We start from the raw sequence: 184044 nt of genomic DNA, 5'->3' as shown, positions 1-184044 counted from the left end.
GCGCCTGCACGGCTGCGGGCGGCGCAGCAGGAGCGGGGGTTGGGGCCGGAGCAGCTGGCGCTTGCGGATCGACCGTGGCCTGCTGCGGCGCCGTCTCGTTCTTCTTGGCCTTCTTGGGCTTATTCTGGCCTGTGTTGTCGTAGACGCCGGGGATCTGCACCGTGCCGCGGTCCGGATCGATGCGGATGGTGCGCCCGCCATATTCAAACGTGTACTGCGCCTGCGCGGCAGTGCTCGCCAAAAGGAATGCGGCCGTGGCCAACAGCTTCCTCATTTCCGTCTCCTGAACAGGTGGTCCCCGTACCGACGCTTACGCGCCGGCTCGCTTGCAAAAAGTGATCTAGATCACTGTCGTTGCTGTGAGTCGTCTTCCGGCGGTTCCGGGTTCAATAGGCCCGGAGCCGGTCCAAAGTTTGGCGAGGGAAAGCGACAGGAGGACACGGCCCAGCGCAGGCCGGCAGGCTCGACTCTGTCCAACGACGGGTAATCGCAGATGAGGCGTGGGCCGTGGGGCACGCTTGTCTCCACAGCGTCATGGCCGGGCTTGTCCTGGCTTGTCCCGGCCATCCACGCCTGTGCTCGCAGCACAAAAAACGTGGATGCCCGGGACAAGCCCGGGCATGACGACGACTACTAGATGTTCAAATGCGAGAGCCTACGCTTCGCCCTTGCGCTCGTAATCGGCGAGCGAGCTGCGGCCGGCGATCTCGCTGCGCAGCAGCTCGAAGCGCCTGTTCGCCTCATCCTGCTGGGTGTCGACGAAACGCACCGCGGCTTCGCTCGTCATGGGACCACTGACCACGGGCGCGGACTGCTCGCCGATGGTCTCGTGGACATAGTACTGGCCGTCATCGCCGCGGTGGACCGTCCATTTCAGACGGATCGCGACCATGGGTCCCGGACCGACCTTGCTGTAGCCGTCGGCATCGGTGTGCTCCGGCGCCAGCGGCTGCTCTTCGACCACGGGATGCTCTTCGAGCAATTGATGCTCGTCGATCGCCGGATGCTCGTCCACGATCGGCGGCTCGTCAGACGCGATGTGCTCGCGCTCGCCTGCAACCACGATCTCGGTCTCGGTCTTCCGAATGACGAGGACGGGCTCGGGGTTCTCCAGGATGCTGGCGATGGTGGCCAGTGTCTGGTCGGTCGGGTCGATCTCGGTCAAGGGTCCATCCTCCAGCTCGGCACGCCGGCCAGTCTGTCCCACTGCCGCCGCGCTTCCGCCTCCATTACGCGCGTTTGATTAAGGCTGAGTTGGGGCCCGATCTGCACCAAAATGGGACGCTTTCTGGCCTTCCGAAGGCGGGCGGGGTGAGCCGCCGACCTTCGTGATCTCAGCCCAGCACGTCCTGGTTGATGACGTTTTGCCTGATGGGATCGCCGTCCAGCACGCTCAAAATATTGCGCGCGGTCTGCTCGCTCATGCGGCTCACCGCCTCGACCGTGACGCCGGCGACATGCGGGGCCATGATGACGTTGGGCAGCGCGAACAGCGCGTTGCTGACCGGCGGCGGCTCCACCTCGAACACGTCGATGCCGCCGCCGGCGAGCTTTCCGGACGTCAGTGCGTCATAGAGCGCTGCTTCCTTCACGATGCCGCCGCGCGCGGTGTTGATGAGGTAGGATCTATCCTTCATGCGGCCGATCCTGTCGGCATCGAACAGGCCGACGGTCTCCGGCGTCTTCGGGCAGTGGATGGTGACGAAGTCGGCGTGAGGCAGCGCGGCGTCGAGGTCGGTGACCGGCTCGCATCCGGCCGCCTTGATGTCGGCGGCATCCTTGTAGGGATCGTAGACCTGCACCTTCATCTCGAACGCCAGGCAGCGCTTCGCTGTGCGGCTGCCGATGCGGCCGAAGCCGACGATCAGCACGGTCTTGCCGTAGAGATCGAACGGCAGCATGCCGAGCCGGTCGGCCCAGGTGCCCTCCTTGACGCAGGAATGCAGCTCCTGCGCGCGCTTGGCCAGCGTCAGCATCATGAACAGCGCCGCTTCCGCAACCGAGGGCGAGTTGGCGCTGCCGGCGACCATCAGCGGCACCTTGCGGCGGGAGAGGGCGGGCACGTCGACGGCGTCGTAGCCGACACCGATGCGGGTTACCACCTTCATGTCACGCGCGGCCTCGAGCTCGGTCTCGCCGAAAGCGGTGGCGCCCAGCGCCACGCCATGGACCGGCGCATGGCTCTTCAACAAGGCCTCGAAATCCTTCGCCGAGATCAGGTTCGGAAACTCGACGAGCTCGATATCGTCCCGCTGGGTGAGGAGGGCGCGAGCCCCTTGCGACAAAGTTTGCGTAACGAAAATCTTCTTCTTGTTGGTCGCCATCGCTCCCCTGCCTGCGCTTTTTGAGGCGGCGTCACAACACGACGCCGGTCTCCTCATTTAGCAGGTGCATGTTGTTGAGGTCCATCGCCAGGCGCATGGGTGCCCCGTCCTTGGCGCCGGCATTGGGATCGACCCGGCCGCAGACCGGCGTGCCCTCGAGCCCGAAATAGACCAGCGTCTCCATGCCCATCGGCTCGGTGACGTCGAGCACGGTATCGAAGGTCTCGACGCCGGGCGCCAGATGCGCATGCGACTCGGTGAGATGCTCGGGACGGATGCCGAGCAGCAGCTTCTCGGTGCGCGGCAGCGCGTTGTAGCGCGCGGCGCGGGCCGGCGGCAGCGCGAAGGCGATGCGGTCGGTGAGGCGGATTTGAAGCGAGCCGCCGACGTCCTCGAGCCGGCAGGGGATGAAGTTCATTGCGGGCGAGCCGATGAAGCCCGCAACGAAGCGCGTCGCCGGCTTGTGGTAGAGCTCGTTCGGCGTGCCGATCTGCTCGATGCGACCCTTGTTCATCACCACCACGCGGTCCGCCAGCGTCATCGCCTCGACCTGGTCGTGGGTGACGTAGACCGTCGTGGTGCGCACCTTCTGGTGCACCTTCTTGATCTCGATCCGCATCTGCACGCGGAGCTTGGCGTCGAGATTGGACAGCGGCTCGTCGAACAGGAAGACCTTGGGATTGCGCACGATGGCGCGGCCCATGGCGACGCGCTGGCGCTGGCCGCCGGAGAGCTGCTTCGGCTTGCGGTCGATCAGGTCGGTGATGTCGAGGAGGCGGGCGGCTTCCGTTACCCGCGCCTTGATTTCGGCCTTGGGATAGTGCTTCAGGCGCAGCCCGAACGACATGTTCTCCGCCACCGTCATGTGCGGGTAGAGCGCGTAGTTCTGGAACACCATCGCGATGTCGCGGTCCTTCGGCGGCACGTCGTTGACGATGTCGCCGCCGATCATGATGTCGCCGTCGCTGATGTCCTCAAGACCGGCGATCATGCGCAGCGTGGTCGACTTGCCGCAGCCGGAGGGGCCGACTAGCACGATGAACTCATGGTCGGCGATGTCGAGGTCGATGCCCCGCACGGCTTCGACATCGTCGTAACGTTTGACTACTTTCCGCAAGGAAACGTCGGCCATTTCAGTTCAACCCTTCGCTTTCAACCCTTTGTCGCACCGGCAGTCAGGCCGGCAATGTAGTAGTCCATCAGGAAGGCGTAGATGATCAGCGGCGGTGCGGCGCCGAGCAGCGCGCCGGTCATGATCTGTCCCCAGTTGAAGACGTCGCCCTTGATCAGCGTGGTGATGATGCCGACGGGCAGAACAAGCTGGTCCGTTGAGGTCGTGAACACGAGCGGATAGAGGAATTGCGCCCACGATACGGTGAAGGCGAAGATGGTCGCGGCAATCAGCCCGGGCAGCGCGACCGGAATGAAGATCCGGGTCAGAGTCTGGAACCAGGACGCTCCATCGATGATGGCGGCTTCGTCAAGCTCCTTGGGGATCGAGGCGAAATAGCCGATCATGATCCAGGTGCAGAACGGGACCGTCAGCGTCGGATAGATGAAGAGCAGCACATACCAGCGGTTGATGAGCTGGATGCCGGTCCAGTCGCCGAACAGGGCGAACACCTTGAACAGCGGAATGAACAACAGGCTGTCCGGAATGAGGTAGGTCAGGAACACGCCGGTCGCTAGCGTCGCCGAACCCCAGAACCGCATCCGGGCAAGGGCGAACGCCGCGGGCACGCTGATCAGCATCGTGATGGTGACCACGAAAATCGAGACCAGCGCCGAATTCCAGAAGAACCGCAGGAATTGGTTCGACGTCAGCAGGCCGATATAGTTCTCGAGAGTCGGATGAAAGACCCACCACGGATTGGTCGCCGCCGAGATTTCGGCGCTGCTCTTGAGCGAGGTGATCAGCATGTAGATGGGCGGCAGCAGCGAGAAGATGGCAAACAGCGTCAGAAAGAAATACGACCATCTCAGCGCCCATTTGCGGTCGCGGCTCATGCTACCATATTTGACCGAGCGTGTCGGCGCGGCCTTGTCGATCGTGACTGAGCTCATCAGGCTTCATTCCCGCGCTTGTTGACGTCCCGCAGGATGAAGATCGCTGCGATCGCCAGGATTGGCACCATGAATAGGGAGACGCTGGCACCGAGCGGAATGTCGCTTCCCTCGATGCCGATCCTGAACGCCCAGGTGGCGAAGATGTGGGTGTGGTCGAGCGGGCCGCCGGCGGTCAGGATTCGCACGATGTCGAAATTGGCGAAGGTGACGATCAGCGAAAACAGCGTCGTGATCGCGATGATGTTGCGCATCATCGGCAGCGTCACGTACCAGATCCGCTGCCACCAATTGGCGCCATCGATTGCTGCGGCTTCATAGAGCTGGTCGGGCACCGATTTGAGGGCCGCCAGATACATGATCATGAAGAACGGCGCGCCGTACCAGACATTGACCAGAATGACGGAGAAGCGCGCCCAAGCTGCGTCGCCGGTCCACGGGATCGGGCCTATCCCGAAGAACGACAGCGTATAGTTGAACGCACTGTAGGAGGGATCGAACAGCCAGAGCCATGCAAGTGTGCTCATGGCGGGCGGGATCACCCATGGGACCAGCAGCATGCCGCGCCATTTGCGCTGGCCCTTGGCCGGAATGTTGTGGACGAAGTGTGCGACGATGAACCCGATCAGCGCCTTGAAGACCACGGCGGTGATGGCAAAGATGCAGGATTGCTTGACCACCAACCAGAATGTGTCGCGCCTGAACAGGAACTCGAAGTTGCCGAGGCCGACGAATTTCTGCATCGACTTGTTGAGGGTCGCCAGGTGAAGCGAATAGAACGCGGGATAAATCACCAGAAGTGCGATGAGGATGATCAGCGGTAGCGTCATCAGGAACGCCGCGGTCGATCTGCGCTTGAGCGCCTTTTGCAAACCGGAGCGTTTTCGCGCCGGTTGCGTGGCGCCAATCCCGTCCGGCCGCAATGCCACATCCGCCATGATGCATATTCCTCGCGCGGTTCAGTTCAGAGAATTCGATGTCGGCACGTGCGAGAGCCTAGCCGTTCTCGCTTCGTGCCGCGGCGGGAAGGGGCTTCGCCGCAAGACGACCTGCGGCCGCTTGCGGCGACACCCTGTCCGTCTCAGCTCCGCATGAAGCCTTCACACTCGCCTTCGGCCCAGGCGAGAGTCTTCTCCATCGCTTCACCTTGATGATAACGCAAACACATCTTGGTCAGCGTGGCCTGCGCGTAGATTTGCTGTGCGATCTTCGGCGGCGCGGGAGAGGCTGCAATCGACAGCGTCTGATGCTTGTAGGGGTTGGGATAGTGATAGAGCGTACCCTTCGGCGGCCCTTCCTCCTGCCACACCTTCAACGTCGTCAGCTTCTCGTAGGCCGGTAGATCGTAACCGCCGCTTGCGACCACCATCTTTTCGATCGACGCGGGCTTCGAGAGTTGGACCAGGAGGCTCTTCGCCGCGTCCTTGTTCTTCGAGAAATTCCAGATGCTCCAGAAGTACGGCAGGTAGGGGGCAAAACGTCCCTTGGGTCCAGCCGGGAACCCGTGAGTCCAGCATTGCTCCGCAACCTGCGGCGCGTCGCGCCTGGCGACGGCCCAGGCGCTCGGCGGGTTCATGATCATCGCCCCCCTTCCGGAGACCAGCCATTTATTGTTGGACGCGTCATCCCAGGCTGCGGCGTCGGGCGGCAGGAAGCTGATCAGCTTCTTGTAGAATTCGAGTGCCTGACGAACCGCATCGGTCTTGACGGTGAGATTGCCCTTGGCGTCAACGAGCTGGGCGCCGAACGACAGGAAGATCGCGCCCGCTGTATCGACGTTGTCGGTGGTCTCGCCGAGGCCGATGCCGAACGGGACGCCAGCCTTGTGACAGGCTTCGGCAGCCTTCAGGAATGTTTCCAGCGTCCAGTTATCAGCTTTTGGTTCAGAACCGACCGGATACATCGCCTGCACGTCGATGCCAGCATGCTTCTTCATCAGGTCGATGCGGGAGCAGGGACCCTTGATCTGGCTGCCGACGGAGGCCGGAACTCCAAGCCATTTGCTCCCGGCCGTGCCCAGATACTTGGCCGTGCCGTTCACGTCGCCATTCTCGGCGATGATCGGCCCCATGATGTCGCTGACGTTCTCCAATTGGTCGGCATTGGCGTGGGCCCACCACGTCGGCATGGCAAAAATATCATGGCCCGACTTTGCCTGCGCTTCGGCAGCAATGGTGAGCAGGTTCTTGTTGCCCTGGCTGGGGATGTAGTCGATCGTGACTTCGACCTTTTCCTTCGCCGCCCATTCGTTGACGAGCTCGGTCGAGGCCTTGTTGGCGCCTGGCACCCAATGGTCCCAGAAGCCGATCGAGAGCTTGCCGGCGGCGTAAGCGCCCCGGACATAGGGCGCCGAGATCAGCGCCGCGGAGGACATTGCAGTGGCAGCCACAAATTGACGTCGCGTCAGTTTCTTGCGTGACATCTCGTTTCCTCGCTTGGGTGTTGTTGTTGGAGTTTCCTCTGAGACTTCTTTCTTGAACTCTTGTTTCTTGAGTTGTTGTTGGTCGATTTTCTTGTTGGTGCCGTCGGCCTGCGTTTGCAATTCACGCCTGTCGCAGCAAATTGGTAGCGCGATCAGATCATGATTGATCGCGTCTGTCGAGAAAGCCGAAGGACTCTGCGTCTAAAACTAATGGTGTGCCTGGAAACGCCACAACGCGTGTCGAGTCGAAGCGCCTCAGGTGCGGGACACGGTATTTTTTTGCGACGCACACTTCGCGCGCCAAACGGTCTGAACGCTGCGTGCGCATTTACGCCGCAGTTTCGCATAAGCCTGGATAAGCGCTTCGCGTGAAAGACTTTTCGAGCGTGGACAGCAATCGGCCGCGTCTGGACCTCGGAGCGGTGGAAACGATAGAGTTGCGCCTGGCGGCTGATCCCCGCTGACAGGTCCGATCGATGATGGAGACGAGAATGATCAAACCGGCGGCACCCGCGCGGCTTCATCTGCGGCGATGTCTTGCGCTGGCGTCTGTGCTCGCGCTGTTGCTCGGGGCCGCCGCGGTGGCGAATGCTCAAGGTCTGGTCAAGGGCGTTCAGGAAGGCGCCGCGGCCGGCAACAAGGCGGCAGGTCCGGTCGGTGGTGTGCTCGGTGGCGCCATCGGTGGCGTGGTTGGCGTTTTCACCGGCGTGCTCGGTGTCGGCAACACCAACACCGGCAATCAGGCGCCGCCGCCAAAGGAGGCCGGCAAGGAGGCGACGAAAGATTCCAAGCAGCAGGGCGGGGCCAAGGACAAGGATGCCAAGAGCGCCAAGGGCAAGAGCGCCAAGGCGACCAAGGAGGCGAAGAACGCGCCGCAGGACAACAAGGGTAAAGACAACAAGGAAGTCACGGTTCTGACCCAGCCCGGTGCGCCGCAGCTGACTGCCGAGCAGATCGTCGCCAACAGCGATTCCTACATCGAGCGGATCAAGAGCGAGCTGAATCTCACGCCGGATCAGGAGAAGCACTGGTACGGATTCTCGAGCGCGATGCACTACCTCGGGCATAATGGCGCAGAGCGGCTCAACCTGCGGATTGCGCGCGCCAAGCGCGATCCGCCCGACGACATCATCGAGCAGATGCGCAACGAGGCCCAGTTCCTGATCGATCGCGCCGGCGATCAGCGCAACGTCGCCGATGCCGCCGAGCCGCTCTTTTCCAGCCTCGACGACAAGCAGAAGCAGGTGTTCATCCAGGCAATGGTGCGCCTCAGCCACGAGCGCGGACTGGATTGATCAAGTTGAATCGGTTCGGGCGCGTGTGAATTAACGGCGCCCGCCACGAATTCGTGTATCTACAGCGCAATTCGGTTATGCTTAGCTTCGCACGGCTGATTGCGGGGTTGATATGGCGGACGGACTCTCCGTTTTCCTGGTCGAAGACGAGGCGTTGATCCGGATGATGATCGCCGACATGGTGGAGGAACTCGGCCACCACGTCGTTGCGGAGGCAGACAATGTGCGCGACGCCAGCGCCTTTGCCATGACCGCGCAGTACGATCTGGCCATCCTCGACATCAATCTGATGGGCGTCTATGTCGACCCCGTCGCCGATTTGATCGAACGTCGCGGAAAACCGTTTCTCTTCGCCACAGGCTACGGTCCTGAGCTGCTGCCGTCCTTGCTCCGGCGCAGGCCGATCCTGCGCAAGCCGATCGCGATGGATCAGCTCAAGGCGATGATCGATTCGATGTTTCCCGAGCCGTCAGCCACCATCCCGAGCTGACCGATCGCGCTTTTGCCGCCTGGCGGGAAGAACTCAACCGCCAGGGCTGCGGCCGTTCCTCAGCACCCTGGCAATGGTATGCGCCGTCATGGCCGCGCGGTCCGAAGCGCGCTGGGCCGCCAGCTGGTCGCGGGCCTTTTCCTCGATCAGGAGCTCGATGAGCGCCAGCCGCTTGTCTTCGCTGTCCGCTTCGCGCAACAGGCGATGATAGCGGTGATAGTCGAAACCCGAATCCTGCTTACGCATGTCACGCCCCCGCAACTACGCCACACACGGCTAGATTGTTTCTCATCGGGAACACGCAGGCAAGCAGAACCTGCGTGGAACCGCAGGTGCGCCGCAATCAGCTGTGCATGACGGGAACTCGCCGCCTGAAACCGCTACTCAGCCGGAATTGTGCTCGGCAAACGTCGTCAGGCCGAGGAAGCTCGCATCTGGCTTGATCACGAGCCTGGTCGGGATGTTGCGCAGGTAATCCTGGAACCGTCCCTTGGCTTCGAAGCGTGCCCGGAACGCAGAGGCCGCGAGGAACTCGCGGAAGCGCGGCACGATTCCACCGGCGACATAGACGCCGCCGCGGGCGCCGAAGGTCACCGCGAGATTGCCGGCGACCGAGCCGAGGATGGCGCAAAACATATCGAGCGTCGCGCGGCTGACGGGACAGCTGTTCTCCAGCGCGGCCTTGGTGATCCCTGCGGCATCGCGATGCGGCACCTGGACGCCGTCGATCTCAGCCAACGCTTCATACAGATTTTGCAGCCCGGAGCCCGAGAGGGCGCCGCGCTCGATCGAGACATGGCCGAGGCGCCGGCGCAAGCAGGCGATCACGCGCTCCTCGCGCTCGTTTTCCGCCGGCAGGGTCGCATGTCCAGCCTCAGTAACGACGGCCAGGCGCGAACCATGCCGGTCGACCAGGCAGGACACACCAAATCCGGTTCCAGGCCCCACGACCAGCAACGGCTCGCCGGCCAGGCCGTCGCCGCCGCCGAGTGGGACCAGGTCCGAAGGCTCCAAGGCAGGCAGGGACCAGGCCACGACCTCGAAATCGTTCAGCACATGGACGCTGTCGAAGCCGAGCGCGGACTGCAGCTCGTTGCCGTCGATGACCCAGGGACTATTGGTCATGACGCAGCGATTGTTGGTGACGGGACCGGCCACAGCCAGCACCGCGCGATGGGGCTGCTCGCCGTTGGACCGGCGCGCCAAAACGTCCGCGATGGCTTCGCGCACGGTCGGGAAGTCGGCGACCTTGACATAGTCGATCGGTCCGGTCTGACCGCTCGGGCTCAGCGCGAAGCGCGCATTGGTGCCGCCGATATCGGCGAGAAGAATTTTTCCGGTCTTGCCGATATTCATGGCCTCATCGCCGCCACGACCTTCAGGCCCTGGCAGCCCTGTCCTCCGCTGCTTCGACCCGATCCGCCTGGCGCGGGCGGTGCGAGAATCTGCCCTTGGGTGCGCCTAGTCAACACGGACGAGGTCAAACCGTTGCATCGTGGCGGCCACGGTGACCAATTCGCGCAGCTGCCGCGCGTGCCAGTGGTTGCGAAGCCGCGCGGGAAGGCCGACACTGAGGTGGTCGCCCGGCGCCGTCGCGCCCGGCAGATCGAAATGGGACGGCGATGAAGATTTCCGACCGCGACGTGTTGCTGGTGATCGACGTGCAGAACGACTTCTGCACCGGCGGGGCGCTGGCGGTACCAGGGGGCGAGAAGGTGGTGCCCGCCATCAACAGGATCGCCCAAAAATTCGCCAATCTGGTGCTGACCCAGGACTGGCATCCGAGCGACCACGTCTCGTTCGCGCCAAACCATGCCGGCAAGCAGCCGTTCGAGACCATCGAGCTCGACTATGGCCGGCAGGTGCTGTGGCCGACGCATTGCGTGCAAGGCACGGCCGGCGCGGAATTTCATCGCGATCTCCACGTGACACGAGCGAGCCTCGTGGTGCGCAAGGGCTTTCGCCGCGGCATCGATTCCTACTCGGCATTGTTCGAGAACGACCATCGGACACCGACTGGATTGCTTGGTTATTTGCGCGAACGCGAGCTGAAGACCGTCTTTGTCGCAGGTCTGGCGCTGGACTTCTGCGTCCGCTTCTCGGCGGAAGATGCGCGCAAGGCAGGGTTGGAGGTGGCCGTCATCGAGGATGCCTGTCGCGGCATCGATCTGGACGGCTCGGTCGCGGCGACCCATCGGAGTTTTCGGGACCTCGGCATTGCCGTCGTGAGCCTCGAGGCGTTTCTGTGAGGATGTCGAGGTAGCCATGGTGGACAAGACCGCCAAACCGCCACGTGGGCCAGCGCAGGCTCCTGATGATCCGCGGCTCTGGCCGTTTGCCGCAGCGCAGCTCGCCATGGACGCCTGCTTCTGGTGGCTGGAGCGGGTACCCGAGCAACAGGGTGACAGCAGCCTGCCATGGACGACGCCGAGCCGCATTGCGCTGGAGCTCGCAACGATGGGCTTGCGCGATTGCTCGCAGACCCGGTCGGGCCAGCCGGCGCTGGTCTGCGCGCCCTATGCGCTGCACCGGGCCCTGATCGCCGATTTCGCCCCGGGACACAGCGTGGTGCAGTCGCTGCAGAATGGCGGCATCGACCGGGTCTATCTCACCGACTGGCGGTCGGCGACGCCGGACATGCGCTATCTCTCGATCGACAGCTATCTCGGCGATCTCAACGTCGCCATCGACGAGATCGGCGCGCCGGTCGATCTCGTCGGGCTGTGCCAGGGCGGATGGCTGTCGCTGCTCTATGCCGCGCGCTTTCCAGCCAAGGTGCGGCGGCTGGTTCTGGTCGGTGCTCCCGTGGACCTGTCAATCGAGTCCTCGCTGTCCCGGCTTGCCCGCAACGCGCCCGAGCTGGTCTATGACCAGCTGGTCGCGCGCGGTGGCGGCAATGTCAGTGGCGAGGAGATGCTGCGCCTCTGGTCCAAAACGCCTGACAACGACGATATCAGGACGGCATTGCAGCGGGATCTCTCGGACGAGCAGGGCGCCGAGCTGCTGGCGCGGTTCGACCGCTGGAACGCCGAGACGCTCAACCTGCCGGGCACTTATTATCTCGAGATCGTCAACGCGATCTTCCGGGAGAACCGCATCGCCGAGGGCCGTTTCGTCGCGCTCGGCCGCCCGATCGATCTGAAGGACGTCAAGGCGCCGATCTTCCTGCTCGCCGGCCTCGACGACGATGTCGTGCCGGCGACGCAAGCGCTGGCCACCGCGGGGCTCGTCGGTACGCCACCTGCCTTCGTTGCAGCGGCATCCGAGCCCAGCAACCATCTCGGCCTGTTCATGGGCGCGCGCACCCATGCGCATGCTTGGCCCCGGATCGCCGGGTGGCTGCGCGGCGATCTGCCCGGCGTGCTGGCCCGCAGCGCCTGAGCTCGCCGGCACTGGACCGGATGGGGCGCAAATCCGTTATGCATGATGGCGGATGGCCTGCACGGGGCCAGACCGATGGGCTAAATATGACCGGAGCTGACGGCTTTGGCCGCCGGCGAGAGATTTGAGGGTACGGCGCTCGATGACTTTCCACTCGATTTACGCCCACGGATTTGCGCGCGTGGCAGCCTGCGTGACCACCTCCCACGTCGCCGATCCCAGCGCCAACGTGAAGGCCGTGCTGGCGGCGGCCAATGCCTGCCATGAGCAATCGGTCGCGGTCGCGGTGTTTCCCGAGCTGTGCCTGTCCGGTTATGCGATCGAGGACCTGGTGAAGCAGGATCCGCTGCTCGATGCGGTCGAGCGCGGGCTCGCAAGCGTCGTTGAAGCTTCCGCGAGGCTAATGACGGTCCTGATCGTCGGGGCGCCGCTGCGCTTTGGCAATCGCATCTACAACTGCGCCGTCGTCATTCATCGCGGCAACGTCCTCGGCGTCGTGCCGAAATCTTACTTGCCGACCTATCGCGAGTTCTACGAGGGACGGCATTTCGCCTCCGGCGCCGGCATGGCCGGCGAGACCATCGCCTTTGGCGGCCTGCACGCGCCGTTCGGGGTGGACCTCCTGTTCGCGGCCGAGGACGTTCCGGGCCTCACCATCGGCGTCGAGATCTGCGAGGACATGTGGATCCCGGTGACGCCGGCCTCGGAGCTCGCGCTTGCGGGCGCGAGCGTGCTGATCAACCTCTCGGGCAGTCCGATCACGATCGGCCGGGCGCGCTCGCGCGCGTTGCTGTGCCAATCGACCTCGGCGCGCTGCCTCGCGGCTTACGTCTATTCCGCGGCCGGGGCCGGGGAATCCACCACCGATCTTGCCTGGGATGGCCAGACCTCGATCTACGAGAACGGGGTGCTGCTGGCCGAGGGCGAGCGGTTCCGCCAGGGCGGTCAGATCACGCTGGCTGACGTCGACCTCGACCTGCTTAGGCAGGAGCGCGCGCTGATGGGAACGTTCGAAGACAACCGGCGGCAGCGCGAGGCGTTTTTCCGCAAGGTGACATTTGCCCTGAAGCCGCCGGCCGCCGATATCGGCTTCCTGCGCAAGGTCGAGCGCTTTCCATTCGTGCCGAGCGACGAGAGCCTGCTCGAGCAGGACTGCTACGAGGCCTACAACATCCAGGTCGCGGGGCTGGTGCAGCGCATGCGCGCCACCGGCACCAAGCGCGTGGTGATCGGCGTGTCGGGCGGCCTCGATTCCACCCACGCCCTGATCGTCGCCGCCAAGGCGGTCGACCTGCTCGGCCTGCCGCGCGAGAACATCCTGGCCTACACCATGCCGGGCTTTGCCACCGGCAGCGAGAGCAAGACCAACGCGCTCGCGCTGATGAAGGCGTTGCAGACGAGCTGGCAGGAGCTCGACATCCGCACCACGGCCACGCAGATGCTGAAGGATATCGGCCATCCCTTCGGCAAGGGCGAGAAGGTCTACGACGTCACCTTCGAGAACGTGCAGGCCGGCCTGCGCACGGATTATCTGTTTCGGCTCGCCAACCATCACGGCGGCATCGTGATCGGAACCGGCGATCTCTCCGAGCTCGCGCTCGGCTGGTGCACCTATGGTGTCGGCGACCAGATGGCGCACTACAACGTCAACGCCGGCGTGCCGAAGACGCTGATCCAGCATCTGATCCGCTGGGTGATCTCCTCCAAGCAGTTCAGCGACGACGTCAACCGGACGCTCGGCTCGATCCTTGTGGCCGAGATCTCGCCTGAGCTCGTGCCGGTCGAGGCCGGCCAGAAGCCGCAGAGCACGGAAGCGTCCGTCGGACCTTACGAGCTGCAGGACTTCAACCTGTTCTATACGCTGCGCTTCGGCATGCGGCCGTCCAAGATCGCCTTCATGGCGCTTCAGGCATGGAAGGACGTTGCCAAGGGCGAATGGCCACCGGCCTTCCCGAGCGACCGGCGCCGGGCCTATGACCTGCCGGAGATCCGCCGCTGGCTCGACGTGTTCCTGCGCCGCTTCTTCGCCTTCAGCCAGTTCAAGCGCTCGGCCATGCCGAACGGGCCGAAGGTCTCGGCCGGCGGTTCATTGTCGCCGCGTGGCGATTGGCGCGCGCCCTCGGATTCGAGTGCAGCGGCATGGCTCGAGGATCTCGAGCGGAACGTGCCGAACTGATCGGGGCAGCGGATCGGTGGGGATGATCGGATGTCAGCTGGCGATGAAGCGGAAGCGGGTGAGGAGGCCAGGGTCGTCAACGGCCTCTACATCTTCGACATCGAGATGCGGGACGGCAAGCGTGGGCAGGCCAGGGGCGTGGTCGTGCTCAGCGACGGCCGCATCATGGGCGGCGACAGCTACTTCTACTACACCGGCAGCTACACCTTCCGGAACGGCAAGTGGCGGGGCGACATGATCGTCAATCAGCACACCGAGGCGGTCGGCAGGACGCTCGCATTCGGCGGCAGGGAGGTCACCTGCGGCTTTTCCGGCGACTATTTCCCAGGCGGTGCGGAAGTCGAAGGCATGGCGCTGGTCGGCAAGACCAGCGTGACGTTCACGGCGCGACTGACGCTGAAGGATGCGATGTAATGGCGACTTGATTGGCTCACCTCCACGACTGCGTTCCTGTTCAGGAACCTTCGTACGAACAGAACGTTCGCGTTTATTGTTGCGAATTGTCGAGGAGAGGGACCATGCGTCAACGTTTGATGTTATCGACTGCGGCCGTCGGGCTCATGCTCGCATCCGGCCTTGCCTATGCCCAGGCGCCCGGTGAGCGCAGGGACGAGCCGAAACGGACCGAGGAGCCGGCCAAGGGCGCTTCTCCGCAGCGCGGTGGTGCGGCTCAAGAACGCGTTCAAGAGCGCGCGCAAGGCGCCCAGGAGCGGCTTCAGGGCGCAGGCCGCGAGGATCGAGGCGGCGCTGCCAAGAGCGAGGCAAGTGACGACAAGCGCCAGCCGGCGGCGGCCTCGGAGCGCAATCAACCGAAGGGCAGGGACCAGGCACAAGAATCGCGCGAGCCTTCGCGCGATCGCAACCGGGAGGCCGAGAGCACCAAGCCCGGACGCGATGCGGGCAAGAGCGGTGCGGAAACCAAGCAGGACAAGGCTGCGCAGGACAAGGCTGCGCCGCAGAAATCAACCGCCGAATCCGAGAGATCCAAGACTGGCCCGACGACTGGCCCGGCTGGCCAGCAGAACGAGCGCACGGGAGCTACAGCCAACCAGAACGAGCGCAACCAAGCCCAGCCGCCGCGCAGTGCCGCCGAGCAGCAGCCGCCGGCGCAACAGAGCAACCAGCCGGCCACTGCGACGGACACCAGCCGCGCGGCTCCGACCAACAACGCACAGACCGCGCCCGGCTCCACGGGCACGCAGACCAACCAGGCCAATCAGACCACGCAGACCAACACGCACGTCAACCAGCAGGCCCAGGTGACGACCGAGAGGCAGGTGCGGATCTCCGAAACTGTGAGCCGCGCACGCCTGGCGCAGCCGGAGCGCAATTTGAATATCTCAATCCGGGTTGGCGAAACGATTCCCTCGCGCGTGCGTCTGCATCGGCTTCCGCCCGAGATCGTCTCGATCGAGCCTGCATATCGGGGCTACGAATATTTCACGACGGAAGACGAGGTCATTATCGTGGAGCCGCGCTCGCATCGCATCGTCAGCCAAGTACCCCGCGATCCGTCGCGGGCCCGGGCCCAAATGGGTGGCAGCACCTCCTCGTCGTCAAGCATGGCGGCGGCCGGCGGAAACAACATGGTGAACTGCCAGATCATGCGACGTGATGCCTCCGGCAACGTCGCCCAGGCGGAGCCGACCACCGTGGGCTCGACTGCGCGCACCGATTCCCTCAGCGTGGTCGTCCAGATGCCTGGCGGCGGCTCGTCCGCGCCGATCGCTCTCGGCGCTCCCGCGGGCAACATCGTGGTCGCGACGCAAGGGCAGGGCGATTGCACGGTGACGCTGGAGCCGCAGACGCAGACGCGCTAAGCGCCGAAACAAAGAGGCTCTGAAACGACAACGCGCCGCCCGGATGCCCACCGGACGGCGCGTTGCTGCGTTCAATCTAAAAAGTTTCGAGGTCCGGAGTGCCTAGGAGTCCGGACCTCGTCACCTTGCCCCAGCCTTCAATCCCCCGCCCCATGTGGTCCCCCAACCCCATGTAGCGCGATCAGAGGGTGATGCCCGTGGAAGTGGCCGCCGATCGATGTCCCGCGATGTACGCGAAGGACCGCTAGGATTCCATTCCGGATCACTACGGACACGATAGCGCTTGCCATGTGCCCGTTCTGCATCGGTGCCAGCGATCGCAGCACGCGCGGGCGGGATGTCCACATCTCGTCCACGCTGCGAAAGGCGCATTTCACCGGCCTGTCATTGAACTGGTCTAGCGCTGCTCCCGTCATCGCTGACGACGAAGGAGCATGCCATGTCGAAGCCGGTGCTGGGCGCCGCATTGTCCATCAAATCGATCCCCGCGCATCGTGACTGGCTTCTCGAAAAGCAGCGCGATCTGGAAATCCAGGACTTCTTCCGCGCCGATCTGCTCGATAGCGACTGGCGCGCAACGGCAGGCGAGATCAAGCAGATGCTCACCGGTCACACCGGCCGGCTCGGCATCCATGGTCCGTTCTGGGGCTTCAAGGTCGACAGCCACGATCCGATGATCCGCCAGGCCGTAACTAAGCGCCTGCTGCAGGGCCTCGAGGCAGCCGAGTTCCTCGGCGCGACGCAGATGGTGATCCACTCGCCGTTCACGACCTGGGACCACAACAATCTCGATCTCTATCCCGACAACCGCGCCAATATCGTCGAGCGCGTCAAGGCGACGCTGGCCGAGGTGATTGCGCGTGCCGAGACGATCGGCTGCGAGATCGTCATCGAGAACATCGAGGACAAGGATCCACGCGACCGCGTGCGCCTCGCCAAGGCGCTGGAAAGCAGCAAGGTCCGCGTCTCGCTCGACACCGGGCACGCCAATTACGCGCACATCTCCACCGGCGCGCCGCCGGTCGACTATTACGTCGAGACCGCCGGCGACATGCTGACGCATGTGCACCTGCAGGACACCGACGGCTTTGCCGACCGGCACTGGGCGCCGGGCGAGGGCAATATTCCCTGGGTCGCCGTATTCCGCGCGCTGGGACGGCTGACGTCGAATCCGCGGCTGATCCTCGAACTCCGCAACCACGACGATGTCCGCAAGGGCGCTGCGCATCTCGCCGCGCTCGGTCTCGCCGAATAACCGCAATCACAAAGGGCAGGGTCACATCATGAGCAAGCTCACCCGTCGCACCATCCTGAAATCCGGCGGCGCGGCCGCAAGCACCTTGCTGCTGCCGCGCTTTGCCATCGCGCAAGGCGACAATCGACCGTCGGTGACGGTCGCCGTGCAGAAGGTCACCAATTCGAACGTGCTCGACGTGCTGCGCGAGCAGTCCAATGTCGGCGAGCGCGTGTTCTTCTCTTCGATCTGGGAAGGCCTGATCTCGAAGAACTGGCGCGGCAAGCTCGAGGCCGTGCCGGGCCTTGCCACCGAATGGCGCCGCATCGACGACCAGACCGTCGAGGTGAAGCTGCGCCAGGGCGTCAAGTTCCACAACGGTGACGAGCTCACGGCGGAAGACGTCGTCTTCACCTTCAGCCGCGAGCGCATGTTCGGCGAGACCGAGGCCAAGAACCGCTCCACCATCAAGGCGTTCGAGAAGATCCCGACGCCGCGCCCGGGCAAGGAGCTGCCGCCTGATGTCCCCGCGGTCGCCCGCCGCATCTGGCCGGACCTGGTGCGCGTCGATGCCGTCGACAAGTACACGGTGCGCTTCTACAACGCGACGCCAGATGTCACGATCGAGGGCCGGCTGTCGCGCTATGGCTCCGACATCATGAACCGCCGCGCCTGGGAAGAGGCGGCGAGCTATCTCGACTGGGCGCGCAAGCCGGTGACGACCGGTCCCTACAAGGTCGTCGAGCTCAAGCCCGACGTCTCGCTGACGCTGGAAGCCCACGACGAATATTGGGGCGGCCGGCCGCCGCTCAAGCGCATCCGCTTCCTCGAAGTGCCTGAGGTCGCCAGCCGCATCAACGGCCTGCTCTCGGGCGAATACCAGTTCGCCTGCGACATCCCGCCGGACCAGATCGCCGGCATCGAGAAGAATTCCGCGTTCGAAGTGCAGGGCGGCACGATTCAGAATCACCGCCTTACCGTGTTCGACAAGAACCACGCCGTGCTCGCCAATCCGCTCGTGCGGCGCGCCTTCACCCACGCGATCGATCGCCAGGCGATCGTCGACAGCCTGTGGGCCGGCCGCACCCGCGTGCCAAAGGGGCTGCAATGGGAATTCTACGGCGACATGTTCAACGCCGACTGGAATGTGCCGGCCTACGATCCCAAGCTTGCGCAGGATCTGCTCAAGCAGGCCAATTACAAGGGCGACCCGATCCCGTACCGCCTGCTCAATAATTACTATACCAACCAGGTCGCGACCGCGCAGATCCTGGTCGAGATGTGGAAGTCGGTCGGCCTCAACGTGCAGATCGAGACCAAGGAGAACTGGTCGCAGATCATGGAGCGCGGGCCGGTACGCGCCGTGCGCGACTGGTCGAACTCGGCCGCGTTCAACGATCCGGTGTCGTCGCTGGTCGCCCAGCACGGCCCTAACGGCCAGCAGCAGCAGATCGGCGAATGGACCAATGCCGAGCTGAACACGCTCTCCGAATTCCTGGAGACCTCGACCGACCGGGCCGCGCGCAAGAAGGCGTTCCGCCGCATGCTGGAGATCGCCGAGCGCGAAGATCCCGCCTACACGGTGCTGCACCAGAACGCGACCTTCACGGCCAAGCCGAAATCGATCAAGTGGAAGGCAGCGCCCGCCTTCGCGATGGATTTCCGCGCCGGCAATTTCGAGGTCTGAAGGTGAAGCCGCTGGTCAGCATCGAGGACTTGCGCGTCGCCTTCAATGGCGTGCCGGTCCTGCGCGGCGTCGACATTGCCTTGCAGAAGGGCGAGGCCGTCGGCCTCGTCGGCGAGTCCGGCTCCGGCAAATCGGTGACGTGGCTGGCCGCGCTGGGGCTGCTGCCGCGCCATGCGCAAGTCTCTGGCTCGGTGCGGCTCGACGGGCGCCAGATTCTCGGCGCGCCGGCCACCGAGCTCGACCAAGTCAGGGGCGGGCGCATCGCCATGATCTTCCAGGATCCGGCGAGCGCGCTCAACCCGGTGCTGACCATCCGCAGGCAGCTTTGCGAAGCGCTGGCGCTGCACCGCGATCTCCAAGGCAACGCCGTGAAGGCGGAGGCGCGGCGGCTGCTCGATCTCGTCGGCATTCCCGACGCTGGCCGCCGGCTCGAGGCCTATCCGCACGAATTCTCCGGCGGCCAGGTCCAGCGCATCATGATCGCGATGGCGCTGGCCGGGAATCCCGATCTCTTGATCGCGGACGAGCCGACCACTGCGCTCGATGCCACCATTCAGGCACAGATCCTGGAGCTGCTCTCCACGGTCCGCCGCGAACTCGGCATGGCCATGGTGCTGATCAGCCACGACCTCGGCGTCGTCGCGGAGAATTGCGACCGCGTCGCGGTGATGTATGCCGGCCGCATCGTCGAGCAGGCGCCGAGCATCCAGCTGTTCGCCGATCCCGTGCATCCCTATGCACAAGGGTTGATCGGCGCACTGCCGCCGCTCGACGGTCCGCGGCGGCGCCTCACCGCCATTCCCGGCACGGTGCCCGATCCCGCGCACATGCCCGGGGGCTGCGCCTTCGCGCCGCGCTGCGCGCTGGTCGCGGAAGCATGCGGCCTTGCGGCGCCGACCCTCGCGCCGATCGCCGATGATCGCAGCGTCGCCTGCGTACGTGCCGAGACCTCGCGCCGCGCGCTGCTCGGGATTGCCGCCGAATGAGTCCGCCGCTCGTCGAGGTCTCCGCGATCTCGCGCACCTATGCGATGCGCTCTGGAATGTTCGGGCGAGCTGCGGCCGTGCATGCCGTCGACGGCGTGTCGCTGACGATTCCCAGGGGCCAGACGCTGGGTCTCGTCGGCGAATCCGGTTCGGGCAAATCCACCACAGGCCGCATCGTGCTTGGCCTCGAGCCGCCTGATAGCGGCGAGGTGCGGTTTGGCGGCAAGGCGATGGCAGCGCCCGGGACGACGGTCTGGCGTGCGCAGCGCGCGCGGATGCAGATGATCTTCCAGGATCCGCTCGGCGCACTCGACCGGCGGCTGCCGGTTGCAACGCAGATCCGCGAGCCGCTCGACATTCACGGCATCGGCACGCTCGTGGAGCGCGAGGAGCGCGTTCGCGAATTGCTGCGCGCGGTCGAGCTGACGCCGGCGCATGGCGCGCGCTATCCCGGCGCGCTCTCCGGCGGGCAGCGTCAGCGCATCGTGCTGGCGCGGGCGCTGGCCACGAACCCGGATTTCCTGGTTTGCGACGAGCCGGTCAGCGCGCTCGACGTCTCGATCCAGGCGCAGGTGGTGAACCTGCTCTGCGATCTGCAGGCGCAGCTGTCGCTGACGCTGCTCTTCATCAGTCACGATTTGCGCGTCGTCAGGCAGATCAGCAATGTCGTTGCCGTAATGTATCTCGGCCGCATCGTCGAGATCGGCAGCGCCGACGATCTGTTTGCGCGACCCGAGCATCCCTACACTCAGGCGCTGGTCTCGGCCTCGCCCGCGCCGGGCCGCCGCAGTGCGGGCCGCATCGTGCTGTCAGGCGACCCGCCGAATCCGGCCGCGCGCCCGACGGGCTGCGCCTTCCATCCGCGCTGTCCGCGCGCCATCGCGCGCTGCGCGCGCGAGATGCCGGCGCTGTCCGCCGTCGGCGGCGACAGGCAGGTCGCCTGCCATCTCGTCACCGGCGCTGCGACACGGGACGCCGCGTGATGGGACGTTATCTCGCCATTCGGATCGGACGCGCCGCGCTCACGATCGTGCTCGTCGTCACCTTCGCCTTCGTCGTGTTGCGGCTGTCAGGCGATCCCGCGCTGATGATCCTGGGACCGGAGGCGCCGCCGGAGGTGCTCGCGGCGTTCCGCAAGGCCTGGGGCCTCGATGATCCAATCTGGGCGCAGTATTTCGATTATTTCGGCGCCATCGCCAAGGGCGAGCTCGGCCGCTCCATGCGCGACGGCCGCCCCGCGATCGAGCTGGTCCTGGAGCGCATCCCCGCGACCCTGGCGCTGACCCTGCCGGCGTTCTTCTTCAAGGTCGCGCTCGGCGTCCCCGCCGGCATCTACGCCGCGCTGCATCGCGGCTCGGGAATCGACCGCGCCGTGATGATGACGGCGGTCGCCGGTTTCACCGTCCCGAGCTTCGTGCTCGCGCTGATCCTGGTGCTCGTTTTCGCCGTGCAGCTCGGCTGGCTCCCTTCGGGCGGGCAGGACAGCTGGCGCCACGCCATCCTGCCGATCGCAACGCTCAGCCTTGGCGGCGCGGCGGTGCTGGCGCGCTTCACCCGCAGCGCCATGCTGGAGGTGCTGGGCCAGCCCTATATCCGCACCGCATCCGCAAAAGGCGTGCCGTGGCGCAAGGTGGTGACCTCGCACGCGCTGCCGAACGCGGCGATCCCGACCGTGACCATCCTCGGCTTCATGGTCGGCACGCTGATCGCAGGCGCAGTCGTGGTCGAGAGCGTGTTCGCCTGGCCGGGAGTAGGGCGGCTTCTCGTCGTCGCTGTTGCCAACCGCGATCTCGCCGTCGTGCAATGCATCCTGCTGCTGGTCGCGATGACCATGGTGACGTCCAATTTGATCGTCGACTTCCTCTACGGCTTCCTCGACCCGCGCCTGCGCAGCAAGGGAGCACATGCATGACCGACGCGACGCTGAAGGATACCAAAGCATTTTCACGCCGCTTCAGCCTGCCGGCGATTTCGGTCTCGGTCGCGCTGGCGATCAGTTGGATCGTCGCGATGCTGCTGATCGCGGCCTTCGCGGAGAAGATCGCGCCTTACGGCTTCACGCAGCTCGACCTGCGCAACCGGCTTGCTGCGCCCGGCAATGCCGCGCACTGGCTTGGCACCGACGAGCTTGGCCGGGACGTGCTGTCGCGGCTGCTCGTCTCAATCCGCATCTCGCTTCTGATCGCGTTCGGCGCGACCGCAATCTCGGCCGTGGTCGGGACCACACTCGGCTTCCTCGCCGCGCATTTTCGTGGGTTCGTCGAGCAGCTCGTGCTGATGCTGACCGACTTCCAGGCCAGTATGCCCTTCCTGATCATGGCGCTGGCCGTGCTCGCCTTCTTCGGCAACTCGTTGCCGCTCCTGGTCGGGCTGATGGGCCTGTTCGGCTGGGAGCGCTATGCCCGCATCGCGCGGGGCCTTGCCATCTCCGCCAATGCGCAAGGCTACGCCGCCGCCGTCCGCCAGTTGGGGGCGACGCCGTCGCGGATCTATCTCCGCCACATCCTGCCCAACATCGCCTCGACCCTGATCGTCTCGACGACCCTGGTGTTCCCCGAGGTGATCCTGATGGAGTCAGGCCTGTCCTTCCTCGGCCTTGGCGTGCAGCCGCCGATGACCAGCCTCGGCAACATGGTCGGCTATGGCCGCGAATATCTGACCCGGGCGCCCTGGATGATGCTGGCGCCGGCGACGACCATCGTGGTCACCACGCTGGCGGTCTCGGTCATAGGCGACTGGCTGCGCGATCGGCTTGATCCGACGCTGCAATAAATGCTCGTCATGGCCGGGCTTGTCCCGGCCATCCACGTCTTTGCCGCGCAGAACCAAGAACGTGGATGCCCGGGACAAGCCCGGGCATGACGGCTGAGATCGCCTATGCCCCCCGCGCCGGGAGCAGGGGAGCCCTGTCCGACCCAAGTTCCCGTTGCGCCCGCCGGGTCCGTGCGCTATCCGGCCGGAAAGGCCTGAGGTGGCTCCACATTTCCCGCCCCGGCCGACGCAAACCCGAGGACGGAAACCGCCATGCCAGCCTATCGCTCCCGCACCACCACCCACGGCCGCAACATGGCGGGCGCCCGCGGTCTCTGGCGCGCGACGGGCATGAAGGACGCCGATTTCGGCAAGCCGATCATCGCGGTGGTCAACTCCTTCACCCAGTTCGTGCCCGGCCACGTCCATCTGAAGGACCTCGGACAGCTCGTGGCACGCGAGATCGAGCAGGCCGGCGGCGTCGCCAAGGAGTTCAACACCATCGCGGTCGACGATGGCATCGCCATGGGCCATGACGGCATGCTCTACAGCCTGCCGTCGCGCGAGCTGATCGCCGACAGCGTCGAATACATGGCCAACGCGCATTGCGCCGATGGCCTCGTCTGCATCTCCAACTGCGACAAGATCACGCCCGGCATGCTGATGGCCGCGCTCAGGCTCAACATCCCCGCCGTGTTCGTCTCGGGCGGGCCGATGGAGGCCGGCAAGGTCAAGCTGGCCGGCAAGACCAAGGCCGTCGACCTCATCGATGCCATGGTTGCCGCGGCCGATAGCAAGGTCAGCGACGAGGACGTCAAAGTGATCGAGCGCTCGGCGTGCCCGACCTGCGGCTCCTGCTCGGGCATGTTTACCGCCAATTCCATGAACTGCCTCACCGAGGCGCTCGGCCTCGCGCTGCCCGGCAATGGCTCGGTGGTCGCAACCCATGCCGACCGCAAGCGCCTGTTCGTCGAGGCCGGCCACACCATCGTCGACCTGGTCCGCCGTTATTACGAGCAGGACGACGCCTCCGTGCTGCCGCGCAACATCGCGAATTTCAAGGCGTTCGAAAACGCGATGACGCTCGACATCGCGATGGGCGGCTCGACCAACACCGTGCTGCATCTCTTGGCCGCCGCCCATGAGGGGCAGGTCGCCTTCACCATGAAGGACATCGACCGGCTGTCGCGCCGCGTGCCCGTGCTCTGCAAGGTCGCGCCTTCCGTCGCCGACGTGCATGTCGAGGACGTACACCGTGCCGGCGGCATCATGGGCATCCTCGGCGAGCTCGACCGCGCCGGGCTGATCGACACTTCGGTCTCGACCGTGCACGCGCCGACCCTGAACGAGGCGCTGGAGCGCTGGGACATCAAGCGCACCAAGAGCGAGACGGTCCGCACCTTCTATCGCGCTTCGCCCGGCGGCATCCCGACGCAAGTCGCCTTCAGCCAGGAGCGCCGCTACGACGAGCTCGACGCCGACCGCGAGAAGGGCGTGGTGCGCGATCTCGCGCACGCCTTCAGCAAGGACGGCGGGCTCGCCGTGCTCTACGGCAACCTCGCGCAGGACGGCTGCATCGTGAAGACCGCCGGTGTCGATGCCTCGATCCTGAAATTCTCCGGCCCCGCGCGCGTGTTCGAGAGCCAGGACGCGGCCGTCGAGGGTATCCTGGGCGGCAAGGTCGTCGCCGGCGAGGTCGTGGTCATCATCTATGAAGGCCCGCGCGGCGGCCCCGGCATGCAGGAGATGCTGTATCCGACCAGCTATCTGAAATCGATGGGCCTCGGCAAAGCCTGTGCGCTCGTCACCGACGGCCGCTTCTCCGGCGGCTCCTCCGGCCTGTCGATCGGCCATCTGTCGCCAGAGGCCGCCGAAGGCGGCAATATCGGTCTGGTGCGGACGGGCGACATCATCGCCATCGACATCCCGAACCGCAGCATCAGCCTCGAGGTCTCCGACGAGGAGCTCGCCAAGCGCCGCGCCGGGGAGGAGGCGAAGGGCGATGCCGCCTGGCAGGCGCAAGGCCGCAAGCGCAACGTCTCGACCGCGCTGCAGGCTTACGCCGCGCTCACCACCAGTGCCGCGCGCGGTGCGGTGCGCGAGGTCAAGCGGCGTCCGAAGTAGGCGGCATCGGCGCCACTGGCCTGGATCGGCGATCTTCGGAACGCCTCGCGGCTCCGTGCGACCACCCGGATGCGCCGTTGCAGGAAGTAGCCGGAACGGAGATCGGGAAAGAACGGCCCCCGCCTCCCTAGGGCGTGGGGCTGGTTGGGGTGGGGAGCGGGAGCCGTTTGCTCAGTGGGCACCCGACGTGCGGGCTCGCCCGCCAGGCATCATCAACTTAGTGCATTGTCCACATTTTGCTATTTAATTTTTATTAATTTTGTTTTTATTTTTATTTAATCGTGCCATCTTAAGAAAAATCGTCGAAATCCATTTTTTCCGAATCCAGCCGAGGCGGTCGCCGTATCGAGATTCGTCCGCAAAGGTCCGGATTGCCAATAGCGGAGTTAGCCATGAGTCATTCTCCATCACTCGTGCCGCAAATCACGACAGACCGGGACGTCTATCTTGTGCTCGATGATTTCGGCCGCCGCCTGGGCCGGGCTTGGTGCGAGACGGCCGAGGAGGACGCCAATCGCGCGACCCTGCTCAGACATCTCGCCGAAGGGCAATATCTCCATCCCGCACGTATTGTGGCCTTCAATACCGCGGAGGGATGGTCGCGCGATGCCACCGCCGAAATCGCCGATGAGCTGCGCCGCCGCTTCGTCGAACTCGAGGAGACGGATCCCTCGCTGTTGGAGTTTCTGGAAAGAGCAGCGAGGCGTTGAAAGGTCGAACATGGAACGCGGATGAACTGCAAATTATGCTCGAACGAGGACCGCGGCGATGTCCGATCGCGGACTCGCTGTCATGCGCCCCCCCGCAAACATCCCGCGCGTTAATGCGCGTGGTCAATGAGTTCTTACCGCTCCGCCGCGATCGATCGTTCGCATTAAGGATGCCTCGACGAAGTTCGGCAAGGCAAGGTTTTGCGCCGTATACTCCCGCGACCTTCGCAGATCCGTTTCGGGCAACTGGGGCACCACCGCAATGTCTCGTACTCTCGCTGTCGTTTTCTCAACGGGCGTCGCCGCCATTTCCATGACGGGCGCGGCCTCCGCCGGCTGCTACAATTGCTACACGCCGCCGCCGTGCACGACCTGCTACCAGCAACAATATGTGCCGCCGCAATACCGCACCGTCGACGAGACCGTGATGGTCTCGCCCGGCTCCGTGGTCGCGCACCGCACGCCGGCGCAGTATCGCACCGTGATGGTGCCGCAGACCGTGATGGTCGCGCCGCCGAGCGTCCAGTACGAGCGCATCCCGCCGCAATACGCCACCCGGCAGCGAGTCGAGATGGTCTCGCCGGGGTATTCCTATTACGCCCCGGTGCAGATGAACTGCGCGTCCTGCGGCTACTGACGCCACGTTGAGAGCAGGCTCATCGGGCGCCGTTTGCTTTTGGCGGGGGTCCAGCGGCCGGTTGCTCGCGGCGCCAGCCTGACGATTGCGATCACGCCGGCAGTCTCGGCAGCGTTGACTACGCTCGCTGCAAGCTTCCTCAAGGCGTGACCACAAGATTTGGCCAAGATGAGCCGAAAACTAACTTTGGTCGCCTTGCGTCCAAGGCGGCCATTCGCTAAGTGCCTGATCTTCCAGCTTTGGAAGGGTGGCCGAGTGGTTTAAGGCACCGGTCTTGAAAACCGGCGTGCCCGCAAGGGTACCGTGGGTTCGAATCCCACCCCTTCCGCCAGTATATTGTTCTCCACTGTTCGCAGTCGTTCGAACTCCACAGCAAAATCAGTGACTTGCGCCGAAGAGCTGTACTTTGCAGTTCGCCGGTGTTCCCCCTAATCGGGGCACTGACCGTAGCATTAGCCCGTGGGTTCGGAGGACGGTTTTCCTGGAGGAACAATGGCTGGAAGGCTCAAACCGCTCGACGTAGAGCGCCAAAGCAAGCCCGGTAAATACGCCGATGGTGATGGGCTCTACTTGATCATCACCGGACCAACGTCGAAGAGCTGGTCATACAGATATTGGAAAGACGGCAAAGAGCGCTGGCACGGCCTGGGCTCCTTGAAGGAAGTGTCGCTAAAAGATGCACGGCTGGCACGGGATGCGGCGAGGCTGCGCGTGAAAGGCGATCGCAGCACCGCCGGCGTGGACATAGTGCAGGAGAGGCGAAAGGCGCGTGAAGAAGCGAAAGCCGTCGAGGCCCAGGTTGTGTTGCCAACGTTCGAGGAATGCGCGGAAGCCTACATCCGGACGAATTGGTCGACCTGGAGCGAGAAGCATCGCGATCAGTGGCCATCGTCCCTCAAGCGTTACGCCTATCCCACAATCGGCAAGCTGACCATCCCGGAGATCAAGCCGAGCCACATTCACGATCTGCTCAAGCCGATCTGGGTGGAGAAGCGCGAGACTGCAAACCGGGTTCGCGGCCGGATCGAAACGATCATTGCGAAGAACGTTGACATCGACGATCCAGACTTCCGCAATCCGGCCGAGCTTACGAGGCAGTTGCGCGAAAAGCTACCAAAGCGCCCCAAGCGGGTCGTCCGTCATCATCCGGCCTTGCCGTACACTGAGGCGCCGGCGTTCATGAAGCTCCTTGCCGGTGCACCCGGAACAGCTGCCGCCATGCTCCGATTCCTCATCTTCACGGCCTGCCGCACGAACGAGGCGGTCGAAGCGCGGTGGTCTGAGATCGATCGGTCAGGCTCGACTTGGAAAATCCCCGGCGAACGAACGAAGATGGACCAGGACCACTACGTTCCTTTGACGGATCCCGCGTTGGCGGTCCTCGACGAGATGCGAAACGGCCGCCAAGGCGAACTGATCTTCACCAATCCGGACAGCGGGGCATTCTCCGAAAACGCGATGCTCGCGGTACTTGATCGACTCGGCTACGGACATGTGACGGTGCACGGATTCCGATCTACCTTCGCAACCTGGGCTGAGGAATGCACCGACTACCCGGATGGCGTACGCGAAGCTGCACTGGCCCACAAATACAAGAGCGAGACCACCGCAGCCTATCAACGAGGTCATAAGCTCGAAAAGCGCCGGGGGCTAATGAAGGATTGGGCCGTATTCCTGAGCGGCGCCAATGTCACCCAATTGGATGACCGGAGGACAGGGTAGGCGTCGAGCAGACACTGAGGGTCAAAAGCGTTGGTTGCGTCCAATCTTAAAGTGTACGGTCTGCCCCAAGAAGCTGACATGGCGACGCGCTCGGCAAAAGGTCGGCTCAGGGCCCAGCAGCCGACATTAGGCGCGGCTCCCCAGTGGGGCATGTCGGGCAAGATGATGACTGGGATTGCGTCGGCAACTCGAGCCGGCGCCGACCGCAGCTAGTCTAATCTTTTGCCAGCTGGCGGGACCGGGGATGGTGTGCTGTCGCAGGCTGCGGTAGACTTCCTTGCGACCAAGGACCGACGCTCTCCTGTGGGAGGTCGATGTGGACATAACGGATTGGCTGCGCCGCCTCGGGTTGTATCAGTACGAGAGCGTGTTTCGCGACAACGACGTAGACGCGGAGACCCTGCCCAGCTTGACCGCAGACGATCTGCGTGAACTCGGCATCACATCGTTGGGCCACCGCAAGAAGCTCCTCTCGGCGATCGCCGCCCTTTCCCCGACGCTTGGCAAGGACCTGGAGGATGATCGCGGGCCTCCGCCAAAGGAAGCCGGTAGTTCACGACCATTGATGAAAACGCGGCACGCCGAGCGCCGTCATCTGACGGTCATGTTCGCCGACCTCGTCGGTTCGACTGCCCTTTCGGAGCGCCTCGACCCCGAGGACATGAGTGAGATCCTTGCGGCCTACCACCAAGCGGTTGCGGCGGAGGTGGCCCGCTTCGAGGGATACATTGCCAAGCTCATGGGTGACGGCGTGCTGGTTTATTTCGGCTGGCCGCAGGCGCATGAGGACGAGGCCGAACGTGCGGTGCGCACCGGGCTTGCAGTCGTGGAAGCCGTAGAGCGGCTAGAGAATCGAGCGGGCCGTACTCTTTCCGCGCGCGTCGGTATCGCAACCGGCCTGGTCGTGGTTGGCGACGTTATGGGGGAAGGGGCTGCCCAGGAAGAAGGGATTGTCGGCGCCACGCCGAACCTCGCCGCGCGTCTGCAGCAGTTCGCGGAGCCCGGAGCTGTGGTGATCTCCGAGAGCACGCGGCGCCTTCTTGGCAGCTGGTTCGCGCTCACCGACCTGGGCCCGCAACAGATGCGAGGGATCAAAGCCTCGGAACCGGCGTTCCGCGTTGTTGGGGAAGCGGCGGCCGAAGGTCGGTTCGAGGCCCTGCGACGAGCCGAGGTAGGTCCATTGATCGGCCGCGAACACGAACTCGCTCTCCTTCTCGATCGCTGGGAGATGGCCAAAGGCGGCGAAGGTCAGGTCGTACTGTTGTCTGGCGAAGCTGGCATCGGCAAGTCTCGGATTGTCCTCGCGCTGCGTGAGTGTCTCCGCCACGAACCTCGGTTCCGGATCGGATATTCCTGCTCGCCCCATCATGTGGACAGCGCGCTCTGGCCGGTGAGCGTCCAGCTCCAACGGGCGGCAGGGTACCTGCGTGAGGATGCACCCTCATTGAAGCTCGAGAAGCTGGAGCAGCTCCTCGACAAAGCGGGCGGGTTAGGGGAGGACGCGACGCCGCTGCTCGCCGAGCTGATGGGGCTGCCGCTCAATGGACGCTACGCGGCGCGCGGCGGGACACCGCAGGAGAAAAAGGCGCGGGTCTTTGGCATTCTCCTGGCGCAAATGGAGGGGCTCTCACACCAGCGGCCGATGCTCCTGGTCCTTGAGGACGCGCATTGGCTCGACCCGACGTCGGCGGAGCTTTTCGAGCGGATGGTGGATAGGATCCGGGTTCTGCCGATACTTCTCGTCGCCACTTTGCGGCCTGACGTGCCGACGCCTTGGACGAATTTCCCGCATGTCACATTCCTCAGCCTCAATCGCTTGGGGCGGCCAGCATCCCGAGCGCTTATCCAGAGAGCAGCGGGCGGACGGCAGCTTCCGCCCATCGTCATCGAAGCCATCCTCTCCCGCACCGAGGGCGTGCCGCTGTTCGTCGAGGAATTGACGAAAGCGGTCCTCGAATCGGTGATCTGGAAGACAACGGCCGGCGATGGTCATCTCGAGCTCGTCGGCCCACTTCCGCCGCTGGCCATTCCGGCGACGCTGCAGGAGTCGCTCATGGCGCGCCTCGATCGCTTGGCTCCGGCACGCGAGGTGGCGCAGATCGCTGCTTGCATCGGCCGGGAGTTCGACGAGGAGGTCGTCGGCGCGATCGCGGGATACCCGGAGCTGCAGCTGACGGCGGTGCTCGATCAACTGTGTCGCGCGGGGCTCATCCAACGACGTGGGATGCCGCCGCATCATACGTACAGCTTCAAGCACGCGCTCGTCCGCGACGCGGCCTACGCCACCTTGCTTAAATCACCGCGTCAGCAACTGCATGCGCATATCGCGCAAGCGATCGAGCAGTTGCGGCCGGAGATCGCGGCGGGCCAGCCCGAGATCGTCGCCCATCATTTCGTCGAAGGCGGCCTGCTCGACCAAGGGGCAATTTATCTTCTGGCCGCCGGTCGGTTGGCAAAAGCGCGGCATGCCGTCAAAGAGGCGGTCTCCCAACTTGAAACGTGCCTGCAGCTCACGGCGCGTCCTCGAGACAGTGCAGCATCGGCCGATCGAGGCACCGAGCGCGAGTGCCTCCTGATGCTGGGTGACTTGGCCGGCGTCGAGGACGATCTCGACAGAGCGAACGACTACTACGAGCGCGCCATGGCGCTCGGCGAGACCGATGCCGACCGCGACCGCGCGCGCAACTGCGTTCACCGCGCCCGGTACGCGGAGCGGGACGGCGCGCGTCTCGTCTTCTATGAGCACGGCAGCGGCGAGCCGACGATCGTATTCATCAATCCCATTGTCTACGGGCTGTCGACCTTTGAACCGATTCTCGAGCAGCTTCGCCAAGAATTCTGTGTCATCACGGTTGACTGCCGCGGCGCCGGACGATCATCACCTCTGATGCGTCCTTACTCGACGCTCCAACACATGGAGGACCTCCGCGCGATCATCAAGGCCGCCGGTGCCGTCCCAATCATCGGCGTCGGCATCTCGCGCGGCTCCAACCTGCTTATCCAGCTCGCCCATGCGCACCGGGAACTCGTCGGAAAGATGATGACGGTGGGCACGCCGATGATGGGAGCGCTACCGGATGGGCGCCCGGTGTTTAACCCGGATTACATGGCTCATCGTAAGGACGCCTACGCTCGGGGCGACGTTGAGGAATTGATCCGCTTGCAAACTCGGTACGTCTACAGCGAGCCAGATGCCGAAGATTTGCGGCGGATGGCCATCGAGCGCATGTGCAGGTTGCCGACCGAGACGATCCTCAGCTTCTACGATCCGGATCCGGGCATGGACATTGCGCCGCTGCTCGAATCGATCGCTGTTCCGACGCTCGTCGCGCACGGCCGAGAAGACCAGCTGGTCACCAGCGCCGCGAGCGAATTTATCGCGTCCCGCATCCCGGACGCGCAGCTCTATGTCTTCGACGGCAAGGGGCACAATCCGATGTTCTCGGCCACGGACGAGTTTTGCGATGTGCTTCGCAATTTCATTCGCACGGGACGCGCGGAAAGAACGTCTCAAGGATCGCTGGCAGCGTGAACAAAAAGTCAGGGCAGCTGGCTGCGGCCCAAGCGTCGGCTGAGGGCGGTTTGGCCAGCAGAGTTCATCCCGGAACTTAAGGATCGATGCGGCGAGATCGAGACCGACGCGCTTGACACTCATAGTGGACCTCCGGGCGCGAGCCCTGCTGGCGGCGAGGACCGAGATTGCCGTGTAGCACTAGCGTCAATCAAACGTCACCGAAGCGCAGCAGATGTCTCAATTGAGTCAAAATGCGAAGAACTCAACCTGAGCAAATCTAGTCTGCCTCGCCTCGATAAGCGGACCTCAACGAGGTGCCGCGACTTCGCTGATGGGGCAATAGGCGACCTGGACCACATCGACGACATGAAAGCGGCCGCAAAGTGAGGCGGCCTTACTCTCCTCGCTTGCTTTCCCGTTCATGGTCATCGAGCATTTCTAACTGGCTCGCAAGCTGTGGGCGATGTTGGTGAGCAGGGCGACTTTCTTTGGGGATACCGATGACGCCAGCTTCAATCTTGAGGGCTTTGGCGGCCTTCCGACGCTCAATGGCGCTAATCATTACAGGCTCTCCGGTCGGTTGTGCACAATCGCCGCCCACGGTTGCGCGGACAAGGCCGCCCGCTTAATCTGCGTCGCGGGCAGCGGCTTCCCAGCCCCGGGTGGGTTTGCAAAACCCCGGTGCCCAACGGATTGCATATCCGCATCGTGTGATCTGAGCAAAATTGCTCATGCTCTTGCCAATTGAGGCGGCCCTACTGTCGGGTATGGCGCTTCAAAATCGCAACGCGCCGTTCACGCTGCCACACTTCTAAGTCGTGCCCGTCGAGCATCTGGGCGGCCTTGGCCTTGGCCTCCTCGTCGTCAGCGCATTCGAACTCATGAACCCCGCTGATATGCCCGTCCTCGCTCATGATGTAAGCGCGGTAGTCCATCGTAGTCGTTCCCTTTATTGGAACGATTATACCCGGCGCCAAGCGGGTGAAAAGTCAAGTTGGGCCACACCCGTTTTCAACTTAGGCCACTAGCGTCGGAAACAGGCCAGCGCCCCCTGAGGGCATGAGAACACTTAAGCAACGCAGAACTGATCATGAATCGCCGGCCGCACATCCAGAGTCCGTTTAGGGTCAAAAGCAGCGGTCGAAGTGAGCACGGCGCCGCGTCCGGTCTGCCGCCGATAGCCGACAATACGATGGTCTCAGCATTGTTCGGTCAAGGTCCGGAAGCGGCAGTCGTCAACGAGGGGACGAAGAGGCAACCGAGGCGGCCTTACTCTTCCTCATGTTGCCTTTGCGGCCGACGCGGGGGTCCTAAAGTCCGGCAGGCATGCTATTGCTTGTTCCAGCTCTCTTGCGATTGCCTTGTAACGAGTGAGCGCCCGCGCATAGACGTCGCGCTTGAGCTGGCTCCTTGCTGCCTGTTGAAGGCGCTCGCATTCGGCCATTTGCACGCGGAGCAGTTCTAGATGGGCCCGCATCTCTTTAATGGACAAGTAGTCTATCCCACATCCGCTTTGGCTGAATGGCGAACTTGGACACCCGCCAAGGCAAACCATGAGAACTGTCGATGAGGTCCGCAATGCGTCAGAATGCGAAGTGCTCAAAGTGAGCAAAGTCAGTCCGCTCGACGCCACCAAGCGGACCACATTGAAAGGCGTCTCCACTTCGCCGATGGGCCATTTTCGGACTCATGGGGAAAAGCGATTACCTCATTTGGCCTGCAACAGCTTCGAGGTCGGTAGATCAAGGCCAAGGCGCCTCAACTGTCCTCGGCTAGACGTTCAGCTCTGCGGAGTTCCCTCAATCGCGAACCCTGGCCAGGCGGTATCAAAGAACCGAAACACGTTCTCGAGCAGCCTTGCGACTGGTGCCGAAAGGCGCGATGATATTGCACCGGGCGTAGTACCGGCGAATGTTCAACGAGTGTCCTGCTTCGTCCTGCAGTTAAGTAAATGCCGGGAGGGGTCGATGGTACACGTTGGCAAGCACGCGGTTGTGGTGGGCGCGGGAATGGGCGGTCTTTTAGCCGCACGCGCTTTGGCGGATCATTTCGACGAAGTAACCATACTTGAGCGTGACTCGTTTCCGGATTCGGCTGATGCGCGCAAAGGCGTACCGCAAGGACGGCATACGCACGGATTGCTTGCCCGCGGGCGCGAGGTACTCGAGCAGTCGTTTCCCGGATTTACTGAGGAAATAATCGCTCAGGGAGCGGTACCTGCGGACATCGTCAACGATGGGCTTTGGTTCAATTACGGCGTCTATCTTCACAATGCCCCCAGCAAGATGGTTGGGCTCGGGGTGAGCCGACCGACGCTGGAAGGCTTCGTGCGACGGCGGCTCCTTCAACTACCCAACATTCGGGTGCAGGAGCGTCGTGACGTGGTGGAGCCGGTGTTTGATCTCCCCTCCGGCCGCGTGACCGGTGTTCGCGTCCAGTCAAAAAATGGCTCAGGCGACAAGGAAAGCCTGGAAGCCGATCTCGTCGTTGATGCAAGTGGTCGCGGGTCATCAAGCCCCACATGGCTCAATGCGTTTGGTTTCGCAAAACCGCCGGAGGAGCAGGTCACTGTCAATCTCGGCTATGTCACCCGCTTCTGTCGTCTCAAGCCCGAACATATGGAGAATTACCTGCATGGCAGGAAATTCGTTCTTATGGGGGCGTGCTTGCCTGATTTTCGCTTCGGTGCCCTTCTGCCACAGGAGCGCGAACGTTGGACCGTGACATTAGGCGGTTACATGGACGATCAAGCACCACTGGATGATGCTGGTTTCCTTGAGTTTGCACGTGGCTTGCAAAAGCCGGAAATATTCAACGTGATCCGGAATGCGGAGCCGCTTACTCCGCTCACGCCATACAAGTTTGTTTCGAACACACGACGTCACTACGAGAAACTGACTCACTTTCCGGAAGGCTATCTGGTGTATGGCGATGCCTTGTGCAGCTTCGATCCGGTCTATGGTCAGGGAATGACGGTAGCTTGTGTGGAATCGCTGGCCTTGCGCGAGTGCCTGGCAAAAGGAAAACAAGGGATTGCTCGCCGCTTCTTCCAGATGGCCAGTCGGGTCATCGAAACTCCCTGGCAAATCGCCGTGGGCAGTGATTTGCAAAACCCGCGCGTTGAGGGCAAGCGGACGGCGCAGGTGCGCTTTGTCAACTGGTACATATCGAAGTTTTACCGAGCGGCGCAACGTGACGGCGCGCTGGCAACCAGGTTCCTGGAAGTCGCCAACCTTATGCAACAGCCAACCGCGTTGCTAAGCCCAGCGAACGCGCTGAAAGTGTGGATTGGAAGTCGGGACATGCAGCATCCCGACCTTGGTCAGGGGCGCCAAGCCGCCTAGCCACGGTGGCGACATGTCGCAACCGACACCTTTGTTCAGTCGCGCGCCCACAGGCAGCATCGCGAGGCGTTAGTACTCAATCTCAATGTGCGGTGCGGTCCCGGTAGGTTGCGTAAGCGCGTTTGCAACTGCGTGGCGGCGGCAGCGAAGTACGCATCCATCCCGAGCTGGGCGGTCTTGGTGCGCCACCCGGGAAGGCGAGTGGCCCATCTCGTAAGTGGGTCGAAATGCGAAGAACTCAGGTTGAGAAAATCTGGTCCGCTCTGCCACGATGAGCGGACTCCCGTCAGACAGGGCGCAACTTCGCAGATGGGCCAAAAGCGGTCGAACCGCCATCGCATCTTATGGTTGCACCCCTCATGATTCTGTACATAATTGTCGAATGGAAATTCGGGATGCCAAGATTGAGGACGCAGAAGCTGCTTGCCTTGTGATGAGGCGGTCGATCGCAGAACTGTGCGAGGCTGATCATAAAAATGATAGGGGCATCTTGGAGCGTTGGTTGAGAAACAAGACTCCCGAGATTTTCTCCGCTTGGATAAAGCAGCCCGGTAATTCGTTGCTCGTCGCCACGGATGAAGGCAAAGTTCTTGCCGTGGGCTCGGTCACTGACGCAGGCCAAATTACTCTGAATTACGTTTGCCCAGATGTGAGATTTCAAGGCGTCAGCCGTGCCTTGCTTCGGGCGCTCGAAGAGAGGGCACTAGAGCGAGGCAATACGCGGTGCATCCTCACGAGCACTGAAACCGCCCTTCAATTCTATAAATCGAACGGCTACACGACCGATGGCCAGCCGGTCGGCAACTTTGGTACTAGCTCTGGCTACCCTATGTTGAAGGTGCTCATCAAGAATCCAACTTAACGGCTAGCGACTTCCGCTTCGGGCCCCTTAGGCGACATAGGCGAGTTGACTGTTATGAAATAGGACGATGTGAGGAGAACCTGCGAATAGCCAAGAAGAAGTCGGTCGCGCGCATCAGGTACGTCGTCAAGTATGAGTTTGACGGCTCGCCGCACTACGGTGCAATTCAGATCGAGGATTGCAGCGGATCAAGCGAGGCCAGAGAGAATTTTGCTGATGAATGGCTCTTTAGCGGCGAGGTACTCTTGAATGCCGCCAGTATTGTCCCGTTCCAGCTTAAGCTTTAGTTCTTGGTATCTCATCCGATCCACTGGGTGCTCTCGCAGGTGCTCTCGAAAAAGCAACATTCTATCGATCTGCGCGTGGCCTTCCCGACAGATATGAAGTTTGTGCGCCCGGAGACCGGCCACATCGCGTTTGAAGAAATGATGGCCGTCCGACAGATCACCTCCGCGTCGATAGCCCAACTCTTCAAGCGATTGCGTCCAATCTTTTATCGCTCCGGCGAGAGTGATCACCGCAAGTATGTCGATTTCGCCTTTCGCGGCTAATTCGGGCACCGCGGTGCTTCCAACGTGATGGATTTCCACCAGAGCCGATCCGAAGACAGGTCGCAGGCGCGCTTCCTCCTTCGCATATTCTTGCGGCCACCTCGGATCATAGTGCCGTATTGGGCTGGTGAGCGGCATGCGCCAAATCCTAGCCGAGATGCAGACCTACGAAAAGACCGCCGCCGGTTGACTTCCGCTCCGGGTCAGAATCGGGCATCCCGGCTTTCTCAGAACTTAGTCCGCTTCTGGCTGGAAAAGCCGACATCCCGGCACTTACTGGGTGCGGGACGCTGCAGGGCGCCCGAGATCGTAGTTTTCAACCGTAGCTATGAATCTGAGCCGCAAAAGAACGAACGCTATCAAGGCGATTTGGAGGAGGGAGTATCCGCTGGTCTACGTTTCACACCAGAGCTCTGCCAAGTGAACCGATCTTACGATCTTGCATATTCATTCGGCCCTCAACCCGCGAGTGCGTTCTTGGCGACGCGCGGTTTCCTCGCGGAGTCGCCGCTCGACATACGCCTCAATGCTGCGCCACGTGATCTTGCGAGACGAGCCTTCCAGGTAGCTTTCCAGTACCCCTTCATTCAAGAGCTCATAAGTTTTTGCGCGTCCAATTCTCAATACCCTCATGGTTTCTTGGACGGTGGCGACGAGCGCCGGTCGCGTCTGAACCGGGAGCCCGGGAGCACTGTCGGAAGTCGCTATCATGATTGGAGCCTTTCTGGTCGAGAGGAAGAGTGCGTGTCTGCGCTTCGCAATGCGGGTACAGAGCCTTTGCGCGAACATAGGCGGCGAGCGCGATGCGGTACGCGGGCATGAGACGACCTCGCTCAGAGAGAGCTGATAAATCCAGGAGCGGGCTCCTCACGTGGCGTCTCCTGTTTCCGCGCCAGTAGTTTCGAGCATTCCGGCAACGGCACGGGCGAGACGGAGCTTGCCGTCCATCTGTTCGGCGGTCAGGTCTCGCAGCGGGACGACGATGGTGTGGTGATAGCGACCGTCCGAACCAGTGATGCCGCGCGATGCCTTCCAGTCCGAATTGTTGACTAGGCTGAAATGCGTTGGCTTGCTATTGCGGTCGCCGAACCATTGCACCAGCGCGTCGACGGCAGCCTCGGCGAGTAGTGCGCCGTCATCTTTGGTCGGCACTTTCGGCTTGGGCTTGGTGCCGGTATCGACGATCAGGCCCATTTGGATCGCGACCTTGTGCAGCACAGCCGCGAGCTTGCTCTTGTGGATTGGGCCGGGCTCCTGGTTGAGCACGCAGACGCGCTCGATGAGCGCATGCTGGCTACCGATACAGCCGAGCATCTGATCGAACGCCTTCTGGGCGCGCCGCACGGCTTTGTTGTGGCGCTTGAGCTCGTCCTGCGTCAGCCGATCGAGATGGATTTCCTTCGTGCCGAATCCGTGCTCATAGGACGGCGATGCCGCGCTTCGGCGTGGAAGCCCCTTCAGCCACTCGTAGCGGCCGTAGACCTCAGCGATGCGAAAACCTGCATCGACCTCGGCATCGGACAGCTCCTTGAACATGCCCATGCGGCCGAGGACGGTTGTTAACCGCGGATCGACGCCGAGGCGCGGGCCGTATTCCTTGATGCGAAAGAAAGCAGTCGGTGCCACGCCGTGAGGCTTAGCGCCGTTTGCCTTGCGCTCAGCCACGCGGCGTGCGCTTGGGTCGTAAGGTTTCCTTGTAGATGCCATTTCCCTGTTCCTTTACATCCGCCCTAGATAGTTGGTGGTGAGGTGATCCGTGGCTAGTCCTCGGGTGAAAACTCGCACTTCGGCGGCGGAGCGGGCGCACGCTTGGTCAGCTTCATGCCCGTGGCCATCGCCAGCGACATCGTGATGGTCATGCCGTCCTTGTTTGTCGGCGGCTCGTAGCCCTGCAGGACGTACTCCATGCGGCGAGTGTGCTCCTCGCGGTCGGCCTTGCGCTTCTCGGCCTCGAGCCGGGCGGCCTTGTCCATTTCCTCTTGGGCGCGGTCGCGGCCAGCGGCATCCATCTGCTCGTGAAATTCCATCCGCTTGAGCTCGATGCGCTTCCTGGCATCTTCCGATGGTTGTGCGGTGCTGCCCTTGACCGTCGCGCCGATCAGCAGCGTCAACCGATTGCGCTCCCTTTTCGCCTCGTTCAACTTCTCTTCGGCGAGTTTGTGGATCTCCGGCGCCGATGGCGGATAGGTCGGATTGATGCTCGGTGCGGCACCGCGGCGGATGTCGTCGCACGCTTGCTCGACCGCCCATGGCGGCAGGACGGCCAGCAGGCGCGTGTAGTCGCGCACCAGCTTGTCGGTGTCCGAACGAGGGTAGCCCATCAGCGCAGCGCTCAGAGCCCGTGCGATCCGCTTCATGTCGGCCTCGCCGTTGGCTGGCATGAGGGATTTCTGAATCGCGGCGACTCTGGTGTCGAAGCAATCCTTCTCAGCGGGGGTCAGCGCGCGCGTCAGCGTTGCGCGCCCCTGCACCAACTCCAGCGCGGAGCTTTCAACATGGCGCACAAGCCGATCGATCGCGGCGTCATGCGTCCAGGATGATACCGGGACCAGCGGAGTAGTCCTCGTTGGGAACGGAATCGGCTGCATTGGTCTGTCCTCTCAGTTCAGCGTCGAGTTCGAAAAAGATATCGCCTGCGGTCCTACGAACGCGCTTGGGAGGGCCGGTGGTACCCTGGGGCACGGGACGGGCGATCTCGGCGTGCGCATCGGCGATCGCCTTCTCGAAATACTTCAGCGAGCCGGGCGCCTCGGTGCGACCGGCCATGACGCGCTCGATCGTGTTCACGATCACGTCCGGGCTCCACCCGGCCTTGCGCCACTTCGCGACGAAGTTGGTCGAGCCGATCACGCGAGGGTCGTGCATGTCGAGGCCCTGGGCGAGCATGATGCGCTCGGTCAGAACGTGGTCCTCGGGCTTGAAGATCGACTTGCTCGGCGTCGGAGCAGCTGTTGCTCCGTTAGGAGCAACATTCTCTTCACTTCCCTTCACTTCACTTCTCTTAGGAACCGTAACGTCCTGCACATTCGATCCGTCACGGACACCGTTACGGTGCTCTGCTTTGAGCCGTAACGTCCTCCGGGCCTCCCCCGCTGCCGCGGTCGCCGCAGCCGTCCTACGGCTGTTGCCGCGGCGTTTCTCGTCCGCCATCAGCGCCATATCGCCGATGACAGGGTGATAGAGCCGCCCATCGCTGCACTTGATGAAGCCGTGCAGCGCCGCCTCACGCACCGCCTTCCAGCCCTTCAGGTCGCGCCCGAAGCCGGCGAAGCGCGCGAGCAGGCGATCGTCATCAGGCAGCGACGAGGCCGGCACCTGATGCCAGGCGGCGCACCAAAGCAGGATGGCCGAACGAAACTCATCGCCTGTCGCGGTCACGGAGAGGTCACTGTCGCGCAGCCGCACGACGTCCAACGGCATGTTGGGGAAGTCGCGGAGGTCGAGATCAGTGGGGACGAAGGGATCAGGCATTTCACAGCTTCACAGTTGAGTTGAGGGCTTCACAACGGCTTTCACACTTCACAGACGTCGGCGCTGTGAAGCGGGCGGAGCTCAGGGAGACGGCGGCCGCAGCGTTGGCGACGGTCCGCTTGCGTTTCCAGGCCGTTTGGTGTCGGTTTTGAGGGCAGAATCCGCTGATTACGGGGTGATAGAGCTGCCCATCGCTGCATTCGACGAAGCCGTCGAGCGCTAACGCGCGCACTGCCAGCCCGCTCTCCACGTCGCGTCCTTAGGCGGCCAACCTCGCGTTAGGCAGCGACGACGCCGGCACCCTGATGCCAGGCGGCGCACCCAGCAGAACCAGTGCAAGTAACTCGTCGCCCGTGGCTGTTACCGACACGTTCACTGTCCCGTAGACGGACGATGTCAACATGGGAAGTCGCGCAGGTGACAAAGGGATCCGGCATCCTCACAGCTTCGCAGTTGAAGGCTTCACAGTGGGCGATTTCACGCTTCACAGCCTCAGCGCTGTGAAGCGGTGGGCTTTCATCAATACTTTGCTCTGCCGCCTGACCTGCGCTGTGTTGAGCGCAAAGCAGTAGACGCCTCCATCCAGGCGTCGAGATCTGCCTGTCGATATCGCACGGCGCGACCAATTCGGACGAAGGCAGGGCCGTCGCCGGTCAGACGTCGCTTGGAAAGTGTCGAAGTCGATGACTTGATGTGAGCTGCAGCTTCCTTCGTCGTGAGATAGCGCTCGTTGGCCACGTGCTTCTCCAATGAAAATGCCCGCGAGATGAGACATCTGGCGGGCTTGGTTCGGATTGGTTGGGGATTTGGCTGGTAAAAGAAAACGCCCATCGGCTTGCCGAGGGCGTCCCTGGGGCGCATGTCTGCTGCCCTAACGTTTTCGACTTATACAGTTACCTGATGTTTCTTCAAGATACTTCGGCTGTTATGGAAATTCTATAAACAGGCATTTTCCGAAATCCCGGCACTCCGACTCGGCGCGGTGTTCAGTCTACAGGCGCCGAGGGCGGGTCTTATCGCCTGGTGCATGGGGCGAGGGGTCCGAAAAGGACGACAAGCCCGTTGCCGTGCCTCAACAGCTAAGATTCTGGTTCTTCGCCGCACCATCGTCGAATAGCTTCTTCAAGTGCAACATCAATCTCCGAGAGAATGAACGTTGGTTGCCCATTCTCAAAGGTAAGTTCGTAGTTGCGATAATATCGTGGCTTCGTCCCGGTACTGAATAGAGCCTTTAAGTCAGCATGAACACTCATTCGCATTGGTCTATTCTGCTGTTCTTGACAAAAAATCATGCCGAGCTTGTGCGCGCAGGCGGGTGCCCACTCGGCCAATGCCGAGGAGCAAAAAGAGGGACGCAAACATAGATATAATTATCAATACGCTCATCTTGTATTCTGACGTCGGCAACCACCAAAACCATGCGTCTAGGCCCTTGAAAAGGCAAAAGCCGCTTACGCTCCACGCAGCTAAGCTGGCCGCGCGATCAATTAGCCTGAACCAATCTGCTGGGATGTCCGGAGCCTCGGCAATCTCTGGCTTAACAAGACGCAAGTAAAAATGAACGATGGCAAGGACAATCGGTGTGCTAGTCAGAAGCAGGAGAGCTACATCAACGAGGTTTGGCATCGGCGATTTGCCTCAGCAAGCGCACAGGTCCCTTAATTGTAGCACTATTGTCCGTGGTTTCATAGACCACGGAATGTTCCCTTGCGCCAATGCGGGCGCAGGCGTTGGTGGCAAGAAACATTCGGCGACTGCGTGTTGATCGGGGCCTTTCGCAAGAGGCGCTGGCGGCGATGCGGGGATTGACCGCACTTATGTTAGCCGCTTGGAACGAGCCCTTGAAAACCCCACAGTCGCTGTCCTTGAAAAGCTAGCGTCGGCGTTGGAAGCCTCCATCTCAGACTTGTTTGTTGTGCCGCAAAAGGGCGAGGCTCCGCCTCGGCCACTCAGGGCTGGACGTCGTCCCCGCAAGTGAAGGGGGAAGCTGGAGACAAGAGAGATCGTCCCAGATCCTTCGCCTTCCAAGGCAGGTCACCGGCTCGCCGTTTGGCCCGACGTTACAATGGCAGACGCTTGAGCGACGGAACGGGGCTCCTCCATACTAGGAGAGTTTTCGATCTGACCTAAAAGCACTTTTAGAGGACCGTGGCGCATGTATTTTGCGTTGCTACGGTCGGTAGCTACGCGTGGACGCCCGGCGAGGGTGACCGAGAACCGCTCGATGAACTCCTGCACCGGCTCGCTGACTTCCTTCCGTGGGAGCCAGCTCGCGAAAGACGTCCTCGGAAGCTTCCCGTCACCAGCCATCGGTCGTGTTGAAGGCGACGACGCACACGGGATGATCGTATTGGCCGAGGGTGGGACGGTCCGCCCGGTCGAAGCGGTCTCGCGCCACGCCGGCCGAGGCGGCAATGCGCGGGGCACGTCCAAGCGGGAGGACGTGCTCGACACGATAATCCAGCTCAAGCACCCGGAAAGACTACGATCTCGGCAAAGGGGCAACTTCGAGGCGCACGTGACCAAAGCGCGCGGGGTGTTCGGGGAGGATGCCCTGGCATTCGAGGCGAAACTCGAGTTGACGAAGACGGAGGGGCCCGCTGCGTCTGTACCGATCTCAAGAGCGAAGACGCAGAGGACGTGCAGAAGGTGCTGGAGCTGTCGGAAGCGGGTAAGAGCGCGTCCCGCTCGATTGGGCTATGACCCAGAACAACCTCGGCAAAGCGCTCGCAACGCTGGGCGAGCGAGAGAGCGGCACCGCCCGACTTGAGGAGGCGGTAGTCGCCCTTCGTTCAGCGCTTTCCGAAAGAACCCGAGAGCGCGTGCCGCTCCATTGGGCCATGACCCAGAGCAACCTCGGCGATGCGCTCCACCAGCTAGGCGAGCGTGAGAGTGATATCGCGCGGCTCGAGGAGGCGGTGGCCGCCTATCGCGCGGCGCTTAGCGAAAGAACCCGAGAACGCGTGCCGCTCGATTGGGCAGCGACCCAGAACAACCTCGGCAACGCGCTCCACACGCTGGGCGCGCGAGAGAGAGGCACCGCCCGCCTTGAGGAGGCGGTGGCCGCCTATCGCGCGGCTCTTAGCGAGAGAACACGCGAGCGCCTGCCGCTCGATTGGGCCAAGATCCAGTATAACCTCGGCAAGGCGCTCCAGACGCTGGGCGAGCGCGAGAGTAGCACCATCCGACTCGAGGAGGCGGCAATCGCCTATCGCGCGGCACTTAGCGAAAAAACCCGCGAGCGTTTCCCATTCGAGTGGGCCCTGATCCATCACTGCCTCGGCACCGCACTCCAGTCGCTGGGCGAGCGAGAGAGCGGCACCGCCCGGCTCGAGGAGGCGGTCGCAGCCTACCGTGCCGCACTTACAGAAACAACACGGGAGCGCGAGCCGGTTGGTTGGGCTAGCAGCACCGTTGGTCTAAGTGTCGGACAGATGCGGCTTGCCGAGCGAACCCGCGATCTGCAAACGGCCCAGACAGCGTGCTCTCAGATCGAGCTCGCTCTCGCAACTGCCCGCGCCAGCGGCGATGCACAACTCGTCGCGTTCTGCTCGGCGCAACTCCACCACGCCCAGGCAATTGTAAAACGATTGACCTGATGGCTTGGCGGGCGGCAGTCTCGTATAGGTCGCTAGGCGGCAGCCGCTATCTGGGTACTGGCCTGCAGTAATCCCCCATTATCGACAGTTAGAGGATATCCACTCCTCCAAACTACTACAGCCAAGCCATTGGTTATTCGCCAGTCTTTCGAAAGCGAGCTTGAAGTGTTCCGGGGAGCTACGGTGAGGAGCTACGAATCGGCGCATTTTGCTTTGGCACTCTCAATGCCGCCACGACGATCATGGGCTTCATGGGTAGCATGGGAAGTATCCTCTTCTGTTTGCACGACGTGCCGTGCGCTGAGTTCACCCACCCGATAACCTCGCGCCGCCTACAGCCCCTCTCTGCGTGAATCGGTCGGCTTGCGTTGGCACGGTCCTTGCGGATCAAGCCACATCTCCGTCGGTCTGGCAGGGAGCCGTTTCGCGATGAAGCAGAAATCTCGAGTTCCAAAGCCGCGCAAGCCCACTTTGGCACATATGGTCTCCGATCTGGTGAGATTGCTTAAAGCAATGGAGAACCTAGAGAGGCTGAGAGAGAAAGTCCGCCTAGCTGAGAGCAATCAGAGGCCCCGTTTACCCGATGCAGTCTCGGCATCGCGCCAGGGGACCGACACAATTGCAAAGATCCTTCCGCCGTAGTGTTCACGTCATCAACCGGGCCAAGTCTTCGCAGTTTTTACGCACTTGCGAGATAGGGCGAATCCGTGGGCATGGAGGAAGAGATAATGAAGATGCCGGTACCGGACCGTTTACATTCTATTTAAAATCATTTATCTCTGCGATTGTTTTAATATTTATCTCGCTTTTAAATGGAGGGGGTTGATGCGTCGCATTTCGGTGGCCATCGTTGATCATCATCCGATTACACAAGAAGCGCTTGTCAGCGTCATTGGCCGCAACGCCGACTTGGAGCTGCTGGGAACCGGATCGGCCGTCCCCGATATTCTCCAACTCGCGACTGACTGCAGACCTGACATTTTGATTGTTGAAGTCGGTATGCCAGGCAATGCTTTCGAGGCAATCACCAACGTAGTCAGCAGCGTGCCTACCGTAAAAGTTGTGGCCTTCACAGGAGTGGTCGGGGTTGCAAGTGCGATTCGAGCGCTTGACGCAGGCGCTGTTGGATTCGTCTTGAAGGCAGGTCAGTCCTGCGAGCTGATCGAAGCCATCCAAGCCGTTGCACGGGGTGAAAACTACATCACCCGGAGCTTTGCCAGCCAAGTCATTGCGGGGTTGCGGGATGAAACGCTTCGGCGGAAGGCTGCAGCCATCATCAACCTTACCATCCGTGAAGAGCAAATCGTCAAGCTTCTGGTCCGTGGCAATACGAACAAGGAAATCGCAGCGCGCCTTAAGCTGAGCGATAAAACGGTGAAACATTATATGACGATCCTCATGCAAAAGATGAATGCTCGCAATCGCTTGGAGGTCGTTGTCGCCGCTCAGAAGATGCAAGATTCCAATTTCGGCGCGCACACGCTCAATTGAGAAACTCCACATCGATGCTGCCGATCAACTTCGGAATGATCCCAATGATCAAGCAAGAAAACGAAACAACCAAACGAAATGGCTCAACGAGAGAGCATTTGTTCTGGGCACGTGAGTTCATCCAGCTCGCCAAAACTCAAGCGCGAAACAAGGGCGTCTCGGACCAGGTTCTTGCACAAGCCATGTTGGTTCATGCATGGATGCTGTTCACGGGACAGAACGAAGAAGCGTCAAGAAAATCGGTCAGTGCGCTGTTTGCGTCGAGCATGGCCAAGAGTTTGGCAGCAGGCTCGTTGAGCCACACCAATTCAAAGCCGATGGGCTCCAGTAATGAGCCGGCGACTCTGCATTTGGTAACAGCTGAGAGCTTGCCAGGTCGCGAGGGGGCCACGGCGGTGACCACGTTCGAACATCCGGCTTCAGGACCTTGTTCTACAAGGTAGCCATGCGCATCGAAAGCGCTCGATCTTTCTTCCAGCAACAGGACATCCCGATTTTGCAGGAATGCTCGTCCTTGCGTTTGCCCGGGACAGTCTTGCAGATCCGCGGCAGATCCGCGCACCTCAGCGACATCGAGACCAATTCCTCCGCCTGGGCTTGGCACAGAAACGGCCTGTGCCGTTGAAAGCTTTCAAACGTCTTCAAGACATGAGGCGGCGCCAGCCCCCTTTTCGGACCAAGGTCTGAAGTTCACTCCGACCTTTGTCTGAAATGCGGTCGGACCTTCCTCCATTCCGCACACGGCCCCCAACCCTCAAAGTTGCTCCAGAGTTCACGGCTGCACCTTCAGGACACCTCGCTCCTTTAGGCGGCGTCTGTGCCCAACATCGGGAGCGCGTCATGGTTTCCTACATCAAGAGCGATCTGGAATTCATCCTGGAGCAGATCAAGATTTCTGAGGCGCACGCGAGCGGTCAGCCGCTGTTTGGCGTGGGTGGGCTTGTGCCGGCTTACAATCTTTCTTTGGGTCTTCGTACGGTCGACGGCACCTACAACAATCTGCTGCCGGGGCAGGAGCGGTGGGGCGCTGCTGACATTCAATTCCCCGAAGGGCTCGGGACGGACTTCCGGCCGGCGAGCGGCACGCCGTTGGACTTCGACGGCCCGGGAGGAATGCCCCCGATCCCGACTCAGCCGACTTACGCGCCCTCCAACGATCCGAACTCCTTTGTTGTCGACGGCAGCATCCGTACGATCTCCAACCTAATCGTCGACCAGACGCTGAACAATCCAGCGGCGATCGTGACGGCGCTTGAGCGCGCCGGTTCGGCAGATCCGTTTGCGGACCTGGTGATTGTCCAGAACGCAGCCGAGCTGATCATCACGACAACCGCTGCCGCTACCGCTGCACAGGCTGCCGAGCTTGCCGCCGAGGCAGCCGTCGCGGCGGCAACGGCAACTCAGGTTGCGGCGCAGGCCGCCTATGACGCTGCCCTTGCAGACAATGGCGCAGCTGTTGCAGCGCTGGCAGCCGCGTCCGACGATGCGGCAGCGGCCGCGGATTCTGCGACAGAAGCGGCCGCGATTGCGCTGCTCGTCGGTGGTAACATCAGCGCTGCAGACATCGCCTCGGTCGAGGCAGCGGTCGCAGCGGCGCTCGCGGCTTCCAACGCTGCCGCCGCCGTGGTGACTGGGCTATCTGTGGGCCATGTCGAATTCACCGATGCGCAGGCCGTCCAGACGAACGCGCTGGCGTTGCACACGCAGCTGGTGGCGATCCGGGGAGCATTGGTCGAAGGTCAGCCTGCGGGACCGCATCTTGCAGCGATCGCTGCTGCGGCGACGTTGGCGGATGAAAATGTTGCACCTGCTGAGAGTCTCACGGCCGATCTGAGCGCGTTGGTTGATCCCGATGCGGTCGCGGAAGCTCTTGCCACTCTGACAGCCGCCAACGACGCTCTGGCGACGGCAGTGGCGAACGAGGCGATAGCCGAAAACGCCAGCGATGCGGCAGACGCGGCGGCAGCGGCGGCTATCGCAGGGCTGGCAACAACCCTGGCTGATCTCGGCATCGAATTCGACGGGGAGAACATCAGCCTCCCCAACATCGCGCCGGACGGCGGCCTGTCAGCATCGTTCAATTCGTGGTTCACTCTGTTCGGCCAGTTTTTCGACCACGGCCTCGACCTGGTAGGGAAGGGCGGCAGCGGTACTGTCTACATTCCTCTGCAACCCGACGATCCGCTGTATGTCCCGGGCAGCCACACCAACTTCATGGTGCTGACGCGCGCGACCGTTACGCCCGGAGCCGATGGCATCATGGGCACGGCCGACGATGTCAGACCCATCAACACGACGACGTCGTTTGTCGACCAGAATCAGACCTACACCTCCCATTCTTCGCACCAGGTATTCCTGCGGCAATACGTGCTGAACGGAGATGGCGAGCCGGTCGCAACCGGCAGGCTGATCGAAGGCGCCAACGGCGGCATGGCGACCTGGGGCGAGCTTAAGGCTCAGGCCCGGGACATGCTAGGGATCATCCTGACCGACTCCGACGTCGGCAACGTGCCCCTGCTGAGAACCGACCAATACGGCAATTTCATCCCCGGAGCGAATGGCACACCGCAGGTCATTATCGGCATCGGCCCCGATGGCATCCCGAACACCGCCGACGATGTGACGATTTCCGGCACACCGGAAGCTCCTGTTGGCATTGCCGGTGCCATCCGCATTGGTCACGCGTTCCTCGCTGACATCGCTCACGATGCAGTTCCGACCGGCCTTGCCGATGGCGACATCGAGATCGGGCTGGGGAATCCAGGCAACCAACCGGCAGATCCCGGTGCATATGACAACGAGTTGCTCGACGCGCATTTCATCGCGGGCGACGGCCGCGTCAACGAGAACATCGGCCTGACCGCGGTCCACCATGTCTTCCACGCCGAGCACAACCGCTTGGTCGAGCACACCAAGGCGGTCATTCTGGCCACCGGCGATAACGCGTTCATCCAGGAATGGCTGGTGCCAGGTGCCGTGATCGGTGACGGCGTCAGCGACTTGGAATGGAACGGGGAACGCCTGTTCCAAGCCGCCAAGTTCGGCACCGAGATGCAGTACCAGCATCTCGTGTTCGAGGAATTCGCGCGCAAGGTTCAGCCCCAGATCAACCCGTTTGTTGTTCCCGACGGCTACGATGTCACGATCAATCCGTCGATCGTCGCCGAGTTCGCTCACGTCGTCTATCGCTTCGGTCACTCGATGCTGACCGAGACGATTGACCGGTTCGATCCGTCGTTCAACGCCGGCCATATCGGCCTTATCGAGGGCTTCCTCAATCCGTTCGAGTTCGACGAAGTCGGCGGGACCGCTCACGGGGTGACCGACGAGGTCGCGGCCGGCGCGATCATCCGGGGTATGACCCGGCAGGTCGGCAACGAGATCGACGAGTTCGTGACGAGTGCGTTGCGCAACAACCTGCTCGGCCTGCCGCTCGATCTCGCCACCATCAATCTGGCGCGTGGCCGCGATACCGGCGTGCCGTCGCTCAACGCCGCGCGGCGCGAGTTCTACGAGGTGACCAACAGCGCGGCCGAGCTCAAGCCCTACGAGAGCTGGGTTGAGTTCGCTGCCAACCTCAAGCACGAGGCGTCGATCATCAACTTCATCGCAGCGTACGGAAACCACGCGCTGATCACCGGCCAGACGACCATCGAGGGTAAGCGTGACGCCGCGCTGACCATCATCACCGGGCAATCGGTCGGCGGCCTGTTGGTTCCCGCGGATGCCGAGGACTTCCTCAACGGCATCGGTGCCTACGGGGCCGCCAACGCTCTGGGCGGCCTGGAGAATGTCGATCTTTGGATCGGCGGCCTCGCCGAAAAGATCCTGCCGTTCGGCGGCATGCTGGGTTCGACCTTCAACTTCGTTTTCGAGGTGTCGCTGGAGCAGCTTCAGAACGGCGACCGCTTCTACTACTTGCAGCGGCTCGACGGCCTGCACCTGTTCGGGGAGATGGAGGCTAACTCCTTCGCCGCCATGATTATGCGCAACACGGATGCCACTCATCTGCCCTCAGACGTGTTCTCGGTCCCTGGTCTGATTCTGGAAATCGACCGAACCAAGCAATACAATCCGGGACTAGGTGAGACGGCCGGTGCGGATGGCATCCTGGCGGATGATCCGCTGACCGTTGGAGTCGATGAGAGCGCCGACAATCTCGGCAACGATCCGGTAGGTGGCGGAATCCTCACTCCGTTGGTCATCCGCAACAATCCGGCCACGGCGGGTGCGGACACCAACTACCTACGATACACGGGCGATCAGCACGTCGTGCTCGGCGGCACCGCCGGAAACGATATCCTTATCGCCAGCGAAGGCGACGACACGCTCCATGGCGATGCCGGCAACGACTTCCTAGAGGGTGGCGCCGGCAACGACGTCCACAATGGCGGGGACGGCGACGACATCATCAAGGACCTCGGTGGCGACGACAACATCAAGGGCGGCGCCGGCAACGACGTCATCAACTCGGGACCGGGGCTGGATCTCGTTCTCGGCGGCGCCGGCAAGGACTTCGTCTTCTTGGGCAACGACGCCGGCGGCGAGGTGTTCGGCGGTGAAGGCGATGACTTCATCTACGGAAACAAGAACGCCGAACGCCTTCTGGGCAATGAGGGCAACGACTGGATCGAGACTGGCACTTTCGACGGTGCCCCGGGCGATAACTTCGATGAGCTCTTTGCGCGCGATGGCGTCGTCGGACACGATGTGTTCCTCGGCGACGGCGGTTTCGACGAGTTCATTGCCGAGGGCGGCGACGACGTCATGGTTGGCAGTCCCGGCCGTGGAAAGCTGGCCGGTATGTCGGGCTGGGACTGGGTGACGTACAAGGACAACACCTTCGGCGTCGACGCGGACCTGACGCGCGGTATTGTATTCGATGAGTTCCCCAACCCGCCCGTGAACGGCACGCTCGATGCCTACGAGTCGGTCGAAGGCGTGTCGGGCTCGAGGTTCAACGATATTCTCACCGGCTCCGACACCCTGGCCGCCGATCGTCTGCCGTCATCTCTCGGCGGTTCGGAAGGCTACACCGGCAGCACCGTCACGGCCGAGAGCCTTGCGCTGATCAACGGCCTCGACGCCGTCCTGGGCACCGGCGTTACGTCCTACTCCGCGGGTGACATCATCCTCGGTGGCGACGGCAGCGACAGGATCACGGGCCGCGCGGGCGATGACATCATCGATGGCGACAAGTGGCTGAACGTCCGGATCAGCGTCCGTCAAAACTCGGACGGAACCGGTCCTGAAATCGACTCGCACAGCAGCATGACGACGCTCGCTGCCGCCATGTTTGCCGGCACGTACAATCCGGGTCAGCTCGTGATCGTGCGCGAGATCCTGGCTACTGGAGACGCGGTCGTCGACACTGATACCGCCGTGTTCTCGGGCGCTGCCAGCGAGTACATCTTCGCCGGCAATGCCGACGGCACCATACAGGTGACACACACCGTCGCAGATGGCGAGGGAACCGACAAGCTGCGCGGCATCGAGCGTGTCGAGTTCGCAGGCGGCGAGTCATTTAACATCATCATGGGCACGCCGGGCAACGATCCGGCTCTCAATGGCACCAATCCGGGCGCCCCCGTGGGCAACAACGGCAACGACCTGATCGTCGGGCTCGGCGGGAACGACGTGCTCAATGGTCTGGGTGGCAACGACATCCTGATTGGCGGCGACGGAACCGACACGCTTAACGGTGGCGACGGCAATGATGCGCTCGACGGCGGCCTCGGTAACGATGCGCTCAACGGCGGCCTCGGCAACGACACCTACAACGTCCGCCTGGGCGACGGAAACGACACGATCACCGAACTTGACAACGGCGGTTCGGCCGATCGGCTCGTGATCCAGACAGGCAGCACAGAGGACCTGCCGGTTGCGCTCACGACGCTGAATGCCGCAGACAATGACACTGGCACGGCCAATGGCGACCTTGTTGTCGCCGTGAACGGGCAGACGGTGACTGCCATCAATCACTTCGATGGTGGCAATCCGCAGCGGGGTATCGAGAGCATCAACTTTACCGGCGCCACCTACAATGGTTATCTGCTCGGTTTCGAGGATTACGTCGTCAACCGTGCCGATCCGACCGGTTTCAGCCGCACGATCAACCTCGCGGCATCGACGGCTAACAACTTCATCGCCGGCGAGAACCTTACCAATGACGAGATCATCGGCGGCAGCGGAAACGACCTGATCTTCGGCGGCACCGGCGACAACGAGCTGCAAGGCGGAGCTGGCGAAGACCTTCTGGTCGGCGGTTCGGGAGCCGGTGATGGCGACCTTCTCGACGGCGGGCTCGATGCGGACCTGATGATCGGCCTGAACGGCAACGACACCTACGTCGTCGACGATATCGCAGACGTCGTGGTCGAAGCCTTGAACCAGGGCACCGACACGATCGAGACCGAAATGGCCGTGTTGTCGATCGAAGCGGTCGCCAACGTGGAGAACCTGGCATACACGGGCATTGATGCCGATCCGTTCGTCGGTACCGGCAACGATCTCAACAACGTCATCACCGGCGGCGACCTCGCCGACACCCTGAGCGGCCTTCTGGGCAACGACACGCTGACCGGCGGGCTCGGCGCCGACAGCCTGCTCGGCGGCGACGGCAACGATACGCTGAACGGCGGCGACGATGGCGATACGCTGAACGGCGGCATCGGCACCGACACGCTCAATGGCGGTGCCGGGGGCGACGCCATGGCGGGCGGCGCCGACAACGATATCTACGTCGTTGATGATGCCGGCGACGTGGTCAATGAGATCGCCGCGGGTTCGGGCGGAATCGATCGGGTCGACTCGTCCATCAGCTACACTCTTGGCACCAACGTCGAGAATATGAACCTGGTCGGAGGCAATACGATCAACGGAACCGGCAACGCTCTCGACAACACGATCGTCGGAAACAACGCCACCAATCAATTGTTCGGTGGCGGCGGTCTCGACGTCCTGACGGGCAACGGCGGCAACGATCTGCTCGACGGCGGCACCGGCAACGATACCCTGTCCGGCGGCGACAACAACGACGTGATCATAGGTGGCGAAGGCAACGACCTCATCGATGTCGGCACCGGCTTCAACACGATCGTCTACAACGCGAGCGGCTTCGGCAACGATACCATCAGCAGCTTCGATGCAGACGGGGGCACCGCGGCCACCCAGGACAAGATCGATCTCTCGGGTCTTGGAGTCACGGCGGCCAATTTTGCCACCCGTGTCTTCGAGAGCGCGTCCGGTGGCAACACCGTGCTCACGATCAGGGAGGGCGGTGCGGCCTCGCCGATCCAAGGCACGATCACGATCAATGGCATCGGCAATGCCTCCATCGACATCAACGATTTCACCCTGGCGACGACGCCGGCCTCGACGATCAACGGAACGGCAGGCAACAACGTCCCGCTGAACGGGACCGTCAATGCCGATACGATCAATGCCCTTGCTGGCAACGATTCGGTCAATGCCGGTGGTGGAAACGACATCGTGAATGGCGGCACCGGCAACGACACGCTGAATGGCGATGATGGCGACGACACTTTCAACTGGAACGCCAACACCGCGACCGCGACGTCGCTGACCAACTCCGACGGTCGCGATATCGTCAACGGCGGAGCCGAGGGAGCTCTGGGCGATACCTTCGTGATCACCGGCAACGCCGCCGTCGCGGAGACCTACCGCATCTACACCCGTGCCGCCTGGGATGCGCTGCCCGGCAACATCGGGGCCAACCTCAATGGGGCCACGGAGATTGTCGTCACGCGCGGCGCGAATACCGATTTTGCCAATTCGGTCATCGCCGAGTTGCGCGAGATCGAGGAGATCCGAATCAACAACTCGGAACCCGTCGGCAGCGGCAGCGCAGGCGGCGACACGATCCAGGTGATCGGCGACTTCTCCGGCACCAGCCTGCGCCTCAACACCATCACCATCGATGGTGAGGAAGGTGACGACACGATCGACATCTCGGCCCTGACTTCGGCCCATCGCATCGTGTTCAAGTCCAACGGCGGCAACGATACCATCATAGGCGCCCTGCAGGCCGAAGATGTGATCGAGCTTCCGGAAGGAGCGGATCTCACGACCTACCACTTGGTCGAGAACCAGAATGGCACCCGAACCATCTCGAACGGGACCCATTCGGTCACCTTCACCGGCGTCGTGCCCTCCCAGTTCCGGACAGACGAACCGGACGAAGACGAAGACGAGAACGAAACGCCGCACGATGATGGCGACGACGAGGAGACCACGGCAACCGGTGTAGTCCGGACCGGGACCGCGCAGACCGACACGCTCGTCGGCACCGCGGCCGACGACAACATCGTCGCCTTCGCCGGAGATGACATCGCCATCGGAGGTGCCGGGGCAGATGCGATCGTGGCAGGCGAGGGTGCCGACTTTGTCAACGCAGGCAGCGGCCGCGACGTGATCTCCGCCGGCGCGGGCGACGACCACGTGTTGGCCGGGTCGGATGCAGACGTCGTCTACGGTGATGACGGAGCGGACCGCATCTTCGGCGAGGAGGGCAACGACCTGATCAATGCCGGCAAGGGCGACGATACGGTGTTCGGCGGTGCTGGCAACGACCTGATCGTGACCGAGATCGGAGACGGCAACGACGCCTATTTCGGCGACGAAGGCACCGGCGGCTCCGGCAACGATACGCTGGACATGTCGGCGGCGAGTGTAGCCGTCACCGTCAATCTGAGCTCCGGACCTCTGATGAACGGTAGCGCCTCGAGCTCCCAGACCGGCAATGACACGCTATGGGGCATCGAGAACGTCACGACGGGCTCCGGCAACGACGTCATCGTCGCCGGCACCGGCGTCAACGTGATGAAAGGAGGACTCGGGGACGACACCTTCCGCTTCAACTCGGTGGAAGCGGCGAAGGGCGACACCATCGTCGACTTCGAGCCGGGCGACCGGATCGACCTCAGCGGCATCGATGCGAACTACGCCGCAGACGGCAACCAGAGCTTTACGCTGGTTTCGGACGCCGCCTTCACCGCGGCGGGGCAGCTCGCCGTGACCTTCGAGACGCGCGACGGCCAGGAATTTACCGTCGTCCAGGGCAATGTCGACGGCAACGCCGCCGCTGACTTCAAGATCGAGATCGCGGGCCACCAGAACCTCGGCTCCAACGTCACGCTCTAGCCCACGAGTCGTCGGAACGGGAGGCGCGCTGCCTCCCGTTCCTGCCCGTGTCAGCTCCCTCGTACCACATGGCTCCTGTCAAATGCCGAAGTCAAAAGAGCTTACCCCCGCCAAGCGGCGGCGCCTGGCCGAACTGACGCGCGGTTTCCGCGGCATTGTCCTGTTCCTCTTCGTAATCTCCGGCATGATCAACGTGCTGGCGCTCACCGGCTCCGTCTACATGATGCAAATCTACGATCGCGCTCTGACCAGCGGCAGCATTGCGACCCTGCTGGTGCTGTCGGCGCTCGCGATTGGGCTCTATCTGTGTCAGGGCGGATTCGACGTCGTCCGCTCCCAGGTGCTGGTGCGGGTCGGTGCCCGGATCGACCGCAAGATCGCGCCCCTGGCGCACCGCGTTGCCATCGACATGCCGCGCTTCGGGTTCTCTACTTCCGAAGCGCTGGAGCGCGGGCGCGACGTCGACACCGTACGCGGTTTTCTCGGCAGCCAGGGCCCTTCGGCGCTGTTCGACCTACCGTGGATGCCGATTTACCTCGCCTTCATCTACTTCCTCCATCCGCTGCTCGGCGCACTCACTTTCGCCGGCGCTCTGGTTCTCGTCGTGCTGACCGTCGTCAGCGAGGTCATGACTCGGCGCCTCATCCTGGCCGCCCGCAAGGCGGCGATGGAACGCAACGGCATCGCGGACTGCAACGCCCGCAACGCCGAAGTCCTCAAGGCGATGGGCTTCGCCGGCCGCGCCGTCGGCCGCTTCAACGAGGCAAATGCCGAGCATCTCGACTTGCAGACCCGGGCCAACGACATCACCGGTACCTTCGCTGCGATCTCGCGCGTGCTCCGCATGATACTGCAGTCGGCTCTGCTCGGGCTCGGCGCCTACCTCGCCATCAAGGGGGAGCTTTCGGCCGGCGCCATTATCGCCGTCTCGGTCGCTTCTGCCCGCGCGCTGGCGCCCGTCGATCTGGCAATTGGCAATTGGAAAGCCTTCATCGCTGCGCGTATGGCTTATCATCGCCTGCGCGACACTGTAATCGCACTCGCCGCTGCCGACGAGCCGATGCAGCTGCCCGACCCGGTTGCACGCCTCTCCGTCGAAAAGATCACCATCGCCGTCCCGGGATCCGGTCAGGTGGTGCTGAGCGAGGTCGGCTTCGAACTCGAGGCTGGACAGGCCCTCGGCATCATCGGCCCCAGCGCCGGCGGCAAGACTACGCTGGTGAGGGCGCTGACTGGCATCTGGCCAACGGTGCGCGGCAGCGTCCGGCTCGACGGCGCCGACCTCACCCAGTGGCGCGAGGAAGACCTCGGCAGACACATCGGCTACCTCCCCCAGGAGGTCGCCCTGATGGACGCCACCATAGAGGAGAACATCTGTCGTCTCCAACCCGATCCCGACTACCGTAAAGTGATCGAGGCCGCCAAGTCCGCAGGCGTTCACGAAATGATCGTCAAGATGCCGGAAGGTTACCGGACGAGGTTGGGGCCGCAGGGCAGCGCGCTCTCTGCCGGGCAACGCCAACGCATCGCGCTGGCGCGAGCGCTCTATGGCGCCCCCTTCGTGGTAGTGATGGACGAGCCGAACTCGAACCTCGACGGCGAGGGCGAAGCGGCGCTGACCGCGGCCATCGAGGGCATCCGTGCCCGCGGCGGCATTGCGATTGTGATCGCGCACCGGCCGAGCGCGCTGGTGGCGGTCGATCTCGTCGCCATCGTCCAGGCCGGCCGCATGATCGCCTTCGGCAAGAAGCAGGACATCATGACCCCGGCCCTGCAGCCTGCGCCGACGGCGCCGGCCGACATGCTTCCTGATCCCAAAATGCCCGAGCCGAAGATCCGGAGACCTGCATGACAATCAACGTCCAGGCCACCCGGCAGAGTACCAAGGCGGCCGTGCCTGGTCATGAGGACTATCAGGAGAAGGAGGATCGCGGCCGCCGCTTCGTGCCGCTGATCTTCCTGCTGATCGTTGGCTCGTTCTCGGCCTATCTCAAGAGCTTCCTGCCCGCGACGCTGGACGCCGGCGAGGCCCGCGGCCAGCCCCGCGGCTCGGGCGCCGAGGAGGGGACCTTGAGGGAGGAAGCGCTGGCGACCGCCGAGGAGCCGGGACCTGGAGAGGAGCCCGCGCCCGCCGAAGCGTCCGGGCGAAGCGACAAGGTCAGGATCTCGGCCCCTACCGACGAGCAACCCGGCTCGTCCGGAGCAACCGATTTCAGTGCTCGGGCTCGCACTGATAGACCCATGCTGGAAAGAGGGTCGGGTGAAAGCCCGAAGATCGCCAATGACAACCGACCGCTGCCGCGCCAGGAGAACCCTTCTGTAGGAGGAGCTGGCGGTGGCGGTGGGGGTGGCGGAGGGGGCGACGACAGGCGCCCAAATCCGCGCGCTGAGCGCGAGCCTCCGTCACCCGATCACCGCAACCGCGCTCCGCGCGTCTCGGGCGCCGTGCACCTTCCTGACGCCGTGGCTTGCAACGGGCTGGCGATATCGCTAGCGGCGCTCTTGGCCGGCACCATCGACCCGGACGGCGACACCCTAACCGTGGTCGGCATCTATTCGTCCTCCGGCACGCTCACCCCGGCCGAGGACGGCTGGGAATTCGACCGCGACCAAGGCATGCTCGGTGAGGTCAAGCTGACTTATGCGATCAGCGACGGCACCCACGTCGTAATGCAGACGGCCTACTTCAACGTCGTCGAGGCGCTGCCGATCACAGGAACCGATGCGGACGAAAACCTACTCGGCACCCAATGCGCCGAAACCATTGTGGCGCTCGGCGGCGCCGACAACATCGACGCCAGAGGTGGCGACGACCGCATCTCGGGCGGCGCCGGCGACGACCATATTTTGGCGGGCGCTGGCCACGATGTGGTCTATGCCGGCGACGGCAACGATATCGTATTTGCGGGCGCTGGTGACGACGTGGTGTTCGGTGGCGCCGGCAACGACCGCTTGTTCGGCGAGGACGGCGACGACACTTTGATCGGTGAGGCCGGCAACGACCATCTCGATGGCGGCGCAGGCCGCGACATCCTGTTGTCCGGAGCCGGGAACGACACTCTCGACGGCGGCGCCGGCAATGACACCCTCGATGGCGGCGGCGGCGCGGACCGAATAGCGGGCGGTGCAGGTAACGACATCCTGTCCGACGGGGCGGGCCCTGACCAGGTTCACGGCGGTGATGGCGACGACCATCTGCTGGCGTCGGCAGACGCCGCGGACGACAACTTCAGCGGCGGGACGGGCAACGACATGCTGGACTATTCAGCAGCGAGCTCACCCATGACCGTGAATCTCGCCACGGGCCGGGCCTTTGGCGCCGACATCGGCAACGATGTGATTTCGGACATCGAGGCCGTCATCGGCGGCGGGGCGAACGACGAACTGACGGCCGGGGCGACCGCGGCTTCGATCGACGGTGGCGGTGGCGACGACGTCGTGACCGGCGGCGCGGGCAACGACACGCTGAAGGGCGGAGCCGGGACGGATACGTTGAGCTATGCTTCGGCTACCTCCGCCGTAACCGTCAATCTCGCCGCGCAGCGGGCCTCCGGCGCGGGTATCGGCGCGGACCACATTGTCGAACTCGAGATCGTCATCGGCGGTGCGAGCGATGATGGGTTGACCGGCGGCGCCGGGGACGACGTGCTGGTAGGCGGCGCCGGCAACGACACCATCGCCGACGGCGCGGGCTCGGACAAGGTCGAGGGCGGTTGCGGCGACGACGTCGTGCTGGCGTCCGCCGACGGCGTCGACGACCAATACGAGGGCAATTCGGGCAACGACGTCCTAGACTATTCGGAGACCACGATTACCGTCACCATTGACCTGCGCAATGGCACCGCGCAAGGGGTCGAAATCGGCAAGGATCTGATCAACGGCTTCGAGGAGATCATCGCAGGCTCGGGCAACGACATGATTTACGCCGGAAATGGACCGGTGGTTTTGACCGGCGGCGCAGGTGACGACTGCTTCACGTTCCAGTGCGACGACGACGGAGTTTCGGAACTGAACACCGTGAAGAAGATCACCGACTTCACCGTCGGCGACAAAATCGTGGCGGCTACCTATCAGATCACCATCAAGGACGGCGACGATGCCGAGGAAAAGGTCGCCGACTTGTTCGAGCAAATCTACCTCGACGAAAAGGATGGCAGCCAGCAAAACCGGTCCGTGCGCTTCCGTTTTGAGGAACTCGCCGATAGCAAATACACCGCGATCGACGTCGCGCGCAGCGATGACGAGGACGTCATGACCATCGAGGTCGCGGGCCACCACAATCTACAATTCACTCCACTCCACTTCTGAGAGCGAAACCATGAAGCACGTCGATGCATCCGAATTCGTGCAGCCGGTCCCGCGGCGGGACGCGGTCCGCCAACGGCCGCTGCGACTGTGGCCGCGCATTCTGGCTGGTCTTGTGCTGACTGCGTTGCTGGTGGCCGGGTGCGGCGGCTGGGCGGCCTGGGCGATGCTGGAAGGCGCTGTGGTCGCGGCCGGTACCGTGAAGGTCGACCAGAACCTCAAGGAGGTGCAGCATCGCGATGGCGGCATCGTCAAGTCTTTGGCGGTGCGCCAGGGCGACCAGGTGCGGGAAGGTCAGGTGCTGGCGACCTTGGACGACGTCCAGATCAAGGCCGAGCATCTGATCGTGCGTGCGCAGATGGTCGAGGCGCTCGGACGCCGCGCCCGTTTGGTGGCCGAGCGCGACAACTTGCCGTCGATCGAATTCCCCTCGGACATGCACACGCTGTTTCCATCGACTGCCGGGGCGGTGATCCACGGCGAGACGAGGCTATTCACCGGTAACAAGACTGCGCGCGACAGCCAGAAGGAGCAGCTCGAGCTCAGCATCGCCCAGACAGGCGAAGAAATTAAAGGCATGGAAGCCCGCCTTGCCGCCAAGGAGGAGGAAGGCAGGCTTGTCGGCGCCGAACGCGAGAAGCTGCAGTCATTGTTCGACCGCAAGATCGTCGAGTATCAGCGTGTCTACACTTCCCAGCGTGACTATGCGCGCATCATGGGTGAGCAGGGCGAGATCCAGGCGAGCATCGCCCGCGCCAGGGTGCGGACCAGCGAAATCCGTGTGCAAATCATCGCCGTGGACCAGAACGCTTCGACCGAGGCCCAGAAGGATCTTCGCACGGTGGAGGCACGCATCGCCGAACTCCAGGAACGCAAGCTCGCTGTCGAGGACCGCCTGTCCCGCACCGAGATACGCTCTCCGGCGTCGGGGTATATCAATGAATTGTTCGCTTACACCGTCGGCGGCGTCATCACGCCGGCGGCCAAGATCGCCACTGTGGTGCCAGAGGACGCCGACCTCAAGTTCGAGATCCGGATCTCGCCTGCGGATATCGACCAAGTCAGAGTTGGACAGCCGGCGCGCATCCGCCTCTCCGCCTTCAACCGCACCACCACGCCGGAACTCAAGGGCAGGGTCGCGATGGTGTCGCCGGCCTCGGCCCGCGATCCCTCCAACGGCCAAGAGCACTACATCGCGCACGTTCACCTGCTTCCGACCGAGGATGCGGTAGTTCAACTAAATGGCATGAAGCTGGTGCCCGGCATGCCAGCCGAGGTATTTGTTTCGACCCTGGAGAGAACCGCCGCCTCGTATCTGGCGAAACCATTCACTGATCAGATGAATCGTGCCTTCCGCGAACGCTGACAGCCGATATTGACAAGAGCGAGCCGAAGATCATCGGGTTTGGTGGTCTCTTCTTGCACGATCCGAGGGATGGCGAGGCTGTCTCAGGGCGATATGGCGGAGCAGGGCTTGAGTTCTGGGGGTATTCGGATCCATAGGCGGGTGTCACCGCGCGGAAAGCAGCTCACTGCATCATGGCCGTCATGGAAGTCGCGTCGCATCCTGTTCTGTAGCTATGCGCCATCTGAGCACGGGGTGCGAACGAGCCGGTGGATCTTTCATCCGACTTGCGCCTAAGCTCCGAATACGGGCGTTGCCTCGGGGCTGGGCCGCTTCCCATCCCTGATTGAAACAGTTCGGTTGCAACCGAAGCAGTTTAACGAAAGCTCATCATCTTTGAGCCTAAGCGCGCCCTTCCTGTTCAGGCGAGTTTGGCTCGGTGAAGAGGAATCGGACGAGGTGTAGAAAGCCTTCGCGCTCAACCGGCGTCCGATTACCGGGCCCGTCTGTTCACTCCAAGCTATGGCCCTGTGAGTCAGGGGGATTCATGGAACAGAAGCCATTCAAGAGCATGCCGCTTGAAGAGCTGTGGCAACTCCACAGGCTCGTCAACGATATCCTCGCCGCTAGGCTTCTGGCGAAGAAGGACCGGTTGGAACGACGACTGGAGCTGCTTAGCCGTCTCCTCCGACGCGCATCGTAGAGCGGCTTTCGCTATCGGACATCGACTTGCAGTCGGCTTGTCCGGCGCCAAGGAGATGAGCAGTGCTACCGCGATATCAGCAGTCGGACGACATCCGCTCCTCCACACCAACAACGACAGGATGCTGAAAAGACATCGATTTCTTTAGATCAACGGGAACGTCGCACAAATAGCTACGGTGAGTAGCTACGAAGATGGGCCGCGGCTTACCCCGATGTCCTGACTTCGAATATCCACTGACAACGGATGAGATATTGCTGCCAGCAGTTTCGACGGCTTCATGAGCTCGCGACGCGCGCCCGCAAAGCGCCCGAAGACTAACTCAGGCCCGCTGATCATCGGCGTCGGTTCGCCGAATTCCCCTCTGCGACGATAGTCATAAAGCAATCTCCTATCTAAATTTTCGCTCAGCGCGATCCATCTCGGCCTTCAGTTTCCGTCTCGCAAGGTCTCTCACTCTGCACCGGTCTTCTGGACGGTAAAGCTCACGACGAGTGGCTAATGCGATGCTCGGTGCGCTCATCTTCGAGCACGCTATGTCGGGATCGCGAAAGGGAGCCGCCCGGCACGCGATTTGAACGCGCGTGCCAACTTGCAGAACCTTCGATCTGCTCGCGCGGCTCAGCCTTTGATGACAATTCCCCACCGGAGTGTAGCCTGGGCACGGGCGGAGCTTGATTCGTCATGCTGGAAGCTATTCTCATGCTACTGGGAATTGGAGCCGTGGCCCTTCTGCTTATTGCGTTCTGGGGACTGCATAGGCACGTGTGAGCGGGCCCGTCGTGCTTGAAGAATCTAACGGTGGACGCTAGCCGGTTCACGACTGGCGATTGTCTCACGGTCTCAAATAGAAGGAGAGGGCGGCTCGTAGGGCTCAGCAATCCGCTCTTTGACGCACTTTGCCGTAGAGAGACAGCAAAAATTGCACTTCACCCGTTTTGGCCAGGGAAGGGGCCCACCTCTGGGACAAAAACTACGGTTTCGGTAGTGCCGACTCGACCGTTGAAAACACCGTAGTATTTATTCGCACCTGCGCAGAAAAGCGTGCACAATCAATAGAGTTGACAAGACACCCCTTCCGCCATTGTATTGCCGGCGGACCGCGGGCTCGGGAGTCGTCGCGCGCTTCAATTTCGAAAGCAGAGGCGCGCTAATGTAGCACCCGTGCGGCCTCGGCAAGCCGCACCTTCTCTCTCAGGGCGTCAAGCTCCTCGAGGGCGTCGAGCAGTCTCACCAACTCGCGGGCGATCTGTTTCAGATCGGAACTCCGGCTTGTAAGAATACGGCCTCGTTGTGCCATTGATGTACGCCTCCTTGGGTTGGAGATCTCCTTGGCAAGAAGCACGCCGAAGCGCTCCTCGAAGCCGTGGGCAAAATTAACCACGTGACCGTGCGACGATCGCGGCGCTCGAGAACTCCCGCCATCGGCCTTGCGCAAGCTCAGCTGCGCCGTTCGCGGACAAGGTCGGTCGTGCAGCTCCCGATGAAGCAGATAGGCGCGTAGGTGTAGGTAACTTTCCGCGCAACGAGCCCCCGAGTTGCCATCTGCCCCGCTTATCCTCAAGCTATGGGCGATTCGTGAGTCGGGGGATTCATGGAACGGAAGCCGTTTGAGAGCATGTCTCTCGAGGAGCTGTGGCGACTCCACACGGTCGTCAATGACATCCTGGCCGCGCGACTCGTAGCCAAAAAGGAAGAGCTCGAACGGCGATTGGAGCTGCTCAACCGGGAGCACAAGTCTTCCAATTAATGGGATCGCCCCGATCCGCGGGCGTCCCGACGGTCACGCTGAACTAGCCTCCAAGCTGGCTCTTGCAGTGCCGCGCCAATCGTGCCGACCACCGCGGCGCAGGTCGCGGCCGTCGCACCAGAGCGGCGCCTGCGACCCGTTCGACGACGCAGGCTGTGTGTGGGAATTGGGTCACAGCTGAAGACATTGAGAAGAGGGCGGGAACGTCCTCTCGGCAGGTGGCTTGTTGCACCGGCGACGGTCTCGGTTTCACGGGGCAGGAGCCGTCCGGCGGCCCTGCATCATCATGCCCCCCGGCCGATGCGGGGCCGCCTCTCTCAATTCAGCTCTTGGTATCACTACCCTTCAGCGCGTTCCACGCGGCGTGATTGGCTTGATCGAAGGCCTTGCGGGACTCGGCGAGTGCGGCGCTCATCACAGACCAGGAATCGCTGCCCGCCTGCTTCAACTTCTGCAGACGTGCTTCCGCCTCGGAGGCGTCGGACTTCAACTGCTGGAGCGCGGCTTCGACGTCCGCGGCGCGGGCTGTTGCAACCTTGCCCGCGGCCTCGCGGAACTTGTCTGCGGCTTCGCGCCAGGCCTTGGCCTGTGCTGCCGCAATGCCCTTGAACGTGACCTGCTGTTGCTCGAGCTGCTTGCCAGCGTCCTCGAAATAGGTCTTCACCTGGGCTTCGAATCCATTCCATTGCCGTTCCAGATCGGCCTTGGCGTCGGCCCAGGCCGCTTCACCCGCCTGCGCCTTGGCCTTGAGCAATGCCTGAAACTCGTCGCGGCGCTGGGTCAGATCGGCGAGGAGCTGATCGGTCTTGACCTTGGACTCAGCCTTGGCCTGGCCGGCCTTGACCTCGAACGACGCCAACGCGGCGTCCATCTCGTCGATCCGCTCCTTGGCCCAATTGAGAAGGAAATGCATGCTGCTCTGCTGTGGCATGGCCGCCTCCGTTGCGTTGTCGCGATCAGAATTCCAGAGCTTCGGCTTGCCTGTGTTGACCTGTCTCAATGACACCGTGGACGAAAGCGCAGCGCGCTCGAGCCAAGGGATGCACGGACTTGCGTCAGGAACGCTATCGAATGTGAGAGATTAGCCCGACAGCAAGCTTCACAGCGGGCAACGCATGTTCTTCTTTTTCTCGAACCGGCTGGGATGTCTCAGCTCGCTGCTGATCTCCGGCCTGGTCACGGTGGCGCTGCTCTTCCTGCTCGGAGTAGTTCGGTTCTGAGACGGCGGCTTCAAACGGTCATTTAGCTTCGAGACGGTGCCGGTAATTTCAGGAACTTGGCTCCAGCTCGCCTGTTGTTCGCACTCTCGACCACATGGAGAGCAGCCTTGGAAAGCACCATCATTGGAGAATTCGACACGCGCCGCGGCGCCGAGCTTGCGGTTGAGCATGTCGTGCAGGAATGCGGCGTGCCGCGGGGCGACGTGTTCGTCCAACCCGCCGGCGATGCGAACACGGTGGGAACACGCCCGGCAGGGCCTGACGTCAAGACTGCGCCCGCGCCGGAGGGGCGCCAGAAGCTGGAAGGTGTGATAGAGGTGTCCGTCGATTTTCACGGCGATGCCCCTGAGAAAATTGTCGATGTGTTGAGGAGCGCCGGCGCGAAGTTTGTCCGCACCAAATGACGACTTGTGCGACGGGCACAGAGGACGCCGGACATTCGGCATTCGCATCGAACCGCAGCCGTTTACCGCGTGGAACCCCTTGAGCCTCCAGCGCGTTTAGACGCAAACGCGAATTGCGAGGTCCACCTGCTTCAGAGCGCATCGACACTCACTCCCGGCGACACCGTCTGGCGGCGGTGCAGGGCGCGGCGCGTGGCGGTTCTGAACGATGCCGCGGCCTATTTCGCAGCCCTGCGGGAGGCCCTGCTGGAGGCTCAGGATCTCGTCTACATCGTCGGCTGGGATATCCATAGCAGGACGCGGCTGGTCGGAGATTCCGGACGTGCCGATGATGGCCTGCCTGAGGAGCTTGGTCCGTTCCTGCGCGCCTTGGTGCAGCGCCGGCCCGCCTTGCGCATCAACATTCTCGTCTGGGACTTCGTCTCGTTTTACGCTTCCGAGAGGGAGTGGAATTCCGCGGCGAAATTCACTGCCGACACCGATGGCCGCGTCCGGTTTCATCTGGACGCCACGCTTCCGTTTGGTTCGGCGCAACACCAGAAGATCGTCTGTGTCGACGGTTCACTGGCGTTCGTCGGCGGCCTTGATCTGACGATCAGGCGCTGGGATACGAGCGACCACCGCGCCGACAACGCCTTGCGCTGCGATCCTCAGCGCAAGCCGTACCCGCCGTTTCACGATGTTCAGTGCCTGGTCGACGGGGATGCCGCGGAGCAGCTGTTCGCCCTCGTCGAGCAACGCTGGCGTGCGGCAGGCCAACAGGCCGATGAGCGGCGCGCGTCGAACAACGGATGCTGGCCGGCGAACGTGCCTGTCGATGCCGAGCATTTGCCGGTCGGGATCGCCAGGACCGAGGTGGTCTGTCCGGCAGGCTCGACCATCAGGGAGGTCGAACGCTCCTTCATTGCGGCGATCCGCTCGGCAACGAGCTTCGTGTACATCGAAAATCAGTTCACCAGCGCGACCAGGATGGCGCACGAATTGGCGGAGCAGATGTGTCGCGTGCCGTCGCTTCGGGTTCTGGTCGTCGCTCCGAAACTGCATTCCTCGTGGCTTGAGTCCCAGGCCATGCAGAACGGCCGCGGCGCTTTCATCGACTGCTTCAGCTCGGCCGGAGTGGCCGATCGCATCCGCTTCGTCCATCCGGTCTCCCGCAGCGGAAATAAGGAAGCTGCCGTGATGGTGCACAGCAAGCTCATGGTGGTCGATGACCGGATCCTGCGGATCGGCTCGGCCAATCTGAATAATCGGTCCATGGGCGCCGACAGCGAATGCGACCTCATTTTCGAAGCTGAATCCGAGGAGCATCGGGATTTCATCGCCTCGGTCCGCCGTCGCCTGATCGCGCATTTCTGCGGTCTCGACGAACAAGCCATTGGCGAAAACGAGCATCGGCTGTTCGCACTGCTGGACGACGTCTCCACATCTCGTGGCGCCAAGACGTTGCGGAAAGTCGAGTCTTCGGTTCTAACCAGCACGCTGGCCAGCTTGGTTCAGCCTGTGGCGGACCCTGAGCTGCCCCTTCATCTGGAGCGCGCGGCCTCTCGCATGTGGACGACGAAAACCATCATCGGGATCGTTGCGATAGCCGTGGCGCTTTTCGGGCTGGCGCTGGCCTGGTCGTACACGTCCTTGAGCGATCTCGCCGATGCAGGTCATCTTTCGGCGCTTCTGTCTGCCTATTCGCAGTCCATCTGGGGGCCGCCATTGGCGATCGCAGCCTTCGTCCTTGGCGGGCTCGTCGTCTTTCCGGTTCTCGTCCTCATTGCGGCAACGGCCGCCGCACTCGGGCCGTGGCTGGGGTTCGCGACCGCAATGGCGGGCGTCCTGCTCAGCGCTCTGATCCTGTTTGCGATCGGCCGCTTCCTCGGCCGGGAACGGCTTCAGCGTCTGCTGGGTCGACGTGCCGCGCGCATCCAGGAACGCGTGGTCGGGAAGGGCATCCTGGCGGTTGTCGTCATCCGGATGCTTCCCATAGCACCGTTCTCGGTGGTGAACGTCGTGGCAGGTGCGAGCACGCTGCCTCTTCGTGACTTCATGGTGGGAACTCTGCTGGGCAGCACGCCCGGAATCCTGGCCATGGCGGTTCTCGGCTCGCAGATTGCCGAGCTCGCCAGAAATGCGTCCTGGAGCAACATGTTGCTGCTGGTACTGGCGTTCCTCGGCTGGCTCGGGGTCTGCGCCGGCGCGCAATTCATGACGACATGGCTCGCCGGGAGGCGCTGATGGCGGCCGTGCGTTTCATGACCTGGAATGTGCACGGCACGTTCAATCTCAATCCGAAATTCGACCTGGAAGGCGTCTGCTCCATCCTGCGCAAATGGGCCCCTGATGTCGTCGCACTGCAGGAGGTCGACTCGCGGTCGCGATCGGACGACCCATTTGGGAAGTTGGCAAGCGTGATCGGAGATCACCGCGTGCACGCCAAGTCGATCGTCACCGAAGATGGTGACTATGGCCAGATGCTGCTGAGCCGCTTTCCGTTCTGCAGCGTGCCTGAAATCGTGGACGTTTCCTATCGAGAGCGGGAGCCACGCCGGGCGATCGCCACCGACTTGCTGACGCCTGCCGGTGACGTCCGCGTCGTGGCCACGCATCTCGGTTTGAGTATCCATGAGCGCCATGCCCAGGCGCAGTCCCTGGTGAGCCTGGTGAAACCGGCGAGAACCGTGGTCCTCGGTGATTTCAATGACTGGTTCTGGGTCCGATCTGTGCGGCGCGTGCTCGCGCAGGTCTGTCCCAACCGTACGCGATTGCGAACCTTCCCATCACGCTTGCCCTTGATGCGGCTCGACCGGATCTATGCAACCGGTGACAGTCGGATCGGGAGAGCTTGGACCGACGAAGCGGCGACGGCCTATTCCGACCATCTGCCCGTGATTGCAGACATCGAGATCGCCGCGGGCAGCTGATCTGCTCGCAGGCCTGCTATCTTGGGGGGGCAGGCAGGGATTGAGGAGTTTCCGAAGGTGGGGAAGGCGACTTTTTTGCCCGACTGCGCAGCCGCCTCGTGCTCTCTGGAAAAGGCTTTGAGTCAGAAAGACTTGGCTACTGTGCATGGGGTTATTTTCGTAAGTCTCGTGTCGGCACCCGGCTCCTCACGGGACCATGCGGAACTTTTCTCGCACCGCCGCGTTATCTCGCCATGACTGAAGACCTTTCCTTCCGACGCAAACCCCTGACCCCCGAACAGCGCCACGCCCGCGATGCGGCTCGCCGGGTGGAGGCCGAGAAGGCCATGCGCGACCACGAAGCGGCGCAGAAGGCGTTCTACGCCAACAAGGAACGGCTCAAGGCCGAGCGGCTGGCGCGCGAAGCGGCGGCGGCGAAGGGCTGAGCGAACGCGCTTAGCCGCGCAATTTCCAAAAAATCGCATCTGCTGGCGGCCTGCATTTGATTGTCGGCCGCCAATGTCGCTTGGGTGTCTGCTTCCCATCGGCAGGCTTGACGGAGCTTCGCTTCCGGGAGGAAGCTTCTGATGATCCAAAACTGACCTGAACCACGGAGACGTTCGCTCCCGACAAGTCCGATCCTCATCAGCGACGCAGAATGGAGCTGACCATGACCACGTTCGACAAGCGCGAGCGGGGCTTTGAAGCCAAATTCGCCCACGACGAGGAATTGATGTTCAAGGCCACGGCGCGGTCCAACAAGCTGCTCGGGCTTTGGGCCGCGGGCCAGCTCGGGCTCAGTGGCGATGCCGCTGCAAGCTACGCGGCTGCGCTGGTGACGGACCATCTGGAGAGCCGGACGATGGACGATGTGGTCGGCAAGGTGGCGGGCGATCTCGCAGGCAAGGGGATCGCGCGCGAGCAGGTCGCGCAGAGGCTTCAGGAATGTCTGCACCAGGCGCTGGCGCAGCTCGAAGCGGATCGGCAATGACACCCGCTGCCGCGTTCATTCGGCGCGCTTGCTGCCTTCCGCGGGCTGTGCCGTTTCGTGCTACCGTGCCAGCCGCCGGAGACGGCGGCGAGCGGGAGGTGGGGGCATGTCACGGGGCAGCTTTGGCAAATGGTCCGGCGCAATCGCATGCGCCGGCGCCATGCTGGTCGCTGCAGGTGGCGCCGAGGTCTCGGCGACGCCGCTGACGCCGTTTCGCTACGAGGCGCAGGCCCAGCGTCATTGCCCGCGCGACAAGGTGGTTTGGCTCGACTTCGGCAAGGGCGTTTATTACCGCAAGGGTCAGAAGCGCTACGGCCAGGGCTTCGACGGCAGCTTCGTCTGCCAGAACGAGGCCCGCGGCGGCTTCTACCGCCGCTCGCTGTTGGGCCTGCGCTGAGCGGCGGGTTTCGGCGGCTGGCGGACCCGCCGGCTATTTCGCTGACGGCAGCCTGACCGGCACATGCGGGGAGGTGCTGATGACCCGGGGGCTTCCATCCGGATAGGTGCGGTTGCCGCGGATCAGGGATTCCAAGACCAGGAAGAACTTCTCGGCAAGCATTTGCGTCACCCTCGTTGGTGATGGCCTCTTGCAATTGGTCGAGGCGCCGAACGCAATAATTCAATCAACTGAATGGGAGCGGGGACAGCCGCGCCTGCTGCGCCGCAATGGAGAGAACCCGTGTTGGACAGGAGGACGTGCGGTTCAGGCAAACGCCAACGCGACGAGACTCGAGCAGAGCAGCACCAAGCCGCCGGCGGTCAAGGCCAGGAAGCCATCGGATACGAGGTCATGATTACGCATGGGACACCTGCCGCTCTCGTGTTCGATGCGCGAGTGGATCGACCAAGACCGTCCGAACGCGCCGCTGTGAAAGAGGTGATGCTTGCCGTCCGCGCGAGTGCCTTCAGGCCCTCGTGCGGTAACCCTCGAACGCATGGGCCAGGAAGATCCCCGCGCTTACCAGACCCATCAGTGCCGAAACCGTCTCGATCATCGTTAAATTCCAAATCCTGCCCTCGCATCCGAGAGAACGCGGGCGGCCTTGCACAGTCAAAAGAATTTCGGTGAGCGCCGCGACAATGGGGGTGGAGTGAGGATTTGGCGCAACAGACTGTCCGGCACTGGCACAGTGCGGGGGCCATCGCCCCGTAGAACAACGGAAAAATGCGAACGTCTCGTTTACCATCCCGGCGTGATCGCCGTGGGCTCCCCATTTCCGCCGCGTTCGGGTTGCGTTATCGTTACCGCCTCCGAGACGGTGGTGGGCCGCCTCGGATGAGATGACCGGACAGCGCTCCCCGTAGCCAAAGCGGGTTGGGTACGCCTCCGGCGAAGTGGTATTTGGGGCGCATGGGGATCCGTCGGTCAGATTCGGTTTTGCGAGCCGCGCGCGGTGTTGCGGCGGTCGCGACCTGCCTTGTGCTCGCCAATTGCGCCTCCTCGAACAAGTTCGCCAGCCGGGTCGATCCGAAATACGGCGTGTCCTCGAGCCCGCGGGTGGTGGCCTTTGGCGATCCGGTCCCGAAGGGCGGCGGCACCTACCGCGTCGGCAAGCCCTATGTCGTGGCGGGCCGGACTTACGTGCCGGAGGAGGACGTCAACTACCGAGCTGAGGGCATGGCCTCCTGGTACGGCGACAGTTTCCACGGCCGCCTGACCGCCAATGGCGAGGTGTTCGATATGACCTCGCTGACCGCCGCGCATCCGACCCTGCCGATGCCGTCTTATGCGCGGGTGACCAACGTCTCGAACGGCAAGTCGCTGATCGTCCGCGTCAATGACCGCGGGCCCTATCACGGCAACCGCCTCATCGATGTCTCGAACAAGGCCGCCGAACTCCTTGAATTCAAAGGGAACGGCGTTGCCAAGGTCCGGGTCGAATATGTCGGCCGGGCGCCGCTCGAAGGCTCCGACGACCGTCAGCTTCTGGCGACCCTGCGGACCGGCGTCCCGGCGCCGTCGCCCTCGATGGTCCGGGTCGCCTCGGCCAAGCCGTTTGTGCCGGAGCTGCCGTCCTCGACCCGCGGTGCCATTCGCGGCGAGGTCCCGATGCCGGAGGGGCGGCCATACAATCTCGGCAGTACCTCGGCCGATATGGCTTCGCTCAATGCTACCTCGGAAATGTCGGCTTCGAGCCGCAGCCGGGGCCGGGCGCTCCAGAACACCCGCGCGGTGTCCTATGGCGAGGACGGCCGCTACGCGAGCGAGACTGCTCCCTCCGTCGGTTATGCCTCGGACGGCGCGGCCGAAGCCCGCAGCATCCTCAGCGGCCGCGGCCTGTACTAGCCCGCGCTCTCCTTCAGGAACGCCAGCAGCGCTGCATTCACCTCGTCGGGCCGCTCCTGCTGCACCCAATGGCCGGCGCCCTCGATGATCAGCTTGCGCTTCAGATTGGGCAGCACGCGCTCGAGCTCGTTGACCCGCTTGGCCCCGATCAGGCCGGTGATGACGGCGTCCTTCGAGCCTGCGATGAAGAGGGAAGGCTGGTGAATCTGCGCGTCCTGCCAGGGCGCGGTCAGCTCCCAATTGCGGTCGATGTTGCGATACCAGTTCAGCCCGCCGCGGAAGCCGGACTTGCGGAAGGCCTCGGTGAAATAGGCCAGGTCTGCCTCGCTGAGCCAGCCAGGCAGCGGCTCGTCAGCGCCGGCGTGGCCGAGAAAGCCCTTGCCCTCCTGCACGAACATGGCCGCGGTGGGATCGGCGAGGCCCCGCCCGCCGAGGACGATGCGCATGGTGCGTGCGACGTCACGCTCGAGCTCGGCCTCGGCGACGCCGGGCGTCTGGAAATACTGCCAGTAGAAGTTGGTGACGCCGCCCTGGCGCAGCAGGTCGAGCGGCTTGCCGCGGCCCCGGAACGGCGGCGGCACGCTCAGGCCCGCGACCGCCGTGAAGATGTCCGGCCGGAACAGCGCCGCGTGCCAGGCGACCGGTGCACCCCAATCATGGCCGACCACCATCGCCTTGGTCTCGCCGAGGGCCTGGACCAGGCCGACCACGTCGCCGACCGTGTCGAAGATCGAGTAGGCGTTCGCGTCGAGCGGCGCCGCGCTCTGGCCATAGCCGCGCATATCGGGGGCGACGACGTGAAACCCGGCTTCGGCGAGCGGCAGGATCTGGTGGCGCCAGGAATAGGACAGCTCCGGCCAGCCATGACACAGTACGACCAGCGGTCCCTGGCCGGCTTCGCGGACGAAAAGCTCGATCCCGTTGGCCTTGATCATCCGGGTTGTTGGCATTCGCTTTTCCGCCTTGTTTCAGGGGTTTGGTCGAAAAACATGAGGCGTCACGATAGGGGCGCGGCGAGAATCGTGCAATCTCGGCGACAAGCGTCCAACCGCGTGTTGTTCGCATCTGTTCCAGCTGTTAGAACGCCTCTCTCAGGGCTTCGCCATGACACTTCGTCTTCCTTTGCTTCGTCGCAACCGGCTCACCGCCGGAACGCTGGCGCGCGGGCTGATCGCGACTGTTTTGGCGGCGGCCATCGGATGGGGCGGGGCGCTCCATGCGGCCAACCAGAGCGTCCAGGGCGGCAAGAAAGCGGAAGATGCCGGCTTCGACGGCGATGCCCCGACCGCGATCCTGATCGAAGCCTCCTCGGGCAGCGTGCTGTTCGAGAAGAACGCCGACGAGCTGCGCGCGCCTTCGAGCATGATGAAGCTGATGACCGCCGAGGTCGTCTTCAATGCCATCAAGAAGGGCGACATCAAGCTGAATGACGAGTATCGGATCAGCGAGAATGCCTGGCGCAGAGGCGGGGCCCCCTCGGGCGGCTCGACCATGTTCGCCGCCATCAACAGCAAGGTCTCGGTCGACGATCTCCTGCGCGGCGCGATCATCCAGAGCGGCAACGACGCCTGCATCGCGCTGGCCGAAGCCATGGCGGGCAATGAGCGGATCTTTGCCGCCGACTTTATGACCAAGCGCGCCCGCGAGCTTGGCATGACCAGGTCGACCTTCGCCAATTCCAGCGGTCTGCCCGATCCCGGCAACAAGATGACGGTGCGCGAGCTCGGCATGCTTGCCCGGCACATCATCCTGGACTTCCCCGAATTCTACAAACTGTTCGGCGAGAAGGAGTTCACCTGGAACAAGATCCGTCAGCAAAACCGCAATCCGCTGCTCAATTCGATGGAGGGCGCTGACGGCCTGAAGACCGGCTACACCAAAGAAGGCGGCTACGGCATGGTCGGCTCCGCCGTGCAGAACGGCACGCGGCTGATCGTCGTCGTCAACGGACTTGACGATCCCGAGGACCGCGCCACGGAAGCCAAGAAGATGCTGGAATGGGGTTTTCGCAATTTCGAGACCCGCACCCTGATCGCAGCCGAGCAGCCCGTCGGATATGCCAAGGTGTTCGGCGGCGAGAGCCGGTCGGTCAAGCTCATCGCCAAGACACCTGTGAAGGTGATGGTGCACAAGAACGGCAGCGACAAGCTGATTGCGCGCATCGTCTATAGTGGCCCGGTGCGCGCGCCGATCGAGGCCGGCCAGCGGGTCGGCGTGGTCAGGGTCTGGCGCAGCGGCAACATAGCGGTCGAGACGCCGGTCTATGCCGCGGAGGCGATCGGCACCGGCTCGACCATGCGCCGCGCGATCGACGGCGCCAGCGAGCTCGTGATCGGCATGTTCCGCGCAGGCGCCGAGAAGCTCTGATCATGAGTGAGAGCGCTGCACAGCGACCGTCCGGACGGGGACGCTTCATCACCTTTGAAGGCGGCGAGGGCACGGGCAAGTCGACCCAGATCAAGAAGCTCGCCGACCGCCTCAAGGCGGCAAAGCTGCGCATCCGCGTGACGCGGGAGCCGGGCGGCTCGCCGGGCGCTGAAATCATGCGTCATCTGGTGCTGTCGGGCATGGGCAAGCTGCTCGGCCCCGAGGCCGAGACGCTGCTGTTTGCCGCCGCACGCGATGACCATGTCCGCACCGTGATCCAGCCGGCGCTGAGCCAGGGCGTCTGGGTGCTGTGCGACCGCTTCGCGGACTCGACGCGGGCGTATCAGGGCAGCCTCGGCCAGGTGCCCGATGGCCTGATCAACGCGATGCAAAGGGTGACGATCGGCGACCTCAAGCCGGACCTCACCATCATCCTCGATTTGCCGGTCGAGATCGGCCTGCAACGTGCCGCCGCGCGCCGCGGCAGCGGCACGCCCGACAGGTTCGAGGCCGAGAAGCTCAGCTTCCACCAGGACCTCCGCGAAGCCTATCGCAAGATCGCGGCGGAGGATCCCGCGCGCTGCGTGCTGATCGACGCCAATTCCGATCCGGACACGGTCGCCGCGCGCGTCTGGACGGCACTGCGTGAGCGCCTGCTGCCAACGCCTGCGTCAGTGGTGTCGGTATGAGCCCGCGTCAGGCCGAGCGCGAAACCGCCATACCGCATCCGCGCGAGACGTCGCAGTTGTTCGGCCATCGCGAGGCGGAGGCCGCGCTGCTTGATGCCTATCGCAGCGGACGCATTCCGCATGCCTGGCTGATCGGCGGGCCACAGGGGATCGGCAAGGCGACGCTGGCCTATCGCATGGCGCGCTTCGTGCTCACCCATGCGCAGCCGCTGGCGCCGGCCGTGCAGCGCGCCGAAAGCCTTGCGATCGATCACGACGACGCCGTGGCGCGGCAGGTGGCGGCCGGCTCGCATGGCGGCCTGCTGACGCTCGAGCGCACCGCCAACGAGCGCGGCGTGATGCGCACCGTGATCACCGTGGACGAGACGCGCGAGACGATCGGTTTTTTCGGCTCGACCGCCGCGGCCGAAGGCTGGCGCGTCTGCATCGTCGACACCGTCGACGAGCTCAATCCGAACGCGGCCAACGCGCTTCTGAAGATTCTCGAGGAGCCGCCGCAACAATCGCTGTTCCTGCTGGTGAGCCACGCGCCCGCGCGGGTGCTCGCCACGATCCAGTCGCGCTGCCGCAAGCTGCGCCTGCGGCCGCTCGCCACGAACGATGTGATCGGCGCCGCCGCTTCGGCGGCTGAGCTCGATCCGAACGATGCCGCGCTGCGCGAGGCGGCCGAGGCCTCCGAGGGCAGCGTCGCACGGACGCTGACGTTGCTCGGTGGCGAGGCCCTGAAGCTTCAGCAGCGCACGGCGGCGCTGCTCGCGCGCCTGCCGCAGGTCGATCCGCGCGAATTGCACACGCTCGGCGATTCGCTCGGCACCAGCGACCGCGTGGCGCTTGCGGCCTTCATCGACGGCATCGACCGCTGGATTGCGGAGCGCCTGCATGCGGATGAGGCCAATGCCAACCAGAACCTGCCGCGCCTTGCGCGGCTAGCTGAGGTATGGGAAAAGATCGTCCGCGCCGCGCGCGACACCGAAACCTACAATCTGGAGCGAAAGCCCTTGGTTTTCTCGGTGTTCGGCTGGCTGGCGGACGCAACGCGCTAAAGCATGATCCGGAAAAGTGCGCAGCGGTTTTCCGAAAAGATCATGCGCAAAACAATAACGGAACGCCGAGCCGTTTCCAAAATTCGAGAAGCCGGTAAAGGAATTCGTGGTGGCAACGCGAGCTAAGAAATCCGTCAAACGCAAGAGCGGCAAGAAGGCTGCGAAGAAGGCCGTCAAGAAAGCGGCGAAAAAGGCCAAGGCGCGCGCGGCCAAAGCTGCCAAGAAGGTCAAGAAGACCAAGAAGGCTGCCGTCAAGAAGAGCGTGAAGAAGGGCGCCGCAAAGAAGGCCGCAAAGAAGCAGGTCGTCGCCAAGAAGGCGGTGAAGCAGGCTGCCACAAAGCCGGCCAAGGCTCCGGCGAAGAAGGCCGCGAAAAGGGCGGTTGCGCCTGCCGTGACCGCCGCACCGACTCCCGTCGCGCCTGTGAAGCCAAAGGCGCCGAAGTCCAAGGCCCCGCGCGCGCCGAAGCCCGTCGCTTCTCCGCAAGCTGCCGCGCCTGCGGTGGTCGCCCCGCGCGACAACGTGTTCTACATCACGACCGCGATCGCCTATCCCAACGGCAGCCCGCATATCGGTCATGCCTATGAGGCGATCGCGACCGACGCGCTGGCGCGCTTTGCGCGGCTCGACGGCAAGGATGTGTTCTTTTTGACCGGCACCGACGAGCACGGACAGAAGATGATTCAGACGGCGGCGAGCGAAGGCATGTCCACCGCTGCGCTCGCGACGCGCAATGCCGGCCGCTTCAAGGAGATGGACGAGCGCCTAGACGTGTCGTTCGACCGCTTCATCCGCACCACCGAGGAGCAGCATCACCGCTCCAGCCAGGAGATCTGGCGCCGCATGGAAGCGAATGGCGACATCTACGCCGACACCTATTCGGGCTGGTACTCGGTCCGTGACGAGGCCTATTACGCCGAGGACGAGACGCGCGTGAACGATGACGGCGTGCGCTTGGGGCCGCAGGGCACGCCTGTGGAATGGGTGGAGGAGAAGAGCTATTTCTTCCGCTTGTCGGCGTATCAGGACAAGCTGCTCAAGCTCTATGCGGATCAGCCCGATTTCATCGGGCCGGATTCCCGCAAGAACGAGGTCGTGAGCTTCGTCAAGGGCGGCCTGCGCGATCTTTCGATCTCGCGCACCACGTTCGATTGGGGCGTGAAGGTGCCCGGCGACGAAGAGCACGTGATGTATGTCTGGGTCGATGCGCTGACCAACTACATTACCGGCGTCGGTTTCCCCGAAGAGAGCGACAGGAATTGGCGCTATTGGCCGGCCGACGTGCACGTCATCGGCAAGGACATCATCCGCTTCCATGCGGTGTATTGGCCGGCCTTCCTTTTGTCGGCGGGCATCCCGCTGCCGAAGCGGGTCTATGCCCACGGCTTCCTGTTCAACAGGGGCGAGAAGATGTCGAAGTCGGTCGGCAACACTGTCGATCCCTTCAACCTCGCCGACCAGTACGGCGTCGACCAGTTGCGCTACTTCTTCCTGCGCGAGGTGCCGTTCGGCCAGGACGGCAATTACAACCACGAGGCTATCGTCGCGCGCATCAACGCCGATCTCGCCAACGATCTCGGCAATCTCGCGCAGCGCTCGCTGTCGATGATCGCAAAACAGCTCGGCGGCGTGCTGCCCGAGCCCGGCGAGTTCAGCGACAACGACAAGGCGATCCTGGGGATGGCTGACGGCATGATCGCGGCCTCGCGTGAAGCCATGGCGACGCAGCAGATTCATCAATGGCTCAACACCGTCTGGGCCGTGGTCGCGGAGGCCAACCGCTATTTTGCGGGTGAAGCGCCGTGGGCGCTCGCCAAGACGGATCCGGCCAGGCAGAAGACGGTGCTCTACGTCACCGCCGAAGTCGTGCGCCAGATCGCGATCCTGGCTCAGCCCGCGATGCCGACCGCCTCCGGCAAGCTGCTCGACAGCCTCGGCATCCCCGAAGCCGAGCGCAATTTTAACATGCTCGGCGGCGCGAAGCGCATCGCGCCCGGTTCGACGCTGCCGGCGCCGATGCCGGCGTTCCCGCGCTACGTCGAGCCGGCGGCCTGAAGGCGTTCGCACGATGCTGGTCGACAGTCATTGCCATCTGGATTTTCCGGACTTTGCGGAAGATCTCGACGGGATCGTGTCGCGGGCGCGAGCCGCCGGTATCGTCCGCATGGTCACGATCTCGACGCGGGTCCGGCGGCTAAAGGACCTGCTCGCCATCGCGGAGCGCTATGACGACGTCTATTGCTCGGTCGGCACCCATCCGCATCATGCGGACGAGGAGGACGGCATCGCGCCGGACGAGCTGATTGGGCTGACCCAGCATCCCAAGGTCGTCGCGCTCGGCGAGGCCGGGCTCGATTATTTCTACGACAACGGCTCGCCGGAGGCGCAGGCGAGGGGCTTTCGCGCCCACATCGCCGCCGCCCGCACCACCGGCCTGCCGCTGGTGATCCATACCCGCGAGGCCGACGAGGACTGCGCGCGCATCCTGGAAGAGGAGGCCGCAAAGGGATCGTTTCGCGCCGTGCTCCATTGTTACACGGGCGGGCGCGAGCTGGCACTGAAGGCGGTGTCGCTCGGGCTCTATATCGGCTTCACGGGAATCCTGACCTTCAAGAAATCGGAGGCCTTACGCGCGATCGCAGCCGAACTGCCGCCCGATCGTATCCTGGTTGAAACAGACTCGCCCTATCTTGCGCCCGGCAAATTTCGGGGCAAGCGCAACGAGCCGGCCTACGTGGTCGAGGTCGCAAAAGTGCTCGCCGAGACGCGCGGCGTGTCCCTTGACGAGATCTCGCGTCAGACCAGCGAAAACTTCTTCCGCCTGTTCTCGAAGGTGAAAGCTTGAGACTGGGAGCCACATGACGCTGACGCTGACGATCCTGGGCTGCGGCTCCTCCGCCGGCGTGCCGCGCCCGGCGCTCGGCTGGGGCGCCTGCGATCCCAGCAATCCCAAGAACCGCCGTCGCCGCTGCTCGCTGTTGGTCGAACGGACGTCCGAGCACGGCACGACACGCATCGTGATCGACACCTCGCCGGACCTGCGCGAACAATTGCTCTCGACCAATGTCGACCACATCGACGCGGTGTTCCTCACCCACGAACATGCCGACCAGACCCACGGCATGGATGACCTGCGCTCGGTCGTCATGCACATGCGCCGGCGCATTCCGACCTATTTCAACCAGTCGACCGCCAAGGACATCCTGTCGCGGTTCTCCTATTGCTTCATCTCGCCCGAGGGCAGCGATTATCCGCCGATCCTGACGCGGCATTCGATCGAGGCGGGAGAAAGCCAGACCATTCTGGGGAAGGGCGGCGCGGTGACGATGACCGCCTTTCTGGTGCAGCACGGCAACATTCCCGCCCTCGGTTACCGCATCGGGGATGCGGCCTATACGCCAGACCTCAACGACATCCCGCGCGAGAGCTGGGGGGCGCTGGAAGATCTCGATCTCTGGATCGTCGACGGCCTGCGCTACACCAGCCATGTCAGTCATTTCAGCATCAACGATGCGCTGTCCTGGATCGAGCGCTTCAAGCCGAAGCGCGCGGTCATCACCAACATGACCGCCGACGTCGATTACGAGGTCATCCGGCAGTCGCTGCCCCCTGGCGTGGTGCCAGCCTATGATGGGCTGCGGCTGGAGACGCACTAAGCCCGCGGTGGAAATTCTGCGGCCAGCCGGCATAGACCTTGCTTGCGTCGGCCCCATCATGTTGATCTAACGTCTGAAAGACAGGCGCTGGGCAGGGCGATACTCAAAACGGAACCGGCACAACCCAGTGCAATCGGTCGGTCGAATCGCCGCGTGTGAGGATGGGGATTGCGTTGGCAGAGAACGATGTAGCGACTCAAGGAGCGGTGCGACGCGCTCTGGACCTCCTTTATCTCGGCGCGGGCTATGCCGCGGGCGTCTTCCTGGTCGCGATCTTCGCAATCATGATGGTGATGTCGGTCGGGCGCCAGTTTGCGCTCAACATTCCCGCCGGCGATGATTTTGCGTCTTGGTGCATGGCGGCGATGGCGTTCCTTGGTCTCGCTCACACCTTCAAGCGCGGAGAGATGATCCGCGTCGGCCTGCTGCTGGAACGTCTGCACGGGCGGACCAAGCAGATCGCGGAGGTCGTGGCGCTCGGCATTGCCGCCGCCTTCATCCTCTACTTCACCCGTCATGCGGTGCAGATGACCTACGATTCCTGGCGCTTCAACGACGTGGCGCAGGGCGTGGTCGCGCTTCCGCTCTGGATGCCCCAGCTCGGCTTCGCCGGCGGCCTCGTGATCCTCTCGATCGCGCTGATCGACGAGATGGTCAACGTCATCGGCGGCAACCGTCCGAGCTACGAGAAGGGCTCGCCCGACGAGACTCCGGAAGAGTTCGTTGAGCGCATCTCGCAGGGCGGTGGAGGCTGACCATGGCCAATCTCGGCATGATCGAGCTGTCCTTCATCCTGCTCGGCGTCATGATCCTGCTGCTGGGAAGCGGCGTCTGGATCGCGGTCTCGCTGGGACTGGTCGGCTTCGTGGCGATGGCGCTCACCACGAGCCTGCCGCTCGGCACCGTACTTGCGACCACCACCTGGAGCGCGAGCTCATCGTGGACGCTGGCGGCGCTACCGTTGTTCATCTGGATGGGAGAGATTCTCTTCCGTACCAAATTGTCGGAGGAAATGTTCCGCGGCCTGTCGCCCTGGGTGCAGTGGCTGCCGGGACGGCTGACACATGTGAACGTGATCGGCTGCGGCATTTTCGCGGCGGTATCCGGCTCGTCGGCGGCGACCTGCGCGACGATCGGCAAGATCGCGCTGCCGGAGCTCGACAAGCGCGGCTACGACAAGGGCCTGAGCCTCGGATCGCTGGCGGGCTCGGGCACGCTCGGCCTGCTGATCCCGCCGTCGATTCCGATGGTGGTCTATGCCGTCACGGCGAACGTCTCCGTGCTTCAAGTGTTTCTCGGCGGCTTCCTGCCGGGATTGCTCGTGATCGCGCTCTATTCCGGCTACATCATCATCTGGTCGCTGCTCAATCCCAACAAGGTCCCGCCGCGCGATCCGCCGATGCCGTTTCGACAGAAGTTGCGGGAGTCAGCCAAGCTCGCGCCCTGTCTGCTGCTGATCCTGGCGGTGTTCCTGTCGCTCGTTCTCGGTTTTGCGACGGCGACGGAGTGCGCGGCCTGGGGCGTTTCCGGCGCGCTGCTGCTGGCGTGGTGGAGCGGCACGCTCACGCGCAAGAACTTCCTCGAGAGCATCATGAGCGCGACGCGCCTGACCTGCATGATCATGCTGATCCTTGCAGGCGCGGCCTACACCACGGCTGCGATGGCCTATACGGGCATTCCGGCCGCGCTCGCCACCTGGGTCCAGGGGCAGCACCTCACGCCGAGCATGCTGGCGCTGTATCTGAGCATCATGTACATCATCCTGGGTTGCCTGATCGACGGCATCTCGATGATCGTTCTGACGGCGGTGATCGTGCTGCCCATGGTCAGACAGGCCGGCCTCGACCTGGTCTGGTTCGGCGTCTATCTGATCATCCATGTCGAGATGGCACAGATCACGCCGCCGGTCGGGTTCAACCTGTTCGTGCTCCAGAACATGAGCGGCCGCGATACGTTCACGGTCGCGCGGGCGGCATTCCCGTTCTTCGTGCTTTTGCTCGCTGCGGTGTTCATCATCACGGAGTATCCGCAGATCGTGTTGTTCCTGCCGAAGCTCGCTTTCCCAGACTGAGCGTACCCGTTCTCTAGATCGACTGTGAGGAGAAGCCCAATGATGTCTCGTTTATTCCACGCATCCTTGATTGCCGGCGTTGTGCTGGCCGCGACACCTGCCTTGGCTCAGAGCAAATGGAATCTGCCGGCAGCGTATCCTGCGGACAATCCGCACTCCGAAAACCTGGTCGCCTTCGCCAAGGACGTCGAAGCCGCCACCTCGGGCAAGCTCCAGATCACGGTTCATCCGGGCGCCTCGCTGTTCAAGGCGCCCGACATCAAGCGCGCCGTGGTGACCGGGCAGGCGCAGATGGGTGAGGTGCTGCTGTCGATCCACGAGAACGAAGACCCGATCTTCGGCGTCGACGTCGTGCCGTTCCTCGCGACCAGCTTCCCCGAGGCGGCGAAGCTGTATCAGGCCTCCAAGCCTGCGATCGCCAAGAAGCTCGACGCGCAAGGTCTCAAGCTGCTGTTCGTGGTGCCGTGGGCACCGCAGGGCGTCTACGTCAACAAGCCGCTGGCCACGATCGAGGACATGAAGGGTCTGAAGTGGCGCGCCTACAATGTCGGGACCGCGCGGATCGGCGAACTGGTCGGCGCGCAATCGGTCACGATCCAGGCCGCGGAACTGCCACAGGCGTTGGCGACCGGCGTGGTGAACTCCTTCATGTCGTCGGGCGGCACCGGCTACGATTCGAAGGCGTGGGAGTCGCTCAAATACTTCTATGACGTGCAGGCCTGGATTCCGAAGAACTACACCTTCGTCAACAAGGCTGCGTTCGAGGCGCTCGACAAGCCGACCCAGGAAGCCATCCTGAAGGCCGCCGCCACCGCGGAGACGCGCGGCTGGAAGGCCTGGGAAGAGAAGGCCAATTGGTACCTCGGTCAGCTCAAGGCCAAAGGCATGACTGTCGAGCCGCCGAGCCCGGCACTGAAGGCCGGCTTCCAGAAGATCGGCGACCAGCTCACGGCCGACTGGCTCAAGAAGGCCGGCGCCGACGGTCAGGCGGTGCTCGACGCCTACAAGAAGATGTGAGGATGAGAGAGCTTCCGTCCGCCGCAGGCGGGCGGAAGCTTCTTTGGCCGCTGGTCAGGCCGAGATCGCCTTCACTGAGCCGACTTCGTTGCGCAGCAGGAACTTTTGGATCTTGCCCGTGGACGTCTTCGGGATCGGCCCGAACACGACCGCCTTCGGCGTCTTGAAGCCGGACATCTGGCTGCGGCAGAAGGCGATGATATCCGCCTCGCTGGCACTGGCGCCCTCTTTCAGTTCGACGAAGGCGCAGGGCACTTCACCCCATTTCGGATCGGGCTTTGCCACCACGGCCGCGAACAGCACGGCCGGGTGCTTGTAGAGGATGTCCTCGACCTCGACCGAGGAAATGTTCTCGCCGCCGGAGATGATGATGTCCTTGGAGCGGTCCTTGATGATGACGTAGCCGTGCTCGTCGAGCACGCCGAGATCGCCGGTATGAAACCAGCCACCCTCGAAAGCTTCCTTCGTCGCCTTCTCGTTCTTCAGGTAGCCTTTCATCACGATGTTGCCGCGGAACATGACCTCGCCGATGGTCTCGCCGTCGCGCGGCACCTGCTGCATCGTTTGCGGGTTGATCACGGTGACGGCTTCCTGGAGCGGGTAGGGCACGCCCTGCCGGCGCTTCATGCGCGCGCGCTCGGCGGCGGGCAGGTCATCCCAGCCCGGCTGCTCGGCGCAGACCGAGGCGGGGCCGTAGACCTCGGTCAGGCCATAGACATGTGTCAGCTTGATGCCGATGCTTTCGGCGCCTTCCAGCACCGCGACCGGCGGCGCGGCGCCGGCGATCAGGCCGACGACGCGGCGGGCCGCATCGCCCTTTGGTGCATCGGGCGCGTTGATCAGCGTGTTGTAGACGATTGGCGCGCCGCACATATGGGTGACGCCGTGGCTCTTGATCAGCTCGAAGATCCTGGTCGGCTCGACCTTGCGCAGGCAGACATTGATGCCGGCGGCCGCCGCAATGGTCCAGGGAAAGCACCAGCCGTTGCAGTGGAACATCGGCAGCGTCCAGAGATAGACCGGATGCTGGCCGAGATTGCCGGCGAGGATGTTGCTGACGGCGTTCAGATAGGCGCCGCGATGATGGGTGACGACGCCCTTGGGATTGCCCGTCGTGCCCGAGGTGTAGCTCAGCGCAATCGCGTCCCATTCATCGCTCGGCGTGATCGGCGCGAAGCCTGGATCGCCTTCGGCGACGGCTGCCTCGTATTCGATCTCGCCGATGCGCGTGCCGCCCTTGAACGATGCATCGTCGACGTCGACCACCAGCGGCTTGGGGCAGGTCATCTGCGCCAGGGCCGCAGTGATGACGCCTGAAAACTCTGGATCGACCAGGATGATTTTCGCGCCGCCATGATCGAGCTGGAACGCGATCGAAGGCGCATCGAGACGGATGTTGAGCGCGTTGAGCACGGCGCCGGTCATGGGCACCGCGAAGTGCGCCTCGTTCATCGCGGGAATGTTGGGCAGCATCGCCGCGACGGTGTCGCCGAGGCCGATGCCCTTGCTCGAAAGCCAGGAGGCAAAGCGCTTGCAGCGCTCATAGGTCTGCGCCCAGGTGAAGCTGCGGCCTTCATAGACCGTGCTGACGTGATCGGGATAGACCGCGGCGCTGCGCGCCAGGAAGCTCAGCGGGCTCAGCGGGACATAATTGGCTTGCGTCTTGTCGAGGCCGATATTGTACGGATTCTGTCGCTCACTCATCGACACCCTCCTTAAACCGCATCAAAGAAATCCGATCGAGATCCAGGGGAAGATCGCGACGATGATCAATCCCACCAGCAGCGCCAGCAGATAGCCCCAGATCGACCTGATGCCTTCGGCCGGATCGACGCGCCCGATGGCGCAGGCGGCATAATAACCGATGCCGAAGGGCGGGGCGAATAGCCCGATACCCATGGCGAGAATGATCACCATGGCGTAGTGCACCTCGTGCACTCCGACGGCGCGGGCGATCGGAAACAGCAGCGGTCCGAACAGCACGATCGCCGGGATGCCCTCCAGCACGCTGCCGAGAACGACGAAGGCCAGGATCGATACGGCGATGAAGGTCGCAGCGCCGCCCGGCAATCCCGTCATGGCCGCAGCCAGCGAGCGCGAGAAGCCGGATTGGGTCAGGCCCCAGGCCATGCCGGTCGCCGTGCCGATGATCAGGAGGATCGCACCCGACAGCGCGGCGGTCTCGACCAGCATCGGAAACAGCCGCCGCCAGTCGAAGCGGCGGTAGATCAGGAGGCCGACGAGGGCGCCATAGACGATGCCGATGGTGGAGACTTCGGTGGCGGTCGCGATGCCCTCGACCACGGCATAGCGGATCACGAAGGGCAGCGCGAGCGCGGGCAGGGCGACGACGAAGGTCTTGCCGATGTCGGATGCCGTCGCGCGGCGGACGTGGCTCATGTCCTCGTGGCGGTAGCGCCACCACACCAGCATGCAGAGCGTGACGGCGAGCACGACGCCGGGCAGGAGGCCGCCGGTGAAGAGGGCGGCGATCGAGACGCCCGTGACCGAGCCGATTGTGATCAGCACGAGGCTGGGCGGGATGGTCTCGGTCTGGGCTCCGGTGGCCGCAAGCAGCGCGACGAGATCGCCGGGCTTGGCGCCGCGCTCTTTCATCTCCGGGAACAGCACGGGCGCGACCGCCGCCATGTCGGCCGCCTTGGCCCCCGAGATGCCGGAGACGAGGTACATCGCGCCGACCAGCACGTAGTGCAGGCCGCCCCTGATGTGGCCGAGCAGGCTCGCCAGGAACGCCACCATGGCCCGCGCCATGCCGGTCATCTCGATCAGTAACCCTAAGAACACGAACAAAGGCACGGAAAGCAGGATGAGGTGGCTCATGCCCTCGTCCATCCGCCCGATCAGCACCATGACCGGCGTGCGCGTGGTCAGCGCGAGATAGCCGTAGATCGCAAGACCAAAGCCGAACGCAATGGGAACCCCGGCAAACACGCAGAAGCCGGCGACGCCGACGAAGAAGATGATGAGGTTGAGATTGCCGAGCGGCCGCAGCAATGGCTCGGCCAGCCAGAACAGGCCGATCACGACCGCAACCGATAGCACGGCGGCCGCAACCATCCGGTGGTCGGCGGCGCGCACGAGCCGCAGCAGGGCAAAGGCCGCCATCAGGCCAATGCCGGCCGGCAGCGCGGCGGCGCGCCACATATTGGAGATCTGCAGCGCCGGCGTCGTGATGTAGCTTTCTTCATAGGCGTAGTCGCAGGCCGGCCAGACGATCAGGATCAGGAACGCCAGGGCCGCGGAGGTCGCGACCAGATCGAGATAGGCCCGCATAGCCGGCCTGGCGCTCGCGACGATCGCCGTCATGCGCATGTGCTCGGAGCGGCGGAACGCAACCGCCGCGCCCAACATGGCGAGCCACAGGAACAGGATCGAGGCGAGCTCGTCCGACCAGATCAGCGGCCGGTGCAGGCCATAGCGTGCGACCACGCCGGCAAACAGGATCACGATCTCGGCGACCACCAGGATCGCCGTGGGGATTTCGACCATGAGGCCGAGCACGCGCTCGACTGAGGCCAGCAGCGAAGGTCGGCGAGGGGACTGCAACGTCACCTCGCCCACCACTTCGGTCACCTCGATCTCGACGTGAGCCATCCTGATACCGACCTCGACGGCCCCAACGCGCTACGACAGCTTGCCGACGGCCTTCTCCAGAAGCTCCCAGGCCTGATCGCCATATTTGCCCTTCCATTCGGCATAGAAGCCGGCCGAGCGCAGCTTGTCGCGGAACGGCGCGATGGCCGGCTGGTTGAAGGCCAGGCCCTTGCCCGCGAGCTCCTGCTGCAGGTTGGCGTTCAGCTTGGCGGTATCCTCACGCTCCTTGACGGCGGCGGCATTGATGTTCTTGGCGACGATGGTGCGCACGTCCTGCGGCAGCTTTTCCCAGGCTCTGCGGTTGGCCAGGAACCAGAACCCGTCCCACATGTGGTTGGTCAGCGAGCAGTACTTCTGCACCTCGTAGAGCTTGCCGGTCGAGATGATGGCCAGCGGGTTCTCCTGACCCTCGACGATCCTGGTCTGGAGCGCGGAATAAACCTCGCTGAAATTGATCGAGGCCGGCGCGGCATCGAACGCCTTGAACATCGAGGTCCACAGCGGCGACACCGGCACGCGGATCTTGAAGCCCTTGAGGTCGTCAGGCCCGGTGATCGGCTTGCTCGACGACGTGGTCTGGCGGAAGCCGTTGTCCCAGATCTTGTCCATGACCTCGAGCCCGGCCTTCTTGATCTCGCCGCGGACATGGGCGCCGAGATCGCCGTCCATGGCCTTCCAGACCGTGTCGTAGTCCGGGAACGCGAAGCCGATGCCGTTGATGGACGCCGCCGGCACCAGGGTCGACAGGATCAGGCCGGACAGCGTGAAGAACTCGACGCCGCCGGAGCGGATCTGGCTCAGCATGTCGGTGTCTGAGCCGAGCTGGTTGTTCGGGAAGATCTGCAGGTCGAACTTGCCGCCTGTCTCGGTCTTGATCGCCGCCGCCATCTCCTTGGCACGGACGTTGAGCGGATGTGTGTCGGGCAAGTTATTGGCGTACTTGTAAGTGAACTCGGCGCTCTGGGCGCGCGCCACATGGGGCGCACCGAGGCCGCCCAGGACCGCGCTCGCGGCGGAGGCCTTGAGAAGCGTGCGTCGGGAAAAGCGCGTGGACAGGACCATGGGTCTGCTTCCTCGGAAGGTTTGTTGTTGTTCTGAGATGCAAACCTATACGGACGGTCGGCCTTAAGGTCATCTGCGATCTCGCGGATGCCTCGCTTATTGCAGCCGGACAAGGTCACGACAATATCGGCTTTCGCAGACCTCGACCCCGATTCAAAACCTGAAAAACAACCCCATGCACAGTAGACGTCAAGAGCTAAGACGACGGCCGACGCGGACGGAGATAAAGGTTTTGGCGAAGGTCGGATGTCAGCAATTGCGCCTAAATAACTGATCTGATTGTACATAAAGATATTCCATAATATACCTTATGCGAATCACGGATACGCGGGTCCAGACTGGTCCGGCCGCGCCGTGCCTCGAACCACTACTCACCTTCTGCCGGTCGATCCGGCCTAGCCGACCTATGAAGCGGCGCTCGTCGTCCGGATTTGCACCTTGGCTCCGTCGGCAAGGTCCACCGACGGATTGAGAATGATGTGATCCCCGCGCTCGACCCCGCTGTCGACTTCGAGCTGACGGCCGAGATCGCGCAGCACGTGGATCGTCCTGAAATGCACGATTCCATTCGCGACCACGGCGACTTGCATTCCTTTGGCATTGAAGATCACCGCGTCAGCCGAAATTTGGAAGCTTGGCGTCCGGCGTGGGATACGAAGTTCCACGGTGCAGTAGATCCCCGACGTGAGCGCCGCATCGGGATTCGGGATATCGACCTCCGTCAGCAGCGTCCGCGAGCCGGGCTGGAGTGCATCCGCTATCCGGGTCACCGTCCCGGGAAAGGTCCGGTCCGGGATCTCGGGTACGTGGACGATCGCGGCAATGCCAGGCCTGAGGTTGAATGCGGCGTCCTGCGGCACGAACACCTGGGTACGGATGACGCTGCCCTGCTGGAGCGTGAACATGAACGTGCCCGAGGTGGCATCGGCCTGGACCAGGCTGCCGACGTCGACATTGCGCTGGGTGATGACGCCGTCGAACGGAGCCACTACGCGCTGATACAGCTTCTGCTGGCGGAGCACCTGCAACTGCGCCTGCTCGGCCGTGATGTTCGCCTGCGCCACCGATACCGCCGCCTCCTGGGCCTTCAGTGTCTGCTCGTCGATAGTGCCCTGCTGCGCGGTCACCCATCCCTTGTCGACCAGCGGCCGATCGCGGTCCCAGGTCACCTTGGCGAGTTCCCGGTTGGCCTGCGCCTGCTGGTACGACCAATTGAGCTGGGCGAGTGTCGCCTCCGCCTGGGCGATCTGGTGATCGAGCTCGGGGGCATTGATCTCGGCGAGCAGCTGCCCTGCCTTGACGTGGTCGCCGATATCGACGGCGCGAATGGCGATATAACCGCTGGCGCGGGCGAAGATGTTGGCACTCGCAAATGCGGAGGTCGTGGCCGGCAGCTCGACGACCTCGACTTGATCGGCGGGCTCGACGGCGGCCACACGGACTTGCGGAACAAAATCTCGTTGCTGCTCGGCTGTCGCTAGGACCTGGCGGTGCTCGGCATATTGGCGCCAGGCCCCCGCCGCCAGCAGCGCGCCGGAAATGAGGATCAGGCTAAAGCCGGCGAGGCGCCCTCCCCGACGAGTCTGCCCTCGAGGTGTGACGTCCTGGTTCTGACCAGGTTCGGCCAGGCGCTCGGGTTCGATTGGTCTGTTGAAGTTCATTCCAGCACCTCGTCGAATACCCCGTGGTGTGTCTTCCCGTCATTGCCCTTGCGAAGAACCGCGAAGAGGTAAGGCACGACCAGCAGCGTGGTCGGCGTTGCGAACAGAAGCCCCCCGATGACGGCGCGGGCCAGCGCGGCGTTCTGTTCCTCGCCGGCGGCGCCGATCGCCATCGGGATCATGCCGACGATCATCGCGGCCGCGGTCATCAGAACGGGCCGGATTCGGGTATGGCCGGCCTCGACCGCCGCTTTAAAGGCGGTCTTGCCTGCGAGCTGCTGCTCGCGGGCAAAGGTCACGAGCAGGATCGAGTTCGCCGAGGCGACGCCGACCGCCATGATCGCTCCCATCAGCGAGGGCACATTGAGTGTCGTGCTGGTCACGAACAGCATGGTCAGGATGCCGCAGAGCGTGGCCGGCAAGGCCAGAATGACGACCAAGGGATCGCCGAAATTCTGGTAATTCACGACCATGAGCAGGTAGACGAGCACGGCGGCGAACAGCAGTCCTGTGCCGAGGTTGATGAAGGCACTGTTCATGCTCTGGATCTGGCCGGTGACCTGGATCGTGTTGCCGGGCTTGAGCTGCTTCTGAAGATCGGCCGTTACCTTGGCGATGTCGCTCGCCACGCTGCCGAGATCGCGGTCCTGGACACTGGCATAAACCTCGTAGACCGGCTGCACATTGGCCTGGTTGGCGTTGGTCGGGATCGTGCCGCGCTGGAATGTGGCGACGTTGCCAAGCAAGCCGGGAATGGGCGTGTCAGTCTGCAGTGACGCCAGCGAGGTCGATACCGGCGTGTTGGCGAGATCGTTGAGCGATGCGATCTGCCGCTCGGGCGTCTGCACGGCCAAGTAATAGGGAATGCCGGAGGTAGGGTCGGTCCAGAAATTCGGCATGACCTGCTCCGAAGAGCTCAGGCTGACGTTGAGGTTGCTTGCGATCGTGTCGGCATTGAGCCCCAGCTGCGCAGCGCGGGTGCGGTCGATATTCGCGTAAAAGGCCGGTGCGTTGACCTCCTGCTGGAGATGGACGTCGGCGATTCCCGGGATCGCGGCGAGACGCCGGCGCAGCTCGGTGGCGACCTTCAGGTTGTTTGCCTTGTCGTAGCCCACGGTTCGCACGTCGATCTGGGCCGGCAGCCCGAAATTGAGGATCTGGGTGACGATGTCGGCTGCCTGGAAGTAAAAAGTGTCTTCGGGAAACGCAGCTGGCAGGGCCTCGCGCAGCTTGCGCACGTAGTCGGCCGTTGGCCGGTGGCCTTCCCTCAGCGAAACCAGGATGACGCCATCGTTGACGCCGATGGTCGAACCGTCGCTGAATGCCAGATTATAGGAGCGCGCGGGCAGGCCGATATTGTCGACGATCAGCGCGCGATCCCTCTCCGGAACGATCTCGCGGATCTTGTCCTCGACCTGCTGAAAGATCGCCTCGGTATTCTCGATCCGGCTTCCGGCCGGCGCGCGCACATGGAGCTGGATCTGTCCCCCGTCGATGACCGGGAAGAAATCGCGGCCGACCATGGGGAACAGCACGAGGCCCAGTGCCAGAACGGCGACCATGCCCGCAGGAATGATGAAGCGATGCTCGATCAATCCGGTCAGGATATGCGAATAGGCATGGCGCATCGCCTCGAAATGTCGCTCGAAGGCCGCATGAAAGCGCGCGAAGGGACCGCGTGGTTCAGCACCGGTCTCGCCGTGGCGCTCGCCCTTGAGCAGGAGACCGATGATGATCGGCGTCAATGTCCGCGACAACCCGTATGACGCCAGCATCGCGAAGACCACCGCAAGGCCCAGCGGCGTGAACAGATATTTGGCCGGTCCTTCCAGGAAGACGACCGACGTGAAGACGCAGCTGATCGCCAGGGTCGAGACGAGCGTGGGTATGGCGATGCCGGCCGCGCCGTGCAGCGTGGCCTGCGACAGAGGCTGTCCCTCCTCCGTGAGCAGGCGATGGGTATTCTCGATCGTGACCGTAGAATCGTCGACCAGGATACCGACGGCGAGCGCCAGTCCTCCCAGCGTCATCGTGTTCAAGGTCTCCCCGAGGAAGTGGAGCACGATCAGCGATGTGAGGATCGATAGCGGAATCGAGATCATCACCACGAGCGTCGATCGCCATGATCCAAGGAACAGCAGGATCATCAGCGCTGTCAGCGCGGCTGCGATAGCGCCCTCGCGCAGCACGCCTTCCACCGATTGCTTGACGAACACCGACTGATCGAACAGCTCGTCGATACGCATGCCCGGAGGCGCGGCGGCGCGTGCGGCTGCGAGCGCCTTGTGAACCGCGTTGACCACGCTAAGCGTCGAGGCGTTGCCGTTCTTGATGATGCTGAGCAGCACGGAACGGCGGCCGTTCTGGCGCACGACATTCTGCTGCACCAGCCAGCCGTCGTGAACCTGCCCGACGTCCCTGACAAAGATTGTGGCGCCGTTGACGACTTTGATCGGGATGTTGTTCAGGTCCTTGATCGATGGAGGCGTCGCGTTCGTCCGGACGACATATTGCTTGTCCCCCATCTTTGCGGTTCCAGCCGGCAACGTCAGGTTCTGGGCGTTGACCGCATTGACGACGTCGAGGGGCGTCAGCCCCTTGGCGACCAGCTTGGCTGGATCGAGATCGACCATGATCTGGCGGTATTTTCCGCCCGATGGCGTCGGCAGCGTGATGCCCGGAATGGGCGCCAGTTGCTGACGGATGCGATAGATGCCGTAGTCGTAGAGCTGCTGCTCGCTTAGCGTATCGGAGCTCAGGCTGACCTGGAGCACGGGCACGCTCGAGGCGTTGAACTGAACGACGACCGGCGCCTGGATGCCGGGCGGCATCAGCGCGCGGATGGCGTTGGTGGCGGAGACGATCTGCGAAATGGCGAGGTCGAGATTGACGTCGGGTTGGAAGTAAATCTTCTGCACCGACAGGCCAGCCATGGTCTGTGCCTCGATGTTCCTGATGCCGTTGACGTTCGAACTGATCGAGTACTGGCTGTAGGTGGTGACGCGTTGCTCCATTTCCGGCGTACTGAGGCCGGTATAACTCCAGATCACGGTCACGACCGGGATGTCGATATCCGGAAAGATGTCGGTCGGCATCGCGAATAGGGTGACTGCGCCGAGGAACAGGATCAGCGCGGCGACCACGTAGAAGGTGTGGGGAAATCGCAAGGCGAAACGAACGATACCCATCGAGCACTCCTCGCGCGTCGCAGCCTGTTGCGGCCACCACGGCTGTCCAGATCAGCGTTGACGCATGGCACGCGGCGTGTTGCCGGTGCGGCCACCTCGTGCGCTCCTGGATGGTTCTTGGTCTCGAGGGTCAACGATGAACCCCGCTCACACTCCCGGCTTCGGGCGTCCGGAATTGCAGTCGTGAGCAAACATGGCAACAGCAGATCAGAAGTGAATGCGGTGTGGTGTTAATTCACGGCAATGATCGGCGGGATTCGACCACAAATCGGTGAGCGCCCTCGTTTTGAATCTCAAGACCATGCGAGCTATGTCGCGAGGCCCAGCTCAGTCCGTCGAGATGGCCGAAGCCGATATCGCCCCTGCCCGAGCTCAAAGCCGTGGTAGCTCAGTCCTGGCTGATTGCGTGCTCCGGCGCATCTTCCGCCCGCATGCCGCAGTGGAAAGTTCGGAAAGTGTGTGCCAGTTCATACAATCGAGCGGCCGCGAGCCGCACTATTCCCCAAATAAGTTGCATAACGAAACACGTTTTGGGTGCCGGCCGGTCCTGGCGCGAAGGCGCTTTGAGCCGCGTGCGACCCGGGGGAGCCAAAAACATGCGTCGTGATTTGACCATCAAAACCGGCAGCATGGCCGGCACGTCCGATTTCAGGGTGATGGCTCCGATCAAGAAGGGGTTCGTGCCGTCCCTCGATGCAACCACGTACAAGAGCCGCGTCAAATACGTGCTGCGGGCGCTGAATGGCGGACGCGCCAACGCGTATGAATACGAGCTCGCCCGCGTGCTGACCGATTCCGTTGACCGCGTCGGGCGGATCCACTCGGTGGGCATCGCCGTGCTCGAACCCGAGGACGAATCCGTTGACGGCGTGGACTATGTGCTTCTGACCGCGACGTTCGACGGGTCCTGGGAAGCCTATGTCCGCGTCATATGGCAGAAGGCCGCCCGGCTGCTCGACCTCATCTTCTGCAATACCGATGGTTATGTGCTCGGATACGAGAACACGTACGAAAACTGGGGTATCTGGCTCAAGAGCAAGCAGACCGAAGCCTATTTCCTCTATGCCACCCCCGACCTGACCGTGGATGACACGCGCTTCCTCCGGATGGAGGAGCGGGTCTATCGGCGCGCCTCTGGCGCCGGCGCCGACAAGATCGTCACGCGGATCAGGATTCCCTCGCCGGAAGACATCGCGCGACACTCGATATTCGAGGTCGACGGCCAGGTCGGCGTCGATCCGACCAATGCCGGCTTCAGCAAACCGCTCAGCATCGAAGCTGCCGCCCGGCCTCCGTTTCGCCACGGCATCCGCGCACTGGCGGGACTCTACCGTCTGGCCGACTTCTATCCGCCGGGCACGCATGACGGGGTGCTTCTGCATCGGGCCGGCCACGAGCTGCTGCCCGAATTCGTCACCATGATCAACGACCCCACCTACGCGGAAGGCGTCAAGCGCGCTCGCCGGCGCTATGAAGAGGCCCTGCGCTGGTTGATGACCCCGCCCGATGTGGCGCCGGTACGGCGCAACCTGCCCCTCGCCCCGCCGGCCGACCTGCCGTTGCAGGATCCCGGCAATGTGCAAGGCGGAATTCTGACCGCCTACAATTCAGATCACGGCTGTCTGTTGCTGCTGCAGTTCGCCAACCCGGCCGCACTGGCCGCGTTTCTCGACGTCCTCCAGGTGACTTCCGAAGCCGACGTTCTGACGCCGGGGCAGATCGTCACCAACATCGCATTCACGGTCGAGGGACTGCGTCAGGCCGGCCTGTCCGACGAAGAGGTGCGCACTCTGCCGGAAGAGTTCGTGCAGGGCATGGAAAGACGCGCCGGCCTGCTCGGCGATGTGCGTTGGAATCATCCCCTGCGATGGCGCCTTCCCGCCAGCAATTGGGCGCTCGGGACCGACGCGCCGGACCTGCCCGACGGCGACCCGGCGCCGCGGATCAGCATGAGCTCGGTCCATGCCGTCCTCCAGCTCCGCCTGTTGCTACCCAAGGACGCGCAGACGACGGCGGATGCGAGACATGCGTTGATGGCCGAAATGAACCGCCTGGTCGGGGTCGATGCGGGTATCAGGCCCCTTTCGATCCAATGGATGCAGCGGCAGCGCGACAAGATATCCCGCGACATGCAGGACCATTTCGGGTTCGCCGACGGCAGTTCGAACCCGGTGCTGCGTGAGTGCGAGGCCGGCACGCACTATTCCAATCGGGTGCATCTCGGCGAAATTCTGTGCGGCTATCCGAACATCGCCGACGAGACGGCGCCGTTCGGCAACGCGACCAATCGTGCTCACGCGATGCTCCGCGACGGCAGCTTTATGGCGCTGCGCAAGCTGCGACAGGACGTCGAGCAGCTCGAGGATGTCCTCGCCCGCGCGACGCGACAGGCAGCCGAGATGGTCGGACCGGACGCGCCTGCCCTGACGCGTGAGACGCTGATGGCCAAGATGATGGGACGCTGGCCGACCGGCCATCCCCAGGCCGGGCAACCCCTGACCCCTACTCCGCCCCCTGACAAGGGCCACAACGACTTCAACTACGACGCCGACCCGCAGGCCCAATCGTGTCCGTTTCACGCGCACATACGGCGCGCCAATCCGCGCGTGTCGATCACCAAGGCGGATGCCGGCGCCCGGCCCCCACGGATCGTCAGGCGCGGCATGTCCTACGGTCCGCCCGTCGACCCGCAAGCCGCCAAATCCGGCCAGCAGCCAGAGCGCGGCCTGGTTTTCATGGCCTACAATGCCAGCCTCGGCGAGCAGTTCGAGGTGGTGCAGAGCTGGCTCTCTGGCGGCAACAGCTCGGGTGCGTCCTCGGGGGTCAGCGATCCCTTCCTCGGCGTCGCCGAGCCTGGCCGGCTCCGGCATTTCCGTTTCGAGCATGGAGGCCAAACCATTCGTGTGGCACTGGACGGCTCGGACCGGCTCCACGACGAACCTCGTCCGTTCGTCCGTCTGGAATGGGGAGCATATTTCTTTGCGCCATCGAAGAAGGCGCTTGCCGATCTAAAGCAATGGGCGGCGAGCCAGGGGTACAAACCGGCGGTGACGTGGTGCGCGGATCAGGGGGAAAAAGAGATCGCGCGTCTGCGCCTGATCGAGCGCCAGCAGGGCGAAGCCGCGGCGATGGCCGCGTGGAAGACAGCGCTCGAAGATCCGGATTCAGCCTCGCATTTCGTCAACGCCTCGATCTGGGCTGCGATCCGCGAGCGCCACGGCGGCGCGCTTCGCACGCCCTTCGGGGTCTTGGTGGCCGACCGCGACATGGTCTACAAGGTGTTCGCCGACTCCGACACCAAGCTGACCATCACGGGCTATCTTCCCCGCATGCTGCGGTCGTTCGGCATCCTCTATCTTGGCCGCGACGCCGGGCAGCCAGACCAAGTCTACGAGCAGGAATCCGAGGCCTGCAATGCTGCGATCATGGCCCTCGACCAACCCGCCGCATTCGAGCTGGCGCGCGCGGTCACACAGAAGGTGCTGGGCTTCATGGTCAAGCAGACGATCGACTATGCCGCCAGCGACGGCGAAGCGAGCTGGGAGCTGACCGTCGACGTGCACGAATTGGTGGATCCGCTGCTCGCCGCCTTCTGCGAAGCGTGGTTCGGGTTGAGCGAAGACGGGGGCCATTTCCGCCGCGTCGGCTATCGCTGGGATTGGACGCCGGGCGAGCCGCCCGGCTATCCCGGGCATTTCCTGTCGCCTTCGCGCTACATCTTCCAGCCGCACCCGAACGCGACAGTGGAGGCGATCGGCGCGGCACATGGCGACGCTGCACGCCGTGCCATGGAAAATTTCCTGACGCAGTTCGGGCCGACAAACGCGCCAGTGACGAAGGCAGTCTATAACTCGCCGCGGGGCACCGGCGACATTCCGTTCGTGGCGCGCACGGTCGCCGGCGCCATGATGGGATTCATTCCGACCGTCGACGGCAACCTGCGACGAATATTGAACGAATGGCTGCGCGAAGGAACGCTATGGGCGTTGCGCGCTCGCTATGCCGGCACGAAGGCAAAGAACTATATGGACGCTCTCAACCGGCTGAGAGACGACTTCATCCCCGCGATGCAACTTCGCGCGGTGCCCGAACTGATCTGGCGGACGGCCGTCGTTTCGCAGACCATCGGAGGTGTCGAGGTCAGGCCCGGAGACGTCATCGTCGCCGGCGCGGTCTCCGCCACCCAGCAAAGTCTCGCCGAAGGCCGTCAGGACATCTACCACGCTTTCGGCGGCAACCGCAGGGTCGCGGGGCATCCCACGCATTCATGTCCCGGAGCAGACCCGGCACTGGCGGTGATGCTGGGTTTCTTCAGCGCACTGGTGGAGACGGAGCTACCCTTGCGGACCGGCCCCATTCCAATGAGCCTGACGATGGACGGAAGAGTTCCGGCGCCGAGCCCACCGCCACCCTAGAGCCGTGGGCAGGTGCGCAGCGATCAGACGGCACAATGCCGAGCGAGCTGATCGTTGGCGTGGATGACGGGTATGCCGGCGACGCGCCTGATCGTCTGCTCCGCATGCCAGTGCATGCCGAGCGCGCGCAGTTTCTCCGCGGCTTCCATCATGGTCTGGCGAGCCGCCTCGCCCCGGCCCTGCCCTGCGAGGAGCTCGCCCCGCAGGGAAAGATTCAGGGCCGCATCGCGCAGCGACCCGCGCCACCCTGCGGAGGTTTCGGCCCGGCGCAACCAGCGCTCGCTGAGGCGAAGATCCTGGCGCAAAGCTGCGAGCTTCGCCAGCGCGCGGCACGCCGCGGCTTCGCCCAGTCGCTCGCTTTCGCGCGCGCGCCGCAGGACATGGGCGGCATACCGCCGCGCCGTCTCGACATCGCCTTCGGCGGTCGCCGCCTCGACGAGCCAGCTATATTGAACCGACGTGTAGAATTGAAAGTTGCGCCGCTCCATCCATTCGGCGGCGTTGCGCAACTGCAGCAGGCCCTCGGCGTCGCCGGTTGCCGACCAGCGGGCAAATCCCGAGGCGGCCCGGCAATCCGCCAGAAGCAGCAGGCTGCGCGTGTTCTCGGCGATGCGCGCCCCTTCCACGGCAAGCTGCTCCGCCTCCTGCCAGCGGCCCTGCCAGATCAGCGCGACTGCGATCCAGTTGCGCACGGAATTGACGACCGGATGGGTCGAGCCTCCGACCAGAGCCATGGCTTCGCCGAAACAGGCGTGGGCGTCCTCGAAATCGCCGCGATCCGCAAGGACACCGCCCTTGCACGATAGCGCATAGGCGGCTCCGAAGGATATCGCACCATGCCGCCGGCTGCGTTGCTGCTTGGTCGAAATGGCGGCGTCGATCAGGGCGATGGCTTCGTCGTACTGACAGCTTGCAGCAAGAATCTGACCGAGCGTCGCTTCGATCTGAGCGATCAGGCGACGATCTTCGAGCTTGCGCGCCAATTCCAGTGCCGTCCGCGTGTGCGTCACGGCTTCGCGGAAGCGGCCGAACCCGTAGCACATCCAGCCGAGCCATTCATAGGCGCTGGCCATCGCGGCGGTCTCGCCGAGGGAGGACGCGATCGCAACCGCGCGTTCGAACACAGAGGTGTCGTCGGTCAGCGACAGCGGGTCGAAGATGTTGGCCATACCCAGCTTGTTGGCCAGCAAGCACCAGCGCAGCGATTGCTCGCGCGAGCGATTGGGCACGCGATCCAGCGCCTGCATCGCAACCTGGTACTGCGCGCTGGCACGATCGAGCGCAAATGCAGCCATGGCCTTGTCGCCGGCACGTTCGGCATAATGGGCTGCGCTTTCCCAATGACCTGCGCCTTGCGAATGGTAGGCCAGAGCTTCCATCGCATCTTCGCGATCAGCCTGCTCGGACCGCGTCAGCAGGGTGTCTTCGATCCGCTTGTGCAATGCCTGACGCTCGTGCAGGCCAATGGTGTCGTAGACCGCATCGCGCGTGATGCCGTGCTTGAAGCGAAGGACGCCGCCCGCTGGATCGGCAAAGAGAAAGTCCGCATCCGCCAATGCCCGCACGATGGCCGGGTCGGGTTCGCTGCCGCAGGCCGAAACCAGCAGCCCGTGCGGCACGGTGTTGCCGATGACGGCCGCGGCGCGGACCACCTTCGCCTCATCGGGCGGCAGGCGTGCCAGGCGCGAAGCGACCAGGGTTGCGATCCAGCCCTGTTTGCTGCGCGCTTCGAACGAGGCCGGATCGTTGGCGGCGATGGAATGGCAGAGCTCTTCGATGAACAACGGCACCCCGCCCGCATAGGCATGGATGCGGGCTACGAGGAAGGGGTCGGCCTGCGGGACCCAACGTCGTACGGCAAAGTCGGTTTCCGGCCCCTGAAATGGTTCGAGAAACAGGTGCGGCGCCCCGGAAATCCATTCGGTGCCGTCCTCGCGCGGCCGGCTGGCGAGGATGACGCGAGGTCCGTTGGGCAATTCCAGCAAAGCCTGCAGCAATTGGCGGCTCGCGTCATCAGACCATTGCCAGTCGTCGATCACCAGCACCAGCGGGCCATGTGCCGACAGTCCGGTGAAGAACCCGAGCAGATCGCCGACGACGCCGTCGACGGTGATACGGCCGCCACGCGCATCGGCGCCGGCCGACGCCAGTGCGAGAATCGATTCTGCGTTCGGACCGAGTTGGGCCGCCCAGGGCTCAAGAGCCGCGCGCGCCGTCTCCTTTGCCTCGACGAGGGAGGCGTCCGCTCGAATTCCCAGTGCAGCGCGCAGCATCTGCAGGAATGGTTGCAGGACCTCTGCACCGACGTAACTCTCGCAACTGCCTCGCAGCAGCCTGATGCGCTCGGTGCCGACGTGCCCCAGCACTTCTTCCAGAAGGCGCGTCTTGCCGAGTCCGGGTCCGCCGACGACCACCGCGCAGCGTTGCGCCTGCGCAGGTGCTTCGCTCAGAAAGCGTGTCAGGAAGCCGAATATCTCGTTGCGGCCGATGAAGGGTGTCAGGCCGCGGCGCGAGGTTGCCTCGAAGCGCCGGGTCGCCGTGCTTCGACCCAACACCAGCCTCGCCGGCGGCATTCCCGAAGCCGCCGGGAGGTGGGCGGCGAGCTCGAAGAAGTTGGCATGCGGCCCAAGGGCATCGAGGCTGGCCAGGATCTGATCCGGACCGGCGTGGCGCGACAGGTGCGCTGCCGTGTTCACGACATCGCCGATCAGGTCATACCGGCCGGACTCGATGTCGCCTTGGGTCAGGAGCACGGTGCCGGCATGGATACCCGAATGCATTCGAAGCGGCATCAGCGCCGGCGATACGCCATCGTGGCGCAGCTCTCCAACCCATTTATGAATATCGAGCGCTGCTTCCGCAGCACGACGGCCGTCGTCTTCGCCGGATTGGGGATAGCCGAAAATGGCGAGGGCACCGTCTCCCTGCGTGCGGATGATACGACCACCGTGCTTCGCCACCGCGCGATGCCAGATCTGCCGCAACTGGCTGAGGAGTTCGGAAAGGTGCTCGGACTCGACATCCCGGCCCAGGGCGGTTGATCCGACAAGGTCGGAGAACAGCACCGTCAATCGATGACGTTCGCCTCTGGGGTCGCGGGTCTGCGTAATCATCGTCAATCGCAGCCAACTCGGACGAACCGCAAGAACGGTCTCCAGCGGGTGCCAGACCGGATGCAGCAAGTATCGCAAAAGGCCATAGTAACTCGCCCAACCCGCAAGTGGAAGCTCGCGGGGATTGCATCCGCCGAATATGACGATCAGGACGACCGCATTGGCCTAACCTATTCAAAAACCTCGTGTCTTCCCTTTGCCGACGGCGCGGCCCCGCCTCGCCCTGCGCAGGCCAACGCGTGGTTCAAAGCCGGTGGTTCAAAGCCGGAGGATCACGGCGGAAGATATCGAGCTGCCGTTCCTAGGGAAGCGGCAGCCGCTCCAGCTGGCTCTGCGCCTTTTTGACGGCGGCCGCATACCAGCTCTGGCTCGGGGCTTCCTTGGCGAAGCACGCCGTGAAGGCGGTCATTGCCTTGTCCTCGCGGGCCATCTCGCCGCGCGGGTCTTTCTTGTCGATGGGCTTGGCCATCATCTGCTTCCAGACCTTCTCGCAGGTCGCGATCGGGGCGGTCTTCACGGCCTCCCTTGCCGCGAGGAAATAGACTTTGTCGCCCTGGATCGCGACGACGTCGATTTCGTCCGGCGGGCCCTTGAGGCCGCCATTGCCGCGCACGCCGAGCACAGCGGCTGCGACGCTCGCCCTTGCCGGCTTGGTGATCGGCAGCTCCGCGTAGATCGCGAAGGCGGCGTCCTGGATGGCGTAATAATAGAAGCGGTCGGATTTCAACGCGGCGCCACTGTCCTGAGGCATGCCGTCGGCGCGATGCTCGCCAAGCCAGTGCTTGAGCAGCCCGGTCGTGGTCACCACAGCCTGCATCTTGTCGCCTTCGGATGCGAAGCTCAGCCCGTCGAGATGGCCGAAGCCGATGTCGTCCTTGAACAGCGTATCGACGTTCGACTTGCCCTCGGCCGGGAGTCCCTTGATCGCGACCGGACCGACCAGGCCGCGCAGCACGCCGGCCAGCTCCTTCAGGGCCGCATCGTGCGGCTTGTAGATCTCGTCGCTCTCCTTGGCGTTCGAGAATTTTGCGATGTAGCGGTCGCGCAGGTCGAGATAATGCTGCTCGGGCGCGGCCGCCCCGGCGGGCGCGGCCAGGACGAGCAGGCAGAGCAAGGCAGGCAATCTCATTGCGATTCCGGGAAGACTGGAGAGCGATCTCCCATCTTTGTGCCGACGCCGCGTGCCAAGGTTCATCCATTGGCGGAACGCGGGTGCCCTACTCTGCCGGCGTCAGTTGCTCCCGGTTCAGCCGCACGGCCGCCGTCTCGCGCACGCGAACGCGGGCGCGGCGCTTGCGCCACCAGATCACGACGCCGGTGACAGAGAGCGCGGCGACCACGAGGCCCATCACCGAGATCAGGATGCGCCCGAACAGTCCGACGATGCGGCCCGAATGCAGCGGAAACTGCGCCTGCACGAAGATGTCGGCGGCGGTGCCGACCCAGGGCAGCCGCTCGCCGATGGGGCGGCCGTCCTCGCTGTCGTAATAGAGCTGCGCCGGGCCCACGCCGCCGGCGCCGTGATCGTCGCCGGGATGGAAGAAGGCGGCGGCATAGACGCCATGGGCCGGGCCGTAGCTGAGCGCGCCGACTGGGGTGGTCCAGCCTCGCGCCTTGCCGTCGGCGGCCGCGCGGGCAGCAATCTCGGCGAACGTCATCTTGGGCTCGATCGGATTATCGAGATCGCGATAGGGCCGCTGCTCATAGGGTGTCGGGGTGTAGTTCGACACCATCTTCATCAGCGGCGAGAACACCTCGAAATAGAGGTTCAGCGAAAACGCGGTGAAGGCGATGATGAACAGCACGCCCCAGGTCCACAGGCTGAAGGCGCGGTGGATGTCGAAATTGATCCGGTAGGCGCTGCCCGAGGTCTTGATAGTCCAGGCCGGCGCCCAGCGCGCCCAGAAGCCGCGCTCGAGCTGGCGCGCGACTTCGGGCGCCCGCGCGGCCTTGGCGCGCCGGCGCGAGGGCAGCGTCAGGTAGAAGCCGACGAAGCAATCGATGGTCCAGATGATAGCAATGATGCCGAGCACGCGCATGCCCCAGCGGTCGCTGCCCCAGAATTCCGGGATGTGCATCGTGTAGTGCAGCTTGTAGAGAAACGAGACGAAGTTTTCGCGCGTGACGGGCCACACCGCGCCCCAATAGCGCCGGCCGAGCTCCGCACCGGTGTTGGGATCGAGGAAGACCTGATTGTAGTCGAGCGGGTAACGCTTGCCGGTCGCGGGGTCGATCCGCGGCATGACGAAGAACCACAGCGAGTGCCCCTCCTCCGGTGTCATGAAGAGATAGACGACGCGCGCACGCGGATCGCGCTGCTCGATCATCTTGGCAAGCTCGAGCGAGGGAATGGCCGGGCCCTTCGTCGAGACGTCGAACAGGTGGCTGTTGAGGACGTCGTCGAGCTCGTGATCCCAGGAGATGATCGCGCCGGTGATGCCGGAGAAGAACAGGAAGGCGGCCGTCAGCAGTCCCGCCCAGCGATGCAGTTTGCCGAATATCGCTCTCATCGCTCAGATCTCATTCCCACTGGACCCGGCCCCTCATTTGCCGGACCGCTTTTCGATTGGACTCGCCGCCGGCCGTTCAGCCGGTGGGCCTTCGGCCTAACGCAGGGACCGTTGCAGTGCGAGAGGTCCGACATTAGAATTTGTCGAGACTGGCCAATAAGCTGCGCGACAAAGCGTCCAGGCGTGATCGGGTGTTCGCGCAGCCGCGTGCGTTACGGCCAATCGGCAAAATTCAGTGTCGGTCTCGATCGCCCCGCTCTCGCGCGTGCCGCAACGCGCCGACGCCATACGCCCGGTGCCTCGCCGGTGTGCTTGCGGAAAAAGCGGCTGAAATAGGCGGTGTCCGTGAAGCCCAGCGCGAATGCGATCTGCTTGACGGCGATGGTTCCCGCCTCCAACCGTGCCGCCGCTTCCCTGACCAGGCGCTGCTGAATCAGCTCGCTCGGCGAGCGCTTCAGCTCGCGGCTGCAGAGTGCGTGCAGGCGATCCGGCGTGGTGCCGAGTAACCTCGCGTAATCGCTGACGCGCAGGTGCTGTTGATAGCGCTCCTCGAGCAACCTGCGGAACCGGCTCAGGATCTCGGTGCTGCTGCTCTCCTCGTTGCGGTTGCCGTCGCCAGCGAACAGGCGCCAGAATCGCAGCACGCACAGCGTCAGCTCCGCCGACATGATCGACGCTGCACCGCTGCGTGCGGGCGAGGCGATCTCGGCGGCGATCGCCGCGATCGAACGCGCGATCGTGGCCGCGAGATCGGCCTCGACCTGCAACGCCAGGATGCCGCCTGCGCCTTCGAGCGCGAGATAGGCCGCCTCCGCCGACGGCGGGAGATAGCGATGCCAGATACCGGCGCGCAATTGCAGCAGCTGCGCCGTCGTGCCTGCCGACACCTCCAGATAGTCGGCGGATCCTGCCGGGAGCCAGACCAGCGCGGGTCCGACCGTCCGCATGGTCCTGCCGGCCCGACCGATCTCAGCGGTCCCCCCGCCGGGAAGGCAGAGCAGATGAATGAACGGACGGGCCGCTTTCGAGGTCAGCGTCCATCGCCGCGCGACGTAATGCGCCGCGATCAGCTCGGCGCCCACAGGCACAGCCCCACTCGGGACGGTTGCCGTTGCCGGATCTGAGCCCGCGACGCCTCGACGCACTTGGCCATCAAGGCCAGAAACGTCCAATCTTTCACCGGATTTGTCCATTGTGCGAGCAAAGCTTGGGATGCTTGCTAGGTCAAGTCTCGGTGGCGGCCGGCTCAATGATGCCGCCCTAGAGAAAGTCGGGATCAAGAGGAAACGACCACTCACTGCGATGCCGACCATCGCTTGAGTGCAACAGGAGGGAGACACGATATGTTTTCAGCGAACCGTCGAACGTTGCTGCGCGTCGCTGGCCTTGCGGCTCTGGCCGGAACGCTGGGGACGTCCTCGGCCGACGCGCAGGAGAAGATCCGGATCGGCTACGCCATTTCCAAGACCGGTCCTTATGCCGGCGGCGCCGGCATCACCACCCTGCCCAATTATGAGCTGTGGGTGAAGGACGTGAATGCCGCCGGCGGCATCAAGCTCGGCGACAAGAAGCTGCCGATCGAGGTGGTCGAATATGACGACCGCAGCAGCTCGGAAGAAGCCGTCAAGGCGATCGAGCGCCTCGCCAACCAGGACAAGGTCGATTTCATTCTTTCGCCGTGGGGCACGGGTCTCAATCTCGCGGTCGGCCCGACTCTGAACCGTCTGGGCTACCCTCACCTCGCGGTCACGTCGGTGACCGACAAGGCGCCGGAGCTTGCCAAGCGCTGGTCGAACGCGACGTTCTGGCTCGGGACGTCGGCCCAGATATCCGAGGGGCTCGCCGATCTGCTCGGCAAGCTGAAGAGCGAAGGCAAGATCGGGGCGAACATCGCGATGGTCAGCATCGCCGACCAGTTCGGCATCGAGCTGTCCGCCGCGGGCCGCGAGGCCTTCAAGAAGCACGGCTTCAAGCTCGGCTATGACAAGACCTATCCGATGGGCACGCAGGATCTCCAGCCTCTGTTGAAGGATGCGATCGCGTCGAACCCGGATGCGTTCGTCGCCTTCAGTTATCCGCCGGATACGATCGCGCTGACCGAGCAGGCGCAGCTGTTGAAGTTCAACCCGAAGGTTTTCTACGTCGGCGTCGGCACCGCGTTCCCGCTTTACAAGGGCAAGTTTGCCGCCAACAGCGACGGCGTGATGGGCATCGGCGGTTGGAATGCCGAGTCTCCGCAGCTGAAGGAGTATCTGGCGCGCCACAAGGCCGCCACCGGCAAGGAGCCCGATCGCTGGGCGAGCTCGATCACCTATGCGAGCCTGCAGGTGCTCCAGCAGGCGATCGAAAAGGTCGGCAAGCTCGATCGCACCGCTGTCGCGGCGGAAATCCGTGCGGGGACGTTCGAGACCATCATCGGCAAGGTCAAGCTGAAGGACGGGCTGCTTCAGGAGGTCTGGAGCGTCGGGCAGTGGCAGAACGGCGAGTTCTACGCCCTCGCACCGACCTCGCTGCCGGGCGCGCGTGCCGCGGTCGTGCCCAAGCCGCAGTGGCAGTAGGCTGGTTGACAGGCCTTGCATCGGCGAGGCCTGCCTGCCGTCCGCTCAAGGGGGCGCCGCTTCATGTTGCTTGTCGACATCATTCTGCCGGGCCTCGTGCTCGGCGGCATGTACGCGCTGATCGCGCTCGGGCTTACGCTGCAATATGGCGTGGCGCGGATCATGAACCTCTCCTATGGAGAGTCGCTGGTCGCGGCCGCCTTCGGCGCGTTCTCGCTCTATGGTGGCCTTGGGCTGAGCCCGCTCGCGGCGCTGCTGCTGGCGGTCCCGGTCGCGATGGTGCTGAACTGGCTGCTGTATCGCTTCCTGCTGGAACGGCTGATGCGGCGCGGCAAGGACCGGGGCGCGCAGGAGATCGACAGCATCCTCGTCACCTTCGGCGTGCTGTTCGTGATCCAGGGCGCCATGCTGGTCGCCTTTGGCGGCCAGTACTACAGCTATAGCTATCTCTCCATTCCGCTGACGATCATGGGCTCGACGCTTGCCGTCAATCGGCTTGTCGCGCTGCTGTTCGCGGCGCTGGTCGGCGGCGCCGTCTATCTCGCCCTCACCCGCACCAGGATCGGCACTGCGGTACGCGCCATCGCAGTCGATGCCAACGCCGCGCGTCTCGTCGGCATCGACGTCGCGGCCCTGTCGGGGCTGGCGTTTGCCTTTGGCGGCGGCCTCGTTGCCGTCGGCGGCGTGCTGATCAGCATGTTCCTCACCTTCAATGCCGCGATGGGCGTGGTCTTCACGATGAAGGCACTGGTCGTCGTCATCATGGGCGGTGTCGGCAACGTCATCGGTGCGCTGGTCGCCGGACTGCTGCTTGGTGTGGTCGAGACCGCGGTGGCGCGGCTGGTCGATCCCGGCCTGACGCTGGCTGCTACTTACGCCCTGTTTCTCGGCGTGCTCGTGATCAAGCCGACCGGCCTGTTCGGCAGGGCGGCGTCATGACGGGGCCCGTCCGGATTCTGCTGTGGTGCGCCGGCCTCGCCCTCGCCGCCTGCCTCGTCACCTATCCGCTCTATGCCAACGGCTATTATCTCGCGCTCGGCATCAGCGTGCTCTATTTCACGATCCTGGCGACCGCGTGGGCGATGTTCTCGGGCCCGACGCGCTACATCTCGCTTGCCACGGTCGCGTTCTTCGGGCTCGGCGCTTACACGGCTGCGGTGCTCGGCGAGACCATGCCCTGGCCGGTCGTGCTGCTGGCCGCAGCCGGCGTGGGCGCACTCACCGCCGCAATCACCGGGCTTTCGACGCTGCGGCTGTCCGGGATCTATTTCGTGATTTTCTCCTTCGGCCTGGCCGAGCTGATCCGGCAGCTCGTGATCTGGTACGAGGTCAACATCCACAAGTCGGTCGGCCGCTATCTCTTCAGCGCGGTGACGCAGGACGTTCTCTACTGGCAGCTGCTGGGCTTGACCGCGATTGTCTTCCTGGTGGGCTGGATGCTCGGGCGCTCGCGCTATGGGCTGGCCCTGCGCGCCATCGGCGCCGACGAGACCGCGGCGAGCCATTCCGGCATCGATGCCACGCGGATCAAGCTCGGCGTCTTCATTCTGAGCGCGACCTTCATGGCGGTGACCGGCGCGGTCATGGCGCCACGCTGGACCTATATCGATCCGGCCATTGCGTTCAATCCAACCATCTCGTTCCAGGTCGTGATCATGGCCCTGCTGGGCGGCGCGGGCTCGCTGTTCGGGCCTGTGCTGGGCGTCATTCCCCTGGTCCTGCTGTTCGAGGTGCTGACCGCGACGCTGCCCAACCATTTCAGCATCGTGCTCGGCGTCATCTTCGTGTTCATCGTGATGGTGTTGCCGAACGGCGTGGTCGGCCTGTTCGGGGTGAGCCGCTGGCGCGTTCCGGCCGGCGGTCCTGCCACCGCGCCCGCCCGCGCGGGCGATGCACCGCTGCTCGCGGTCGACGGCGTCAGCAAATCGTTCAGCGGATTGCGCGCCGTCGACGGTGTCAGCTTCACGGTCACCACGGGCGAGATCATCGGCATCATCGGCCCGAACGGATCCGGCAAGACGACGCTGCTGAATACGCTGTCCGGGGCGCTGCGGCCCTCCTCGGGCACGATCCGGCTGGGCGGCATCGTCCTCAACGGTATGCGCGCGCACCAGATCGCGCGCCTTGGCCTAGCGCGCACGTTCCAGCTGGTGCGCGTGATGCCGGACCTGACGGTGGCCGAAAACGTTGCGGCGGCGCGGCTGTTCTCGACCTCGAACGGCTCGGGCGCAACGGCAAGCGAGCTGCTGGACCTCGTCGGGCTCGGCAAGCTGCAGGAAGCGCCCGCGAGCGAGCTGACCTATATCGACCAGAAGCGGCTCGAGCTTGCCCGCGCGCTGGCGCTGCAGCCGCGCCTCGTGCTGCTCGACGAATGGCTGGCGGGTCTCAATCCGAGCGAGCTCGAGACCGGCATCGCGCTGATCGCGAAATTGCGCGATCGCGGCCTCACCATCATCATGGTCGAGCATGTCATGGATGCGATCCGAGCGCTGTGCAGCCATTGCATCGTCATGAATGCCGGCAGCGTGATCGCGCGCGGCGCGCCGGAGGCCGTGTTGTCCGATCCAAGAGTCGTTGCCGCCTATCTCGGAGGCGACGATGCTTGAGGTCGCCGCCCTCTCCCACTTCTATGGCAAGCACCAGGCTCTCGCCGACATTGCGCTTGCTATCGGGCAAGGCGAGATCGTCGCGATCCTCGGCGCCAACGGCGCCGGCAAGTCCACCCTGCTCAAGAGCATCGCCGGGCTGGTCAAGCCCGCGCCGGGCGCAACGATCCGGTTCGAGGGACATCACATTGGCGAACTGCCCGCCCATCTGATCGTGGAGCGCGGCATCGCGCTGGTGCCCGAAGGCCGCGGCGTGTTCGGCGATTTGACGGTTGCCGAGAATCTGCAGCTCGGCGCCTACCCCGCCCGCGCCCGCGCAGGCGAGGCAGACCGGCTCGCGAGGATCCTGCGACTGTTCCCGCGCCTTGCCGAGCGCATGGCCCAGGCCGTTCGCACCATGAGCGGCGGCGAGCAGCAGATGGTGGCGATCGGCCGGGCGCTGATGTCGAACCCGCTGCTGCTCCTGCTCGATGAGCCCTCGCTCGGCCTGTCGCCCCTGCTCAGCCGGGAGGTCTTCCGCGCGTTGGCGGAGATTCGCAGCGGCGGCCTCAGCGTATTGCTGGTCGAGCAGAATGCGCGGGCGAGCCTCGACATCGCCGACCGTGTCTACCTGATCGAGTCCGGCCGTAACGCCGGCAGCGGACCGGCCAGTGCGATGAAGAACGATCCGGAGGTTCAGCGCGCCTATCTCGGCAAGGCCCGCGCGGCCCCGTCCCCACCATAATCGCTCAATCCCGCCTGCAACCTTTGGAGTGCATCATGAACGCGATCGACCTTCTCATCGGCGGCAAGGACCAGTCGGCAAGTAATCAACGCACCTTCCAGCGCCACAACCCGATCTCCGGCGACGTCGCGACCATCGTGGCGGCGGCCTCGATCGACGACGCGATGCGGGCCGCGGACGCTGCGGCCGCCGCCTTCCCGGCCTGGTCACAGCTCGGTCCGTCCGAGCGCCGCAAGCGGCTCAATGCGGCCGCCGACATCCTCGCACGCCGGGCCGCGGAATTCACCGCGCTGATGGTCGCCGAAACCGGCGCCACCGCGGGCTGGGCCGGATTCAACGTGCACCTGGCCGAAGGCATGCTGCGCGAAGCCGCGGCCATGACGACGCAGATATCCGGCGAAGTCATTCCGACCGACAAGCCCGACAACCTCGCCATGGCGTTTCGCCAGCCGGTCGGCGTGGTGCTCGGCATCGCGCCCTGGAACGCTCCCGTGATCCTCGGCGTGCGATCGGTCGCGATGCCGCTCGCCTGCGGCAATACCGTGGTGCTGAAGGCGTCCGAGATGAGCCCGGGCGTGCATCGTCTGATCGGAAGCTGCCTGGCGGAGGCCGGCCTCGGTGACGGCGTCGTCAATGTCGTGACCAACGCGCCCGAGGATGCGCAGGCGGTGGTCGAGGCGCTGATCGCCCATCCTGCGATCCGCCGCGTCAATTTCACCGGCTCGACCCGCGTCGGCCGCCTCATCGCACTCGCATGCGCAAAGCACCTAAAGCGCGCGCTGCTGGAGCTTGGCGGCAAGGCCCCGCTCGTGATCCTCGACGATGCCGATCTCGACGCTGCCGTGAATGCGGCAGCGTTCGGAGCCTTCATGAACCAGGGGCAGATCTGCATGTCGACCGAGCGGATCGTGGTCGACGACAAGGTGGCGGACGCCTTCATCGCCAAGTTCGCCGCCAAGGCCAGGAGCCTTCCCTTCGGCGATCCCCGCAAGGGCAATGTCGTGCTCGGCTCGCTGGTCAGTGACGCCGCCTGCGAGCGCGTCCGGGGCCTGATCGACGATGCCGTCGCCAAGGGCGCGGTGCTTGCTGCCGGCGGCCACGGCAGCGGCACCATCATGCCCGCCACCATCGTCGATCATGTCACGCCGGCGATGCGTATCTATGGCGAGGAGAGCTTTGGTCCGGTCGTGACCGTGGTGCGCGTGAGCGGGATCGACGAAGCCGTGCGCGTGGCCAACGACACCGAATACGGCCTCTCCTCGGCCGTGTTCGGCCGCGACATCGCCCGTGCGCTCGGCGTTGCCAGGCGGATCGAGGCGGGCATCTGCCACGTCAACGCCCCGACCGTGCATGACGAGCCTCAGATGCCGTTCGGCGGCACCAAGGCGTCAGGCTATGGCCGCTTCGGCGGCAAGGCCGCAATCGACGAGTTCACCGAACTGCGCTGGATCACCGTGCAGACCGGGCCCCGGCACTATCCGTTCTGATCGGCGGGATGCAGATCCGGCCTCCAAGGCCGGACTGTCCCTCGGATTGTGCTCACCAGCGGTAGGTCAGCCTGGCGATGGCTTTCCGCCCTTCCGCGTAGAAGCAGCCCGACATGCTGTAGCATGCGGCGACATAGCGGGTGTCGGCGAGATTGGTGACGTTCAGTGCCAGGCGCCAATTGTCCCTGTTGTAGGCCAGCAGCGCGTCGAGAACGGTCGACGATCCCACCTTGAACGTGTTGGCCTCGTCGCCCCAGGTCGCGCCGACATAGCGGATGCCGCCGCCGAATTGCAGGCCCGCGAGCGGCCCGTTCTGGAGCGTATAGTCGCTCCACAGCGAGGCGCGGTTGAGCGGCACCGTAGTTGGCGCCTTGCCGACATTCACCGGATCCTGCGTGACCATGGCGTCGACATAGGCATAGGCGGCGCGCAGGTTCCAGCCATCGGCGAGCGACATCGTGCCTTCGAGCTCGATGCCGCGCGACTTCACCTGCCCGATCTGTTCGTAAAAGGTGGCCGCGGGCACGTACACGGCGACGTTGTCGCGCGTCAGGTCGAAGGCGGCGAAGGTGAACAGCGCGTTCCAGCCGACCGGCTGGTACTTGACGCCGACCTCGTATTGGACGCCGGTCTCGGGATTGAGCATCTGTCCGCCAAAGCCGGTCGCGAGCAGCGGCAGGAACGATTCCGAGTAGCTGAAATAAGGCGCGATGCCGTTGTCGAAATTGTACATCACCGCGGCTCGGCCGGTGAAGGCCGAGGCGTCCTTCGCGGCCGTCGTGTTGGCGATACCGTTGTCGACCTGCGTCGTCACGAAATCCTGGCGGCCGCCGAGCTGGAAAGAGAGCCGGCCGAGCTTGATCTGATCCTGCGCATAGACGCCGACCTGGGATTGCTTGACGCCCGTATTGTCGTTCATAGCGCCGATGGCGTAGTCGTAGCTGTAGTTCGGATTGAAGACGTTGATCTCGGGGGACGAGGTCGTGACGCCGAAGGCGGTGTCGCGGAAGGACGTGTTGCGATAGTCGACACCAACCAGCGTGGTGTGGCTGAGAATGCCGGTGGTGAACTTGCCCTGGAGCTGGTTGTCCACGGCCAATGAGTTGATGTAGGAGTTGCTGTAGCTGCCATAGCGCGCGAGCTGCCCTGCGGCTTCGTTGGTATAGCCGCCGCCGTAAAACACCTTCTCCTCGTTGTGCTGATAGGCGTAGCGCAGATTTTGCCGGAACGTGACGTTGTCGGTGAAATTGTGCGCGAGCTGGTAGCCGACGGTTGCGATCTCGGTGTTGAACGCGTCGAAGCCCGGCACGCCCGCGAAGAACGAGACCGGGATAGTGCGGCCGTTGTTCGGCCACACCGTGCCCGACGCCGGCAGGAACTGAAGGCCCCACCCCGCCCGGTCGCGCTGGTAGTTGGCGAGCAGGGTGATGGTGGTGTCCTCGTTCGGCTTGAACGTCACCGCGGGCGCGATGAAGACGCGGTTGTCCTTGCTGAAGTCCACCTGGGTCTGTCCGTCACGCACGACGCCGGTCAGGCGCCACAGCACCGTCCCTTCCTTGTTGGCGGGGCCGCCCATGTCGAACTGGCCCTGATAGCGATTGAAGCTGCCGCCCGAGATCGAGACCTCGCCGAACTGCTGCGCCGTCGGCAGCTTGGTCACGTAGTTGAGAACGCCGCCGGTGCCGCTGCCGCCATACATCGCGGAGGACGGACCCTTGAGCACCTCGATGCGCTCGGCCCCATAGGGCTCGAGGCCATTGAAGTGCACGTAATTGCTGGAGGGAATGCGCAGGCCGTCGACGAAAAGGCCCGGCATCGTCATGTCGAAACCGCGGATCTGGAGGCCGCCGAAGCGCGTGTCCGAGCCGCCATTGACGTCGCCGCTGACGCCGGCGGTGTAGCGCAAGGCCTCGCCGATCGAGACCGCGCCCTGGTTTCTGATCTGATCGGTGGTGATGACCGACACCGACTGCGGCGTTTCGATCAGCGGCGTATCAGTCTTGGTGGCGGTGCCGCTGCGCGTCGCAACGAAACCGCGCACCGGACCATTGGCGCGTTCGCCCGTTGCGCCGTTCGATGAGGCCGACTGGGTCGGTGCGGCCTGCTGCGCCGGCGCGCGGCGGTTGGCGCGTGCAGTACGTGTCGCCGCCCTTCGCGACGACGCAATTGCCGCCGGACGAGCGCGCTGCGCCGGCGCTTCGACGGTGACCGGAGGAATCTGCGTCTGGGCCTGGGCAGAGCCGAAGGGCGCGGTGAGAGCGAATGTGCTGGCCGCGCCAAGGAAGAGCATCTGAATCTGTCGGCGGCGCGTGTTCTTACGCGAAGAAGGTTGGAAATCGGTCACGTCTGTTGAGCCCCACGCACTGCCGGCTTTGCCGGTATCGTTCTTGATGGCCCGCCCTAACTCAGGCGGTTTCGGAGTGCGATAGGAACAGCGTTAGAATTTCTCCAGACGTGTGCACAGCACCTGCGAGGCATGCGCTCATGCGCGCTGCTTCTTTGGGATTGGAATCCCTCTAAAATGATTCTGTCAGTGTGCTAGGAGCCCGACCGGATGCGACGGCGCGCGTCGCGCAATCAGCGTTGCGACCAAAGCCAGGGGTGCGAGCGGATGAAGGTCACGTCCGGTCCGCGTGACAACAGGTCGTGCTCTTCTCGCCAGCCAGCACGCTGCGGCTGTTGCGGTCCGGCGGGAGGTCGCCAGCCGCATTCGCCGAAAAGAATCCGGTTGGCTTCAACACGAAGCCGGCATATTCCACCGGCATGATCGGAAAGTCTTCGGGCTTGCAGACATGGGTGTGGCCGAAAGAGTGCCACACCACGATGTCGGCATTCTCGATGTTGCGATTCTGCGCGGCATAGCGCGGCAGGCCGTCACCGCCGGCGTGAACGTTGGGATAGTCGCCGCTGGCGTACTTCTCGGCCGGATCGAATGCAGTCACCCAGACATGCTTGGTGGCAAAGCCGCCGCGCTTGCGCACATAGCTGCCCTCCTGCGCCAGCATCAAGGGGCTCGGATTGATGACGAGCTTGTAGGCCGGTGCACCGCCGACCGAATTGGTCTCGTTCGGATTACTGATCTTCCAGAACCGGCCGGTCTCGCCATTGGCGACCGCCGCGGCGTCGCGCTCGCGCGACAGCACGCGCGTGGTGGTGTCGAACACGTTGCCGTGCGGATTGTCATCGCCCCAGGGCCGCGGCACGAACTCGTGCTCCGTCACCGTGTTACCGCCGCCGTCGAGATCCATATGCAGGCGGACGTTGAAGAAGTGCTGGTGCGTGGGGCCGCCGAGATTATCGTCGACCATGCCACCCCATCGGTACTTTTCGCCCAACTGGACCGCGGCGGTCTGGATGATGCCAGTGAGTTTCGTCTCCAGCTGAATCGTGCCGTCCTGATAGAGATACCAGTAGAAGCCGTAATCGTAATTGCCGACGGTGGCGAAGAACGAGATCACGAGCCGCCGGGATCTCCGCACCTCGAACAGGCCGTTGCGGAACTCGTAGTGCTTCCAGGCAATCCCGTAATCCTCCTCATGAATGCAGAGCGCGTTCTGCATGACGAAGGGCTCGCCCTTGCTGTCGGCTGCGGGCACGTCGAAATAATGGATGTTGCCGAGACAGTCGCAGCCTAGCTCCAGCGCGTTGGCGAGCATGCCGAGCCCGTATTCGCCGGCATCGAAGGCCGACTTCCAGAAATGGTTCGCGGTCGGATCGGCATAAGGCACCACCATCTCGGTGACGCTGGCGCGGTGGATCAGCGACCGCTTGCGCGCGCCGTCCTGGTAGGCGAGCTGATGCAGCACGAGGCCCTCGCGCGGCGTGAAGCCCACGCGGAAGCTCCATTTCTGCCAGTCGACTTTCCAGCCGTCGACCTTGAAGCTCGGCCCTTCCGGCTGCTCGATATGCAGCGGCTTGATGTCGGTGCGCGGGTTTGGCACCTCATGCGCGCCGTAGTTCCGTTTCTTGCGCGGAATCGGCACGATCGGATCTTCATCCGTGAGCTCGATGACCTTGCCACCGATGAGGTCGACCACAGCGACCACGCCCTCGATCGGATGGGCGTAGCCGTTGTCCTGGAGATGCTCGCGAAAATAGCTGACGGCCCGCACAATGCGGGCGCCGCGCTCGAACTCCTTGTCGAAGAATCCGGAGGAGAACGGGTCGACCTGAACCAGCTCGATGTCCTTGTCGGTCAGCCCGCGCCGAACCATCGCCGCCCGCCAAGCGGGATCGGCCTTCACTACGGCATCGCACTTGAAGAACTCTTCCAGCATCACCGGCGGCTGCCCATAGGGCGCCTCGCGGTTCGGTACGACCTTGCGGCCGACGATCTCGCCGCGGCCGAGGTCAACGATATGCTCGATCGCCTCGCCCGTGGCGACGTCGAGCGTCAACGCGAAGGCGCGGCGCTCCACCTCGCCTGCGGCCAACTCCTGCTTCGTGGGCTCCTCCAGCCGCACCGTCGGGAAACGGCAGTTCGCCGCCGAGGTGGCCCCCGCCCGCACCAAAGCGCAAGCCGCGGTGATCTCGTCGGCCGTCAGCGGATCGAGCGGATGCGGTGTCGCGGTCTGCGCTCGCGGTTGGGCTTTGGCGGTTTCAAGCATGAGGACGTCCAAATATCAGGCGAGATGTGCGGTGATGGCGCGGAAGGCAGCAAACCAGCGCTGGTCGATCGGCACGTCCATTGCCTTGGGCTGTGTTGCGAGCTTGACGATGACGGTGTCGGAGTCGAGGTCGACATAGAGGTGCTGGCCGTGAATGCCGATCGCGGTGAGCGCGTTGCGCGAAGGATCGATGGTGAACCATTTGCTGCGGTAGCGCGCACCCGGGAAGAACTCGGCGAGGTCGCCATCGGCCCACGCCTTGGGATCACCGTTCTCGCGGATGTCGTCGATCCACCAGCCCGGCACCACCTGCCGGCCCTCGACGACGCCGCGGCAGCGGATCATCTCGCCGAAGCGGACGAGATCGCGCGCCGTGACCGAGATGCCGCCGGCAATGCGGCCCATGCCGTGGCTATCGAGTGTGAGAGAGCCGTCCTCCTCCGCGCCCAGGGGCTGCCAGAGAAACTCGGAGAGAATGAGATGGTAGGGCATCCCGCAGGCGCGTTCATACACCCAGCCGAGCACCTCGGTATTGGGCGAGACGTAGTGGAACACCTTGCCGTGCGGTTTGCCGCTGCCGCGCAGCGTCGTCAGATAAGCGCGCTGATGGCTGGGCTCGACGCCCGGCGGCGGCACGTCCCAACCCGAGGAGAACCGATAGCGCGCGAGGTCGCCGGCGGGGTCCTCGTAATCCTCCTCGAACTTGATAGCGACGGCCATGTCGAGCAGGTTGCGGACGGTGCAGCCGGCGTAGACCGATGTCTCCAGCTCCGGCACGTAGCGCAGCACCCTCGCCTCTGGATCGACCAGGCCGCGCGCGGCCAGCACGCCGCCGAGCGTGCCAGCGATCGCTTTGCTGATCGAGCAGATCAGATGCGGCGTGGTCGCGCTCATGCCGTCACCGTACCATTCATGGATCAGCGTGCCCTGATGCATCACGAGGAGCGTGTCGGCAAACGTTTCGCGCAGCGCACATTCGATCGTGGTCGCTTTGCCATCAGGCCCGGTGAAGCCGAGCTTTGCCAGTTCGCGCGGGGCGCTTCTCATCGGCGTCGGCCGGGCGGAGCGGCGGATCTCTGCGGTCGGCAGCACTTCGCGGGTGTGGGTAAAACCCCAGCGGATCGCGGGAAAGCTGCGCCAATTGGCGCGCGTCACCTGAGCCTCGGGTGCGGGCGGGCTGCCGCGCATGACATCGGTCGGTCGCATCTCGATCTCTCCGCGAAGCGCCGTTCCGGCTGCGATGTCGGAACGGCAGGACGTAAGCCTGCACCGCGGCGCTCTCAGGCGTTATCGAGATCCGGCAATATTTTGCTGGACAGCGTCTATGGCCGTGCCAGTCTGGCGCGGTTCCTGCTCAGTGCTGGGCTCAAGGATTTCGACGTATTGCCATGGCCTTAAGGGCAACTCTTCCGATTCAGGACTCGGCTGCCAGCCTGCTCCAGGCGAACAGCACGGATGTCGATGAGCATTGCGCAAGCCTCGGCCGCTGGCGGCTGAGCTACGACCAGATCAGCGCCGGCGCGTTCCGGGGCAGCTTCACGCAACTCTCCTTGCCCCGGCTGGAGGTGTTCCGCGAGATCACCAGCCAGCAGGTCCGTCAATATGGCCAGCTTGGCGCCGACAGTTTTGGCATCGGCCTGCCATGGCACGGCGACAGCGAGCTCAGCCTCAACGGGACCGGTGCCAGCGGCGCCCGCGTCCTCGCCAGCATCGACGCCGAGATCGACATGTGTACGCCGAAAGCCTTCGAGCTGCGCGGCGTCGTTGCCAGCACGGTGTTGATCGCAGAGCTCGCCGCCCGGCTCGACATCGAGCTGCCGCGCACCGCCTGGCACCGGCTGCAGATGATCGAAATGGCGGAAGCGCCGGTCGCGCGGCTGCGGGCGCATCTGGCCGCCATTCAAGCGACGATCACGACCGCTCCGGCAACGTTCAACGATCCGGCGGCGCGGCTGGCCCTGGAAGACGCCCTCCTCGTCGAGATCATGGACATGCTGCCGACCGCACGCCCGAGCGATCCCGGCCGCAGCGCGGCGGCTCGGAAGCGAACCGTGGATCGTGCCCGCGAGCTGATGCATGGCAGGGGCGATCGCTCGCTCTCGCTGCTGGAGGTCTGCAAGGCCGTCGGCGCCAGCCCGCGCAAGCTCGGCTATTGCTTCCAGGAGGTTTTGGGCACGAGCCCGATGCACTATTGGCGCGCGATGCGGCTGAACCGTGTGCGGCGCGATCTCAAGGGCGCCGGCGGCAACGAGACCTCGGTCTACGACGTCGCGGTGCAGCACGGCTTCTGGCACTTCAGCCAGTTCTCGCTCGACTACAAGCGCCACTTCGGCGAGCTGCCCTCGCAGACGCTGCGTCGCGCGAGGTGTGCCGCCTGATCGGATTCAGCGATGCCGCAACCGGCGATTGACCCGGCGCGCCAGGTAATCGCCGGCGCTCTGGACGATCTGCACCAGTGCGATCAGCACGACCACGACGGCCAGCATCATCTCCGGCATGAAGCGCTGGTAGCCGTAGCGGATGCCGAGATCGCCAAGGCCGCCGCCGCCGACTGCGCCGACCATGGCGGAATAACCGAGTAGGCTGACCACCGCGAGCGTCAGCGCCAGCAGCAGTCCCGGCAGCGCCTCCGGGATCAGGACCTTGAGCACGATCTGGAGCGGTGAAGCGCCGAACGAGGACGCGGTCTCGATCAGGCCGCCGTCGACCTCGCGGATCGCAGCCTCGACGAGCCGCGCGATGAACGGCGTCGAAGCGATCGTTAGCGGCACGATAGCGGCCGTCGAGCCGATCGAGGTGCCGGCAACGAGGCGCGTGAACGGGATGATGGCGACGACGAGGATGATGAAGGGCGTCGAGCGTGTCGCATTGACGACGATGCCGAGCACGCGATTGACGATGGGCGCCGCGAACAGCTCGCCTTTGCGGCTGGTGGCCAGGAACACGCCGAGCGGCAGGCCGAAGGCGGTGCCGAGCAGCGCCGCGATGCCGACCATGTACAGGCTTTCGAAGGTAGCCTGGACGATCAGGTTGATGAGTTCAGGCGACATAGCCGAGACGCTCCGCCGAGAGTTGATATTGAGAGAGCCAGGCGAGCGTCCGCGTCACCGCGTCCTCGCCGACGGGAATGCCGAGCGTCAGCGAGCCCACGTGCTGGCCGCCGATCTCGTCGATGCGCGCCGACAGCAGCGACACGTCGAGCGCTAGCTCACGCGCGAGCCGCGCCACCACGGTGTCGCCGGCCCCTGCCCCGCGCACCTGGATCCGGATCACGGCCTGCCCGCCGGCAGGCCGCTCCGAAACGATCCGGCTCGCCAGCGACACCGGCAGGCTGTCGCCGATCACCTCCGCCAGGAAGGACTGCGTGATCGGATGTCTTGGCTGCGTGAAGATATCGGCGACATGGCCACTCTCGACCACGCGGCCGGCGTCCAGCACCACCACCTCCTTGGCGAGCTGGCGCACCACGGACATCTCGTGGGTAATCAGCACGATGGTCACGCCGAGCTCGCGGTTGATGTTCGCAAGCAGATCGAGGATCGCGCGCGTGGTCTGCGGATCGAGTGCCGAGGTCGCCTCGTCCGACAGCAGCACGCTTGGCCGCGTCGCCAGCGCGCGGGCGATGCCGACGCGCTGCTTCTGGCCGCCGGACAGTTCGGAAGGATAGCGGTCGTGCTTGTCGGCGATGCCGACCAGCGCGAGCAGCTCGGCGACGCGGGCCTTGATGTCGGTCTTGGTCCAGCCGGCGATCTCGAGCGGCAGCGCGATGTTGTCGGCGGCGGTTCGCGAGGACAGCAGATTGAAGTGCTGGAAGATCATGCCGATCGAGCGCTGCGCCAATCGAAGCTCGCGGCCGGTCAGCGCCGAGATATCGCGGCCGTCGACGATCACACGGCCCGTGGTCGGTTTCTCCAGGCCGTTGATCAGCCGGACCAGGCTCGACTTGCCGGCGCCAGAGCGGCCGATCACGCCGGTGATGGAGCCGCGCGGAATGGCGAAGTCGATGTCTTGCAGCGCGTTGACGCCGGGCTTGCCGCGATAGGCCGGATAGGTCTTGGAGATGCCGGCGAAACGGACCATCGCGTCCGGCTCGGCGGGCGCGGGTGAAATCGCTTCGAGCGTTTCGATCGGTCGTCCGATCGCGAGCGATTGGTGGGCATTCATGGAGACGGCCTTCATGCACGATAGCTCGGTCACCCGCATGCCCAGGGCACATGGGAACCGGTCGCGTCTCTGCGACGTGGTGAAAATGGCGACGAGGGCTCAATCGAGCGCGCTGCACCGCAGCACGCACCTTCGCTCTTTCTGGTCTTCCTTGCAATCTCAGATATTTGGAAGGACGTGGACGAAATTTTCCCGATCGTCTCCTGACGAGGAAGATTTATCCGCCGAATATCGGCGCTGTGATCACCGACCCCGGAACCGCGGCTTGCGGCGCGTCAGGAACGCCTCCACGCCTTCCTTGTGGTCTTCGCTGAGGCTGGCGAGCGCGAACTGATCGACATCCATGTGGCTTGCAAGATCGTCCAGCGCATGCGCGAGCCGGTTGACGGTCAGCTTGGTCATGGCGACGGACAGCGGCGGTTGCGCGGCAACCTTGCGGGCAAGCTCCATGGCGGCATCGAAGGCATGGCCGGGATCCGCCACCTGCTCGACGAGCCCCCATTCATAGGCCTCGTCCGCGCTGATGCGCTGGTCGGCCAGGATCACTGCCTGCTTGGTGCGGGCCGGCCCGATCAGATGCAGCATGCGCGGGATGCCCTGCCAGCTCATATTCATGCCGAGCCCGATCTCGGGCACGCGCAGATGCGCATCGCGCCCCATCACCCGGAAATCGAGCGCCACCGCGAGGGCGACGCCGCCGCCGACGCAAAAGCCTTCGATCGCGGCGATCGTGATCTGCTCCATGTCCTGCCAGGCTTGGGTGAGGCGCGGCCCGAGCTTGAGGTGCCGCCGCAGCGCGCCGAGGTCCATCTCCTTGCGCGAGCGTCCCTCGGCGTCCTTGAGATCGAAGCCGGCGCTGAAGGCGCCCGAGCTGCCGGTCAGCACGACGACCGAGGTCGCTGCATCGTCCTCGAAGCTGCGCGCGGCCGCCGTGAGTTGGCGCAGCGCCTCCGGCGAGAGCGCGTTGATGCCGTCGCCACGGTCGAAGCGCACGACCGCGATCCGGCCCTCCGGTCCGAGACCCTTCTCGATCTTCACGTAATCGGTCACCATCATCTCCACGCTGTTTGCGGGATGCTAGCGTACAAGTGCCCTCACGCATACGTGCCAGGACTGCGCTGCAACGAGCCCTCGACAGCCCCTAGCCATTGCGCCTATCTTCCGCGGCATGAGCCAAGATCACGACCATCATCACCACGATCACGATCATTCCGAGCTGTCCGAGACCGAGCTGCGCGTGCGCGCGCTCGAGACGATCCTGACCGAAAAAGGCTATGTCGAGCCGGCCGCGCTCGATGCCATCATCCAGGCCTATGAGACCAAGATCGGCCCGCACAATGGCGCGCGCGTCGTTGCAAAGGCCTGGACCGATCCGGCGTTCAAGACGGCGCTGCTGCAGGACGGCTCCAAGGCCATCGGCACGCTCGGCCATGTCAGCCGCGTCGGCGATCATCTCGTCGTGGTCGAGAACACGCCCGAGCGGCACAACATGGTCGTGTGCACACTGTGCTCTTGTTACCCCTGGGAAATGCTCGGGCTGCCGCCGGTCTGGTACAAGGCCGCGCCCTACCGCTCGCGCGCGGTAAAGGATCCGCGCGGCGTGCTCGCCGATTTCGGGGTCGCGCTGCCCAAGGACATCGAGATCCGGGTGTGGGATTCCACGGCCGAGACGCGCTTCCTGGTGCTGCCGATGCGCCCCGCGGGCACGGAAGGCTGGAGCGAGGAGCAGCTCGCCGAGCTCGTGACGCGCGATTCCATGATCGGCACCGGTTTCCCCAGGACGCCGGGAGCACCGTCGTGAACGGCGTGCACGACATGGGCGGCATGGACGGGTTCGGCAAGGTCGAGCCCGAGCCGAACGAGCCGATGTTTCACGAGGAATGGGAGTCGCGCGTGCTGGCCATGGTGCGCGCGATGGGCGCAGCCGGCGCCTTCAACATCGACACTTCGCGCTTCTATCGCGAGACCTTGCCGCCGCATGTTTACCTGTCGAGCTCCTATTACAAGAAATGGTTTCTCGGGCTCGAGGAGATGCTGATCGACAAGGGCTATCTCACCCGTGAGGAGGTCGCCGCCGGCCATGCGATGCAGCCGGCAAAGGCGCTCAAGCACGGCAAGTTCGACCGCGCCAATGTCGAGCGCGTGATGGTGCGCGGCAAGTTCGGCCGCCCTGCCCCGGCTCCGGCGAAATTCAACATCGGCGATCGCGTCCGCGCCAGGAATATTCACCCTGCCACGCACACGCGACTGCCGCGCTATGTGCGCGGCCATATCGGCGTGGTCGAGCTGAACCACGGCTGCCACGTCTTTCCGGATACGGCGGCGATGGAGCGCGGCGAGAACCCGCAATGGCTCTATACCGTGGTGTTTGAGGGCCGCGATCTCTGGGGCGAGGACGGCGATCCCACGCTGAAGGTCTCGATCGACGCGTTCGAGTCCTATCTGGAACCGGCGTGATGAGCAGCGCGCTGGCGGCCGCCGCGACGGCGGCGATCCCGAGCATTCCGTGCGACGACGACGGCCCGGTGTTCCGAGCGCCCTGGGAGGCGCATGCCTTCGCGATGGCCTTGAGCCTGCACGAGCGCGGCGTATTCACCTGGCCGGAATGGGCCGCCGCACTCGCCGACGAAATCAAGCGCGCCCAGGCCGCGGGCGATCCTGATACCGGCGAGACCTACTATCTGCACTGGCTCGCTACGCTGGAGGGCCTCGTCGCCCGCAAGGGCGTCGCGTCCATGGAAACGCTGCACCGCTATCGGAATGCGTGGGACCACGCGGCGGATCGCACGCCACACGGCAAGCCTATCGAGCTCAGGCCAGAGGATTTTGGCTAGCTGATCGCTCCGTCGTCATTGCGAGCGCAGCGAAGCAATCCAGAATCCCTCCGCGGTGGCAGTCTGGATTGCTTCGTCGCAAGGACTCCTCGCAATGACGACAGAGCGAGCCTACCGTCCCGCCACGTACTCGTTCCACCCCTTCGCCCGCAAACTGCAGGCCGGGCACTCGCCGCAGCCATAGCCCCACTCGTGCGGCGCGCCGCGTTCGCCGAGATAGCAGGTGTGCGACTGCTCGCGGATGAGATCGACCAGCCCGGCGCCGCCGAGGTCATGGGCGAGCTTCCAGGTCGCGGCCTTGTCGATCCACATCAAGGGCGTGTGCAGCTCGAACTGCTTGGCCATGCCGAGCGAGAGCGCGGCCTGCATGGCGCGGACGGTCTCGTCACGGCAATCGGGATAGCCGGAATAATCGGTCTCGCACATGCCGCCGACGATGTGGCTGATGCCGCGCCGGTAGGCCAGCGCCGCGGCGAAGGTCAGGAACACGAGGTTGCGGCCCGGCACGAAGGTGTTCGGCAGGCCGTCCGCGCCCATCGCGATCGCGACGTCGCGGGTCAGCGCCGTCTCGGACACCGCCGCCAGCGTCGGGATCGACAGCGTGTGGCTCTCGCCGAGCCTTGCAGCCCAATCGGCGCGCAGGGCCTTGATGCCGTCGAGCAGGCGGTCGCGGCAGGCAAGCTCGATGGCGTGGCGCTGGCCGTAGTCGAACCCCAGCGTCTCCACGCGCGCGAAGCGGCTCAGCGCCCAGGCGAGGCAGGTGGTGGAATCCTGGCCGCCGGAGAACAGCACCAGCGCGGTTTGTGAGGAAAATGCATCACTCATGGCCCGCGCTTTAGCATCGCGCGACTTGCCCGCCAATCGGTGGAAATCGGCCAGTTCCGCCGCCTTGCGCTGGGATCGGGGGCCCGCTTTTGGCATAAGGCTCTGGATCCCAGGAGACTGCCCGGCAATGACCCCTTCCCGCGACATTTCCCGCCTGATCGAGATCATGGCGGCGCTGCGCACGCCGGTGACCGGCTGCCCCTGGGACCTCGAGCAGGATTTTTCGACGATCGCGCCGTACACGATCGAGGAAGCCTATGAGGTAGTCGACGCCATCACCCGCGGCGATCTCGACGATCTCAGAGAGGAGCTTGGCGATCTCCTGCTCCAGGTGGTGTTCCACGCCCAGATGGCTTCCGAGCAGAACGCGTTCAATTTTGGTGACGTGGTCCTGGCCATCACCCGCAAGATGATCCGCCGCCATCCCCACGTCTTCGCCGACAAGGACGGCAAACTCGCCTCCTCCCATGTCAAGGAAGTCTGGGACCGCATCAAGGCCGAGGAAAAGGCCGAGCGCGCCGCGCGCCGGCCGCCGGAAGGGGCGCCGACGCACAAGTCGCTGCTCTCGGGCGTGAAGGCCGGCCAGCCCGCGCTGACGCGTGCGATGGAGCTGCAGCGCAAGGCGTCCACCGTCGGCTTCGACTGGAACGACCCGCGCGCGGTCCTGCACAAGATACGCGAGGAGGTCGACGAGATCGAGGCAGCATTGGACCGCAACGACAAGCAGGAGATTGCGGAAGAGACCGGCGACCTGATGTTCGCCCTCGTCAACCTCGCCCGCCATGTCGATGCTGATCCGGAGGCTGCGCTCCGCGCGACGAATGCAAAATTCGAGCGGCGCTTTGCCTATATCGAGCGGGCACTAGAGGCGCAGGGCCGGACGCTGGAGCAGGCGTCGCTGGCGGAGATGGACGCGCTGTGGAATGCGGCGAAGGGCGATGAGAAGCCGGTGTCACAAGCGCGAAGCTCGTAGCCCGGATGGTGCGAAGCGTAATCCGGATCGCTTTGCGCTGTGACATCCCGGATTTCGCTAACGCTCCATCCGGGCTACGAAGTGAGGCTCGGTTACGCCGGCAGATGCGGCACCGCGTCGAACCTGTTCACCACGATATCCCGCTTGGTCTCGTCCACCCGCACGGTCATGTCGAAGCGGCCGTCGTGCAGCTCCTTCGACAGCACCTCGGCATTGCGGTGCAGCCAGCTGATGCCGGCGCCGTCGGCGGCGTCGATGGAGAGATCGAGCGTTGTCCGTTTCGCCGCGAGCCGCTGCTCGATCGCGGCGAGCAGAGCATCGACGCCCTCGCCCGACACGGCTGAGACCAGCATCGCCGGATGATCCTCCGGCCTGCGCGCCGCGATGTTGAGCAGCTCTTCGCGTTGCTCAGGGTCGAAACGGTCGATCTTGTTCCAGACCTCGATGATGCGGCCGGAATCGTCCGGGTTGATGCCGAGCTGGCGCAGCACCGCGTCGACGTCGCTTTGCTGCGCCTCGGCGTCCTCATGCGAGATGTCGCGGACATGCAGGATGACGTCGGCCTCCAGCACCTCCTCCAGCGTGGCGCGGAAGGCGGCGACGAGCTGCGTCGGCAGGTTGGAGATGAAGCCGACGGTGTCCGAGAGCATCGCCTTGCCGCCATGCGGCAGGTTGAGCGCCCGCAAGGTCGGATCGAGCGTTGCGAACAGCATGTCGGCCGCCTGCACGTCGGCGCGGGTCAGGCGATTGAACAGCGTCGACTTGCCGGCATTGGTGTAGCCGACCAGCGCGACAACACGATACGGCACGCGTTGACGGCCGGCGCGGTGCAGGCGCCGCGTCGCCTGCACCTTTTTAAGCTCGCTCTCGAGTTTGGAGATGCGCTCCTGGATCAGGCGGCGGTCGGCCTCGATCTGCGTCTCGCCGGGGCCGCCCATGAAGCCGAAACCGCCGCGCTGGCGTTCGAGATGGGTCCAGGAGCGCACCAGGCGCGAACGCTGGTAGTTGAGATGCGCAAGCTCGACCTGCAACGAGCCTTCCCGGGTCTTGGCGCGGCGGCCGAAGATTTCGAGAATGAGCCCGGTGCGGTCGAGCACCTTGGCGTGCCATTCCTTTTCGAGATTGCGCTGCTGGATCGGCGACAATGCGCAATCCATCACCACGAGCTCGACCTCGAGGGTCTTGATCAGCCCGGCGATCTCCTCGACCTTGCCCTTGCCGATATAGGTCGCGGGGCGGATCTGGCTGACCGGCGCGACGATGGCGTCGGCAATGACGAGATCGATCGCCCGCGCGAGGCCCGCGGCTTCATCGAGCCGGGCCTCGGTATCTCGCAGAGCATGAGTCACCGATTGCACGTCGGCGCTGCCCGCGCGCACGCGCAAGTAGGGGCCGATGACAAGCACCCGCCCCGTCTGCGTAGCCCCTGCCGACCGCGGACGGTCGGCATCCCCGTCGAAATTTCGGGGTTCCAATCAGGTCACTCTCAAGCCGGCTGGTCCTCGCCGCCTTCGAACAACTGAATCGGAGCGCCCGGCATGATGGTCGAGATCGCATGCTTGTAGACCAGCTGCGAATGACCGTCGCGCCGAAGCAGCAAACAGAAATTGTCGAACCAGGTCACGATGCCCTGGAGCTTCACTCCGTTGACCAGAAAGATCGTCAGTGGCGTCTTGGTTTTGCGAACGTGATTAAGGAAGGTGTCCTGTAGGTTTTGTGCGCGGTCTGCCGCCATTGTTTTTTTCTCGCTTTGAGTTTCTTTTTATTGCGCCGGATGCGGCCCTCTTTGTGGAGTTCGGGGCCTCCTCCGGTTGCCGTCCTTCATGAGATCCCCCTCGGAAGGAACAGCGGGTGGATTAGAGGACAGGTCGGGATATTAGGCAAGCCGCTTCAAGCGGCAGGCGTGGCCCTATTGCCCCGAAAAACTACGGAAATCGATGATTTTCTTTGCCTATTCCCGAGATGCCGCCGCAGCGTCGCAGCATTAGCCGACGCCGAGTGCTTTCAACTTCCGGTGCAAGGCCGAGCGTTCCATGCCAACGAACTCGGCCGTTCGAGAAATATTTCCTGAGAAACGGCTGATCTGTGCAATCAAATAGTCGCGCTCGAACACCTCGCGGGCTTCGCGCAGCGGCAGGCCCATGATGTGCTCGCCATTGTTGCTGGTCGGCATCGCCGGCACCATCGAGCCGACATCCTGCGGCAGCATGTCGGCCGTGATGATGACCTCCGGCCCTCCGGCGGCCAGAATCATGACTCTTTCGACGTTGTTGCGGAGCTGGCGCACATTGCCGGGCCAGACATGCGATTGCAGCACCGCCATCGCGTCCTGACCGATCTGGCGCTTGGGCAGGCCGCTGCCGGCCGAGATCTGCTCCATGAAATAGTCGATCAGTTCCGGAATGTCCTCGCGCCGCTCCGACAGTGCGGGCACGCGGATCGGCACCACCGAGAGCCGGTGGTAGAGGTCCTCGCGGAAACGGCCGGCCGCGATCTCCTCTTCGAGATTGCGTGCGGTCGATGAGATGATGCGCACGTCGACCTGCACCTTGGCGGTGCCGCCGACGCGCTGGAACGACTGCTCCACCAGCACGCGCAGGATCTTGTTCTGGGTCTCGCGCGGCATGTCCGCGATCTCGTCGATGAACAGCGTGCCGCCATGCGCCTCTTCGAGCGCGCCGGGCTTGCGCGGCTGCTCGCCGTTGGACTGCTCGACGCCGAACAGCTCATGCTCCATTCGCTCGGGCGTGATCGCGGCGGCGTTGATGACGACGAACGGACCGTCGGCGCGGCCCGAAGCGGTATGCAGCGTGCGCGCGGTCAGCTCCTTGCCGGCGCCGGCGGGGCCGACGATCAGGATACGGCTGTTGGCCTTGGCCGCCCGCTCGATGGTCTGGCGCAGCTGGTTCATGCTGGGCGAGCGGCCGACGAGCTGGCTGGCGCTCGGGGCGAGCTGCTTCAGCTCCTTGACCTCGCGCTTGAGCCGCGAGTTCTCCAGCGCTCTGGTCGCGACCAGGATGAGGCGGTCGGCCTTGAACGGCTTCTCGATGAAGTCATAGGCGCCGCGCTTGATCGCGGCGACTGCGGTCTCGATGTTGCCGTGGCCGGAGATCATCACGACGGGCAGATCGGCATTGTCCTTCTTGACCTGCTCCAGGAGCTGCAGGCCGTCGAGCTTGGAGCCTTGCAGCCAGATGTCGAGAAACACCAGATGCGGCCGACGATTGGCAATCTCGGCGAGCGCCGTGTCGCTGTCACGTGCGGTCCTGGTGACGAACCCTTCGTCTTCGAGAATGCCCGCAACGAGATCGCGAATATCGGCCTCGTCATCGACAATCAGAATTTCACTTGCCATGGATCGCGCCTGTCTTGTCAGCTGCCTGTTGAGGCTTCGATTTTGGTTGAATCATTGGTCTTTTCAGCCGGCTCTTTGGTTCCGGCGGCCGGCTCTTTTGTTGCCTGGGTCTCGATGGATTCCGTCGCCGTTTGCGTGATGTCGGGCTTGGAGGTTGTCCCGGTCGCGCCGTTGACCGCCGGCACTTGCTCCGTTCTCGCGGACTTCGCGGGTTGCCCCGACACGGCAAAGCGCATGCGCATCCAGGCGCCGCGCTGGCCGGCACGGAAGTCCGAGGCGTCCTTCAGCTCGATCCGCCCGCCATGGTCTTCCAGCACGCGCCCGACGATCGCAAGCCCCAGCCCGGTGCCCTTGGCACGCGTGGTAACGTAGGGCTCGAGCAGACGCGAGCGCGCGACCTTGGGCAGGCCGATGCCGTTGTCGATGACGTCGATCAGCACGTCGTCGCCCTCGCGCGACACCACGACGTCGATACGCCCCTTGCCGAGCTCCTCGGGCGGGACCTGCTCGATCGCCTCGGTGGCGTTCTTGACGATGTTGGTGACAGCCTGCGAGATCAGGCGCCGGTCGAACTGGGCGCGCAGCGGATCCTGCTTGAACTCGGCCTCGATGTCGATTTCGGGATGGGCGACCTTCATCAGGAACACGGCCTGGCGCACCGTGTCGGCGACGTCCTCGCCTTCCATCACGGGCTTGGGCATCCGCGCAAAGCGCGAGAACTCGTCGACCATGCGCCTGATGTCGTCGACCTGGCGGACGATGGTGTCGGTGCATTGGTCGAAGATCTGCTTGTCCTTGGTCTCGGTGATGTCCTTGCCGAACTTGCGGCGGATGCGCTCGGCCGAGAGCTGGATCGGCGTCAGCGGGTTCTTGATCTCATGCGCGATGCGGCGCGCCACGTCGCCCCAGGCCGAGGTACGCTGCGCCGAGACCAGCTCGGTGATGTCGTCGAGCGTGATGATGTAGCTGTCATGCGGCTGGTTCTTCTCGGCGCTGACGCGGACCGACAGGTTGCGCTCGGTGCCGTCACGGGTGATCGTGATCTGGCCCTGCACCAGGCGCTGGGTCCCTTCCCGCGCCGTCTTCATCATCTCGTCGAGTTCGGGCAGCACGTCGGAGAGCGGATGGCCGAGCGTCTCGGCTTCGGAGTGCCCGATCAGTTTCTCTGCGGAGCGGTTGAGGATGCCGACGCTGCCGGACGCGTCGACGCCGATGATGCCCGCGCTCGCGGACGACAGCACCGCCTCGATGAAGCGGCGGCGGCTGTCGATGAGGTCGCTGGCATTGACCAGCTCGTCGCGCTGGCTGCGCAATTCCTGCGTCATCTTGTTGAAGGTCTCGCCCAGCTGGGCGAGATCGCCCTCCGACTGGTGCACGGGCACCTGGACGTGCAGGTCGCCGGTCGAAACTGTATGTGCCGCGTTCATCAGTCGCCGGATCGGCGAGACCAGCGAGTTGGCGAAGTTGAGACCGATCAGCACCGAAGCCATGAGGATGGTCAGCGCGATCACCGCGAACATCAGCGCGAAAGCGACCTGGATACCGAGCCTGCGCGATTCGATCTGGGCGTATTCGGCGACGCTGACCTCGGTCTGCTTGAGCTGATTGACGACATTCGGATCAAGCGGCCTGGCGACATAGAGGAAGGTGTCGTTGAAGGCGCGCAGGCGGATCACCGCGGCAACGAAGCTCGCATCGGGAAGGACCGCGATCTCGGGCTCGTTCTCGTTGACGTTGCTGAGAAAATCCGGCGCGGGCGGCGAATAAGCGAGCCGCATGCCGGTGTCGGCGGATTCCAGGATGTTGGTGTTCTTGTCGATGATCATCGCGCCCGGCAGGTTGCGCGACGCGGCGCTCGCCGTTAGCATCTCGCGGAACGAGCGGCGGTCCTGGTCGTAGAGCGGCCGGGCATGGGCGATGTCGTTGGCCATGCCGAGAATGTCGCCGCGGATCAGCTGGGCATGGTCCTGCATATAGGCCCGCGCGATCGTCAGCGAGTTCTGGATCACCTCCTTGGTCGGCCCGGAGAACAACCGGTCGAGGCCGCGCTCGATGGTGACGTTGGCAACGACGGCGACCAGCACCGCCGGCAGCACCGCCACGATCGAGAACAGGCTGACGATCTGGACGTGGAGACGCGCCGCCGCCCTGCCCCGCCGCCGCGCCAGGATCAGCTGCCAGAGTTCCCGGATGATGATCCCGACCAGCAGCAGGATCGTGGCGGCATTGATCAGATAGAATGTGCGGACCACCGCGGGCGTCGGCTCGATCGTGCTCAGACCCGTCAGGACCAGGAAGGTCAGGAAGGCCGACAACAGCGCCAGCGCGACGGCAAAGGGTGCCAGCCAGCGTCGCACCGACCAACGCCGGGGCTCTTCCGCTGTGGCCGTGTCAAAGTGTGCGGCCGAGGTATCTGCGCTGGTCATTCCGGCAATGATGCTGAAAACGGGTCCGCGGACGGGCGGATACTGATGTATTCGTACCACATTGTTGCCGAATTGCGACAATTCCGCGGCGTGTTCGCCCTGGCGGACCCGCGCAATCCACAGGCACATGCCGCCTGGGCGGAACGGATTCCCGCCGTCCCGGCTTAATCCGCATGGATAGGATCTTTCTCGCGACGATGGTTTCGGCCGTTCTGCTGCTGATCGTGGCCGCCGACCTCCTGGTCAACGGCCTCGGCCTTCAGCAGCCGCCGCTGAATGTCGCGAGCGTGGTGCCAGCATCCGGCGGACTGGTCAGATAGGCGCAATGGCCGCGCTGCGGCCGACGACCAATTTGAATGTGCGGGCGGAACATTAGAGTCCCGTCAGGACTTGTGCTCACCGCGTCAGCCACAACGGCCAGCGCGATCCGGACAGGCTCAGCTCTGCCTTGGTAGGGGGAGCTGAGCCACCGGCCGCGTCGAGAGACTAGCCCCCGCTCCGATACACCTGGATGTCGAGATCCCGGATCTTCTTCCGCAGCGTGTTGCGGTTGAGGCCGAGCAGGTCCGCGGCGCGGATCTGGTTGCCACGGGTGGCGGCGAGCGCGGCCGTGAGCAGCGGCACCTCGATCTCCTTGAGGATGCGGTGATAGAGGCCGGGCGGCGGCACGCCGTTCGGGAAGCCCTGGAAGTGCGAGGACAGATACGCCTCCACGGCGCCGCCGAGATTGTCGACGCCCTGCTGGACCGCAGCCCCCGGGCTGACCGAGGGGGGCGCGAGCTCGCCGTCGATGACGGAGGACGTGATCACGTCCTGGGGATAGAGCGCGGCGAGGCGCCGGGCGAGGTTCTCGAGCTCGCGCACGTTGCCGGGCCAGCGGTGCTGCTTCAGCCGCTCCAGCGCCAGCGTGTCGAGCTTCTTCGGCGGCAAGCCGTCCTTCTCGGCCAGTGTGAAGAAGTGCCGCACGAGATCCGGCAGGTCCTCGATGCGCTCGCGCAACGGCGGCAGCCGCAGCGGAACGACGTTGAGGCGGAAGAACAGGTCTTCGCGGAACAGGCCCTGCTGAATGAGCACGCGCAGGTCCTTGTTGGAGGCCGCAACGATGCGCACGTCGGTCTTGATCGGGGTGCGGCCGCCAACCGTGGTGTATTCGCCCTGCTGCAACACACGCAGCAGGCGGGTCTGCGCCTCCATCGGCATGTCGCCGATCTCATCCAGGAACAGCGTGCCGCCTTCGGCCTGCTCGAACCGGCCGGAGGCGCGGGTGTTGGCGCCGGTGAAGGCACCGCGCTCGTGGCCGAACAATTCGGACTCGATGAGGTCGCGCGGGATCGCCGCCATGTTGACCGCGACGAAGGGGCCGTTGCGGCGCTTGCCGTAATCGTGCAGCGCGCGCGCCACCAGCTCCTTGCCGGTTCCGGACTCGCCCGTGATCATCACGGTGAGGTCGGTCTGCATCAGGCGCGCCAGCACGCGATAGATTTCCTGCATCGCCGGCGAGCGGCCGACCAGCGGGATCGCCTCCATCTCGGCGTCCTCATCCGGCGTCGAGGTCCGCTCCTTCGGCTCGGCGAGCGCGCGGCCGACGATCGCGATCAGCTCCTTGAGGTCGAACGGCTTCGGCAGATATTCGTAGGCCCCCCGCTCGGACGCACGGATCGCCGTCATGAAGGTGTTCTGCGCGCTCATGACGATGACGGGCAGGTTCGGCCGCATCTTCTTGATCCGCGGCAACAGGTCGAACGCGTTTTCGTCGGGCATCACCACGTCGGTGATGACGAGATCGCCCTCGCCCTGGCTGACCCAGCGCCATAGCGTTGCGGCATTGCCGGTCAGCCGCACTTCGTAACCGGCGCGGGACAGTGCCTGATTGAGAACGGTGCGGATGGCGGTATCGTCATCGGCTACGAGAATGCTACCTGCGGGCATTGTTGATCCTCATTTTGCCCCCTGTGACGCAGGCGACGACTTCCCGGCAGAGCCGTCGCGACTGCTTTGATCGGCGTGTTTGACCGATGTGGAATACATCGGCATCAGCACGCGGAAGGTGGTCTTGCGCGGCTGAGATTCGCATTCGATGATGCCCCCGTGATCGCCGACGATCTTGGCGACCAGCGCAAGGCCGAGACCCGAGCCGGTCTGCTTGGTGGTCACGAAGGGGTCGAACAGGTTGGGCAGAAGATCGTCGGGCACGCCGGGTCCGTTGTCCTTCACGCAGAATTCGAGCGGAAGGGATACCCGGGATTTTTGACCGGGGACTGACAGGCGCACGCCGGGGCGGAACGCGGTTGTGAGCTGGATCTCGGCGTCGGGCACGTCGATCAGCGCTTCGGCAGCGTTCTTCACGAGATTGAGGAACACCTGGATCAGCTGGTCCTGGTTCGCCAGGACCGGCGGCAGCGAGGGGTCGTAGTCCTCGATGAAACGGATGTTGCGGGCAAAGCCCGACTGCGCCAGCCGCTTCACGTGGTCGAGCACCGAATGGATGTTGACGGGACCGCGCACCACGGGGCGCTCGTCGCCGAACACCTCCATGCGGTCGACCAGCGTCACGATGCGATCGGCCTCGTCGCAGATCAGCCGCGTCAGCATGCGGTCCTCGGACGAGGCCTGCTGCTCGAGCAGCTGCGCTGCGCCGCGAATGCCCGAAAGCGGATTCTTGATTTCATGAGCGAGCATTGCTGCTAGCGCTATCACCGAGCGCGCGGCGCTGCGATGGGTGAGCTGCCGATCCATCTTGTCCGCGATGGTGCGCTCCTGCAGCATCACGACGATATGGCCGGGCCGCTCGGTGAGTGGAGCCACGTGCAGGTCGACCTGGCGGTCGCCGCCCATGCGTGGCGTGCCGAGATCGACCTTGTATTCGTTGACCGGCGCGTTCGAGGAACGCACCTGGTCGATCAGCGCCAACAGAGGGCTTCCAAACGGCACCAGCTCCTTCAGCGACTGCCGCTTCAGGAATTGCGTCGAGATCTCGAAGAAGGCTTCGGTGGCGATGTTGGCGGCGACGATCTTGCCGTCGGGCCCGATCATGAGCACGGGGTTGGGCAAGGCATCCAGGATTGCGTCGCTGTCGGACTGAAGCGGCCGACGATGTTCAGCGGCTGAACTCATGCAGCAGCGCTCCATGCGAAGTCGTCGAAGGCGTCTTGCAGTGAAACGTGAACGAGGCGCGGATCCTCCGAGACCAGGATCTTCTGCCGCCAGGATTTCAGCTTCTCGGCCGGCGCACGGCTCGCCTGCGCTGCGACGTCGAGCGCCCAACCCAGATGCTTGCGGGCGTGCCTCAGCCCGATGCGCAGGCCATAGAGCGCACAAACGCCGTCATAGAGTGTGCGGACATAATGCAGCTGCGTCTGGAGCGAGGGTACGGCTTCCTCGGCTCCGCCCTGCAGGCGGCGGCCGATCTGGCCCGGCAGCCAGGGCTGGCCCTGCGCGCCGCGGCCGATCATCACGGCGTCGGCGCCCGAGGCGTCCAATGCCGCCAGCGCCTTCTCGTAGGAGGTGATGTCGCCGTTGACGACGAGCGGAATCGAGATGGCCTCGCGCACGGCGCGGATCGCATCCCAATCGGCCTCCCCCTTGTAGAACTGGCAGCGGGTGCGGCCGTGCACGGTGACGAGCTTGACCCCGGCGGCCTCCGCGCGCCGCGCCAGCTCGGGCGCGTTGCGGCTGCGGTCGTCCCAGCCGAGGCGCATCTTCAGCGTCACCGGCACCTTCACCGCCGCGATCGTCGCTTCGATCAGGCTGACGGCATGGTCGAGGTCGCGCATCAAGGCCGAGCCGGACTGGCCGCCGGTGACGTGGCGGGCGGGACAGCCCATGTTGATGTCGATGATATCGGCGCCTTCCGCTTCGGCGATCCGGGCGCCTTCGGCCATCCAATGCGTCTCGCAGCCGGCGAGTTGGACCACATGCGGGCCGATGCCGGTGGCTTCGCAGCGCAACCGGGACATCCGGTGTCCATTGACGAGCTCATCGCTCGCGGTCATTTCGGACACGACGAGACCAGCCCCAAGCTCGGCGGCCAGCCGGCGGACGGGCGAGTCAGTCACACCCGACATCGGCGCCAGGAAGACCGGGGTGGCGACTTCAATATCGCCTATTTTCAACGGCTTAGAGCCTGATACTGCCGAGCCGGTCACAGGGGTCCCGTTGACTGGGCAGGGCCTCATCGCGCCTGCCATGATCTATCTTGCGCACAATTCTTGTGCAGTCAAGCGTCATGCCTACAGTTTAGACAGTTCTGTAGATCTTTCAAGTGCAGTGCAGCAAAATGCTGTTTCCCACAATCCGGGGAAACCCCCTTTTTTTGCGGGCCTGCCGTGCTAGAGGCATGCCGGCAAATCACCCCTGCTCTTATTGGCAACTGAGTATTTGAGTCCTATGGCGAAATCACAGCGCACCGCGGTCGTCCTCGTCGCAGCCGGGCGTGGACTGCGTGCCGGCGCCGGTGGGCCGAAGCAATATCGCGAGATCGGTGGCGTGCCCGTGATCCGCCGCGCCATGGAAGCCTTCAGCCGTCACGCTGAGGTGTTCGCGGTGCAGCCGGTGGTGAACCCCGACGACAGCGCCATGTTCACCGCAGCGGTCGCAGGGCTCAGGCACGAGCCACCGACCAATGGCGGCGCGACGCGGCAGGCTTCGGTGCTCGCCGGCCTCGAAGCGCTGGCCAAGCACAATCCGGACATCGTGCTGATCCACGACGCCGCGCGCCCCTTCGTCTCGGAAGGCGTGATCTCGCGCGCGATCGAGGCGGCGAGCCGCGCCGGCGCTGCGATCCCCACCGTCGCCGTCACCGACACCATCAAGGTCACCGGCGAAAGCGGCAACGTCGAGGCCACGCCGGACCGCGCTTCCTTGCGGATCGCACAGACGCCGCAATCCTTTCGTTTCGACGTCATCCTCGAGGCGCATCGTCGCGCGGCAAGGGATGGACGCTCGGATTTCACCGACGATGCCGCGATTGCCGAATGGGCGGGATTGACGGTTGCAACCTTTGAAGGCGATGTTGCCAACATGAAGCTCACAACTCCCGAGGATTTCGTGCGCGAGGAAGCGCGCCTGGCCGCCCAGCTCGGCGACATCAGGACCGGCACCGGCTACGACGTGCACGCCTTCGGCGAAGGCGACCATGTCATGATCTGCGGCGTGCGCGTGCCGCACACCAAAGGTTTCCTGGCTCATTCCGACGGCGATGTCGGCCTGCATGCGCTGGTCGACGCCATTCTCGGCGCTCTCGCCGACGGCGACATCGGCTCGCACTTCCCGCCGAGCGATGCAAAGTGGAAGGGCGCCTCCTCCGACCAGTTCCTGAAATATGCCATCGAGCGCGTCGCAGCGCGCGGCGGCCGCGTCGCCAACCTCGAGGTGACGCTGATCTGCGAGCGGCCGAAGATCGGCCCGTTGCGCGACACCATGCGCGCGCGCATCGCCGAGATCTCCGGCGTCGACATCTCGCGCATCGCAGTGAAGGCGACCACCAGCGAGCGGCTCGGCTTCACCGGCCGCGAGGAAGGCATCGCGGCGACCGCGAGCGCCACCATCCGCCTTCCCTGGGGCGTCTAGGCCATGGGCGGCAGCGACGCACGCGCCCTCTCCCGCTCGCTGCTCGATCTGTGCCGGATGCGCAAGCTGACGATCGCGACCGCTGAATCCTGCACCGGCGGCCTGGTTGCGGGCGCACTGACCGACATTCCCGGCTCGTCCGACGTCATTGACCGCGGCTTCGTCACCTATTCCAACGAGGCCAAGCGCGCGATGCTTGGCGTCGAGGCGAGCACGCTGGCCAATTTCGGTGCCGTGAGCAAGGAGACCGCCACCGCAATGGCAATCGGTGCGCTTGAGCGCGCCGATGTCGATCTCGCCGTCGCCATTACCGGCATCGCCGGCCCGGGCGGCGCCACGCCCGGCAAGCCGGTCGGTCTCGTGCACTTCGCCGCCGCCGCGCGCGACGGCCGCATCATCCACCGCGAGCACCGCTTCGGCGCCATCGGCCGCAGCGCGGTGCGCGCCCGTTCTGTTGTCGAGGCTTTGCGCATGCTGATGGATCTGGCCCGCGGCCCGCAAGTCGCGGCCAAGCCGCAGCGTGCCGCCGCAAGCCGCCTGCGCCCGCGTGTGACCCGCTCGCCGCGCCGGCATGTGGTGAAACGCAGGCCGCCGCGTCCGCCGCGGGGATAAATCGTCTCAGGCGGCCGTGGCAAGCAGCGCGCTCGCATGATCGAGCACGCACTGCTTGACCGCGCCAGCTTCAGACGGTTTCGCCTTGGCGCTAACCGTCAATTCCAGGATCGGCGCGGCGGGATTGGCGACATCGAGGACCTTGCTGACGGAGACGGCGGGTTGCGCCTGATCGTCGATGCGGGAATCCTTGCGAAGCTCCTTCAGGATGCGATCGGCCAGCGCCGGAGCGGCGCCGGCGGGTACCGGAAACGTCACCTTGATCTCGCCCGTGCCAGGATAGGCGCTGTGGTTGATGATGGCCGCGCCCCAGACCTGTCCATTCGGCAACAGGATCTGCGTGTTGTCGGGCGCGACCAGCTCGGTCATGAATAGCGACAGCGACCTCACCTTGCCCGCCTTGCCGGCGACCTCGACATCGTCGCCGATGTGAAATGGCCGGAACAAGAGCAGCATCACGCCGGCGGCGAGATTGGACAGCGTGCCCTGCAAGGCAAGACCAATGGCGAGCGAGGTCGCACCCAGCACGGCAACGAGACTCGCCGTCTGGATGCCGAACAGCTGCAGCACGGCGATGCCGACGACCGCGAGCACGCCATAACGCGCAAGGCTGCCCACGAACAGCGTCACCAGCGGGTCGACGCGATGCGTGACGCTGAGGACGCGCGTGACGAAGCGTTGCATCGCGCCGGACAGATACCAGCCGACCGCGAGCAGCAGGACCGCGTAGATCGCGTTCAGGCCATACAGGACAAGCGAAGCTTGCAGCGTGTCGAAATTGATGGTCATGGCGGCTCCAACCCGGACAGTCGGTTGAGAACGCGCCGCGATGCGAAATGATCCCCGCGACGGCGGAGGCGGAACGCAGTCGCCTAGCCCGGGTGAGCGAAGCGACACCCCAGGATCACCGTCAGTGGATTGAGAAAGATCTCGTGCCCCGGACGCAGCGCAGCGCTCCTTCAGCGGTGCGCTGCAGAGCCGGGGCCCATCTATCGAGTGAGGAGTCTGTCGCTGTGGGTCCCGGCTCTGCGCAGCAACGCTAAGGGCGTTGCAGCGCGTCCGGGACATGAGAGTTACCTACGTCGAGGCCAGCTTCGGCCGCCCGTAGATCGCGTCCGCCCGTTTCTCGAACGCGGCGGAGAACCGCGCGAAGGCGGCGTCGAACATCGAGCCCATCAGCATCGCCAGCATGCGGCTCTTGAATTCGTAAGACAGGAAGAAACCGACGTCGCAGACGCCCTCGCCTTTAGGCTCGAACGTCCAGCGGTTTTCCAGATTGCTGAACGGACCTTGCAGATATTCGACCAGGATCTTCAGATTGGCGCGGTCGAGCGTCACCCGGCTGGTGAAGGTTTCCTTGATCAGCTTGAACGACACCGTCATGTCGGCAACCAGCACCTCGGTGCCGTCGGGCTTGGCCATCCGCTGCCGCACCTTCAGCGCGCTGCACAGCGGCACGAATTCCGGGTAGCGCTCGACGTCGGCGACCAGATCGAACATCTCGGATGCGCTGTGATTGACACGGCGCTTGCTCGAAAAACGGGGCATATCGGTTCAACGGGCAATCGCGGCCCGCGCGGCCTGCAGTCTCGCAAAGTCCTCGCCGGCATGATGCGAGGAACGGGTGAGCGGGCTCGCCGACACCATCAGAAAGCCCTTGGTGTAGGCGACCTTCTCGTAGGAACCGAACTCGTCCGGCGGCACGTAGCGCATCACCGCGTGATGCTTGCGGGTCGGCTGCAGGTATTGCCCGATGGTCAGGAAGTCGACGTCGGCCGAGCGCAGATCGTCCATCACCTGGAGCACCTCGTGGCGCTCCTCGCCGAGGCCGACCATGATGCCGGACTTGGTGAAGATGGTGGGGTCGAGTTCCTTAACCCGCTGCAGCAGCCGGATCGAATGGAAGTAGCGCGCGCCGGGCCGCACCGTGAGATAGCGCGACGGCACCGTCTCCAGATTGTGGTTGAACACGTCGGGCTTGGCCGCGACGACGATTTCCAGCGCCCCCTCCTTGCGCAGGAAGTCGGGCGTCAGGATCTCGATCGTGGTCGAGGGGCACGCGGCCCTGATGGCGCGGATGGTCTCTGCGAAATGCTCGGCGCCGCCGTCAGTGAGGTCGTCGCGATCGACCGAGGTGATGACGACGTGGGCGAGGCCCAGCTTCGCCACGGCCTCGGCGACGTTCTGCGGCTCGGCCGCATCCAGTGCATTCGGCAGGCCGGTCTTGACGTTGCAGAAGGCGCAGGCCCGGGTGCAGGTGTCACCCATGATCATGAAGGTCGCGTGCTTCTTGTCCCAGCACTCGCCGATGTTCGGGCAGCCCGCCTCCTCGCACACCGTGTGCAGGCCGTTGGCGCGCACGATGTTGCGGGTGTCGGCATAGCCGCGGGTGTTCGGCGCGCGCACGCGGATCCAGTCCGGCTTCGGCGGCGAGGCGGAATCGGGCCGGTTCACCTTTTCGGGGTGGCGCGGGCGCAGCGGGTTCGAGATGGTATCGACAATAACGACCATGGGGTGTCCGGTCTGTTCAGGTCCTACCTAGTCGGTCTGGCCTGGCATCGCAACCCGGCTCGCCCCGCTTCAGGGAACATGGCAGATATGGGCAATATCCTGCTCTGATCTCAGATGATTCTCTCCTCGAATGGCTCCAATCTCGAAACCTTCCACACCACGGCTCGGCAAGCAGCTGAAGCGGACCTTTTTCGGCCGCAGCGTCCATGAGGTCGCGCCCGACCTGATCGGCGCCACCATGCTCGTCGACGGCGTCGGCGGGATCATCGTCGAGGTCGAGGCCTATCACCATACCGACCCGGCGGCGCACTCCTACAATGGCCAGACGCCGCGGAACCAGGTCATGTTTGGCCCGCCTGGCTTTGCCTATGTCTACCGCTCCTACGGCATCCACTGGTGCGTGAACTTCGTCTGCGAGGAGGAAGGCTCGGCCAGCGCCGTGCTGATCCGTGCTCTGGAGCCGACGCATGGCCTGGCTGCGATGCGCCGACGCCGGCATCTGCAGGACGTGCATGCGCTGTGCTCGGGCCCGGGCAAGCTGACCGAGGCGCTCGGCATCACCATCGCGCACAACGCCCTGCCGCTGGATCGGCCTCCCATCGCGCTGCATGCGCGAACCGAGGATGTCGAGGTCGCAACCGGCATCCGCATCGGCATCACCAAGGCGGTCGAGCTGCCTTGGCGCTACGGCGTCAGGGGCTCGAAGTTTTTGAGCAAGCCGTTTCCGAAATAGGCCTAAAGCGCGATGAATCATCATCGCGCTTTAGGTTATTGTTTGAGCATGATCTTTCCGGAAAACTGCTGCACACTTTTCCGGATCATGCCCTAAGACGCCTGCTTCAGCCGCTCCATCGCCTCGAGCAGCTTCGCCTTGCGCGCCAGCGCCGCCTCGCGCTTTTCGCGCTCCTCCTCGACGACTTCCTCGGCCGCGTTGGCGACGAACTTCTCGTTCGCCAGCTTCGACTCGGCGCGCTTGATGTCGGCCTCGGCCTTGCCGATCTCCTTGTCGAGACGCGTGCGCTCGGCGGCGACGTCGATCACGCCCTTGAGCGGCAGCGCGGCGACCTCGCCGCGCACAAGCAACTGGACAGCGCCGTCAGGCGCTCGGTCGGCGAAGGAGATGTCCGACAGCCGCGCCATACGCTTGATGACATCGGCCCAGCGCGGCGCGCGCTCCTTGGTTTCGGCCGAAGCGCCTGCGAGCACCAGCGCCGTCAGCGTTGCCGGCGCGATGTTCATCTCGGCGCGCACCGAGCGGATCTGCGTGACGAGGTCGATGACCCAGCCGATCTCGGCCTCGGCAGCCGGATCGGTGAAGTCGGCATGATCGAAGATCGGCAGCACCCAGGCCGGCGAGACCAGCGCATCGGTCGGTCCCGTGGTCGCCGCAAGCATCGCGAGCTGCTCCGGCGTCGGCTCGACCGGCTTCAGCGGCCACGGCGCCAATGCGAGCAGGCCGTCGCGTTTTGCCGTCACCTCCCACAGCTCTTCGGTGATGAAGGGCATGAAGGGGTGCAACAGCTTCAGGATCTCGTCGCGCGCCCAGGCGACCATGGCACGGGTCTCGTCCTTGGCAGGGCTGTCCGGACCGAGCAGCACGGGCTTGGCGAGCTCGACATACCAGTCGCAATAGACGTTCCAGACGAAGCGATAGATGCTGCCGGCGGCATCGTTGAACCGATAGGCCTCGATCGCCTCGGTCACCTCGCGCGTGGTGTGCGCGGTCTCATGCGCAATCCAGCGGTTCAGCGTCTCCTTTGCCTTCGCAGGCTCGAAACCATCAGGCACGGCGCAGTGGTTCATCTCCGCGAACCGGCATGCGTTCCAGAGCTTGGTCGCGAAATTGCGGTAGCCTTCGACACGGCTGGTGGCGAGCTTGATGTCGCGGCCCTGCGCTGCCATCGCCGCCAGGGTGAAGCGCAGCGCGTCCGCGCCGTATTCGTCGATCAGGTGGAGGGGATCGATGACGTTGCCCTTCGACTTCGACATCTTGGCGCCCTTCTCGTCGCGGACGAGGGCGTGGATGTAGATGGTCGAGAACGGCACCTCCTTCATGAAGTGCAGGCCCATCATCATCATGCGGGCGACCCAGAAGAAGATGATGTCGAAGCCGGTCACCAGCGCATTGGTCGGGTAGTAGCGCTGCACCTCGGGCGTCTCGTCGGGCCAGCCGAGCGTCGAGAACGGCCACAGCGCCGAGGAGAACCAGGTGTCGAGCACGTCCTCGTCGCGCGTGATGAATCCTTCGCGCTTGTTGCGGTCGAGCGCCATCTCGCGGCCCTGCTCGGGCGTGATGACCTCCTGCTCGACGTAATAGCCGAGCGCGTGGCTGATGGCCTCCTCCTCGGTCTCGGCGACGAACACCTTGCCGTCAGGGCCGTACCAGGCCGGGATCTGATGGCCCCACCAGAGCTGACGTGAGATGCACCACGGCTGGATGTTCTCCATCCACTCGTAATAGGTCTTTTCCCAGTTCTTCGGAACGAACGTCGTTTCGCCCGAACGCACCGCCGCGATCGCAGGTCTCGCCAGCGTCTTGGCGTCGACGTACCACTGATCGGTCAGGTAGGGCTCGATCACGCTGCCAGAGCGATCGCCGTGCGGCACCATGTGGGTGTGCGGCTCGATCCGCTCGACGAAGCCGAACGATTCCAGCCGCTCGACGATGCGCTTGCGCGCAGCGAAGCGGTCGACCTTGTGGAATTCCTCGGCGAATTGCGCAGCGCCTTCGGGCAGGTCGCGCAGATAATCCTCGTTGTCGAGGAGATCGAGACAGCCTTCCCTGTCGAGCACGCTGATCCGGCGCAGCCCGTGGCGATTGCCGACCTCGAAATCGTTGAAGTCGTGCGCCGGCGTCACCTTCACAGCGCCCGATCCCTTCTCGGGATCGGAATACTCGTCGGCGACGATTTTGATCTTGCGGCCGACCAGCGGCAGGACGACATTCTTGCCGATCAGCTTCTGGTAGCGATCGTCCTCCGGATGGACGGCCACGCCGGTATCGCCGAGCATGGTCTCGGGGCGCGTGGTGGCGACCACGATGAAGCTCGAGGGATCCTCGGGGCTGAACGTCTTGCCCTCGATCGGATAGCGCAGATACCAGAGGTGGCCCTTCACTTCCGTCTGCTGCACTTCGAGATCGGAGATCGCGGTCAGCAGCTTGGTGTCCCAGTTCACCAGCCGCTTGTCCTTGTAGATCAGTCCCTCGCGGTGCAGCTCGACGAACACCTTGACGACGGCCTTCGACAGGCCCTCGTCCATGGTGAAGCGCTCACGCGACCAGTCGCAGGACGCACCGAGGCGCTTGAGCTGGTTGATGATGGTGTCGCCGCTCTCGGCCTTCCACTGCCAGACCCGCTCCAGAAACTTCTCGCGGCCCATCTCGCGGCGACCGGGCTGCTGGCGCTCCATCAGCTGCCGCTCGACCACCATCTGGGTGGCGATGCCGGCATGATCGGTGCCGGGCTGCCACAGCACGTCGCGGCCGCGCATGCGCTCGAACCGGCAAAGGATGTCCTGCAGCGTGTTGTTGAGGGCGTGGCCCATGTGCAGCGAGCCCGTCACGTTCGGCGGCGGGATCACGATGGTGAAGGGCACGGCATCACGGCGGTCGGGCCGGCCAGCCTTGAACGCAAGGCTGTCCTCCCACACCACGGACATGCGGGTTTCGATATCGGCGGGTTGGTAATTTTTCTCGATCATGGGGCTGCTAGAAAGCCGCGCGAGGGGGCCAAGTCAACGAAAAGTCAACGAAAAGCTCAGGGAAAGCGCGGCGGCGACAGCGCTTTCCGACCCGGTCCGGGCTCGAATATGACACCCGAAGCCAGGCTTTATGAGGGCCTTTCGGCCGTCCTCAGCGGCCGCCGCGCGAGACCCGCTCGATTTCGGCCTTCACGATGCGTTCAACGAGGCCGGGCAGATTGTCGTCGAGCCAGGACTTCAGCATCGGCCGCAGCATCTCCTTGACCAAGTCCTCCAGCGTCCGGGCGTTGCTGCTGAGCACAGTATGGGCCAGGGAGTTGAAGGCGGATTCGACCGCGGAGACCGTCGATTGCGCGAGGATCGGCTGCTGCGGGGGCAGCGGCGGCGCGTCGAAATCCACCGGCGCGTAGGACGGCGGCGGGGCGGGCCGCGGCGGCTCAGCGAATTCGAGATCGTCGCGGGGTTCAACCTTGCGGAAGCTCGGCGGCGGCGGAGGCGGCGTCGGGTCCATCGCCATGTCGTCGGTCAGTTCGAGCACGTCGGGCTCGGGCTCGGGCTCTGGCTCGGGCGCGCGGACTTCAGGCGTAGGTGTGGCCGCATCAAGACCCGCAAGCAACGCGTCGATATCGTCCTGGCTGTTGGATGCGTCCGCCGCGGGCGCCGGCGCAGGTGCCGGCGCCGGCTTTGCAGCCGGCGGCGGTGCCGGCTTCTCGGCGGCGGGTTTGGGCGGAGCGACCTTGGATGGCGGAATGTCGTTCATCGCCTGCGGCTTCGGCGGCGCAGCGGGCGCAGCAGCCTTCTCGGGCTTGGCGGCCTCGGCCGGCGGAGGCTTTGCCTCGTCGTCGGCAATGATGCGCCGGATCGAGGCCAGAATCTCCTCCATCGAGGGTTCTGTGACCTTTGCAGGCTGCGTCATCTCCGACTCCACATCATCAACGCCCTCGCATGCGTTGTTTTACACCAAGCACGGCAGGATTGGCCGGTTCCGCAACGATGGGTCCGCCATTTTCGTCGCCGCAGCCCGACTTGTCCCCAGATCACGGCTCGACGCGCAGCGGTGCGCCCCTGCCCCGGCGCCGAAGCGTTACGCACGTGACATCAATGCGGGGCGAATCGACCCGCATCATCTTGGCAAGGCTATGTCAGGGATTTTGATGATTGCAAGCAAAGCACCGGTCGACCTCGGCTATTGCCGAGATCGACCGGATGATTACGGGAATCAGCGGCCGTCAGGCGTGCGCACACCCGCCCAGCTGTCCCGCACCTGATGATAGTGAACGCTGGGGTCGTAGGTCGTAGTCGCAAGGCCGAGGACTTGCGGCGACAGACGCCCGACCGCCGCGAGGACGTTATAAGATGCAACTACACGATCGTGCTGCGCGGTCACCAGCGCGACGCGCGCGTTCACCAGCGCCTGCTGCGCATTGAGCACGTCCAGCGTGGTGCGCTGGCCGGCCTTGGCCTCCTCGCGTACGCCGTTGAGGGCGATCTCGGATGCCGTCACCTGCGCCTGAGCCGACTGCACCTGCGCCTTGGTGGCCTGCAGCGAGCCCCACCATTGCACAACGGTCGCACGGGTCTGGTCGCGAGTCGTTTCGAGGTTGAGGCGCTGCTGCGCCAGGTTCTCCTTGGACTGGCGGATCAGCGCGTATTCGCCACCGCCCTGATAGATCGGCACCGAGATCTGTGCGATCGCGGACGCGTTGAAGGCCCTGTACTGTATCAGCGACTGCTCGTATGCCTGCGTGGCTGTGGCCTGCAACGTGACTGACGGGAGCAGAGCGCCCTCGGCGACCTTCACTTGCAGAAAGTTGACGTCGATGCCGAACATCGCGGCCGTCACGTTGGGGTGCTGGACCAGGCCTAGCTCGATGGCCGAAGCGAGTGTCGAAGGCAGGAACCGATCGACAGGTGAGCCAGGCGCAAGATTCGTCGGCTCGTTGCCGATGATGCGACGGAAGTTTGCGCGGGTCGTCGTCAGATTCGCTTCAGCGGTGAGCGCCTGGGTCCTTCCGGCCGCCAGTTGCGCTTCCGATTGAGCGACGTCGGTGCGGGTCACTTCGCCGACATTGAAACGGTCACGGGTCTGCTTGAGCGTCTGCTCGAGCACGCGCACGTTGCTGCGTTGGACTTCAAGCGTCGCCGCGTCGCGGAGATAATCCATGTAGGTCGTGGCCGCCTGAAGCAGCACGCTTTGATCGAGGCTGCGCAGCGCTTCCCGAGCACCGGACACCTGACTCTCCGCGGCGCGAGTCCGGTTGGCGGTCTGGTTGCCGTTGTACAGCGTCTGGGAAGCAGTCAATCCCACGCTTCGAGGAATGCCCGTGCCGTTAACGGGCTCGCTAGTAGAGGCACTCTTGAAGTCCGAGTACTGATAACCGCCGCTTGCGGTCAGCGAGACCCGCGGACGATAGCCAGACAAGGCCTGCGGCACGTTCTCGTCGGTCGAGCGCACCTGGGCACGCTGCGCGTTGAGCTGCGGATTGTTCTGATAGGCGCGCACCAGCGCGCCCTCGATCGTATCCGCCAAGGCAGGCGTCGTCCCGGCAAGCGCCAGCAGCAGGACCGAAACCGCAGCTCCGGTGAAGAGCTTCACCCCATGCATCCGTGAAATTCCGTTCGTTCTAGCGCCCGGCTCGTGCCCGCGAGCCGGGGTACCGTACCAATGGAGTCGTTGCCCCGCCGCAACATAGGACGCGGTCAAGCGCGACGGAACTACCCGAGGGTGGTTCTCAGTGGAAACTCTTCACGTGCAGCATCCCGGCCACACTTCTGATTCAGAACGGGATTTGGGGCGGCTTTGGGGCCGTCAGAAGACAAAGGCAGCCGCCCGTTCCAGGCCGGGAAGCACCGGGGCGGCGGCGTCGAACAGGGTCCGATGACCGAATTCGCCGTGGGTACGGGTCACGATCATCGCGCGCGGCGGCCTCGATTCGGCCGACACCCCCACCAGGCGCCCACCCTCCTTCAGCTGCCCGAGCAGAGCTTCCGGCATCACCTCGGCCGCGCCGTTGAGGAGAATCACATCATAGGGGGCGGTAGCAGGATCCCCCTCGGTGCAGGCCGCCGCCTTGCAGGCGACATTGGCGAGACCCTGGGCGGTGAAAGCGTCGCTGGCCTTGGCGGCCAACGCCGAATCGCACTCGGTCGCCGTGACCTGCCGCGCGAGCTTGGCAGCCAGTGCGGCGAGATAGCCGGTGGCGCAGCCGACGACCAGCACGTTGTCATCCGCGCCGATCTCGGCGGCCTGGAGCAACTTGCCCGTCAGCGCCGGCTTGATCAGGAACCGCTTGGCGGCGCCTTCGCTGACGTCGAGGTCGAGATCGAGGTAAGCTAGCCCCTGCCGGCCGGCCGGCACGAAGGCCTCGCGGGGCACCGTGAGCATGGCATCGAGAACACGACGGTCGGTGACGTCATTGGTGCGCACCTGGCCATCGACCATTTTTTGGCGCGCGGTCGAAAAACCGGACATTTGCGGACCCTGCAATGCGGACGATGCCGCGGAGAAAAATCGCGGCATCTTTTGGAGCATGCTCGGTCAAAACGCAACATAGCGGTTGGCGATGCGCGCTTCGCGCTCCGCACCCCTGATGGAGGGCCGGGCCGGCCCTATTCGATGGCGACTGCCAGGCGGCCAATGAGGCCGGCGACCTCGTCCAGCCGCGCCGAATCCGGCGCCTCGACTGCGCGCGCGAGACAAGCGAGGCATTCATCGTCGCTGAGCTCGGGGATGCCGGCCGGCAGAATCGAGGGGGCCATATCCGAACGGTCGACCTTGATGTCTGGCATGGGGAATCAGCTCCGCAAATGTCTGGCGGATGCACGCTCGACGTGAATTGAGTCGATTTGGCGCCGTCCCAATGGCGGGACGACGCCGACACACTCATCTCTCTGTGAGCGATTCCGCGCCGGACTACCGATGCAATGTTCAAAAATCAGGGAAAGCAGATAGCGCGCCGCATGAGGATGCGAGCACAAACCATTGAGTTTTGGGCACGATTTTGCCCCCCCTGGGCTGGGTCGCGTTTCATTACGGAAACGTCGGTTTCTCGCTGACGGCGCGCAATGATCCAGAGGCCTTTGACCCATATCAAGGGAGCCCGTCGCCCGCCCGCCAACATCCGCACATCACCGCCCTTCAGCCCATCGTCGGCCGACCGGGAGTTTCGATCATGAAGGCTGTTTCCGTCGAAGAAGCCGTCGCAATGATCCCGGCAGGCGCGAGCGTCATGGTTGGCGGATTCATGGGAGTTGGAACGCCGGAGCGGCTGCTCGACGAAGTCGTGCGTCAGAGGAAGACGGGTCTGACCTTGATCTCGAATGACGCGGCCACGCCCGGCAAGGGCGTCGGCAAGCTCTTCGATCAAGCGCTGGTGTCGAAGCTGACGGCGACGCATATCGGCCTCAATCCGAAGGCGCAGCAGCAGATGCTGGCGAACCAGATCGCGGTCGATCTCGTGCCGCAAGGCACCTTCGTCGAACGCATCCGCGCCGGCGGATGCGGTCTCGGCGGGGTGCTGACGCCGACCGGGGTCGGAACGCTGGTGGCCGAAGGCAAGCGCCAGATCGAAGTCGATGGCAAGCCGTTCCTGCTGGAGACGGCGCTGCGGGCGCAATTCGCATTGGTGCACGCCTTCCTCGCCGACTACCTCGGCAACCTCGCCTACGCCCTCACCTCGCGCAATTTCAACCCGGTCATGGCGATGGCGGCCGACACCGTCATCGTGACGGCGGAGCATATCGTCCCCGTCGGCGTGATCGCGCCCGACCACGTCGTCACCCCCGCGCCGCTCGTCGACTATCTCATCACCAACGGGTGACATCATGGATCCCCAGATCATCATCGCCCGGCGTGTCGCCAAGGAGCTGAGGAGCGGCAACCTCGTCAATCTCGGCATCGGCATTCCGACCCTGGTCGCCAATTACGTGCCGTCGGACCTGAAGGTGTTCTTCCAGTCCGAGAACGGGTTGATCGGCACCGGGCCGATTCCCGAGCAGGGGATGGCGCATCCGACGCTCACCGATGCCGGCGGGCGCCCGATCAGCGCGCTGCCGGGCGCCTCCACCTTCGACAGCGCGATGTCATTCGGCCTGATCCGCGGCGGCCACGTCGATGTCACCGTGCTCGGTGGTCTCCAGGTCGATGCGCATGGCCATCTCGCGAACTGGATGATCCCGGGCAAGATGGTCCCGGGCATGGGCGGCGCAATGGACCTCGTCACGGGCGCCAAGCGTGTGATCGTCGCCATGCAGCACGCGGCCAAGGGCAAGTCGAAGATCGTGGTGAAATGCTCGCTGCCGCTGACCTCGGCACGCCCTGTCAACCTTGTCGTGACCGACATGGCCGTGATCGGTTTTCCCGACGGCAAGGCGACGTTGCTGGAAACAGCACCCGGCATGAGCGTCGGCGAGGTCATGGCCCTGACGGAGGCCGAGCTCGCCATTCCCGACAATGTTCCGGAAATGAAGCTCTGAACAGGTCAACCCATGCGAATATTCAGCGACTTCAACGAGATCAAATCCGCAATCGGCACCGAGATCGGCGCCAGCAACTGGATCGAGATCACGCAGGACCGCATCAACCAGTTCGCCGAGGCGACCTGCGACGAGCAGTGGATCCATGTCGACCAGGAGCGCGCCAAGCAGGAGATGCCGGGCGGCAAGACTATCGCCCATGGCCTGCTCTCGCTTGCCCTTGCCCCGCTGTTCATCCGCTCGGTCATCGGCCTGAAGGGGCTGCGCAACACGCTCAATTACGGTGCGGACCGGATCCGATATCTTGCGCCGGTACCGGCGGGCTCGAAGCTGCGCGGCCGGGTCACGATCGCGGAAGCGGAGGACGTGCCGCCGGACGGGCTGCGCGTCAACTACCACCTCGTGATCGAGATCGAGGGAGGCAAGAAGCCGGCCTGCGTGGCCGAATTGATCGCGCTTCACTATCGCTGAATCAAAGAGTCGAAGAACAACCCCATGCACAGTAGCCATGGGGCTGATCTGATTGATGTTTCCTGTTCGCCCGGAACCGGTTGCCCCGTCGGGCAAAACACTGGCAATATGTCACCATCGATCATGGGTCCCGGACTGCTCAGCGCGTCAATTCGACGATGTGGTGGCCGCCGTCGACGTCGAGGCCCCGCCGGGGATCAGCTTGGCGCCATGGATGGTGACGCGGCACGTCCTCCGAACCAGGCGCCGAAATAGCCAGCATAAAGTGCCGGCGATTCGAGGTTCATCGAATGCCCTACGCCTGGCACGATGACCAGCCGGCAATCCGGCATCGCTACGACCATGGCCCGGAGATCGGCCGGCGCGATCCAACCGTCCCGCTCGCCCCACAACACGAGGTGCGGATGCCAGATCCCGGACATGCGGCGCTCCAGCTCACGGCTCTCCCTCTCCCGCGTCAGGTTCACCGGCGTGCCGATCCAGATCCCCTCCGATACGCCGAAGGTCTGCTCGACGATCCGGTCGAACAGCGTCTGGATCTCTCCCAGCCCCTCGCGAAAGCGCGGGACCATGTTCGGCCCCATGCTCTCCGGGACGAACAGCGAAGAAGCGGCCGTAGCCATCACGGACCGCGTCAGCTCCTTGCTCGACATCATGGCCCTGAATAATCCGATCTGATCGGCATCGAAGGCCATGCCGAGCGGCGTTACCGGATCGAGCGCGAACACACGGCCGAAGCGCTGCGGCTGCTCGAGCAGCATTCTGGCGGCGATGATGCCGCCAGTGGAATGTGTCGCGAGATGGCAATAGCCGATCTCGAGCGTATCGAGCGCCGCCAGCATGTCCTCGGCGTGCTGCCGCATGGAGTAGTTGGAATAGTCGGCCGACGGCTTCGGCCGGTCGCTGTCGCCGCAGCCGCGCCAATCGATTGCAACCACACGGAGCCCGATCGGAAACAATGGCGCGGCGAGCTCGATCCAGTCCTTGCTGGCGAGGTTTCCGTGGATGAAGACGACGGTGACGTCGCCTCCTCCCCACTCCCGCCAGCCGAGTCGGAGTTCGCCCGCCTGCACCCTTGGCATCGCCGGGCCCTACTTGTTGAGGCCAGCCGTCGGCGCCGCTCCGGGCGGTGTCGGCGCCACTGGCAAGGCAGAGACGACGGCGCCCTTGATCATGCGATCGGTTCCGAGCGGCGATGATGTGTCCACCTCCCCGTTGGTCACGAAATCCACGACATCGGCAGCGTATTCCACTGGATTGTCGGTGTGGATGAAGTGTCCGGTCTCCGGATAGATCTTGAGCATCGGCCGGTTGCCGGCATTGGTCATGCGCGTCATGAACGGCGTGATGACGTCGCGGCCGAGGTCCGTCAGGCCGTTGAACGCAGGCGTCGGAATGAACGGCTCCTTGTCGCCGAACGCCAGGAAGATCGGCGCTTTGATCTGGGTGACCCGCTCATAGAGGTTCTTCGGGTCATCCTGCTGGAGCTCAGCACCGATCGTGTAGATGTCGAAGATGAAGACGTTGCACCACTGATCGAGCTCCTTCGGGTTGCCCTTGGTAAGCCCGGCGCGCTGCTCGGTATGGAAACGGGCATATTCGCTGTCGTTGAAGAAGTATCCGCTCTTCGCAGCCGATACCACGCCGGTGTCCGGATCACGTTTCTTGAAGTAGAAGAAGTCGCGGACGTTCTGCTCGCTCCGCGCCTTTTCCGCAACGAGAATACCGGTCTGGTCCCAGACCTGCTTCCACTTGTCGAAGTCTCGGCCGAGGCCGTCGGCGAAGAGAGGCGCCTTCTTGTCCTTGGCAATAGTGATCTCGCGCGGATATTCCTCGAGGCCGGACGGCGCCTCCAAGGCGAGGCCCTGCACCGCATCAGGCCAGGTCAGGGCGTAGCCCACGACGAACTGGCCGCCGAGCGAGTGGCCGAGATAATACGCCTTCTTGACTCCGAGCTGGTTGACCACGAGGTCGTAGATCACCTCGCGCATGTCCTGCATGGTGCGAGCGGGGTTCTTGTCGAGATTCCCGGGTCCCGACATGCCGTAATGCGGTAGGTCCGGCACGATCACGCGCAGGCCGCTGCGCAGCGCATACTGCATGATGTTGCCGTAATGGCCGCCGAACGCGCCCTTGCCGTGGATGATGACGAGCACCTTCGGATCCTTGTCGGTGCCGGCATACTCGTCCATGTAGCCGATTTCCCAGGAGTTGCCGCTCTTGTCCTTGGCGCTGCCGAATTTGACCGGATAGGGATAGGTCACGTGGGCCTTCCAGAACGACTTCTTGGGATCGATCGTCTGGGCGACGTCGGGCACGCGATAGTTCTTGTCGACAAATTTCTGGGCGCGATCGAGGGCCGCCACATCATCCATGAAGGTGACGAACTTCGGATCGTTCTTGCGCTGATTGATGATCGGGAACACGCCGTAATGCGCGACCGGGCTCTCCTGTGCGATGAGATCAGCGCCGGGCACGCGATCAACGGCCTTCTGCGCCAGCTTGAAGTTGAGCCAGAGATCGTTGGTGATGTGCATCACCAGCGTGCGAGCCTGAATGCGACCGAGATAGGGATTGACGTTATGGGTCTCGCCGACCCGATTGCGCCAGACGAGGTCGACGGCGTCGTAGAGCTTGGCGCGATTGGTGACGTTGAGGCCGGCCTTCTCGTTCGGCGGATCCCAATAGAAAATCTCGGGCTGTACCGCCGCCCAGTTCTGGGTCGTGCGGAAGGAAAAGTCATAACCCGTCATGCCGAGGATCGACCAGCCGAAGGCCACGCCCGGCACCGGATGCTTTTCCTTCGGGAGCTTGTAATAATCGCCCTCGGTCGCCTGCCAGACCGGATCGCCCTGGATCGCGGCCGTCATCATCTGGAAGGTCCAGTTGCCGACAGGGTCGTCGCCATCCGATTGCGTGGTGCCGCCAATCGGCATCAGGGCGCTGACATATTCCGGATGCATCACGCCCCAGACGTAGGTCTGCGTGCCCCCCATGGAGACGCCGGTCACCAGTGCGACGCGCGCGACCTTCAGCTCGTCACGCAGCAGGCGATAGTTCGCCTGCACCATGTCGTAGTAGCTGTATTGCGGAAACTTGATGCCCAGGCCGTCGGACGGCTTGCTCGCGCCCCAAGTGCCGAGCGGATCGACCATGATGACATAGTAACGATCCGTGTCGATCGGCCGGCCCGGACCAATGATGGGTACGCCACCCGACAACGCCGCACCCTTCACCCACTGTTCGTACATGTCGGTGGAATCGCCGGAATAATAGGAGTTGATCACGATGGCATTGGTGATCTCGCCGGCCGCATTGCGCCTTGCGTTGCCGACAGCAATGTATGCCGTGCGCAGCTTGCCGGCCCCGAGCGATTCCAGCGTGACGCCGCCCTCGCCGCCGTTCTCCCATTTGGAGGGATCGGACAGGTCGTACTTGCCGCCCAGGCGGAAGTTGGCGATCTCGTAGGTCTTCTTCAGCCCATCATGCTGCACTTGCGACGAGCGGCGCGTGAACGGCTGTGCGGTTGCGATCGCCGTTCCGAGCAGCAGCACGATCAGGCTCAACAGGCAACGCTTCAACGCATCTCGTCCGGCCATGATGCGATCCTCCCTGGAAGATTTTCCTGAAACGCTAGGCAGGGCGGCCGCGGAAGGTTTGATCTAGCTCAATGGAATCCGCTCGGAGGAATCGAGGATCGCGGGCATCAAAACACCGGCAGTACCCTCGCGATGCCTTTCCTAAGCCACGGCTCATATCGGATCCGCTATGAGCTCGACGGTCCGGCGGGCGCACCGGCCTATGTTCTCGTGAACGGGCTGACGCAATATTCCGAGCTGTGGAGCGCCTATCGCGAGGCCCTATCGGCGCGAGGCTTTCGCGTTGCGACCTTCGATCTGCTCGGCCAGGGCGCCTCCGACAAGCCGAGACTCTTCATCAGCCAGGACGACCAGGTCGCTGCTTTGCGCCTCCTGATCGACGAACTCGGGGACGGTCCAGTCTTTCTGAGCGGGATCAGCTTTGGCGGCCTGATCGCGCTGCGATATGCGATCGAGCACGGCAAGCGATTGGCCGGGCTCGTGCCGATGAGCTGCTTTGCGGACCTGTCGCCGCAACTCTTGCTGCTTGGCAATGCGCTGCGGACCGGGCTGATCCTCGGCGGCACAAGTTACCTCCAGGACCTGCTGTTACCCATGAACCTTTCCGACCAATGGCTGAAGCCACTGCTGGACAAGCTCGATAGCGTGAAGCGGCAAGGTTGGCTGGTCAACGACGTCTACGCGCTGCAGAACCTGATGGAATCCTTTCTCGACTTCCGGCCGCTCACGCCGCACCTGTCCAAGATCGCCGTTCCAACCATGATTCTCAACGGCGAGTTCGACTTTCTCACGCCGCGGGGTCTCCACGAAACATTGCGCGCTGAGATTCAGAATAGCTCATTGGTGATCATCCCCAGGGCCTATCACGCCTTCACGCTGGAGAAAGGGACACTGACCGCCGATCTGCTGGCGCGCTTTGCCGAAGACGTGCTGGCCGGCCGCTGGCAGGGCAATCAAGCGGTCTGGGTGGCGCCGGACCAGCCCGGCGGCGAGCTCACGCCGTTTCCTGCCGGCTACGATCATCTGCGTGCCATCCCGGTCAAGCGAGCGCTGCCATGACCGGCTTCCTCGGTCCCGTCGCGCCGGACGGTCGCATTCCACCGTACCAGCAGACGAAGGTCGCAGCATTCCTGATTTCGGCGCACGGCGCCCTGGCTCGGCAATTCGCTTTCATGCTGCCCGCGAGGCTCGACGCGGCATGGCAGACCGAATTGAATGCTCAATTTTATCGCGAGACCGAGATCGTCTCGCTGCTGCTGCGCGCCACGTCCTGGGTGTTGGATCCTTCCCTGGGTTACATGCTTGCCTCCTGGGAGTCCGCCTGGCTGCCTGCACCGGTCGAAGGGATCGCAGACCCTCGCCTTGCCCAAATGATTCACCTCGCAGCGCTTGCCCACGCCGTGCATGCCGGCATACGGCCGGCTGCGCTCCTACCGCTCGAGGTCAATGCGCAGGATCCTTTTGTTATGGCGCTGCACCGGATCGAATTCGAGAGCGGCCGGCTGTTGCAGGCGCAGATTCTGTTTCTGAAGAGCACAGACCTTGCGCCGCATCGCGACGCGGTCAGTGCGGCGCTCGCGCAGCGTCACGCCGGAGTCCGCAAGCTCTGGCGCGAATTACTCGAGAGCATCGGCATCGGCGCACCGCCGGCATGACCACGCGCGCTTGCGCCGGTCAATCGATGATGTGATAGCCGCCGTCGATGTAGAGCACGCCACCGGTGATCAGCTTGGCGCCGTCGAGCGCCAGGAACGCGGTGGCATTGCCGACATCGTCGATGCTGACGAGGCTGCGCGAGGGCGCCTTGGATTGTGCCTTGTCCATCAGCTCGTCGAACTCCGGAATGCCCGAGGCCGCGCGGGTCGCGAGCGGCCCTGGCGAGATCGCGTGCACGCGGATGCCCTTCGGACCGAGCTCGGCAGCGGCATAGCGGACCGCGGCTTCGAGCGCCGCCTTGGCGACGCCCATGATGTTGTAGTTCTCCACCACCATCTGGCTGCCGTAATAAGTCATGGTGAACATCGTGCCGCCGTTCTTCATCAGGGGTTCGGCAAGATGCGCCATCCGCAGGAACGACCAGCAGGAGACGTCCATGGTCTTCAGAAAGCCGTCGCGGCCGACGTCGACGACGCGGCCGTGCAATGCTTCCTTCGGCGAAAAGGCGATGGAATGAAGCAGGAAATCGAGCTGCCCCCACTCCGACTTGATCCGCTCGAACACCGCTTCAGTCTGGCCTTCGACCATGACGTCGAGCGGCAGGAAGATCGGCGCTTCCAGGGCCTGCGCCAACGGCTCGACGTGCTTCTTGGCGCGGTCGTTCAGATAGGTGACGGCGAGATCGGCGCCGAGCGCGCGAAACGCCCTGGCGCAGCCCCAGGCGATCGACTGGTCGTTGGCGATGCCGACGACGAGGCCCTTCTTCCCCTTTAGTGCGACCTTGCTGTCCGGAAATACTGGAATCATGACACCCTCTCATGTCTGGGGTTGACCGTTCATCAACAGCGTCAGCGTGTGCTGCGCAATCATGAGCTCCTCGTCGGTCGGGACGACGTAGACCGGAATGAGACTCGCCTTTGCCGATATCAGCCGCGAATGGCGCGTGTTCTCGGCCGGGTCGAGTGTCACGCCAAGCCAGCCGAGCTGCTCCGCCACACGCGCGCGGATGCCGCTCGAGTTCTCGCCGATGCCGGCGGTGAAGACGAAGGCATCGATACCCTGCAGCGCCGCCGCCAGCATGCCGGCGTTGAGGCCGATGCGATAGACGAAATAGTCCACCGCCAGTTTCGCTTGCGGATCAAGGCTCGCCTCCAGCTCGCGCATGTCGTTGCTGAGCCCGGAAAGCCCCTTCAATCCGCAATCGCGATAGAGGAAATCCTGCACCTTCGATGGCGTCATCCCCTTCTCGGACAATAGATACAGCACGACCCCGGGATCGAGCTGGCCCGGGCGCGTGCCCATCGGCAGCCCATCGAGCGCGGTAAATCCCATCGTGCTCTCGACGCTCAACCCATTTTTCATCGCACACATCGACGCACCACTGCCGAGATGCGCGACAATCACCCGGCGCTTTGCGATGTCTGGCGCGATCTGCGGCAGGGCCCTGGAGATGTATTCATAGGAGAGCCCGTGAAAGCCGTAGCGTCGCACACCTTCGGTGTGAAGCTGGTAAGGGATGGCGTAATGATCGGCCAGCGGACCGTGCGTGCGGTGAAACGCGGTGTCGAAGCAAGCGACCTGGGGTATCGTCGGGAAATTGGCGAGGATCGAGCGGATCGGCGCCAGATTGTGCGGCTGATGTAGCGGCGCCAACGTGACGAAGCGTTCCAGCCGTGCCACCACGCCATGATCGACGACGATTGGCCGCTCATAATCCGGCCCGCCATGGACGACGCGATGCCCGACCGCCAACGGATGGATGCGCGCCTCGTTCCGCAGCCATTCCCCCGCGACTTGCATCGCCGCCGGCACGTCCGGAATGGTCTCGATCGGATAGGCCCGGTCCGCCATGGGATCATTGCCTGCCCTGCTCGCCCGCAAGCGCGGACGGCTGCCGATGCCGTCCACCTGCCCCTTGATCAGGCGGCGCAGAACGCCCTCACCCTCGACCGCAAAGACCTGGAACTTGACGCTCGAGGAGCCGGCGTTGACGACGAGGATGCTGTCCATGGCGGTCACGCCGCGACTGTCGGCGCCTTCTGGCGCCGCGCGTGAGCATAAAGTGCAGCAACTGCGCAGGACGCCATCCGTGCTCTTGGGCTGTCCGCACGCGAGGTCAGGACGACGGGGACGCGCGCGCCGAGCACAATGCCGGCGCCGTCGGCCTTGGCGAAATAGGCGAGGTTCTTGGCCAACATGTTGCCCGCTTCGAGGTCGGGCACGACCAGGATCTGAGCGCGGCCGGCCACCTCGGACTTGATGCCCTTGATCCGCGCGGATTCGAGGTCGATCGCGTTGTCGAACGCCAGCGGCCCGTCGAGCACGCCGCCCGTGATCTGGCCGCGATCCGCCATCTTGCAGAGCGCCGCGGCCTCGATCGTGGACGGAATTTTCGAGGTGACCGTTTCGACTGCGGAGAGGATGGCCACCCGCGGCAACTTGCCGAAGCCCGCCTGATTGTAGAGGTCGATCGCGTTCTGAATGATGTCCCGCTTGGCGTCCAGATCTGGGAAGATGTTGATGGCGGCGTCAGTGACGAAGATCGTCTCGGCGTAGGCCGGCACATCCATGACGAAAACGTGGCTGATGCGCCGATCGGTGCGCAGCCCCCCGACCTTGGCCGTGACGGCCCGCATCAGCTCGTCGGTGTGCAGGCTGCCCTTCATGAGCAATTCGCCCTGCGCGGCATGGATCAATTCGACACCCTTCGCCGCGGCATCGTCGCTGTGCGCGGCATCCACGATCTCATAACCCGAGATGTCCAGGCCGAACGTGCCAGCCGTATCCCGGATCTTCCGCTCCGGTCCGACCAGGAGCGGCCGGATGATGCCGGCAGACGCGCTGTCGACAGCGCCGCGCAAGGATGTCTCATCGCAGGGATGCACCACGACGGTCGGCGTCGGCGGGATTGCCTTGGCAGCGGCGATCAGACGATCATACTTGCTGGGAGACTGCGTGGCCGTCGCATCTGCTGACATGATGTCGCTCCCGATCCTTGCAACTCGCGCTACGACGCCTTCGCCTTGGGATCGAAAGGGGCAACGTTCGACGCCCTTTCGGTACCTTCCGCGGAGTCGAGGCCAAACAGGCCAGCGATCTGCCGCAGCCGGTTTGCGCGCTCGCCGGTGACATCCGCACTGGCCGACAGCACCTGCTCGATCGCCTCGAATGCTGCGCGGCGAACGTTCATGTCGTCAGGCAGCAATTTCGGGATTGCAGCGAGCGCCCCTTCCCGGTCGAGCAGCAGCATGAAGAACTGCTCGCGTACCAGCATCTTGAACTCGGCAAGAGACATGCGTGCGCCGCCATGATCCCGGCGGACCCGGCGCAGAGCCTCGATGCTGCGTTCGTCCACCATCCCCCGTGCCGAGCCGACATAGAGCAAAGCGCGCAACGCCGCTTCACGGAGGCCGCCCTCACCGATCCGCGACTTCAGCTCGGCAATGCGCTTCTCGAGCATGGTGCGATGCTCGGCGGACATCTCACGCCGACGCGACGGCGTGGACGTCGGATCGATCCCGACCGCCGCCTGGAGCGCCGGGGATCCGTAGACGCTGAGGAACATCGCTTCGCTGAGCGCCTCCTGTGAATCGCGCCAGCTGTCGAGGGCGTGAACGACCTGCTTCGAGATCTGCTCCTGGAACGCCAGGAACGGATTGTCCGCAGCGACCGGCTTGCGCTTCTCGGCGGCCTTCTCGGCCAATGATTTCACCGTCGCCATGAAAGGATTCTGGCTGCTGAACAGCTCGTATTGCAGCCGCAGCGGATGCATGTTGTGAGCCCATTCGGCCATCTGTGGCGTCACCATGCGCTTGAGCCATGGCTGGACGAATTTTCGATAGGCCGCCAGGTTGATTTCCGAGATTCGTTTGGCGGTGGCAAAGCGTCGCTCGTCCTCAGGCGAATTGCCGCCCATGGCGCGGATGTCGTCGAGCGTCCGCGCTTCGCAGCGCATCACCCACTGGCCGACGACCAGATCCGAACTTGCGGTTTCCTCATCCTTCGCCTCGAAAGTCGCTTCATAGAGTCCGGGCGGCAGAACGTCGATGAGGTCGATGTTGCTGGAAAATTCCGCGTGCTCCTTCTTGGCAACGCCGCCCGAGACGAAGATGCCGAGATGGCCGATGTTCTGGTGCACGGTGTAGACGATGGTCTGGCCATAGGCCCTGATCTCATCGACATCGGCATAGCAATCGAGGATCCAATGCAGCGCCTGCTGCGGCGGCGTGATGTTGTCGCCCTCCGAGCAGAACACCACGATCGGGGATCTGATGTTGCGAAGGTCGACCTTCCGGCCATCGGACATTTCGATGTTGCCGGCCGCGAGGTTGTTGCCGACGAACAGCTCATCGACGATGAATTGGATCTCCTCGGCGTTCAGGTTGACGTGGCCGCCCCACCAACGCTCGAATTCGAGATAACGATCCGCCTCGGTGTCGACCTTGGAATAGACGTTGTATTGCTTGGTCCAGAGCGTATTCGACGGGTTCTGGTTCTCGAAGTTCTGCACCAGCCAAGCACCATCGAACTTGCCGGCGCCGAGATCGGAGGTCAGGGCCGTCAACCAGCTTCCGCCCAACAGCCCGCCCGAGTAGCGCATCGGATATTTTCCATGCACGCCGGCCCAATAGGCCAGCGGCGCGCCGGCGATGATCAGCGGGCCGAATAGCTCGGGACGTAGCGAGGCCAGGATCATGACGGCCCATCCGGCCTGGCAATTGCCTATCACGCAGGGCTTGCCGTCGGCATCCGGGTGAAGGCTCATGACCTTTTCGATGAAGATGGCTTCGGCACGCGCGATGCGCTCGATGGTCTGACCGGGCATCGGGTCCGGCAGGAAGCCGATGAAATAGCAGGGATGGCCTGCCTTCATCGCCACCCCGATCTCGCTGTCGGCCTTGAAGCCGCCGATGCCGGGGCCGTGGCCCGCACGCGGATCGACCACGACGAACGGCCGCCGGTTCATGTCGATCTCGACGTTGGCGGGCGGAACGATGCGCACCAGCGCGTAATTGACGGGTTCGGCGAGCTGGCGCCCGTCGATGATCAACTCCGCCGCATATTGCAGAACATGCGGGGCGGTTTGCGCGAGGTGCTCCCTGTACTGGTCCCCGCGCCGGCGCATGATATCCAGGAACAGGATACTGCGCTGTCCCGCATCGACGAGGTATTCGACTGCCGAGGCGACCAGCCCCGACATGGGACCGCCCGGAATTTGCATCTTGTGCATGGACATGTTCTCGACCTCTCCGTCGCCTTGGCCAATTGACGGCGCTGAGCGAGGACGAACGTTGATCTAGGTCAAGATGATCTGCACGCTTCGGAGGCGTCTATCCTGCATTATAGGGCAAGAGACCCGGCCGGGCGGTTTTGAAAGAGCGACATCGACAATGTCCCAAGCTGCAACTTACAGCGTGCAAACCGTGCTGAAGGACAGCACCCCGATCCAGGTCCGCGCGCTTCGCGCCAGCGACGAGGCGGACATGCTCGCCGCCGTCGCGCGTACAGGACCGCAGTCGCTGCAGAACCGGTTCTTCGTTTTGAAACGGCATTTCTCCGAGAAGGAGCGCGCCTTCTTCATGGACGTGGATTTCAGCAATCACGTCGCGCTGGCCGCTCTCGCCGAAGAACAGGGGCGATACACCATTGTCGGCGGCGGCCGGTATGTCGTCATCGAGCCCGGCCAGGCCGAGATGGCCTTCGTCGTGGTGGATGCCTGGCAAGGTCGCGGCGTGGGCTCGCTGTTGTTGAAGCATCTGACGGAGATTGCGCGCGCGCAAGGTCTACGAGAGCTCGTGGCCGAGGTTCTATCCGACAACGGAGCCATGCGAACCGTGTTCGCGAAGGCGGGCTTCAAGCCTGCGCGGAGTGACGATCCGAGAACCGTGCGCCTGTCGCTCTTGCTTTGATCGCGCGAGCGGCCTGAGCCTCACCTCAAAGCGATCGTGATCCGACTGATATTGGCCGCCAACTCGAGCCCCGCCTTCGGGCCTTGCAGCACCATCGTGACGCCCTTTTCGTTGCGGAGGTGCACACCGTTGGCGCCGCCGACCAGCGCAAAGCCGCCGCCGACGGAGCTGTAGTTGCCGGCGAAGTCACTGACCTCCCGGATGCCGGATGCCCAGCCGTCGAGGCGGCCGACAGTTGCACCGACCGTGATGCCCAAGCTCACGCCGCTGACCTTGAAGGGATAGGTCTTGCCCCGGTACGTCAACACGCCGCTGCCCACGCCACCGCCGGCCAGGACTCCCGCTTTGACGATCTTCACTCTGACCTGACCGGTGGCCTGCGCGAAGGACGGCGCCGCCGGCAGGGTCAGCCCGAGCGCGAGCAGGAGCAGCGCGATCAGGCGAAATGCGCGCACGCGCGGCTCAGGGTTTTGCGGCATCGACCTTCTTCCAGGTCTCGTCGGGATCGAACAATGTTGTGCGCTCGGCGATGAACGCCGTGCGCTTGCCGAGATCCTTCTGATAGACGACGCCGTCATGATTGACCAAGAAGGTCATCACGCCCGAATTGCCGTATTCCGCGGGCCAGGCGATCAGGGCGAAGCCGCCGATCATCTTGCCCTTGACGACGTAGTTGAGCGCACCACCGGGTGCGTCCCGCCCCTGCCCTTTGAGGATTCGGAAGTAATAGCCGTGATAAGGTGCAGGGCCTACATCGCCGCCGCGATAGCCCTCCTTCGAGGCTTCGGCCGCGAGCGCGCCGAGCGGACTCGGGTCGCTGTCGTCGCGCCAGAACAGGCCGTCCTTCTTGCCGGGCGAGGAGACGATGCGCTGCGCGTAGACGCCGACGCCTTCGCCGCGGTCCTTTTCCGCATATTCGTTTTGCGCGTCGACGAAGGCGAGCGCGGTCTGGATCGCGTCGAGCTCGTTGCGGCCGATGCGACGGCGCAGCACCTCGATGCGTCCCTCGTCGGTGTCAAACGCCCAGCCCGTCCTGGTGTTGACCAGCGGAATTGGAAACGGGAAGTCGTCCGGCCCGAGCATCAAGGTAGCAGTCTTGTTACCCTCCGCCTTGATGCCGTGCTTGGCGTCGTACATCGCAGTGAAGCGCGCCCGAATGTCGTTGTCGGCAACCTCGTCACCGGACGACACGATGTCCTCCGCATTCCTGCCGAGCACTTTCAAGATGTCTTTCGGGCCGCTCTTGACCGCGGCGGCAAGGGCAGACGCGGCCTCTTCCGGTGTCTTGTAGGATTCCTGCGCGAGAGAGGCCGATCCGAGCAGCGCGAGCACGAGGACGCCGGGCATCAGCGCACGGCTAAACGATCTCAGACCGGTCATGGCATCACCTCCGCAGGAATCTTCGCGCCGCCGGCGAGCCAGTCGCGATAGGTGCGGAACGTCAGGCCGAGTTTTTCGTAGTGGACGCGCAGATAGCCGTCGCTGCCGCGGGTCACGGCAGCGGGCATCGCCTGCTCGACCTCCTGCGCCATCACGCCGACATAGGCCTTATCGGTGCCGATATAGCTGAAGCGATAATAGCCAAGGCCGTTCGAGAGGTGTCCGAGCAGGACGATGTCATGCTTGAGCGCGATATCCGAGCGCCGGCCGCCGCCGCCACCGCCACGGAAGCCGCCTCCGCCGCCACGCATCGCCATTCCGCCACCGCCGCCGCGCCCGGCAAAGCTTGGTCCGCCGCCGCCACCGCGCGGCATGCTCGCCATGCTGGCACGGCCGCGTGCGGATGCTGCGGCAGCCGAGCGGCCGGAGGAGACGTTCATGGCACCGCCACGATTGCCGCCGCCGCGATTGGCCGCACCGCCGCCGGCGCGGTTCGCAGCCTTGGCGCGATCGCCGCCACCCTTGGTCGCGCCCTTGGCACGATCACCGGCACCGGCACGATCGCCGCCGCCGGGCCGGTCGCGCGTCCCTGCGCTGGGGCGATCGCCCGCGCCCGGACGGTCGCCACGATTGCCGGCGCGATCACCTGCGCGATCCCCAGCGCGATCTCCTGGACCGCCGCGATCACCCGCACGATCTCCCGCCCGGTCCCCGGCACCCTGGTCGGGACGCAGCACCTGGTTGCCGTCGCGGCCGCGGAAATCCATCCGGTCCGACACGCCGGACTTCAGATTGTTGTTGCCGAAGCGCTGCTGAACATTGCTGTTGTTGTAGCGGACACCGCCGCGATGCGCCGGATTGTGCTGCCAGCCATTGCCGATGTTCGTGGTGCGATGGTTGACATAGACGTTGCGGTTACCCCAGTTGCAGCCGCCGCCCCAGTAATTGCCCCAGCGTCCGATCGCCCAGGCCGTGCCGAAGGCGATGCCGGCCGCAACCACGCCGGCGCCGATATAGGACGGGTAGCCCCAGTAATACGGCGGATACTCCGCATAGGGCCAGCTGCCGTAGACGGTCGCCGGGTCGTAATACGGCACGTACATCGCCGCGGGATCGGCCTGCTGGATGACGACGACCTGCTTGCCTTCCTGAGACTGGACGCTGACCTTCTGCTGCTTGGTGGTGACGAGCTTCTTGTTGTCATAGGCCTTGTTGCGCAGACGCTGGATCGCGTCCATCACGTCGGGCTGCTGCGCGAGGAACGCATCGCCGAGCTTCTTGGTCCAGTCGAGCTGATCGCTCATCATCACGAGGACATCGGCGGTGCTGGCCAGTGCCTTGACGCTGTCATCCCAGCCCTGCTTCTCCACTTCCGTCTTCAGCGCATCGCCCTTCAGGCCCTTGCGCTCCTTCAGCCAGCGGTCGGCCTGCACCACTTCCAGCGGATAGGTGGAGGCGGCCAGTACATTGGCGAGCAACTCGTCGGGATAAAGCGCGATCGGTGCGACGAGGGCCTCGAGCTGCTCGGGCTTCAAGAGCTCGGCCGTCGGCGCAGGCGGACTGGCAGGCTGCGCCTGCGTCGTCGGCGCTGCAGGTGTCGTTGTGATCTGCGCCGTCGCAGCGACCGAGGTCGACATCAAGAGCGCCAGCGCCATCAGGATCTTGCCGCAACGAAACATCACATCCTCCCTCGGACTTCAGTGCGGAAGGATCAAGCCGGGGCGCAGGCATTTGTTGATCGAGATCAACGAAACGGGTCATCGCGGCTGCTGCAGCGCAAAGATCGAATTATCATTCGATCAGCTCGGCATCCAGCAGAAGCCGGTTCGGCACCGTCAGGCCGAGGGCCGTGGCGGTCTTCATGTTGATGACGAGCTCAAACCTGGTGGCAAATTGCACCGGGAGAGTGCTGATATCGGCACCTCGCAGGAGGCGGTCGACATAGCCGGCGCCATCACGAAATTGCTGGGTGAGATCTGCACCATACGACATCAGTCCGCCATTCGACGCGTAGAAGCGGACTGCGAAGATGGCGGGCACGCGCCGCTGCGCCAGCAATGCAATGGCCATCGTGCTGTGGGTTCCGAAGAAGCCGCCATCCGGCAGCACGACGAGGCCGCCGCCTGTGCGCGCCGCCGTCTCGATCACTCCCGCGATCTCCGGACCGCTGCGAACGCTCGCACCGGCAATCTTGAGGCCGAGACGGCCTTCCATCTGGTGCGCCGCTTGAACATAGAACGGTCCGTAGGGTGCCGATTCCGGATTGAACAGCAGGGCCGCATGGCTCATTCCCGGCACCATGTCCTTCAAGAGGCCGAGCCACTTCCCGCTCATCGAATGCTCATAGAGCGAAAAGCCGGTCAGATTTCCGGCCGGCCGGGCCAGATTGGCGACAAGCCCCGTCCCTACCGGATCGGAAAGCCCCACGAAGACGATCGGAATGCGCTGCGTTGCATCGCGCAGCGCCCGTGTTGATCCCGTACTGGTCGAGAACAGCACGTCCGGCGCCGCGGCGACGAGCTCGAGCGCCTCCAACTTCTGGCGCGCCGGATCGGGGCCCGGCCAGCGCACCTCCAGGCGGTAGTTCTGGTTGGCGACCCAGCCTCGATCGGTGAGACCCTGCTGAAAGGCATCCACGCGCATTTGCGCCCCGGGATCACCAGCGACATTGCCCGTCAGCACGCCGACGGCGGGCATTCGGTCCTGGGCTTTCGCCAGGACCGGCAATGCAGCGGCAGCACCAACCAGCCTCATGAAGTCACGACGTCTCATACGCCTCACGCTCGCCCGTCGTACTTGTCATGCGACTGAGAGAGAACGGCTTCAGCGTCGTGATGTTTGATCAAGATCAAGATACCGCCCGCTCAGCGAGCGGTCGGAAGCCTGATCGTGAACAGCGCGCCGCCCGCAGGCTGGTTCGCCGCGGCGATTGTGCCGTGATGGGCCTCGACGATGGTTCTGGCGATCGCGAGGCCCATGCCCATGCCGTGCGGTTTGGTCGTGAAGAACGGATCAAACAGACTTGCGAGATCGGAGGCGGGTATTCCGGGCCCGGTGTCGGCGATCCTGATCTCGGCCTGATTGCCGGTGCTGAGCGTCGACACGCTGACCTCCCGCTTTCCGGCGTCCGCATCGGAAATCGCATCCATTGCGTTGATGATCAGGTTGAGAATGACCTGCTGAAGCTGGACCGGATCTCCCTTGACGTGAAGGCCGGCCAGGGCCGGCACATAGCTCAACGTGATCCGGCGCCCCTGAGCGAGGGCCTTCACGAGATCGATTGCTTCGCGCACCGTATCGTTGAGCTCGATGGTCTTGATCTCGAACGGGACCTTTTTCAGGATGCTGCGCAGCCTGCGGATCACCTCGCTCGCCCGTTGGTCGTCCCGTCTGATGTCGGCGAGGATCTGCTGGATCTCGACCAGATCCGGCTGGGCAGCCTTGAGCATGAGCTCTGCCGTTTCGGCATTGGTCAGGATCGATCCGAGTGGCTGGTTCAATTCATGCGCGATCGAGGTCGTCAGCTCGCCAACGGCCGAGTAGCGGTTGACGTGGGCGAGTTCCGTCAGCCGATGGCGCGATTCAACTTCGGCAACCTGCCGGCGGCGTCGCTCGTGCAGGAGCCCGCTGATGAGCCCGGCCTGGACCAGGAACACGGCCGCGATCATCAGCATCTGCCAGTGATAGCGCTGCCAGATGCTCGGCTCGCGAAACAGGATTGCGCTTCCCGGCGGCAGACGACTCTCGCTGATGCCCCAGCGCTGCAACTCCCGCCAATCGTAACGCGGCGCAGCGAAGGCGGTCGGCACATATGTGATGCTCGAAGGTTTCGCGCCGCCGAGGATACCGATCGCGGCGCTGACGGTCCGCGACGTCGTTTCCCGAACCAAGTGCATCGGTCCCCCGACTGCGCCCTCGCCGAAAAACGGCTCCTGGTAAGAAAAGATCGGGGCGTTCGCGACGGCATGCAGTTTGCGCAGGGCCCAGTCGTTCTCATAGACCACCCCGGCCGAATCGACGGACATCAGCCCCCAAAACAGCGCGGTGTGGGACGGCAGCTTTGACGAGCGCTTCAGGATCTCCTCGAAGGACAAATCCGAGTACCAGACGAGTTCGATCCGCTCCGCGAGAGGCTTCAGCTCCCGCTTCAGCTCCTCCGTCCAAAACCTCTCGAGTGGCGAGGCACCGATGACGATCGCAACCGATTTGGTATCAGGCAGAACCTGAAGAATGTTATCGAAGGCCGCGACGAAATCGTTGCGGACGGCCACGACGACATCGTTGTCGCCGAGATCGGCGCGATCGATTAGCCGATCCTCGACTGCAGATAGAATCAGTGGCGCATCGGGGAACAGCCTGGCGCGGTATTTCTGCGCGAACCGGGCTGCAGGCGCGCCGATGCTCACGACGATGTCGGGCGTCGCGCCGTGGTACAGCGAGTGCAGATACTCGACGAAGGGCGCCTCGGGACCAGGATTGTTGAAGCGCGCGGTGAGTAGCGCGTGCTCCTGGATATCGAGTGGCCAGGGCGATTGCCGCTCGAGCTCGGCCTTGATGTCACGCGCATAGTCGCTCCACGGCCGAAACTCCCGGCCGAAGGAATGCAGCAACAGCACGCGCTTGAGCTCGCCTCGCCGGGTCCGCTCGAGGGCACCGGCTTGCCCGGACGACAGGCACTCGGCCATGAGCAGGCCGAGACAGAGCAACGCGGCCGCGAGCCGCAGCTTCAGCCGGACGATGGACGCGCCCCCGCTCATGCTAGACACTCGCAGGTTACCGCAGCTGCTTGCCAGTCAATTCTAGCCCGGATCGCCCCATGCGGACAGTCCCGGACTGCAGCATGATCGTTTCTTGCGCCTGCTGGTGTGCCCCGGGTAAGTTCAATGCCCGCCGCTCAGCACGAGCGTCTGGATCGGCAGCAACAGCGCCTGGATCCGCAGCAGCAGCGCATGGACGAGGCCGACGCCATCCACGACATGCAACGCGATCTTCCGGCTGGTCGGGGTGTCCTTGGCCGAGATCTCCTCGTGATTGCTGGTGTAGGCATTGACCACGCAGCTCGAGCCCGGCGTGACACCGTCGAGACCGCCCTTGTAAAGCGGCTCCAGAAACACCAGGATGGTGCCGGGACGGACCGCGTTCTGCGGATCGATGAGCTGCTCGCCGGTGCGGAACTGTCCGGCCGCGATATAGTCCTGCACCGTCGTGATCACCATCGGGATGATCACCCATGGCTTGGAGATGCAGGTCGCTTCCGCGACCATGCCTTCCTTCATGACCTGCGCCTCGATCTGGCCGAAACCGGCCTGGAGCGCCTTGCGGCCCGCTCCCTCCGGAACGAGAACGCCGGCCGGGCGCATCAGCTGGTTGACGACGTCGCCGGGGCGAACCAGGAACTGCTCGACCCGTCCGTCGACGCCGGCACGCACATAAGTCTTGTCGAGGTCGACCTGAGCCTGATCGAGCGCGGCTTCTGCGCTGGCCTTTTGGGCCGGCAGCAGAACGGAGACCTGCAAGGACGCCGATTGCTTCGCGGCCGTTGCAGCATCGATGCCGGACTGGCGCTGATCGACCAGCACCTGGAGCTTGTCGATGTCACGCTGCGGAACGATGCCGGGATTGCGGCGCTGCAGCTCGGTCTTCACCTCGAGCTCGTCCTTGGCCTGCTGGTAGTTCGCCTTCGCCTCCCCGAGCTGCGCCTCGGCCTTGACAACATCGGCCTGCGCCGTCTGCACGGCGGCATCGACCTCCGCAATCTTGCGCCTGGCGGTTTCGACCGCAGCCTTTTGCTTCGCGCTGTCGAGGATGAACAGCACGTCGCCCTGCTTGACGGGTGCGCTGAAGGGGACCTTGACCTCGGCAACACGGCCCGAGCCCTCGGGAAGGATCGGCACGGTGCGGAAGTACAGTGTCGCCGACGACGTCGCCGGATGGAAGTAGAAGATCATGGTGATCAACGACACCGTGAGCATCAGGCAGGCCGTGATGCCCCAGCGCAGTTCGTACCAGACTGAAAAGAAGGTGATTTCCTTGCCGAAGCGCTTGCCCTGGGCGTAGCGACGGTAGAGGTAATCCGGCAGGATCGTGACGAGGGAGCAGATCAGCAGCTCAAGCATGACTGCGCTCCTTCTCCTTGGCGGGTCCCGGCTTGCCCGCAGGAGGCGGCGCGACGGCTGCCTCGGCCTGGACTTCCTCCGCATCGGAGGCCGGCGTCGCGTCGGCGATCTTCTCGACCGATCCGGCAATGCTGCGCAGCGGCGTGCCGAAATCCGGAAGATCGATCATCGCGAGGAGCAGGCCGGCGATCCAGAAGATGTGCATGTGCGTGAACAGCGAGATCAGGCCGAGCACAGCAACGAGCTCGAACTGCAATTTCTGCGATTTGTGCGCCATGCGCTCGGGCAGGCTGTGCAGCTTCCAATAGAGCGTGCCGATCCAGAGCACGGTGCCGATCAGGAATACGCCCATCACCACCATCAGCGTGTCGGTCCCGCTTCCCGGTGCGAGATAGAACGGCAGATGATGCGGTGCCATCGGATGAAGCTGCTCGCTCAAACGTCTCTCCCGATTAAAACGTACATGGGCGGCACTGTGGTCGGGCATGTTCGCATTTGTTTGATTTGAGTCAAGGAACCGCAGCCGAGCCAACCTAGCATCTGCAGCATGCTGATCGCGCAATCACCAGGAGCCGCCCATGCCCGGCCTAGACGATCTCATCCCCAGCGCTGCCCAGATTCGTAAGGAAGCCGCCCTCAAGGAGGCCGAAAAGGCGGAGGAATATGTACGCCTTGCCGCCGCGGCCGAGGCGGAGAAGCATGCCTTGATCGAGCGCTTGAGCAAACCCTCGGGAAAGACCGAGGAGGAAAAGATCAAGCTCGCCTCGACCGTCATCCAGCGCGCGGTGCGCAACGGCCTCACGGAAGTGCTGGTCTATCGTTTCCCCAACTCGCTGTGCACGGACAAGGGCCGCGCCATCAATCAGATGGAAAAGGGCTGGGAGAACACCCTGACGGGGATTCCCAAGGAAATCTTCCAGCTCTGGACCGACTATCTGAAGCCGCGCGGCTATCGCATCGCCTATCAGATCATCGATTTTCCCGGGGGCGTGCCCGGCGACATCGGCGTGACCATTTCCTGGGACGATTAGCAACAGGTGGGATCGGCATGGCGAAGGACGGCCCTGCAGAGCGGATGAAGCGGAAGGATTACGAGAAGGAGCTCGAGAAGCTCCAGGTCGAGCTGTGCCATCTCCAGGACTACGTGCGGGAAAACAAGCTCCGCGTCATCGTCCTGTTCGAGGGTCGGGACGCTGCCGGCAAAGGCGGCACGATCAAGGCGATCACCGAGAAGGTCAGCCCGCGCGTGTTCCGGGTCGTCGCCCTGCCCGCGCCGTCCGACCGCGAGAAGACGCAGTTGTTCTTCCAGCGCTATATGGAGAGGTTTCCGGCCGGCGGCGAGATCGTGATCTTCGACCGGAGCTGGTACAACCGCGCCGGTGTCGAGTACGTCATGGGCTTCTGCACCCCCGCCGAGCACGAGCGTTTCCTCAACCTGTGCCCGCAGATGGAGAAATACGTCATCGACGGCGGCATCATCCTGATCAAGATCTGGCTCGAGGTCGGCATGGACGAGCAGGAGCGCCGTTTCAAGGCCCGCATCGACGACCCGGTCCGGCAGTGGAAGCTCAGCCCGATGGACCTGGAATCCTTCCGTCGCTGGTACGACTATTCGCGCGCGCGCGACCTGATGCTGAAGAAGACCAGCACGAAGGATGCGCCCTGGCACATCGTCCGCTCCGACGACAAACGAAGGGCGCGGCTGAACTGCATCGCCCACATTCTAGGCGCCATCCCCTACCAGCGCATCAAGAAGGACAAGATCACGCTGCCGAAGCGCTCCGACAAGGGACGCTACAACGACCAGGCCAGCCTCAAGAAAATGAGTTTCGTCGCGCAGCGCTATTGAGCAGCATCGGGCCGCTAAAGCGCGACGCGATTGGGAAGAATCGTCATCGCGCTTTAGGTTGTTGTCTGAGCATGTTCTATTCGGAAAACCGCTACACACTTTTCCGGATCATGCTTTAGGGGCCCGATGCTGCCGTCGATCGCTCAATAACCATACGACCCCTTCAACTCGATTTCAGGCGGATCGTGACGCCACCGACGGCAGCCGATACTTCCGCGCCGACCCGCGGGCCGCTGAGCTGGAGGATCACGCCATTGCTGTTTTGCAACTGAACGGCGCCGGCACCTGCGGCGATTGCCCCGCCCGCTCCTCCCACGGCATAAGAGCCTTCGATCGACGCCGGCCCCTTCAGATTGAGCGCGCGGCCGACGAACTTCGTGGTCGACGCTCCGATGGTGAGGCCCACGCTCATGCCAGACACCGTGAATGGGTATTTCTTGCCCCGGTAGACCAGAACGCCCTCACCGCCACCGGCGCCGACGATGAAGCCACCCTTGGTGAAGACGACCGCGACCTGACCGGTGTCGGCACGCGCGGACGTGCTGAAGCCAGAAACGGCGGCGAGCGAAGCGACCAGGACGGCGCCGAAGGACAATTTTCTCATGACGTGTCTTCCCCCTTATTGAGCCAGGATCATCGCGAAGTAGCCGAAGATGGTGAGAAGGATGCCCGAGACGGCATAGCCGACCGGGAATCCGATCCAGGGCACGGAGCTCTGGATCTCGACCGCGGCCTCGCGGCACGGGCCGGAATGCGAGCGCGCGCCGGCAACGCCGCCCATCAGCACCGCCGGGTTGATCTTGAAGACGTGGTATCCGATCGCCCAGACGATGAACGGCGGGATCGTGCACGCGATGAAGCCGACGATGAAGATCTTGAGCGCGAGCGCGCCGGTGAGCTGAGCCAACAGGCCGGCGCCGGCATTGACCCCGACGATCGCGACGAACACGACGAGGCCGAGATCCTCGAGCACGTTTCGTGCCGCGTTCGGCGTATTGCCGAAGAAGCGCAGCCGCGACACGACCGAGGACACGATCACGCCGGACAGCAACAGCCCGCCGGCATTGCCGAGACCGACCTTGGCACCGAAGGCGGGGAATTCGATCATGCCGATCAGGAAGCCGATGATCATGCCGACCGACAGGGTCAGCAGATCGGTCGAGGTGTTGGCGCGCGCGATGCGGCCCCACATCTCGCCGAGCTCGTTGACCGCCGACTTGAGGCCGACCACCGAGACGATGTCCATGCGCTCCAGCTTGGTCTTGAGACCGGCCGGGATCTGCACCCCGCCCCGCTCGACCTTGGTCACCTGCAGCTGGCCGGCGATGGCCGTGTCGCGGAAGGACTCGAAGGTCCGCCCGACCACGTCCTTATTGAAGACGACGATTTCGGCCTGGTCCATGGGTATACCGAGCGTCTTGGCATCGGCGACCTCCGGACCAATCAGGCCCATCTTCTCAGTCAGATGCTCGGTCGATCCGCCCAGCGCGACGATATCGCCCTTCTGCAGCACGAGCTCGGGATCAGCACCCTGCGGCTCGCCGTTACGTCCCACATTGACGATCCGGTATTCCGGATTCATCGAGCGGAACTTGGCAATACTCATTCCGACCGTCGCGGGATTTTCGAGCCGATAGGCCCGCAGGCCGAACTGACGGTAGCCGGTCAGGGCGCCGCCTTCGAGATCTTTGACGCCGAACTCCTGCTCATACTTCTTGGCGGCGGCCTTGGCATCGACGCCCCACCAGCGCGGCAGGTATTTGCAGATCAGGATGATGCCGACGGTGCCCCAAATGTAGGTAATGCCGTAGGACAAAGCGATCATGCCGGAGGCATCCTCGGGCTTCATCCCGGCAGGCAGTTTCACGACTCCCGACGTGACGGCCTGCTCGGCCGAACCGATCGCCGCCGACATGGTCTGAGAGCCCGCAAGCATGCCGCCGGCCGCACCGGGCGGGAGCGCGAAGAGCTTCGCTCCAAGCACGACAAGGGTCAGGCCGATCACACTCGACACCACCGCGAGGAACAAGAATTTGATCCCGTCGCCCCGCAGGCTGTTGACGAAGGACGGACCTACGCGCAGGCCGACGCCGTACATGAAGAGATAGTAGAACAGGCTCTTGGCGAAGTTGTTCAACTCCAGCTTCACGCCATAGCTGGATGCCCAGACCGAGATGCCCGCGCCGACCACGATGGCACCGGCGACCATGCCGAGGCCATAGCCCTTGATGCTGGCCCGGCCGATATAAACGGCGAGACCGACGACGAAGAACAGCAGCAGATATGGATACTGCTGCAGGAACTGGAAAAATGACTGCATATTGGTCCCCTCCAAGCCCTAGGATGCGGCCTTGAGCTTCGTTTGCGCGCCGGGCTTTGGCCGGCCGAGCTTGGCCAATGCCTCGGTGCGCACGAGCTTCAAGCCTTCCTTGGCGTCGTAACCGTGGATCTCCTTCACATCGAGCTTGCGCATGAAGTCGATGGTCTCCTGCGTGATGACCTGGCCGGGCACCATGATCGGGAAGCCCGGCGGATACGGGATCACGAAATTGGCCGAGACGAGTTCGGGCCCGGCCTTCAGCCGCCCGTCGATCTCGGGATCATTGAGGCGGAGGTGCTCGCAGCCGGCGACGTCATAGGCCGCGTAGAAGCCGCTGCGGATGTCGCCTTCATTGGTCTTGGTGCCGGCATCGCCGCGAAAGCTCGGGTGGAAATGCGAGAAATTCGGCAGGTCCGGCACGTCCTTCATCAGGCTCGTCACCCGTGCCTCGAAGGTCTTCCGCGCATTGGCACCGCCCTGGGCAAGGCCGCGGTCGATCTCGCCCGCGATCTCGGCGAGCACGCGGACGAGATGGGCGACGTCGCTGCGGGTGTTGTTGATGTTGGACTGGACCAGGACCGAGTTGCGTGAGGTCTTGTTGACCTGGATGTTGTACTCGTTGGCGAGAATGCCCTTGAACTGCGTCCCATCATAGCCGGCCATGCCGCACACCAGCGTCATGCGGGTCGGGTCGAGGCAGAACTCGTCCTCGTCTAGGCTCTTCAGTGTACTCGCCCAGTTGACGCCGGGGGCGAGGAAGTCGGTGAAGCCGCTCTGGCGGTACTGCGCCGGCACCATGGTGTCGGCCCCGAGGATGCGGAAATATTTCGAGATCAGCGGATTGTTATTGACTGCCTGGCGGATCGCGAACGCGATCTCGATGGCATTGGCGACCAGGCCATAGCCCTCCAGCTCCATCTGCCGCCGCGAGATGTCGAGGCTCGCGATCAGCTGCTGGTTCGGACTGGTCGAGGCGTGGGTGAACACCGCCTCCTTGAACTGCTGCTCGACCGTGTGGAATTCGACGTCCTTGACCGAGAGCATCGAGCCCTGGCGGATCGCCGACATCGACTTGTGAGTCGAGTTGGTCTGGTAGACGCGCAGCCGGATCTGTCTGGGATCCGGGATCAGCCGGGTCTTGAGCAGCATCTCGTCGGACGGGTTCTTGCCGAGCTCGGCCTGCTGCTTCTCATAGGCCTCGACCGACTTGGGATGGCGCATCCATGCCTCGATCTCGTTGGCGGCGCCAAGTCCGGTACGGCGGCGCAGGAACGGCGAGAACCGCGCGAAGCCGAACCAGGCTTCGTCCCAGAGGAAGATCAGATCGGGCTTGATGGCGAGGCATTCCTCCATCACCCGCCTTGTGTTGTAGATGTGGCCGTCGAAGGTGCAGTTGGTCAGGTCGACCATCTTGACGCGGTCGAGCCGGCCGTCGGCCTTGGCGCCCAGCAGCGCCTGCTTGATGGTCTTCAGCGGCACCGCGCCGTACATCGAATATTCCGTCATCGGGAAGGCTTCGACGTAGAGCGGCTGCGCGCCGGCCAGCACCATGCCGTAGTGATGCGACTTGTGGCAATTGCGGTCGACGATCGCGATGTCGCCGGGCGCGAGCAGCGCCTGCACCGCCATCTTGTTCGATGTCGAGGTGCCGTTGGTGACGAAGAAGACGCGGTCGGCGCCCAGCGCCCTCGCCGCCTTCTCCTGCGCCTTCTTGACGTTGCCGGTCGGCTCCAACATGCTGTCGAGACCGCCGGTGGTGGCGCTGCTCTCGGCCAGGAACAGGTTCGGGCCGTAGAACTCGCCCATGTCCCGGATCCAGTCGGACTTGAAGATCGACTTACCGCGCGCGATCGGCAGCGCATGGAAGGTGCCGATCGGACGCTGGGCGTATTTCTTGAGATTGTCGAAGAACGGCGTGTCGTAGCGATCCTGGATGCCTTCCAGGATCGACAGATGCAGCTCCAGCAGCTCTTCAACGGAATAGAAGATGCGGCGGACCACATCCGCCTCGGGATTGCCTGCGAGCTCCTCCACGTCCCGGTTCGAGATCATGTAAAGGTCGAGCTCGGGCCTGACGCGCTTGATGATCTGGGCGAGCCGCAGCGCCGAGGCGTCGGTTTCGTCGATGAGACCGGCCGAGGCCATGATCGAGCGCAACACCGGCGCATCGTGGCGCGAACGCAGGCCAAAGCCCTCGTTGATGATGACGGCTCCAATGTTCGGATTGAGCATCGTCGCGCAGAAGGCGTCCTCCAGGCTGCCGACGATGACAGGTTCGTACACGAAGGCATCGACCGGGCGCCGCAGCTTGCGCCATTCAGTAGCCAGTGCCGGCCACTGGCTCGATGATACGCCGGTGACGATCAGGGTCTCGAAATACGGCCTGCGCGCGCTGTGCGCGCCAAAGGCCGGCGGCACCAGTTCGGGCGCATCGCCATCGCCGTCATCCTTGGCGCTCCAGTCGCCGGCATGCTGGCGGAAGGATCGTGTCGCCAGTGCCTGGGCAATTCGCGTCGCAAGGGCGAACGATGACGCGCCATCGCCGGCGACTGCTGCTTCCCGCAGCGCCGCCATGAGGTGCGGACCGGGATAGCCGTGAAATTCTTCGGTGATCGAAAGATCGGCCAGTGCCGCGTCATAGGCTGCGCGATTGCCCACGCGCGCCCAGGTCTTTGCTGCTTCCACAAGCTCGCGCCAGTCGTCTGCCCGCGCGCCCGGGCCCGAAAAGAACTGGTCGATACGCTTCTGTGCGGGCTTGGCGTCTTTGGACATCTCTCTCTCCCGATCCTTTACCGAAGGTGATGCGGGATCGTGGGTGCGGCGCGGCTCGCTCCATTGATCCAAGTCAACGGTCACGTGCATTCCTGCGAGCCGTCGCCATGCCGTTCGCAGCGCAACACGAAAACGTCAGCCCCTTCGTTGGGCGACGCTCGTCTGATCATCGCCGAGCAGGCTGTCGAGCGACCGCAGCCACTGGCCGCTGTCGGTCTTGTCTGCGAGCCCTTCGGCGCGCAGGAGGTCGCGGAGCTGCGCATGAGCGCCGACGATGCAGAAGGTCACCCTGCGTGACGCAAGCTCGTCGTAGAGATCACGCAGCATGCGCGCACCGGCCAGATCGATATAGGGCGACGCCGAGAGGTCGCAGGCGACCAGCCGGACGCCGGGCGACCTCCGGAGCGCAGTCAGGACGGTTTCCAGGATCGTCTCGGCATTGATGTAGAGCAGCGAGGCTTCGGGCCGGAAAGCGATGATCCCGACCAGCGGCTCGATGCCCTCATGTCTGGCGCTATCCGAATAACGGCCGCTGCCGGGCAGGCGGCCGAGGAACGCGACATTCGGCTGCGAGGCCCGCGCCAACAACAGGAAGATCGAGGCGATCGACGCCAGCAGAACGCCCTGGAGGATGCCGAGCAACAAAACGGAGATCAGCGCAATCGCCGCTGCGTAGAAATCGATCCGGCTGACCTGCCACATTCGCAGCAGCGCCCGGACGTCGACCAGCCTGTAGACGGCGGCGATGACGATCGCCGCGAGCACCGCCTTGGGCAGGTTGGTCAGCAGCCCCGTGAAGAACAGCAGGCACAGCCCGAGCGCCACCGAGCAGATCACCAGCGCCAGCGGCGTCCGTGCGCCGGCATTGTCGTTGACGGCCGATTGCGACAGACCGCCCGCGACGGGATAGCCATGGCCGAAGGCGGCGGCGAGGTTCGCCGCGCCCAGCCCCAGGAACTCCTGTCTAACGTCGAGCGCATAACCGTGCTTGGCGGCAAAGCTGCGCGCCGCTGATACGCCTTCGATATAGGCAAGCAGCACGCAGCCTGCCGCGAGCGGGAACAGGTCGTCGAATTCCAGCAGCCCGAATGTCGGGGGTCCCAGCGTCGGCAGCCCTTCCGGTATCTTCCCGGTGACGGGCACACCGAGGGCGGGCAAGCCCAGGAGCGTTGCCGATGCGATCGCGAGTGCAACGACGGTGATGCCGACGGGTTTTCCCGGCAGAAGCCGTTCGCCAAGCAGAAGCAGCAGCAGCGCGATCGCGCCGATGCCCAGCACAAGCAGATCGATGCCGCCGAGCTGCCCGGACAGCTTGATGGCGCGATCGAAGAAATTGTGGCCGCCGCCAGCGATGCCGAGCAGGCTCGGCAACTGGCTCATGATGATGGTGAGCCCTGCCCCCGCCTTGAAGCCGACCAGGATGCTGTCACTGACGAGGCGCACCAGCACGCTAAGCTTGAACAGCCAGGCAATGAAGCACAGCACGGCCACTGCAAAGGCCGTAAGGCTTGCGATCTGCGCATAGCGGACCGCATCGCCTCCCGCAAGGGCGCCGACGGTTCCGGCGATCATCAGGGAGATCGCCGAGGTCGGGCCGATCGCGAGCTGGCGCGACGCCCCAAACAAGGCATAGCCGATGCCCCCGAGCATGTAACCATAGACGCCGATCTGCGGCGGCAGGCCCGCGAGCGCGGCATAGGCGAGCGAGACCGGAATGGCGTAGGCGGCGAGCGTGATGCCGGCGATCGCGTCGGAGGGCAGCCATTCGCGTCGGTAGGCCGCGAGCCATTCGGCCGGTGGAAAGAATCGCGTCCAGGTCGGGGCGGATGGCCGGTTCATCGCCCCTCCTCCGAACGGAACGCCTCGCAGCGCAGCAGCACAATCAACAGCGCCACCACGGGCAGGCCCAACGCGAGATCGGGGATGCTCTTGGTCGCAAAGGCACCGGCGGCGGCACCGAAGCCGAACACGGCGCACAATGCGAAGAAGATGCCGGAGCGGCGCAGCGCTCCCAACGGCGCACCGCCTGCTGCGACTGCGAAGACATTCTCGATCGCCTGACGCATATTGCCGGTGATCATCACCGTGCTGCACACAGTGCCTTCGACCTTGACGAACATCGCGGCCTGCATCGCCGCCACGGCGGAAATACCGAGCGTGCCGGCCAGATCGGGCAACCGATTATGCAGGATGCCGATCGCTATCAAGAGCAGGATCTCGATCAACGTGCTGATCGCGCTGGCCCGCTCGTCCGCTACGCGGCGCAGCCAGGCTGCAAGCACGATTCCGATCGCGAAAGCCAGGATCGGTGGCACAAAGTGCAAGGCCTTAGTCCAGTTGCCGGCCATCGCATAGACCCAGAGGAAGATCAGATTGGCCGTCTGGGCGTTCGCCATCACACCGTGGATGATCCAGGTATAGGCATCGATATAGCCGCCGGCAAAGGCGAGCAGCAGGACGATCCCGACCGTCTCATCGCGGCGGATCGCGCCGGCTGCGAGGTCCATGGTACTCATGTCGGAAAAATGGGCTGTCGCGAACATTCCATCGGGTCATAGGCGCCGCCACGTCGCCGCGAAGGCTTGATCTGGATCAAGCAACATCCCGCAGCCATCAATCAAATCACGCCGAAGTGCCGGGGAAATGCCATGGAAACCGTCAGGTGGATCATCGCCACCGCACCGGAAATTTTCCTGCTGCTCGCGATCGCGATCGGCACCATCCTCGGCCGCATCAGGATTCGCGGCTTCTCGATCGGAACTACCGCCTGCATCCTGATCGTCGCCGTGCTGATCGGACAGCTCGGGAGCTTCACGTTCCCGCCGATCCTCAGGGCGATCCTGTTCAGCCTGTTCGTTTTCACGATCGGCTACCGTTCTGGACCGGAATTCTTCGCCTCGCTGAGCGTGCGGACTTTGGCACAGGTCGTGCTCGCGCTGGTGATCGGAGCCACCGGGCTCGTCCTGGTGCTCATCTTCGCTCGTGTCTTCACATTGGACACGGGGACAGCGGCAGGACTGACCGCCGGGGCGCTGACGCAATCCTCGGTGATCGGCACCGCATCCGGCGCGCTACAGCAGCTCGGCCTGCCGAGCGACGTGCTGAAGCAGCAGGAAGCCAACATCGCGGCGGGCTATGCCGTGACCTACGTGCTCGGCTACATCCTGACGCTCCTGTTCGTGCCGTTCGTGGCGCCGCGGCTGATGCGGATCGATCTCAAGACGGAGGCCAAAAAGCTCGAGGCGGAGCTCGCCGGCGGTGCGCCGCCAAAGACGGAAAACCTGTCCTATCGCAAATTCCAGGCCCGCGCCTATCGCGTGTCAGCCGGCGCAGGTCGCACCATCGGCGCGATCGAGGCGGAGATCGGCAGCCGCACGGTCGTGGAGCGGATCGTGCGCGGCGGGGCCGACATCAAGCCGCAGCAGGACACCGTGCTGGAGTCGGGCGACGACATTGTCATTGCCGGACCGACCGCCGCGATCGTTGCGGCCAAGCCGATAATCGGCGCCGAGATCGACGCAGGCGAGCTGCTGCGCAACCTGCCTGGCAATGTGATCGAGGTGCTCGTTGAAAACCGTAAGTTGCACGGCCGCTCACTTCGCGAGATCGTTGACCGACTTGGATCCGATGCGCGCGGCGTATTCCTGCGTGCGCTCACGCGCATGGGGCGGGAAGTGCCTCTCGGTCCCGACACGCGGGTCTATCTCGGCGACGTCATGACGCTGGTCGGCAGCACCAGCAATATCGCGCGTGCAGCGGCGCAAGTGGGACACCCCCTGAATACCGGCGATCGAACCGACATCGCCTATCTTGCCGCCGGCATTGCAGTGGGTCTTCTCGCCGGCCTTGCCAGCTTCAAAGTCGGCACTGTCGCATTGACGCTGGGCGGTGGCGGCGGTGCGCTGATCGCCGGGCTCGTCTGCGGCTGGCTGCGGACGCGCCGGCCCGGCATCGGCGCAATGCCGCCGGCCGCGCAGCAGACCCTGAGCGACATCGGCCTCGGCGGCTTCATCGCGGCGATCGGACTCGGCAACGGCCTTGCCGCCTGGTCGGCGATCCAGGCCCACGGTCTGTTGCTGGTCGGCATGGGCATCGTGGTCACGCTGGTTCCGATGACGGTCGGAACGCTGGCTGCTTACCATCTGCTGCGCATGAACCCGGTCGTGACCTGCGGCGCGCTCGCCGGCGCGATGACGGTCGATGCCGCCGTCACCGGCGCCTGCGACGTTGCGGAGAGCCAGACGCCGGTGCTCGGCGTTGCCGTCCCCTACGCTGTCGGCAATGTCGTCCTCACGGTGCTCGGCCCGATCGTCGTGGCCGCAACCTACGCAGGTTGAGGGGGCCCAGATGCGACGCGGACCTACCTTGCTCCATTCTCTCGCGATCACCTTCCTCGCCCTCATCATGGCCGCATCGCCCACGCGCGCCGGGGACGAGGTCCGCATCCAGGAGGAAATCTGGGCGCTGCCTCTGCCGCTGCCGATGTTCGCCTATCTGGTGCGCCCAGTCGGCGACGGTCCGTTTCCGCTCGTTATCATGAATCACGGCGTCTCGCTCGACGCGACCGAGCGCAGCCTTTTCCCGCTGGTCGAATTTCGCGACGCCGCCAAATGGTTTGCGAAGCGCGGCTATCTTGTGGTGGCGCCGGTGGGCAGCGGCTATGGCGCGCAAGCGATCGACATCCCCGAACGCGGGCTGTTCGGCCCGTTCTTCTCGAAAATCGGAAGGTGCACCAATCCCAATTTCCGTGATGCGGGCCTCGCGATCGCCCAGGTCGATCTCTGGATCATTGACTACCTGGCCACCGAGAAGCGGATCATCCCGAAGGACGTGATCGTCGTCGGGCAGTCCGCCGGCGGCTGGGGCGCGATCGCCCTGTCGAGCGTGAACCCGCCGCAGGTGAAGGCCATCATTGTCTTTGCCGGGGGGCGCGGCGGACGGGTCGGCGGCAAGCCGAACAACAATTGCGCACCCGACCGGCTGGTCGAGGCCACCGCCGATTTCGGCCGCACATCGCGCGTGCCGATGCTGTGGATCTACATCGGGAACGACACGTTTTTCGGTCCCGACTTGTCAAAGCGCATGCACACGGCCTTCCTCGCCGCCGGCGGCCGGGCCGAATATCACCTGATGCCACCGTTCGGCACCGAGGGACATTTCTTCCTCGGTTCGCCGGATGCGGTCCCGCTCTGGTCGCCGTTGGTCGCCAGGTTTCTAGATGCGCAGAACTGAGTCCGGATTTCGGAGTTGCAGCGATGGCCCGTGCTCTTGATTGTCTCTCTGGCCTCCTGATGGTTGCAGCAATCGGGGCCGCCACGATCTCGAGCGTCGCCTCACCCATGGCAGCGCAATCCGAAAAGCCCGCCGAGGTCGCAACACGCGGCCAGCGTGACGCCAACGACATCAGCTATGGCAGCTGGCAAAAACTGTGCTTCAGGGCTGGCGGTGCGCCCACCCTCTGCCGAACCTCGATCACTGGGCGCTTCGCGACCGGGCAGACCGCCGTGCGCATCGATCTGATCGAGCGGGAGGACGCGCCCACAGCCCGCCTGCAGCTGTTCGTGCCCGTCGGGATGTACCTGCAACAATCACCGAAATTGGCCGTCGATCATGGCGCCGCGTTTCGCGTTCCCTATACCTGGTGTCTCACCAATCTATGCGTCGCGGCGGACGTCGTGGCGCCGAAAATCATTGATGAAATGGAAAACGGTCAGACGCTTCTGCTCGAACTCGTCGATTCAAATCTTCTTGCCGTGACGACCTCGATTCCGCTCGCGCAATTTGCTTCCGCCCACAAGGGGGCGCCGACCAGGACGCTCGAACAATATGTCGACGAATGACGGCCGAGGCGGAGCTACGAGACGAGGGCGCGCTCGACGGACTCGATCAAGGACTGAGCCGCAAACGGTTTGATGAGATAGGCGATGCAGCCTGAAGCAATCGCTGCGGCGCGGTTCGCCGGGCTGTCATTGCCGGTGACATAGATCACCGGCGCTGCGATGCCATTCCCGGCCAAACTTCGCCGCACCTCGATGCCGGACCTCACACCCAGATTGATGTCGAGGATGATGCAGATCGCCGTATGGAGCCTGCCATGATCGAGCAAGGCGCTATCAGAGTCGAACAGAGTCGTTGCGAAGCCGTGTCCCCGCAGAAGCCGGTCCATGCTGGTCCGCATGGACAGATCGTCATCTACGACAAAGACGGATTCGCGCAGGGGCAAGGCGATTTGCCTTTCTGGAAGACGCCGTTGGGATATTGGATTGCGAAGGCTCTGCATTCTGACGCGGTTATGTGTGCATCTTGCACACAGCTTGTCGCGCACTGTCAACACGCCTCGGCATTGTCCTTTGGGACAGGCGCATCGAGGGAACTTTACGCCGTTCCGAAGCCGTCAGCGTTCGTCGGGATTGAGCATTCCGAGACGCTCTGCGATCGAAACGAGCTCCGCCAGCGAGCGAACCTGCATCTTCTCCATCACTTGATGGCGGTGTGCTTTCACGGTGCGCTCGGTGGTCCCCAGCTCATGCGCGATCTGCTTGTTGATCCGGCCGCGCACGATCAGATCAAACACCTGTCGCTCGCGCTGGGTCAGCGCGGCCAGATGACGACGAAGCGTATCAAGCCTGCTGGCCTGGGCCCGCGCCGTCCGCTGACTGGCCAGCGCCCGCTCGATGGCATCGAGCAGTTGCTCGGACGAAACTGGTTTGGTCAGGAAGTCTTCCGCACCGGCCTTGATTGCACGTACGGTCGTTGGCGTGTCGGCATGACCAGTCAGGAAGATGATGGGTAACATCGAACCGGACGCGGCCAGCCGGGCCTGCAGGTCCGGGCCGCTCAGGCCAGGGATCCGGACGTCGAGCAGGATACACCCGGCCCGCTCGTCATCCGACAGCGAGTCCAGCAGCTCCAGTGCGGAAGCATATGTCGCCACCTCGTACCCCGCGAGCTTCAGCCGGCGCTCGATCGCGGTCCGAAAGGACGCGTCGTCGTCAACAACGTGAACAAGGCCTGGCAACTTCTACCTCTCGCCCAACTCAATGAGGACGCTCGACGTCCTTCTTATTGTTCAAAGCGATCCTCACGTCTGAAAGTCGAAATATCTGCTTCGCAATTCGTCGCAGCTACCCTGCGCAGAGGGCTTCTCATCCAGCGCAGCAATCGTCCGTGCTGTCCTTTGGTACAATGAACCTTGGGACAATGGATAACAATACTTCGCTGGCCGAAAATCAACTTCGGCGGGAGTGGGATTGCGCGGCGCATTTCCGGCAACGTATTTCGTCTGACAGACCAATTCGGCGGAAAAGCTGAGGAGTTGGCCTATGTTCGTTCGCATCACGACGGATTCCACGCTGCGACCCAATACTCTCCGCGACCTCGGTATGGCAAGTCATTCAAATGCACTGGTCAATTTAAGCGAATTTTCCTACCGGAAAGGCTCCGAGATCTACGGCGAGAAGGAGCCGGCCGAGTATGTCTATCAGGTCAAGTCCGGCGCGGTACGAAGCTACAAGTTGCTGTCGGACGGTCGCAGGCAGATCGGCGCATTTCACCTCGTCGGCGACATCTTCGGGCTCGAGAACGGCAGCGAGCACCGCTTCACGACGGAAGCCATCGTCGATACCACGGTGCGACTGATCAAACGCCAAAGCCTGGAAATCGTAGCCGAGAGCGATGCCATGGTAGCCAGAAACCTGCTCAGCATGACCACGAATAACCTCCAGCATGCTGAAGACCACATGCTGCTTCTCGGCCGCAAGACCTCCCTGGAGCGTGTCGCCGCGTTCCTGCTCGAAATGGACAAGCGCCTGACGGCTGCAGGCGTCATGGCGCTTCCGATGTCACGCCGCGATATCGCCGACTATCTCGGCCTGACGCTGGAGACCGTCTCGCGGGCTTTGTCGCGGCTGCATGAGCTCGGCGTGCTCGGCTTCATCGGCAACACCCAACGCCAGATCATGCTGCTCGACCGGCACCAGCTCGCAAGCCTCGATCTGCAGCCCTGAGCCGGCGAAAGGCCGGTTCACGATCCGCAATGGTCGCGGTTGACCGAGGCGACAGCATCAGGTGCGTGGCAGGTCCGCGCCGGGTTTTTCGGTGAGGCCGAGATGGTCGAGCGTCTTGAGCAAGACTTCGAACAGAATGGCGGCGGACCAGCCGAACAGCAGAACACCGTTCATGGCGGTCAGCGGACCGAGCAGGCGCCATTCGCGCACCGGCGTGATGTCGCCGTAGCCAAGCGTGGTGTAGTTGACGAAGGCAAAGTAGAGCATGTCTGCGTCGGCGGCGGCCTGGACGACATGATAGGTCGCCGCCCACACCAGAATTTCGATCATGTGGGCGATCTTCAACACGACGACGATCGTGATCATGACGCTCATGAGGTGCAATCGCGGCCGCTTGGTATGGCGCGGGACGGCACTGCGGGCGACGGTGACGGCGACCACCGTCACGAGCGCGTGTATTCCGATATTGATCACGCTGACGAGCGTGCCGACAAGGAATTGGAGCATCATCGGGGTGAACCACACCTCATTTCAGCCTAGGCCAACCGTGCCTCGATCGTTTCCTTTGCGACAACGGTTTCCTGATCGACCCGCGCTGACGCAGCGCGGTCGATTCCTGTCCATGCGGTCGCGAGCTCCCAGGCCACCGACAGGATGATCGGCCCAATGAACAGTCCGATGATTCCATGCGCGAGCGTACCACCAATGACCCCGATCAGGATGACCAGCGTCGGCGTCGTCAGGCCCCGCCCCATGAGGAGCGGCTTCAGCACGTTGTCGAGCAGACCGACGACGACCAGATAGACAGTCAAGAGCAGGGCGACGGTCACGTCCTTGTCCACCCATATCCAGACCAGCACGGGGAAAAGAACGGGGCCGGCGCCGATTTGGACAATCGACAGCAAGAGCACGACGACCGCGAGCAGTCCCGCGCTTGGGATCTCTGCGAGCTTGAAGCCGATGCCCGCCAGCAAGGCCTGAAGGATGGCGACGCCGATAATGCCCTGCGCGACGGCGCGTATGGTTGCGCCGGCGAGTTCGAGAAAGTGCTCGCTCCGGCCGGGCACGACGCGCAACAGGAAGCCGCGCAGCGCGGCGACGAGCTGCGCGCCGTGCGGGAGCAGAAAGCCCGCGACGATCACCGACAGCAGGAATTGGAGCATGCCAATTCCGGTGTCACCGGCAAACGACAGCATCACTCCGGCGAGCGGTTTCAAGTACGGCGCCACTTCGCGCAGCGCCGCACGGATGTTCGTGTAGGCCTCGTTCCAGATCGCGTAGAGCTGAGGACCGATCAACGGCCAGCTCCTGATCTGCTCCGGTGCGGCCTGGAGCGCGAGATCGCCACTGCCGATCTGGCCCGCAAGGTCCCGGATTCCTTCGACTGCACTGAGGCCGAGCCAGGCGGCGGGACCGATGACGATGCCCAGCGTGATCAGGGTGAGAACGGCTGAGGCTGTCCGGGGACGGCCACCGAGGCGTTGGGCGAGCCAGGCGAAGACGGGATGAAACGCCACGGCCAGCACGGCGCTCCAGCTCAGGATCGGCACGAACGGCCGGAGGACGACAAATGTCCAGAAGATCAGCAGCCCGAGCAAGCCTAGCCGGATCACGAGTTGGACAATGTCCTCCGCGGACAGAAGCTGGCGAAGCGTTTTCAAGGGTCGTTGCCTCCAGGCCGACGGACCGCTGCTGAGCAGCTAGCGGGGCGGCCCACCGCGGAGGCTTGATCCAGATCAAGCTCGCAAGTCACGTCAGCCTCGCTTGGTGGCGGCCTTAGCTGGACGCCTCAGCTTGCACGGAAGGTCGGCTGGTGGGTTCCAGCGGGCGAGGATCGCCTCGGAATACATCATTCTGGGGCGTATTTCACGCCGATCAGGGACGCCACCGCTGATCGGGGAGGATCGCACCTTGCTCGTTGCGATGACCGAGCTTGTCGAGTTCGGCCGCGAGACCAGCAAGAGCCAACATCGATCCTCTACGTGGCCCCTTTGGTCGTGATCAGATGGAATAGGCCGCCGCCATCGGCCAGCTTTATGTCCTTCGATTCGGCCTTGGCGCTTAGAACGGCCCGATCAGAGAGCGCCTTCCGGAATTTCATTCAAACCCCCGTGGCTGGAATTTGGGGGTATCTGAGGGGGTGAATTTGGGGGTGCAAGGCCCCTACCCCCCCTTCCATACCCCCAACGGCTCCGGACGAGGGCGGGCGCCGATGGAAGCCTTAGAACATAACAGAACATCAAAAGCCCTGAAATTTCAAGGGCTTATCCACATGTCTTGTTTGATTTTGGAGTGTTTGGAGAGGCTTACGAAACAGCCTGATGGCTCCCCGGGCTGGATTCGAACCAGCGACCATCCGATTAACAGTCGGATGCTCTACCGCTGAGCTACCGAGGAAAGGGCGAACCGTTCGTTCGCGCGCGGCTGCGTATAACAAAGCCGCTTGCGCTTGCAAAGGACGAATTCGTCATCATCCGCAACGCGCTCGGAGGGACCTGGAACGGCCGCACCTCCGGCCGGGACCGGGCAAGGATTATTCCGCCAGGAACGAGGTGGTCTTGGTGCCGGGGTCGTAGCGCAAGCGGAGCGCGGTGAGCTTGCAGAGATTGACGTTCTTCCACAGCACCGACTCGTCATAGTTCTTCCAGTCGACCCGGATGTTCCAGACGCAGCCTTCATCGTCGTCGTCGAACTCGACATAAGTGCTGGCCTGGTTCTGCAACACCTTGTCGAGCTCGTTCTCCCATTCGTCCAGCCCGTCATCCGGCGCGTTGAAACCCAGAAACTTGATGGCATAGCCGGTCTCGTTGACGACGGTGACGTTGCGGGCATCGGTCGCAAGTGACGGCGTGGCGGCGATCGAAAGGGCGATCGCGATCAATCCGGACAGAAAATGCTTCATCTGAAAATCCTCCGATCAAAACAGGCCTCGGCGACCGGCATGGATCGGCGCGGGCGCCGCGGCAGGGAAATGCGTTGCCTGGAGACACGTCCGGAGCGCGATCGCCATGTTCAAGAAACGATCAATCTGCACTCCGGGACGGCTGCGCGACGCGAGACGCGCCCAACCTGTTTATCGTTTCGAATTCTCAGCAGCAATGAACCGGCATTCATAGATCGGCAGAGTTTGTTTTCTCCGGTACCGGCACCGGTACGGCCGCGCCATTGCTCTTGCCCGTCACGGCACCGACCAGCGCCTTGACCGGATCGTCGCCCGGCGCAAAGCCGCTCTGGCGCAGGATCTCGTCGATCATCGGACGCAGCGCGTGAACCTTGAGCAGCTCGCCGGCCAGACCTTCGCCGAAGCCGACATTGCCTCCACTCGCACCATTGCCGCCGAACGCGCCGCCGGTGTGCAGGATGCGGACATCCTTGAGGTTCGCGATCGGCTTCACCATCTCCGCCAGCGCGGACGGCATGGTCTCGATCCGCTTCTTGGCGATCTCGAAATCGATGACGTTGCTGCCGAGCTTGTTCTGCGCCTCGTTCTTCATGGTGATGACGGCGGCTTCCGCCTCGCCGATGTTGCGGACGCCGACCGCCTTGATCTTGTTGGATTCAGCTTCGGCGGTGGCCAGCGTCTTGACGGCTTCGGCGCGATCGAGCGAGGCCTTCTTCTCGGCCTCGGCGGCGACGATCAGCTCGGTCGATTTCCGTTCGGCCTCGGTGCGTGCGGCCAGCACCTGGGTCAGGCGGGCACGATCGGCGACCTCGATGGCGCGCGCGGTGACGACCTTTTCCTCCGCGGAGACGGCCAGCGCCTCGGCGGTCTTGGCTTCGGCGACGGCTTCCGACGTCTCCTTGCTCTTCGCCGCGATCTGGATCTCGTTCTCCTGCGTCGCGATCTGGATCTCGCGCTGGGCGTCGGTCTTGCGCTTGTTGATTGCCAGCTCCGACTCGATCACCGCGGTTTCCTTGACCTGCTTGGCACCCGCCTCCTTCTCGGCAACCGCGCGATCGGTGTCGATGCGAGCGTTCTCCTCGGTCAGACGCGCTGTCTGCGTCGCGGTCGCGACCTCGGCGCGGGTGCTCGCCGTCTTGTTGGCGATGTCGCGCTCCTGCGACAGCTCGGCTTCCTTCTTGGTCCGCTCGATCCCGAGGGTCTGCTGCCGGGCTTCGAGATCCTTTTGCGCGATCGCCACCTCATTGTCGCGAACGATGGCGTTTCGATCGCGCCGCCGGGTTTCGGTGACGGTTTTCAATTGGGTGAGACCTTCGGCGTCGAAGAAATTCTCCGGGTTGAAGAATTTGACGTCGGTCTGGTCGAGCTTGGTCAGCGACACCGATTCCAGCTCGAGCCCGTTCGACTTCACGTCAGACTCGACCGTGGACTGCACGTGCTTGACGAAGTCCGAGCGCTTCTCCTGGAGCTCCAGGATACTCATGGTCGCGGCGACCGAGCGCAGGCCGTCGACGAATTTCGCCTCGACCTGGTTGCGCAGCGCCTCGGCATCGTTGGTCAATGCACCCAGCGTCTGGCTCGCGAGCGCGATGCTCTCCTCGTCGGGACGGACACGCACATAGAACTCGGCGACGATGTCGACGCGCAGGCGATCCTTGGTGATGAGGGATTCCCGCTCCTTGCGCTCGACGGTGAGGCGCAACGTCTTCAGGTTGACGCTGGCACAGGAGTGGAAGATCGGAAGGATCATGGCGCCGCCGTCGAGCACGACCTTCTTGCCACCGAGCCCGGTGCGCACGAAGGCCTCGTCGCGGGTGGCGCGCTTGTAGAGGATGGTGAAGACGATCCCCAGGACGACGATCAGCGCGACGCCGATCACGGCCGGGACTGCGATGTCGAACATGACTTTCTCCGCTGTGGGACTTGCTAATTGCTTAGAGTGGGCTTCGACGGCTTGAGTTCATCGTCGGCCTTCACCGCGACGAAGCGCGTGCCGTCGCGGTCGACCAGGAGAACCATGGTTCCCTGGGGCAAAGGTCCCGATTGCGGCGCCGCGACCGCCGAGACGAAATGGCGGTTGCCGTGGACGTCGGCGACACTGACGCGGCCGGGCGGCCCCTGGTCGAGCGGGCCGACGACGACCTCGCCGATGCGGCCGACGAGATCGCCGAGGCCGACGACGTAGCTTTCGTCCTTGGGAATGATCCGCGCGATGGCACGGCTGGAAACGCGGACCAGTGGAACCGATGCGGCGACTGCCCCGATCGAGGCGACCGCCGCCGGCAAGGGACCCGCCACCATCCGCGCGAGGTCCTGGATCAGGAAGCCGGTGATGGAGAAGGCGCCGAGCAGCAGCAAGAGGAAGATCAGGAGCGGCACGCCGCCGACATTGATCCATGAAATAGCGTTGAGCACGCCGTTGTCGCTGGGATGAGCAAAATCGATGTTGGTGCCCAGCATCTCGCTCAAGGAGGCCCCGACCAGCATCGAGATCACCTCGACCGAGCCGACGATGATGA

At 63.9% G+C, this 184044-nt stretch carries 147 protein-coding genes, 2 tRNA genes and 1 pseudogene (1 of these 150 cut by a window edge); 72 read left to right on the top strand and 78 right to left on the bottom strand.

All coding sequences use genetic code 11. The features are described from left to right. The 7 genes and pseudogenes from ACM43_RS20160 to ACM43_RS20130 all read right to left on the bottom strand — a co-directional run. Nucleotides 1-274, bottom strand: a pseudogene (locus ACM43_RS20160) (DUF2147 domain-containing protein); the annotation flags it as partial. A 381-nt stretch (nt 275-655) separates the two neighbouring features. Continuing rightward, complete coding sequence (locus ACM43_RS20155; RefSeq protein ID WP_198400025.1) at nt 656-1165, bottom strand: hypothetical protein; 510 nt, start codon at nt 1163-1165, stop codon at nt 656-658. 169 nt (nt 1166-1334) lie between these two features. Continuing rightward, nucleotides 1335-2324, bottom strand: coding sequence for a hydroxyacid dehydrogenase (locus tag ACM43_RS20150; protein ID WP_271542281.1), 990 nt, complete (start codon nt 2322-2324; stop codon nt 1335-1337). A 31-nt stretch (nt 2325-2355) separates the two neighbouring features. Beyond that, nucleotides 2356-3456: an ABC transporter ATP-binding protein gene (locus ACM43_RS20145; protein WP_271542279.1), complete on the bottom strand. Its 1101-nt coding sequence runs from the start codon at nt 3454-3456 to the stop codon at nt 2356-2358. Between the two features lie 20 nt (nt 3457-3476). Next, the gene (locus ACM43_RS20140) at nt 3477-4388 is read right to left on the bottom strand and encodes a carbohydrate ABC transporter permease (RefSeq protein ID WP_271542278.1); all 912 of its coding nucleotides are present in this window, start codon (nt 4386-4388) and stop codon (nt 3477-3479) included. Further along, nucleotides 4388-5326 (bottom strand): carbohydrate ABC transporter permease, encoded by a 939-nt coding sequence (locus ACM43_RS20135; RefSeq protein WP_271542276.1) that lies wholly within the window; start codon nt 5324-5326, stop codon nt 4388-4390. Before ACM43_RS20135 ends, ACM43_RS20140 begins: the two co-directional genes overlap by 1 nt. Nucleotides 5327-5469: 143 nt before the next feature. Then, complete coding sequence (locus ACM43_RS20130) at nt 5470-6810, bottom strand: ABC transporter substrate-binding protein (protein ID WP_271542274.1); 1341 nt, start codon at nt 6808-6810, stop codon at nt 5470-5472. A 491-nt stretch (nt 6811-7301) separates the two neighbouring features. Here ACM43_RS20130 and ACM43_RS20125 point away from each other — a divergent pair, with 491 nt between their 5' ends. Both ACM43_RS20125 and ACM43_RS20120 read left to right on the top strand, forming a co-directional pair. Then, on the top strand, nt 7302-8105 hold the full coding sequence (locus tag ACM43_RS20125) for a Spy/CpxP family protein refolding chaperone (protein WP_271542272.1): 804 nt from the start codon (nt 7302-7304) through the stop codon (nt 8103-8105). 112 nt (nt 8106-8217) lie between these two features. Beyond that, a complete protein-coding gene (locus tag ACM43_RS20120; RefSeq protein WP_036012398.1) occupies nt 8218-8595 on the top strand; it encodes a response regulator in 378 nt (125 codons plus the stop codon). Nucleotides 8596-8628: 33 nt separating this feature from the next. Here ACM43_RS20120 and ACM43_RS20115 read toward each other — a convergent pair whose 3' ends face one another. Beyond that, entirely contained in the window at nt 8629-8841 is a 213-nt protein-coding gene (locus ACM43_RS20115) for a hypothetical protein (RefSeq protein WP_036012396.1), read from the bottom strand. 138 nt (nt 8842-8979) lie between these two features. Next, on the bottom strand, nt 8980-9951 hold the full coding sequence (gene glk / locus ACM43_RS20110) for a glucokinase (RefSeq protein ID WP_271542269.1): 972 nt from the start codon (nt 9949-9951) through the stop codon (nt 8980-8982). A gap of 266 nt (nt 9952-10217) precedes the next feature. On the opposite strand from glk, the gene pncA reads away from it, so the two are divergent. The 17 genes from pncA to ACM43_RS20025 all read left to right on the top strand — a co-directional run bounded on the left by pncA (nt 10218) and on the right by ACM43_RS20025 (nt 31355). After that, nucleotides 10218-10844: a bifunctional nicotinamidase/pyrazinamidase gene (gene pncA, locus ACM43_RS20105; RefSeq protein WP_036028076.1), complete on the top strand. Its 627-nt coding sequence runs from the start codon at nt 10218-10220 to the stop codon at nt 10842-10844. Between the two features lie 16 nt (nt 10845-10860). Further along, nucleotides 10861-11976: an alpha/beta fold hydrolase gene (locus ACM43_RS20100; protein WP_271542266.1), complete on the top strand. Its 1116-nt coding sequence runs from the start codon at nt 10861-10863 to the stop codon at nt 11974-11976. Between the two features lie 142 nt (nt 11977-12118). Beyond that, the gene (locus tag ACM43_RS20095; protein ID WP_271542264.1) at nt 12119-14152 is read left to right on the top strand and encodes an NAD(+) synthase; all 2034 of its coding nucleotides are present in this window, start codon (nt 12119-12121) and stop codon (nt 14150-14152) included. 30 nt (nt 14153-14182) lie between these two features. Further along, nucleotides 14183-14566 carry a GrlR family regulatory protein gene (locus ACM43_RS20090; RefSeq protein ID WP_036012369.1) on the top strand — a complete coding sequence of 128 codons (384 nt, stop codon included), beginning with the start codon at nt 14183-14185 and terminating at the stop codon, nt 14564-14566. A 104-nt stretch (nt 14567-14670) separates the two neighbouring features. After that, on the top strand, nt 14671-15972 hold the full coding sequence (locus ACM43_RS20085; protein ID WP_271542261.1) for a DUF1236 domain-containing protein: 1302 nt from the start codon (nt 14671-14673) through the stop codon (nt 15970-15972). Nucleotides 15973-16411: 439 nt separating this feature from the next. Next, nucleotides 16412-17227, top strand: coding sequence for a sugar phosphate isomerase/epimerase family protein (locus ACM43_RS20080; protein ID WP_271542259.1), 816 nt, complete (start codon nt 16412-16414; stop codon nt 17225-17227). A 28-nt stretch (nt 17228-17255) separates the two neighbouring features. Continuing rightward, complete coding sequence (locus ACM43_RS20075) at nt 17256-18893, top strand: ABC transporter substrate-binding protein (protein ID WP_271542257.1); 1638 nt, start codon at nt 17256-17258, stop codon at nt 18891-18893. A 2-nt stretch (nt 18894-18895) separates the two neighbouring features. Beyond that, on the top strand, nt 18896-19879 hold the full coding sequence (locus ACM43_RS20070; protein WP_271542256.1) for an ABC transporter ATP-binding protein: 984 nt from the start codon (nt 18896-18898) through the stop codon (nt 19877-19879). Further along, the gene (locus tag ACM43_RS20065) at nt 19876-20862 is read left to right on the top strand and encodes an ABC transporter ATP-binding protein (RefSeq protein ID WP_271542254.1); all 987 of its coding nucleotides are present in this window, start codon (nt 19876-19878) and stop codon (nt 20860-20862) included. Before ACM43_RS20070 ends, ACM43_RS20065 begins: the two co-directional genes overlap by 4 nt. Continuing rightward, nucleotides 20862-21791 carry an ABC transporter permease gene (locus tag ACM43_RS20060; protein ID WP_271542252.1) on the top strand — a complete coding sequence of 310 codons (930 nt, stop codon included), beginning with the start codon at nt 20862-20864 and terminating at the stop codon, nt 21789-21791. The genes ACM43_RS20065 and ACM43_RS20060 overlap by 1 nt, the downstream gene beginning before the upstream one ends. Then, nucleotides 21788-22651, top strand: coding sequence for an ABC transporter permease (locus ACM43_RS20055; protein ID WP_271542250.1), 864 nt, complete (start codon nt 21788-21790; stop codon nt 22649-22651). Before ACM43_RS20060 ends, ACM43_RS20055 begins: the two co-directional genes overlap by 4 nt. Nucleotides 22652-22903: 252 nt before the next feature. Then, the gene (gene ilvD / locus ACM43_RS20050; protein ID WP_271542248.1) at nt 22904-24754 is read left to right on the top strand and encodes a dihydroxy-acid dehydratase; all 1851 of its coding nucleotides are present in this window, start codon (nt 22904-22906) and stop codon (nt 24752-24754) included. A 392-nt stretch (nt 24755-25146) separates the two neighbouring features. Then, nucleotides 25147-25464 carry a hypothetical protein gene (locus tag ACM43_RS20045; RefSeq protein WP_036028058.1) on the top strand — a complete coding sequence of 106 codons (318 nt, stop codon included), beginning with the start codon at nt 25147-25149 and terminating at the stop codon, nt 25462-25464. A gap of 313 nt (nt 25465-25777) precedes the next feature. Then, nucleotides 25778-26101, top strand: a complete 324-nt coding sequence (locus tag ACM43_RS20040; RefSeq protein WP_036028057.1) for a hypothetical protein — start codon at nt 25778-25780, stop codon at nt 26099-26101. 241 nt (nt 26102-26342) lie between these two features. Then, nucleotides 26343-26432 (top strand) — tRNA-Ser (locus ACM43_RS20035). Between the two features lie 161 nt (nt 26433-26593). Next, nucleotides 26594-27823 carry a tyrosine-type recombinase/integrase gene (locus tag ACM43_RS20030; RefSeq protein ID WP_271542244.1) on the top strand — a complete coding sequence of 410 codons (1230 nt, stop codon included), beginning with the start codon at nt 26594-26596 and terminating at the stop codon, nt 27821-27823. Nucleotides 27824-28139: 316 nt separating this feature from the next. Next, nucleotides 28140-31355, top strand: a complete 3216-nt coding sequence (locus ACM43_RS20025) for an alpha/beta fold hydrolase (RefSeq protein ID WP_271542242.1) — start codon at nt 28140-28142, stop codon at nt 31353-31355. A gap of 376 nt (nt 31356-31731) precedes the next feature. Here ACM43_RS20025 and ACM43_RS20020 read toward each other — a convergent pair whose 3' ends face one another. Beyond that, a complete protein-coding gene (locus ACM43_RS20020; RefSeq protein WP_271542241.1) occupies nt 31732-31899 on the bottom strand; it encodes a hypothetical protein in 168 nt (55 codons plus the stop codon). Between the two features lie 193 nt (nt 31900-32092). Continuing rightward, nucleotides 32093-32272: a hypothetical protein gene (locus tag ACM43_RS20015; RefSeq protein WP_271542240.1), complete on the bottom strand. Its 180-nt coding sequence runs from the start codon at nt 32270-32272 to the stop codon at nt 32093-32095. A 1032-nt stretch (nt 32273-33304) separates the two neighbouring features. Here ACM43_RS20015 and ACM43_RS20010 point away from each other — a divergent pair. Next, nucleotides 33305-34681, top strand: a complete 1377-nt coding sequence (locus ACM43_RS20010) for an FAD-dependent oxidoreductase (RefSeq protein WP_271542239.1) — start codon at nt 33305-33307, stop codon at nt 34679-34681. Between the two features lie 382 nt (nt 34682-35063). Further along, nucleotides 35064-35543: a GNAT family N-acetyltransferase gene (locus ACM43_RS20005; RefSeq protein ID WP_271542238.1), complete on the top strand. Its 480-nt coding sequence runs from the start codon at nt 35064-35066 to the stop codon at nt 35541-35543. 188 nt (nt 35544-35731) lie between these two features. Here the strand turns inward: ACM43_RS20005 and ACM43_RS20000 are convergent, their stop codons facing one another. The 6 genes from ACM43_RS20000 to ACM43_RS19980 all read right to left on the bottom strand — a co-directional run bounded on the left by ACM43_RS20000 (nt 35732) and on the right by ACM43_RS19980 (nt 41191). After that, nucleotides 35732-36232 (bottom strand): GrpB family protein, encoded by a 501-nt coding sequence (locus tag ACM43_RS20000; RefSeq protein ID WP_271542237.1) that lies wholly within the window; start codon nt 36230-36232, stop codon nt 35732-35734. A gap of 729 nt (nt 36233-36961) precedes the next feature. Next, nucleotides 36962-37720, bottom strand: coding sequence for a hypothetical protein (locus ACM43_RS19995; protein WP_271542236.1), 759 nt, complete (start codon nt 37718-37720; stop codon nt 36962-36964). A 134-nt stretch (nt 37721-37854) separates the two neighbouring features. Beyond that, a complete protein-coding gene (locus ACM43_RS19990; RefSeq protein ID WP_271542235.1) occupies nt 37855-38475 on the bottom strand; it encodes a hypothetical protein in 621 nt (206 codons plus the stop codon). Between the two features lie 142 nt (nt 38476-38617). After that, nucleotides 38618-39565, bottom strand: a complete 948-nt coding sequence (locus ACM43_RS19985) for a DUF1376 domain-containing protein (protein ID WP_271542234.1) — start codon at nt 39563-39565, stop codon at nt 38618-38620. A gap of 519 nt (nt 39566-40084) precedes the next feature. After that, nucleotides 40085-40396, bottom strand: coding sequence for a helix-turn-helix transcriptional regulator (locus ACM43_RS38970; protein WP_442869326.1), 312 nt, complete (start codon nt 40394-40396; stop codon nt 40085-40087). Nucleotides 40397-40828: 432 nt separating this feature from the next. Next, nucleotides 40829-41191, bottom strand: coding sequence for a hypothetical protein (locus tag ACM43_RS19980; protein WP_271542233.1), 363 nt, complete (start codon nt 41189-41191; stop codon nt 40829-40831). A 202-nt stretch (nt 41192-41393) separates the two neighbouring features. Between ACM43_RS19980 and ACM43_RS38645 the strand changes: the two genes are divergently transcribed. From ACM43_RS38645 to ACM43_RS19940, 8 genes are all read left to right on the top strand, one after another. Then, a complete protein-coding gene (locus tag ACM43_RS38645; protein WP_333919497.1) occupies nt 41394-41543 on the top strand; it encodes a hypothetical protein in 150 nt (49 codons plus the stop codon). Nucleotides 41544-42264: 721 nt separating this feature from the next. Continuing rightward, entirely contained in the window at nt 42265-43164 is a 900-nt protein-coding gene (locus ACM43_RS19970) for a tetratricopeptide repeat protein (RefSeq protein WP_271542232.1), read from the top strand. A gap of 825 nt (nt 43165-43989) precedes the next feature. After that, entirely contained in the window at nt 43990-44655 is a 666-nt protein-coding gene (locus ACM43_RS19965) for a LuxR C-terminal-related transcriptional regulator (protein ID WP_271542231.1), read from the top strand. Nucleotides 44656-44669: 14 nt separating this feature from the next. Then, complete coding sequence (locus ACM43_RS19960) at nt 44670-45098, top strand: hypothetical protein (protein WP_271542230.1); 429 nt, start codon at nt 44670-44672, stop codon at nt 45096-45098. 397 nt (nt 45099-45495) lie between these two features. After that, nucleotides 45496-53817: a peroxidase family protein gene (locus ACM43_RS19955; protein WP_271542229.1), complete on the top strand. Its 8322-nt coding sequence runs from the start codon at nt 45496-45498 to the stop codon at nt 53815-53817. 82 nt (nt 53818-53899) lie between these two features. Next, complete coding sequence (locus ACM43_RS19950; protein ID WP_271542228.1) at nt 53900-55669, top strand: type I secretion system permease/ATPase; 1770 nt, start codon at nt 53900-53902, stop codon at nt 55667-55669. Then, on the top strand, nt 55666-58125 hold the full coding sequence (locus ACM43_RS19945; RefSeq protein ID WP_271542227.1) for a calcium-binding protein: 2460 nt from the start codon (nt 55666-55668) through the stop codon (nt 58123-58125). The genes ACM43_RS19950 and ACM43_RS19945 overlap by 4 nt, the downstream gene beginning before the upstream one ends. 37 nt (nt 58126-58162) lie before the next feature. Continuing rightward, a complete protein-coding gene (locus tag ACM43_RS19940; RefSeq protein ID WP_333919492.1) occupies nt 58163-59488 on the top strand; it encodes an HlyD family type I secretion periplasmic adaptor subunit in 1326 nt (441 codons plus the stop codon). Nucleotides 59489-61320: 1832 nt separating this feature from the next. Here the strand turns inward: ACM43_RS19940 and ACM43_RS19935 are convergent. Together ACM43_RS19935 and ACM43_RS19930 are read right to left on the bottom strand one after the other, a co-directional pair. Then, nucleotides 61321-61608 carry a hypothetical protein gene (locus ACM43_RS19935; protein WP_271542225.1) on the bottom strand — a complete coding sequence of 96 codons (288 nt, stop codon included), beginning with the start codon at nt 61606-61608 and terminating at the stop codon, nt 61321-61323. 634 nt (nt 61609-62242) lie between these two features. Beyond that, the gene (locus ACM43_RS19930; RefSeq protein ID WP_271542224.1) at nt 62243-62851 is read right to left on the bottom strand and encodes a hypothetical protein; all 609 of its coding nucleotides are present in this window, start codon (nt 62849-62851) and stop codon (nt 62243-62245) included. 396 nt (nt 62852-63247) lie between these two features. Here ACM43_RS19930 and ACM43_RS19925 point away from each other — a divergent pair, with 396 nt between their 5' ends. From ACM43_RS19925 to ACM43_RS19900, 6 genes are all read left to right on the top strand, one after another. Further along, on the top strand, nt 63248-63544 hold the full coding sequence (locus tag ACM43_RS19925) for a hypothetical protein (protein WP_157284451.1): 297 nt from the start codon (nt 63248-63250) through the stop codon (nt 63542-63544). Nucleotides 63545-63613: 69 nt separating this feature from the next. Continuing rightward, a complete protein-coding gene (locus ACM43_RS19920; protein WP_271542223.1) occupies nt 63614-65770 on the top strand; it encodes a VTT domain-containing protein in 2157 nt (718 codons plus the stop codon). Continuing rightward, nucleotides 65770-66456: an endonuclease/exonuclease/phosphatase family protein gene (locus tag ACM43_RS19915; protein ID WP_128261649.1), complete on the top strand. Its 687-nt coding sequence runs from the start codon at nt 65770-65772 to the stop codon at nt 66454-66456. Before ACM43_RS19920 ends, ACM43_RS19915 begins: the two co-directional genes overlap by 1 nt. 233 nt (nt 66457-66689) lie before the next feature. Beyond that, nucleotides 66690-66881, top strand: coding sequence for a hypothetical protein (locus ACM43_RS19910; protein ID WP_025036310.1), 192 nt, complete (start codon nt 66690-66692; stop codon nt 66879-66881). Between the two features lie 224 nt (nt 66882-67105). Further along, nucleotides 67106-67426 (top strand): DUF1476 domain-containing protein, encoded by a 321-nt coding sequence (locus tag ACM43_RS19905; RefSeq protein WP_271542222.1) that lies wholly within the window; start codon nt 67106-67108, stop codon nt 67424-67426. Between the two features lie 106 nt (nt 67427-67532). Continuing rightward, the gene (locus tag ACM43_RS19900) at nt 67533-67823 is read left to right on the top strand and encodes a hypothetical protein (protein WP_036031443.1); all 291 of its coding nucleotides are present in this window, start codon (nt 67533-67535) and stop codon (nt 67821-67823) included. 33 nt (nt 67824-67856) lie between these two features. On the opposite strand, the gene ACM43_RS19895 is transcribed toward ACM43_RS19900, so the two are convergent. Beyond that, nucleotides 67857-67985 carry a hypothetical protein gene (locus ACM43_RS19895; protein WP_260347296.1) on the bottom strand — a complete coding sequence of 43 codons (129 nt, stop codon included), beginning with the start codon at nt 67983-67985 and terminating at the stop codon, nt 67857-67859. A 792-nt stretch (nt 67986-68777) separates the two neighbouring features. Between ACM43_RS19895 and ACM43_RS19890 the strand changes: the two genes are divergently transcribed. Next, nucleotides 68778-69713: a septal ring lytic transglycosylase RlpA family protein gene (locus ACM43_RS19890; RefSeq protein ID WP_271542221.1), complete on the top strand. Its 936-nt coding sequence runs from the start codon at nt 68778-68780 to the stop codon at nt 69711-69713. Here ACM43_RS19890 and ACM43_RS19885 read toward each other — a convergent pair. Then, entirely contained in the window at nt 69710-70663 is a 954-nt protein-coding gene (locus ACM43_RS19885) for an alpha/beta fold hydrolase (protein ID WP_271542220.1), read from the bottom strand. The two genes, ACM43_RS19890 and ACM43_RS19885, sit on opposite strands and share 4 nt — an antisense overlap. 154 nt (nt 70664-70817) lie before the next feature. Here ACM43_RS19885 and ACM43_RS19880 point away from each other — a divergent pair, with 154 nt between their 5' ends. From ACM43_RS19880 to ACM43_RS19840, 9 genes are all read left to right on the top strand, one after another. Then, complete coding sequence (locus ACM43_RS19880; protein WP_271542219.1) at nt 70818-72080, top strand: D-alanyl-D-alanine carboxypeptidase family protein; 1263 nt, start codon at nt 70818-70820, stop codon at nt 72078-72080. Nucleotides 72081-72082: 2 nt separating this feature from the next. Continuing rightward, nucleotides 72083-72769: a dTMP kinase gene (gene tmk, locus ACM43_RS19875; RefSeq protein WP_271542218.1), complete on the top strand. Its 687-nt coding sequence runs from the start codon at nt 72083-72085 to the stop codon at nt 72767-72769. Continuing rightward, a complete protein-coding gene (locus ACM43_RS19870) occupies nt 72766-73812 on the top strand; it encodes a DNA polymerase III subunit delta' (RefSeq protein WP_225142001.1) in 1047 nt (348 codons plus the stop codon). Before tmk ends, ACM43_RS19870 begins: the two co-directional genes overlap by 4 nt. A gap of 109 nt (nt 73813-73921) precedes the next feature. Further along, entirely contained in the window at nt 73922-75865 is a 1944-nt protein-coding gene (metG, locus tag ACM43_RS19865) for a methionine--tRNA ligase (RefSeq protein ID WP_271542217.1), read from the top strand. 13 nt (nt 75866-75878) lie between these two features. Further along, the gene (locus tag ACM43_RS19860) at nt 75879-76655 is read left to right on the top strand and encodes a TatD family hydrolase (protein WP_271542216.1); all 777 of its coding nucleotides are present in this window, start codon (nt 75879-75881) and stop codon (nt 76653-76655) included. Nucleotides 76656-76668: 13 nt separating this feature from the next. Beyond that, nucleotides 76669-77466 (top strand): MBL fold metallo-hydrolase, encoded by a 798-nt coding sequence (locus ACM43_RS19855; protein WP_157284438.1) that lies wholly within the window; start codon nt 76669-76671, stop codon nt 77464-77466. Between the two features lie 161 nt (nt 77467-77627). Next, nucleotides 77628-78221, top strand: coding sequence for a TRAP transporter small permease (locus ACM43_RS19850; protein WP_271542215.1), 594 nt, complete (start codon nt 77628-77630; stop codon nt 78219-78221). Between the two features lie 2 nt (nt 78222-78223). Then, nucleotides 78224-79537 (top strand): TRAP transporter large permease, encoded by a 1314-nt coding sequence (locus ACM43_RS19845; RefSeq protein ID WP_157284434.1) that lies wholly within the window; start codon nt 78224-78226, stop codon nt 79535-79537. A 39-nt stretch (nt 79538-79576) separates the two neighbouring features. Next, the gene (locus ACM43_RS19840; RefSeq protein WP_157284432.1) at nt 79577-80554 is read left to right on the top strand and encodes a TRAP transporter substrate-binding protein; all 978 of its coding nucleotides are present in this window, start codon (nt 79577-79579) and stop codon (nt 80552-80554) included. A 54-nt stretch (nt 80555-80608) separates the two neighbouring features. Here ACM43_RS19840 and ACM43_RS19835 read toward each other — a convergent pair whose 3' ends face one another. From ACM43_RS19835 to ACM43_RS19815, 5 genes are all read right to left on the bottom strand, one after another. Next, nucleotides 80609-82258 carry an acyl-CoA synthetase gene (locus tag ACM43_RS19835; protein ID WP_271542214.1) on the bottom strand — a complete coding sequence of 550 codons (1650 nt, stop codon included), beginning with the start codon at nt 82256-82258 and terminating at the stop codon, nt 80609-80611. 21 nt (nt 82259-82279) lie between these two features. Further along, on the bottom strand, nt 82280-84169 hold the full coding sequence (locus ACM43_RS19830; protein WP_271542213.1) for a TRAP transporter large permease: 1890 nt from the start codon (nt 84167-84169) through the stop codon (nt 82280-82282). A gap of 30 nt (nt 84170-84199) precedes the next feature. Next, nucleotides 84200-85231 (bottom strand): TRAP transporter substrate-binding protein, encoded by a 1032-nt coding sequence (locus ACM43_RS19825; protein WP_271542212.1) that lies wholly within the window; start codon nt 85229-85231, stop codon nt 84200-84202. 404 nt (nt 85232-85635) lie between these two features. Then, a complete protein-coding gene (locus ACM43_RS19820) occupies nt 85636-86892 on the bottom strand; it encodes an efflux RND transporter periplasmic adaptor subunit (protein ID WP_271542211.1) in 1257 nt (418 codons plus the stop codon). Next, nucleotides 86889-90080 carry an efflux RND transporter permease subunit gene (locus ACM43_RS19815; protein ID WP_271542210.1) on the bottom strand — a complete coding sequence of 1064 codons (3192 nt, stop codon included), beginning with the start codon at nt 90078-90080 and terminating at the stop codon, nt 86889-86891. The genes ACM43_RS19820 and ACM43_RS19815 overlap by 4 nt, the downstream gene beginning before the upstream one ends. A gap of 596 nt (nt 90081-90676) precedes the next feature. On the opposite strand from ACM43_RS19815, the gene ACM43_RS19810 reads away from it, so the two are divergent. Further along, the gene (locus ACM43_RS19810; protein WP_271542209.1) at nt 90677-94495 is read left to right on the top strand and encodes a Dyp-type peroxidase domain-containing protein; all 3819 of its coding nucleotides are present in this window, start codon (nt 90677-90679) and stop codon (nt 94493-94495) included. A gap of 23 nt (nt 94496-94518) precedes the next feature. Here the strand turns inward: ACM43_RS19810 and ACM43_RS19805 are convergent, their stop codons facing one another. From ACM43_RS19805 to ACM43_RS19790, 4 genes are all read right to left on the bottom strand, one after another. Beyond that, the gene (locus ACM43_RS19805; protein ID WP_271542208.1) at nt 94519-97608 is read right to left on the bottom strand and encodes an ATP-binding protein; all 3090 of its coding nucleotides are present in this window, start codon (nt 97606-97608) and stop codon (nt 94519-94521) included. A 301-nt stretch (nt 97609-97909) separates the two neighbouring features. Then, nucleotides 97910-98737 (bottom strand): hypothetical protein, encoded by an 828-nt coding sequence (locus ACM43_RS19800; protein ID WP_271542207.1) that lies wholly within the window; start codon nt 98735-98737, stop codon nt 97910-97912. Nucleotides 98738-98825: 88 nt separating this feature from the next. Continuing rightward, nucleotides 98826-100118 (bottom strand): siderophore utilization protein FsrB, encoded by a 1293-nt coding sequence (gene fsrB, locus ACM43_RS19795; protein ID WP_271542206.1) that lies wholly within the window; start codon nt 100116-100118, stop codon nt 98826-98828. Between the two features lie 212 nt (nt 100119-100330). Beyond that, nucleotides 100331-101206: a helix-turn-helix domain-containing protein gene (locus ACM43_RS19790; RefSeq protein WP_271542205.1), complete on the bottom strand. Its 876-nt coding sequence runs from the start codon at nt 101204-101206 to the stop codon at nt 100331-100333. 255 nt (nt 101207-101461) lie between these two features. On the opposite strand from ACM43_RS19790, the gene ACM43_RS19785 reads away from it, so the two are divergent. The 5 genes from ACM43_RS19785 to ACM43_RS19765 all read left to right on the top strand — a co-directional run bounded on the left by ACM43_RS19785 (nt 101462) and on the right by ACM43_RS19765 (nt 107493). Further along, nucleotides 101462-102676: an amino acid ABC transporter substrate-binding protein gene (locus ACM43_RS19785; protein ID WP_271542204.1), complete on the top strand. Its 1215-nt coding sequence runs from the start codon at nt 101462-101464 to the stop codon at nt 102674-102676. 63 nt (nt 102677-102739) lie between these two features. After that, nucleotides 102740-103615: a branched-chain amino acid ABC transporter permease gene (locus ACM43_RS19780; protein WP_109143775.1), complete on the top strand. Its 876-nt coding sequence runs from the start codon at nt 102740-102742 to the stop codon at nt 103613-103615. Then, nucleotides 103612-105282, top strand: coding sequence for a branched-chain amino acid ABC transporter ATP-binding protein/permease (locus ACM43_RS19775; protein ID WP_271542203.1), 1671 nt, complete (start codon nt 103612-103614; stop codon nt 105280-105282). The genes ACM43_RS19780 and ACM43_RS19775 overlap by 4 nt, the downstream gene beginning before the upstream one ends. Next, a complete protein-coding gene (locus ACM43_RS19770; RefSeq protein WP_271542202.1) occupies nt 105275-106006 on the top strand; it encodes an ABC transporter ATP-binding protein in 732 nt (243 codons plus the stop codon). Before ACM43_RS19775 ends, ACM43_RS19770 begins: the two co-directional genes overlap by 8 nt. Before the next feature lie 35 nt (nt 106007-106041). Continuing rightward, a complete protein-coding gene (locus tag ACM43_RS19765; protein ID WP_271542201.1) occupies nt 106042-107493 on the top strand; it encodes an aldehyde dehydrogenase in 1452 nt (483 codons plus the stop codon). 52 nt (nt 107494-107545) lie between these two features. Here the strand turns inward: ACM43_RS19765 and ACM43_RS19760 are convergent, their stop codons facing one another. From ACM43_RS19760 to ACM43_RS19750, 3 genes are all read right to left on the bottom strand, one after another. Then, complete coding sequence (locus tag ACM43_RS19760; RefSeq protein ID WP_271542298.1) at nt 107546-109534, bottom strand: TonB-dependent siderophore receptor; 1989 nt, start codon at nt 109532-109534, stop codon at nt 107546-107548. 577 nt (nt 109535-110111) lie between these two features. Further along, the gene (locus ACM43_RS19755) at nt 110112-112100 is read right to left on the bottom strand and encodes a primary-amine oxidase (RefSeq protein WP_271542200.1); all 1989 of its coding nucleotides are present in this window, start codon (nt 112098-112100) and stop codon (nt 110112-110114) included. Between the two features lie 15 nt (nt 112101-112115). Further along, a complete protein-coding gene (locus tag ACM43_RS19750; RefSeq protein WP_271542199.1) occupies nt 112116-113306 on the bottom strand; it encodes a serine hydrolase domain-containing protein in 1191 nt (396 codons plus the stop codon). Nucleotides 113307-113488: 182 nt separating this feature from the next. On the opposite strand from ACM43_RS19750, the gene ACM43_RS19745 reads away from it, so the two are divergent. After that, nucleotides 113489-114478 carry a helix-turn-helix domain-containing protein gene (locus ACM43_RS19745; protein ID WP_271542198.1) on the top strand — a complete coding sequence of 330 codons (990 nt, stop codon included), beginning with the start codon at nt 113489-113491 and terminating at the stop codon, nt 114476-114478. Between the two features lie 6 nt (nt 114479-114484). Here ACM43_RS19745 and ACM43_RS19740 read toward each other — a convergent pair whose 3' ends face one another. The 3 genes from ACM43_RS19740 to ACM43_RS19730 form a co-directional block, all read right to left on the bottom strand. Next, nucleotides 114485-115150, bottom strand: coding sequence for a methionine ABC transporter permease (locus tag ACM43_RS19740; RefSeq protein WP_057029183.1), 666 nt, complete (start codon nt 115148-115150; stop codon nt 114485-114487). Beyond that, nucleotides 115140-116279, bottom strand: coding sequence for a methionine ABC transporter ATP-binding protein (locus ACM43_RS19735; RefSeq protein ID WP_271542197.1), 1140 nt, complete (start codon nt 116277-116279; stop codon nt 115140-115142). Before ACM43_RS19735 ends, ACM43_RS19740 begins: the two co-directional genes overlap by 11 nt. Before the next feature lie 228 nt (nt 116280-116507). Continuing rightward, the gene (locus ACM43_RS19730) at nt 116508-117314 is read right to left on the bottom strand and encodes an enoyl-CoA hydratase/isomerase family protein (protein ID WP_271542196.1); all 807 of its coding nucleotides are present in this window, start codon (nt 117312-117314) and stop codon (nt 116508-116510) included. A 118-nt stretch (nt 117315-117432) separates the two neighbouring features. Between ACM43_RS19730 and nthA the strand changes: the two genes are divergently transcribed. Genes nthA through ACM43_RS19715 form a run of 3 tightly spaced genes read left to right on the top strand, consistent with a single transcriptional unit; the run spans nt 117433 to nt 119098 of the window. After that, nucleotides 117433-118065 carry a nitrile hydratase subunit alpha gene (gene nthA / locus ACM43_RS19725; RefSeq protein WP_271542195.1) on the top strand — a complete coding sequence of 211 codons (633 nt, stop codon included), beginning with the start codon at nt 117433-117435 and terminating at the stop codon, nt 118063-118065. After that, on the top strand, nt 118062-118721 hold the full coding sequence (gene nthB, locus ACM43_RS19720; RefSeq protein ID WP_271542194.1) for a nitrile hydratase subunit beta: 660 nt from the start codon (nt 118062-118064) through the stop codon (nt 118719-118721). Before nthA ends, nthB begins: the two co-directional genes overlap by 4 nt. After that, entirely contained in the window at nt 118721-119098 is a 378-nt protein-coding gene (locus ACM43_RS19715) for a nitrile hydratase accessory protein (RefSeq protein WP_036028031.1), read from the top strand. The genes nthB and ACM43_RS19715 overlap by 1 nt, the downstream gene beginning before the upstream one ends. 111 nt (nt 119099-119209) lie before the next feature. Here ACM43_RS19715 and queC read toward each other — a convergent pair whose 3' ends face one another. Further along, entirely contained in the window at nt 119210-119923 is a 714-nt protein-coding gene (gene queC, locus ACM43_RS19710) for a 7-cyano-7-deazaguanine synthase QueC (RefSeq protein ID WP_271542193.1), read from the bottom strand. A 127-nt stretch (nt 119924-120050) separates the two neighbouring features. On the opposite strand from queC, the gene mazG reads away from it, so the two are divergent. Continuing rightward, on the top strand, nt 120051-120896 hold the full coding sequence (mazG, locus tag ACM43_RS19705) for a nucleoside triphosphate pyrophosphohydrolase (RefSeq protein WP_271542192.1): 846 nt from the start codon (nt 120051-120053) through the stop codon (nt 120894-120896). A 92-nt stretch (nt 120897-120988) separates the two neighbouring features. Here mazG and hflX read toward each other — a convergent pair whose 3' ends face one another. From hflX to ACM43_RS19685, 4 genes are all read right to left on the bottom strand, one after another. After that, nucleotides 120989-122371, bottom strand: coding sequence for a GTPase HflX (gene hflX, locus ACM43_RS19700; protein WP_198399778.1), 1383 nt, complete (start codon nt 122369-122371; stop codon nt 120989-120991). Nucleotides 122372-122382: 11 nt separating this feature from the next. Then, complete coding sequence (gene hfq / locus ACM43_RS19695; protein WP_007591126.1) at nt 122383-122631, bottom strand: RNA chaperone Hfq; 249 nt, start codon at nt 122629-122631, stop codon at nt 122383-122385. A gap of 249 nt (nt 122632-122880) precedes the next feature. Then, entirely contained in the window at nt 122881-124251 is a 1371-nt protein-coding gene (gene ntrX, locus ACM43_RS19690) for a nitrogen assimilation response regulator NtrX (protein WP_036039494.1), read from the bottom strand. Nucleotides 124252-124268: 17 nt separating this feature from the next. Next, on the bottom strand, nt 124269-126677 hold the full coding sequence (locus ACM43_RS19685; protein WP_271542191.1) for a sensor histidine kinase: 2409 nt from the start codon (nt 126675-126677) through the stop codon (nt 124269-124271). 173 nt (nt 126678-126850) lie between these two features. Between ACM43_RS19685 and ACM43_RS19680 the strand changes: the two genes are divergently transcribed. Next, nucleotides 126851-126997, top strand: coding sequence for a hypothetical protein (locus ACM43_RS19680; RefSeq protein ID WP_167361662.1), 147 nt, complete (start codon nt 126851-126853; stop codon nt 126995-126997). Nucleotides 126998-127163: 166 nt separating this feature from the next. Here the strand turns inward: ACM43_RS19680 and ntrC are convergent, their stop codons facing one another. The 3 genes from ntrC to dusB are packed head-to-tail and all read right to left on the bottom strand — an operon-like array spanning nt 127164 to nt 130789. Beyond that, nucleotides 127164-128606 (bottom strand): nitrogen regulation protein NR(I), encoded by a 1443-nt coding sequence (gene ntrC, locus ACM43_RS19675; RefSeq protein WP_128261688.1) that lies wholly within the window; start codon nt 128604-128606, stop codon nt 127164-127166. A gap of 9 nt (nt 128607-128615) precedes the next feature. Further along, nucleotides 128616-129791: a two-component system sensor histidine kinase NtrB gene (locus ACM43_RS19670; protein ID WP_128261689.1), complete on the bottom strand. Its 1176-nt coding sequence runs from the start codon at nt 129789-129791 to the stop codon at nt 128616-128618. After that, entirely contained in the window at nt 129788-130789 is a 1002-nt protein-coding gene (dusB, locus tag ACM43_RS19665; RefSeq protein WP_271542190.1) for a tRNA dihydrouridine synthase DusB, read from the bottom strand. The genes ACM43_RS19670 and dusB overlap by 4 nt, the downstream gene beginning before the upstream one ends. Before the next feature lie 274 nt (nt 130790-131063). Here dusB and ACM43_RS19660 point away from each other — a divergent pair, with 274 nt between their 5' ends. Both ACM43_RS19660 and ACM43_RS19655 read left to right on the top strand, forming a co-directional pair. Next, nucleotides 131064-132245 (top strand): bifunctional 2-C-methyl-D-erythritol 4-phosphate cytidylyltransferase/2-C-methyl-D-erythritol 2,4-cyclodiphosphate synthase, encoded by a 1182-nt coding sequence (locus ACM43_RS19660; RefSeq protein ID WP_271542189.1) that lies wholly within the window; start codon nt 131064-131066, stop codon nt 132243-132245. Nucleotides 132246-132248: 3 nt separating this feature from the next. Further along, nucleotides 132249-132857, top strand: a complete 609-nt coding sequence (locus ACM43_RS19655; RefSeq protein ID WP_271542188.1) for a CinA family protein — start codon at nt 132249-132251, stop codon at nt 132855-132857. A 6-nt stretch (nt 132858-132863) separates the two neighbouring features. On the opposite strand, the gene ACM43_RS19650 is transcribed toward ACM43_RS19655, so the two are convergent. The 3 genes from ACM43_RS19650 to lipA all read right to left on the bottom strand — a co-directional run bounded on the left by ACM43_RS19650 (nt 132864) and on the right by lipA (nt 135368). Next, entirely contained in the window at nt 132864-133646 is a 783-nt protein-coding gene (locus ACM43_RS19650) for a mechanosensitive ion channel family protein (RefSeq protein ID WP_157284381.1), read from the bottom strand. Between the two features lie 288 nt (nt 133647-133934). Further along, entirely contained in the window at nt 133935-134405 is a 471-nt protein-coding gene (locus tag ACM43_RS19645; RefSeq protein WP_157284379.1) for a type II toxin-antitoxin system RatA family toxin, read from the bottom strand. 6 nt (nt 134406-134411) lie between these two features. Next, entirely contained in the window at nt 134412-135368 is a 957-nt protein-coding gene (gene lipA / locus ACM43_RS19640; protein WP_157284378.1) for a lipoyl synthase, read from the bottom strand. Nucleotides 135369-135498: 130 nt separating this feature from the next. Between lipA and ACM43_RS19635 the strand changes: the two genes are divergently transcribed. Then, nucleotides 135499-136101, top strand: coding sequence for a DNA-3-methyladenine glycosylase (locus ACM43_RS19635; protein WP_271542187.1), 603 nt, complete (start codon nt 135499-135501; stop codon nt 136099-136101). Between the two features lie 92 nt (nt 136102-136193). Here the strand turns inward: ACM43_RS19635 and ACM43_RS19630 are convergent, their stop codons facing one another. The 5 genes from ACM43_RS19630 to ACM43_RS19610 form a co-directional block, all read right to left on the bottom strand. Beyond that, nucleotides 136194-139070: a valine--tRNA ligase gene (locus tag ACM43_RS19630; RefSeq protein ID WP_271542186.1), complete on the bottom strand. Its 2877-nt coding sequence runs from the start codon at nt 139068-139070 to the stop codon at nt 136194-136196. Between the two features lie 151 nt (nt 139071-139221). Beyond that, nucleotides 139222-139986 carry a PopZ family protein gene (locus ACM43_RS19625; protein ID WP_271542185.1) on the bottom strand — a complete coding sequence of 255 codons (765 nt, stop codon included), beginning with the start codon at nt 139984-139986 and terminating at the stop codon, nt 139222-139224. Between the two features lie 303 nt (nt 139987-140289). Then, on the bottom strand, nt 140290-141675 hold the full coding sequence (locus tag ACM43_RS19620) for a TolC family outer membrane protein (RefSeq protein ID WP_157284370.1): 1386 nt from the start codon (nt 141673-141675) through the stop codon (nt 140290-140292). 204 nt (nt 141676-141879) lie between these two features. Beyond that, a complete protein-coding gene (locus ACM43_RS19615) occupies nt 141880-142542 on the bottom strand; it encodes a protein-L-isoaspartate O-methyltransferase family protein (protein WP_271542184.1) in 663 nt (220 codons plus the stop codon). Between the two features lie 137 nt (nt 142543-142679). Then, nucleotides 142680-142859: a hypothetical protein gene (locus ACM43_RS19610; RefSeq protein ID WP_128261698.1), complete on the bottom strand. Its 180-nt coding sequence runs from the start codon at nt 142857-142859 to the stop codon at nt 142680-142682. Nucleotides 142860-143242: 383 nt separating this feature from the next. Between ACM43_RS19610 and ACM43_RS19605 the strand changes: the two genes are divergently transcribed. Genes ACM43_RS19605 through ACM43_RS19595 form a run of 3 tightly spaced genes read left to right on the top strand, consistent with a single transcriptional unit; the run spans nt 143243 to nt 145016 of the window. Next, complete coding sequence (locus ACM43_RS19605) at nt 143243-143890, top strand: CoA transferase subunit A (protein ID WP_035999395.1); 648 nt, start codon at nt 143243-143245, stop codon at nt 143888-143890. Nucleotides 143891-143894: 4 nt separating this feature from the next. Next, nucleotides 143895-144545, top strand: coding sequence for a 3-oxoacid CoA-transferase subunit B (locus tag ACM43_RS19600; protein ID WP_036039471.1), 651 nt, complete (start codon nt 143895-143897; stop codon nt 144543-144545). Nucleotides 144546-144557: 12 nt separating this feature from the next. Then, nucleotides 144558-145016, top strand: a complete 459-nt coding sequence (locus tag ACM43_RS19595; protein WP_271542183.1) for a MaoC family dehydratase — start codon at nt 144558-144560, stop codon at nt 145014-145016. A gap of 197 nt (nt 145017-145213) precedes the next feature. Here ACM43_RS19595 and ACM43_RS19590 read toward each other — a convergent pair whose 3' ends face one another. Both ACM43_RS19590 and ACM43_RS19585 read right to left on the bottom strand, forming a co-directional pair. Further along, a complete protein-coding gene (locus tag ACM43_RS19590) occupies nt 145214-146098 on the bottom strand; it encodes an alpha/beta fold hydrolase (RefSeq protein WP_271542182.1) in 885 nt (294 codons plus the stop codon). Between the two features lie 9 nt (nt 146099-146107). Further along, a complete protein-coding gene (locus ACM43_RS19585; RefSeq protein ID WP_271542181.1) occupies nt 146108-148615 on the bottom strand; it encodes an alpha/beta hydrolase in 2508 nt (835 codons plus the stop codon). A gap of 132 nt (nt 148616-148747) precedes the next feature. Here ACM43_RS19585 and ACM43_RS19580 point away from each other — a divergent pair, with 132 nt between their 5' ends. Then, a complete protein-coding gene (locus ACM43_RS19580) occupies nt 148748-149674 on the top strand; it encodes an alpha/beta fold hydrolase (RefSeq protein WP_271542180.1) in 927 nt (308 codons plus the stop codon). Next, a complete protein-coding gene (locus ACM43_RS19575; RefSeq protein WP_157284357.1) occupies nt 149671-150270 on the top strand; it encodes a hypothetical protein in 600 nt (199 codons plus the stop codon). Before ACM43_RS19580 ends, ACM43_RS19575 begins: the two co-directional genes overlap by 4 nt. 19 nt (nt 150271-150289) lie before the next feature. Here ACM43_RS19575 and fabI read toward each other — a convergent pair whose 3' ends face one another. Genes fabI through ACM43_RS19555 form a run of 4 tightly spaced genes read right to left on the bottom strand, consistent with a single transcriptional unit; the run spans nt 150290 to nt 155507 of the window. Beyond that, nucleotides 150290-151078 carry an enoyl-ACP reductase FabI gene (gene fabI, locus ACM43_RS19570; RefSeq protein ID WP_025035483.1) on the bottom strand — a complete coding sequence of 263 codons (789 nt, stop codon included), beginning with the start codon at nt 151076-151078 and terminating at the stop codon, nt 150290-150292. A gap of 9 nt (nt 151079-151087) precedes the next feature. Beyond that, nucleotides 151088-152281: an acetate/propionate family kinase gene (locus tag ACM43_RS19565; RefSeq protein ID WP_271542179.1), complete on the bottom strand. Its 1194-nt coding sequence runs from the start codon at nt 152279-152281 to the stop codon at nt 151088-151090. A 5-nt stretch (nt 152282-152286) separates the two neighbouring features. Further along, nucleotides 152287-153249: a phosphate acetyltransferase gene (locus ACM43_RS19560; protein WP_157284353.1), complete on the bottom strand. Its 963-nt coding sequence runs from the start codon at nt 153247-153249 to the stop codon at nt 152287-152289. A gap of 29 nt (nt 153250-153278) precedes the next feature. Next, a complete protein-coding gene (locus ACM43_RS19555; protein ID WP_271542178.1) occupies nt 153279-155507 on the bottom strand; it encodes a DUF3141 domain-containing protein in 2229 nt (742 codons plus the stop codon). A gap of 154 nt (nt 155508-155661) precedes the next feature. On the opposite strand from ACM43_RS19555, the gene ACM43_RS19550 reads away from it, so the two are divergent. Beyond that, the gene (locus ACM43_RS19550) at nt 155662-156180 is read left to right on the top strand and encodes a GNAT family N-acetyltransferase (protein ID WP_333919458.1); all 519 of its coding nucleotides are present in this window, start codon (nt 155662-155664) and stop codon (nt 156178-156180) included. 20 nt (nt 156181-156200) lie between these two features. Here the strand turns inward: ACM43_RS19550 and ACM43_RS19545 are convergent, their stop codons facing one another. From ACM43_RS19545 to ACM43_RS19515, 7 genes are all read right to left on the bottom strand, one after another. Further along, entirely contained in the window at nt 156201-156659 is a 459-nt protein-coding gene (locus ACM43_RS19545) for a hypothetical protein (protein WP_271542176.1), read from the bottom strand. Continuing rightward, nucleotides 156643-157560, bottom strand: a complete 918-nt coding sequence (locus ACM43_RS19540) for a DUF2950 domain-containing protein (RefSeq protein WP_271542175.1) — start codon at nt 157558-157560, stop codon at nt 156643-156645. Before ACM43_RS19540 ends, ACM43_RS19545 begins: the two co-directional genes overlap by 17 nt. Beyond that, the gene (locus tag ACM43_RS19535; RefSeq protein WP_271542174.1) at nt 157557-159239 is read right to left on the bottom strand and encodes a DUF3300 domain-containing protein; all 1683 of its coding nucleotides are present in this window, start codon (nt 159237-159239) and stop codon (nt 157557-157559) included. The genes ACM43_RS19540 and ACM43_RS19535 overlap by 4 nt, the downstream gene beginning before the upstream one ends. 112 nt (nt 159240-159351) lie before the next feature. Continuing rightward, nucleotides 159352-160332, bottom strand: coding sequence for an ABC transporter substrate-binding protein (locus ACM43_RS19530; protein WP_271542173.1), 981 nt, complete (start codon nt 160330-160332; stop codon nt 159352-159354). A 92-nt stretch (nt 160333-160424) separates the two neighbouring features. Beyond that, nucleotides 160425-162317, bottom strand: coding sequence for a sensor histidine kinase (locus ACM43_RS19525; protein ID WP_271542172.1), 1893 nt, complete (start codon nt 162315-162317; stop codon nt 160425-160427). Nucleotides 162318-162440: 123 nt separating this feature from the next. After that, on the bottom strand, nt 162441-163676 hold the full coding sequence (locus ACM43_RS19520; protein WP_271542171.1) for an HlyD family secretion protein: 1236 nt from the start codon (nt 163674-163676) through the stop codon (nt 162441-162443). Next, complete coding sequence (locus tag ACM43_RS19515; RefSeq protein WP_271542296.1) at nt 163669-164094, bottom strand: hypothetical protein; 426 nt, start codon at nt 164092-164094, stop codon at nt 163669-163671. The genes ACM43_RS19520 and ACM43_RS19515 overlap by 8 nt, the downstream gene beginning before the upstream one ends. 160 nt (nt 164095-164254) lie before the next feature. Here ACM43_RS19515 and ACM43_RS19510 point away from each other — a divergent pair, with 160 nt between their 5' ends. Both ACM43_RS19510 and ppk2 read left to right on the top strand, forming a co-directional pair. After that, complete coding sequence (locus ACM43_RS19510; protein ID WP_271542170.1) at nt 164255-164707, top strand: hypothetical protein; 453 nt, start codon at nt 164255-164257, stop codon at nt 164705-164707. A 17-nt stretch (nt 164708-164724) separates the two neighbouring features. Then, on the top strand, nt 164725-165525 hold the full coding sequence (ppk2, locus tag ACM43_RS19505) for a polyphosphate kinase 2 (protein WP_157284331.1): 801 nt from the start codon (nt 164725-164727) through the stop codon (nt 165523-165525). 163 nt (nt 165526-165688) lie between these two features. On the opposite strand, the gene ACM43_RS19500 is transcribed toward ppk2, so the two are convergent. From ACM43_RS19500 to ACM43_RS19480, 5 genes are all read right to left on the bottom strand, one after another. After that, on the bottom strand, nt 165689-166129 hold the full coding sequence (locus ACM43_RS19500; RefSeq protein ID WP_271542169.1) for a hypothetical protein: 441 nt from the start codon (nt 166127-166129) through the stop codon (nt 165689-165691). Between the two features lie 15 nt (nt 166130-166144). Continuing rightward, nucleotides 166145-167845, bottom strand: coding sequence for an aspartate:alanine exchanger family transporter (locus tag ACM43_RS19495; protein WP_271542168.1), 1701 nt, complete (start codon nt 167843-167845; stop codon nt 166145-166147). 18 nt (nt 167846-167863) lie between these two features. Then, the gene (locus tag ACM43_RS19490; protein ID WP_271542167.1) at nt 167864-170617 is read right to left on the bottom strand and encodes a decarboxylase; all 2754 of its coding nucleotides are present in this window, start codon (nt 170615-170617) and stop codon (nt 167864-167866) included. A gap of 135 nt (nt 170618-170752) precedes the next feature. Next, nucleotides 170753-172456 carry a SulP family inorganic anion transporter gene (locus ACM43_RS19485; RefSeq protein ID WP_271542166.1) on the bottom strand — a complete coding sequence of 568 codons (1704 nt, stop codon included), beginning with the start codon at nt 172454-172456 and terminating at the stop codon, nt 170753-170755. After that, nucleotides 172453-173133, bottom strand: a complete 681-nt coding sequence (locus ACM43_RS19480; RefSeq protein ID WP_271542294.1) for a YoaK family protein — start codon at nt 173131-173133, stop codon at nt 172453-172455. Before ACM43_RS19480 ends, ACM43_RS19485 begins: the two co-directional genes overlap by 4 nt. A 132-nt stretch (nt 173134-173265) precedes the next feature. Between ACM43_RS19480 and ACM43_RS19475 the strand changes: the two genes are divergently transcribed. Genes ACM43_RS19475 through ACM43_RS19465 form a run of 3 tightly spaced genes read left to right on the top strand, consistent with a single transcriptional unit; the run spans nt 173266 to nt 176457 of the window. Continuing rightward, complete coding sequence (locus ACM43_RS19475) at nt 173266-174954, top strand: aspartate:alanine exchanger family transporter (RefSeq protein WP_271542165.1); 1689 nt, start codon at nt 173266-173268, stop codon at nt 174952-174954. A gap of 10 nt (nt 174955-174964) precedes the next feature. Then, complete coding sequence (locus tag ACM43_RS19470) at nt 174965-175849, top strand: alpha/beta hydrolase family protein (protein ID WP_442869324.1); 885 nt, start codon at nt 174965-174967, stop codon at nt 175847-175849. Nucleotides 175850-175872: 23 nt separating this feature from the next. Then, nucleotides 175873-176457, top strand: coding sequence for an invasion associated locus B family protein (locus tag ACM43_RS19465; RefSeq protein ID WP_271542164.1), 585 nt, complete (start codon nt 175873-175875; stop codon nt 176455-176457). Between the two features lie 14 nt (nt 176458-176471). On the opposite strand, the gene ACM43_RS19460 is transcribed toward ACM43_RS19465, so the two are convergent. Then, nucleotides 176472-176942 (bottom strand): response regulator, encoded by a 471-nt coding sequence (locus ACM43_RS19460; RefSeq protein WP_333919451.1) that lies wholly within the window; start codon nt 176940-176942, stop codon nt 176472-176474. Between the two features lie 69 nt (nt 176943-177011). After that, nucleotides 177012-177635 carry a response regulator transcription factor gene (locus ACM43_RS19455; RefSeq protein ID WP_271542163.1) on the bottom strand — a complete coding sequence of 208 codons (624 nt, stop codon included), beginning with the start codon at nt 177633-177635 and terminating at the stop codon, nt 177012-177014. Between the two features lie 304 nt (nt 177636-177939). On the opposite strand from ACM43_RS19455, the gene ACM43_RS19450 reads away from it, so the two are divergent. Further along, entirely contained in the window at nt 177940-178623 is a 684-nt protein-coding gene (locus ACM43_RS19450; protein WP_271542162.1) for a helix-turn-helix domain-containing protein, read from the top strand. Between the two features lie 57 nt (nt 178624-178680). Here the strand turns inward: ACM43_RS19450 and ACM43_RS19445 are convergent, their stop codons facing one another. The 6 genes from ACM43_RS19445 to ACM43_RS19420 form a co-directional block, all read right to left on the bottom strand. Then, nucleotides 178681-179133, bottom strand: a complete 453-nt coding sequence (locus tag ACM43_RS19445; RefSeq protein WP_271542161.1) for a potassium channel family protein — start codon at nt 179131-179133, stop codon at nt 178681-178683. Between the two features lie 26 nt (nt 179134-179159). Next, the gene (locus ACM43_RS19440; RefSeq protein WP_404541182.1) at nt 179160-180221 is read right to left on the bottom strand and encodes an AI-2E family transporter; all 1062 of its coding nucleotides are present in this window, start codon (nt 180219-180221) and stop codon (nt 179160-179162) included. A 724-nt stretch (nt 180222-180945) separates the two neighbouring features. Further along, nucleotides 180946-181020: transfer RNA gene (locus ACM43_RS19435), tRNA-Asn, on the bottom strand. 136 nt (nt 181021-181156) lie between these two features. Beyond that, entirely contained in the window at nt 181157-181525 is a 369-nt protein-coding gene (locus ACM43_RS19430) for a hypothetical protein (RefSeq protein ID WP_271542159.1), read from the bottom strand. 208 nt (nt 181526-181733) lie between these two features. Continuing rightward, nucleotides 181734-183428 (bottom strand): flotillin family protein, encoded by a 1695-nt coding sequence (locus ACM43_RS19425; RefSeq protein ID WP_157284309.1) that lies wholly within the window; start codon nt 183426-183428, stop codon nt 181734-181736. 23 nt (nt 183429-183451) lie between these two features. Continuing rightward, nucleotides 183452-184044 carry the 3' portion of an OB-fold-containig protein gene (locus ACM43_RS19420; RefSeq protein WP_157284307.1) on the bottom strand. 67 nt of this gene lie beyond the right edge of the window, so only the last 593 of its 660 coding nucleotides appear in the window; its start codon lies beyond the right edge, outside the window; it ends in the stop codon at nt 183452-183454.

The organism is Bradyrhizobium sp. CCBAU 45321 (assembly GCF_028128975.1).
Lineage (GTDB): Bacteria > Pseudomonadota > Alphaproteobacteria > Rhizobiales > Xanthobacteraceae > Bradyrhizobium > Bradyrhizobium yuanmingense.
This window is presented reverse-complemented; position numbering and strand designations above follow the sequence as displayed.

Coding starts and splice junctions, on each gene's coding strand:
- ACM43_RS20150 (WP_271542281.1), bottom strand. CDS start 2,324: ATGGCGACCAACAAGAAGAAGATTTTCGTTACGCAAACTTTGTCGCAA.
- ACM43_RS20145 (WP_271542279.1), bottom strand. CDS start 3,456: ATGGCCGACGTTTCCTTGCGGAAAGTAGTCAAACGTTACGACGATGTC.
- ACM43_RS20140 (WP_271542278.1), bottom strand. CDS start 4,388: ATGAGCTCAGTCACGATCGACAAGGCCGCGCCGACACGCTCGGTCAAA.
- ACM43_RS20135 (WP_271542276.1), bottom strand. CDS start 5,326: ATGGCGGATGTGGCATTGCGGCCGGACGGGATTGGCGCCACGCAACCG.
- ACM43_RS20130 (WP_271542274.1), bottom strand. CDS start 6,810: ATGTCACGCAAGAAACTGACGCGACGTCAATTTGTGGCTGCCACTGCA.
- ACM43_RS20125 (WP_271542272.1), top strand. CDS start 7,302: ATGATCAAACCGGCGGCACCCGCGCGGCTTCATCTGCGGCGATGTCTT.
- ACM43_RS20120 (WP_036012398.1), top strand. CDS start 8,218: ATGGCGGACGGACTCTCCGTTTTCCTGGTCGAAGACGAGGCGTTGATC.
- ACM43_RS20115 (WP_036012396.1), bottom strand. CDS start 8,841: ATGCGTAAGCAGGATTCGGGTTTCGACTATCACCGCTATCATCGCCTG.
- glk (WP_271542269.1), bottom strand. CDS start 9,951: ATGAATATCGGCAAGACCGGAAAAATTCTTCTCGCCGATATCGGCGGC.
- pncA (WP_036028076.1), top strand. CDS start 10,218: ATGAAGATTTCCGACCGCGACGTGTTGCTGGTGATCGACGTGCAGAAC.
- ACM43_RS20100 (WP_271542266.1), top strand. CDS start 10,861: ATGGTGGACAAGACCGCCAAACCGCCACGTGGGCCAGCGCAGGCTCCT.
- ACM43_RS20095 (WP_271542264.1), top strand. CDS start 12,119: ATGACTTTCCACTCGATTTACGCCCACGGATTTGCGCGCGTGGCAGCC.
- ACM43_RS20090 (WP_036012369.1), top strand. CDS start 14,183: ATGTCAGCTGGCGATGAAGCGGAAGCGGGTGAGGAGGCCAGGGTCGTC.
- ACM43_RS20085 (WP_271542261.1), top strand. CDS start 14,671: ATGCGTCAACGTTTGATGTTATCGACTGCGGCCGTCGGGCTCATGCTC.
- ACM43_RS20080 (WP_271542259.1), top strand. CDS start 16,412: ATGTCGAAGCCGGTGCTGGGCGCCGCATTGTCCATCAAATCGATCCCC.
- ACM43_RS20075 (WP_271542257.1), top strand. CDS start 17,256: ATGAGCAAGCTCACCCGTCGCACCATCCTGAAATCCGGCGGCGCGGCC.
- ACM43_RS20065 (WP_271542254.1), top strand. CDS start 19,876: ATGAGTCCGCCGCTCGTCGAGGTCTCCGCGATCTCGCGCACCTATGCG.
- ACM43_RS20060 (WP_271542252.1), top strand. CDS start 20,862: ATGGGACGTTATCTCGCCATTCGGATCGGACGCGCCGCGCTCACGATC.
- ACM43_RS20055 (WP_271542250.1), top strand. CDS start 21,788: ATGACCGACGCGACGCTGAAGGATACCAAAGCATTTTCACGCCGCTTC.
- ilvD (WP_271542248.1), top strand. CDS start 22,904: ATGCCAGCCTATCGCTCCCGCACCACCACCCACGGCCGCAACATGGCG.
- ACM43_RS20045 (WP_036028058.1), top strand. CDS start 25,147: ATGAGTCATTCTCCATCACTCGTGCCGCAAATCACGACAGACCGGGAC.
- ACM43_RS20040 (WP_036028057.1), top strand. CDS start 25,778: ATGACGGGCGCGGCCTCCGCCGGCTGCTACAATTGCTACACGCCGCCG.
- ACM43_RS20030 (WP_271542244.1), top strand. CDS start 26,594: ATGGCTGGAAGGCTCAAACCGCTCGACGTAGAGCGCCAAAGCAAGCCC.
- ACM43_RS20020 (WP_271542241.1), bottom strand. CDS start 31,899: ATGATTAGCGCCATTGAGCGTCGGAAGGCCGCCAAAGCCCTCAAGATT.
- ACM43_RS20015 (WP_271542240.1), bottom strand. CDS start 32,272: ATGGACTACCGCGCTTACATCATGAGCGAGGACGGGCATATCAGCGGG.
- ACM43_RS20010 (WP_271542239.1), top strand. CDS start 33,305: ATGGTACACGTTGGCAAGCACGCGGTTGTGGTGGGCGCGGGAATGGGC.
- ACM43_RS20005 (WP_271542238.1), top strand. CDS start 35,064: ATGGAAATTCGGGATGCCAAGATTGAGGACGCAGAAGCTGCTTGCCTT.
- ACM43_RS20000 (WP_271542237.1), bottom strand. CDS start 36,232: ATGCCGCTCACCAGCCCAATACGGCACTATGATCCGAGGTGGCCGCAA.
- ACM43_RS19990 (WP_271542235.1), bottom strand. CDS start 38,475: ATGCCAGCCAACGGCGAGGCCGACATGAAGCGGATCGCACGGGCTCTG.
- ACM43_RS19985 (WP_271542234.1), bottom strand. CDS start 39,565: ATGCCTGATCCCTTCGTCCCCACTGATCTCGACCTCCGCGACTTCCCC.
- ACM43_RS38970 (WP_442869326.1), bottom strand. CDS start 40,396: ATGGGCGTTTTCTTTTACCAGCCAAATCCCCAACCAATCCGAACCAAG.
- ACM43_RS19980 (WP_271542233.1), bottom strand. CDS start 41,191: ATGCCAAACCTCGTTGATGTAGCTCTCCTGCTTCTGACTAGCACACCG.
- ACM43_RS19970 (WP_271542232.1), top strand. CDS start 42,265: ATGACCCAGAACAACCTCGGCAAAGCGCTCGCAACGCTGGGCGAGCGA.
- ACM43_RS19965 (WP_271542231.1), top strand. CDS start 43,990: ATGCGTCGCATTTCGGTGGCCATCGTTGATCATCATCCGATTACACAA.
- ACM43_RS19960 (WP_271542230.1), top strand. CDS start 44,670: ATGCTGCCGATCAACTTCGGAATGATCCCAATGATCAAGCAAGAAAAC.
- ACM43_RS19955 (WP_271542229.1), top strand. CDS start 45,496: ATGGTTTCCTACATCAAGAGCGATCTGGAATTCATCCTGGAGCAGATC.
- ACM43_RS19950 (WP_271542228.1), top strand. CDS start 53,900: ATGCCGAAGTCAAAAGAGCTTACCCCCGCCAAGCGGCGGCGCCTGGCC.
- ACM43_RS19945 (WP_271542227.1), top strand. CDS start 55,666: ATGACAATCAACGTCCAGGCCACCCGGCAGAGTACCAAGGCGGCCGTG.
- ACM43_RS19930 (WP_271542224.1), bottom strand. CDS start 62,851: ATGCCACAGCAGAGCAGCATGCATTTCCTTCTCAATTGGGCCAAGGAG.
- ACM43_RS19915 (WP_128261649.1), top strand. CDS start 65,770: ATGGCGGCCGTGCGTTTCATGACCTGGAATGTGCACGGCACGTTCAAT.
- ACM43_RS19910 (WP_025036310.1), top strand. CDS start 66,690: ATGACTGAAGACCTTTCCTTCCGACGCAAACCCCTGACCCCCGAACAG.
- ACM43_RS19905 (WP_271542222.1), top strand. CDS start 67,106: ATGACCACGTTCGACAAGCGCGAGCGGGGCTTTGAAGCCAAATTCGCC.
- ACM43_RS19900 (WP_036031443.1), top strand. CDS start 67,533: ATGTCACGGGGCAGCTTTGGCAAATGGTCCGGCGCAATCGCATGCGCC.
- ACM43_RS19895 (WP_260347296.1), bottom strand. CDS start 67,985: ATGCTTGCCGAGAAGTTCTTCCTGGTCTTGGAATCCCTGATCCGCGGC.
- ACM43_RS19890 (WP_271542221.1), top strand. CDS start 68,778: ATGGGGATCCGTCGGTCAGATTCGGTTTTGCGAGCCGCGCGCGGTGTT.
- ACM43_RS19885 (WP_271542220.1), bottom strand. CDS start 70,663: ATGCCAACAACCCGGATGATCAAGGCCAACGGGATCGAGCTTTTCGTC.
- ACM43_RS19880 (WP_271542219.1), top strand. CDS start 70,818: ATGACACTTCGTCTTCCTTTGCTTCGTCGCAACCGGCTCACCGCCGGA.
- tmk (WP_271542218.1), top strand. CDS start 72,083: ATGAGTGAGAGCGCTGCACAGCGACCGTCCGGACGGGGACGCTTCATC.
- ACM43_RS19870 (WP_225142001.1), top strand. CDS start 72,766: ATGAGCCCGCGTCAGGCCGAGCGCGAAACCGCCATACCGCATCCGCGC.
- ACM43_RS19860 (WP_271542216.1), top strand. CDS start 75,879: ATGCTGGTCGACAGTCATTGCCATCTGGATTTTCCGGACTTTGCGGAA.
- ACM43_RS19855 (WP_157284438.1), top strand. CDS start 76,669: ATGACGCTGACGCTGACGATCCTGGGCTGCGGCTCCTCCGCCGGCGTG.
- ACM43_RS19850 (WP_271542215.1), top strand. CDS start 77,628: ATGGGGATTGCGTTGGCAGAGAACGATGTAGCGACTCAAGGAGCGGTG.
- ACM43_RS19845 (WP_157284434.1), top strand. CDS start 78,224: ATGGCCAATCTCGGCATGATCGAGCTGTCCTTCATCCTGCTCGGCGTC.
- ACM43_RS19840 (WP_157284432.1), top strand. CDS start 79,577: ATGATGTCTCGTTTATTCCACGCATCCTTGATTGCCGGCGTTGTGCTG.
- ACM43_RS19835 (WP_271542214.1), bottom strand. CDS start 82,258: ATGAGTGAGCGACAGAATCCGTACAATATCGGCCTCGACAAGACGCAA.
- ACM43_RS19830 (WP_271542213.1), bottom strand. CDS start 84,169: ATGGCTCACGTCGAGATCGAGGTGACCGAAGTGGTGGGCGAGGTGACG.
- ACM43_RS19825 (WP_271542212.1), bottom strand. CDS start 85,231: ATGGTCCTGTCCACGCGCTTTTCCCGACGCACGCTTCTCAAGGCCTCC.
- ACM43_RS19820 (WP_271542211.1), bottom strand. CDS start 86,892: ATGAACTTCAACAGACCAATCGAACCCGAGCGCCTGGCCGAACCTGGT.
- ACM43_RS19815 (WP_271542210.1), bottom strand. CDS start 90,080: ATGGGTATCGTTCGTTTCGCCTTGCGATTTCCCCACACCTTCTACGTG.
- ACM43_RS19810 (WP_271542209.1), top strand. CDS start 90,677: ATGCGTCGTGATTTGACCATCAAAACCGGCAGCATGGCCGGCACGTCC.
- ACM43_RS19805 (WP_271542208.1), bottom strand. CDS start 97,608: ATGATTACGCAGACCCGCGACCCCAGAGGCGAACGTCATCGATTGACG.
- ACM43_RS19800 (WP_271542207.1), bottom strand. CDS start 98,737: ATGAGATTGCCTGCCTTGCTCTGCCTGCTCGTCCTGGCCGCGCCCGCC.
- fsrB (WP_271542206.1), bottom strand. CDS start 100,118: ATGAGAGCGATATTCGGCAAACTGCATCGCTGGGCGGGACTGCTGACG.
- ACM43_RS19785 (WP_271542204.1), top strand. CDS start 101,462: ATGTTTTCAGCGAACCGTCGAACGTTGCTGCGCGTCGCTGGCCTTGCG.
- ACM43_RS19780 (WP_109143775.1), top strand. CDS start 102,740: ATGTTGCTTGTCGACATCATTCTGCCGGGCCTCGTGCTCGGCGGCATG.
- ACM43_RS19775 (WP_271542203.1), top strand. CDS start 103,612: ATGACGGGGCCCGTCCGGATTCTGCTGTGGTGCGCCGGCCTCGCCCTC.
- ACM43_RS19770 (WP_271542202.1), top strand. CDS start 105,275: ATGCTTGAGGTCGCCGCCCTCTCCCACTTCTATGGCAAGCACCAGGCT.
- ACM43_RS19765 (WP_271542201.1), top strand. CDS start 106,042: ATGAACGCGATCGACCTTCTCATCGGCGGCAAGGACCAGTCGGCAAGT.
- ACM43_RS19755 (WP_271542200.1), bottom strand. CDS start 112,100: ATGCTTGAAACCGCCAAAGCCCAACCGCGAGCGCAGACCGCGACACCG.
- ACM43_RS19750 (WP_271542199.1), bottom strand. CDS start 113,306: ATGCGACCGACCGATGTCATGCGCGGCAGCCCGCCCGCACCCGAGGCT.
- ACM43_RS19745 (WP_271542198.1), top strand. CDS start 113,489: ATGGCCTTAAGGGCAACTCTTCCGATTCAGGACTCGGCTGCCAGCCTG.
- ACM43_RS19740 (WP_057029183.1), bottom strand. CDS start 115,150: ATGTCGCCTGAACTCATCAACCTGATCGTCCAGGCTACCTTCGAAAGC.
- ACM43_RS19735 (WP_271542197.1), bottom strand. CDS start 116,279: ATGAAGGCCGTCTCCATGAATGCCCACCAATCGCTCGCGATCGGACGA.
- nthA (WP_271542195.1), top strand. CDS start 117,433: ATGAGCCAAGATCACGACCATCATCACCACGATCACGATCATTCCGAG.
- ACM43_RS19715 (WP_036028031.1), top strand. CDS start 118,721: ATGAGCAGCGCGCTGGCGGCCGCCGCGACGGCGGCGATCCCGAGCATT.
- queC (WP_271542193.1), bottom strand. CDS start 119,923: ATGAGTGATGCATTTTCCTCACAAACCGCGCTGGTGCTGTTCTCCGGC.
- mazG (WP_271542192.1), top strand. CDS start 120,051: ATGACCCCTTCCCGCGACATTTCCCGCCTGATCGAGATCATGGCGGCG.
- hfq (WP_007591126.1), bottom strand. CDS start 122,631: ATGGCGGCAGACCGCGCACAAAACCTACAGGACACCTTCCTTAATCAC.
- ntrX (WP_036039494.1), bottom strand. CDS start 124,251: ATGGCAAGTGAAATTCTGATTGTCGATGACGAGGCCGATATTCGCGAT.
- ACM43_RS19685 (WP_271542191.1), bottom strand. CDS start 126,677: ATGACCAGCGCAGATACCTCGGCCGCACACTTTGACACGGCCACAGCG.
- ACM43_RS19680 (WP_167361662.1), top strand. CDS start 126,851: ATGGATAGGATCTTTCTCGCGACGATGGTTTCGGCCGTTCTGCTGCTG.
- ntrC (WP_128261688.1), bottom strand. CDS start 128,606: ATGCCCGCAGGTAGCATTCTCGTAGCCGATGACGATACCGCCATCCGC.
- ACM43_RS19670 (WP_128261689.1), bottom strand. CDS start 129,791: ATGAGTTCAGCCGCTGAACATCGTCGGCCGCTTCAGTCCGACAGCGAC.
- ACM43_RS19660 (WP_271542189.1), top strand. CDS start 131,064: ATGGCGAAATCACAGCGCACCGCGGTCGTCCTCGTCGCAGCCGGGCGT.
- ACM43_RS19655 (WP_271542188.1), top strand. CDS start 132,249: ATGGGCGGCAGCGACGCACGCGCCCTCTCCCGCTCGCTGCTCGATCTG.
- ACM43_RS19650 (WP_157284381.1), bottom strand. CDS start 133,646: ATGACCATCAATTTCGACACGCTGCAAGCTTCGCTTGTCCTGTATGGC.
- ACM43_RS19645 (WP_157284379.1), bottom strand. CDS start 134,405: ATGCCCCGTTTTTCGAGCAAGCGCCGTGTCAATCACAGCGCATCCGAG.
- lipA (WP_157284378.1), bottom strand. CDS start 135,368: ATGGTCGTTATTGTCGATACCATCTCGAACCCGCTGCGCCCGCGCCAC.
- ACM43_RS19635 (WP_271542187.1), top strand. CDS start 135,499: ATGGCTCCAATCTCGAAACCTTCCACACCACGGCTCGGCAAGCAGCTG.
- ACM43_RS19630 (WP_271542186.1), bottom strand. CDS start 139,070: ATGATCGAGAAAAATTACCAACCCGCCGATATCGAAACCCGCATGTCC.
- ACM43_RS19625 (WP_271542185.1), bottom strand. CDS start 139,986: ATGACGCAGCCTGCAAAGGTCACAGAACCCTCGATGGAGGAGATTCTG.
- ACM43_RS19620 (WP_157284370.1), bottom strand. CDS start 141,675: ATGCATGGGGTGAAGCTCTTCACCGGAGCTGCGGTTTCGGTCCTGCTG.
- ACM43_RS19615 (WP_271542184.1), bottom strand. CDS start 142,542: ATGTCCGGTTTTTCGACCGCGCGCCAAAAAATGGTCGATGGCCAGGTG.
- ACM43_RS19610 (WP_128261698.1), bottom strand. CDS start 142,859: ATGCCAGACATCAAGGTCGACCGTTCGGATATGGCCCCCTCGATTCTG.
- ACM43_RS19605 (WP_035999395.1), top strand. CDS start 143,243: ATGAAGGCTGTTTCCGTCGAAGAAGCCGTCGCAATGATCCCGGCAGGC.
- ACM43_RS19600 (WP_036039471.1), top strand. CDS start 143,895: ATGGATCCCCAGATCATCATCGCCCGGCGTGTCGCCAAGGAGCTGAGG.
- ACM43_RS19595 (WP_271542183.1), top strand. CDS start 144,558: ATGCGAATATTCAGCGACTTCAACGAGATCAAATCCGCAATCGGCACC.
- ACM43_RS19590 (WP_271542182.1), bottom strand. CDS start 146,098: ATGCCAAGGGTGCAGGCGGGCGAACTCCGACTCGGCTGGCGGGAGTGG.
- ACM43_RS19585 (WP_271542181.1), bottom strand. CDS start 148,615: ATGGCCGGACGAGATGCGTTGAAGCGTTGCCTGTTGAGCCTGATCGTG.
- ACM43_RS19580 (WP_271542180.1), top strand. CDS start 148,748: ATGCCTTTCCTAAGCCACGGCTCATATCGGATCCGCTATGAGCTCGAC.
- ACM43_RS19575 (WP_157284357.1), top strand. CDS start 149,671: ATGACCGGCTTCCTCGGTCCCGTCGCGCCGGACGGTCGCATTCCACCG.
- fabI (WP_025035483.1), bottom strand. CDS start 151,078: ATGATTCCAGTATTTCCGGACAGCAAGGTCGCACTAAAGGGGAAGAAG.
- ACM43_RS19565 (WP_271542179.1), bottom strand. CDS start 152,281: ATGGACAGCATCCTCGTCGTCAACGCCGGCTCCTCGAGCGTCAAGTTC.
- ACM43_RS19560 (WP_157284353.1), bottom strand. CDS start 153,249: ATGTCAGCAGATGCGACGGCCACGCAGTCTCCCAGCAAGTATGATCGT.
- ACM43_RS19555 (WP_271542178.1), bottom strand. CDS start 155,507: ATGTCCATGCACAAGATGCAAATTCCGGGCGGTCCCATGTCGGGGCTG.
- ACM43_RS19550 (WP_333919458.1), top strand. CDS start 155,662: ATGTCCCAAGCTGCAACTTACAGCGTGCAAACCGTGCTGAAGGACAGC.
- ACM43_RS19545 (WP_271542176.1), bottom strand. CDS start 156,659: ATGCCGCAAAACCCTGAGCCGCGCGTGCGCGCATTTCGCCTGATCGCG.
- ACM43_RS19540 (WP_271542175.1), bottom strand. CDS start 157,560: ATGACCGGTCTGAGATCGTTTAGCCGTGCGCTGATGCCCGGCGTCCTC.
- ACM43_RS19535 (WP_271542174.1), bottom strand. CDS start 159,239: ATGTTTCGTTGCGGCAAGATCCTGATGGCGCTGGCGCTCTTGATGTCG.
- ACM43_RS19530 (WP_271542173.1), bottom strand. CDS start 160,332: ATGAGACGTCGTGACTTCATGAGGCTGGTTGGTGCTGCCGCTGCATTG.
- ACM43_RS19525 (WP_271542172.1), bottom strand. CDS start 162,317: ATGAGCGGGGGCGCGTCCATCGTCCGGCTGAAGCTGCGGCTCGCGGCC.
- ACM43_RS19520 (WP_271542171.1), bottom strand. CDS start 163,676: ATGCTTGAGCTGCTGATCTGCTCCCTCGTCACGATCCTGCCGGATTAC.
- ACM43_RS19515 (WP_271542296.1), bottom strand. CDS start 164,094: ATGGCACCGCATCATCTGCCGTTCTATCTCGCACCGGGAAGCGGGACC.
- ACM43_RS19510 (WP_271542170.1), top strand. CDS start 164,255: ATGCCCGGCCTAGACGATCTCATCCCCAGCGCTGCCCAGATTCGTAAG.
- ppk2 (WP_157284331.1), top strand. CDS start 164,725: ATGGCGAAGGACGGCCCTGCAGAGCGGATGAAGCGGAAGGATTACGAG.
- ACM43_RS19500 (WP_271542169.1), bottom strand. CDS start 166,129: ATGAGAAAATTGTCCTTCGGCGCCGTCCTGGTCGCTTCGCTCGCCGCC.
- ACM43_RS19495 (WP_271542168.1), bottom strand. CDS start 167,845: ATGCAGTCATTTTTCCAGTTCCTGCAGCAGTATCCATATCTGCTGCTG.
- ACM43_RS19490 (WP_271542167.1), bottom strand. CDS start 170,617: ATGTCCAAAGACGCCAAGCCCGCACAGAAGCGTATCGACCAGTTCTTT.
- ACM43_RS19485 (WP_271542166.1), bottom strand. CDS start 172,456: ATGAACCGGCCATCCGCCCCGACCTGGACGCGATTCTTTCCACCGGCC.
- ACM43_RS19480 (WP_271542294.1), bottom strand. CDS start 173,133: ATGAGTACCATGGACCTCGCAGCCGGCGCGATCCGCCGCGATGAGACG.
- ACM43_RS19475 (WP_271542165.1), top strand. CDS start 173,266: ATGGAAACCGTCAGGTGGATCATCGCCACCGCACCGGAAATTTTCCTG.
- ACM43_RS19470 (WP_442869324.1), top strand. CDS start 174,965: ATGCGACGCGGACCTACCTTGCTCCATTCTCTCGCGATCACCTTCCTC.
- ACM43_RS19465 (WP_271542164.1), top strand. CDS start 175,873: ATGGCCCGTGCTCTTGATTGTCTCTCTGGCCTCCTGATGGTTGCAGCA.
- ACM43_RS19450 (WP_271542162.1), top strand. CDS start 177,940: ATGTTCGTTCGCATCACGACGGATTCCACGCTGCGACCCAATACTCTC.
- ACM43_RS19445 (WP_271542161.1), bottom strand. CDS start 179,133: ATGATGCTCCAATTCCTTGTCGGCACGCTCGTCAGCGTGATCAATATC.
- ACM43_RS19430 (WP_271542159.1), bottom strand. CDS start 181,525: ATGAAGCATTTTCTGTCCGGATTGATCGCGATCGCCCTTTCGATCGCC.
- ACM43_RS19425 (WP_157284309.1), bottom strand. CDS start 183,428: ATGTTCGACATCGCAGTCCCGGCCGTGATCGGCGTCGCGCTGATCGTC.